Raw genomic sequence first — 224,802 nt, forward strand, 5'->3', positions numbered from 1 at the left:
GCACCTTCCAGGAGGTCAGCGGGCCGCTGTCCCGGCTGGCCGCCGACGCCATGACGCGCGAGGAGATGGTGAACGCCCTGCGCGTCCTGCGTACCCTGCACCACCGCGACCCGGCACCGCTTCCCACCGGCGGCACCGACGCCCGCGTTCATATCGGCGCCGACGCCCGTCCCGGAGCCCGCGTTCATGCCGACGCCCGTTCCAGGACTCGCATCCACGCTGTGGACCGTGTAGGTGGTGACGCGGACGGAACGGGCTCGGTCGGCGAGGCGGACGTGCGAGGCGACGCAGGTGCCGCTCCGGACGTCCTGACCGCGCTGCGCCGCCTCTCCTCCGACCGCGTCGAGCGCCTCTGCCGGGACGAGCTGCCGTCGGTGGGCCTGGCCGAGCTGTGGCGGGCCACCGGAGTGCGCCCCCTCGAACAGGCACTCACCGCACTCCCCCACCCCACCCCCGCCGGCACCGGCGGCCGCTCGCCCCTCACCCTGCTTCTGCTCGACGCCCCCTTACCCGGCTCGCTCAGGAAGCTCGCCCGCCACGAGGCCGTCGCGCCGGCCCGCTCGATGGAGCTGATCGCCCGCAGGATCCGCGCCGCCATCGGCCGCCTGGCGCGCGCCGCCGACCCCGTGCTCGCCCACCAGGTGGTCCGCCGCGCCGACACGGCGGTGCTGTGTGCGCTGGTGGTCGCGGTCACGTCCTGGACGCCGCATCCCGGCCTGCCGACCGTCGCCGTGTCCGAGCCGGGCGAGATGAGTGTCCCCGGCTTCCCCCGTACGGACCTGGAGGACCCGGCGGGGCCGTGGCAGCGCGCGCTGCCGGGGGCGGTGGAGCTGGGCGCGGACCTGGACGCGTTCTGGGCGCGCGTCGCCGCCGAGGGGCTGCGGGTGCCGGCGGCGTGGCTGGGGCACGGCGGCTGGAGCCCCCTGTGGCAGCGCGCCGCCCGCTGAGAGCTCCCTGCCCGGCGCCTTTACACTGTAGATCCGTATTTGCGCATCACCACGGCAGCCTCCTACGGGGTCTCACTCCTCCCCCGACGGGTGGGCGAGGATCAGGACGAGCGCGTCCAGCAGGCGCTGCCAGTCGCCTTCGCCGAGGTCGTCGCGGCGCAGCGAGGCCGCCACGGCCGCGAGTGCGCCCGCCAGCCTCGCGCGTACCGCCGCGTCGTCCTCACCCAGCACCTGCGCCAGCCGCCCCGCCGCGCGCCGGAAGCGGCGGCCGCGCGTGAACGCCACCAGCGACGCCGGCGGCGCGGGCGTGTCCGGCTCGGCGTCCGGGCCGGCCAGGGTGATCACGAGCCGGGTGCCGAGCGCTTCGGCGAGCCGGTCGAGGGCGGAGACGGTGGGGTTGCCCCGCCCGTTCTCGAGGTTGGCGACATACGGCACGGAGAGGGCGGCGTCGGCGGCCACCGAGGCCACGGTGCGGCCGAGCGCCGCGCGGCGGGCCCGCAGCCGCCGCCCCAGTTCCACAGCATCCACCCTTCTATCTTGACAGAATAATCTGCGGCCTGTTCTCTCTTGAGAGAATAATTCCTCTGCGAGAGGAGCGGCCGCGATGCCACCCGCTCACGCCCTGCGCATCCGCGACTTCCGGCAGCTCTGGGCGGCGGGGGCGGCCGGAGGGCTGGGCGCCGGCATGCTCGTCGTCGCCATCCCCGCCCACGTCTACGCCGTCACCGGCTCCGTCCTGGCCACCGGCGTCACGCTGGCCTTCGAGCACCTGCCGTCGCTGCTGCTCGGGCCCATCTCCGGCGTACTGGCCGACCGGTGGGACCGCCGCCGGCTGATGATCGCGACCAGCCTGGCGCACGCGGCGGCGATCTCCGTCGTCCTGCTCGCCAGGACGCCCGGGACGATCTGGCTCGTGTACGCGGCCGCCCTGGGGCAGGGGGCGACGTCGGTGTTCTTCCGTCCGGCCGTGCGGGCGCACCTCCCGGCCGTGGTCGGCACCGGCCCGGCCCTCACCAGCGCGAACACCGTCAACGCCGTCACCACGGGCGTCGTCGGGCTGGCGGGGCCGCCGCTGGGCGGGCTGCTGTTCGCGGTGTCCGGCGTGGGGGCGGCCGTCGCCGCGGCGGCAACGGCCGCCCTGCTCGCGGCCGCCGCGATCGCCCGCACCTCATCACGCCCCAGCCCGGCGGGCGCTTCCGGCGTGACCGGCTCCGTACCGGCGGAGGCTTCCGGCGCGCCCGACTCCGTGCCGTCGGGCGCTGTGGCCGGGTCCGTGGCTGACGCCGTACGGGAAGGACTGTCGGCGGTGCGGCGGGCGCCGGCGACGCGGGCGCTGCTGGCGTCCGACGGGATCTACCTGCTCGCCAACGCCGCCCTCACCGCCCTGCTCATCCCCTTCGGCGTGGCCACGCTCGGCGGGAGCGCCGAAGTGGGGTACCTGCTGTCGGCGCTGGGGCTCGGCTTCCTGCTGGGGGCACCGATCAGCCGCCGCCTGGTGGACCGCTGCGCGCCGAGACGGCTCATCGCGGCGGCGCAGGCGCTGGTCGGGGCCGCTTTCCTGGTGATGTTCAACAGCACCTCGCTGCCGGCCGCGCTGGCCGCCGCCGTGCTGCTCGGGCTGCCGGGGGTGACGGTGCTGGTCGCCGTGCAGACGTACGTGCAGCGGGCCACCCCAGGGCATCTCCTCGGCCGGGTCACCGCCGCGTTCCTCACCGTGGAGGCCGCCGTCACCATGACCGGCGCCTTCGCGGGGCCGGCGCTGAGCGAGCTGTCGGGGCTGCCGGTGGCGCTCAACGCGGCGTGCGCGGTGACGCTCCTGTCATCCCTGGTCACGCTGCTCCTGCTGCCACCGTCGCAGCGCCCGGTCAGGTGAGCGGATGCTCGAAGCCGCGCTCCGACATGCGCCTGGCCACGTCCATCAGATCGGCGCGGAACTCCTCGACGCGCTCGTCGGTGAAACGCACGGTCGGCCCGCTCAGCGTGAGCGCGGCGACCGTCGCCTTCGACCCGCCGGTGACCGGGACGGCGACCGCCGACAGCCCGGGCTCGCGCTCGCCGTGGCTGACCGCGTACCCGTCGCGCTCGGCCTGCGCGGCCCACTCCCGCAGCGTCGCCACGTGCGTCTCCCCGTACGGCGAGGAGCGCGCGACGCGTTCGAGCAGCCGCTCCGGCGCGTCCTTGAGCAGCACCTTGGAGGAGGCGCCCGCCCACAGCGGCAGCTCGTCGCCCACCCGCACCACGTGCCGCAGCGGCTGCGGGCTCTCCTGCTGGGCGATGCAGACGCGGTGCACGTCGCGCAGCACGTAGAGGTTGACGGTCTCGCGCTGCCGCGCCCCCAGCTCCCGCATGAGCTGGACGGTCTCCGGCGGCAGCTCCCAGGCGTTGCGGGCCAGGTGCGCCCACCGCCACAGGGCCGGGCCCGCCGCGTAACCCTTCGGCGTGGCCCACAGCAGCCCCATGTGCTCCAGCGTCTGCAACATCCGCAAGGCGGTGGTCTTGGCCAGCCCCGTCTCGTCCACCACCTCGCGGATCGTCAGCGTCCGCCGGTCTTCGGTGAGCAGCGACAGGATGTCGAACGCCCGCTGCACGCTGCGGACGCCACCTGCGTCTTCAGCCTGGTTCGAAGGCACGGGATCCTCACTCGTCGGTCGAATGGTTACCTGCCGCTCACCCTCTCATGTGCGGGGACCGGTCGAGCTCATGAAGATCCTCCTCGCGCTCGCCCTCGCGCTCGCCCTCACGCTCTCCCTCGCCGAGGAGCAGGATCTCCAGCAGCTCGTCCGGCGCGTCCCTGAGCACGTTGTGCCCGCTGTCGAGCGAGTGGACGCGCCAGGCGGGATCCCGGGACAGACGCTCGTGGACCTCGGTGAACGGGGTGCCGTCCCAGCCGGACAGGTACACGTAGTCCAGCGTCCGGACACTGCGCAGGCCGCCGCCGCCCAGCCGGAGCCGCTGCAGGAACGACGCCAGCGGGTGCGCAGTGGTACGCGGGTCGAGGCCCTGGGGCGGGGCCACGGAGAAGCCGTCCGCCGCCGCATTCCGGAGGAAGAGGTCGCGGAACGCGCCGGTGGTGAGGTCCCAGCAGGACTGGCCGTCCCCGGGCACGTAGGCGTCGCTGTAGACGAGGCGGCGCACGGAGCCGGGAGCGGCGCGGTCGGCGGCGCCGGTGATGACCATGCCGCCGTAGCTGTGCCCGACGAGCACGGCGTCCGTGATCCGCTCGGCCGCGAGCAGCGCGAGGACGTCCTCGATGTGCGTGTCGAGGTTCACGGAGGAGGAGGCCAGGTGGGCGCGCTCGCCGACGCCCGTGAGCGTGACGGCGTGCGCCCGGTGCCCGGCCGCGCGCAGCCTTTCGACCAGCGGGGAGTAGTACCAGCCGCCGTGCCAGCCGCCGGGGACGAGAACGAAATGCGCCATGTGAACCCTCTCCTGCCTGTTCGAGGGGGGTGACTCTCATAGAGTGCCCGGTCGGCACCCCGCGCCGGGTGCCGGCCCTCACCGACGCCCGGCACCCCGAACTCCGCGTGCTGCGCCGCCGCCCGGCCTTCTACGACCGGCCCGCCGGCTACTTCTACGCCGGCGCCCGCTCCCTGCGCGCCGCGGAGATGACCGACCGGTTCCTGCGCCGGACGCTCAGCCATCACCGCGGGGACCACGCGCGCCGACGTGCGGTGACTGCGCGAGGTCATCGCCGAGCCGGAGCGCGTGGCGTGACACAGACCGGCCCAGGAGCGTCTTGACGGGGCACGGCCCAGGGGCGCTTCAAACGTCCGGGACAGGGGCGCTGTAGCCGTCCGGGACAGGGGCGCCTTAGACGTCCGCGACAGGGTTGCGGGTTTGACAGCTCTCGCTCGCACCCCTGACAGCGCACCGTAACCGATGGCTACGTTGAGTAATCGCCACTTCCGGCAAAGCCAATAGGTGCAAACCCATGGTCCCCTCCACTCACAGAGAGGCGTCTTCATGCGTCGATCAGCCCGTATCGTCACCCTCACCCTCACCGGCATGTTCGCGCTCGCCGCGCTCGCCGGCCCCGCCGCCGCGAACGTCCCCGTCGGCGTCGACACCAGCGTCAACACGCTCAACGGCAACAACCTCCTCAACGCCAACAAGGTCCAGGCGTGCGGCATCAAGGCAGCCGGAATCGGGCTCGACGTGCCGATAGCCTCCTCGGAGTCGGCCGGCTGCGCCCAGCCCTGACCCGCCGCGCGCGGCCCCTCCTCACCGGGGCCGCCCGTTAGACCCCGCAGCGCGGCATCCGTCCCTGGGTGCGCCCGATGTCCCGCCCCAGGGACGCCGCGCTGCGGCCTGGCATGCCGACGCCCGGGGGCCTTGAGGAAGGGCGCGCTCCCTCAAGGCCCGGCTCGCTGGAACAGCCGACGTCAGGGGCGGTTTTCGTGGGGACGGCAGCGCGCATCCCGGCGGAGGGCCAACCTTGCACGAGCCTTGATCGCATGCCCTGGGACAGGCGTCAAACCAGCCACCGGAGGACTTCCGGCGACCTGCGCGTTCCCACTGAAACTTTCAGGCGCGTCCCGCGGGGTCGAGGAGGGCGCGGACCCGCCATGGGACGGGGCCGGCCGCGCGGCATCTTCACCGCCGGCCCCGCCTCGGCCGCCGGCTGCCCGGCGGCGGCGAGCCCGCCACCGCCGCGCCGTGTCCGGGAGGGCGCGCGTCGCCATCATGCGCATCCGACGGCGGTCGGGAGGGCGCGAAGCCCGCCATCTCACGCAGGCAGGCTCGCCACCACCGGCCGGATTTTTGTCGGTGCGGCTGCGTAGGGTTCCCGCATGGCCGAACTCATCGGACGCGAACGCCCCGCCGCCATCCTGCGCGGCGAGGTGGAGCGTGCGCTGGTCAGCCACGGGGCGCTGGTGCTCGTGACGGGCGAGGCGGGCATCGGCAAGAGCACGCTGGTGGCCGGGGCCGCGGAGGAGGCCGTACGCGGGGGCGCGCGGCTGCTCACCGGCGCCTGCTGGGAGGGCGAGGGCGCCCCGGGCCACTGGCCGTGGGTGCAGGTGCTCAGGCAGCTCGCCCCGGAGGTCGGCCTGGAGAGCCTGGCGGCCGGCAGAGAAGCGTTCCAGCTCTACGACGCGGTCACGGCACTGCTGGTCGAGGCCGCGCGGGAGCGTCCGGTCGTGGTGGTGCTCGAAGACCTGCACTGGGCCGACCCGGCGTCGCTGCGGCTGCTGGAGTTCGTGGTGCGGCATGCCTGGTTCGAGCGGCTGCTGGTGATCGGCACCTACCGTGACGCCGAGGTGGACGGGCCACTCAGCCTCCCGCTGGAGGCCAAGGCCGTCACCCTGACGCTGACCGGGCTCGACGTGGCGGGCGTGGGGCGGCTGGTGGCCTGTACGACGGGGGTCGTCCCCGAGCCGGAGCTGGTCGCCCAGATCCACCGGCGCACCGGCGGCAACCCGTTCTTCGTGGAGCAGACCGCACGCTTGTGGCAGGGCGGCAGCCCCCTCGCCACCATCCCACCCGGGGTGGGGGCGGCGATCCGGCGGCGACTGTCCCGCCTGGCGGGCGAAGTGCTGAAGGTGCTCCGGATGGCCGCGGTGCTGGGCCGCGAGTTCACCACGCACACCCTCACCACAGCCCTGACCTCAGCCAACGCCTCCCCCGCCTCGACCTCGAACAACGACTCCCCCACCACGACCAGCCCATCGGCCAACGCCCCCTCTGCCACCATCCCGACCTCGAACAACGACTCCGCTACCACGGCCGACCCCTCGACCTACGGCGGCTCTCCGCCCACGGCCGATCCCTCGACCTACGGCTCCCCGTCCACAACCCTGACCGGCCGCACCCCGACCTCGGGCAACGGCTCCCTCATCTCAACCGGGTCCTCGACCGCCGGCACCCTGACCAGGCCCTCGACCAACGGCATCCCGACCTCGGAAAACGGCTCCCCCACTACAGCCGGGCCCTCGGCTGGCGGCTCCCCGACCAGCCCCTCGACCGACGGCGCCCCTGCCGCGACCTCGACCCCGAACCACCACTCCGCCGCCACGACCGGGCGCTCTACCGGCGACTTCTCTGCCGCCACCTGGCCGTTCTTCAGCGCTCGACCGTCCTCCGGCACCTGGCCGTCTTCCGGTGGCGGTTACCTTCCCGAGGGCCGGCTACGCGCTCCTGCGATGACCCACGCCTCTCCCTCGCCTGTCCTCAAGGCGCTCGGCCAGGCGGTGGCGGCCAAACTCGTAGTCTCGCACGGCTCCGGACGCTACGCGTTCGTCCACGACCTGGTGCGCGAGACCCTCTACGCCGACCTCGATGACGCGAGCCGCGCCACCCTGCACGCAGCCGCGCTGGCGGCGCTGGACACGGCGCCGCCCGCCACCCGCGCCCACCACGCCTGCCTGGCCGCCGCGCCCGAAGCGGTCGACCTGCTCCTGGCGGCGGCTAGAGACGCCGAGGGCCGTATGGCGGACGAGGAGGCCGTGGGCCACTACCGCCGTGCCCTTGACCTCACACCCGCCTCCGAGCCGCGCCGGCGGGCCACGATCGGGTTCGACCTGAGCACGGCACAACACCGCGCCGGCGACACCGCCGCAGGAGCCCGCACCCTGGAATCGGCCCTGGCCCTCACCCGTCACCTCGACGCCCCCGACCTGCTGGCGATCGCCGCCCTGAAGGTGCACGACCTGTCCTTCGCCGGCGGGGGTCGCTGGACGGCCTTCGTCCACGACGCCCACCACAAACTGGTGAACGGCACCACCTCACCCGTGCCGTTCACAGGCTTGGACGTGAGCACGAACACCAGCCCGAACCCCAGAATGGACCCACGCACAGACACACGCACGGGCATCGCCCCGGACACGGTTGGGTGCGATGGCGCTGGCGGCCTGGACACGGTCGAGGGCGGCGGCAGCGGTGGCCTGGACCGCCGTCATGAGGCATGGGCCGGGACGAGGCGGATGGACGCCGAGGATCGGCTGCACGCGGCAGCGCGTGACTTGACGGAGGTCGCCGCCGACCTGGCCAGGCACGGCGAGGACAACGAGGCACTCGCCTACAGCCTGCTGTCGAGGCTGGGCGTCATCTGGGGCCCAGGCTCCACGGCCGAGCGGCTGGCGATCACCGAGGAGCTGTCAGCGGTGGCCGGCCGCGCAGGAGACGATCAGCTCGACCTGACCGCCCGTTCCTGGCGCGTCGGAGCCCTTCTCGAGCTGGGCAATCCACGCTGTCTGTCCGAACAACGCGCATTCACGGCTCGGGCCGAGGCGTCAGGGCTGAGGCTGTTCCAGCACGAGGCGGCCGTGCTCAGAGCGATGTTCGCCACGTTCACCGGCCGGTTCGACGAAGCGGCAACACACATCGACGCCGCCTACGAGCTGGGCGAGCAGCCGGGTATCGGCAGGCATGACCTCCGCTGGATGCAACGCTGGTCGGCCGCCCTGCTCAGGGGCCGTTTCGACGTGGCCGAGACCGTGCTCGCGGAAATGGAGCAGGCAGGCAGCCCGCACTTCCCGCTCTACCGGGCCGTCACGGCAACGCAACGGGGCGGGGACGGTGAGGTCGTCCTGCGGTACCTGGCGCAGATCATGGCGGGGGGCGAGCAGTACCTGCGCTGGATGGCGCCGCTGTGGCTAAGGTTCCAGGCGCAGGCGGCGGCCCGTTCGAGGGATCCGGTGCTGTGTGAGCGCGCCCGGGCGGCGATCGCCCCGTACGTCGGCCAGTGGGGCGTCACCGCGACCGTCGCCGTCGAGGGCCCGTATGCCCACTGGATGGCGGTGCTGGACGCGGCTCAGGAGCGCTGGGACGACGCCGTCGCCGGGTTCACCGCGGCCTATCGGGCGGCCGACGTCCTGGGCGCGCGGCCCTGGTCGGTGGAGTCGCGGGCCCGCCTGGCGGAGGTGCTGCAGGCGCGTGGTGACGACGCGTCGGCGCTGATCGAGCAGGTGGAGTGGGAGGCGGCGGAGCTCGGCATGCTGGTGAGCCTTCCGCGGCCCCGCGCCGGGTCCTTCCGCTTCGACGGTGCGGTGTGGGTTCTGACGTTCGCCGGCCGTACCGTGCACCTGCCCGACTCCAAGGGCCTGGCCGATCTGCGCGTCCTGCTCGCGCGGCCGGGACGCGACGTGCCGGCGGTCGAGCTGCTCGACCCGGCGGGCGGTGAGGTGGTGGTCGCGGCGCGCGGCCTGGGCGGCGACGACGTGCTCGACGAGGAGGCCAGGGTCCGCTACCGGCGGCGGCTGGAGCTGCTGGACGAGGAGATCGACCGGGCGGTGGAGCTGGGCGAGGAGCGCCGGGCGGCGGACCTCGACGCGGAGCGGCAGGCGCTCCTCGACGAGCTGCGCACCGCCACCGGCCTGGGCGGCCGTCCCCGCCGCCTGGGCGACGAGGCCGAACGGGCCCGCAAGGCGGTCACCAACCGGATCCGCAACACGCTCCGCCTGCTCGACCAGCGCCACCCGGAGCTGGCCGCCCACCTCCGCGCCTCGGTCTCGACCGGCTCTACCTGCAGCTACCACCCGGCGTCGGAGGTCCACTGGGCCACGTGACTGCGGCGGGGAGCAACGGCGCGATGGGCGCTCCATGCACCACGAGGCTTGGGCACGTGGGCGCTGGCTGGTGCGCATGTGGGCAGCCCGGGTGTGTGCGGGGTGAATGCCAGTGAGGCTGCGCAGGCGGGATCTCGGCGGACGCTGGCGGGGGTACGCGGGCGGGCTTGGCGGGCGCCGACGGGGTGCGCAACGATTCCGAGCACCAGGAGCGCCTGCGCACGTGGGGTGCAGTGCTGGTGCGCATAGGCGGCAGCCCGGGCGGGTGCAGGGTGAGATGCCGGTGAGGCTGCACAGGCGGGATCTCGGCGGACGCTGGCGGGGGCACGGGGGCGGGCTTGGCGGGCGCCGACGGGGTGCGCAACGATTCCGAGCACCAGGAGCGCCTGCGCACGTGGGGTGCAGTGCTGGTGCGCATAGGCGGCAGCCCGGGCGGGTGCAGGGTGAAGTGCCGGTGAGGCTGCGCGGGCCGGGCCTCGGGGGCGCCGGCCCGTGCGGGAGTGGTGTTAGCTCAGCTTGGTGAAGAAGGCGGTGATGTCCTCGGCGAAGAGGGCCGGTTGTTCGGTGGCGAAGAAGTGGCCGCCTCGGTCGTATTCGGACCAGTGCACGATGTTGTGGTCGCGTTCGGCCCAGGCGCGGATGGTGACGTCACATGCCTTGGACACGAGCACGCCCGTGGGGACGGTGCCCCGGGCTGCTGCGGCCCAGTCTTCCGCTTCGCCCCAGCCCGAGGGGTCGTCGGCCGCTTCACCTGCGGCACCCCAGTTCGCGGAGGTGTCCGTGCCTCCTGCGGCGGCGTTCCCATTCGAGGAGGCGTCCGGCGCTTGGTCGCCGGCGCTCCAGGCCGCCGAGGCGTTCATGTTCTCGTAGTAGAACTGGGCCGACGAGCCGGCCGTTCCCGTCAGCCAATAGATGGTCACGTTGGTGAGCATGAGGTCGCGGTCGAGGGAGTCCTCGGGGAGCCCGTCCACGGGCTCGGTGAGTTCCTTGAACTTCTCCATGATCCAGGCGAGCTGCCCCACCGGCGAGTCGTGCAGCCCGTACGAAACGGTCTGGGGTCGTTTGGACTGGGTCTGGAGGTAGCCGTCGTTCATGTTCTCCATGGCCGACCAGCGCCGTCGCTCCTCGTCCGTCAGCGCGTCCATCTCCCCCTCTTGGCCGATCGGGAAGGTGAGGGCGGCGTTGAGGTGGATGCCGGTGATGCGGTCGGGGGCGTGTTTGCCCATTTCGGGGGCGATGAAGGCGCCGGCGTCGCCGCCCTGGACGCCGTAGCGGGTGTAGCCGAGCCGGGTCATCAGCTCGGTGAAGGCGCGGGCGGTGCGGGCGGCGTCCCAGCCGGGGGCCGAGAGGGGGCCGAGAAGCCGAAGCCGGGCAGGGACGGGATGACGAGGTGGAAGTCGCGTGAGAGGGGTTCGATGACGTTCAGGAACTCCACGAACGTGCCCGGCCAGCCGTGCAGGAGCATGAGCGGCAGCGCGTCGGCGCGCCCGGAGCGGACGTGGACGAAGTGGATGAGCTGGCCGTCGATGGTGGTGGTGAAGTGGGGCAGCGCGTTGAGCCTGGCCTCGTGGGCGCGCCAGTCGTAGCCGGTGCGCCAGTATTCGGCGAGGTCCTTGAGGTAGCCGGCCGGGACGCCGCGTTCCCAGCCGGTGCCGGGGAGCTGGGGCTGCCAGCGGGTTCTGGCCAGGCGGTCGTGCAGGTCGTCGAGGTCCTGCTGCGGGATCTCGATGCGGAACGGGTGAATTGTCATGATATTTCCCTTCAGGGGTTGGCTAATTGCGGAAGGCGGCGGCGTGTTCGGCGGCCCACGCGGCGAAGGTGAGCCCGGGGCGTCCGGTGACCCGTTCCACGGTCGGCAGGACGACGGAGGCGGCCTGCGGCGGCTCGGCGCCGAGCCGCACCCCGAACTCGATGAGGTCGTCGTCCACCCCGGCCGCCCGCATGGAGGCGCGGTACTCCTCCTCGCTCAGCTCCTCGAACCGGAGCTCCCGCCCGATGGCCGCGCCGAGCAGCCGCACGCGCTGCTCGGGCGTCAGCGCCTCGGGCCCGGTCAGCAGGTACGTCTCGCCGGCGTGCCCGTCCTCGACCAGCGCCGCGACGGCCACGGCGGCGATGTCGGCCTCGTGCACGACGGCGCCGGGGTGGTTGCCGAAGACCCGCACCACGCCCTCCCGCCGGACGGACTCGGCCCAGTCGAAGGCGTTGGCCATGAACTCGACGCACCTGAGCTGCGTCCACCCCAGGTCACCGGCGCGCAGGGCCTCCTCGACCGAGGTCTCGTCCCAGCCGCTCAGCACGCTGACGCGCCGGACGCCCGCCTTGGCGGCCAGCTCGACCAGCTCCTGCCCGTTCTCCAGCGGCGCCTGATCGTCGCCCCGAACGTGATCAGGTGCAGCCCGGTCACGCCTTCCAGCGCGGGCGCCAGCGTGCCGGGCTCGGTCAGGTCGCCGCACGCCACCTCGACCCCGTCGGGGACCGCGGCCTTGGCGGGGTTCCTGGTCAGCGCCCGTACGGGCGTGCCCCGGGCGGCGAGCTGCGCCACGATGCGGCGGCCGACCGTCCCGGTGGCGCCGGTCACGAGAATCGTCATCGGTGTCCTCCCATCCGTTGGCTGTCGGACGGGAGGCGCTACACGGGAAATAGCACCCGCTAGACGGTGGAAACGCCGGGGAAACGACGCGGGCGGTTGCATCGTGCCCACTCTGCGAAGATCACGAGGAGATGAGGCACCATGACCGGACACGAGGGCCGGCCGTCCCGGCGTACCGCACTAGGCCTGCTCGGAGCCGCGCCCCTGACCGCGGGCGGCCTGCTCGGAGCCACGCCTCTGACCGCGGGCGGTCTGCTTGGGGCCGCACCCCTGACCGCGGGTGGACTGGCGGCGGCTTCCGGCATCACGAGCACCGCGAACGGCGGGATCCCGGCCGGGCTGCGGCCGGGCGGCGCCTTCGACCGCTACATCAGGGACCTGGCCGAGCGCGACCAGTTCTCGGGGACGGTGCTGCTGGCGCACCGGGGCCGGCACGTGCTGGCCCGCTCGTACGGCATGGCCGACAAGGAACGCCGCATCCCGAACGGGACGGACACCATCTACGCCCTCGCCTCGGCCTCGAAACCGTTCACCGGCCTGGCCGTGGTGCGGCTCGCCCAGCAGAGGAAGATCAGGTTTCATGACCCGGTCGGCGCGCACCTGGACGGCTTCCCGCCGGAGATCGCCGACCACGTCACCGTCCACCAGATGCTCACCCACACCTCGGGGATGACCGACCCCACGAACGACACGCCGGAGCCGCACGTCTTCACCAGCGTCGACGAGCGGAACCGGGACCTGGCCGCCCGTGCCAGGTCGCAGCGGCTGCGCTTCACCCCCGGCACCCGCAAGGAGTACTCCAGCATGGGCTACGAGGTGCTCGGGGAGCTGGTGGCCACGGTGTCGGGGCAGCCGTTCCACGAGTACGTCCGCGAGCACGTCTTCGAGCGGGCGGGCATGGCCGACTCCGCCTACTACACCAGGACGGAGTGGCTGGCGGACGAGCGCATCGCGCACCCGTACATGCTGCAGGAGGACGGCACGCGCGTGGACGGCGTGCGCCACCTGGACAAGGGCGGCGCCGGCGGGGTGCGGGGCAGCAACTCGGCACGCGCGTTCATCGGCTCCGGCGGCGGCAACGGCTTCAGCACGGCCCCCGACCTGGTGAGGTTCGCGCTCGCGTTGCAGCGCGACGAGCTGCTGAAGCGCGCCTACACCGACCTGTACGTGAGCCCGAAGGTGTCGGGCCCGCCCCTGCGGGAGGGACCGGAGGATCCGCGCCGCGGGGAGGCGTTCCACGCGTACGGGCCGACCGCGTCGATCTACAACGACCAGCGCTACATCTCGCACGGCGGCGGCATCGCGGGCGGCGCCACGAACTGGAGCATCTACCTCGACCTCGACTGGGTCGCGGTGATCCTGTGCAACTACGACCTGCAGATCGAGCCGATCATCGCGGCGGAGCGTACCCGGATCACCGCGTGAGCGGCTGCGCGCCGCCCGTCAGGTAGTGCTGCACCACGGGGCCGATGTCGCGGGCGAGCGTGTCGACATCGGCCTCCACCATGGGCGGCAGGCGCAGGACGTACCGGGTCAGAGCGACGCCGAGGAGCTGCGTGGAGACGAGCGCGGCGCGGTGCTCGGCGTCGGGCGCGCCGGTCAGCCGGGCCACGAGCGCGGCGATCTGCGTCGCGAACACCTCCCGCATCCGCTCCGCCGCCTGCGGGGTCGTGCTGGCCGAGCGCAGCAGCAGGATGAGCGCGTCGTCGGCCTGCTCGCCCTCCCAGCGGGACAGGAAGTGCCGCACGACCAGCTCGCCCATCCGCTCCCGCGGCGGCCGGGCGAGCTGGTCGAGGCGCAGGTCGACGTCCACGGCGGCGTTGAACAGCCCGGCCTTGCTGCCGTAGTAGCGCATGACCATGGACGGGTCGACGCCGACCAGGGAGGCGACCGCCCGGATCGTCATCGCCTCGTAGCCGCGCTCGACGAGGAGCTTCCTGGCCGCCGAGAGGATGGCGCTGCGGGTGGCTGCCGATCTCTCGGTGAAAGCCATGACAACGAGTGTAGGCCAACAGACGTGGGTTTCGGTCACGTCACCGCTGCTTGGCCGCCCACTCGGCGACGACCTGCGCGATGACCTGCGGGTGGTCCTCCGGCGTGTGATGGCCGGCGACCTCCTCGCGCTCCACGACCTCCAGGGAGGCGATGTTCGCGCGGCACCAGGCGATGGTCTCGCGCGTCCACATGGAGCCGGGGCCGGGACGGAAGTCGATCAGCAGCTTCGGCACCTCGGCGCTGGTGGCCAGCCACCGGTCGAACGCCTCGATCCGCTCCACGACGTCGGCCGGCTCGCCGTCGAGGGGCATCGAGCGGGCCCAGCGCAGCAGCGGCAGCCTGCTCTCCCTCGTCGGGTACGGCCGCAGGTACGCCTCCACGTCCTCCTCCGCCATGGGGGCGGCGAGGCTGCCGGGCAGGCCGCGCAGGAAGGCGTTCTCGTCGAGCATCATGGTCTCGCCGACGCCCTCCGTCTTGATCGCCCGGAACAGCGGCCGGCCGCCCTCGGGGAACTCCTCCCAGGTCATCGGCTTGACGATGGCCTCGGTGAAGGCGATCCCGCGCACCCGGTGCGGATGGCGGGCGGCCCAGTCGAAGGCGAGGGCGCCGCCCCAGTCGTGGCCGACGAGCAGCACGTCGTCCAGGTCGAGGGCGTCGAACCAGGCGTCCAGGTAGCGGGCGTGGTCGGCGAAGGTGTAGTCGAGGGCCGGTTTGCCCGACTCGCCCATGCCGATCAGGTCGGGCGCCAGGCGGCGGCCCTGGCCGACGGCGGGCATGACGTCGCGCCACAGGCGGGAGGAGGTCGGGTTGCCGTGCAGGAAGACGATCGGCGCGCCGGAGCCGACCTCGCGGTAGGACATCGTGGAGTCGAGCACGTTCTGGATGGGCATGGTTTTGGTCCTTTCAGAGGTTCAGGTGCAGGAAACGGTCCACCGCGATCTCGATCACGACCCGGCCGGCCGGGGCCGGCGGGGGTGACAGGTAGCGGCGGGTGTAGCGGCGGGCGGCCTCGGCGATCCTGGCCGGATCGGCGGACACCGTGGCCCGGCCCTCCAGGGTGATCCAGCGGAAACCGTGAACCTGGCAGAGTGCCGCCCGGCCTGGCTCGGGGGTGAGGTTTCCGGCCTTGCGGGAGGTGGCGACGGTGAGCACGCGGGCCAGGCCCGCCTCACGGTCCCAGGTGAAGCGGACGGCCACGACGTGCGGGGTTCCGTCGGGCCGCAGCGTGGTCAGGGTCGCCACGCTCGGCTCTTCCAGGAACGCCTCGGCCGCGCGGGGCAGGCGGTGGGCGGCGCGCGAGCCGGAGGCGCGGTTGCCGGCGGGACGGCCGCCTGCGATCGGGGCACCCGAGGGGCGGCCGCTGGAAGGGTGGCCGTCTGAAGGGTGGCCGTCTGAAGGGTGGCCGTCTGAAGGGTGGCCGGCCTGGGTGGCGGTCATCGGAAGGCCGCGATGTTGCGGGCGGCCCAGGAGGCGAAGGTGCGCGGGGCGCGGCCGAGCAGGCGCGCCACGTCCGGGCTGACCTGCCGCTCCTCCTCGGTGGGCGTGCCGAGGATGGTCAGCGTGCCCTCGACGGCCTGCTCGGGCATGAAGGTGAGCATCTGGGCGCGGGCCTCCTCGCGGCTCTGCTCGACGAAGCGCACCTCCGTACCGAGTGCCTCACCGATGGCGGCGGCGCGCTCACGCGGGCTGACGGGCTGGGGGCCGGTGAGCACGTACGTACGCCCGGCGTGCCCGTCCTCGCGCAGCACCACGGAGGCGACCTCGGCGATGTCGGCCGGGTCGATGACGGGCAGGGCGACGTCGGCGAACGGCGCCGCGGCCGTGCGGTGCGCGCGGATCGGCTCGGCCCAGGCCAGGGCGTTGGAGGCGAAGCCGCCGGGACGCAGGATCGTCCACTCCAGGCCCGACTCGCGCACGGCCTGCTCGAACGCGGCGGGATGCCCGTACAGGCCGGGCCTGGTGCCCGCGCCCTGCGAGGAGAGCAGGACGACGCGGCGGATCCCGCCGGCCCGCGCCGCCTCCAGGACGGCGTGCGGCTCGTGCCCGGCGACGAGCAGGAAGAGGGCGCCGGCCCCGTCGAAGGCGTCCTTCAGGCTCGCGGGATCGCCCAGGTCGCCGGCGCTGTGCCGGACACCCCCGGGGAGCGGCGCGGGCCGCCGGGAGATCGCGGTGACCTGCTCGCCCGCGGCGGCGAGCAGCCTGACCAGCTCGCCGCCGACGTTGCCGGTGGCGCCTGTGATCACGAACATGCCGTACTCCTCAAGAAAGTTAGTTAGTTGACTGACTCACTGCGAGACCATAGCGGGTCGGCGGAGGGCGTGTCTATAGTTAGTCAGGTGACTAACTCAACTCGGACGGGAAAGCGGGAGCGGCTGGCCGGGGCGGCCGTACGGGTGCTCCACGAGCAGGGCGTCGAGAAGACCACCCTCGCCGACATCGCACGCGCGGCCGACGTGCCGGTGGGCAACGTCTACTACTACTTCAAGACGAAGGACCAGCTCATCGAGGCGGCGATCGAGGAGCACGGCCACCACCTCGACCAGATGATCCAGGCCATGGAAGGGCTCGCCACCCCGCAGGAGCGGCTCAAGGCGCTCATCCAGGGGTGGATCGGGGAGAGCGACCTCACCGCCCGGTACGGCTGCCCCACCGGCACCCTCGCCGCCGAGCTCGACAAGCGCGACGACGGCCTCGACCGCGCCATCGCCGGCGTCATGGGGCGGCTGCTCGACTGGGTGCAGGGCCAGTTCGCCGCCATGGGGCGCCCGGACGCGCGGGAGCTGGCGGTCGCCCTGTTCGCCGCCTACCAGGGGGCCGCGCTGCTCACCAACACCTTCCGCGACCCCGGCCTCATGCGCACCGAAGGGCACCGGCTGGAGCGCTGGATCGACTCGCTCGCCTGATTCGCCGTCCCGCAACCGTGGCGTTCCCCGGATGACAACGCGATGAAGCAGGCCTGAAGCCCGGCCGCCGTAGTCTCGCGTCCGGGACGGGAACCGCCGCGCCCGGCCCATGCGCACCACCCGTTCCCGGCGGGGTCTCCCGGCAACGGGGGCCGGGAGACCCCATCGGCGCCCGCCGGTTCGAGGTCACACCGGTGAACACGGGTTCGGCAAGGGCGGGAAGACGCTGGCCGGGGCGCTGGCGAAGGCGGGCCGGCGGGTCGTCCTGATCGAGCAGTCCGACGAGATGTACGGCGGGACGTGCATCACCATCGCGTGCGTCCCGACCAAGGCGCTGGTCTACCAGGCGGAGCATCCCGACCGGCGGCTCGGCGAGGCGGCGTGGTTCGAGCAGGCGGCGGCGAAGAAGACGGCGCTGGCCGAGGCGATGCGGGCCAGGAACTTCGAGATGTTCGATTCGCCGGAGACCTCGACCGTGATCACCGGCCGGGCGCGTTTCGCCGGCCCGCACACGCTGCTGGTCACGGATGCTGGCGCTGACCGAGCGGCCGGATGAGCTGGTGGTGCTCGGTGGTGGTCATGTCGGCGTGGAGTTCGCCTCGATGCACGCCGCGTTCGGTGCGAAGGTGACGCTGATCCAGCGGGGCGAGCAGCTGCTGCCGGGCGAGGACCCCGACATCGCGGCGGAGGTGCGGGCGCTGCTGACGGATGCGGGTGTCCGGGTGGTCACCGGCGCGACCGTCGAGCGTGTCGAGGACGCCGGCGCGGGTGGGGCGGTCGTCACGTACCGTACCGGATCAGGCCATACCGCGATCACCTACGTCTCGCTCGACGACTACCGGATCGTGCTCGACCAGCTCACCGGCTCCGGCACCCGCTCCGTGAGCGATCGCCGGTACGTGCCGCACGTCGTCTTCACCACCCCGCCGCCGGCCCGCGTCGGCATGACGGAGGCGGAGGCGCGGGCCACCGGCCGACCGCTCAGGATCGCCGTGCGCAGGGTGGCGGAGATGGCGGCCGTGCCCCGGGCCAAAATCGTCGGCGACGGCTGAGCACCCCGTGACTCCGCGCCACCAGGGCCGCCCACCCCCGCCGGCCGCCGTCCCTGCCGGAGGGGCCGGGGGCCGTCACCAGTCGACCTCGTCGCAGCCGCGGTGGTCGGCGGGCTCCACCTGCAAGGTGGCGTGGGCCACGCCGTGGCGCCGGCGCAGCAGGTCGCGGGCCTGGTCGAGGACGGCGTGGTGGTCCTTCTGGTCGGCGGTGACCAGGTGGGCGGTGGCGACGTTCATGCCGGAGGTCAGGGTCCACAGGTGCAGGTCGTGCATGTCGCGTACGCCGTCGATGGCGGCCAGGTCGGCGGCGACGGCGGCGGCGTCGATGTCCTCGGGCACGTGCTGCCCGAGCACCGCGAACACCTGCCGGCCGAGCGAGATCGCCCGCACGGCGACGAACGCGCCGATGGCGACGGCGACGGCGGTGTCCCAGAACGCCTGGCCGGTGGCGGCGACGAGCCAGCCCGCCACGATGACGCCGACCGAGCCGGCGGTGTCGGCCACGACCTCCAGGTAGGCGCCCTTGACGTTCAGGCTCTCCCCCGCGCCGGAGCGCAGCATGAGCAGCGCGATCAGGTTGACCACCAGGCCGAGGGCGCCGACGATCAGCATCGGCCCGGTGGACACCTCGGCCGCCTCGCCGATGCGGCCGATCGCCTCGACCACGACGTACACGGCGACGCCGAGCATCAGCACGACGGCCAGCAGCGACGCGAACACCTCGGCCCGGTACGACCCGTAGCTGCGCCGGCCCGTGGTGTCGGGGCGGGTGGCGATCCGGGTCGCGACCAGTGCCGCGCCGAGCGTCACCACGTCGGCGGCCATGTGCCCGGCGTCCGACAGCAGCGCCAGCGAGCCCGACAGCAGGCCGAAGACCAGCTCCACCACGAAGAAGGCGCCGATCAGCGCGAAGGAGACCGCCAGCCGCCAGCGGTGCCGGCCGGCCGCGTGGCCGTGCCCGTGCCCGGCGCCCATCAGGCGTTCCCCTCACGTTCGGGGTGCAGCGCCTCGGTGTGCTCGGTGTGGGCGAGCGCGAGGTCGAGCAGCATCCGTACGTGCGGATCCTCGAGCCGGTAGTACGCCATGCGGCCGGAGCGGCGGGCGGCCACGATGCGGTGGGCGCGCAGCAGCCGCAACGCGTGCGAGACGGCCGACTCGCTCTGCCCGGTCACCGCCGCCAGGTCGCACACGCACAGCTCCCCGTCCAGCAGGGCCACCAGCAGCCGCAACCGGTTCGGGTCGGACAGCAGGCCGAAGACGTCGGCGGTGTCGGCCAGGTCGGAGGCGGGCGGCATCCGCTCGGACACGGCGGCGACCCGGTCGGCGTCGACCACCCGCACGGTGCAGCCGTCCATCACCAGCACCTTGTCATCTGAAGAGCTGTTCATATGAGCAAGATAGCGGAGCGGCCGATCGGCATGTCAAGCGTGATCCCGGCGGGTCGCGCGGTCCGCGTCGGGGAGCGCCGCTCCCGCTCAATGGTGATGCGCGGCTTCCACCGTGCCGCCGACCTGCCGGCGCACGCCCTCCAGCAGGGCCGGCGCGGCGACGACGACCCACCGGTCACCGACGAGGTAGCTGCCGCCGTACGCCTCGGCGTCGTCGAGCCAGGCGCGCTCGCCGGCGCCGGTGGCGAACGTCAGCAGGGTGTACTGACCGCGTGACGTCCGGCAGGCGGCCTCGCGCAGCTCCGCGGCGTCCACCTGCATCGCGGGGCGGGCACAGCCGGCGGCGGTGGCGAGCCGCTCCATCCCGGCCCGGATCGACGCCTGGCCGGCCGCGTGATGGTGCGCGGCCATGTCCGCCGGTGCGGGGGCGGCGGCACACGCCGCGAGCAGGGCCGCGCCGAGGACGGCGGCGCACGCGGGGCCGAGGGGCTTGACACACATCACGCTCTCCATCGGGCGACTGCGACCGAAGGTACACGCGGCTGCCCGCGGTGGTGGGCGAAGTACCCGAATCGGTCCGGCTGCCCGCGCCCGGCGGCCGACGGCGCGGCTCGGCAACCTTGAGCGATCCGCCGAGGCCATGCGGGCGGCGATGGGCGAGCGCGACCGGGCCCAGCCGTGATCGCCTGGCCGGTCGCCGGCGCCCGCTACCACGCGGTCGTGCTGGTGCGGTGCGGCGCTTCCGGTCGTACCGGATCACGCTCGTCCGACGGCCGGGCCAGGAGAACGAGGCTGGCGGCGGCGAGCAGGTGGACGGCCCCCGCCAGCCGCTGGTCCGTCAGCGGATCGGGCGCGCCGGGCGGGGCCACCACCAGGAACCAGTCCGGCGCGACCGGCGGCCCGAGCAGCAGGAAGGCGCTCACGGCGAGCTGCACCATGACGACCGACCCGAGCAGCACGGCGCGGCCCGTCCGGGAGAGGGGGCGGGGCAGCGGGTCCGCGCCCGCCAGCATCCAGGAGACCACCAGCCCGCCGGTGAGGAACAGCGTCGCGGTGAGCAGGTGCGGCACGTGTTGGAACAGGGCCCACGGCAGCCAGCCGGTGCGGTAGAGCAGCGGGAAAGCGATCATGTACGCGACCGGCAGCACGGCCAGGAGCGCCGGCCGCCGGATCGGGAGCCGCGCGCCGAGGGCGCCGTCCTGCCGGGTGGCGGCCCGCGCGGCGAGCGTGAGCGGCGCGCCGCGGCAGAGCAGCATGGGGGCGATGACGGCGAGCACGGTGAGCTGCAGGGCCTGCGTCGACAGCATCGCCCGCGCGTACGCCCCGACGCCGCCGAGCAGGACCACGCCGAGCAGCGCCAGGCCGGCGCACCACGCGAACGTGCGGGCGGGCGGCCACGCGCCGGCCCTGCGCACCCCGGCGAGGTAGCCGGCCAGCGCCAGGGCCAGCAGCAGGAGGATCATCGGGTCGGGGCGGGCCTCGGTGAGCAGCCCGGTGAGCCGGAACGGCGCCAGGTCGTACTCCAGCAGGCCGTCATGCCCGCCGCCCGGTGCGGGGGGCGGGGTGCGGGACAGGGCGACGGCCAGCGCCATCGCCGCGCCCATGACGATCAGCTCGCCCGCCGCCAGCCGGGTGAAGACGAGCCGCACGCTCCGGTCGGCCGCGCGGGCGACCGTACGGCGGCGGTGCGCCCGGCCGAACAGGGCGAGAACGCCGAGGGCGGCGGTCTTGGCGAGCAGGAGCCAGCCGTACTCGCTGCGCCACAGGTCGGACGGGGCGTTCAGCCGCACCCACGCGGCGGCCACCCCGGAGACGGCGACCCCCGCGAAGCAGCACAGGGCGAGCGTGCTGAACCTGGCCAGCACCACCGGCAGGGCGGCGGAGCGGCGGAAGTGCGCCAGCACCGCGCCCAGCCCGCCCACCCACAGCGACACGGTGACCAGGTGCGTCATCAGGGCGGACAACGCGATGTCGTGATCGGTGGCGGAGGCCGCGTGCCCGACGTACGTCACGGGCAGCGTCCCGAAGACGGCCAGCACGAGCGGGACGAGCTTCGGCAGCCGGGGCACCCGCGCCGCCACGGCGACCGCCACGACCACGGCCAGCACCAGCGGCAGCACCCGCGCCTGGAGGATCGACAGACCGGAGCCGAGCAGCGCGGGATCGGCGAGCAGGTCCGGCACCGGGACCGCGATCACGTCCGACACGGTGAACAGGTAGCTCGCCACGATGGTGACCGCCCAGCCGAGCGCCCACCGGCCGGCCGCGCGGGCACACGCGGCCCGCTCCGGCGAGCCGGGCGGCGCGAGGACGGCCGCGGCGAGCAGCGTCCCGACGGTGGCGACCGCGCACAGGTCGGAGCAGAAGCGGACGAGCGGCAGCCCCCACGCGGTGAGCGGTCCCGCGTCCGGCAGGCCGGCGATCCTCGGCTCCGCCCCGGCTGCCAGGGCCACCGTCAGCAGCACCAGCCCGGCAGCGATCAGCGCCGCACCCGCGTAGATCCGCCGGCCACGGCCGTCCCGGAGGGTGGGCCAGGTGATCCGGGGCGGCGCCGGTCCGGTGTCGTGCATCGGATGAGCCCTCCCGTCCCGCTCCACGCGTACCGGGAGATACGCGGCACGGTACGGACCCGTTCAGCCCCGGGCGAGGATCCGGCTCAGGGCCGTCCGGAACTCGGGTTCCGGCCGGTCCCCCGCGGCGGTGGAGCGCCAGGCGACGAACCCGTCCGGGCGGACCAGGGTCATGCCGGTGCTCGTGAGGCCGTAGCTGTCCAGGAACCGCTCCTCGGGGTCCTCCAGGCCGGCGCCGATGGTGTGGACGTCCAGCTCGACGCCCAGTGACGCCGCCGCCGTCCTGGCCGCCGCGGCCCATTCGCCGCCGTCCGGGGCGACCAGGGCGACGAACGCGCCCGTGAACAGGTCGAGCGTGGAGATCCGCGTCCCCTCCCGGTCCAGCCAGACGTGCGGCGCGCGCAGGCCGGGCCGCCCGCTGGGCTTGCGAGGGTCCTCGATCGGCTCGCTGGAGGTGTGCGGCTCCGTGTGGACGGCCGGGGAGTCGTACCGGTAGCCGAAGATCATGGCGAGGTCGTCGACCGCCGTGAGGTCGTCCGCGGTCCCCTCGTGGCGGGCCTGCAACAGCCGCATGGTCTGGCCCAGGGTGATCTCCGCGACCGGGCGGCGCTCCTGCTCGTACGTGTCCAGCAGCGCGGGCCCGGCCTGGCCCTTGAGGACGGCGGCGAGCTTCCAGGCCAGGTTGTGCGCGTCCGCGATGCCGGTGCTGGCGCCGTAGGACCCGGTCGGGGGGAAGACGTGGGCCGCGTCGCCGGCGAAGAACACCCGGCCGGCCCGGTAGCCGCGGGCCACGGCCGCGCCGAGCCTGACGTCCATCGGCTTCGGGCTCCAGCCGTCGGCGGGGGGCACCAGCGTGAGGTCGAGGTCGGGGATCCCGACGGCGCGCCGGACCAGGTCGGCGCAGTGCCGCTCGGTGAACTCCTCGATGCCGCGGCCCTGCTCCGGCTGGTAGGGCACGCCCAGCATCCACCGGCCCGGCCGCCTTAACGGCGCCAGGACCGTGCCGGCCACCGGCTGGTCGAAGTAGGCGAGCAGGAACTCGCGCCCGCGCAGCGCGTCGCCGAGGTCGGCGTCGAACAGGAAGTGGGCGGCGTGGCCGAGGACGCCGGGGCCGTCGGCGCCGATGCCGAGGCGGGTGCGCAGGTCGGCGCGGTTGCCGTCGGCGGCGATGACGTAGTCGGCGTGGATGCGGTATTCGGTGCCGTCGCGGACGTCGCGGACGACGGCCCGCACGCCGTCGCCGGTCGCGTCGAGGTCGGTCAGCTCGGTGCTGAACCGCACGTCGGCGCCGCTGCGCTCGGCGGCGGCGCGCACGACGAGCTCCAGCTCGTCCTGGTCCACCATGCCCCAGTCGGCCGGGCTGAGCGAGGCGGGCGGGCGCAGGTGGGCGATCGCGTCGATGCGGAAGCGCTCGGGGCCGGTCAGGGTGTCGGCGCCGATCATCTCGGGCTTGTCCGCCAGGAGCGAGGAGCGGGCGCGGATCTCCTCTTCCAGGCCGAGCGCCCGGTAGATCTCCATCGTGCGGGGGTTGAAGGCCCGTGCCTGCGGCATGATCGCCGTGGACGGGTGCCGCTCGACCAGGGTCGGGCGCAGGCCGAGGCGGGCGAGGAACAGCGCCGCGGACAGGCCGGTGATCCCTCCTCCCACGATGAGGACTGCGGTGGTGTGGTCGCGTGGTGACGTCATGGCCGTCGATCTCCTCTGGTCGTGTCCTGTGCCGGGCGTGCCGGCTTCCAGGAACACAATCAATCACATCGCCTACTGTGTCAAGTAGTCACTTGATTGAGGAGAGAGGCTACTTGAAATTGCCGAGTACGGCTATGATCGGGCTGTGTCGACGTCGAAACCGCGCCGCTCCCCCAAGCCGCAGGAGCGCCAGCGCGACCCGGAGCGCACCCGCAAGCTCATCCTCGACGCGGCGGAGGCCGAGTTCGCGGCCCACGGCTTCGCCGGCGCCCGCACCGGCGCGATCGCCGCCCAGGCCGGGGTCAACCAGCAGCTGATCTGGTACTACTTCGACGGCAAGGAGGGCCTGTACCGGGCCATCGCGGAGCGCTGGCAGGAGCGCGAGAACGACCTGGTCACCCAGGACCTGCCCATGACGGAGCAGATCCGCCGCTACGCGCTGGAGGCGCTGCACAACCCGAACGGCGTCCGCCTGCTCGCCTGGGGCGGACTGGAGTACGACGGGCCCGGCGACGACCTCGACCAGGAGCGCCGCTCGGATCGGCTGAGCGGGTTCGCCGAGCGGCTGCGCGCGCGGCAGGAAGCGGGCGACCTGCCCGCCGAGCTGGACCCGGCCTGCCTGACGGTCATGCTCATGGCCGCCGCGATGGCCACCGTCAGCCTGCCGCACGTCGTCGCGGGCGTCTGCGGCACCGACCCGCGCGACCCGGAGTTCGTGCGCCACTACGCCGACCAGGTCGCCCTCGTCGCGGGGCTCCTGGGCCTCGACTCTCCCTAGAGGCACGGGCGGCCGGGGTCGTGTCCCGGCCGCCCGGCGCCTCACCTCGGCCGTGCGGGCGTCCCGGGTCAGCCCGGGTTGCCGCCCCCGAAGGCGAGGTCGGCGTCGGTGAAGATCGGGTGCGGCGGGTTGACGTCCGCCTCACCGCCGCCAGCGTCGCAGCGCCGGTCGGGGTCGAACATGAGGTACGTCCCCGACGAGCAGGCCGTCGCCGGCTCGGCGTCCCCGCCGATCACGACGCTCCCGCTCAGGTTGGCCCCGCCCTGCGCCAGGGCGTTGTTCTTGACCACGGCGTTGCCGGTCACGGTGGCGCCGCTGTTGACCCACGCCAGGTCCTCGATGCGGGCGTTGCCGCCGACCGTGCTGTTGCCGTGGACGGCGGCGCGGGGGCCGGCGACCCTACACGCCATACCGGCTCCTCAGGTGGCGCCACCAGTCGCGGAACATCCACGCGTCGAACTCCGTGATCTGGGTCGCGCTGCCCGCCTTCATCAGGAAGCCGCCCACGCCGGTCGGCGTCCAGTCGTAGAAGTCGTCCAGACCGAACGAATGGCCCATCTCGTGCAGCAGGATGTGCACGTTGTCGGCGTTGAGGTTCGACATGAAGTACTCGCTGCCGATCCGCTGCCCCCAGTCGCCGCCGGCGCCGCCGCCGAACCCGCTGGTCAGCCAGAGCGACATGTCGTAGTGGTGCGACGCGCCGCCCGGGCAGTTCGGGTAGTTGCCGCTCTGGTTGAAGAAGCGGCCGCACGGCTCCGCGCACTGGGGCGCGTTCTCGCGGATGTCGTTGACGTAGACGTCCACGGAGTTGTCGCTCCACTGGAGCTGCGCGCGGTCGCGCACGGCCCAGCCGACGACCTTCACCGGCACGGTGCTGTACGGCCAGCCGTTGTGCCCCACCATGACGTCCATCCACTTCTTGAACTGGCGGGCGAGCTGGGCGTGGATCTGGTCGCGCTGGGCCGCGGTCACGGTCGCGCTGGAGTCCCAGCGGACGCAGTAGTTGATCGAGCCCCGGTTGGCCATGACCTGGTCCCAGCCGTAGTTGCGGAACCCGTACAGGTTGGGGTAGGTGCTCTCGACGTGCTGCCACACCTCGTTCAGCGGGGTGACGAGGTTGCCGGGCGGGTTCCAGCCGCCGGTCTGCGGGGCGCCCTCGCCGATGGCCTTGACCTCCAGCAGGCCCACCGAGCCCTGGCCGCTCTGCATCAGCACGCGCAGCCGGGTCGTGGAGACGGCGGCGAAGGTGACGGTGTTGTAGGTGTCGGTCGCGGTCGCGTACGTGCCGGGGATGTCGGCGTACGCGCTGCCGGTCCAGCGCTGCAGCTTCCACGAGGCCGGGACGCGCACGCCGCCGTTGTCGTCGAAGAAGTAGACCTGGGCCGAGGTGAGCGTCTGCGCCTGCGGCCAGGTCAGCAGCGCCCACTGCTCGCCGGTGTTGGGCCAGGTGCCCCAGCGGCGGTTGACGGTGTCGTTCGAGCTCGGCGGGTCGATGCCGTCGTTGATCGCCGCGACGCTCTCCCACGGCGAGGTATAGGACGCGGACGGGCTCGCCGAGGGGGCGAGGTTGACGGGGGCGGCCGACGCGGGCGCGGCGGGGATAAGGAACGTGCCCGCCGCCACGAGCCCGGCCAGGATCACGGACGTTAATCGTCTCACTGGAGCCTCCTTGTTAGCGTTAACACCTCTAGCGCGCCAAGTGCTATGTCACACACTTGTGGTGGGGAGAGTGTTGGGGCCGCCGCGCCCCCCGTCAAGACCCCGTCAGAAGATTTGTCAGCGACCTGTACGCCGCCGCGAACGGCCGCTGAAAGTTACACGCGGCCCGGGGCCGGCGGCGCTCGCGGAGGCGTCCGCTGGCGCCGCCGGCCCCGAGCCGCGGCGCCGCTAGCTCGTGACGGTGACGACCTGGAAGGTGGTGGCGGCCGGGGTGCCGTTGCACAGCACGGCCTGGCCGGTGGAGATCATCGTGGTCGAGCAGCCCTCGTTGTCGGTGACGGCCAGGATGGCGCGGAACGTCCCGGCGCGCGGGTAGCGGTGGGTGGTGCGGGCGCCGGTGGTGGTGAGGGTGGTGCCGTCGCCGAAGTCCCAGCGGTAGCGGGTGACGCGGCCGTCGGGGTCGGCCGAGGCGGACGCGTCGAAGACGACCGAGCGGCCGTCGCGGCGGGCGGTGAAGGCGGCGCGGGGGCCCTGGTCGGGCAGGACGGCGGCCGAGCCGTAGGCGGGCTCGCTGCCGCCGGTCGCGAAGGGCGAGCCGGGCAACGGCCGCATCGTCCCGGCGGGGCCGAGGCCGAACGCGCTGAGGCCGCCGTTCGGGCCCTCGGTGACGCCGGGCAGGTCGGTGGAGGCGTACAGGAAACGCCCGTCCGGCAGCGTGGTGATCCCGACCGGGCCGAACCCGGCCGGCAGCGGCGAGCCCTTCACCTGCGTGAGCGCCCCGTCGGCGCCGACGGAGAAGCCGGAGACGGCGCCGTCGCCGGGCGGGGTGCCGCCCGCTCCAGGGGCGGGGCTGGCGACGTAGACGAAACGCCCGTCGGGCGCGGAGACGATGCCTTCGGGGAAGGTCGGCACGTCGTACGGCGAGCGCGGCAGCGCGGCCGGCGTGCCGTCGGAGCCGATCGCGAAACCGTACACCTGGGAGGTGTCGCTGCAGGTCAGGTAGAGGCGGCGGCCGTCGGGGGTGATCGTCATGGCGCCGCAGAAGCGGCCGAGCCTGATCGGCTGCCTGACCTCGGTGAGGGTGCCGTCGGCCTTGATGGCGAAGGTGCTGAGCGCGCCGACGGAGTCGAGCCGGTCCGGGCCGGGGTCGCCGTGACCGACGTACAGGAAGCGGCCGTCCGGCGTCACGGCCAGCCCCCGAGGGTTGGCCACGCTCGTCGCCGTGGGCGAACTGGGCAGCGGGGTGAGCCGGCCGTCCGGAGCGATCGCGAAGCCGGTCACCGACTTGCTGAAGACGTGGGCGACGTACAGGAAGCGCCCGTCCGGCGTGACGACGATGCCCAAGGGGGTGTCGCCACCGGTCGTGACGGTGCCGTCGGCGCCGGGCAGCGGGGTCAGCAGGCCGCGCGGCCCGACCGTGTAGGCGGAGATCGTGCCGGGCCCGTCCTCGCCCGCGTTGGCCGCGTACGCCAGCCGGGCGTCCGGCGTGAACGCCATCTGCCGCACCCCCGGGCCCGCCGCCACCGGATCACCGGTCAGCACCGGCCGCCCGGTGGCCACGTCGACGACGAACCTGGAGATGCTGGTGGATTCGCTGTTGGTCACGTAGACGGCACGCTCCCCCGCGACCGCCGATCGCGCCGCGGCCCCGGCGGTCGCGGACGGGATCAGCGCCGCCGAGAGCAGCAGGACGGTGAGGGGGGACAGACGGGCGATACGCACAAGGTCCTCCGGAGAGACATCGTTGCCATGTCACCCGGAAGGGCGTGCCGCCGCGTTCCATCACGTTCCATCGGGTGCCGCGCGGCCCGCTCAGGACGTCCGGCCAGGTTGCGGCAGGCAGGGAGGCACCTGAAAGATCTAGTACCCTCACAAAACGGTGACGAAGGCACGTACGGGTCGGCAGGTAGGATCGCCGGCGCCACGCAGGCACGAGGTCGCCGTTCAGTCGGACGGGCAGGACGAGAAGGCGGGACATGAGTGACACATCGGTGAAGGGCTCGCGTTCCACCACCACCCCAGGGAACCGCTCCACCACCCCAGCGGAGGTCGGCGAGCAGGAGCTGCGGCAGCTCCTGGCCGGCCTGACGGCCGTCAGGGACGGCGACTTCCGCCATCGGCTGCCCCAGGACGCGGACGGGCTGCTCGGCGAGATCGCGTCGGTGTTCAACGGCATGGTGGACCAGCTCGCGCTGTTCACCTCCGAGGTGACGCGGGTGTCGCGCGAGGTGGGCACCGACGGGCGGCTGGGCGGCCAAGCGGACGTGCCGGGCGTGTCGGGGACGTGGAAGGACCTCACCGACTCGGTGAACGCCATGGCCGGCAACCTCACCGACCAGGTGCGCAGCATCGCGCAGGTCACCACGGCGGTCGCGCGCGGCGACCTGTCGCAGAAGATCACGGTGGACGCCCGGGGCGAGATCCTGGAGCTGAAGAACACCGTCAACACGATGGTCGACCAGCTCTCGTCGTTCGCCGACGAGGTGACCCGCGTGGCCCGCGAGGTCGGCACGGAGGGGCAGCTCGGCGGGCAGGCCAACGTGAAGGGCGTGGCCGGCACCTGGCGCGACCTGACCGACTCGGTGAACTTCATGGCGGGCAACCTGACCGACCAGGTCCGCAACATCTCCCAGGTCGCCACGGCGGTCGCGCGCGGCGACCTGTCGCAGAAGATCACGGTGTCGGCGCGGGGCGAGATCCTGGAGCTGAAGAACACCCTGAACACGATGGTGGACCAGCTCTCGTCGTTCGCCGACGAGGTGACCCGCGTGGCCCGCGAGGTGGGCACCGACGGGCGGCTGGGCGGCCAGGCGGACGTGAAGGGCGTCTCCGGCACGTGGAAGGCGCTGACGGAGTCGGTCAACGTCATGGCCGACAACCTGACGGCGCAGGTGCGCAGCATCGCCGAGGTCACCACGGCGGTCGCGCGCGGCGACCTGTCGCAGAAGATCCGGGTGGACGCCCGGGGCGAGATCCTGGAGCTCAAGGAGACCATCAACACGATGGTCGACCAGCTGTCCGCGTTCGCCGACGAGGTGACGAGGGTGGCCCGCGAGGTCGGCACCGAGGGCAACCTGGGCGGGCAGGCGACGGTCCGCGGCGTGTCGGGCACGTGGAAGGACCTGACCGACAACGTCAACGTGATGGCGTCCAACCTGACGAGCCAGGTGCGCAGCATCGCGCAGGTGGCCACGGCGGTGGCGCGCGGCGACCTGTCGCAGAAGATCACGGTCGAGGCCAAGGGCGAGGTCGCGGTCCTGGCGCAGACGATCAACACGATGGTCGACACGCTGAGCGCGTTCGCCGACGAGGTGACCAGGGTCGCTCGCGAGGTCGGCACCGAGGGCCAGCTCGGCGGCCAGGCCCGCGTCCCGAACGTGGCCGGCACCTGGAAGAACCTCACCGACAACGTCAACTCCATGGCCGACAACCTGACCAACCAGGTGCGCAGCATCGCCCAGGTCACCACGGCGGTGGCCAGGGGCGACCTGACCCGGAAGATCGACGTGGACGCCCGGGGCGAGATCCTGGAGCTGAAGACGACGATCAACACGATGGTGGACCAGCTTTCGGCGTTCGCCGCCGAGGTCACGCGCGTGGCCCGCGAGGTGGGCAGCGAGGGGCGGCTCGGCGGGCAGGCCGAGGTCGAGGGCGTGTCGGGCACGTGGAAGCGGCTGACGGAGAACGTCAACGAGCTGGCCGGCAATCTGACCCGGCAGGTCCGGGCCATCGCGGAGGTGACCAGCGCGGTCACCTCGGGCGACCTGACCAGGTCGATCACCGTGGACGCCGAGGGCGAGCTGGCCGACCTGAAGGACAACATCAACTCGATGGTCAAGTCGCTGCGCGAGACCACGACGGCCAACGAGCAGCAGGACTGGCTGAAGTCCAACCTGGCGCGGATGTCCAGCCTGATGCAGGGGCACCGCGACCTGGCGACGGTGGCGGAGCTGGTGATGAACGAGCTGGCGCCGCTGGTCTCGGCGCAGTACGGCGCGTTCTTCCTGGCCGAGGAGAGCGAGCTGAAGCTCATCAGCGCCTACGGCTACCCCGTGGAGACCGACCGTCCCGACCGGTTCCGCCTCGGGCAGGCGCTGGTCGGGCAGGCCGCGAGCACCCGCAGGACCATCGCCGTGGACGAGGTGCCCGCCGGGTACGTGAAGGTGTCCTCGGGTCTGGGCGAGAGCCTGCCGGCCTCGCTCATCGTGCTGCCGATCGTGGTCGAGGAGCAGGTGCTGGGCGTGATCGAGCTGGCCTCGGTGCAGCCGTTCACGCCGGTCCACCGGACGTTCCTCGACCAGCTCATGGAGACCGTCGGCGTCAACCTCAACACGATCGTCGCCAACGCGCGCACCGACGAGCTGCTGAAGGAGTCGCAGCGGCTGGCGGTCGAGCTGCAGGCCCGCTCGGAGGAGCTGCAGAACCAGCAGGAGGAGCTGCAGCGCTCGAACGCCGAGCTGGAGGAGAAGGCGACGCTGCTGGCCCGCCAGAACCAGGACATCGAGACCAAGAACCTGGAGATCGAGCAGGCCAGGCAGGAGCTGGAGGACCGCGCCCACCAGCTCTCGCTGGCCAGCAAGTACAAGAGCGAGTTCCTCGCGAACATGAGCCACGAGCTGCGCACGCCGCTCAACTCGCTGCTCATCCTGGCCCAGCTCCTGGCCCAGAACCACACGCGCAACCTCACCCCGAAGCAGGTGGAATACGCGGGGATCATCCACTCGGCCGGCTCGGACCTGCTGCAGCTCATCAACGACATCCTCGACCTGTCGAAGGTCGAGGCCGGCAAGATGGACATCAACCCCGAATGGGTGCAGGTCCGCCAGCTGCTCGACTACGTCGAAGCCACCTTCCGGCCGATGACCAGCCAGAAGAGCCTCGACTTCCGCGTCACGACCCTGCCCGGCGTCCCGTCCGAGCTGCTCACCGACGACTCGCGGCTGCGGCAGGTGCTGCGCAACCTGCTCTCGAACGCGGTCAAGTTCACCGAGACCGGCAGCGTGGAGCTGCGCATCGAGCCGGCCGCCCAGTCGGAGCTGCCTCCTTCGGTACGCCCCCACGGCGGCGCGCTCGCCCTGCGCGTGATCGACACCGGCATCGGCATCGCCGAGCAGCAGCTCGAAGTGATCTTCGGGGCGTTCCAGCAGGCGGACGGCACCACCAGCCGCAAGTACGGCGGCACCGGGCTCGGCCTGTCGATCAGCCGCGAGATCGCCTACCTGCTCGGCGGCGCCATCACGGCGCAGAGCACGCCGGGCGAGGGCAGCACGTTCACGCTCTACCTGCCGATCGCGCGCCCCGACTTCCAGGACCCGGCCGTCAAGGACACCGCGGCCGCGGCGGACGGGACGGCCGCCGGCCAGGGCGAGGCGAGGCCCGCGGAGCCGCGCTCCGCCGCGACGCCCGCCCCGCCGCAGCAGCGCCGCCTGCTGGTGATCGAGCAGCGCGCCCGCGGGCTGCTCTCGCTGGTCGCCGAGAGCGTGGTGCACGAGCTGCCGCGCACCCGCGTCGGCGAGATCGAGCTGGTCACCGCCGCCGGCGCGCAGGAGGCGGCGGCCACGCTGGCGGCCGAGCCCTGCCACTGCATCGTGCTGGACCTGGAGATGCCGCAGCAGGCGGCCTACCAGCTCCTGGAGGCGATGAACGGCGACCCGGCGCTGGCCGGGGTGCCCGTGCTGGCCTACAGCAACTGGCAGGCCGGCACGCAGCGGGAGGCGCACCTGGCCAACCAGCCGCTGGAGCTGCTGTCCAGCCTCGACGAGCTGCGCGAGCGCATCGCGCTGCACCTGTCGGCCGAGCAGGTCGGTGACGTGCTGCCGCTGATGCGCTCGGACGCGTCCGTGCCGGCGCCCGCCGAGAGCGAGGTGGACGGCGCGCTCAGCGGCCGCACGATCCTCGTCGTGGACGACGACACCCGCAACCTGTTCGCGCTGACCAGCATGCTGGAGGTGCACGGCATCCGGGTCCTGCATGCCGAGAACGGCAGGGAGAGCATCGACGCCCTCCTGGAGCACCCCGAGATCGACCTCGTGCTGATGGACGTCATGATGCCGGAGATGGACGGTTACGCCGCCACGTCCGCCATCCGGGCCATGCCGCAGTACGCCGCGCTGCCCATCATCGCCGTGACCGCCAAGGCGATGCCGGGCGATCAGGAGAAGAGCCTGGCCTCGGGGGCCAGCGACTACGTCACCAAGCCGGTGGACGCCGATCATCTGATCGAGCGCATCCGGCACTGGCTGGCGTCGTAGCCCGCGTTCCGGCCCCGTACCGTCACCAGGCCCCGTCACCCAAGCCTCGTCACCCAAGCCTCGTCACCAGGCAAGGAGAGCACGTGCACGACCTCCAGCACCCGCCCGCGCCGGACTCCGGCGCGGCCGGTCCCGCGGGGCTCCCGGACGCGGGCACGAACGTCGGCCGCCTGGCGGCCACCATCGAACGGCTGCGCGAGGCGGTGCGCGAGGCCCAGCACGCGGCCGAGGGCCGGGCGCTGATCGAGGTGGCCAAGGGCATCCTGATCGAACGGCTCGGCTGCGGCCTGACCGAGGCGGCGCGGCAGATCGCGACGCTGGCCGAGCAGGCGGGCGTCTCCCCCATCGAGATGTCGGCCGACATCATCAACCACGCCGCCAGGGACCGCATCAGCGAGACGGCCCGCGAGTTCCTGAACGCGGCCCGCTCCCGCGAGGCCGCCCCGACCGGCGGCGACTCCGGCGTGGCGGTGCGCATGCGCAGCGCCGAGAACGGCATGCTGCAGGCCGGCGACGCGCAGGCGGTCGCCGAGTCGCTGCTCCAGCACGCGCTGACCCCGCTCGGCGCCACCGCCGTCGCCGTCTGGGCGGCCGGCCACGACGCCTCGCTCGCGCTGGCCGGGTACGCCGGCTTCAACGAGGCCGAGGCCGCCCGCTGGCGTTACGTGCCGCCCGGCGTGGCCACCCCCGCCCGGCAGGCGCTCACCGAGCGCAAGGCGATCTGGCTGCGCGCGCTGTCGGACGTCGGCCTGCCCTCGATCGGCTGGCACGCCACCCCCGACGGGGGCCGCGCGTCGGTGCCCGCCGGCACCGGCGGCCGCGTGCTGGGCGTGCTGGAGATCAGCTGGCCGGAGCCGCTGGAGCCGCCGCCGCCCCAGATCGTCAAGCAGATCGAGGCGCTGGCCGAGCTGTGCGCGCACACGCTGGAGCGGCCCGCCGGCCCGCCCGCCGCGGCCCGCCGTCGGAGCTGACCGACCTGGCCGACGTGCTGCCGGACGCCGCGATGGTGCTGCAGCCCTGCCTGGACGCCGACGGCCGGCTCACCGACTTCCGGATCCGGCACACCAACCGGCGCTTCGCCGACCCGGCCGGGCGGCCGGCCGCGCTGGTGACCGGGGCGCTGCTGCTGGAGGCGTACCCGCTGGCCGCCCAGGACGACGGCCTGTTCTCGAAGATCGAGCGGGTGCACGCCACCGGCGAGCCGTTCCAGTCCGACCGGGTGACGCTGACCGCGCTGGTCGACCAGGTGCCGCTGGCCAGCGTCGCGCACGTGAGCATCACCCGCCACGGCGAGGACGTGCTGATGATCTGGCGGCTGCAGGACGAGGCCACCCGCCTGGCCAGCCTGCTCCAGCACGCCCAGCGCCTGGGCCGCATCGGCGGCTTCGAGGAGAACGCGCTCACCGGCGAGATCACCTGGAACAGCCAGCTCTACTCCCTGTACGGGATGAACCCGGGCGAGCCGCCCATCCCCCTGGAGCTGCTGACCGAGCACGCCCACCCCGACGACGCGGTGGCCATCGGGCGGTTCCTGCGCACGGTCCTGCACCACCGCCAGCCCGCCTCGACCGCGTTCCGGCTGCAGCGGCGCGACGGCATCGCCCGCCACATCAGGGTGGTGGCCGAGCCGGCGCTGAGCGACGACGGGCATCTGCTGGCCATCCGGGGCGCGTACCAGGACATCTCCTCCCAGCACTGGACGGAGATGGCGCTCGCGGCCACCCGCGACCAGCTCGCCCACACCGAGCAGCAGGCGGCCGAGCGCAACCGGCTCGCGCTGCAGCTCCAGCGGGCCATCATGCCGGCCAGCCAGCAGCCGGTGGAGGCGTTCGGCCTCGACGTCGCCGTGCGCTACCGGCCGGCGGAGAAGGAGCACCTGGTCGGCGGCGACTGGTACGACGCCGTCATCCTGCCGTCCAAGAAGATCCTGCTGGCGGTGGGCGACGTGGCCGGCCACGGCATCGAGGCGGCCACCGGCATGGTCGTGCTGCGCAACGCGCTGCGCGGCCTGGCCGCCACCGGCGCGGGCCCCGGCCAGCTCCTCGCCTGGCTCAACATGGTCGCCCACCACCTGACCGAGAACGTGACGGCCACGGCCATCTGCGGCCTGTACGACCCGGACACGCACGTGCTGAGCTGGGCCAGAGCCGGGCACCTGCCGCCCATCCTGATCAGGGACGGCCAGGCGGCCGAGCTGGACATGATCGGCGGCGTGCTGCTCGGCGCGCTGTCCGACATGACGTACGAGGAGAGCCAGGTCCAGCTCGCCTCCAACGACGTGCTGCTCATGTACACGGACGGCCTGATCGAGCGCCGCGACCTGCCCCTGCACCAGGCGCAGCAGCAGCTCCTGCGCACCGCCACGCACCCGAGCACGGGCCTCGGGCACCGGCTGGACCACCTGCTGACCCACAGCAGGTCGGACACCGACGACGACACCTGCCTCGTCGGCATCCAGCTCCACTGACCAGCCGGCTCCAGGTCACATGCCCCGGTGGCGCAGCAGCGTCGTGCCGAGGGCGACCTGGGCGGGCTCCAGCGCGGTCTTGCCGTCCTCGACGTCCCACAACGCGTTCTGCAGGATGCGGCCCAGCGTCCAGCCGGTCGCCCGCCGCCGGTCCAGGCCGAGCGCCTCGGTGAGGAGGTCGAAGCGGCGCAGCACCGCACGGGTCACGTCGCCGCTCCCCACCACCGCCTCCTCCCACCGGCTGTCCAGCGCCGGCCACAGGTCGAACCCGGGATCGCCGGCCAGCGGCTCGGGGTCGATGGCCAGCCACGGCTCCCGCGCACCGGCCAGGACGTTGCCGTCGTGCAGGTCCCAGTGCAGCAGGCGGTCGCCGGGCTCGCCGATCAGCTCGGCGACGGCGGACGCGCAGGTGCGGACCAGCTCCTGCTCGGCCGGGTCGCGCAGCGCCGGCACGGCGCGGGGAGCCTGCTCCAGCATGGCGGCGGCGACGTCGGCCAGCCGCCGCAGGCCGGGCGGGGCGGGCACCGCGACCAGGCGCGCCATCAGCTCGGCGAGGACCCGCATGGCGGTGTCGTCGTCGGCCACCGACGACAGCGGGCGGGCCGCGTCCAGGCGTTCGAGCAGCATGGTGCCGGTGCCGGGGTCGTGGTCGAGCAGGCGGACGATGCCGTCGCCGTTCCACGTCCGCAGGCCGAGCGCGGCGCCGGCGTTGTCCTCGCTGGCCTGCTGGAGCTTCAGCGCGGCGGGCGTGCCGTCGGCGCGGGTCACCGGCAGCACGAGCGAGGCCATGCCGTGCCGCGCGGGGCCGTCCGGCCGCAGGTCCCAGCGGTCCAGGAAGCCCGCGGCCAGCCCGGGCAGCTCGGCGAGCCAGGCCCGGGCGGACGCGCTGTTCGTGCCGTAGGAGGCGGCGAATGCGGCGATCGCGGCGTCCCAGGCGGCGACCGGGTTGTGGCTGAGCGGCAGGTGCTTCACGGTGACCCTCTTCTTGATCGCGAATAGGGACAGCGTACGTGCACCCTGCCGCGGGTCACCACGTCACGGGCTTGCTCGGGGTGTAGAGCCAGACGTTGAAGAAGTCGGTCAGGTCCTGGCCGGAGATCTTCTCGGCGAGCGTGATGAACTGGTCGGTGTCGGCCAGGCCGTAGCGGTGGTCGGCCGCCCACGTCCGCAGCAGCCGGAAGAACGGCTCGTCGCCGATCTTGACGCGCAGCGCCTGGAGCGTCATGCCGCCGCGGTTGTAGACGGCGGTGTCGAACATGGTGTCGCGCTGCGGGTCGGCCACCTTGATCGTCCAGAACGCGTCCGGCCTCGTGGCGTACTGCCGGTCGAACCACGCCTGGACGCTCTCGCCGCCGATGTGCTCGGTCCAGTAGCGCTGGGCGAAGGTGGCGAAGCCCTCGTTGAGCCAGATGTGCTGCCACGTCCGTACGGAGACGCTGTCGCCGAACCACTGGTGGGACAGCTCGTGCGCGACCGTCGTCTCGCTGCGGACGGCGGAGTACAGCGGCTTGGTCTGGTTCTCCAGCGAGAAGCCGACGACGGGGACGTTGTCCACGATCGCGCCCGTCTCCTCGAACGGGTAGCGCCCGAACAGCTCGCTCCAGTAGTCGGTGATCGCCGCGGTCTGCTGGAAGACGACCTCGGTGCCGGGCACGGTCGGGTCGGTGGCGACCCATTCGCGCAGACCGGCCGGCGTCTTACCGACCTGGACGTCGAACTTGCCGATCGTGGTCGTGACCAGGTACGACGCCATCGGCCGCAGCTCGTTCCACCAGAAGGTCGTCGTGTCGCCGCGGGTGACCTGCGCCGCCAGCACGCCGTTGGCCGCGGCGACGAGCCCCTTCGGCACCGTCACCACGATGGAGTAGGTCGCCTTGTCGCTCGGGTGGTCGTTGGAGGGGAACCAGGTGCTGGCCGCGTTCGGCTCGCAGGCGACGAGCACGCCGTCGTCGGTGGCGATCCACCCGTACGGCAGGCCGAACACGATCGGGCCGCCGAGCGGCTGCGGGATGCCGCCGTAGGTGACGCCGACGTCGAACAGGCTGTTCATGCGCAGGCCCGAGCGTGGCGTGACGACCAGTTCCTGGCCGTCGCGGGTGTACGCCGCCGGGCGGCCGTTGACGGTGACCGATCGCACGGTGAGCTGCTGGAAGTCCAGGTCGAAGCGGGACAGGTCCTGGGTGGCGCGGGCCAGCATGTGCACGGTTCCCTTGAGGACCTTGGTGGCGGGGTCGTAGGCGAGGTCGAGGGTGTAGTGCTGGGCGTCGTACCCGCCGTTGCCCTCCAGGGGGAAGTAGGGATCACCGACGCCCGGCGCGCCCGGCCGGAACCCGGGTGCGGTGGAGACGGAGGATGAGGCGGCGGACGAGGCGGCGGACGGGGCGGCCGCGAAGGTCGTGGCGGCGACCATGCCGAGGGCGGCGGTCCAGCGTGCGATCCGGGCAAGCATCATCGCGAGCCTCCGTGAGGGTGAGTCGATAGCCCGAGAGTGAAGGAAAAATCCGGACCTGTCCGGACCCAAAGTTCGCTCCTGGACCGCCGCCCGCCGGGCACGGCGGGCCGTCAGGCCGCGCCGGTTCCGGTGGCGAGCCGGCCGAGGATCACCTCGTCGGCGAAGGCGCCCAGCACCCAGGCCGAGGCACGCAGGGTGCCCTCGTGCACGAAGCCGTTCTTCAGCGCAATGCCCAGATGCGCGGCCCTGTTGTGCGGGTCGATGCCCCGCAGCAGCGCTTCACCGGCGATTTCGCTGTCGCAGAGCTCGGCTTGCAGAATGGGCACATCAGTTTCGTGCCGGGCCCGTAATCCGGCTTTTCCGCGTTTCAAAGGGGCAGCCCTTGGTGGTTGAGATACACCACGATGCGGTACGCGCCTTCGGCGTCCCGATGGAGCAGGTACGACGATGACAGGTGGACGGGCGGGCCTCCCGCCGTCCGCTCCGCCGTCCACGTGGTGCGGGCGAGCGTGTAGTGGTCGTCCAGGTCCTCGCAGGTCAGCGACTCGAGGACGGCGGGACGGAGGCCGGCCTCGGCGAACATGCCCGCCCTCTTGGGCAGGGCCGCGAGGAACGCGGAGCGGGGGACGGGCCTGGCTCCGGCGGCGTCGCCGGCCAGGAACGCCTCGGCGAAGCAGCCGGCCAGGGCATCGGTGTCCGGGCCGTCGCCGGCCTGGGTGAACGTGTCGAAGAATCGGCGCAGGCCGTCGGGGATGATTTCGGGCATGAATGAGCTCCTCCAGAGAGGGTGCATGAAAAAAGCGCTCCCTCGGTCGTACGAGGGAACGCCAATGTAAATGCACGGGAGAAGCTTTCACAAACCAGCATAGCGGGCCGAAATGAATTCCCGGCAATAAGTCAATAACGGCCTCGTATCGTTCACTGACGGAAAGGGGTCATGCGGTCGGTCAGGCGGGCCAGCAGGGGGACGCATTCCCGGAGCCGCCGCCGCTCCTCGGGGCTGAGCGTGTCGCGGATGGCGGCGTCGAGCCAGCCGGCGCGCTGCGCGCGCTCCCGCTGGAGGCGGGCGCGGCCGCGGTCGGTGATGTGCAGCAGGAGCTTGCGGCCGTCATGGGGGTGGGGCTCGGCCCGTACCAGGTCGTCGCCGAGGAGCTCCTTCACGGACTTGGCGGCGGCCTGGTGCGTCACGCCGCGCAGGTGGGCGAGCTCGGCCGTGGTGCGGGGGCCGCCGCGGTCGAGGTGACCGAGGATGGCGGCCTCCCCGGGCGGCATGGTGTCGGCGGCCCGCGCGGCGCGGACGAGTCGCCCGATCACCTGCCGCAGGTCTTCGGCCAGCGTGTCGTCGTCCATGGCCTCATCCTACTCCGACTATGTAACCGAGTTGTACAACTTGGTTGTATGGTTGCGTTCATGCATCTCACCAAGTTCGGCCACGCCTGCGTCCGCGTCGAGAAGGACGGCCGCCGCCTGGTCATCGACCCGGGCGGCCTGACCGAGCCGGGGGCGCTGGAGGGCGCCGAAGCGGTCCTGGTCACCCATGAGCACTTCGACCACTTCTCCGAGGAGGCCCTGCGCCGGGCCGCCGAGACCAACCCGGCGCTGAGGATCTGGACCAACACCTCCGTCGCCGGGCGGCTGGACGGCCTCGGCGCCCGCGTCACTCCCGTCGGCGAGGGCGAGGCCTTCACCGCGGCGGGCTTCGAGGTGCGGGTCCACGGCACCTGGCACGCCCTCATCCACCCCGACATCCCGCGCGTCGGCAACATCGGCTTCCTCCTCGACGGCGTCCTGTTCCACCCCGGAGACGCGCTCACCGTCCCGGACGCCACCGTCGACACGCTGCTGCTGCCCGTGCACGGCCCCTGGTCCACGACCGGGCAGCTCATCGACTACGTGCGCGCGGTGGCCCCGCGACGGGCCTACGCCGTTCACGACGGCGCACTCAACGAGACCGGCACCGCGATGGTCGGCGGCTTCCTGGCCCGTGGTGGCGCGCCTTACGAACGCCTGGACGCGGGCGCGTCCGTCGAGATCGGCTGACGCTCACGCCCCTGAGGGCACCAGCCGCTCCAGCGCGACGGACGGGTCGGCGAGCGCGGCGCGCTCCACCGGGGAGCCGGCCAGGACGAGGGCCTTGAGCTGGTCGCCCTGGTCCCAGATGTTGACGTTCATCGCCGCGATCACCCGGTCGTCCCGCAGCCAGAAGGCGAGGAACGCGCGCTCGCGCACGTCGCCGCGGACGACGACGTCGTGGGCGGTGCCGGGCGGGACGTGGCCGAGGTACTCCATGCCCAGGTCGTACTGGTCGGTGTAGAAGTAGGGCAGCTCCTCGTAGGCGGCCTCCTTGCCGAGCATGGCGCGGGCGGCCACGGCCGGCTGGTTGAGGGCGTTGGCCCAGTGCTCGACCCGGACGTGGCCGCCCAGGCGGGGGTGGTAGGCGTTGGCGACGTCGCCGGCGGCGAAGATGTCGGGATCGCTCGTCCGCAGGTCGGCGGTGGTCTTGACGCCGTTGTCGACCGTCAGCCCGGCGGCGGCGGCCAGGTCGGTGTCGGGGACGGCGCCGATGCCGGCCACGACGGCGTCCGCGTCGATGTGGCTGCCGTCGGCCAGCCGCACGCCCTCCTCGGTCACCTCGGCGAGGCGGGCGCCCAGCCGCAGGTCCACCCCGTGCTCGCGGTGCAGGCCGGCGAAGACGGCGCCGATCTCGGGGCCGAGGGCGCCGAGCAGCGGCTGCCGCTCCTGCTCGATCACGGTGACCGCGACGCCGGCCGCGCGGGCCGCGGCGGCGGTCTCCAGGCCGATCCAGCCGGCGCCGACGACGGCGATCCTGCGGGCGGTGGACAGCGTGGCGCGCAGCCGGTCGGAGTCGTCCACGGTACGCAGGTACAGCACGTGGCCGCGGTCGTGGCCGGGGACGGTCAGGCGGCGCGGGGTGGCGCCGGTGGCGAGCAGGAGCTTGTCGTAGCGCAGCCGTTCGCCGCCGGACAGCGTCACCTGGTGCGCGGCCGGGTCCACGGCGGTGACCGTGACGCCGGTGCGCACGTCCACGGCGTGCTCGCGGTACCAGCCCGCGTCGTGGACGAAGATCTTCTGCCGTTCGTCGCCGCCCTGGAGGTAGCCCTTCGACAGCGGCGGCCGCTCGTAGGGCAGGTGCGGCTCCCTGCCCACGAGGACGATCGTGCCGTCGAACCCCTCCTCGCGCAGGGCCTCGGCCGCCTTGGCCGCGGCCAGGCCGCCTCCCGCGATCACGAACGTGGTCGGTGCCGGCATCGTCGATCTCCTGTCTGCTCGTTCGTCCAGAACACAAGTGGCTAGGCGGGCACGCCGGACAGCGCGAAGAACTCCTGCCGGGAACGCGCGTCCTCGCGCAGCACCCCCTGCAAAGCCGAGGTCACCGTGCGGGAGCCGCGCACCCGCACGCCGCGCATCGACATGCACAGGTGCTCGGCCTCGATCACCACGCCGACACCCTTGGGCGCCAGGTGCTGCTGGAGCCAGTCGGCCACCTGCTTGGTCAGCCGCTCCTGCACCTGGAGGTCACGGGCGAACAGCTCGACGACCCGGGCGAGCTTCGACAGCCCCAGGATGCGGTCGCCGGGCAGGTAGCCCACGTGCGCCACGCCCTGGAAGGGCAGCAGGTGGTGCTCGCAGAGCGACTGCACCGGGATGTCGCGGGCCAGCACGAGCTCGTCGTACCCCTCCTCGTTGGGGAAGGTCGTCAGGTCGAACTCGCGCGGCGCCAGCAGCTCGGCGTAGGCGCGCGCGACCCGCTTCGGCGTGTCGGCCAGGTGCTCCGACTGCGCGTCGCGGCCGAGCGCGGCCAGCAGGTCGGCCACCGCGCGTTGCGCGGCCTCCAGGTCCACGCCGTCGCCGCCGCGGACCACGCGCAGGCGCCGCTGCTGGTGGTCGGCGGACGCGGCGGCCGTCTCACCGGCCGGCTCCGTCACGGTCTCGCTCATGCCGCCCGCCCGCGATCATCGGATGCGTCCCGCATCGTGCAACCCCTTCTTCTATTGACGAGTTTCGTTAACATTAGAAGGGGCACGGCAATTTCGTCAACAGGAATGGGTTTTAGAATGGGCGAGGTCAACGGTGCATGGCCGGCACGCATCTCCGCCATCGCGGCTCTGGACGAGCCGACCCGGCGCCGCCTGTACGAGTTCGTGGTGCACCAGCCGGCACCGGTGAGCCGCGACGAGGCCGCCGACGCCGTGCGCGCGCCCCGCAACACCGTCTCCTTCCACCTGGAGAAACTGGTGGCGGAGGGGCTGCTCGAAGCCGTCTACCAGCGCCGCACCGGCCGCTCCGGGCCCGGCGCCGGCCGCCCGGCCAAGCTCTACCGGCGCGCCCCCGGCCAGATCGCCGTCTCGCTGCCGGACCGGCGTTACGAGACCGCGGCCCGCCTGCTCGCCGATGCCCTCGTGGAAGCGCAGGCCACGGGCGAGCCGCCGCGCACCGTGCTCGACCGCCGCGCCCGCGAGCTGGGCCGCAACCTCGGCCGCGACGCTCTCGGCGCGGGCACCGGCATCGCGCAGGCCCTGGAGGCCCTGGGCTTCGAGCCCCGCGACTGCGGCGACACGATCGCCCTGGTCAACTGCCCCTTCCACACCCTCGCCCAGCAGCACACCGAGCTGGTCTGCGGCATGAACCTGTGCCTGCTCACCGGCCTGCTCGAAGGTCTCGCGGCGACGGACGTCACGGCCCGCCTGGAGCCGGCCCCGGAGCACTGCTGCGTCCGCCTCCACCCGGCCGGCCACGATTCCCACTGAGCCCTCGCTTACCCGCGACAAGAGACTACTTGCGTGTCTATTGTTATTGCGAGTTATATGCAAGTAGGAACTCTTGGAAGGTAGCCACCATGGCCGAGTACGTCCTGCCGGACATGCCCTACGACTACGCGGCGCTGGAGCCCGCGATCACCGGCGAGATCCTCGAGCTGCACCACGCCAAGCACCACGCCGCCTACGTCAAGGGCGCCAACGACACCCTGGAGCGGCTGGCCGAGGCGCGCGACAAGGGCGAGTTCGGCGGACTGGTCGGGCTGGAGAAGACGTTCGCGTTCAACCTGTCCGGGCACGTGCTGCACACGATCTTCTGGCAGAACCTGTCCCCCGACGGCGGCGACCGCCCCGACGGCGAGCTGGGCGAGGCGATCACCGAGCACTTCGGCTCGTTCGACGCGTTCAGGAAGCAGCTCACCACCGCCACGGCGACGGTGCAGGGCTCCGGCTGGGGCGTGCTCGCCTGGGAGCCGCTCGGCCGCCGCCTCGTCGTCGAGCAGGTCTACGACCACCACGGCAACGTCGGCATGAGCACCACCCCGCTGCTCGTCTTCGACGCCTGGGAGCACGCCTACTACCTGCAGTACCGCAACGTCCGCCCGGACTACGTGGAGAAACTGTGGGGCCTGATCAACTGGAATGACGTCATCGCCCGTTACGACGCCGCCCGCGGCGCCTGACGCACCCCCGGACCGGCGACGCCCGCCTGGCCGCAGCTTGGTCCGCGGGGCCAGGCGGGCGCCGTCCCTCATGCGGGACGCGTCTCAGGGGCGCAGGGTGGCGAACAGCCCTCGGGCGCGGGTGCCGTCCGGCGCGGTCCAGGAGCCGGCGACGTGCCCGATCGCCCCCGCCGGCACGGCGTCCTCAGCGGGACGCAGGACACGGTGCAGGCGGAGGGCCGGGCCGGACGGCGAGGCCAGCACGGTCCCCTCCTCGTCGTCGGTGGCGAGGTGACCCGTGAAGGCGAGCGGACCGCCGGCGCAGGAGCGGGTGACGTCCCGGTCAGGGGTGTCGCTGACGCTCTGGTCCTGCGCCTCGACGCGGCCCTCGATCAGCGCCAGCAGCTGCGCGACCAGCACCGGGTCGCGCATCCCGTCGTACGCCCAGCGCCGCCCCAGCACGCCGTGCTCCATGGTGCCGACCAGCGCGTGCTCGGCCCCGTCGAGCGGCGCGCCGCGGTAGGCGAGCGGCACCAGGTAGGAGCCCGGCCCGGCGGCGTCGGTGACCACCAGGAACTCGATCCCGACCGCCCCCTCCGGGTCGTCCAGCCGGAAGCCGCCGGCCTTGGCCAGCTCGGGCCGTGCGTCTGCGCCGCCGCGGTACCACGGGCGGGACGGCAGCCAGGAGGTCAGCAGCTCCAGCTTGGTCGGCTTGAGGACGGTGTGGTGAATGACGGCCATGGCAGATCATCACTTTCGGTCGAGCGTCATGATCCGCACATCCTCCCATCCGGCCCCCGGCCTGCCCCGGTCAGAGCTTGAGGTGGGCGAGGTCCACCGCGCCGGCCATGGCGCGGGCGCCGGCGTCGTTGAGGTGCATGCCGTCCCCCGAGTCGAAGCCGGGCCGGATGAAGTCGGGCTTCCCGGGGTCCGCGACGGCCTCGGCGACGTCGAAGACCGCGTCGAACGCGCCGCCCGTACGGATCCAGTCGTTGACCTCGCGGCGCGCCGCCAGCCCCTCCGGGGTGCTGATGCCCGGGTAGATCGCGCCGCCGAACGGCCCGATCGTGGCGGCCAGCACGGTCAGGCCCGCCGCCCGCACCCGTCCGGCCAGCTCCGTGAACCCGCCGATCAGGTCGCCGGCGGTCGCGGGCGGCAGGCCGGCCATGCCCGGCAGGCCGAGGTCGTTGATGCCGAGGTTCACCAGGACGTGCGTGGCGCCGGGCACCGTCAGGGCGTCGCGCTCCAGGCGGGCCAGGGCGTGCTCGCCGACCTCGTCCACCAGCAGCCGGTTGCCCGCGATGCCCTGGTTGACCACCCAGCCGCGCTCCAGGCGGGCGTTCAGCGCGTCCACCGAGCGCCGGTCGGCGCTCATCGTGGTGCCCACCCCCTCGAACCACGAGTCGCCGAACGCGACCGCGATCGCCGTGCCGCGGGGCGCGTGCACGTCCACGCCGGACACGTAGAAGCGGGCGGGCACCTGCTCGGCGCCGGGCAGGTCCGGGGCGCCCGCCTGGTCGCCGGGCACGACGTAGGCGACCTCCATCGGCTGGTGGGAGTAGGTGGCCGGCTCCGTCTCCCCCGGCAGGTACAGGCTGAGCATCAAGTGCGTGCCGGCCGCCACGGCCAGCTCGGCCGGGTCGGCGACGATCTCGCCGCCCGCCGGGATCGTCACCTCGGCCGCGCCGCCGAACCGCACCTCGCGCTCGGTCTCCGGGACGATCCCGCCGCCGGCCGCGCGCAGGGCCACGCGGGCGGCGCCGATCGTCAGCGGGGCGCGGCCGTAGCGGTTGGTGAGCCGGACGCGGACGCGCTCGCCGCCGCCGGCCATCAGGAGCGGCTGGCGTACCGTCTGGTCGCGGAAGCCGCGCGGCTCTGCCAGCTTGATCTCCTCGTACGGGCTGATCACGCCCGAGCGGAACCCCGCCACCCACGCGAGCCGGTCGTCACCACTGGACATCGTCATGAACGTGCTCCCCCAAAAGGTTCACGGACGGCCATGGGGGCCGCCCCCGACCAGCCTGGAGCAGGCGCCGCGCCGGAGCCAGGGTCCGCCCGTCCTACCCAAGCGAGCCCGTTATGTACGCTCGTACACATGACTTCTAACGTGGACGACCGCACGATGCGGGAGCGCATGCTCGCCGGCGACCTCTACCTGGCCGACGACCCGGAGCTGGCCGAGCGGCTGCTGCGGGCCGAGGAGCTGATGGAGGCGTACAACTCTTCGCCGGCCCGCGACCCGCGGGCCCGGCGGCGGCTGCTGGCCGAGCTGCTGGGGGCGGTCGGCGAGGGCACGGTGATCCGGCCGCCGCTGCGGGTCGACTACGGAAGCAACCTGCGCATCGGCGCCCGCTCGTTCGCCAACTACGGCCTCGTCGCCCTCGATGTCGCGCCGATCACCATCGGTGACGACGTGCAGATCGGGACGAACGTGCAGCTCATGACCCCGACGCACCCGATCGATCCGGAGCTGCGGCGCGCCAAGTGGGAGGCCGCGCGGCCGATCACCATCGGCGACAACGTGTGGCTGGGCAGCGGCGCGATCGTGCTGGCCGGGGTGACGATCGGCGACAACACGGTGGTCGGGGCGGGCGCGGTGGTCACCCGCGACCTGCCGCCGAACGTCGTCGCGGTCGGCAACCCCGCCCGCGTGATCCGGACGATCGAGCCGGGCGAGGCACCGGACGCGGCGGCGAGCACACCATGAGCGGCGCGCCGGACCTGGCGGTGAGCACGCCGTGAGCGGCCCCGCCGGACGCGACGGCGAGCGCTCCGTGAGCGGCCCCGCCGTGCGGAGGCGGGCGCGCCGGCACGACCCCGGCCGGCGGGACCGGCTGATCGACGCCGCGCTCGCGGTCATCGCCGAGCGCGGCGTCGCCGGCACGACGCACCGGGAGATCGCCCGCGCCGCGGACGTGCCGCTGGGCTCGATGACCTACCACTTCTCCTCGCTGGAGGAGGTGCTCGCCGAGGCGTTCACCCGGCACGCCGACGCGGTGGCGCGCGTGTTCGACGAGCGGCTGAGCGCCGCGCGCGACCGCGACGAGGCGGCCGAGGCCGTCGTCACGCTGGTGTCGGACAGCCTGCTCGGCTCGCCGGCCGACCTCGTGCTGTCCGTGGAGCTGTACGTGGCCGCGGCCCGCAACCCGGCCCTGCGGGCCGTCACCCAGGCGTGGATGGCCCGCAGCCGCCGGGCGCTGGAGCGCCACTTCGACCCGACCACCGCCAGGGAGCTCGACGCGCTCATCGAAGGGCTGGTGCTGCACAGCGCCCTGTCGACCGACCCGATGACGCCGGAGCAGATCCGCCACGCCGTCCTGCGGTACCTGCGCTGACGGGGCGTCAGGCGGTGGCCGCCCGCCATTCCGGGGCGAGCACGGACCAGACCTCCACGTCGTAGCGCTCGCCCCGGTGCAGGTAGCTCTGGCGCAGCACGCCGTCCCTGCTCATGCCGAGGCGCCGCGCGACCGCGATGCTGGCCTCGTTGGCGGCGGCGGCCAGCCATTCCACCCGGTGGATGCCGCGCTCCTCGACGGCCCAGTCGATGATGAGGCGGGCCGCCCTGGTGACGAGCCCCTTGCCGACGCCGGCCGGCTCCAGCCAGCAGCCGGCCTCGGCGGTGCCCATCCGGAGGTCCATCGTCCGGAACAGGACGCCGCCGACGAGGGTGCCGCCGGTCCAGATGCCGTAGATGCGGGCGGTGTCGGCGGCGGCCTTGTCCGCGTACGACTGCAGGAACGCCCGGCTGGACGCCTCGTCCACCACCGCGTCGGCCAGCGCGATGAAGCGCCCGATGAACTCGCGGCCCCGGTCCATGTGGGCCAGGAACTCCTGGGCGTGCCACGGCTCCAGCGGGCGCAGCACCGCGCCGTCGTCTCCCAGGGGGGTCGCGAACATCAAGCAGCTCCTTCCGGCTTCGGACCGACCAATATACGCACATCGGGCGGCGACCCCTTCCCGGTGAAACTTTCACGCACCCCCGCTCCGTGCTGCAAACGACTGCGTTTCTGCAATCGGTTGTTGCAGGAAAACGGAGACGACCAGGCAGGATCGGGCGAATGGTTTGCAGTTTTACCTCGTTGTATTGACGTTTCCTCCAGGTAACGTCACTGTGCTTGCAACCGGTTGGCACGACGGCCCACCCCTATGGAATGGATGAGAACGTGCGCAACAACCAGCTCTTAGCACGGCGGCTGGCGGTCGTGGCGACCGCCGGTCTGCTCGCCACCGGCGGCCTGATCGCCGCGTTCAACCTGCCCGCCTCGGCCGCCCCCTCCAGCGGCAGCTACACCTTGGTCAACGCCGGCAGCGGCCTGTGCGCCGCCGTTCCCGGGCAGAGCACCGCCGACGGCGTGCAGCTCGTGCAGAGCGCGTGCGCGGAAGGCCCTGGGCAGGTCTTCACGCTCACCGCCTCCGGCGGCACGTACCAGATCAAGGCCGAGCACAGCGGCAAGTGCGCGGGCGTCCGCGACGCCTCCACCAGTGCGGGCAAGGCCGTGGAGCAGCAGACCTGCACCGGAGCCGCCTCGCAGACCTGGCAGCTCGTCGCCTCCGGCGCCGGCTACCGGGTGGTCAACGCCAACGGCGGCAAGTGCCTCAACGTCAAGGACAGCTCGACGGCGGCCGGCGCCGTCCTGCAGCAGAACTCCTGCGACTCGGTGGCCACCAAGCAGTGGACGCTGCGGCCCGCCGGGAGCGGCCCGACGACCAGCCCCACCCCCACCGTGACCCCGACCGTGACCCCGCCGCCCACCGGCGACACCCTGTACGTGGCCCCGGGCGGCAAGGACGGCGCGACCGGCACGCAGGCCGACCCGACCACGCTGACCTCGGCCATCACCAGGATCGCCGCCGGCGGGACGATCTACCTGCGCGGCGGCACCTACAACTTCGCGCAGACGGTCACGATCGCGCCCGGCAACAACGGCACCGCGAGCGCCCGCAAGAAACTGTCGGCCTACCCCGGCGAGACCCCGGTGCTCAACTTCTCCGCGCAGAGCGAGGACCCGGCCAACCGGGGCTGGCCGTGAACGGCTCGTACTGGCACGTGTACGGCGTGGTCGTCGAGCGCGCCGGCGACAACGGCATCTTCGTCGGCGGCAGCAACAACATCCTGGAGCGCACCGTGACGCGCTACAACCGCGACACGGGCCTGCAGCTCTCACGGATCGCCTCCGACACGCCCAACAGCCAGTGGCCGGCCAACAACCTCATCCTCAGCGCGCTGTCGCACGACAACGCCGACTCCGACGGCGAGGACGCCGACGGCTTCGCCGCCAAGCTCACCGTCGGCTCCGGCAACGTCTTCCGCTACGCGGTGGCCCGCAACAACATCGACGACGGCTGGGACCTCTACACCAAGACCGACACCGGCCCGATCGGCCCGGTCACCATCGAGGACTCCCTGTCGTACAACAACGGCACGCTCAGCGACGGCAGCCAGGCCGGCAACGGCGACCGCAACGGCTTCAAGCTGGGCGGCGAGGACATCGGCGTCAACCACGTCATCCGCCGCAACATCGCCTACCACAACGGCAAGCACGGCTTCACCTACAACCGCAACCTGGGCACGATGGCGATCACGGACAACGTGAGCATCGACAACGCCGAGCGCAACTTCTCCTTCGACGGGGGCAGCTCGGTGTTCCGCGGCAACACCTCGTGCCGCAGCAGTAGCGGCACCAACGACAAGATCGTCGGTGACGCCGACGGCTCCAACCAGTTCTGGACCGGCACGAACGGCTCCCGCTGCGCGTCCTACGCGGGCACGCTGCGCTGGTCGTTCGCCTCGGACGGCCGGCTCGTCGTGACGTTCGGCTGACGTCCCTCCGGGGCGGGCTCGGAAACTCCGGGGCGGGCTCGGGCGCCCGCCCCGGAGCGCGGATAGGTCAGGCGAGAACGGGGAAGTTGGCGCGCAGGACGCCGTGCGAGTCGCGGGCCCGCTTGATGTCCCGCAGCCGCGCCAGGTCCCCCTCGGTGAAGGCCGCCGCCGCGCGGTCGCCCGGCCCCAGCATCGTGTACGGCTTGCGCCCGCTGACCAGCGCCCCCAGCTCACCGGCGAAGCGTTCCTGCCGGGCGCCCACGGCGGCCGACAGCTCCGGGTCGAGCGCGAGGCCGAGCAGGTAGAGCAGGTACGGCTCCGTGACGGGCCCGCTCGGCCCCGCGTCCGGGCGGGCGCCGGCGAGGGCGCCGCCCAGGTGCCTGACCTGCACGGCGAGCACCGGCTCCAGCGGCGTGTCCAGCAGCACCGTCGCCGCGGCGTCGTCGAGGCCGTTGAGCAGCTCGGCGCGGGAGCGGCTGAGCGCCGGGTCGGTGGGCTCGTCGGTGATGGCGCCCAGGTTCGCGACGGGCAGCGGGCCGCGCTTGTCGGCGAGCACGTCGTCGATCTTGTCCAGGCGGGCGAGCAGCGCGCGGCCCTCGCCCTCCTCGCCGAGGAAGGCGACGTCCACGGCCACCATGGGCGGGCCCTGCGGGAACTGGAAGCGGTTGAACCACACCGACAGCTCGTCGGGCGCCTCGGCGGTGATCTCGCGGAACGCCTCGAACACCTCGCGGGTGCGGTGGCCCGGCCACATCATCCGGCCTCCGTACAGGGCGGGCGCCGGGTGCAGGCCGAACTCGATCGCCGTCACCACGGCGAAGTCGCCGCCGCCGCCGCGCAGCGCCCAGAACAGGTCCGGGTCGGAGTCCGCGGTCACCGTGGCGGGCTCGCCGTCCGGGCGTACCACCTCGAACGCGCGCACGCTGTCGGACGCGAACCCGTACCGGCGGCCGAACCAGCTCAGGCCGCCACCGAGCGTGTAGCCGGTCACGCTCACGACGGGGCTGCTGCCGGCGAGGCCGGTCAGGCCGAGCGGGCCGGTCGCGGCCAGCACCTCGCCCCATTTGACGCCGGCGCCCACCCTGGCCACCCGCTCCTCCGGTCGCACGTCTACACCGCCGAGCCGGCCGGTGCGCAGCAGGATGACGCCGTCGGTGTCGCCCGAGGCGCCGTGGCCGCTGGGCTGCGCGGCCACGGTCAGGCCGGTCCTGGCCGCGTACCGGACCGTGTCCGCCACGCCGTCAACGTCGGCGGGCTCCACGACGGCGGCCACCGGCTGGCGCACCGACCGGTTCCACGGCTTCGCCGCCTCCTCGAAACCGTCGTCGCCCGGGAGCAGCACCCGGCCCCGTACCGCGGCGCGCAGATCCGTGTTCGTCATGTCTCTCCATCTCATCACTGGCCCCGGTCGGTCCCGGGGCACGGATATGACGGATCCCGCGCGGGAAGTGTGACGCGCCGCGCGCGAATACTCCTTTGCCGCCGTGACCTCCCGTACGGCATATTGCGCCGGATGGAACGCCAGCTGATCAGCCATCTCGCCCACGCCGACCACCCCATCGCCGCGCCCGTCAGCGAGGAGAGCCTGGAGCGATTGCTCGTGCGGGCGAAGCCACCCGCGCGGGCCCGCATCCTCGACCTGGGGTGCGGCTCGGCGGCGTGGCTGGTCAGGGCGCTGTCGCTGTACCCCGACGCGACGGCCGACGGGGTGGACATCTCCGACACCGGGTTCGCCGAGGCCGTCGAGGAGGCCGGGCGGCGCGGGGTGGCCGACCGGCTGCGGCTGCACCACGGCCCCGCCGCCGACTTCGCCGCCGACGAGCCGTACGACCTGGTGCTGTGCGTGGGCGCCACGCACGCCTTCGGCGGCTTCGCGCCGGCCCTGGACGCGGTGCGCGGCCACCTGCGGCCCGCCGGGCTCGCGCTGGTCGGCGAGGGCTTCTGGGAGCGGCCGCCCACGCCCGAGCTGCTCGCCCTGCTCGACGCCGAGCCCGGCGAGTACGCCGACCTGGCCGGGACGGCGGAGCGGGCGGAGGGCGCCGGGTACGCCACCGTTCACGCGCACACCAGCACGCTCGGCGAGTGGGACGAGTACGAGTGGTCGTGGACCGGCAGCCTCACCCGCTGGGCCCTCGACCATCCCGGCCCGGACGGCGAGGCGGCGCTGTCGGCCGCCCGCGAGCACCGTGACATGTGGCTGAAGGGGTATCGGGGCGTGCTCGGGTTCGTCACGCTCCTGCTGCGCCGGGCCTGACGGCCTCTCACTCGCGCAGGAACGTCGTGACCAGGTCGCGGTAGGTGTCCGGGCGGTCGTGGGCGAGGTCGTGGCCGGCGCCGTCGATCGCGTGGAAGACGGCGTTCGGGAGCACGTCGGCGTACTCGCGGGCCACCTCGGGGCGCAGGTAGTCGCACGTGCCGCGCAGCACCAGCACGGGCACCGTCACCTCGCGCAGCGCGGGGCGGGGGTCGGGGGCGCGGCGGGCGTCGTTCGCGCTCATCGCGTTGGCCCAGAAGCCCGCCCCCGCCGGGCGCTGCCGCAGCGGCCGTCCCGGGCATCCGGAGCTCAGGTCGAGGTCGCCGACGAGCGACTCGAACTCGCCGTCCATCGCCTCGTCGGGCAGCAGGGCGTGGGTGACGCGCGGGCCCGCGAGCTGGATGAGCAGGTGCGCGAGCAGCAGGCGCGGGTGCCGGTCGCGCACCGCCGTGTCCTGGTCGCGCAGCCCGCTGTCGGTGAGCTGCCGGTTGCCGGGGTAGGCGGGGGACCACATGGTGCCGGGCGAGGCGACGACCGCGCGGGCCACCCGGTCCGGGTGCGCGGCCAGGTACGCGGCGGTGAGCTGGGCGCCCCAGGAGACGCCGGCCAGCACGACGCGCTCGGCGCCGGTCGCGGCCCTGACGGCGTCGAGGTCGGCGACGTGGCGGGCGAGGGTGTAGCCGGTGACGTCGGGCAGGCGGCTGGAGCGGCCGGCGCCGACCTGGTGGTAGGCGTACACGTCGAAGCCTTCTGCGGCGAGGGCGGGCGCGAGCGGCGACGGCTCGGTGTCGGGTGCGCCGGGGCCGCCGTGCACGAGGATCACCGGCGTGTCCCTGCGCCGCTCGCCCTGCGCGGGGGTGCGCGTGTAGGCGATGCGCGAGCCGGTCGGCAGGTCCCAGTGACCGGTGCCGGGCCCGGCCGCCATCGGGGTGGACGGCGGGCCGCCGAACAGCAGGCCGCCGACGGGAATCGCGGCCACGGCCAGCTCGACGGCGGCGACCGCGACCGGCACCGCGCCCCGTAACAAGGGTGGGCGTGTCACGTGACGCATCGCCGACCGGCACATCCACCACGCGACCCCGCCCATCGCCGCCGCGCCCGCGGCCAGGGCGACGTACCGGTTGCCGGTGACGGCGGCGCCGGCCCACAGCGCGCCGAGCCCCGCCGCGAGCCCGGCCGGAAGTGACAGGACGATGAGCAGCCCGGCCGCCGCCTTCGCTCGCACGCCCGCACGCATCGCCGCTCCAAGGGTTGGCGTCTGTGATCCAGCGTAGGGCGCCGGTGATCGCGGTGCGCGGCGTCGCCGCGATCAGGGGGCGGACGGGGTGATGTTGAAGTTGTCGCGGAACACGTTCGCCGGGTCGTAGCGGCGCTTGAGCGCGCGCAGGCGGCTCAGCGTCGGCTCCGGGTACGCCTCCTCGACGCGCTCGGGCCGCTGGTCGGTCTCGAAGTTGATGTACTGGCCGGAGAAGTGGTGCAGCATGCCGTCCCACATCTCGTCGAGGGCCCGCCGGCCGGGGCCGAACGCCACGAGCGAGAAGTTCGCCGAGCGGCCCGCGTACGCGGTCGCGTCCGGGGGCACGTCGGAGGCGGCGCCGCCGGCGGCGCGGATCTGGAAGAAGTACGTGCGGCCGCTCGCCACGAGCCGCGCCGCCGCGGCGGCCAGCTCCGGCGTGAGGTGGTCGGCGAGGCCCGCCCTGGTCACGGGCTCGCCCTGGGCGTCGTGCGGGCCGTGCGGCACCTGCATGATCGCCTCGTACGGCAGCACCTGGATCGCGTGGTCCAGCAGCGGCGCCGTGGCGGCGATCGGCTGCAGCCGGTTGATGATCGTCTCGGCGTCGCCGGAGTGCACGACCGCCATGATCTGGGCGATGAGCGGCTGCCCCGGGCGGGCCTGGCCGATGATGAGCGAGCTCGTCAGGTCGCGTGGGGCCGCCTCCATGACGGCGCCCCACCGTTGCAGGAAGCCCGCCGTGTCGGTGGCGTCCAGCACGAACTGGCCGAACCCGACCTCGCCGCCCTCGTGCGCCTCGAACTCGAACGCGGTGACGATCCCGAAGTTCGCCCCCGCGCCGCGTACCGCCCAGAACAGCTCGGCGTTCTCCTCGTCGTCGGCGTGCACGAGGCCGCCGTCGGCCAGCACGATGTCCACGGCGCGCAGGCGGTCGATCGTCAGCCCGTACTCGCGGACGAACCAGCCGATGCCGCCCGCCGTGGCCAGGCCGCCGACGCCCACCCCGCCGTAGTCGCCGGAGGTGAGCGCCCAGCCGTGCGGGGCGAGCGCGGCGGCGACGTCGCCCCAGCGGGCGCCCGGGCCGACGCGGATCCGGCGGGTGGCCTTGTCGACCAGCTCGACGGAGTCGAGGCGGGACACGTCGATGACGATGCCGCCGTTGCTGGTCGAGCGGCCGCTGATGCCGTGCCCGCCGCTGCGGATCGACAGCTTGACCGGCTGCGTACGGGCGAAGCGCACGGCCTGGCCCACCTCCTCCGGCGTGCCCGGCCGCAGGACGAGACCGGGCGAACCGCCACGCAGGTACGTGGAGCGGACGCGGGCGTAGGCGGCGTCCCCCGGCTCGACGGCCGAGGCGGCGAGGGCTTCGGGGACGGCGTCGTAGTCGATGCCCTCGCGGCGGTGGCGGCGCACGAACACGCTGCGCGGCGTGCGGCCGGCCGGCTCTCCCCTGGCCGCGCGCAGGGCCGGGCTACCTCGGCGGCGAAGCGGCGCAGGCTCTCCTCGTCGTCGGTGGCGAGGAGCAGGGTGCTGAAGCCACCGGTCGTGACCAGGGGGACGAGCTGGTCGGAGGGGTCGGTGACGACGGTGAGGCGGCGCAGCTCGCGCGGGTCCCGTCCCTCCGCCCTGGCCGTCCCGTCGATCAGCGCGTTCGCCGCCTCGCCGGTGAGCGGGTCAGGGGTGGTGCGCAGCCAGCCGTCGGCCTTGGCGGCGGCCAGGCGCAGCGCGTCCTGGTCGTCGGCGGGAGCGGCGATCCAGAGCGGGATCTCGTGCGCCGGCGCGGGGCCGCGTTCGGCGCCCGTCACGCGATGGTGCCGGCCCTCGACGTGCAGGGGCGAGCGCACGTTCGCCGCCCAGATGCCGCGGATGACGTCGATGGCCTCGTCCAGCCCGCCGGACACGCCCAGGCCCAGCTCGACGCGCCCGCCCGAGAGCAGGTCGAGGCTGGCGGCGGCCCGCGCCAGCACCGCGGCGTTGCCCACCGGGCCCGCCGCTCCGGGAGCGCCCGCGAGCAGGCGGACGCGTTCGGTGCGGGCGGCGACCCAGCTCAGGAACGTCCACGGATCGACGCCCGCGGGCTCGTCCCGGACGGCGACCAGATCGTAGCCCAGCTCCTCAGCGAGCCGCGCCCGCTCCACCGCCGCGCCGGCACCGGGCGTGAGCAGCACGCCGAGCCGCAGCGGATGACCATGGTCCACCGCTCATCGCCCCGCTTCCACGGTGCCGCGCTCCTTGGCGACGAGCTCCCGCACCCGGGGCGCGACCTGCTCGCCGAACGTGCGGATGGTGCCGGCGTCGTCGGCCATGAGGACGTAGCCGGACATCCCGTACTCCAGCGTCAGCACCGCGAGCTGCTCGGCCCACTGCTCGGGCGGCCCCGACAGCAGCCGGTCGCTGGGCGCGGCGCCGAAGCGGCCGGTGATGTTGAGCAGGCGGCGGATCGCGGCGGGCGCGCGCCCGGCCTCCGCCGCGGCGGCGTCGATGGTCGCGTTGGCGTCGGCGAGCTGGTCGAGGCTCTGCAGGTACGGCAGGGACGGCAGCCAGCCGTCGGCCTTGGCGCCGGTGAGGCGGAGCATCTTCGGCTTGTACGCGCCCAGCCAGATCCCGATGTCGTGCGCCGGGGCGGGCCCGCGCTTGGCGCCGTCGACCTGGTAGTAGGTGCCGGCCACGCGGAGCCTGGCCCGGTTGCCCGCGTCCCAGACGCCGCGGATGACGTCGATGGCCTCGCTGAGGGCGTCCACGGCCTGGCCGGGGCTCAGGCGGCGGCCGCCCATGGCCTCGATGGCGTCCCAGAAGCCGCCCGCGCCGAGCCCGAGCTCGAACCGGCCGCCGCTGAGCAGGTCGAGGCTCGCCGCGGCCCTGGCAAGCACGGCCGGCGGGCGGAGCGGAAGGTTGATCACGTTGCCCGACAGGTGGATGCGCTCCGTGCGGGCGGCGACGTACGACAGCAGCGTCCAGGTGTCGAGGAACGCCGCCTGGTAGGGGTGGTCCTGGAAGGTGGCCAGGTCGAGCCCGGCGGCCTCCGACTCCTGTGCCAGCGCGACGACGTCCTGCGGCGAGGCGTTCGCCGGCGTGATGAAGGACCCGAACATCAGGTCGTGCCCGTAGTCAGGCATGGTGTGCTGTCCCTCCTCCGCCCGAGCCAGGCAGATGTGTTGTGGAGCAGACTATCTCCGCTCCAGACGAGTTGCACAACAGCACATTGCCTGCGGGCATTCCGGCGGGGTCAGCGCCCGTCCGCCAGCATCTCCTCGGCCACGTCACAGGGGTCGGTGACGGGATCGATGTCCTGCACCTCGCGGGCCACCCGGGCCAGCAGCCGCCGGAACGTCTCGCGCTCGTCCGCGCCGAGCGCCCCGAGCAGCCGGTCCTCGGCCTCCCGCACCCGCCGCTCCAGCTCCCGGAACGTGCGCTCCCCCTTGTCGGTCACCACGATCCGCCGCCGCCGGCGATCGGCCGGGTTGAGCCGGCGCTCCACCAGCCCGGCCTCCACCAGGTCGTCGAGGAGGTAGGTCAGCACGGTGCGGTCGATGCCCAGGTGCGCGGCCAGCGCGAGCTGCGTGGGATGCTCCCCGCCGACGACGGCGGCCAGCGTCTGGTACCCGCGCGGCCCGTGCGGCAGATCGCCGATCACGGCCACGACCGTGCTCTGGTAGGCCCGCAGCAGCACCCCGAGCGTCCAGCCCAGGTTGTCACCACCTGCCTGCTCGGTGCTCATGCGCGCATCCTATCCAGGGGCGTCATAACGGGGTGGAGCCGCCGACCCGGTCGAGGAAGGCGAGGCCGTCGAACGCCTCGGCGAGCACCGTCGGCGTGAAGGTGCGCCGGGCGGTCAGGCGCCGGGCGACGGCGCCGAAGGAGCGCAGCTCGCCGGGGGCGGCGAGCCAGGCGGACACCGGCTCGGGGCGGTCGCCGCCGCGCAGGTCCACCACGTGGTCGCCGGGATGGGCCGCGGACAGGCGGGCCTCCACGTTGCGGCCCGTGTCGGCCGGGGGGACGCGGAAGCGGACCGGGCCGCCGCGGACGAGCCGGCCGAACCGGCGCCGGTGGGCGCGGAACTCGCCGTGCCCGAACAGCAGGCCGAGCGCGTAGTACGCGGCGCCGAACGTGCGGGCCAGGTGCGTGCCCATCACGGGGGCGGCGCGGGCCCGTTTCGTGATGTGGGCGTTGTGCGCCCACACGGCGACCTTGGCGCCGGGGTCGGCCATGAGCAGGGCGACGTTCTCCGCCATGTAGCGGTCGCGGGCGACGCCGAGGGTGCGGGCCGGGTCGGCGTGGGCGTAGGGCCGGCTCGCCACGTCGGCGAACTGGCGCACGATGCGGGCGGGCTCGCGCGCCTCGGGCGGGCCGTGCTCGTTCACGTACTCCTCCAGGCGCCGCGCGTCCGCCTCGACCTGCCGGTCCAGTTGCCGCAGGAACCCCGAGGCGCCCAGGTCGCCGAGCGGGTCGAGCAGCGGGGCGGCGGCCTTGCCCAGGCAGGCGCGCAGCTCCGCCAGCGCCATCATGGGGTGTTGCGGGTCGATCCCGACGAAGCGGACGGGGCGGTCGGCGGTGCGGTTGTGCTCGCGCAGCCGCTGGAGCACCGTCAGCATCTCGGCGGTGTTCAGCGTCCAGAAGCCCAGCCCGGCCAGCGCCTCGCGGGGATCGCCTGGCCGCCGGCGGTGTAGGCGTCCACGGCCCGCGCGGCGGCGGCGCTCGCCTCGATGGCGAGCGTGGTGAAGCCCAGCTCCTTGATCAGGAATTCCGTCAGCCGCCACCTGAGCAGGAAGAACTCCGCGCTGCCGTGCGTGGCCTCGCCCAGCCCCACCAGCCGCACGCCCTGGAACACGGCCTTCAGCGGCCGGAGCCCGGCCGGGCCTGCGCCCGGGTCGAGACTCGCGAGCGGTACGGCCCGGGCCGCCAGCCACTCCGTCACGTCGTCCGGCACGGCTCCACACTACGGCGCGGGAGGCAGCCGCAGCGCGATCACCGCGATGTCGTCCAGGCCCGTGGTGGGCAGGCCGCTGAGCAGGTTGTCGCAGAAGGCGTCGATCGGCTCGGCCGCCAGCGTGCCCGCCAGCCGGCGCAGCCGCTCCAGCCCCCGGTCCAGATGCTCGCCCGCGCGCTCCACGAGACCGTCCGTGTACAGCAGGAACGTGCTGCCCGGCGGCAGCGGCCGGACCTCCGAGGCGCACATGCCCTCGTGCCGGAAGCCCAGCAGCGGGCTGGTCGCGCCGTCCAGGAAGGAGCTCTCCCCGTCGGCGCTGACCAGCAGGGGCGGCGGATGGCCGGCGACGGCGTAGTGGAGCTGGTGGCCACCGCCGTCGGCCTGCTCGACCCGGGCCAGCGCGCACGTGGCCGTCACCTCCTCCGCCAGTGACTCCATCGCCAGGTTCAGGCGGGTCAGGATCTCGCCGGGAGGCTCGCAGCGGTCCATCGCGAGGGCGCGCAGCATGTTGCGGAGCTGGCTCATGACGACGGCGGCGCCCAGGTCGTGGCCGGCCACGTCGCCGATGGCCACGACGGTCACCCCGTCGGGCAGCACGAACGAGTCGTACCAGTCGCCGCCCACCTCCGCCGCCGACGGGCTCGCCTGGTAGCGGGCCGTGATCTCCAGGCCGGGCAGGCGCGGCGGCTCGGCGAGCAGGCTGTGCTGCAGGGCCAGCGCGACCTGCTGGGCGCGCTGGAAGCGGATGGCGTTGCTCAGCGCGTCGTGCGCGTGGTCGAAGATCTCGCCCAGCACCTCGATGTCGTCCCAGCCGATCGGCGCCCGGTCGCCGCAGGTCACGGCGCTCACGACGGCGGGGACCGCGCCGTCCACGACGACGGGCAGCGTCAGCAGGCTGTTGGCCTCGTTCGCCTCCAGCCACGCCTGGAACTCGGCGGGCGCGAGATTGTCCGGCGGCGCGCCCTTCGGGAAGATCTTCAGCAGCGGGCGCCGCTGCCGCACCGCCCTGACCAGCGCGTTGTCGGCGGGCAGATGCTCCTCACTGTACGGCGGCAGCCGCCGCAGGCCGCTGCGGGCGGCGGTGGCCAGCCGCTCCACCACGAACGGCACCCCCGCCTGCCTGATGCTGGTCAGGTCGGTGATGAGGTGCACGCCGCAGCCGTCGGCCAGCTCCGGGACGATCACGTCGACGAGCGCGCCCAGCATCTCCGGCAGGCTCGTGAGGTCGGCCGTGGCCGCGTTCGCCCGGTCGAGGATCTGCTGGCGCCGCCGGTCGCGCCACTGCTGCTCGATGTCGGTGCAGGTGCCCACCCACTCGACGACCCGGCCGTTCTCCCTGATCGGCACGGCCTGCGCGCGGAAGTGCCGGTAGCAGCCGTCGGCGGTGCGCAGCCGGTAGACCTGCTCCCAGACGTCCGCGCCGCCGTGCACCGCCCGCCACCACGCCTCCATCGTCGGCGCGCGATCGTCGGGATGCAGCATCCGCTGCCAGCCCTGCCCGCGGAACTCCTCCCACGGCTGGCCCGTCACCCGCCGCCAGCTCGGGCTCGGCTCGATCACCTCGCCCTCCGGGCCGGCCACCCAGATGATCTCCGCGCTGACCCGCATCAGGCTCTCGTAGCGCCGCAGGATGCGGCTGCGCTCGTCGGCGATCGCGCGGAACTCGCGCGTGGCGTTGATCTGCTCGGTGACCTCCGTCGTCACCACCAGCACGCCGTGCTCGCCGGGCCCCAGCGAGACCCGCGACAGGCTGGAGGTGAAGAACCGCTCCTCGCCGTCCAGTTGCACCGGGTCCGCGTCGAGGACCACGGGCTCGCCCGTCGTGTACACCTGGTCGAACAGCTTTCCGTAACGTCTCTGGACGAATTCGGCAAACGCCTTCTCCAGCGGGAACCCCATCGGTATCTCGCCGAACTGTGCCCGATACATCGCGTTCGTGTAGAGCAGCCGGTGGTCGGAGCCGCTGGTGACGGCCACGCCCACCGGTGCGGGATCGAGCACCTCGAACGCCAGGCCGCAGCGCCCGCCGTTCCTGGCCCTGCCCATCTGTGACCTCCCCCCGATGGTCACACCTCTCGCCTGTGATACCCCCCAGCAGCCTGCGGGAACGCCATCGGGGCGGCGGATCAGAGGCAGGACAGCCGCACCGGGCCGGCCGCCATGGCCTGGTCGCCCGTGGCGTTGCCGCGACCCGTGTCGGTGATCTGCACGATCACCAGGCCGGTCGTGACCATGACAGGCGCCGGCGCCGGGACCCACTGGCCCTGCCGCACGCTCTGGTCGAGGGTGAACTCCCCCACCGTACGCGCCTCCTCGTCGAACCCGTCGCTCACCGTGTACCAGACGCGCTGCCCCGCCAGCTCCGACTTCGGGACGTAGACCGTCAACGTGCACTGGTGCGGGCCGCGCAGGCCCGTGGTGAAACGCCACTGGAAGGAGTTGCGCGGGTTCGCGGCCCCGCGCGGCTTCAGCTCCGAGAACAGGAAGCTGTCCCCGCACCCGGCTCCGGTCCAGCCGGACGCGGCCGCGTCCTTCCAGCCGTCGCGGCCCGGCATGCCGTCGATGCGCACGCTGCGCGTGGTGTCGCGCGGGCAGCCCGGCCCGGCCACCGCCGTGAACGACGGGCGGCTCTCCCGCGGCTGCGCCTTGCCGTCCTCCGTGGTCGAGATGGCGCGGAAGAGCAGGTCGTTCCGTAACGCGCCGGCCGTGGCCAGTCCCGCCACGCCGACCGCGACGAGGAGCGCCGACAGCTTGACGACGCCCCCGTCCAGTCGCATCCGCCGTGCCCGGCGCCCGGCCGGCGGGCGCCCGGTCGAGTCCCCGTCGTGCGGCTTGTTGTCCAGTTCCTCCCGCAGCGCGTTCCACGTCCTGGCCCACGCGTCCTGGTCGCCGCCGCACGCCCCCACGTACGCCTTCGTGACCGCCAGACTCGGCAGCCGGTCCCCCGACGCGGCCGCGGACAGTGCCGACGACGAGTAACCCGCCTTGCGCTCCATGGCCCGGTAGCTCGGATTGCCCGCCGCCATCCGCAGGTCGCGCAACCCCTGGGCGAACTCCTGGAGCGGGCCGGGCGGGACCGGGCGTTCCCGCCTGCCCCTGGTGGTGGTGTCCTGATGGATCATCGTGCCCCCTGACGAGATGAAGCTGTCGGCCCCTATTCGTGGGCGCGCACCCCACGGATCTCCCCCATCGGCACAATCCGGACGGCCTCGTACGCGACAGCGGGGCGGCCCCCCACGCTTCGGGGGCCACCCCGCACGACGAACCGGAACCTCCGGCTATCGCCGCCTGACCTTGCCGATCACATCCACGACCGGCTCGTTACAGGTGTTGACGTACCGGACGACCACCGTGTACTTGACGCCCCTCTTCAGGAAGTCCGTCGAGTACCTGACGCGGTCCTCCAGCACCGTGTTCTTCGCCACGCGCGGCTGCGGGCGCAGCACCTCGGCACCCTTGCGCGACACGAACACGTAGTTGACCGTGCTGAACCTCTTCAGCTTGTTCCCCGACGGCGCCAGGAACGAGTTCCGGCCGAGGACCAGCGTGCGGCCCAGGTTGTCGCCGCCGATGAAGTTCGTCGGCGCGAACCGGCCGTTGCGGACCGTCGTACCGAACAGGCGCACGTTCCCGGGCACCCGGCAGAACTGCCGCTGCAGCTCCGGACGGAAGTACCGCTCCGGCTCCCGGTACGACCCGAAACCGGCGCGCCTGCTGCCCGGCTGCCGCTTGATGATCCAGTCCACGATGCTGATGCCGGCCTCGCGCAGCACCTTCTCGACCGACTCCGGAACCCGCCGGCCCGCCGCCGTCGTGCTGGGCAGCTGCTGCGTCAGATCCACCTCACCCGACGAGACCGTACCGTCCTCGGCCGGGGCCGTCGCCCCAGGTTGCGTAGGGGTCGTGGTGTTGTTGTTCTTGTTGCGGTTGAGCAGCTTGTCCAGCGCCTCCCTGCTCAGCTGCTTGCCCAGGTCCTTGCCGAGATCCTTGAGGAAGTCGCCGAACCCGCCCGAGCCGGACCCGCCACTGCCCGTACCCGTACCCGGCTGAGGCTGTGTCAGCCCGAAGTCGAACGAACTGCCGCCGGACGAACCGCCGAACCCGAACGGATCGTCCGCCTGCGCCTGCGCCGGCCCCGCGGCGAGACCGCCACCGGCCAGCACACCGCCGACCGCCAGGCCGGCCACCGCAAGACGAAGCTTCGAAGGTGCTCTCACCTGTGTTTCCCCTTCCCATGGTGACGCGCTCGGCAGGCACCGGCCCCCTGTCTTCGATCCGGAGACCCTTGCCCGGGAACCGAAACGCGTCGGAATGTTTCCAGCGACTTCCTGAGTACGGGGCTGGGCGATGACCAGCCAGGTGAGGACGTTGTCCATCGCCCCGTGCCGATGTCCAGGGGACGGGCCCGCCGTCACCCCCGGTCGCGCCCCTGCCCTTTGTCCGGCGCTCCCGGCCTTCCTGGCCGTCCACACCTCGCCACCTTCCAAGCGCCCTATCGGCGGAGTGCGGCATGGGCGTCGCGCAAGGGCTGGCGCGTGCGAACCTGCAGCGGCGCAGCAACGCCCGCCGTCCGAGCACCGCGTCGGCGGGCTGCGGCGCGGTGGAGCCCGGCGCACCTAACGGCGCCCAGCCGGACAACGCGCGATCGGGCCAGGCGCCAACCCCCCAGCGCCGAAAACCGCCGCACACCATCCCGCCGACGCGCCGCCCCAAGACGACGGGCACGCACATGGCGTGGTGGCACCTCGCCCCCCGGCAACCCCCGCCCTCCGAGCACCGCGTCGGCGGGGTGCGGCGCGGTGGAGCCCGGCGCACCTAACGGCGCCCAGCCGGACAACGCGCGATCGGGCCAGGCGCCAACCGCCCAGCGCCGGAGACCGCCGCACACCGTCCCGCCGACGCGGCGCCCCAAGACGACGGGCGTGCACATGGTGGCGCGCGTGTGCCGGCGTCTCGCCTGTACGGCAGGGCCGCACGCAGGCGACACTTCGGTCGCGACGGCGACAAGCAAGCATGCGGTGTCTCGGGTGCAGCAGCGGCAAGGGCGCACCAGCATCTCGGGGCCAGCGGTGGCGGCAAGCGCACAGCCAGCGTCTCAGACGCGGAGGCGGCAAGCGCGCAGCCGACAGCCCTGGGCAGCACGGCAGCACACGCCTTCCGAGCGCCGCGTCGGCGGGGTGCGGCACGGCGGAGCCCGGCGCACACAACGGCGCCCAGCCGGACAACGCGCGACCGGGCCAGGCGCCGACCGCCCAGCGCCGGAGACCGCCGCACACCATCCCGCCGACGCGGCGCCCCACGACGACGGGCACGCACATGGCGTGTGGTGGCACACCTCTCCCCCGGCAACCCCCGCCCTCCGGGCGGCGCGTCGGTGGGGTGTGGCGCGGTGGAGTCCGGCACGCGCAACGGCGTCCAGCCGGATGACGCGCGACCGGGGTCAAGCGCCGACCGCCCAGCGCCGGATACCGTCGCGCATCGTCCCGCCGAGCGGATGGCGGCCTGGGTGGGCTGGCGGTGGGCGGAGGCGGGCATAAGGAAGGGTCGTGCTCGCCGGTCCCGAGAGGGACTGCGGGCACGACCCCATGGTGCTTTAGGGGTGCGGGGTCAGCACTTGTTGCGGAGCATTGCGGCGTCCTGGTCGAAGCGAGTCTTGTTGCCTGCCTGGCCGCGCTTGGCGGCGATGCGGCCGAAGGTTTCCAGGTGTTTGGCGGCCGGGCCGTAGTTGGCGCTGGTCAACGGCTGCTTCTTGGCCAGGGCCGCTTGGGTGCCCAGGTTGACCTCGTCGGCGATGTCGTTGATGTTGCCGGGGCGCATGAACGCCACGTCGATCAACGCCGCCTGCACCGAGCGGGGCAGTTTGTCGAAGCTTTCGATGCCGCGGCGGGTGACGAGGTCCTTGGCCTCCTCGTACGAGACCTCGAACAGCGCGTTGACCTGCTCTTCGGTCAGTTCGGTCACGCCGGCCTTGAGGTCGTCGAACGCCTTGCCGGACTTGATGTCGTCCTGCTCGGACGGCGGGGTGGTCTCGCTCAGGACGCGGTTGACGATGGTCCGGGCGTCGCCGCGGCTGAGGTTGAAGCCGATCCCGATGGTGATGATGTTGCGGTTCTTGCCCTTCTTGGTCTTCTCGCCGGCGTTGTACGCCTTCGTCCGCACGCCCTCACGCTTGATCAGCATCTGCTTGACGCTGCCCTTGTAGATCGTGGTGAACGGGCAGCGGGCCTGCTCCTCGGTGAGGTCGGTGGCGGACTGTTCCTCTCCGGCGGCCATCTCCCCATCGTCAGTGCTGTCTTCGGTGTCGGTCTTGTCCGTTATCTCGACGCCGTCGGCCTGCTCGGAGTCGGCGTCGGAGTCGGAGTCGGCGTCAGAGTCGGTCCCGGTCCCGGTCCCGGTCCCGGTCTCGGTCTCGGTCTCGGTCTCGGTCTCGGTCTCGGTCTCGGTGTCCGTGTTCGACTCCGCCTCCGCGTCCGCGTCGTCCGAAGCGGAGTCGTCCGTGGATGAGGTGTCGGACTCGGCATGGTCGTCGGGCTCGTCCGCGACGCTGATCTCCTCCGACTCCGACTCCGACTCCGTGTCCTCCTTCGAGGTGGTGGTCGTGAGGGAGTCGTCCTTCTTCGCCGCCTCCTTCACCATGGCCAGATCCGGGTCGTCGGTCTCGCGTTGTGCCGTCGCGACCCCTATGGTGAGCCCCGTTCCGCCGAGCGCCAGCACGCCGGCCAGGGCGGCGTACGTGATGCGTCGCCTTGAGCGAATATGCATTGAGTGCCTCCGTGAGGGACTTGGTCCGTCGGACCTTTCTCTGAAGGCCTTGGTAGGGCGCCGCACGTTGACCAGCCAGGGGGTTTTGTCCGAGATCGTCCAGTGGTCGCCCGCAGCGGGCCGCCGCCTGGCCGGAGGACGGCCATGGAGAGCGTCCAGGGCCGGGGCGACGTGGGCGGACATCGCCGTACAGGCTGGACGGCTCCCTCACGGCGGTCTTGGTTGCGCTTCGGTCAGGATCATCGGAGGCCGTCCTCGGCGGTGCCGCCGTCGCCTGCGCGTTGGTCGTGAGCTCCGTCCCCGCCGCCACGAGCACGGCTCAGCAGGACGTGGACCGCGAGGTCCTGCTCGCCGCCGCGTACCCGCCGGCCTGGGAACGATCGCGGCGGGCGGCGGGTCACAGCCGGATCAGGTCGGCGACCTCCTCGGGCAGGCCGGGTGACGTCATGACGTGGCCCATCCCGGGCACGACGTGCAGGGCCGCGCCCGGGATGGCGGCCGCCAGCGCCTCGCCGTGGGCGAGCGGGTAGAGCGGGTCGTGGTCGCCGTGCACGATCGAGGTCGGCGCGGTGATGGACGACAGCGGGGCGAGCAGGCCGGGCTCGTCCAGCCACACGGCCCGGTGGTGGTGGGCGGCGGCCGCCGGGTCGGCGGCGCGCGACAGTGCCAGCTCCAGCATCGCCCGCGCGGCCGGCTCGTCGAACGGCCGGACGGGCCCGTTGAAGACCCGGAACAGGGCCACGTCGGACTCCAGGCCCGGCGGCAACCCGGCGGCCAGGTGAGCGAGGTAGGCCGGGGTGGGCGGCGGCAGGTCGTCGGGGTCGGCCGGCTCCCCGGCCCGGGCGCGGGCCCACACCGGGCCCGGGTCGTGGCCCATCGGCGAGCTGGAGATCACGGTCAGGGAGCGGACCCGGTGGGGGGCGTGCACGGCCAGCCACTGCGCGAGGATGCCGCCGAGTGAGGTGCCGGCGACGTGCGCGGAGTCGAGGTCGTAGCCGTCGAGGACGGCCAGGCAGTCGCGGGCGAGGTCCCCGATCGTGTACGGGTGCGCGTCGAAGTCGACGGTGCTGGAGCGGCCGGTGTCCCGGTGGTCGAACCGGATCACCTGGACCCCGCGTTCGACCAGCCGGCCGACCAGCGCGTCAGGGCAGCTGACGCTCTGGGCGGCCGACCCCATGATCATCAGGACGGCGGGCCGCCCCGGATCCCCGATCCGCTCCGTCCAGATCCGCAGCGGCCCGGAGGGGACATATCGCTCGTGCACCATGGAGGCACGGTAGCGGCTGCCCGCCGCCGGGCGCCCGATATTTACCGGCGGGCCGGGCCGCCGCCCCCTTCAGAGCCGTCCCCTTCAGAGCCGTCCCCTTCAGAGCCGCCCCCTGCAGAGCCGTCCCCTTCAGAGCCGCCGTCCCGCCCGTAGCGGGTCAGGACGGCGGCGCCGGCCGGTTCGGCCGACAGGCACCGCAGGTACGCGGCCGGCCCGCCGTCGGGGAAGAGGCGGTCGCCGGTGCCGAGGACGGTGGGGAAGGTCAGCAGCCGGTACTCGTCGATCAGGTCCTCGGCCATCAGCGCGTGGACGACGCTGAGGCTGCCGGTGATGATCACATCCCGCCGCTCGCGCTTGACGGCGTCGATGAGGTCGTCCTCGATGACCTGCGAGCCGGCCCAGGCCGAGGTGTCGGTCAGCGTGCGGGAGGCGACCAGTTTCGGCACAGCGTTCATGCGGGCGGCGAACGGGTCGTCGCGGCCGGGCCAGATCCGCGAGAACAGCTCCCAGGTGCGGCGGCCCAGCAGCAGGACGCCGTCGTCGAGGACGCTGCCGAGCCGGAACTTGTCGCCGGCGACGGTCTGCGGCCCGTGCCGGAACGCCCAGCCGCCGGCCGGGGTGCCGGCGGAGCCGTCCGGGTCGGACACGATCCCGTCCAGGGTGATGAATGCGATGACGATGACGCTCACGGTGGAGGTTCCCTTCGGTCGATGCTCGCCGGTACGTACCGGCGGCATCGGCCGGACTCATCGCGGCAGGTCGGACGAATCGAAGAAAGCCTCGAACACGGCGGGATCGGCGAACACGACGTTGCGCGCGATCCGGTCGCCGGTGACGGTGAAGACCTGGAGCGTGTGCAGGCGGTGCCCGCCGCCGGGCTCGGGGGCGTACGCGGCCAGCGCGGGCTGGCCGTTGGCGGTCAGGCGGCTGAGGCGCCAGCCGCCGCCGCGCAGGTCGAACACGCGGCGCATGAAGAGGCCGTAGTCGCGGCTGCCCCGGTACCACAGCGGCACGGGCGGCATCTCCAGGACGGCGTCGTCGGTGAGGAGCCGGACGAGCGCGGGGACGTCGGCCCGTTCGAACGCCCGCATGTACCGCTCGATCACCTCGCGCACCTTGGGGTCGTCCGGCTCGCCGACCTCGGCGAGGCCGGTGCTCTCGCCGGCGTCCGCGAGGGCGGCGCGGGCGCGCTGCAGGGCGCTGTTGACGGCGGGGACCGTGGTGCCGAGCTGGCCGGCCACCTCGGCGGCGGTGAACTCGAGGACCTCGCGCAGCACGAGCACGGCCCGCTGCCGTGGGGGCAGCGTCTGCATGGCCGCCACCAGCGCGAGCCGCAGGCCGGCCCGCGCGTCCACGTCGAAGCGGGCGTCGGGGAACGGCTGCAGCCACGGGATGTCGAAGGCCGGCGTGAGCGGCGCCCCGGGGTCGTCGCCGGGCGCGCCGAGCCCGGACGGCAGCGGCCGGCGCGCGCGGCCCTCCAGCGCGGTCAGGCAGACGTTGGTCGCGATCCGGTACAGCCAGGTCCGCACGGACGCGCGGGCGGGGTCGTACCGCTCCCGCGCCTTCCACGCGCGCAGCACCGTCTCCTGCGCCAGGTCCTCGGCCTCGTGGAACGAGCCCACCATCCGGTAGCAGTACGCCACCAGCTCGCCCCGGAAGGGTTCGACGTCCGCGCCGGAAAGGGTCATCGCGGCGTCCTGGCGGCCGGGCTCGTGGGAGCAGCGCCGGTCGGCTCGGGCATGGTCGCCGCCTTTCCGCAGGGTGGTATCGGGCCTTTCCGGGACGATACCGGTCCTGGTCACGACGCCGGACGGGCGGCCACGGCGAAGCGGCATGCCATGCGAGCCCTGGCCGGCCAAGACCGGCTCAAGTATCTTTACGAACGGATCGACCGTGTCCTGCCAGACGGCTTCGAGGAGACCGTTCATGCGCGTGGTCATCGCCGGCGCCGGCATCGCCGGGTTGACCGCCGCCCTGAGCCTGCACGCCGCCGGCATCACCGACGTCACCGTCCACGAGGCGGTGGAGGAGCTGCACCCGCTGGGCGTCGGCATCAACATCCTCCCGCACGCCATCCGCGAGCTGATCGAGCTCGGCCTCGGCGACCGGCTGGCCCGGATCGGGGTGGCGACCGCGGACCTGACCTTCCTCACCGCGCGCGGGCAGCGCATCTGGTCCGAGCCGCGCGGGCTCGCGGCCGGCTACCGGTGGCCGCAGTACTCGATCCACCGGGGCCGGCTGCAGATGATGCTGCTGGAGGCCGTACGCGAGCGCCTCGGCCCCGGCGCGGTGGTGCTGGGCTCCCCCGTCACGAGCCTCGACCACGACGCGGACCTGCTGGTCGGCGCCGACGGCATCCGCTCCAGCGTCAGGCAGGCGCTGTTCCCGGACGAGGGCGAGCCGCTGCCGGGCGGTGACGTGCTGTGGCGCGGCACCACGTACGCGCGGCCGTTCATGACCGGCAGGTCCATGCTCATGGTCGGCGACAGCACCCAGAAGCTCGTCATCTACCCCATCGCGCCGCCCGGGGACGACGGCACCCAGCTGATCAACTGGGCCATCCAGCGCGCCGCGCACGTGGAAGGGGTGCCGCGGGGCGACTGGAACCGGCCCATCGGCGTGGAGCGGGTGCTGCCCCACGTGGAGGGCTGGCACTGCGACGAGCTGGACGTGCGGGCGCTCATCGCGGGCGCGCACCAGGTGTTCGAGTATCCGCTCGTCGATCGCGACCCGTTACCGTACTGGTCGACGGAGAGGGTGACGCTGATGGGCGACGCGGCGCACCCGATGTATCCGACCGGCTCGAACGGCGGCACCCAGGCGGTGATCGACGCGCGGGTGCTGGCGTACGCGCTGGGCACCGGCCAGGGCCTGAAGTTCTACGAGGAGCAGCGCCGGCCGGTGACGAGCACCATCGTGCTGGCCAACCGCGGCGACGGGCCCGAGGTCATCCTGAGGCTGGCGCACCAGCGCGCCCCCGATGGCTTCGCCGACATCGAGGACGTCCTGCCGCTGGCCGAGCGCGAGGAGATCGCGCTGCACTACAAGAAGCTGGCCGGCTTCGAGCCGGCGACGCTGAACGCCCGCCGCAGCTGGTCGGTCCCCGCCCGCGAGCATTGAGCCGGACACCGCCGAGGGACCCGCCCGCGAGCATTGAGCCGGACACCGGCCGAGGGACCCGCCCGCGAGTCTCAGGCGGCGGCTCCCGCCAGCGCCTCCATGTCCTGGTCGGTGAGGCGGAGGGCGGCGGCGTCCATGTTCTCCTCCAGGTGGGCGAGGGAGCCGGTGCCGGGCGTGGGCAGCAGGACGGGTGAGCGGTGCAGCAGCCAGGCGAGCGCGACCTGGTTCGGCGTCGCGCCGTGCCGGGCGGCCACCTCGGCGAGCGGGGAGCCCTCGGCGGCGGTGAGCTTGCCGTTGCCCAGCGGGAACCAGGGCAGGAAGGCCAGGCCGCGCGCCTCGCACAGCTCCAGCACCGGCTCGGAGTCCCGGTCGAGCAGGTTGTAGCGGTTCTGCACGGAGGCGATCTCGGTGATCGTCATGGCCTCGGCCAGCTCCTCCGGCGTGACGGTGTCGAGGCCGATGTGCCGGATCTTGCCCTCCGTACGCAGCTCGGCGAGGGTGCCGAGCTGGTCGGCGAGCGGCACCTCGGGGTCGATGCGGTGCAGCTGGTACAGGTCCACGGTCTCGACGCGCAGGCGGCGCAGGCTGGCCTCGCACCTGGCGCGCAGCGACGCGGGCCGCCCGTCGATGTGCCACACGTTGGGGCCGGTCCTGATCACGCCGCCCTTGGTGGCGAGCACGAGCCCGTCCCCGTACGGGTGCAGCGCCCGCGCGACCAGCTCCTCGGCGAGGTCGGGGCCGTAGTTGTCGGCCGTGTCGATGAGGGTGGCGCCGCGTTCCACGGCGCGGCGCAGCACGGCGACGGCGTCCTCGGGCGGCAGCCGCTCGCCCCAGTAGCCGAAGCCGGTGAGCTGGCCGGTGCCGTACCCGAGGCGGTTGACGGTGAGCCGGCCCGCGATGGCGAAGGTCGTCATGGACGACTCTTCTATCAGCGCCGCGGCCCGGCGGCTCGTGCGGGGCGGCCGTTCAGAGGGCCAGGCCGACGACGGCGCAGTTGATGAGCAGGGCCAGCGTGGACAGGGCGGTGCGGATGCGGTTCCAGGTGCCCCACCGCCGGCGCGGGTCCTGCTCGGCGAAGTCGTCGGGCAGGTTGTCCGGGTCGAGGTCCCGTACCCACCGGTTCACCGGCACGTTCTGGGTCAGCGAGATCGCGATCGTGCCCAGGCAGAGCGCGGCGGCCACCAGGTAGGACACGCGGGCGACGGGGCTCGCGGCGAGCAGGCCGAGCGCCAGGTCGCCCAGCGTGGTGATCAGCAGGCAGGCCGGCATGAACGGGTCGTAGCGGGTGGAGAAGAACGCGTGCGCGTGCACGTAGCGGTCAGGCGGCAGGCTGGCCAGCAGCGGCCAGCCGCCGAGCTGGGTGCCCAGCAGCACCCCCGCCGCCAGGCCGTTGGCCAGTAGGACGAGCGAGACGACGATCTCCAGCACGGGCTCCTCCAGTCAGCCGGCCGCCTGTGGGTTCCGCCTAGCCGCGCTTGGCGGCGGCTTCCACCTTTTCCTTGATCAACTGCATCTGGACGGGGGTGTTGCGGTTGAGGCGCTCCTGCATGGCCGCGTCGCTGACCGGCGCCTCCGCCTTCATCTCGAAGTCCTGCACCCAGCGCATGCGGACGCCGCCGTCCTCCTGCAGGTACTCCCAGTAGATCCACATGTACTTGAACGGCCCGGTCTCCACCCGCTGCGAGCGCACCGTCCTGGTGGCCTCGTCGGGGCGGCGCGCCGACACCCAGCTCCACACCTTGCCGTTCTCGTCGGGGTGCAGGGCGAGGCGGAAGAGGATCGTGCCGTCCCGATCCGAAATGATCTTGGCTTCGGAGTACTCGCTGAACAGCTCGGTCCAGGACTCGATGTCGTTCGTCATGTCCCACACGAGCTGCATCGGCGCGTTGATGACGATCTCGTTGTCGGTGTGCCCGGCCATGTCACGCCCCCGCCTTCGCCGTCAGCAGCGAGTTGATGTACGTGACCGCCCTGGCGGGCGTCGGCATGTCGAGCACGGCGTCGTCGCTGATCTGCACGCCGTAGCGGCGTTCCACCTGGCTGCACAGCTCCAGCAGGGCCAGCGAGTCGTAGCCGAGGTCGCCGAACCCCATGTGCTCGATGTCGCCGTCGAGGTCCGCCTGGTCGGTGTCCCCCATCTGGCGCAGGATCGCCCGCAGCTCGTTCAGGTCGAAGGCGCTCATATTCTCCGTATCTCCATTCATCCGCGCCGGAGTCCGGCGGCTGGGACCGTCCCAGGTTCGTCCATCCGTCTGAAAGCACTCTCGAGGCGCGCTCGACACTTCACGCGAGCACCACGGCCAGAGCGTTCGCCGTCACCCCGAGCAGGGCGAGGGTGGTGCGCAGCAGGTGCCAGCGCCGCCACAGCGGCCGGGGGTCGCGCCAGTCGGGCGGCACCTCGGCCGGGTCGAGGGACTTGACCACCCGGTTGATCGGGACGTTGCAGAAGTGCGAGACCACCGAGACGCCGAGCAGCAGCACGGCGGCCGTGGCGAAGAGCAGGGCGGTGGCGGCGCTGGTCAGCAGGGCGAGCACGATGTCGATGACCGTCGAGGTGAGCACGATGATCGGCATCGTGGGGTCCCACCGCCGGCCGACGAGCTGGTGGGTGTAGACGTAGCGGTCGGCCGGCATGGCGATCAGCGCGGGCAGCACGCTCAGCGCCACCGCGAACAGCACCCCGGCCACCACGCCGCTGCCCACCAGCGCCGCCACGGACAGCAGCTCCGTGACCATCACGGCCCGCCCGCCGGACCCGTCCCGGCGGCGTTACCCGTGCGCGGTTCGGCGACGACCGCCGCGTCGTCGTCGCCGCGCCCGGCCGCCAGCACGGCGGCGTACGCGTCGAGCGCGCGCAGCGTCACCGGCAGGTCGGCCCCGTGCGCCACCCCTTCCTGACTGGCCAGGGCGAGGTCCTTGTGCATGAGCGCGGCCCGGAAGGCGGCCGGCCGGTAGGTGCGCCCGCGCATGAACTGCGCGCGGAAGGACAGCACCGGCGAGCGCCACCCGCTGCCGTCGAAGACGCCCAGCAGCACCTCGCGGTCGATGCCCATGGCCTCGACGAACCGCACCGCCTCGGCCAGCCCGAGGATCTGCACGCCCAGCATCAGGTTGAACGCGAGCTTCAGCGCGCTGGCGTTCCCCGTCGGCCCGAGGTGGCGGACCTCCTGGCCGATGGCGTCGAGCACGTCGCGCACCTCCTCGACCGCCGCCTCCTCGCCGGCGGCGAAGACGCGCAGGGCACCGGTCGCGGCCATGGCCGGGTTGCCCAGCACGCACGCCTCCACGCGCCGCACCCCCGCCTCGGCCAGTCGCTTGGCGGCGTGCACGGCGAACGTCGGCGTGACGGTCGAGGTGTCGACGACGATCGTGCCCGGCCGCAGCCGCCCGTCGAGCTCGCCGAACAGCACCTGCTCCACGGCGGCCTCGTCGGCCAGGCTGAGCACCACCACCTCGGCGCCGGCCACCGCCTGCGCGGCCGAGTCGGCGACCGTGGCGCCGGCCTTGCCCACCGGCACGGCCTTCTCCGGCGTGCGGTTGTGCACGGTGACGGCGGCGCCGGCGTCGAGCAGGGCGCACGCCATCCCGGTGCCCATGCCGCCCAGCCCGAGCACGGCGATCGACTTCGGCTCCACGGTCACCTTCCCGCGGGGTGGGTCTGCACGGACAGCTGGGAGATGCAGCGCATGGTGGCGTCGCGGAAGTAGCGGCCGAACCCGGCCTCGTCGCTGGTGTCGCGCTGCTCCTGGAGGTAGGGGGCGAGCTGGTCCTCGATGAGGTGCACGCCGCGCTGCTTGGCCATGTGCCGGGCGATGGCGGCGAACTCGCCCTCGTAGTGGATGACGCGCACCATGATGTCGTCCTTGATGAAGACGGCCGTGCCGAGCAGCCGGCCGGCTGCCGCGCCGTCGTCGCCGGCGAAGTCGGGGGTGTCCACGCGCTGGAAGCCGGCGAAGATGTCGGCGATCTCGTCCTCGTGGCCGGGCTTGACCCGGTAGGTGATGGCCGCGTACGGCATGGCAGTCCTCCCTCTTGGCTACCCGAAGGCCACTTTGGCGATCAGGTCGAGCTGGTCGGCGTCAGGCGTGCAGGGGATCAGCATGAGCTCGTCGCATCCGGCGGCGGCGTAGCCGTCGATGGTCTCGCGCAGCCGGGTGTCGTCGGCGATCACGCTGTCGGCCAGGAAGCGGGCCTTCTGGCCGGTGTAGGCGTAGTAGTCGAGCAGGTAGCGGGCGCCGTCGCGCTTGCGCTCCGCGCCGGGGGCGACGTAGGCGAGGGCGCCCAGCCGGGGGGTGTCGGTGCGGCCGGCGTCCGTCCACGCCTGGCGCACGGACGCGGCCACGTCGGCGTACCGGTGCAGCGGGGTGCTGCCGGAGATCCAGCCGATGCCGTACGCGGCCGCTCTGGCCAGTGCGGCGTCGGAGTTGCCGCCGACCCACAGCGGGATGCCGCCGCGGGCGGGGCGGGGGCCGATGCCGGGGACGGCGCCCTCGCCGGCCCAGACGCGCCGCATCTCGCCGAGCAGCGCGTCGAGCCGCCGGCCGCGCCCGCGGTACGGCACGCCGGTGGCGGTGAAGTCGTCCTCGCGCCCGCCGGCGGCGACGCCCACGACGAGGCGCCCGCCGGACAGGCGGTCCACGCTGGCCAGCTGCTTGGCCAGCAGCGCGGCGCTGGGGTGGTAGCCGGCCAGCAGGATCGTGGGGGCCAGCGTGATGCGCTCGGTCACGGCGGCCGCCGCCGCGAGCGCCACCACGGTGTCGTAGCTGTCGTAGACCAGCCGGTCGAGCACGGCCAGCGTGCTGAAGCCGAGCCGGTCGGCCCGGCGGGCGAACTCGGCGAGCTCCCGCCCGTCCGCGCCGGGCACGGTGCTCGGCAGTCCGACTCCGATGTCCATAGGCTCAGATCCCGCCGTCGACGTTCAGCGTCACGCCGCTGATGTACTGGGAGGTGTCGCCGGCCAGGAACAGCACGGCGCCGGCCACGTCGTTGGGCCGGCAGAGCCGCCCGAGCGCGGTGATCGCGACGATGCGCTCGACCGCCTGCGGCGGCAGCCCCGCACCCGGCTCGGTCTCGGTGAGGCCGGGCGCGACGAGGTTGACCCTGATGCCGCGCGGCCCCAGCTCCTTGCACAGCCCCCGGGTGAACCCGACGAGCGCCGCCTTGGAGGCGGAGTAGTGCACGGCGTTGGGCCGCCCGCGCAGCGCCGCCGACGCGCCGATGTTGACGACCGAGGCGCCGTCGGCCAGGACGCCCAGCATCGCCTGCGTGACCAGGTAGGCGGAGGTCACGTTGTAGTCGAGCAGCCGCTGCCACTCCTCGCCCGAGATCGTGGCGAAAGGCGCGGAGCCGTCCACGCCGACGTTGTTGACCAGGACGTCGAGCCCGCCGAGCTCCTCCTCCACGGTGCCGGCCAGGCGGCGGTTGTCCGCGGAGTCGGTCACGTCGGCCCGCACCACCCGGTTGCGGTCGCCGAGCTCCTTCAGCTCCCTGGCCAGGCTGTCGGAGTCCTCGCCCTCCGTGTGATGACAGGCCAGGACGTGTGCGCCGGCCTGCGCGAAGGCGAGGACCGTGGCCCGGCCGATGCCTCTGGTCCCACCGGTCACCAGCACGCGCTTGCCGCGTAGCCCTTGATCCACCAGACCGTTCCTCTCCGTGCGACGTGCGGCTCTGCTGAGCCGGCCAGGGCCCATCGTGGGGGCGGCGGCTGGTCCGTCCCTCGAATCGCGGTCGAGAGCGCCGGCCGGCTCCGGCTGGCTCCAACCGGCTTCGAGCAGGTCTCCACCCCGCGATGGGAGCGTCGCCAGCGACCCGGCACCACCGTCGGCATCGCACGGGTGCGAGAAAGGAAGTCACGTATGACGGGCTTGGACGTCACCACCCCCGCCGGACTCATCCGGCTGTGCAACGCCTTCTGCGAGTCGAAGGCGCTGCTCACCGCGGTGGAACTCGACCTGTTCACCGAGCTGCACGACAACCCGGCCACCGAGGAGGAGATCCGGGTGCGGCTCGGGCTGCACGGCCGCGGGCTGCGCGATTTCCTGCTCCTGCTGACCGCGCTCGGCCTGCTGGAGCGGCAGGGCAAGCGTTACCGCAACGCCGCGGGCGCCGACCAGTACCTGGTGCGGGAGCAGCCGACCTACATCGGCGGATTCATGCGCAGGGCCAACGACAACCTCTATCCGGCCTACGGCAAGCTGTCGGAGGCGCTGCGCACCGGCCTGCCGCAGGCGCAGGGCGACTTCGACGACGTGCTGCGCGACCCGAAGATCCTCGGCCGCTTCATCCACATGATGGATGCGCTGACCCAGGTGCTGGGCCCGCAGCTCATCGAGGCGTACGACTTCTCCGCGCACGGGACGCTGCTCGACGTCGGCGGCTGCCGGGGCAACCTGGCCGGCCAGATCGTCAAGGCGCACCCGGACCTGACCGGCACGGTGTTCGACCTGCCGCAGATGGAGCCGTTCTTCGACGAGCACATGGCGAGCCTCGGCCTCACCTCGAAGATGACCTTCAACCCGGGCGACTTCTGGAACGACCCGCTGCCGCAGGCGGACGTCGTGGTCATGGGGCACGTGCTGCACGACTACGACTTCGACAAGCGCAGGTTCCTGGTGGAGAAGGCCGCCGCGGCGGTGCGCCCCGGCGGCGCGCTGCTCGTCTACGACCGGATGCTGGACGAGGGCCCGGCCCAGGTGGAGAACCTGGTGATCAGCCTGGACATGCTGCTGGTCAGCGAGGGCGGCTCGGAGTACCCGGTCGAGGAGCTGCGGCAGCACGCCGCGCTGGCCGGCTTCACCTCCCTGGAGGAGAAGCGGCTCGGGGACTTCGACACGCTACTGATCTGCCGCAGAGGCTGAGGGCTGCGGATGCCGGGGCACCGCGAACTGCGTGATGCAGCGCAGCTCGCTGGCGCGGAAGGTGCGCATGAACCCCTCGACCGTGCCCGTGTCGCGCGGGTTGTTCAGGTAGGGGGCGAGCTTGCGCTCCACCTCGGCCACGCCGGGCTGGGCGGCCATGAAGCGGATCACCGCGTCGAGGTCGCCCTCGTACTCGATGAAGCGCACGAGCGTGCTGTCGCGGATGAACACCGCCGTGGCCAGGATGCGGCCCGCCTGCTCGCCGTCGGCGCCGGGGACGACGTTCCCCGACGGCCGCCGGAAGTTGCTGAAGACCTGCGCGACCTCGTCCTCGCATCCGCCCTTGATGTCATAAGTGATCGCCGTGTACGGCATGGCAACTCCTCGTGATCGGCAACGTCGCCCCAGCATGCGCAGCGGGCCTCGAAGCGCCCTCGCGAACCACTCAGCGCGCGCCGTCCGGCGCCGACCCGCGGAGCGGACAGATCCGCTCCATGACGACTTGCTCCGCCCTTGAGCCGCCAGTGGGAGCTTGCCAGACACGGCAGGACCCCGGCCCAGCTCAGGGCGGCCGAAGCACACCTGTCCCTCAAGGAGGATTCGGGATGACCACGACCTCGACCGACCGTGTCCCGGACCAGGGTCCGCTCGACGACGGCGGTGTCCAGCAGGAGATGCTGCTGATGCTGGCCGGCAAGTGGGTGGCGGGCACGTTGAACGTGCTGGCCCGCGTCGGCGTCGCCGACCTGCTCGCCGACGGCCCGCGCAGCATCGACCAGCTGGCCGCGGCGACGAACACGCACGCGCCGACCCTGCACCGGTTCATGCGCGCCGCCGCGTCCGTCGGCGTCTTCGCCGAGCGCGAGGACAAGACGTTCGAGCTGACGCCGAAGGCGCAGTACCTGCGCAGCGACGTGCCCGGCTCGCTGCGTTACCTGGCCTACTTCTACGGTGAGACCACCGTGTGGAACTGCTGGGGCTACGCCATCGACACGCTGCGCACGGGCGAGCCGAACGGCAAGAAGCTGCGGGACGGCAAGAACTTCTTCGAGTACCTGGAGCAGGAGGCGCCGGAGTTCGCGGCGGCCTTCCACAAGGCGATGTCGGAGCTGAACGAGAGCCGCGCACCGAAGATCGCCGACTCCTTCGACTTCGGCCGGTTCGGCACGATCGCCGACATCGGCGGCGGGCAGGGCCGCTTCCTGTCGGCGATCCTGCGGCGCTACCCCGAATCGCGCGGCATCCTGTTCGACATCGAGACGGCCATCGCCTCGGCGCCGCCGGTCCTGGCCGCGCAGGGGGTGGCCGACCGGGTGCGGCTGGTCAGCGGCAGCTTCTTCGACGAGGTGCCGTCCGGCGCGAACGCGTACACGCTGAAGGCCGTCATGCACGACTGGGCGGACGCGGAGTGCCGCAAGGTGCTCGGCCGGATCAGGCAGGCGATCGGCGACGACGCCGACGCGCGCGTCCTGATCGTGGACGGGGTGGTGCCCGAGGGCAACGACCCGCACTACATCAAGCTGATGGACATCTCGATGGCGGTGACCAACGGCGGCCGCGAGCGGACCGTCGCCGACTGGACGAACCTCGTGCAGGAGGCCGGTTTCGAGGTCGTGGAGATCCACCCGACCCTGCCGCCGCACAGCATCGTCGAGGCCCGGCCGGTCTAGTGGGCCCGTCTAGCCAGAAGGCGAGGAAGATGAGCAGCGAACAGCCCATCCCGTACCCGTTCCCGCGCCCGTCGGCCCTCGACGTGCCGGCGGAGCTGCGGGACCTGCGCGAGCGCCCGGTGGTGCCCGTGGTGCTGCCGAGCGGCGACCGGGCGGTGCTGGTGACGCGGTACGAGGACGTGCGGTCCGTGCTGACGGACCCGCGCGTCAGCCGCAACCTGAACCGCCCGGACGCGGCCCGCATGACCTCCAACAACAAGATGTTCCAGGACGAGCGGATGGACCCGGACCCGCCGGAGCACACCCGGGTGCGCCGGCTGGTGATGAAGGCGTTCACGGCCACGATGGTCGAGAACCTGCGCCCCAAGGTGCAGGAGATCGTGGACGAGCTGGTGACGAAGATGGAGCACGGGCCGTGCCCGGCCGACATCTCGGAGTCGCTGGCGTTCCCGCTGTCCATCCGGGTCATCTGCGACCTGCTGGGCGTGCCGGCGGAGGACCAGGACCGCTTCCGCGGCTGGACGGACCGGTTCCTGTCGACCGGCAAGTACTCCGGGCCGGAGATCGGCGCGGCCATGAAGGAGATCGGCGCCTACATGGGCCGGCTCATCGAGACCCGGCGGGCCGATCCCCGTGACGACCTGATCAGCGCGCTGACGCAGGTCCACGAGGACGACGACACCCGGCTGAGCGAGTACGAGCTGCACTGGTGGTGCCGGCTGCTGCTGCTGGTCGGCTACGAGACGACGGCCAGCCAGATCGGTTACCTGGTGGCGAAGGTGCTGGCCCATCCGGACCAGCTCGCCAAGCTGCGGGCGGACCTGTCGCTGGTGCCGGCCGCCGTCGAGGAGGTGCTGCGCTGGAAGCTGCTCAACGGCTCGCTGTCGATGCTGCGTTACGTCACCGAGGACATCGAGGTCGGCGGGGTGACGGTGCCGAAGGGGACGAGCATCATCCCGGCGGTCGAGTCGGCGAACTGGGACGAGAGCGTGTTCTCCTGCCCGCACGAGTTCGACGTCGACCGGGCCTACAACTACCACCTGACATTCAGCGTGGGGCCGCACTTCTGCATCGGCGCCTCGCTGGCCCGCCTGGAGCTGCAGATCGTCCTGGACACCCTGCTGCGCAGGTTCCCGGACCTGCGGCTGGCCGTTCCCCCGGCCGAGCTGGGCCGCAGCGAGGGCACGCTGATCGGGGGGCTGCTCGAGATCCCGGTGGAGTGGTGAGCATGCGGGTGACGGTGGACCGCGACACCTGCTGCGGCAGCGGCCTGTGCGTGGCCGCGGTCCCGCAGGTGTTCGGGCACGACGACGAGACCGTCGTCGTGGTGAACGAGCCGCGGCCGCCGGCCGCCCTCGCGGACCTGGTCCGCGAGGCGGCCCGGCGCTGCCCGACGGGGACGATCCGGCTGCTCGACGACGAGTGAGCCACACGCACGAACGAAGAAGCTGCCGGCGGTGATCCGCCGGCAGCTTCTTTCGTCTGGTGGCCGCTCAGCCCTTCAGCAGGCGCGCCTCCACGTCGGGGTCCAGCGGGGCCAGCTCGTGGGCCGTGCGGTAGCCGCCCTGGGACGACTCCTCGGGCGTGTCCCCGCCCACCTCGCGCAGCCACTCCCAGGTGTCGGCCACGGTCTCCTTGACGGGCCGGCAGCGCAGCCCGGCGGCCACCGCCTTGGAAACGTCGGTGCGGTGCAGCAGCTCGTGCATCTCGCCCGGCGGCAGCCAGCCCGGCAGGCCGGTCCACGGCCGGATGCCCGCCGCGAGGATCTGCTCGGGGTCGATCCAGCGCAGCTCGGCGCCGGCGCCGGTGACCTCGGCGCAGGCGGTGAGGAAGTCCTCCATCGTGGCGTGCTCGGGCGGGCACACCAGGTTGTAGACGCCGTGCAGGCCGCGCCCGGCGGCGTCCAGGGTCCAGGTGGCCAGGTCGCGGACGTCGATGTACTGCAGGGACGCGGTGCGGGGCCCGGCGCGAGCTGGGGGCCGCCGCGGGCGGCGCGGCGCAGCCACCACGGCACCCGCCCGGAGTTCTCCCGGGGGCCGAAGATCAGCCCGGGGCGCAGGCGCAGGGACCGCTCGCCCATCGCCTGCTCCGCGGCCACCTCGCCGCCCGCTTTGGCCTCCCGGTAGGTGACCTCGCCGTCGTCCGGAGAGCCGGCCACCACGGGCCGCTCCTCGGTGAGCGGCGCGGGCACGGGGAAGTCGTAGATGCCGCGGCTGGAGACGTAGGTGTAGTGGCCGATGCGGCCGTCCAGCAGCCGCAGCGTGTCGCGCACGACCCGCGGCGGGCCGGACCACGTGTCCACCGCCAGGTCCCACTCGCCCTGCGCGAGGGCGGCCATGCCGTCGGTCTGTGTCCGGTCGCCGTGCAGCGCCCGGACGCCGGGCGGCGGCTCGTGCCGCCCCCGGTGGAACACCGTCACCTCCCATTCCCTGGCCAGCGCCGCCTCCGTCACGGCGCGGCCGACGAACTCGGTACCACCCAGCATCAAGATGCGCATCCGGTTCCTCATCATCTTCCGGCAATGGAATCGGTCCGCCCGGAGCCGCTGCTCACGCGCAGCGCCCCGGACGGGCAGAGCCGCTCCGCTCGGAGCGCCTTCTTCCGCGCGTCCCCGGAGGGGTCGGCGGTCAGCACGACGACCAGGCCGTTCTCGTCCTGGTCGAAGACGCCGGGCGCGGTCAGCGCGCACATGCCGGCGCCGATGCACACGTCCTGGTCTCCCTGGATCTCCATCGGTCCGCCTCCTCTCACCAGGTGACCGGCAGCGCGTCGATGCCCTGGATCGCGCCCGGCGGGCGGGGCGCCAGCTCCTCCGCGGGCACGGTCATGCGCAGCGTCGGGATGCGCTGCCACAGAGCCGTCAGCGCGATCTGCAGCTCCAGCCGGGCCAGGTTCTGGCCGAGGCACTGGTGGCGGCCGTAGCCGAAGGCGATGTGCCCGCCGGCGTCGCGGCCGGCGTCGAAGACGTCCGGGTTCTCGAAGACCTCGGCGTCCCGGTTGGCCAGCGAGGCGGGGACGAGGACGCCCTCCCCCGCCTTGATCACCACCCCGTCGATCTCGATGTCGGCGGTGGCGACCCGGATGTTGGCGCTGTCGGCGATCGACTGGTAGCGCAGCAGCTCCTCCACGGCGGGCACGATCGCCTCGGGGTCGGCCCGGATCGCGGCGAGCTGGTCCGGGTTCTCCATGAGCGTGACCGCGCCGAGGGAGATCATCGCCGCGGTGGTCTCGTGTCCCGCGATGAGCAGCGACATGGCCGCCAGCGCGAGGTCGTCGTCGGAGATCCGGCCGGTGCCGGCCAGTCGCCCGATGAGGCCGGCACCGTCCGGGGTCTTCTTGTACTCGGTCACCAGGTGCTCGAAGTAGGCGAGCAGCTCGGCGCCCGCCTGGCGGCCCTCCTCCGTGGAGAAGGTCCGCACGAGCCGCCTGATGGCGTCCTGGAAGAAGTCGCGGTCCTCCCAGGGGGCGCCGAGCAGGCGGCAGATCACCCGGAAGGGCACCGGCAGGGCGAAGTCCCGGTACAGGTCGGCGGGCGGGCCCTGCGCCAGCATGTCGTCAAGGGACTCGTGCACGATGCGCTCGATGTCGGCCCGCCGCTCGCGGACCTTCTTCAGCGTGAAGTCCGGCAGGAACATCCGCCGCTGGATGTCGTGCTCCGGCGGGTCCATGCCGATCAGCGCCTGGCGCTTGCGCTCGGTCAGCAGCTCGACCTGCACCGAGATGACGGGGAAGCCGGGGCGCCTGCGGTCGGACGAGAGTCTGGGGTCCTTCAGCAGCGTCCTGGCCTGGTCGTACCGGGTGACCAGCCACGCGAGCTGGCCGGCGTAGGTGGTCACCCGGCGCAGCGCCGGGCCCTGCCGCAGCTCCGCGTACGCCGGGGGTGGAAGGTGCGGGCAGACGCGGGCCTGCGGGAAGGCGGGCGGTGCTGTGGTCATCGCTTCTCCTGCTCGTGTCCTGAACAACCGGCCGGCGAGCGCATCAGTGTCCGCCGGCCACGTAGATCACTTGGCCGCTGACGTTCCCGTTGGCCTCCGAGCTCAGGAAGAGCACGGTGTTGGCGACGTCCGCGGGCGTCGACACCTTGCCGACGGGGCGGTCCTGGTTGAGCATGCGCTTGATCTGTACGTCGTCGAGCTCGGCGAACCTCGCCTGCTTGTCCTCGGGGAAGCGCCGCAGGAAGCCCCTGCTGACGGTGGCGCCGGGGGCGACCACGTTGACGAGGATGCCGTCGGGGGCCAGCTCGGTGGCGAGCGTGCGGCCGAGGCCGTGCAGCGCCATCTTGCTCGACACGAAGGCCTCGTCGCCGACGGCCCCGCGGGTGACGATGTTCGCCGAGATGAGGATGATGCGGCCCCAGCCCTGCCGGCGCATCGCGGGCAGGGCGGCCTGGACGGTGTGGAAGGAGCCCTCGACGTCGGCGCGCAGCAGCGGCGACCACTCCTCGGCCGGGATCTCCTCGAACGGCACGGGGGTGGTGCGGGTGCCGTCCTGCGCGGAGGCGCTGAGCACGAGGACGTCGAGCCGCCCCCACTCGGCCAGGACGCCTTCCACGGCCGAGCGGATGGCCGCCGGGTCGGCGAGGTCGTACTTGACGACCATGGCCTGCCCGCCGCGCTCGCCGATGACGCGCGCCAGCTCCTCGGCGCGTGCGGCGTTGTGCCGGAAGGTCACCGCGACGCGGGCGCCCTCGGCCGCGAACGCCTCGGCCATGGCGGCTCCGATGGAACCGCTGCCTCCCGTGACCAGTACGACCTTGCCGGCGAGTCCCAGTTCCATGCTGGCTCCCTTCGATGTCTAGCGTCGCGGTGCCGCGTCGACGTCGGCTCGAATCCGACTGAAGCGGGCCCTGAAGCGGGCCCTGACGCGGACACTGATTGCGGGCACGGCTTCAGTAGCGGGTCCCGGCGGTGGCGCTCTGGACCACCGCGACCTGGTTGCCCTGGGTGTCGAAGGCGGTGCCCGTGCCCGAGGCCGTCCAGGTGGTGGCCGAGGTGAACCGGCCGGACTGCTGCACGCGGACCTCTCCGGTGTAGGTTCCGTCGTCGTCGGCGTACATGAAATGGCGGAAGGTGAACTCGAAGCCCTGCGTGGTGGGGCGCCAGGAGCCGAGGCTCAGGTGGCCGGCGCCGGTGGTGGTGCCGAGGCAGATGCGGTCGGCGGTGAAGGCGAACAGGCCGTCCTCGCCGGGCCGGTTCGGGATGTCGAAGGTCACCTTGACGGCCCAGGTGCCGAGCAGCGGGCTGCCGAGCCGGTTCTCGGCCGTGTCACCGGTATCGGCGGTGGCGGCGGTGGCGCCGCCCAGCAGGCCGAGGCCGACCAAGGGGGCGAGGGTCCCGCCGCGGCTGAGCAGGCTGCGCCGGTTCAGTTCCGTTCTCATCCGGACTCCTTCCGAGCTCCAGGGGGCTCTCCTTTATCGGGCGTCCTGCTCGAGCGGCGGTCCAACCTGGGTCGTCCGCCGCTCGGCCGCTGCCTGCTCCGTCTTCGAGGCGCACCTGTGAGCCTGAACGAGCAGGCCCAGCTCCACCTCATAGAAGGGACAGCCCCGGCATGAAGCTCGGTGTCAACCTCTCCTACCTCGACGCGGAGGAGGTCGCGCGGGAGGCCGAACGGCTCGGTTACGACGTCGCGGTGGTCCCGGAGGGGTTCCGCGCGGACGGCGCGACCGTCCTCGGCGCCGTGGCCGCCGCGACCACGCGGATCGGCCTGGCCTCCGGCGTCTTCCAGATCCCCGGCCGCACGCCGGCCATGACCGCCCTGACCGCCTCGACGCTCGACACCCTGTCCGGCGGCCGGTTCCGGCTCGGGCTCGGGGTGTCGAACCCGGACATCTCCGAAGGCTGGCACGGCGTGCCGTTCCGCCGCCCGCTGGCCAGGACCAGGGAGTACGTGGACATCGTGCGCCGCACCCTGGCCCGCGAGGCGGTCACCCACGACGGCGCGCACTTCCGGCTGCCGCCCGAGGGCTGCGTGGCGGCGCCGTTGCGGCTCTACAGCGAGCCGGTGACCGAGCGGCTGCCGATCTACCTCGCCGCGGTCGCGCCCGGCGGCCTGGAGCTGGCCGGGGAGATCGCCGACGGCTGGCTGGGCGCGTTCTCCCCGCCGGACGAGCTGCCCAAGGTCACCGAGTCGCTGCGCGCGGGCCGGCTGCGCGCCGGGCTGCCGATGGCCGGGTTCGAGGTGCTGTGCGGGGTCCCGATGGCGCTGGGCACCGAGGTGGACGTGGCGGCCGTGCCGATCCGCGGGTACCTGTCGCACTTCCTCGGCATGGGCGGGCGCAGCCGCAACATCTACCTGTCGTTGTTCGAGCGGATGGGCTACGGCCGGGAGACCGGCATCGTGCACGAGCGGATGTCCTCGGGCGACCCGCACGGCGCGGCGGCGGCGGTGCCGGCCGGCCTGGTGGACCGCATCTCGCTGCTCGGCTCCGCCGACCGGATCGCGGCCAGGATGCGGGCGTACGCCGAGCACGGCCTGACGACGCTGGTGATCTCGCCGTTCGGCGCGACGACGGCCGAGCGGATCGAGATCGTGCGGCTCGCGGCTACGGCGCTCGGCCGCGCCGGCCTGGCGGCCTGATCGCCATGAGCGACAGCGGAACGGGCCGGCGGCGGGGCGGGCTCCGTGGGCTGCGCAGCCTGCGCGGCAACCCGTGGGCGGTCATGACGACCACCTGCCTCGGCTACTTCATCACGATCCTGAACTCCACGTCGGTCAGCATCGCCGTGCCCCAGATCCAGGCCGGGCTGGGCGCGAGCCTCAGCGAGGTGCTGTGGGTGGTCGGCGGCTACGTGCTGGCGCTGGCGGTGCTGACCGTCACCGCCGGCCGGCTGGGGGACGTGGCGGGGCCGCGCAACGTGTTCCTGGCCGGGATGGCGGTGTTCACCGTCGCCTCGGCGCTGTGCGGGTTCGCCCAGTCGCCGTGGCAGCTCATCGGCGCCCGGCTGCTCCAGGGCGTCGGCGCCGCGCTGATCATCCCGCAGACGCTGACGATGATGACGCTCGTCATCCCGCAGGAGCGGCGGGGGCGGGCCAGTGCGGTGTGGGGGGTGACCGCCGGGCTGGCCGGGGTGGCCGGCCCGACGCTCGGCGGCCTGCTGGTCTCGACGGCCGGATGGCGCTCGGTGTTCGCGGTGAACCTGCCGGTGGGTGTGCTGATCATCGTCCTCACCCTGCTGCTGGTGCCGCCCGCGCAGTCGCAGCGGGCGGCCCGGCGGCTGAACGCGGCGGGCGCGGCCCTGGCCGGCCTCGGGCTCGGCGGGATCACGTTCGGCCTGCTGGAGGGCAAGGAGTACGGGTGGGGCACGGTCGTGTCGTTCGTGACCGTGCCGATGATCATCGGGGCGGGGGTCGTGCTGCTGGGCGCGTTCGTGCTGCACCAGCACCGGGCGCGTGAGCCGCTGGTGCCGACGCGGCTGTTCGCCGACCGCACGTTCACGGTGATGACCGTCTCGATGGCCATCGTGTCGATGTGCGTGATCACGCTCTCGCTGGCCATGACGCTGTACCTGCAGTCGGTGCTGGGCATGTCGGCCGCGCACGCGGGGCTCACGCTGGCGCCGTGGGCGCTGGGCATGACGGTCGGGTTCCCGGTCACGGGCCGCATGGTCGACCGGTTCGGCGCGGAGCGGGTGCTGCTCGGCGGCATGATCGTGTACGCCACCGCCCTGGCCACCGTCGGGCTGCTGTGCCGGCCCGGCGTGAGCGGCGTCCTGCTCGTGGTGCCGCTCGCGGTGGCCGGGCTGTCGCAGTCGGCGGCCTTCGGCCCGATCACCGCGCTGGCGATGCGGGACGTCGGCCCCGACCTGGCGGGGGCGGCGTCCGGGGTGTTCAACACGATCCGCCAGACCGGCACGCTCATCGGGGTCTCCGTGCTGGGCACGGTGCTGCAGGCCCGGCTCGACGCCGCGACGGCGGCCGGGGCCGGGTTCGGGGCGACGTTCAGCGACGCGGTCCGGCTGACGCTGATCGGGTGCGCCGCGAGCGTGCTGCTCGCGGCGCTGGGCGGTTACCTCAACGGCCGCCGGGCGCGGGCGGTCAGCCCCGAACCCGTGCCACGGCCAGATGCAAGTCGGTCCCCGTCGGCGTGATGCCCTCGAAGTCCAGCCCGGCCCGCTCGAAGAGCGCCGCGTAGTCCTGCTCCGTGCGCTCCTTGCCGCCCATGACGAGCAGCATGTGCAGGTCCATGGACGGCACGAACTTGCTCTCCGGCGGATCCTGCAGCAGCGGGTCGGCGATGACGATCCGGGCCCCCGGCTTGGCCGAGGCGGCGACGTTGCGCAGGATCTGCTCGGAGTCGTCGTCCTCGTACATGTGCAGGGTCAACTTGAAGACGTACACGTCGGCGTCGAACGGCACCTCGCGGAAGTAGTCGCCGGTCACCAGGGCGCAGCGCTCGGACAGCGGGCCGGACAGCAGCTCGTCGTCGACCACGGCCAGGGTGGGCTCGATGTCGAACCAGACGCCCGACAGGTGCGGGTTGTGCTCCAGGATGGCCCGCAGCAGCGTGCCCTCGCCGCCGCCCATGTCGGCGACCGTGCGCGCGCCCTCCAGCGGCAGCGCCCGCACGAGCTGCGGGTTCATCTGGTCAGACCAGGACGTCATCCCGCGGAACATCCGTGCCTGCGCGTCGGGGTGGTCCTTGAGGTAGGTGAAGAAGTCGGTGCCGAAGACGTCGGGGAACAGGCACTTGCCGGCGCGGACGGCGTCGGCGAGCTTGCCCCACATCACCCAGCCCCAGTCGGCCGGGGTGAGCAGGGTGTGGATCAGGCCGCCCGGAGCGTCCCTGCGCATGCTCCGTGACATCTCCGTGTGCTGGTAGGCGTCCGGGGTGACCTGCTCGAAGATGCCGTACGCGGCGAGCGCGCGCAGCAGGCGGGCCAGGGCCTTCGGTTCCGCGTCGACCTTCGCGGCGATCTCGCGGACCGGGGTGGGCCCGTCGCCGACCGCGTCGGCCAGGCCCAGCTCCGCCGCCGCCCGCACGATCGCGGCGTCGTGCACCGAATTCGACAGGCGGCGAACCCTGGCCGCGGGAGAAGGTTCCGTTTTGCTGCTCATTTCCGCTTCCTCTCACCACGCGGTGGACGATGTGCCGCCTCATGCTGTGCTCGGCCGCTCGAACAGCGAGCGAGAGCAGGACGAGAGTCCAGCGCCGCTTGCGGGCGCCTTGAGCCGTGCCGCCCATCGTCGTCGGTGACGACATCCCGCCGTGCGTGACGGCATCTCGGAGAGCAGGAGATCATCGATGACGCTCAAGTTCCCGTTCGACTGGCCGCCCGGGGCCCAGCCGCCGGAGGAACTCGCCAAGCTCCGGGACGAGCCGGTGGTGCGGGCGGTCATGCCGAGCGGCGACCCGGTCTATCTGGTGACGCGCTACGCGGACGTCCGGGCGGTCCTGTCGGACCGGCGCGTGAGCCGCAACCGGGAGCGCCCCGGCGCGCCGCGCATGACCGCGGCGCCCAGGACCAAGATGTTCCAGAACCCGAAGATCGACCGGGACCCGCCCGAGCACACCCGCATGCGCCGGCTCATGACCAAGGCGTTCACCCCGTCGCGGATCGAGCGGCTGGGCCCGTACGTCGAGGAGGTGGTGGTGGAGCTGCTCGACCGCTGGCGCAGGCCGCCGGTGGACCTGGTCTCCGAGTTCGCCCTGCCGCTGACGCTGCGGGTCATCTGCCGCCTGCTCGGCGTGCCGGTGGCCGACCAGGAGCGCTTCCGCACCGGCCTGGGCGAGGCGTGGCAGTACATCGGCGAGCTGATCGAGGCCAAGCGGGCGAACCCGGGCGACGACCTGATCAGCGAGCTGATCGAGGTGCACGACGACCAGGACGGCCGGCTGAGCACGCACGAGCTGCACGTGTGGAGCACGGTGCTGCTGATGGCCGGGCACGAGACGACCGCCGCCCAGATCGGCAGCGGCGCGGTGCTCCTCATGCGGCATCCCGACCAGCTCGCCCTGCTGCGCGAGCGGCCGGAGCGGATCCCGGACGCGGTGGAGGAGCTGCTGCGCTTCCAGGTGGCCGGCCACTCGCTGTCGATGCTGCGCTACGTCACCGAGGACATCGACGTCGGCGGCGTCACCATCCCGGCCGGCTCCGGCGTGGTGCCGGTGCTGGAGTCGGCCAACTTCGACGAGTCGGTCTTCCCTGACCCGCTGCGCTTCGACGTCACCAGGGACGCCAGGGACCAGATCGCGTTCAGCGCCGGACCGCACTACTGCCTGGGCGCGGCGCTGGCCAGGCTCGAGCTGCGGATCGCGTTCGCCGCGCTGATCGGCCGCTTCCCCGGCCTGCGGCTCGCGGTCGACGTCGGCGAGCTCAGGCACCACGACAACCCGCTCGAACTCGGCTTCGTCGAGGTTCCCGTCACCTGGTGAGCACTGGAGGAATGATGCGAGACGGCTACTACCTTTCGAGCTACCTGACCATCCCGGGGCTGCACCGGCTGGCGATGGTGTCCTACCGGCACGACAACAACATCTCCCTGTGGCGCAAGGACGGATCGCAGGTCCAGCTCCTCGGGCACTGGGAGTTCGAGCGGATGACCGGCCTGAAGCACCACCGCACGCCGTTCCTGAGCATGGAGGACCTGCGTGACTTCGTGAACGGCCTGATCGGCGCCTTCGGCGTGTCGCTCGACGACATGACGGAGGTGTGGGGCACCCCCGGGCTGGCCACGACGAACGACTACCACTTCGTCGAGGAGTACCCCGAGCTGTCCTTCCACAGCATCGCGCACCTCTACAGCGCGATGCTGCTGGACAGCGAGATCTTCTTCGACGGCGACATTCTCGCGCTCGCCGTGGACGGCGGCCCCGACCGGCTGCTCGACCAGCAGTACAAGCGGTTCTGGTTCACCGGCGCGGTCAGCCGCCGCGGCGTCGTGGAGACCTTTCCCGTCGCCTCGCCCGGCCTGCTCTACAGCACCGCCAAGGACCGGTTCAAGATGCGCGAGGGCACGCTGATGGCGCTCGCGACGGCGACCACGGCCGCCGGGCGCTGCGACCGCCAGGCCATCCTCGACACGTACGACTTCACCGGCCTGGCCGCGCTGGAGGGCGCGCCGAAGGCGTTCGAGGAGATCGTGGCGCAGGTCAAGGAGAGCGCGGACGTCGATCCCGCGTTCACCGAGGAGGAGAGCTTCGTCAGCGCCGCCATGAAGGAGATCCAGGCGATCTCCGTGATGGCGATGGAGCGCAACATCGAGACCGCGCTGGAGCGCTTCGACCTCGACCCGGCGACCACGCACCTGGCGCTGGCCGGCGGCTACGCCCTGAACTGCCCCACCAACAGCCACCTGATGGCCAAGTACGGCTTCCGCGGCTTCCTCGCCCCGCCGTGCGTGGACGACGGCGGCCAGTCGGTCGGCATCGGCCTGGCCGCCTTCCACAAGAAGACCGGCGGCGAGCGGTTCACCTTCCGCTTCCCCGGCGCCTACCTCGGCCGCCAGGACGACGACCTCGACGGGGCGCTGGCCGAGTTCGGCGACTACGTGGCCGACGTCTCCGACCTGGACGAGGACCAGGCGGTGCGGGACATCCTGGCCGAGCCCATCGCCTGGTTCCACGGCCGTTCCGAGATCGGGCCGCGGGCGCTGGGCAACCGCAGCCTCATCGGCGACCCGACGTCACGGGCCGCCAAGGACGCGCTCAACCAGTTCAAGCTGCGCGAGTGGTGGCGGCCGGTCGCGCCCGTGGTGCTGGAGGAGCACCTGGACGACTGGTTCGAGGACAGCCGGCCGTCGCCGTACATGCTGGAGACCTTCACCATCCGCGAGGAGCGCCGCGACCAGATCCAGGCGGTCGCGCACCTCGACTACTCCGCGCGCGTGCAGTCGCTCAACGCCGGGCAGAACCCGGCGCTGCACCGGCTGCTGACCGCCTTCCACCGGCACACCGGCGTGCCGATGCTGTGCAACACCTCGCTGAACGACAAGGGCGAGCCGATCATCGACACCATCCGGGAGGCCATGAACTTCTGCCTGCGCAGGAGGATCAGCGTCGGCTACTTCAACGGGCGGCGGGTGGCCTTCCACAACTTCGACGCCTACCCCGCCCAGGGGCCCTACCCGCGCACGCGGGAGCTGTTCGTCGAGATCCCGGAAAGCCGGGCCAGGGCCGTGCACGCCGAGCTGAACCCGTACGGGCTGCCGGAGCTGTACCTGCACGTGCTGTTCCTGGACCTGGCGCTGAGCGGGAAGTTCGACCTGCGCACGGAGGAGGGGGCGGCGGAGGCGTACGAGGCGGTGGACAGCCGGCTGCGCGCCGACCCGTCGCTGCGGCAGGCCGCCGAGCGCAGCATGCGCCGGGCGGAGCACCGCTTCACCACGTTCGGGCCGGACGCGCTGCTCAACCTGGAACTGGGCGCGGTCCGCCAGATCACCGCCCCTGACAGGAATCAGTAACGGGCAGGAATCAGTGACGGGCAGGAATCAGTGACGGGCAGGAATCAGTGACGGGCCAGGGACGGTTGTAGCTCGGCCAGCGCGCCGGCCACCTCGGCCGGCGTCGCCTGGCCGCGCATCCCCTCCGCCAGCTCGCCGGCGGCGCGGCGCGGCTCGGGGTCGTCCAGCAGCCTGGACACCTCCTCCCGCACCGTCGCCGGCGCCAGGTCGGCCAGGCTGAGCACCGTCGCGGCCCGGTGGCCACGGCCCGCCCGGTGTGGCCGGCGTGGTCGGGCAGCTGCGGCACCAGCAGCATCGGCACCCCGGCCGCCAGCGCGGTGAGGATGCCGCCGGCGCCGCCGTGCCCGACGAAGGCGTCGCAGTCGCGCAGGACGTCCTTGATCGGGACGTCCACCACGACGCGCACGTCGTCCGGCAGGTCCTTGCGCGCGGCCAGCAGGTCCCGCTGGGCGGCCGAGACCGCCAGCACCACCTCCACGCCCGTGCCGGCCAGGGCGGCGGCGAGCCGGTCGGCGATGAAACGCTCCGGGTCCACCTTGGCGATGGTGTGCCCCCAGCTCACGCACACGCGCGGGCGCCGGCGCGGCTCGGGCGGCCGCCACGGCTGGTTCTCCGGCCCGTTGTAGGGCAGGTAACGCACCGGCAGCACCCGGTGCTCTCCAGGCAGCTGCATCGTCGCCGGCACCGGGTCCACGGTCACCGTCCCGTACGGGTCCACCGGCCCGGCGCCGAGCCGGTCGGCCAGCGGCGCCATCGCGTCCGGCAGCACGGCGCGGGCCCGCTGCAGCAGGTCGACGCCGTAGAGCTGGCGCACCGCCGGCACCCCCGTGACCGCGGCGGCGATCGGGCCGGCCAGCGTCACCTGGTCGTACACCACGAGGTCGGCCCGCCACTCCCCGATCAGCCGGACGAGGCCGGCGGCCATCGACTCGGCGTGCGCCATCAGCATCCGCAGCACCCGCGGCCCCTTCCCCTCCCGCCGGGGCGCGGGCCCGCCGGCGCCGGGCAGCGGCAGCAGGTACTCGTGGACCATCCCGGCCGTGTCGACGTCCGTGCCCACCACCGCCGCCGGCAGGTCGGCGCGCAGGACGTCGCGGGTCAGGCCGGGCTCGCTGGCGAAGATCACCTCGTGGCCGGCGGCCCGGCAGGCCCGTGCCAGCGGGACCAGCGCGTACAGATGCGAGGGCCAGGCCCAGGTCGTGAACACCACCCGCATGGGGCATCTCCTCCTCGGCAGTCAGCGGGGCGCCCGGGGCCGTCCGCCGCCGGCGCGCCCTCCTGCGCCGACCATGGCACCGCACCCTGGAGCCTCGCTGGAGCGCGGCACCGCCGAACGTCGAGCGGGCCCGGTCATCGTGGCGGGGTGAGCGAACCACGTACCGCCCTGATCACCGGGGCCAACCGAGGGCTGGGGCACGCGACCGCCGCCGAGCTGCACCGGCGGGGGCTGCGCGTCGTCGTGACCGCACGGGACGCCGGCGAGGCCGCCGAGGCGGCCGCGCGCATCGGCCCGGACGTGCTCTCCCATCCGCTCGACGTCACCGACGAGGCCGGCGTCGAGCGGGCGGCGAAGGAGCTCGGGCCTGTGGACGTGCTCGTCTGCAACGCGGGCGTGCTGCTCGACACGGGCGACGACCCGCTGTCGGTGCCGCTGGAGCGGGTGGCGCGGACGCTGGAGGTCAACCTGCTGGGCGGCTGGCGGGTGGCTCAGGCGTTCGTGCCGGGGATGGTGGCCAGGGGCTGGGGGCGGGTGGTCTTCGTCTCCAGCGGCACCGGGTCGTTCAGCGTGGGGCTGTGGACGGGGGCGCCGGCGTACTCGGTGTCCAAGACCGCCGTCAACGGGCTGACCACCATGCTCGCCACCTGCACCAAGGGCACGGGCGTGCTGGTCAACGCGGTCAACCCCGGGCAGACGAGGACCAGGATGGTGCCCACGGCCGAGCGCACGCCCGAGGAGGCGGCCACGGACATCGCGGACGCGGCCACCCTGCCCGACGACGGGCCGACGGGCGTGTTCCTGCGCGGCGACCGGCAGATGGGCTGGTGACCGCGCTGGAACCGGCTCCGGCGCTGGAGCTGACTTCGAGCACCCTTCCACTGCCCGCAACGACCATCGCAGCAGTTTTCCGATCACCTTCGCAGGAGGCCAGAACGTGCACCGGACACTGATCGTCGCCAAGCTGAGGAGCGCCGACAACACCGGGCCGATCGCCGACACGTTCGGCGAGTCCGACGCGACCGAGCTGCCCCACATGGTGGGTGTGAGCCGGCGGACCCTGTTCCACTTCCACGACCTGTACTTCCACCTCGTGGAGGCGGACCAGGACATCTCCCCCAACCTCTACAAGGCGCGCAGCCACCCGCTCTATGAGGACATCAACGCGCGGCTGGCCAAGCTGGTCGCGCCGTACGACCCGAACTGGAAGGAGCCGAAGGACGCGATGGCGACCCCGTTCTACGTGTGGACCTCGGAGGAGGGCAGGATCCAGTGACCGCAGCAGAGACGACCCCCGCCAAGACCGTGAAGCCCGCCGTGGTGAAGGCCGCGGAGGTGGCGCCGAACCGCCGCCGCGGCGGTGACATCCGGGTCACGCTCAGCCCGAAGACGACCGCGTGCACCTCCGGGTTCGGGGGCGTGCTGTACCTGGGGGCCGGCGAGCACGTCGCCGAGCACTACCACCCGTACTCGGAGGAGTTCCTGCACGTGATCGCCGGCGAGCTGGAGATGAAGCTGGACGGCGAGCCGGTCCGGATCGGGCCGGGCGACTCGCTGCTGGTGCCGATCAACGTGCGCCACCGCCTGGTGAACGTCGGGGACGTCGAGGCGCACGTGGTCTTCCACCTGTCACCGCTGGCTCCCCGCCCCGACCTCGGGCACGTGGACACCGAGGAGCTGCCGGCCCCGCACGAGCCCGGCCCGCAGGTCGGAGGGCCGCGTTGAGCAGACAGGCGGTGATCACCGGGATCGGCGTCGTCGCGCCCGGCGGCATCGGGCGCGAGGCGTTCTGGAGCCTGCTGACCGCCGGACGCACCGCCACCCGGCGGATCACGCTGTTCGACCCGAGCGCGTTCCGCTCGCAGATCGCGGCCGAGGTGGACTTCGACCCGAAGGCGGCGGGGCTGTCGGCGCAGCAGATCAGGCGCATGGACCGGGCGGCGCAGTTCGCCACGGTGTGCACCAGGGAGGCGGTCGCCGACAGCGGCCTCGACCTGTCGGGCATCGAGCCCGACCGGGTCGGCGTCTCGATCGGCAGCGCGGTGGGCTGCACGATGGGCCTGGAGGAGGAGTACACCGTCCTGGCCGACGAGGGCCGCCGCTGGCTGGTGGACCACACCTACGGGGTGCCGCACCTGTACGGCTACATGGTGCCCAGCACGCTGGCCGTCGAGGTGGCCTGGGAGGCGGGCGCGGAGGGCCCGTCGGCGCTGATCTCGACGGGCTGCACCTCGGGCCTGGACGCGGTCGGGCACGGCGCGGTGCTGATCGAGGAGGGCTCGGCCGACGTGGTGATCGCGGGCGCGACGGACGCGCCGCTGTCGCCCATCACGTCGGCGTGCTTCGACGCGATCCGGGCGACGTCGCCGAACAACGACGACCCGGAGCACGCCTCGCGGCCCTTCGACGCCAAGCGGGACGGGTTCGTGCTCGGCGAGGGCTCGGCCGTGATGGTGCTGGAGGAGGCCGAGGCGGCGCGGCGGCGGGGGCGCGGGTGTACGCCCGCGTCGCCGGCTTCGCCAGCCGCAGCAACGCCTTCCACATGACCGGTCTCAAGCCGGACGGGCGGGAGATGGCCGAGGCCATCCGGGTGGCGCTGGACCAGGCGAGGCTGGACCCGTCGGACATCGACTACATCAACGCCCACGGGTCGGGCACGCGGCAGAACGACCGGCACGAGACGGCGGCGTTCAAGCGCAGCCTGGGGCAGCGCGCCTACGAGATCCCGGCCAGCTCCATCAAGTCGATGGTGGGCCACTCGCTGGGCGCGATCGGCTCGCTGGAGGTGGCGGCGTGCGCGCTGGCGCTGGAAAGGCAGGTCGTGCCGCCGACGGCGAATCTGCACAATCGTGACCCTGAGTGCGATCTGGACTATGTTCCGCTCACGGCCAGGGAGCACGAGATGGACGCGGTGCTGAGCGTCGGCAGCGGTTTCGGCGGCTTTCAAAGCGCAATGGTGCTCGCTCGCCCCGCTTAGTGGCCCATTCCCTGAGTCGGCACTCAGGATTGGCCATTCCGCACTAATAAAGTTATCGCAGAATGTCAAGATCACCGAGGGGGAGATCCCTGAAACCAGGGTCTCCCCCTGACCCGTCTCAGGACCCCTTCCGGCGCCGGGATCTTCGTTTTCCCAGGCCAGTCGGGGCATTGATCAGTAAGGCTTACTTCCTGATGGAAGATTTGACCCTTAGTCAAGCCCCAGTCAATTAAGGGATTGATTCAGGGTTTTCCCCGAGGCGCATTACTCGGGGTGAGTCATACTGTTAGTCAAGCATCCGTCATAATCCGTGGGCTCAGTGATCTTCGAGTCATTTTCAAGATCCAACCACCCGCGTCTGCTAAGTTCATCTAGGAAAGAGATCGTCCAACGTGGCCGCAGGACGACGGGGGCAACTCTCGTCCTCGCGGGTTCCCACGTTCTCGGGCAGGCAGACGCGTGGCGTGCGTCATCAGTGACGCAGAGCCAATGGATGCAGGGGACGGTGCGTGTGGTGGAAATCAATCTGCTCGGTCCGATGGAAGTGCTCCGGCACGGCGTCGTACTGACGCCGTCGGCTCCCAAACTGCGCACCGTGCTCAGTTTGCTGGCCGTCCAGTCGAGCATTGTCGTCAGAACCGACAAAATCATCGAGGAGCTTTGGGAGGACAACCCCCCGGCGAGCGTCACCACCACTCTGCAGACCTACATCTACCAATTAAGGAAACTGCTGCGCCTGGGCACCCCGCCCCACATGGCGGGCGCCGGCGACACCCCCGCGGACGCCGCCCTGCGCACCTCTCCTTACGGGTACGCGCTCATCCTCGACTCCGACATGCTCGACACCATGCGGTTCGAGCGGCTGTCAGACCAGGGCAGGCGGGAGCTGGAGGCCGGCGACATGAACGCCGCCGCCGAGACCCTCTCCCACGCCCTGCGCCTGTGGCGGGGCCCGCGCTGGTCGACGTCGGCCACGGCCCCGTGCTGCGCGCCGAGGGCCTGCGGCTGGAGGAGATGTACAAGAACGCCCTCGAACGCCGCATCGAGGCGGACCTGCACCTGGGCCGACATCATGAGCTGCTCGGCGAGCTCACCCGTCTGGCCGCCGAGCAGCCCACTCACGAAGGGTTCCAGGCCAAGCTGATGCTGGCGCTGCACCGCGCCGGCCGCCGCTCGGAGGCGCTCAAGGTCTACCAGCGCACCCGCAGCGCCCTGGCCAGGGAGCTCGGTCTCGACCCGTCCAACGATCTGGAACAACTGCACCGCGCCGTGCTGGCCGCCGACGAGAGCCTCGCCCTGCCGCGCCAGCGCACCCCCGTGCGGATCAGCCGCACCCGCCCGCCGCGCCAGCTCCCCCCGGAGGGCACCGCGCTCGTGGGCCGGCAACCTCAGGTCGCCGCGCTGCTCTCGGCCCTGTCGGCGCGCCAGCACCACGCGCCGCCGGTCGTCGTCATCACCGGCCCGCCCGGGTCGGGCAAGTCCGCCCTGTGCAAGCAGGTCGGGCACCGCGCCAACGGCCCGTACACCGATGCCCAGCTCTACGCGCGCCTGGTGGACGCCCAGGGCCGCCCGGCCGACCCGCGCGACGTGCTCGCCGAGTTCCTGCGCGCCCTCGACGTTCCCGAGGACCGCATCCCGGCGACGCGCAGCGAGCGCTGCCGCCTCTTCCGCACCTGGACCGCCGACCGGCGGGTGCTGGTCACGCTCGACGACGTCGTGCGCACCGACCAGCTCCTGCCGCTGGTGCCGGCCAGCCCCGACTGCGCGGTCCTGGTCACCGCCCGCAGGCAGCTCTACGCACCCGAGATCACGGCCACCGTCGAGGTGGGCCCGCTGACCGCCGAAGAGGGGCTGCGGCTGCTCACCAACGTGCTGGGCAAGCACCGCATCTCCCAGGACGAGGCGGCCGCCCGCGAGCTGGTCCGCCTGTGCGACGGCCTGCCGGCCGCCCTCCAGGCGGCCGCGGCGCGGCTCCAGCTGCGGCCGCACTGGCCGATCAGCAAGCTGGTCAAGGGGCTGCGCGGGGAGACGGCGGGCCCCGGCAACGGCGGCAACCAGGACCTCGTGCTCTACTCCAGGGTGGAGCGCAGCTACCGGCTCACGTCGCCGGCCGTGCAGTCCGCCTTCCGCGTGCTCACCCGCTTCGAGGTCGACGCGTTCACCCCGCGACGGGCCGCGCGGCTGCTGCGCATCTCCGAGGTGCAGACCGAGGCGCTGCTCGACGAGCTCGTGGAGTTCCAGCTCATGACGGCCGAGCCGGGCGAAGGGGACGACCTGCTGCAGTACCGCTTCCTGCCCAGCGTGCGGGCGGCCGGGCGGCGGCTGCCCGCCGACGAGCCCGACGAGCTCCTCAGCCCGGTCTACCAGACCGTGCCCGCGACCGTACCGGCGACGTGCGCCGCGATCGGCGACGCGTGCGTGAGCGAGCTGGGCGCGCAGCCCGAGCGGGCGCCGGTCTCCTCCTGAAGGAAACAGTAAGAAGGGGTGCCGCCACCGGCGGCACCCCTTCACTGTGCCGTCACTTCGCCAGCAGGGACGTGGTGTGCGTGCCCTCGCGGAAGGCCGGCTCGGCCAGCACCGAGCGCAGCAGCTCCTTCGTCGTACGGATGCCGCGCCCGTCGATGCGGAACTCCGCCAGCGCCCGCTCCATCCTGGCGATGGCCTGCTCGCGGTCCGGCGCCCAGGCGATCACCTTGGCCAGCAGCGAGTCGTAGTCGGGCGGCACCCGGTAGCCCGCGTAGGCGTGGGTGTCCACGCGCAGGAACGGGCCGCCGGGCGGCACGAACTCGGTCAGCTCGCCCGCGCACGGCGCGAAGTCGCGCTGCGGGTCCTCGGCGTTGATCCGGCACTCCACGGCCACGCCGCGCGGCCGCACGTCCTCCTGGCGGAAGGACAGCGGCCGGCCCGCGGCGACGCACAGCTGCTCGCGCACGAGGTCGATCCCGGTCACGGCTTCCGTGACGGGGTGCTCCACCTGGATGCGCGAGTTCACCTCGATGAAGGCGAACTCCTCGCCGCTCACCAGGAACTCGAACGTGCCGGCGCCGGTGAAGCCGGCCGCCTTGGCGCCGGCGACCGCCGCCTCGGCGAGCCGGTCGGCCAGCCCCGGCGACACGCCGGGCGCGGGCGTCTCCTCGATCAGCTTCTGGTGGCGCCGCTGCACGGAGCAGTCCCGGTTGCCCAGGGCCACCACCGTGCCGTGCTCGTCGGCGAGCACCTGCACCTCGACGTGCTTGGCCCGCTCCATGAACCGCTCCAGGTACACCCGGCCGTCGCCGAACACCGCCCGCGCGGCGGCGCTGGTGGCGCGGAAGGTGGCCGCCAGGTCCTCCATGCGGCGCACCACCGACATGCCGCGCCCGCCGCCGCCCGCCGCCGCCTTGATGATCAGCGGGAAGCCGATCCGGTGCCCGGCGGCCAGCACGTCGGCGGCGTTGCCCACCGGCTCGGGCGTGCCCTCCAGCACCGGCAGGCCGGCGTCGGCCATGATGCTCCTGGCCAGCGCCTTGTCGCCGAGCCTGGCCATGACCTCCGGCCGGGCGCCGACGAAGACCAGGCCGTTGGCCGCGCAGATCTCCGCGAAGTCGGGGTCCTCCGACAGGAACCCGTACCCCGGGTGCACGGCCTGCGCCCGGTGCGCAGCGCCGCCTCGATGATCGCCGGCGGGTAGAGGTAGGAGCGCTTGGCCGGGCCGGGGCCGATGCGCGTCGCGACGTCCGCGGCGCGCACGGCGGCGGAGTCGCCGTCCACCGCGGAGTGGACGACGACGGTCCTGATGCCCATCTCCCGGCAGGTGCGCACGATCCGCAGCGCGATCTCGCCGCGGTTGGCGACCAGCACGGTGTCGAACGGCCGGTCCGGGTTGCCGCTCATGCGCCTGCGTCCGGCTCTGTGCCCGGCTCGATCACGATCAGCGGCTGGTCGTACTCGACGCCCTCCGCGTCGCCGACCAGGATCCGCGCCACCCGGCCGCCCACGTCGGCGAGCACCGGGTTCATCAGCTTCATCGCCTCGACGATGGCCACCTGCTGGTTCGCCTCGACGAGGTCGCCGACCTCCACGAACGGCTTCGCGCCCGGCTCCGGCTGCCGGTAGAAGGTGCCGACCAGCTCGGCGCGCACCACGTGGCCGGGCGGCTCCTCGTCGGGCTGCTCGGCGGGCGGCTCGGGAGCAGGCTCCCCCGCCACCACGGGCGACCACTCGACCTCGATGCTCGCGCCGCCCAGCCGCACGCACGCCCTACTCGGCGAGCGCGGCGAGGCGTGCACCGCCTCGGCCAGCCCCTGGCAGAGGATCGCCACCGCGTCCCGCACGCCCAGCTCGGCCAGCGCGCCGTCCCACGGGCCCGGCTGCGGCGCGCCGTCCCAGGCGGCCGGTCGCCGGGCGTCGTCCCGCGTGCCCGCTTGCCGGGCACCGTCCAACGTGGCGCCCGGCTGGCGGGCACCGTCCCACGCGCTCGGTTGCCGCGCGTCCGTCATACCGCCACCCTTTCCCTGTACGTGCCGAACCAGCGAAGCCGCCGCCGCCGGGCCTCCCGCAGCGCGGCACCGTCCTGCTCGCGCAGCTCCCGCAGCGCGCACACCACCGCGTCGCGCACCAGCTCGCTGGCCACCGCCGGGTCGCGGTGCGCGCCGCCCGCCGGCTCCGGCACGACGCCGTCCACGATGCCGTTCGACAGCAGCGTGCCGGCGTCGACGCCGAGCGCGGCGGCCGCGGCGGGCGCGGCCTCGCCGCTGCGCCACAGGATCGCCGCGCAGCCCTCGGGGCTGATCACGGAGAAGATCGCGTTCTCGCACAGCAGCAGCCGGTCGGCCACCGCCAGCGCCAGCGCGCCGCCGCTGCCGCCCTCACCCGTGATCACGCTGACCACGGGCACGTCGAGCGAGCCCATCACGCGCAGGCACTCGGCGATCGCGTGCGCCTGGCCGTGCCGCTCCGCCTCCAGCCCCGGGTGCGCGCCCGGCGTGTCGACGAGCGTGACCACCGGCACCCGCAGCTTCGCGGCCAGCCGCATGAGGCGGACCGCCTTGCGGTAACCGGCCGGCGACGGCATACCGAAGTCGCGGCGTACCAGCTCCTGGGTGGTGTGGCCCTTCTGGTGGCCGATGAGCATCACCGGCAGGCCCTCCAGCTCGGCCAGCCCGCCCACCACGGCGGGGCAGTCCGCGCCGGCGCGGTCGCCGCGCAGCTCGACGAACTCCGAGCCCCAGGCGGCGACGTGGTCGAGCGCGGTCGGCCGGCCCAGGTCGCGGGCGAGCCCCACCACCTGCTCCACCGGCCGCCGCGACAGCAGCTCCGGCTCGCGGATCACCGGGTCCGTCACCTCCGGGGCCCACTCCGGGTCCGGCGGCGAGCCCAGCGCCAGCAGCGACTCCAGCACCTGCGGCAGCTCGCCGCGCGGCACGACCCCGTCGAGCAGGCCGTGGTCGAGCAGGAACTCCGCGGTCTGGAAACCCTCCGGCAGCTTCTGCCGGATCGTCTGCTCGATCACCCGCGGCCCCGCGAACCCCATCCTGGCGGCGGGCTCGGCGAGGATCACGTCCGAGAGCGTCGAGAACGACGCGGCCACCCCGCCGTAGGTCGGGTCGGTCACCAGGGTGATCGTCAGCAGGCCCGCCTCGTCGAGGGCTGCCATCGCGTTGCTCGTCCTGGCCATCTGCAGCAGGGAGAAGGCGCCCTCCTGCATGCGGGCGCCGCCCGACGCGGTGACGACCACCAGCGGCAGCCGGTGCTTGAGCGCCTCCTCCGCCGCGGTCACGATCGCCTCGCCCTCGGCGGCGCCCATGCTGCCGCCGAGGTAGCGGAAGTCCATGACCGCCAGCACCACGCCGCGGCCGCGCACGGTGCCGCGCACCACCCGTACCGCGCAGTCCATCCCGGTGCGGGACCGCGCCGCGTCCAGCCGGTCGGTGTACGGGACGAGGTCCTCGAACGCGAGCGGGTCGTGCACCGACGGGCCCGGCTCGACCGGCGTGCCCGAGCCCGCGTCGAGCAGCCGCTCCAGCCGCTGCTCCGCGGTGAGCTGCCCGTGCTTGCCGCAGTCGGGGCACACCATCGACAGGCGGTCGAACCGCTTGCGGTAGACCAGCATCCCGCACCCCGAGCAGGACAGCCAGTCCGTCAGATCCATCGTCGTCTTCATGGTCCCCTTCGGAACGGATTTCACGGCCGATCTCCTGGCTAGTAGGACGCTGTTACCTGATAGACCGCGAACGGCCGGCTCATCCGGCTGTCGCGGAACGGGCGCAGCGGCGCCGTCTGCCACTTGTGCTCCGGCCCCTGCTCCCACTCCTGGAAGTCCGCCAGGCTGCGCCACATGCTCACCACCACGAAGTCCTCGCCGTCCATGACCGAGCGCAGCAGCTCGTTCGACAGCAGGCCGGGCACGCCGGCCAGCCGGTTGCTGGCCTCGTGGTAGGCCTTCTCGATGGCGGCGACGTCGGTGGCGGTGTGGTAGAGCAGCACCCGCACGCCGGCGTCGGTCATCGAGCCGCCTCCCACGCCTGGTGCGTGGCGGCCTCCCCCGGCGCGGCGCCGGCCCCGGGCAGGTGGGCGACGATGTGCATCGTGCTCATCGAGCCGCCGGAGCGGTAGGGGTGCAGCTTCTGGCGGTGCTCCAGGTGCCGCTCGCTGGTCTCGAACTCGCGGAAGCGCGGCTCGTCGACCCAGTCGCTCATGATGAAGTAGATGCCCTCTTCCTCGCCGTCGCGGGCGAGCCACTGGCCGAGGTTGGCCGGGTGCGTGGTGACCGAGTCACCCACCTCCAGCCACACGCGCTCGAACTCGCTCTCCATGCCCGGCTTGATCTGCAGACGCAACATCACGCGGAACACGCTCATGAGATCCCCCCGTCCACGGCCACGACGGAGCCGGTCACGTACCGCGACAGGTCGCTGCCCAGCCACAGCACGGCGCCCGCGACCTCGTCGGGGGTGCCGAGCCGGCCCAGGCACGTCTTGCCGGAGTAGCGCTCGACCATCTGCTCGCGCTGCTCCTGCGGCATCGCGTCGAACGCCTCGGTGTAGATCATGCCGAGGGCCAGCACGTTGAACCGGATGCCCTTCGGCCCGAACTCCCTGGCCAGCGTGCGGAACAGCCCGTGCAGCGCGGCCTTCGTGGCGGTGTAGTGGGCGCGCGTCGGGATGCCGACCTCGATCGACTTCGAGCTGATGCCGATGACCGAGGAGCCCTCCCCCAGCAGCGGCAGCGCGTACTGCGTCACCAGGTGCACGGCCGTCAGGTTGGTGTCGACGATGCGCTGCCACTCCGCCAGGTCCAGCTTGGCGTACGGGATGTGGCTGATCGCGGCGGCGTTGTTCACCACCAGGTCCAGCCGGCCGTCGAAGCGGTCGCGGCACTGCTCCAGCAGGCCGGCGATCTGCTGCGGGTCGGTGAGGTCGGCGCGCAGCACGGCGTGCCGGCCGCCGAGCTGCTTGAGCTCGTGCTCCAGCGAGACGACGTGCTCGCCCTCCTGCCGGTAGTTGGTGATCACGTCGACGCCCGCCTTCGCGAGCGCGAGGACGAGGCCGCGGCCCACGCCGCGGGTGCCGCCCGTGACGAGCGCCCGCCTGCCGCTCAAGCCGAGATCCATCGCGGTACTTCCTTCCTGGAGATGCACTGGTTGAGGGTCACTTCTTGAGGACGAGTGCGGCGTTGAACCCGCCGTACCCGCGGGCCAGGACCAGCACGGTCCGCAGCTCGCCGTCCCTGGGCTGGCCGAGGACCAGGTCGATGTCGCAGCCGGGGGCGAGCCTGGCCGGGCCCGCCGTGGCCGGGATGACGTCGTCACGCAGCGCCAGCAGCGCCGTCGCGACGTCGAGGGCGGCGCCGCCGCCGTACAGGCGCCCGGTCAGCGTCTTCGGCGCGGTGACCGGGACGCCGCGGGGGCCGAACACCTGCGTGATGGCGCGCGCCTCGGCCAGGTCGTCGCCGGGGTTGCCGGAGGCGTCCGCGAAGACGGCGTCCACCTCCGGCGGGCCGACCTCCGCGTCGGCCAGGGCGCGCTCGATCGTGCGGCGCAGCGCGGGCGGCCGGTCCGAGCCGGGCGCCGGGTCGAAGCCCGCCGCGTACCCGGCGACCCGGCCGTAGACGGTGGCGCCGCGCTCCCGGGCGCTGGCGGCGTCCTCCACGATCAGCATGGCGCCGCCCTCGCCCGGCACGTAGCCGGTGGCCGCCGCGTCGAACGGCAGGTACGCCCGCTCGGGGTCGTCCACGCCGGACAGCTTGCCGCTGGACAGCTGCGCGACCAGCCCGTACGGGCACAGCGAGGCGTCGGTGCCGCCGGTCACCACGACGCGGGAGCCGCGCCTGACCAGCCGTCGCGCCTGCCCGACCGCGTCGAGGCCGCCGGCCTGCTCGCAGCAGATGACCCCGCACGGGCCGCGCATGCCGTGCCGGATCGACACCTGGCCGGTCGTCGCCGCGTAGAACCAGGCGATCGACTGGTAGGCGCCCACCCACGACGGGCCGTTGAGGTAGAGCCGCTCCATCTCGTGCTGGCCGAACTCGGTGCCGCCCGAGGAGCTGGAGGTCACCACGGCCATCTCGTACTCGGGCAGCTCGGCGGGCACCACGCCGGCGTCCGCCAGCGCGGCCTCGGCCGCCGCCAGCCCCATGTGCGTCCAGTGGTCGGTCTCCCGGATCAGGCGGCTGGGCAGCTGCTCCCCCGCCACGAAACCGGGCACCTGCCCGGCCACCCGCACCGGGTAGCCGCTCGCGTCGAACCGGGTGATCGGGCCGATGCCCGACTTCCCGGCCAGCGTCGCCTCCCAGTGCGTCTCGGTCCCCATCCCGGTCGGCGCGACGACCCCGAGGCCCGTCACCACCGGCATGCCGGATCCGCTCATCGGCTGCCCTCCCTGACCGCCTGCGTGTCCACTTCGGCCTGTTCGGTACGGGGGCCGGCCGTCAGCCCGTTGACCAGGGCGCGGCGGCCGAGCGCGAACGCCAGCCCGCAGGCCGTCGCCACGCCGCCGAGCCCGAGGTAGTACAGAGGCTCGGGAACCACCTCGGCGAGCCGGACCACGCCGCTGCCCAGCCCGCCGCCGAGCCCGGCGAACAGCCACATCAAGCCGAGCGTGCGGCCCATGAAGCCCGGCGGCAGCACCTCGGCCGCGGCCGAGATGATCACCGCGGCGACGATGACCTCGCCGCACGCGTGGGTGAGGTAGACGATCACCAGCCACAGCGGCGACACCTTCTCGCCCGACGCGGCGAACACCGTGGTCAGCGACATGATCAGGAAGCCGCCGCCGACCAGGACGAGGCCGATCGCCAGCTTCACCGGGACGTGGTACCGCCCGGCCAGCGCCGGCAGCCCCACGGCGATCAGCGGCGCGAGCAGCAGGATGAACAGCGGCGTCGCGGCCTGCAGCCAGCTCGCCGGGATCTCCATGCCGAACACGTGCCGGTCCACGTGGTCCCTGGCGAACAGGTTCAGCAGCGACGCCGCGTGCGCGATGATCATCCAGAAGAGCGTGGAGCCCAGGAAGACGAACAGGAACGCGCGCAGCCTGCGCCGATGGTGGGCCTCCAGGCCCGGGTTGCGGTAGACCACGACGTAGCAGACGATCGGCACGATCACGCTGAACACGCCGACCAGCCCGATCGCCAGGCTCACGCTCAGCATCCCGGCCAGCCCCAGCCCCAGCACCACCGCGGCCAGCAGGCCGGCCGCCAGCCCCGTCCGCCGCACCGCCGACGTGCGCTCACCGGCCGTCAGCGGGCGCACCGGCCGCTGCCCCACGTCGCCGAACTGCGCGGCGCTCACCTTGATCTGCACCGCCGTCGTCAGCATGACCAGCGCGGCCACCCCGAACGCCAGGCTCCAGCTCACCCGCTCGCCCAGGTAGCCCACCAGCAGCGGGGCGGCCAGCGCGGAGACCTGGGTGGCGACGTACATGAGCGAGATGCCGGCCTCACGGCCCCGGCTGCCGCCGAACATCAGGTTGATCATGGCCTGGTGGTTCGGCTTGTACACCGCGCCACCGACCGCCACCAGCGGCAGCCCCACCGCCGCGCCCCAGCCGGCCGGCACCGCCAGGCACAGATACCCGGCCATGCCGGCCACGCAGCCGGCCAGCAGCGCCCGCCGGTTGCCGAGCACGCGGTCGCCGAGCCAGCCGCCCGCGATCGACAACATGAACATGAAACCGATCCAGGCGCCGAACAGCGTCGCGGCGTCGGTGACCGGCAGGCCGAGACCGCCGCGGGAGGCGGGGGCGGCGGCGTACAGCACGAGGATGGCCTGCAGGCCGTAGAACCCGAAACGCTCGAGCGCGTCGCTGGTGAACAAGGTCAGGTACCAGCGAGGCATCGCGCGCAGGGTGATGGCTCTGTCAGCGGTGCTCATCGCGCCCCGCCGTCCGGGGGTGCGCCGGCGAGCGCCGGTACTCTCACGTCGTTCATGCAGGCCCTTCTTTCGGCTCGACCAAGCAACACCTCTTGCGTACGGGACCCGACTCGAATCTGCCTTGCGTTGCGGGCAGCGAGCCGATCGACGGCCGGTGCGTAAGGGGGATACGGAAGGGCCGAAAGGCTGCTCGAACGAGCGCGGCCCTGGAGTATCGAGGGGTGCCGCACCACCCCTACTTGGACGTCACCCTGCGTCACCACCCGGGGTGGTGGCCCCGAAATGCCGGTCGCCCGGGGGAAGATCTTCGGTGTCGATATCGGCAACCTGCATGGCGCAGCCTGGAATCGAATGTCCGTGACGAGCAATCACCCGGAAGAATGGTCGGACGAGAAAAGGTTCATTCGCGTTCCAAAGCACGGTGAAAATGCGTCTACAACCAGCCGCCGCGCGCCCGATCGGGCAAGGATCGCGAAGTGAGGCCGAACCGCTGAGCGAGAACGTCTTCGACGATCACCTGGACGCTGCCCGATCGGGAGCACGACGACGGTAGCGGCCCGGAAGCGCGCCGTACGCGGCGCGGAAGACGCGGCTGAAGTGCGCCGCGTCGGAGAAGTCCCACCGGGCGGCGATGGCCCGCACCGGGTAGGGACGCAGACGAGGGCCGGCCAGGTCCAGACGGCATCGCTCCAGGCGCAGGTGCGGGATCCAGGCCGAGATCGTCATGTCGTGCCCGGCGAACAGCTCGTGCAGGTGGCTCACGGAGATCCGGTGTGCGGCGGCGATGCTGCGCGGGGACAGGCGCGGATCGCCGAGCCGTCTGTGGATGTGGTCCATGACGCGTGAACGGAGCAGGTGGCGCCGAGCTTCGGCCGTGCCGGCGAGGGGGATGCGGTTCTTCGCGATCGAATCACCTCGATCCGGCACATTTCCGGATCGTCCTGCCGAATCGGCCAGCACGCCCTCGTCGAGAGGTGCGGTCGTACCCGCCCCCCCGACTCCGTCGTCCAGAGATCGCCGACGTCGTGCCGGCCCCGCGAGCCCCGGTCACCCGCCGCGAGGCCGAAGGAGATCAGGACCGCCAAAACCGCGGACACGAGACGATGACGCATTGCTCCTCCAGAAGAATCGGACCTCATCCGAGAGTCACAAAAAAGGGGAAATGCGTCATTGACTGGCAGTTCGCGAAAAATCGTCAGACGACACGCGCACCAATTGTCTGCCCATCCGCGGAAACTTTACTCTCCGTATTCCGCGGCCCGCCGGGACCGGTGGAGGCAGACGGCGGCGGTAAGAGGCGGAAGGCTGTCAGGTGAGGACGACGCCTCCGGCGAGGCGGGCCACGAGAGCGGGCACATCCCCCCGCTCGACCTCCAGCTCCACGCCGCGCTCGACGCCCAGCTCCACCCCTCCCCCGGCGTCCGGCTCCACCCCTCGCTCGACGCCCAGCTCCGCCCCGCGCTCGGCGTCCGGCTTCATCCCGAGCGCGCGCAGGCGGGCGCGTGCCCGCTCCGGGTCGGGATGCCGCCCGGTCAGGGAGAGCAGCGGCACCTCGGGCAGGCCGCGCTCGGCGGGATGCACGGTGGCGCCCCAGTCGATGAGGAACGGCGTCAGCGGGTCGCGCCCCGGCATGGTCAGCCGCCACTCCAGCAGCTCACCGTCCACCGTCCGGCGCGACATCGGCCGCGGCTCCCCCAGGTCGAGGCCGTGCCGCCGCGCCTCGGCGAGGGTGCCGTCCAGGTCGGCGGGCCGCACGCACCAGTTGACCAGCCGCGGCCCGTCCAGCTCGTCGACCGAGAACCACCGCGGCCCATCCGGCTCCGGCTGCTCCGGATCCGGCCCGACGATCTCCAGATAGCGCCGGCCGCCGAGGCCGAGCAGGTAGTTACGGGTGCCGAGCCCCAGATGCCGGCCACCCTCGGCAGGCCGCACACCGAGCGCTCGCTCCAGCGCGGCGACGGTGTCGAGGAGGGCGGGCGTGGCGTACACGAGATGATCGAGCATGGCTCAAGACCCTAGTGAGATCGCGGCGGCCCGCTCGGGCCGCACCGGCGCGGCGGCGGTGCCGCCCGTCCCGGCGACGACCCGCCGGCCGTGGACGCCGGTGGCGCGGCTGACCGCCCGCGTCGGCCTGATCCGCTCCCTGCGCCTGGACTGACCGGCGCCCCTTCCCGGGTGAGAGGGCGGGCCCGGCGTGTTCATGCCGGATAGGCGTGCGTCTCGGTGGCCTTGACCGACGCCCAGATGTGCTGGCCGGCGGTCAGGTCGAGGTCGGCCAGGGCGGCCGGGGTGATGTCGGCGAAGACGGCGACGGGGCCGTCGAGGTGGACGCGGACGTTGTCGCCGTGCCGTTCGATGCCCTCGATGCGGGCCTGCCACAGGTTGCGGGGGCTGCCGTCGGGGCGGGTGCGGTAGAGGGCGACGGCGGCGGGCGGGAAGGCGACGAACGCGGGCCCCGTGAGGTGCTCGGAGGTGTGCAGCAGCAGCTCGCCGACCTTGACCCCGGCCCCGTCGGCCGTGCCGCGGTGGAGGTTGAGGCCGACGAGGCGGGCGACGTAGTCGGTGCGGGGGCGGCGGGCGACCTCGGCCGGCGGGCCCTGCTGGACGACGGCGCCGTGCTCGATGACCACCAGCCGGTCGGCCAGCACCATGGCGTCGAGCGGGTCGTGGGTGACCAGGACGGTGGCGCCGTCGAAGTCGGCGAGGTGGCGGCGGAGCTGGGAGCGGATTCGCAGCCGGGTGTGGGCGTCGAGGGCGGCCAGCGGCTCGTCCAGCAGCAGCAGCTCGGGCCGTACGGCGAGCGCGCGGGCGAGCGCGACCCGCTGCGCCTGCCCGCCGGACAGCTGCCGGGGCCTGGCGGCGGCGCGCTCGGCCAGGCCGACGCGGTCCAGCAGCTCGGCGGCGGTGCGGCGGGCCTCGGCCTTGGGGACGCCCTGGCAGCGCGGGCCGAAGGCGACGTTCTCCAGCACGGTCAGGTGCGGGAAGAGCAGGTAGTCCTGGAACACCATGCCGATGGGGCGGCTCTCGGCGGGCAGCGGGTGCAGCGGCCTGCCGCGCAGCGTGATGTGCCCTCCCGACAGGGGGGTGAGCCCGGCGAGGGCGCGCAGGGCGGTGGTCTTGCCCGCGCCGTTCGGGCCGAGCAGCGCCACCACCTCGCCCGCCCGTACGCCGAGGGTGAGGTCGAGGGTGAAGGCGGGCCTGGTGACCACCAGCCGCGCGTCCAGGCTCATGCCCTGATCCTCCTGGCGCGGCTCCTCCGCCGGACGGCGATCGCCATGACCCGGTCCCTCCGCCGGACGGCGATCGCCATCTCGCGGTCCCTCCGCCGGACGGCGGTCGTCATCACGCGGCTCCTCCGCCGGACGGCGGTCGTCATCGCGCGGTTCCTCCGGTGGAACGCCGGCCGTCATGGTGCGCTCACCCAGCGGTCGCGCAGGCTGGCCAGGATGACCACCGACACGGCCAGCAGCACCAGGCTGAGCACGATGGCCGCCTCCGGCTCGGTCTCCAGGGCCAGGTAGACGGCCAGCGGCATGGTCCGGGTGGTGCCGGGGAAGTTGCCCGCGAACGTGATCGTCGCCCCGAACTCGCCCAGCGCCCGCGCCCAGCACAGCACCGCCCGGCCACGACGCCGGGCATCACCATGGGCAGCGTCACTCGCCGGAACACCGTCCACCGCGAGGCCCCGAGGGTGGCGGCGGCCTCCTCGTAGCGCCGGTCGGCGCCGCGCAGCGCGCCTTCGACGCTGATGACGAGGAACGGCATCGCCACGAACGCCTCGGCGACGACGACTCCGGCCGTGGTGAACGGCAGCGTGATCCCGAACGCGCCCTCCAGCCACTGCCCGACGAGCCCCCGCCGTCCGAGCACGAGCAGCAGGGCGACGCCGCCGACCACGGGCGGCAGCACGAGCGGCACCGTGACCAGGGCCCGCACCAGCCGCCGCCCGGGGAACTCGGTGCGGGCCAGCAGCCAGGCCAGCGGCACGCCGAGCAGCAGGCAGACGGCGGTGGCGACGGTGGCGGTGATCAGTGACAGCCGCAGCGCCTCCAGGACGTGCGGCTCGGCGAGCCGCTGCGGCAGCGTGGACCATGGCGCGCGGACGAGCAGCCCCGCGAGCGGCAGCGTCAGGAACACCAGCCCCGCCAGCGCGGGCACGACCAGCATCCACGGCAGCCGCCCGCGACCGCGCGCCGCGCGCCCGGGCGCCCGGTGAGGCGGCGCGGGCGCTCGGTGAGGCGGCGCAGGGGCTCGGTGAGGCCGCGGCGCGGGGCTCGGCCGAGTCGAGGTGTTCTGGGGCGGGAGGGCTCATGCCGGTCAGGCCGCCTCGAAGCCGGCCTTGGTGAGGACGTCCTCGCCCTGCTGCGACAGCACCAGGTCCACGAACTGCCGGGCGAGGTCACCGGCCGGGGCCCTGGTCAAGGCGGCGATCGGGTAGTCGTTGATCGCCTGGTCGGCCTCGGGGAACGCGATCCCCCGCACCTTCCCGCCGGCGGCGATCACGTCGGTCCGGTAGACGAGCGCGACGTCCACCTCGCCGAGCTCGACCTTGGTCAGCGTGGCCTTGACGTCCTGCTCCAGGGTGACCGGGGTGACCTTCAGGCCGGCCGCGCCGAGCGCCTTGGCCGCCGCCGCCCCGCACGGCACCTGCTCGGCGCACAGCGCCACCTTCACCTTGGGGTCGGCGAGGTCCTTCAGCGCGTCCACCCTGGCCGGGTTGTCCTTGGGGACGGCGATCTGCAGCTTGTTGCGCACGAACGTGGCCGGGGCGGCGGCCAGCGACGCGTCCGTCACCGTCTTCATCGTGGCCGGGCTGGCCGCGGCGAACACGTCCGCCGGCGCCCCCTGGGTGATCTGCTGGGCCAGCGTGGCGCTGGAGCCGAAGTTGAACCTCACCGTCGTGCCCGGATGCGCAGCCTCGAAGACCTTGCCGAGCTCGGTGAACGTGCCGGTCAGCGAGGCCGCCGCGAACACCGTCACCTCCTTCGCCCCCGCACCGGAGGACGAGCCGGCCGCCGGCGGCGTGCCCGCCCCGCCGGACCCGCAGCCGGACAGGCCCGCCAGGGCGAGCGCGACGGGCAGGGCGATCGCCCATCGGGAAAGACGCCTGATCACCAAGGGGGCTCCTCACACCTGGCCGGCCACGCGCTCGTGTCCGGGGATCTCCACGACGACGTTGGTGGACTTGATCACGGCGACCGCCACGACCCCCGCCTCCAGGCCCAGCTCGTCGGCGGCCTGTCTGCTCATCAGCGACACCACTCGGAACGGCCCGGCGGCGATCTCCACCTGGGCCATCACGGCGTCGCGGAGCACCTCGGTGACGATGCCCCTGAAGCGGTTGCGCGCCGAGGACCGGCCGCCGTCGCCGCTCTCCCCGACCTGCGCGCGGGCGAAAGCGGCCAGGTCGGCGCCGCGGATGCGCCGGTGGCCGTGCTCGTCGCGCTCGGCACTCAGCCGGCCCGCGTCGACCCACCGGCGCACGGTGTCGGAGCTGACCCCGAGCAGCGCCGCGGCCTCACTGATGCGGAACGTCGTCACAAGCGTCCACTCTAACGCCCGCACCTGCCAGCCTGAAGCCCGGGAAGCCATCGCACCGGCGATACATCTACAGGAATGACCCTGGCATTCGCGAAGGAGCGTCATCCCGCCGGGTCGGCGCCCTGGCGGATGGCGGCGGCGTACCGCGCGGCGAGCCGGTCGCGCTCGGCGCGGCAGGCCGCGGCCCGCCAGGTGAGCCCGGCCGACTCCAGGTCGTCGATCTCGGCCTGCAACCGGAACAGGCGCTCGCGGCGGGTGGGCGCGGGTCGCCCGTCGGGCGTGTCCTCCGGGCGGTACGCGATGCTCACGACATCCTCCGGCCGTCCTTGACGCCCGTCGCCGCCCTGGGGCTGGGGCGGGAAGCGGTGCGTCTCCGCCGAGAACGGTAGATCGACGGCACCCGTCCGCGATTCGGGAGATCTCCCTAAATTGCCGCCTCGCCCCGCCCGTTCATCCGGTGGGCGAGCGCGGCCGCCTGGCCCCGGCTGGCGACGCCGAGTTTGGCCAGCACGGCGGAGATGTGGTGGTCGACGGTCTTGGCCGACAGGGACAGCCGGGCGGCGATCTCCGCGTTCGACAGGCCCTCCGCCAGCAGCGCGAGCACGTCGGCCTGGCGCGGCGTCAGCCCCGCCGCGTTCGCGGCCGTGGCCCGCCTCGGCCCGCGGGGGATCCGCGTGAATCCGCGCCTGCGCAGCTCGCCGCGCAACCACTGGGCGGCCCGCGCGGCGCCGAGCCCGTCAAGGGTGCGCAGCGCCTCGATAGGCGCGCCCTGCTCGCCCAGTGCCAGAGCCCAGAGGCGGGTGTAGCGGGCACCGCGCCGCTCCCACTCCGCCGCCGCCGCGGCCCACTCGCCGCCGATCATCATCCGGTACGGCGCCGCCGCGCACGAGGGCGCCCGCCGTTCACCGCCGGCCAGCCACCGCCGCAGCGCCAGCTCCCCCGCGTAGACGGGGTGCCGCACGGAGACGGCCAGACTGAGCCCGCGACCGGCCTCCTCACGGGCACCCTCCGCGTCGCCCGACCACAGCAGGTGCTCGCAGCGGGCGGCGGTCACCGGGCCCACCCGCTGCGGCTCGCCGGTGCGCTCGGCCTGCCCGGCCGCCTCCTCCAGCAGGGCCGCGGCCCCGGCGTCGCCACGGGCCGCCAGGATCCGTCCCCTGGCCAGCAGCGCGGGGAACCTGGCCACCCCGCCCTTCACCGCGAGGGCCAGCGACGCCTCGGCGTCGGCCAGCGCGCCGTCCCAGTCGCAGCCCTCCACCCGCACCACGGCCCGCACGCCGAGCAGGTACTGAACATAGCCGTCGAGGTTGCGGCCGGCGGTGTAGGCCAGGGCCTCTTCGAGCGCGCGGCCGCGACGCCGTACTCGGCGAGCTGGACCGGCCCCGTGGCCAGCACGACCAGCGCCCGGGCCGCGTGGTCGGCCAGCCCGGCCGCCTCGGCCCGCTCGTGCGCGGCGCGCAGGGCCGCCGGCGCCCCGCCTTCCCTCGGACGAGGCGGGCCGTGCTCACGTTGATCTCCGCGTGGACGGAGGCCGCGACGTCCCCGAGCCGGTCGGCGAGCTCCCTGGCCCGCTCGCCCCACGCCACGGCCTCGTCGAGGTGGTGCGCGGCCATGTGGAGCTGAGACTGGTTGCTGTAGGCCATGGCGAGCTGCGGGTCGCCGTCCTCCAGCACGGTGACCAGCCGCGCCGCCGCCTCCCACGCCTGCTCCCGGCGGCCCGCCCACCAGGCCAGGCGGGAGATCCAGCGCAGGTTCTCGCCGACCGGGCCCGCCCGCCCCTCCGCCTCCCGCAGCTCCAGCGCCGCCTGCCGGGCGCGCAGCGCCTCCTCGGCGAGCCCCGCCAGGTACGCCTGCTCCGCGTACGCCTCCAGCAGCTCCGCCCGCCGCTCGGCGGGCAGGCCGCCCGCGTGCTCCACCGCGGCCCGGTAGTGCGCCGCCGCCTCCCGGTGCGCCCCCTGCCTGGCCGCCCCGATGCCGGCCAGCTGCCCGTAACGCAGGACGGCGGCCTCGTCGCGGGCGTTCAGCGCGTGGTGCACCAGCCGGCCCGGATCGACCCCGGGCGTCCGCGCGAGAACGCCCAGCACCCGGCGGTGCGCGGCCGCCCGCCGGGCCGGCGACAGCGACTCCTCCACGGCGCTGCGCAACAGCTCGTGACGGAAGGCCACCCCGTCACCGGACGGCACCAGCACCCCCGCGTCGACGCACGTCTCGACCAGGTCCGCGGCTCCCGCCACGACGGCCGCGTCCGCCCTGGTCGGCAGCACGGACACCAGCCTGGCCAGCTCCCTGGCCGGCTCCGGCAGGGAGCACAGCCGGTCGAGGATGAGGTCCTGCACCGTGGCCGGCACCGCCGGGCCCTCGCTGGCGAGCAGCTCCGTCACCAGCAACGGGTTCCCGCCGGTCAGCCGGTGCACGGTCGCCGGGTCGCGGCCCGCCCGGCGTACCAGCTCCGTCACGCACCCGTACGAGAGCGGCCGCAGCCGCACGCGCCGGACGATCGCGCTCGGCAGGGCGGCCAGCGCCCCGCGGATCGGATGCTCCGCCCCCACCTCGTCATCCCGGTACGTCACCACCAGCAGCGCCGGCAGCCGGCCGATCCGCCGCCCCAGCCACACCAGCCAGTCGAGCGTGGCCTCGTCGGCCCAGTGCGCGTCCTCCACCACGACCACGGGCGGCACCCGGCGCGTGGGCGCGACGGACGCCGACCAGTTCGCCGCCCCGACCAGTTCACCACCGCCGAACCGCCGGCCGCCGCCCGCCCGCCAGCCGCCACCGACCCGCCGACCGCTTCCGGCCCGCTCATCGCCACCGACCCGCGGGTTGCGCCGGCCAGTTCCACCGGCGCGCCGGTGGCGCCGGACAGCTCCTCCAGAGAGGCCGCGAAGATCTCCTCCTGCGCCGCACCCGCCCCCAGCCGCTCCGCCAGGACACCGCCCGTCTGGCGGCCGATGTCGTGCAGCGGCCCCAGGGCGCGCGGGGTGACGAGCCGGTCGCAGCCGCCCCACAACACCCGCGCCCGCGCCCCGCACCGCCGCGCGAACTCGTTGACCAGCACCGACTTGCCGATGCCCGCCTCCCCGGCCACCACCGCCACCCGGCCGCCGCCGCGCGCGCACTCGCCGAGCAGGCCGTCGAGGAGTTCGAGCGTCGCGGAACGCTCCCACAGCTCCACGCCCCCGATCGTAGACCCGGCGGACCCGCGTTCCAGGGCTCTTCCCGGGAGGCCAGGCTTTGGTCAGGAGGCCGGGGTGACCAATCCCGCGTCGTAGGCGGCGATGACGAGATGAACCCGATCGCGGGCACCCAGCTTCGCCAGCAGGCTGGCGATGTGAGCCTTGGCGGTGCCGTGGCTGATGTGCAGGTGCGCCGCGATCTCCGCGTTCGACAGCCCCCGACCGGCCAGAGTCAGCACCTCTCGCTCACGCGCCGTGACACCGGCGAGCTCACGCGGACGCGGACGCGGCTCGGGCCGCCCCGCGAACTCCTCGATGAGCCGCCGCGTCACGCCGGGCGCGAGCAGGGCGTCCCCGGCGGCGACGACGTGAACGGCGGCCAGAATGTCCTCCAGCGCCATGTCCTTCACCAGGAAACCACTCGCCCCCGCCCGCAACGACGCGTAGACGTTGGCGTCTTCGTCGAACGTGGTCAGCATGATCACACGGGTGGCCGGGGACTCGGCGGTGACGGCCCGGGTGGCCTCGATGCCGTCCATGGCAGGCATCCGGATGTCCATCACCACGACGTCGGGCCTGAGCCGCCTCACGAGTTGCACGGCCTCGGCTCCCGTCCCCGCCTCCCCCGCCACCTCGATGCCGGGGTCGGTGTCGATCACCATGCGCAGACCGGCACGGATCAGAGGCTGATCGTCGGCCAGGACGACACGAACGGTCACCGTACCTCCACGCGGGTGGCCGCGAGGGGAAGAGTGACGGTGACCCGCCAGCCACCCTCGGGACGGGGACCCGCGGCGAGCCGGCCGTTCAGCAGAGCAACCCGCTCCCGCATACCGACGAGCCCGTAACCACCGGACGGGGCGGGGGCCGTCGGGGCGCGACCGTCGTCGGTGATGTCGATACGAAGCTCGCCGGGCGCATGGTCGAGGACGATCGAGCAGTGGCCGGCGGCGGCGTGCCGTACGACGTTCGTCAGCGACTCCTGGACGACGCGGAAGGCGCACCGATCGACGGCGGGGGGCAGGACCTGCGGATGCCCCTTGCGGTGCACCTCCACGTGGACGCCCGCGGCCGTGACCGTCGCCGCGAGCCGATCGAGATCCGCCAACCCCGCCTCCACACCACCGGCTCCTGTGCCCGTGACGGCGGGGTCGCGGAGTGGGCCGAGGAGGTGGCGCAGGCCCTGGAGGGTCTGTCTTCCCGTCGACTCGATCGCGCTCAGTGCGGCTCGCGCCTGGTCCGGGCGGCTGTCGATCACCCGGGCGCCCGCTCCCGCCTGGATGGCGATGACGCCGATGCTGTGCGCGACCGTGTCGTGCACCTCCCGGGCGATGCGCAGCCGTTCGGCGGTGAGCGCCTGGTGCTCGGCGTGCGCGCGCAGAGCCGCGCCGTACTCGCGTCGCTGCCGCAGCACCGTGCCCGCCGTCCAGGCGACCGCGACACCCGCCGCCAGCAGCGCCGACAGCGCGAGGAACCCAGGCGCGAGCACGCGCAGCCCCTCGGCCAGCAGGGACGCGTGCCAGGCCGCTTGCTGGGCGACCAGCGTGGCGGTCGCGGCGAGCAGGCCGGTGCGGTGGGGGCGGGTGGCCGTGACGAAGCAGAGCAGCAGGTCGGACGCGGGCAGCAGCGGCCAGGCCCGTTCGGCGGGCTGCCCGAGCACCACCGCCGCCAACGTCTCGGCCAGCAGCACCGCCAGCACCGCGCCCGGCCGCCGCCTGGCCCACACCAGGGGGAGCGCCATGGCGGCGGCGAAGGCCAGGTGCGGCAGGCCCACCGGGAGCAGGCTCTCCTGCTCGGCCAGGGTGACGGCGTACAGGAGCGGCACGCACGCGATGACGGCCGCCCAGGTGAGCGCCGCCCGCGCGGCCGCCGGCAGGCGCAGGGTCAGGGGTGGTCCGGGCCGTTCGTCACGCACCCCGCCGATCGTAGTCATCCCCCTGCTCACAGGCATCGGCCCACGGGCCTAGGCCCCCAGGCCACCCCGCCCGTACGGAAACGGGCCCGTGGCCCGATGTCTCGGGGGCTCGTGCGCGCCACCGTTGGTCGGGTGATCGAAGTGAACGGATTGACCAAGCGATACGGCGAGGTGACGGCGGTGAACGGGCTGACGTTCACGGTGCGGCCCGGTCTGGTCACCGGGTTCCTCGGGCCGAACGGTGCGGGTAAGAGCACCACCCTGCGCATGATCCTCGGGCTGAACCGTCCCACCAGCGGCAGCGCCACCATCGGCGGCCGGCCGTTCGTGCGGCACCGGGCGGGGCTGCGGCATGCGGGCGCGCTGCTGGACGCCGGTGACGTGCACGGGGGGCGCAGTGCGGCGGCGCACCTGTGGGCGCTGGCGCGCGGCAACGGTCTCCCGCGCCGGCGGGTGGGTGAGGTGTTGCGGGAGGTCGGGCTGGAGGGGGTGGCGCGGCGCCGGGTGGGCGGGTTCTCGCTCGGGATGCGGCAGCGGCTCGGCATCGCCGCGGCGCTGCTGGGTGATCCGCCGGTGCTGCTGTTCGACGAACCGGTCAACGGGCTGGACCCCGAGGGGGTGCGCTGGGTGCGCGGGCTGTTCCGGCGGCTGGCGGCGGAGGGGCGGACGGTGCTGGTCTCCAGCCACCTGATGAGCGAGATGGAGCACACCGCCGACCGGCTCGTGGTCATCGGGCGCGGGGAGCTGATCGCCGATGAGAGTGTGGCCGAGTTCGCCGCGCGTGGCACCGGTGCGTCGGTCATCGTGCGCACTCCCGACCCCGCCGAGCTCGCCGCCGTCCTCGTCGAGGCGGGCGCCCACGTGCGGCATGACCGCGCCGGTGCCGGTGCCGGTGTCCTGACCGTCACCGGGCTGAGCGCCGACCGCGTCGGCGAGCTGGCGTTCGAGCGGCGGATCCCGCTGTACGAGCTCGCGCCGCGTGCCGCCTCGCTGGAGCAGGCGTTCATGGAGCTGACCGCCGCCCACGCCGACCACCGCACCGGTGCGCTCAAGGCCGGCGGACAGGCGGGATGGCGCGACGACGGCTCGTCGGCCGCCTCGCGGAGCGGGGCCCGGAAGGAGGGCGTGTGATGGCGGGGGGCGGGCGTTTCGGTGACCTGCTCGCCGCCGAGTGGATCAAGCTCTGGTCGCTGCGCTCCACCCGCTGGCTGTTCGGGCTGGGGATGCCGGCCGTCGTCGCCTTCGCCGCCCAGAGCAGTCTGGACGCCTATCGCGCCTGGCCGGGGTTCACGGCGATGGAGAAGGCCAGGTTCACCTCGCTGGCGGAGGCGTTCAGCGGGCTCACCGCCACCATGGTCATGATCGGTGCGGGCACCGTGGGTGCGCTGGCGATCGTCGGCGAGTATGCCACCGGGCTCATCCGCACCACCCTGGTCGCCGTTCCCGCTCGTCATCGCGTCGTGGCCGCCAAGCTGGCCGTCGTGGGCGTCGTCACGCTGGTGGCCGGCGGGCTGGTGTCGGCGGCCACGTTCGGGGTGAGCCAGGCGATCCTGTCCGGGCGCGGCTTGACCGTCTCGGTCGGGGATCCGGACGTGGTGCGGGTGCTGGCCGCCAACGCGCTGCTCGCGCCGGTGTCGGCGCTGGCCGGGATGGGGATCGGGGCGCTGGTGCGGCACACCGCCGGGGCCGTGGTGACCGTGTGCGGGGTGCTGGTGGTCGTGCCGATGTTCCTGCAGCCGACCGTCCACCAGTGGCTGAACGACCTGTACGCGCTGGTCCCCTTCTACGTCTGGCGCACCTGCCTGGGCCTGCCGCAGGTGCGTGACGACCCGGCGTTGCCCACGGTGGCCGGCTCGTGGGCCGTTCTCGCCGCGTGGCCGCCGGCCGCCGCCGTCCTGGCCTTGCTCGTCGTACGGCACCGCGATGTCTGATCTCCGAAGGAGCCCCATGATGCCGATCCGGCACCTGCTCGCCGTCTGTCTCGCGTTCGCCCCGGCGGCCTGCGCCGCGACGGGCACCGCCGCCATCACGGCCACAGCCACGGCCACAGCCACAGCCACAGCCACGGCCCCGGCCGCGCTCCGGCTGGAGCTGCCCCGGCCCACCGGTCCCCACCCGGTCGGGCGCGACGTCCTGTACCTGGTCGACAAGAGCCGGAAGGATCCGTGGGTCCCGGCCTCGGGCCCGCGCCGGCTCATGGTCTCGATGTACTACCCGGCCCGCTCCGCCACCGGCGCCGCCGTCCCGTACCTGGATCAGGAGGAGGCCGCGTCCCTCATCCGGCGGAAGGCGCCCGGCAGCGGCCTGCCGGCGCAGGTGATCAGCGGCATCCGCACCCACGCCCGCGCCGGGGCGCCCCCGGAGGGCGGCCGGCACCCGCTGGTCGTGCTCTCCCCCGGCCTGGGCCTGCCGCGCGCGAGTCTCACCTCCCTGAGCGAGGATCTGGCCAGCCGCGGTTACGTCGTCGCGGCGGTGGATCACGCCTACGAGTCCTCCGGCACGACGTTCCCGGGAGTCGGCCTGCTCACCTGCGCGCCCCTGTGCGACCAGCCGAAACCTCCCGAGGGCGGCAAGGCGGCCATCACGAGGAGCCGGGCGGCGGACCTCGCGTTCGTCCTCGACCGGCTCACCGGACGTCATCCCGCCTGGGGCCGGGCCGCCCTGATCGACCGCAGGCGCATCGGCGTGGCGGGCCACTCGCTCGGCGGTGACGCCGCCTCGGCGACCATGCTGGCCGACCGGCGGATCAAGGCGGGCGTCAACCTCGACGGCACCGTCAACGTCGCCCTCCCCGCGACCGGCCTCGGCGACCGCGCGTTCCTGCTGATGGGCAGCCAGAGCGAGCACAGCCCCGGCCGGGACCGCACCTGGGACGACACCTGGCGGGCCCTGCGCGGCTGGAAGCGCTGGCTGACCGTGGCGGGCGCCGAGCACGACAGCTTCACCGACCTGGCCGTCCCGAAGAGCGCGGCCGGCCTGTCGTCACCCGGCACGATCGCCGCGGGCCGCGCGGTGGAGCTCACCCGCACGTACGTGGCGGCCTTCTACGACCGGCACCTCAGGAACGGCAGGCAGCCGCTGCCCGCCGATCCCGAGGTCACGTTCCACGGTGGTAGGTGAAGGCGAACAGTCCCGCGTCGCCGGCCGCGTACAGGGCCGAGCCGTCGGGGTGCCACACGCAGCCGTGCAGCTCGCCGTCCACGACGATCCCGCACTCCGTCGCGTACGCGGCGACGTCCCAGACGCGCAGGCAGCCGGGGCGGGCGGCGGTGGCCAGGCGGGTGCCGTCCGGGGAGAAGGCGAGGCCGGACACCCAGTCGTCCGGCCCGAGCCGGGCCGTGCGCGCCCCCGCCAGGTCGAACAGCTCGACCGGGCCGCCGATGGTGCCCACCGCCACGAGGCCGCCGCCGGGGGCGACGGCCAGCGCCTCGACCAGGCTGCCGGTCTCCGCGAGCCGGCCCAGCGGGCGGCCGTCCCTGGTCCAGCGCCGGATCTCGTACCCCGAGGCGACCGCGAGCCAGGACGAGTCGGGCGCGACGGCCAGCGCGGTCACGTCCTCCTCGTGGGGCTGCAGGGTCGCGTGGAGCTCGCCGTCGCGGGTCAGGATGCGGACGGTACGGTCGGCGGCGACGGCCATCCACGTGCCGTCCGGGGAGATCGCCGACGTCGGCTCCATCATGCCCTCGGCGCCCGGCTCCGGGGCCCTGAGCAGGGCGCCGTCCGGGTCGTGCAGCCGGATGCCGCCCTCCGGGTCCACGCCCAGCACGTACGCGCCGTCGGGGGCGACGGCCACGCTGCGCAGCCATTCCCTGGGGCCGCGGGCGCGGACGGTCCCGTCCGGGTTCCACAGGGTCAGGCCGGACAGGCCGACGGTGGCCACGTAGGAGCCGTCGCCGGCGATCGCGACGCCGCGCAGGTCGTGGTGGGCGGGCGGCTCGGTGGGGCCGGTCCGCACGGCCGCGTCCACGTCCCAGACGCGGACCGTGCGGTCGCCGCTCGCCGAGACCAGGAGGCCGCCGTCCGGGGTGAACGCCAGGCCGGTGATCGTGTCGGTGTGGCCGTTCAGGCGGGCCAGGACGGTTCCGTCCACGTCCAGGACGGCGATGTCGTCGTCGTAGGTGGAGACGGCCAGGCGGCGCCCGCCGGGGGCGATGGCCAGGCCGGTGCCGTGGGTGAAGACGGTGTGCGACTCGGCGCGCCGGGTGCCGTCGGCGTTCAGCAGGCGGACGGTGCCGTGCCGGCTGAGCAGCGCCAGCCACTCCCCGGAGGGGGCGACGGCCACCGCATCGGCGCCGTTGTCCCCACTCACCTGCCCGCCCTCGCCACCAAGATCCCCCTCATCGCCACCGAGACCTGCCTCCTCCTCGGGCCAGATCGCCTCGACGGTCAGGCGGCGGGTCCCGTCCGCGTTCCACAGCTCGGTGGTCTCCGGCCCGGTCGCGGCCAGCCACGTCCCGTCCGGTGCGATCGCCACCGCTTCGTACGCCTCCCAGGCGTCCTCAGGCGTGCCGCGGGGCGTGCCGTCGGCGGAGAAGAAGTGCAGGAAGCCGTCCCCGCCGGCGACCCCCCACGTCCCGTCCGGCGCGATGGCGACCGTCTCGGGCGGCCCCGGCAGGTCGTCGAGGACGGCGCGCTGCCGCCCGTCCGGCTCCCACAGCCGGACGGTGCGGTCCCAGCTCGCGGTGGCCAGCCACGTGCCGTCGGGCGCGACGGCCACGGATGTGACCGCGCTCTCGTGCCCGACCAGCCCACGGAGAGGGGTGTCGTCCAGGTGCCGGCGCGCCACCTGCCCGTGGTCCCCGGCGGCGGCCACCCAGGCGCCGTCCGGTGACATGGCCAGGCCGGTCATCCGGGCGGAGCCGGTGCGGTGCGTACGAAGGAGCGCCTGGTGCGGCAGGTCCGGCGGCGTCCCGCGATGCTCCAGCCACGGCGACCCCCGTTCGATGAGCCACCGCCGCAGGTCCGCGCCCAGGCCGGGTGCCGCGTGGAGGCGGGCGGCGAGCGTGGGCAGCACGCCGACGCCCAGCTCGCGCGCGCTCTCCAGCAGGTGCGACGAGCCCGCCAGGACACGCGCGACAGAGGCGGCGGCGCCGCCGGCCCGGTCCAGGTCCTCCAGGGCGGCCTCGACGCCGGAGTGGTGGATGCGGGAGGCCAGCCAGGTCACGTCGCGGACCAGCTCCCGCACCGCGTCCTCGTCGCCCGCCTCCGCGTGCAGCCGGACGGCGTTGCGCAGCATCCACTCCCCCGTGCCGGGCAGGTCGGCCCAGCCTTCGGGGTGTCGCCGGGGTCGGCCTCGGTCAGGGCGCGGCGGGCCCGCTGGAGGCCGTCCGCGCCGAGGAGTTCCCGCACCCGCTCGGCGACCGCGTCCGCCAGCCCGAGCACGGGCTGGTCGGTGCGCCGCCGTACCAGGCTCAGCCCTTCCAGCCGGGCGATGAGCGCGCCGATCTGCCCGCCCGTCACGCCTCCGCCGGAGCTCCACAGAAGCGCGGCCACCCCGATGGGGATGCCCTCGTCGTGGTCGAACAGGCCGAGCTGGAGGAACCGCGTGGCGGCGGCCGGGTCCACGGTGCGCAGCCAGCCGAGCGCGTGGTCCACGAGCGCGCCGATCAGGCGGGCCCTGGAGGCGGGGACGGCCAGGTCCACGGGCCCGGGCAGCCCGGCGGCCAGGCGGGCGGCGGCCTCGGTGGCCGGCTCGCCGGTGACGACCTGGCTGACGATGAGCCCGTGCGCCATGGTGAGGGCGAGCGGCCATCCGCCGGTCAGCTCCGCCAGCCGGGCGGCCGTGCCGGCGTCCAGGGCGGGCAGGTCGCGGCGCAGCAACGCCAGGCTCTCGTCAGGCGGCATCGGCCCGACCCGCACGGTGGCCGCGAACGGCAGCTCCTCCCCGGCGGCCCGCGCCGTGACCAGCCACGTGCACCCCGGCACCGCGAACGCCAGCGGCACCACCTGCCCCGCGTGCCGCAGCCCGTCCACGACCATCAGCCGCGGCCCCGGCCGGAAAATCTGCTCGCGCAGCAGCTCGCCGACGGCCTCGTCGTCGTTGGCGGCGCCGACGAGGTCGCTCAGCTCCAGGTGCGAGTACAGCTCGACGTCCTCCCCATGCAGCCGGTCGAGGACCTCGGTGAACTCGGCGGCGCGGTCCTCGACGTGCGTGCCGCCGGCGTTCAGCCAGCCGACGCCCCCGGGGAAGCGCTCGTCCACCTCGGGACGGCGCAGCGCCGCCGCCACGACGGCGGTCACCCCCAGCCCCTCGACGCCGTCCACCGAGGGCACCACGACGATCAGCCCGCTCTCCTGCCTGGTCAGCGCGGACACGACGCGGTCCACGTCGTCCTGCCGCCCGATCCATCCGTCGATGCCCGCGATCGCCCCGGCCTGCCCCATGTACGTGTCCCTCTCCCGCACCGTCCTGGTTGATCAACGAAGGGACGGGGTGCCAAAGTTCGCGGCAGGGCGGACGCTTCGCAAAACCCTGAAGCGTGCCGGGCCGCCCGCCGGCCGCGGCTAGCCTGGCCTGCCATGACGTACGGCCCTCAGCAACCCGCCTACAACGCCCCCTATCCGCCGCAGCAGCAGCCGTTCACCCCGCCTCCCGTCGTGCTCGACGTCGGGGCGGACGCCAAGGCCAGGGCGCTGATCGGCGGCTCGGTGTCGGGCGTGATCGGGCTGATCGCGATCTTCTCCGCGCTGACCGGGCAGACCACGGGCGGCGCCGGCGCGGGGGTCGCCGTCGGGGTGATCGGGCTGGTGTTCCTGGTCATCGGCCTGCTGCCGCTCATCGCGTGGAAGAAGGTCGGCCGCCCGCGCCGGCTCGTCTTCGACGGCTTCGGCGTGCGCTGGGACGACCCGCAGGGCAGGCCGTGGGCGGTGGCGTGGGCGGAGCTGTCGGGGGTGGGCATCTCCCGTACGGTGCAGCGCCGTGTCAAGCTCGCCGACCACCTCGTGCGCAGGACGATGGTCAGGCTCGACCTGTTCCCCGCCGACCCGGGGTTCCGGGGGCGGCACCCGGACATGGAGCACCTGTGGGAGTTCCACACGGTCAGGAACGGTTACCGGCTGCCGCTCGGCTCCAACCCGAAGTACATCCCGGTCATCGAGCGGGCCATGCGGCAGTACCGGCCTGGGGCGTACCTGGGCATCAAGGACGAAGGCTTCATGGTCGGCCTGGTCTGAAACCCGGCCTGGTCTGAAGCCCCGGCGTGGTCCGAAACCCGGCGTGGTCACTTCTCTCCGGGCGTGACCAGGCCCGTCTCGTAGGCGACGACGACCGCCTGGGCGCGGTCGCGCAGGGCGAGCTTGGTGAAGATGCGGGCCACGTGCGTCTTCACGGTCGCCTCGCTGAGCGTCAGCGCGTACGCCAGCTCCGCGTTCGACAGGCCCTTGCCCATGAGGGTCAGCACCTCCAGCTCGCGCGGCGTCAGCGTCGCCAGGTCCGTGTGCGCGCGGGAGGACGGCGGCCCGGGCACGCGGTCGGCGGCGGCGAACCGCTCGACCAGGCGCCGGGTGATCGAGGGGGCCAGGAGCGCGTCGCCGGTGCCGACCAGGCGGACCGCGGCGGCCAGGTGCTCGGGGGTGACGTCCTTGAGCAGGAAGCCGCTGGCGCCGAGTGCCAGGGCGGCGTAGACGTACCGGTCGAGGTCGAACGTGGTCAGCATGATCACCCGGCAGTGCGCGTCATGGACGAGCAGGCGGCGGGTCGCCTCCAGGCCGTCCGTGCGGGGCATGCGGATGTCCATCAGCACCACGTCGGGGGCGAGCCTGAGCGCCTCGGCCACCGCCTGCTCGCCGTCGGCGGCCTCGCCGGCCACGTCGATCCCGCGCGCGGTCAGTATGAGCCGGAAACCCACGCGGACCAGCTCCTGGTCGTCGGCGATCAGCACGCGGGGCGGTGTGCGCTCCGCACCGGCCGGGTTCACGGGCGCTCCAGGGGGATCCTGGCGCGTACCCGGTAGCCGCCGCCGAGCCGGCGCCGCGCGTCGAGGTCGCCGCCGTACACCGCGACCCGCTCGCGCAGCCCCAGCAGCCCGCGCCCGGCCCCGCCGGCCGGCCGCTCGCCGTCCGGCGGCCGGCGGGCGGTGCCGGTGAGCACGCTGGGCCCGCTGTTGAGCACCTCCACGCGCAGGTACTGGTCGGTGTAGCGGACACTCACCTCGGCCTTCGCCCCGTCGCCGTGCTTGAGCGCGTTCGTCAGCGCCTCCTGGACGATCCGGTACGCGGTCACGTCGATCCCGGCGGGCACCGGCCGCGGCTCGCCGGAGACCCGCACCTCCACGGGCAGCCCGGCGAACGCGATCCGGTCGGCGAGCGCGCCGAGCTGCCCCAGCCCGGGCTGCGGCGCCAGCTCGGCGCCGTCGTCCCGGTCGTCGCCGTCGGGCGCGGGCGCGAGCAGCCCCAGCAGGTGGCGCAGCTCGGTCATGGCGTCGCGGCCGGCCGCCTCGACGGCCCGCAGCGCGGTCTCGGCCGTGCCCGGCATCGTGGGCAGCACCTCCCTGGCGGCCCCGGCCTGCACCACCATGAGGCTGACGTTGTGGCTGACGATGTCGTGCAGCTCCGCGGCGATGCGGGCGCGCTCGGCGTCCACGGCGGCGCGCGCGGCCCGCTCGCGCTCGCGTTCCAGCAGCCGTCCCTGCTCGGCCAGCGCGGCCCGGTAGCGCCGCCGCGTGCGTACGAGAGCGACCGCCAGCAGCACCACCAGGCCGCAAGCGAGCGCCAGCGCGGCGATCGGCCATTCCCACATCCGATCATCTTCGCGCGGCGCGCCGCGATCGGCATCCTCCTGCGGCCCTACATCCACGGGATGACGGCCGCCCCGGTTACATCCCCGGCGGGATGCGCCCCCGTCGCCGCGCGATCTAGCTTCGAGCCATGAACACTCAACGGCACGTCGTGCGGCTCGGCGACGTCCACAAGGAGTACGGCGCGACCAGGGCGCTGGACGGCGTCTCGCTGGACGTCCGCGCGGGCGACGCCGTCGCCGTGATGGGGCCGTCGGGCTGCGGCAAGTCCACGCTGCTCAACATGATCGCCGGCCTCGACCGTCCGACGCGGGGCACGGTCGAGGTGGCCGGCCAGGACCTCGGGGCGATGAACGAGACGGAGCTGGCGTTGTTCCGCCGCCGCCACATCGGCATGATCTTCCAGTTCTTCAACCTCATCGAGGACCTGCCGGCCCTGGACAACGCGGCGCTGGCCGCCCAGCTCACCGGCACGCCGGCGCGGCAGGCGCGGGACCGGGCGGCGGAGCTGTTCGAGGAGCTGGGCATCGCCGGGCGCAAGGACGCCTACCCGGCGGTGCTGAGCGGCGGCGAGCGGCAGCGGGTCGCCGTGGCCAGGGCCCTGATGAACCGTCCCGCGCTGCTGCTGGCCGACGAGCCGACGGGGGCGCTCGACAGCCGTTCCGGCGAGCAGGTGATGGACCTGCTGATCGACCTCAACCAGATCGGGCAGACGCTGCTGATCGTCACGCACGATCCCGGCCTGGCCGCCCGGTGCGCCAGCCGCACGGTCGAGCTGGGCGACGGGCGCGTGGTGGCGGAGCACGGCCTGTCCGAGCACGGCCTGTCCGAGCACGGCCTGCCTGAACACAGCCCGGAGCGGGCGTCGTGAGGCCGGGTGCGGGAGCCGTGTGGCGGGCCTCGCGGGCGGCGGTGCGGCGGCGCGGGGTGCAGACGTTCGTGCTCGGGGTCGTCGTGTTCTGCTCGACGGTGGCGATCGTGGTGGCGCTGGGCCTGCTGGAGAGCGTGTCGGCGCCGTTCGAGCGGGCCTTCGAGGGGCAGCGGGGCGCGCACGTCGTGGCCTCGTACGACCCGCTCAAGGCACCACCGGCGGCGCTCGCGGCGAGCAACGAGGGGGTCGAGGCGGCGGCGGGGCCGTTCGCGCAGGCCACCGTCACGATCCCCGAGACGTTCGAGCACCTGCCGCCGGGCCCGCTCACCGTCGTCGGCCGCCCCTCGCCCGCGGGCCCGGTGGACCGGCTGGACCTCTGGGCGGGCCGCTGGGCCGCCGCCCCGGGTGAGATCGTGCTGGACCGGCCCCCGAACGCGTTCTTCTCCTACCTCCTCGGGGTGCGGTTCACGGTGCGGGAGGGGCAGGCGTTCACGGTGGTCGGCCTGGCCTCCAGCGTGAGCAGGAGCTCCGAGGCGTGGGTGACGCCGGGTCAGGCCGCCACGCTGCGCCCGTCCGCGACGCAGATGCTCTACCGGCTGGCCGCCGCCGCGACCGACGCCGAGGTGCGCGCGGGCGCGGCCGCGATCGCGGCGGGCCTGCCGGGCGGGGCGCTGCTGGGCTTCCAGTCGTATCTCACGGTCAAGCGCGACGCGGGCCGCGAGGTCGCGGCCTTCCTGCCGTTCCTGACCGCGTTCGGGGTGCTCGGCCTGGTGGTGGCGGTCCTCATCGTGGTGAACGTGGTGAGCGGCGCGGTCGTGGCGGGGTTCCGGCACATCGGGCTGCTCAAGGCCCTGGGGTTCACCCCGGGCCAGGTGGTCGCCGTCTACCTGACGATGGTCCTGGTCCCGGCGGTCGCCGGGGCCGCGCTCGGCACCGCGGCGGGGGCCGCCGCCGCCCGGCCGTTGCTGAACGGCGTGGGACAGGGCCTGTTCACCGTCGTGGTGAGCCCCTGGGTGTACGCGGCGACGCTCGCCGGCATGCCGGCCGTGGCCGTGCTCGCGGCGCTGGTGCCCGCGCTGCGCGCGCACCGGGTGAGCGCCGCCCGGGCGATCAGCGCGGGCGCGCCTCCCGGGCGGGGGCGGGGGCTGCGGGTGCAGCGGCTGCTCGCGGGGCGCCGCTGCCGCGCCCGGTCAGTCTCGGGCTGGGCCTGCCGTTCGGGCGGCCCGGCCGCGCCGCGCTCACGCTGGCGGCGGTGGTGCTCGGCGCGGCCACGGTGACGCTGGCGGCGGGCCTGTCCATGACGATGACCGCGTACGGCGCGGCCGCCCAGCGCGTCGGGTACGTGCACACGGTGGTCCACGCCGGCCAGGCCCGCAACCACCAGACGCCGCCCCGGCACGGCGACGCGGAGATCGAGGCGCTGCTGCGCGGCCTGCCCGGAACCGTGCACGTGACCGCCGACGCGTGGGTCAACCTGCACCTGGCGGGCCATCCGCAGCCGATCCAGGGCAGGTTCCTGCGGGGCGACTCGGGCACGCTGGGCGAGACGGTCGTCGAGGGCCGCTGGCTGCGCGGGCCGGGAGAGGTCGTGGCGCCGTCGGCGTTCCTGGCCAAGCGCGGCCTGGAGGTCGGCGACCGGCTCACGCTGTCCATGGGCCGCGGCCGGGCGGAGGCGACGGTCGTCGGCGCCACCATGGACGGCGCCGCCGACCTCGTCCAGGCCGACTGGAGCACGCTGACGGCGCTCGTGCCCGGGCAGCGGGCCACCCAGTACGAGGTCCGCCTCGCCCCCGGCACCGACGTCGCCGCCTACCACGCCGCCGTCCGGGCGGCCGACCCGGGCCTGTACCCGGCCGCCAAGTCGGCGACGGACCGCACGACGGTGGCCGTCATCGGCTTCGCGTCCCTGCTCACCCTGCTGCTGGGCACGGTGTCGGCGCTGGGCGTGTTCAACACGGTCGTGCTCGACGCCAGGGAGCGGCGGCGCGACATCGGCGTGCTGAAGTCCATCGGGATGACGCCGCGCCAGGTCACGGCCATGATGGTGACGTCGATGGCGGCGCTCGGCGCGGCCGGCGGGCTGCTCGGCATCCCCGTCGGCGTGGCCGCGCACCGGCTCGTCGTCCCGGCCATGGCCGACGCCGCCGGTCTGGCGCTGCCGGCGTTCATGGTGGACGTGTGGCGGGGGCCGCTGCTCGCGCTGCTCACGCTGGCAGGGGTGGTGATCGCGGTGCTGGGCGCGTTCGTCCCGGCCCGGTCGGCGGCGCGGGTCACGATCGCGGCCGTGCTGCACCATGAGTGATCCGGGGGTGGACGGCCGCCCCCGGCCGGTGGACGCTGATCGTACGGCCGGCGCGACACCGCGCCCCCGATCGCACATCCGAGGAGGAAGCATGCCCGCGACACCCCATGCCGAGCACGTTGGCAGCCTCCTGCGCCCGCCCGAGCTGCTGGAGGCCCGGCAGGCGCGCGAGCGCGGCGAGATCGGCGCCGACAAGCTGGCCGAGCTGGAGGACGCCGCCGCGCTCGCCGCGATCGAGCTGCAGCGCCAGGCCGGGATGGAGGTGTTCACCGACGGGGAGATGCGGCGCAAGACGTGGCTCGCGGGGCTGCTGGAGTCGCTGGACGGCGTGACGCCCGTCCCGCTGCCGTCCACCGAGTGGTGGCGCGGCGACGGCGAGCCCGTGCCGCCGGAGGAGACGAGCTGGGACATGGTCGTCGCCACCGGCAAGCTCACCCAGAAGGCGAACCTGACCTCCGTAGAGGCCGGCTTCCTGGCCCGCCACGCCCCCGGCCCGTACAAGATCACCATGGTCAGCTCGTCCATGGGACACCTGCTCTGGCACCCCGACCTCAGCGCCGACGCCTACCCGACCCCCGCCGACCTGCTGCGCGACCTCGTCGCGCTGCGTGTCGAGGAGATCAGGCGCCTGCTGGCGCAGGGCGTGCGGTGGATCCAGCTCGACTCCCTGGCCTACGACTTCGTGATCGACCCCGGCTTCCGCGCCCGCGTCCTGGGGCCCGCGGCGCCGGACGCCGAGACCCTGCTCGACGCGGCCGTCGCCGTCGACGCCCAGCAGGTGCGCGCGGCCAAGGAGCTCGACCCGGACGTCACCGTCGCCCTGCACCTGTGCCGCGGCAACAACCGCAGCGCGTGGGCCGCCAAGGGCGCTTACGACCCGGTGGCGGAGCGGCTGTTCGGCGAGGTGCCGGTCGACCGGTTCCTGCTGGAGTACGACACGGAGCGGGCCGGCGGGTTCGAGCCGCTGCGGTTCGTCCCCCAGGGCACGGTCGTCGTGCTCGGGCTCGTCTCCTCCAAGGTGCCGGCCCTGGAGTCGCAGGACGAGCTGCGCCGCCGCATCGACGAGGCCGCCAAGTACGTCCCCATGGAGAACCTCGCCATCAGCCCGCAGTGCGGCTTCGCCTCCACCTCCCGAGGCAACCTGCTCACCGTGGACGAGGAGCGGCGCAAGCTGGAGCTGGTGGTCGAGACGGCCCGCCTCGTCTGGGGGTGAGGAGCCCTCTCACCATCGGCGTCTCCGGTTCCGCTCTTGTCGGGCGGGAGCGATACATTCGGCGTCCATGATGGAAACAGACGTCATCGGCCAGGCCCTGGTGCGCGCGTTCGCGCAGCGGGGGCTCGAGGCGACCCTGCCCGATCCCTCGACGATCAGCATCAGGCTGGCCGGCGGCGCCAGCGCGAACGCCGACATCGGCTCCTGGCGCGAGCATGCCCTCAGCTACGGCCCCGCCGGGCTGGAGGAGGCCGCGGCCGCCTACGCCGAGCAGGCGGCCAAGGCGTTCGAGCGGGCGAGCGCCGACGTGCCGGAGGCCGACCTGCGGGTGCGGCTGTATCCGGAGGAGGCGCTCGGCGGCATGCTCGACGCGCTGGTGGCCAGGCGGCTGGCACCCGGGCTGGTGGAGGCCGTGGTCATCGACTACCCCGACTCGATCGCGCCGCTCGACCGCTCCCGCCTCGGCGACCTGCCGGAGGAGTCCGTCTTCGGCGGGGCGCTGGCGCGCTCGATCGACGACGAGCCGCACTACCGGGAGTCCGCGACCGTCCACGGCGTGCCCGTGACGCACGTCGGCGGCGCCCACCGCTACGTCGGCGCGCACGTCCACGTGCTGCGCCGGCACACCGGGCAGGCGCCGCGCGGGGCGCTGGTGTCGTTCCCGCTGCCCGAGTACATGCTGGTGCACGAGATCGGCGACGTGCACCTGTTCGCCGCGATGGAGGCGCTGCAGGAGCTGTCGCAGCGGCTCTTCGAGTCCGGCGACAAGCCGATCAGCCCGCGGCTCTACTGGTGGCGGCCGGGCGCTTACGAGGAGCAGCCCCACCCGCAGGCCCTGCACGGCCCGCTCCTGCCGGACCTGCGGCCGGTCGGCATCCGGATCGACCACCGGGAGAAGAGCGTCTCCTTCCTGACCGAAGACACCAATGAGCTGGTGGAGCTGTGGATGCGCGACCACGAGTGACGCGCCGTTCATGGTCGAGACCCGCGGGCTGAGCGGGGGCGGCTACGACGGCACGTCGGCGGTGCCGAACCGGGCCAGAACCTTCCTCCCGTCCGTCACCACGATCGTGGTGTCGTCGTCGCCCTGGACGAAGGCGAGCTCGTCGTCCCCGTCACCGTCGTAGTCCCCGGCCGCCAGCGGCGTGGCCGCCCCCAGGCCGCCGACCTCCGTACCGGCCTGAAGACCGTCGGGGCCGCCCCGGAAGACCTTGGGGGCGGTCGCCTGCCGCGACGACACCCGGCCGCCATCGCGGCCAGAGGCGCGACCGCCGCCATCGCCGCCGGGGACGGGGTCGGCGCGGCCGAAGGCGAGGTCGTCGTGGCCGTCGCCGTCGAAGTCGCCGGCGACCGCCGCGCCCGAGGAGCCCTTGAAGGCCGCCTGCCGGCCGTTGCCGTAGTAGACGGTCAGCGTGCGATCGACCGACGGCGGTTCGGTCTCGTAGCCGGGCTCGTCGTTGCGGCTGCCGTCGTCGCCGACCGCGACGTCCCTGGCGCCGTCGCCGTCGAAGTCGCCGAACGCGACCGCCATGCCCGGGTTGAGCTTCCGCCCCGTCCGCGCCAGGCCGTCCGGGCCGGCGGTGAGCAGCACGCCGCTGGTCTGCTCGCCGTCGTCGCCCTGGTGGACGATCAGCGCGGTGGGGCGGCGGCCGTCGATGTCGTCGGCGGTCATCCTCCAGAAGTCCGCGCCGGTCGGCGACGGGCGGGCCTCGCTCCTGGCGGCGGCGCCCTGCCGGGTGAACGGCCCGTACAGGAGGGTCAGGTCGGAGGCGAGCCCGCCCTGCTTCGGCGGGGTGGCCACCGCGAGATCGGCGGCGCCGTCACCGTCGAAGTCGCCCGCGACGGCCCGGTAGCTCGCCGGCCCGCTCGCCACGGGCAAACGTACCGGGGTGGGGCGCGTCCTGGCCGCGACCCCGCCGGGGCCGCCCCACAGGAGGTACGGGCCCTGCACCTGCTCCGGGCCCTGCGGCGCCCCATAGCCGAGGACGTCGCCGTAACCGTCGCCGTCGAAGTCGGCCCTGGTGCCGCCGCCGAGCGACCACGAGGTGAACGTCTCGGGCGGCACGACCACGCCCTTCGCCGGGACGAGCCCCCGTGACGAGCCTGGGACGATCGCGAGACGCCGGGCATCCGCGGGGCCGAACTCAGCCACCAGGTCCGCGTAACCGTCGCCGTTGACGTCGTCGGCCAGCCCGGCCCGGGTCGTCCCGGAGCCGGCGGTGGGCGACGCGGCCGGGCTCCGGGTGCGCGGCGACGTACCAGAACCAGTGCCGGTGCCGGTGCCGGTGCTTGTGCTTGTGCTGGGCGAGGCGGCAGGGCCCGCCGGGCGTGGCTGACCGCCACAGGCCGCGAGCGTCACGACCGCCACCGCCAGGATCATCGCCTTCCGGCCCACAACCAGCAAGCCTAAGGCAGCACCGACCACGCACCCTCCCACCCACGCCCGCGCCCCCTCGCGTCCCCGCACACTCGCTGTCACTTCCCGCACACTCGCCCCCATGTCCCCGCACACGCGCCATCCAGTCCCCCACGAGCGCCCTCGGTCCCCGTCCGCGCTCCTCAAGTCCACCCGGCCACATTCCTCATGTTCACGCAGGTGTGATCCTCATGTGTCGTTAAGAAAGCCCGCTTAACGTCTGCCTCTGTGCTGGTGCGAGAGGTCGTGGAGACGGAGCGGCGGGCGCGGCCCCGCTGGGTGTGGCGGGGGCGGCTGGCCGTCGCGGTGGCGGTGCTGTTCGCGGCGGGGACGGTGGTGCGGCTCGGCGGGCTGGAGGCGGGCGTGTTCCTGATCCCGCTGGTCTCCTTCACTCCGTACTTCGCCCTCGCCGCGCTGCTGATGCTCGGGATCGCGGCCCTGGCACGGAGCCGGGCGGCGGTCGCGATCATGCTGGCGGTGTGCGCCTGCCTGGCGTGGTGCGTGCTGCCGCGGGCGCTCGGGAGCGGCGACGCCTCGGCGGGCGGGCGGCCGCTGCGGGTGCTGACGGCCAACCTCAACGGCGGGCGCGGCGACGCGTCGGTGATCGTCGGCCTGGCCAGGCGGCTGAACGTGGACGTGCTGAGCATCCAGGAGCTGACGTACTCGGCCGAGGACCGGCTGGCCGCCACCGGGTTGGCGACGCTGCTGCCGTACCACGTCGGGAAGGCCGACTTCCGCGGCCCGGAGGGCAGCGGCGTGTACTCCCGCTACCCGATGACCGAGCGGACCGGCCTGTTCCAGCCGGTCGGGCACCACATGCCGGTGGTGGAGGTGGCGCTGCCCGGCGGCTCCGCCGTGGAGGCGGTGGTGGTGCACCCGGTCGCGCCCGTGCCTTCGACGGTGCCGGAGTGGGAGGCGGGGGTGGCGTCTCTGCCGCCCGCGCCTACCTCTGGCGCGCCCCGGATCCTGGCGGGCGACTTCAACGCCACGCTCGACCACGCGGTGTTCCGCCGGCTGCTGGACACCGGCTACACGGACGCGGCGGCGTCCACCGGGCAGGGCTCACCCCCACGTGGCCGCACGGGCGCTCGCTGCCGCCGTTGGTGGCCATCGACCACGTGCTGACGGACGGGCGGGGCTCGGCGGTGGGCGTGCAGGTGCTCGACGTGCCGGGCTCCGATCACCGCGCGCTCTTCGCGGACCTGCGGGTGAAGGGCTGAGCCGGGGCCTTTCCCTTCCAGGACGACGGGCCCGCGGATCCGCCCGTTACCGGATGAGCCGTACCAGAAAAATCGAATCCCGCGATGTCCCGTTTGATCCGGGCATGACGCGAATATAAGACTCCTGCATAAAGTTGTTTAAGCAGGACCGGGAATTTATCGTCTACGTGCCGGCCGGCACTTTCACACCGAGGCCGGGGGTGGGCGGGAATTGTCGGTTTTGTTTCGTAAGGGGTTTGCGCGAAAAATCGCGGCAGCCGTGGTCGTCGCCTGGATGGCCATCGCCGTCGTGGCCGTGCTCGCGAGCGGCCCGCTCGACGACGTCCGCATCACCAGCGGCAGCTCCATGCTGGCGAGGGGGGTCGAGTCGGCCCGCGTCCTCGACCTGATCGCCAAGCAGTCCGGCCGCGTGGTCCCCGCCCTGGTGATCTACGAACGCGACGGCCCGCTCCAGCGCGCCGACATCAAGGCGGCCCGGCAGGACCTGCGGCAGTTCAAGGCCCTGCCCAACGTGATCGGCATGGCCTCGGCGCCCGTGCCCAGCGCCGACGGGCACGCGCTCCAGGCCACGGTGCTGCTGTCCGGCAAGCCGGGCGTGCTCATCAGCCCGCTGGTCGAGCGGCTGCGGCAGATCACCGTCGAAGGCAGCCCGCCCGGCCTGATCAGCCATGTGAGCGGCCCCGGCGGGGCCGCGGCCGACTACGTCGACTCCTTCCGCCAGGTCGACGGCACGCTGCTGGCGCTGAGCCTGGCCGTGGTGCTCCTGGTGCTGCTCGCCGTCTACCGCAGCCCCGTCCTGTGGGTGATCCCCATGCTGGCCGTGGTGGTGGCCTACCTGTGCTCCGCCGCGGCGCTCTACGCGCTGGCCCGTTCGGGGCTGATGACGCTGCGGGCCGCCACGCCCGAGGTGTTCACGGTGCTGGTGTTCGGCGTCGCCACCGACTACGCGCTGCTGCTCGTCGCCCGCTACCGCGAACGGCTGCGCACCACCGCCGACCAGACCGCGGCGCTCAAGGACGCGCTGTCGGGCGGCATCCGCACGGTCGTCGCCTCGGCGCTCACCGTGGCCGGCGGCGTCGGCTGCCTCATCGTGGCCGACACCCACGCGCTGCGCTCCATCGGCGCGGCCGCCGCCATCGGCATCCTCATCACGACGGCCGTGATGGTGACGCTGCTGCCCGCGCTCATGCTCCTCGGCGGGCGGCGCGCGTTCTGGCCGAGCACGCCGCGCCCCGGCGAGAGCACCCGCGACGGGCTGTGGCAGGGCGTCGCGGGCTTCGTCGGCCAGCGCCCCCGCCTGGCCTGGACGGGCTCCGCCCTGCTGCTGACCATGCTGTGCATGGGGCTGACCACGCTCGACGCCTCGGGTATCCCGCCGTCGTCGCTGTTCACCATGCGCACCGACTCCGTCGACGGCTACGACGCGCTGCGGCGCCACTACCCCGCCAGCGCCCCCGTCGTCGTCCTGGCCAGGCAAGACCGGAGCGACGCCGTCGAGCGGGCCGTGCACGAGGCCGAGGGCGTGGTGGCGATGCAGGCCGGGCCGCCCGCCCCGTGGCGCACGTTCGACGTCGTGCTCGCCGCCGAGCCCAACACCCCCGACGCCCAGCGCCTCGTCGAGGCCCTGCGCACCAGCGTGCGCGGCGCGGCGGGCGGCGCGGCCCTGGTCGGCGGCTTCACCACCGAGCTGCTCGACGTCAAGAACGCCGTCCTCGACGACGCCGTCCTCATCGTGCCGCTGATCCTGCTGGTCGTGGGGCTGATCCTGGTCGTCCTGCTGCGCTCGCTGGTGGCGCCGCTGCTGCTGATGGGCACGGTGGTGCTGTCGTTCGCGGCCACGCTCGGGCTGTGCTCGGCGCTGTTCACGCAGCTCCTCGGCTATCCCGTCGTCGACGCGTCGTTCGCCCTGTACGCGTTCGTCTTCCTCATGGCGTTCGGCATCGACTACAACATCTTCCTCATGGCCCGCGTCCGCGAGGAGGCCGCCCGCCTCGACACCCGCGAGGCCACCCTGCACGCCCTGCGCGCCACCGGCGGGGTGATCACGGCGGCCGGGGTGGTGCTGGCGGCGGCGTTCTTCGTCCTGACCGTGCTGCCACTGGTGCCGGTGGTGCAGCTCGGGCTGCTGGTGGCGATCGGGGTCGTCATCGACACGGTGGTCGTACGGTCGTTCCTCGTCCCGGCGCTCGCCCATCACATGGGACGCCGAATCTGGTGGCCGGCCCGTGCGACCTCCTGACCCTTCGCCCGCGCACCTCCCGCACGTCCCCGGGGCGGGAATCGCGCTCGCCCAGGTGACCGCGGCGGCGACGAATGTCCGGCCCGTCCTTTCCTCGCGGCATCTGAAACCCGGCCGCGGATTTCCTTTTCGCCCGGTTGAATGGCTTTTGTTGGGCTATTTCGCCCTCATGGCGCTCGTGGTGACCAGTTTCCGGAATCGCCTGGAGGACTGGCCTGAACTACTCGCCGGATACGCGCTCGCGGCCCTGCTCATACTCGCGCTGGCGTCGGCCGAGCAGCGCCTTCCCACCGGTGTCCGGGCGGTGCGGTTCGTCCGGACGTGCGCGCCGATGCTCATGCTCCCCCTCGTGTACGGCGCCGCCGCCCGCACCGCCCGCGTCCTGCACGGACGTTACCTCGACGCCGACCTGTACGCCTGGGAGAAGGATCTGCTCGGGTTCGCCCCCAACACCGCCCTCACGTCCGCGCTCGGCTCCCCGCTGATGACCGAGGTGCTGACCTTCTGCTACTTCTCCTTCTACGGCTGCTTCCTCATTCCGGCCATCCTGTACGCCCAGGGTCGCGCACCGCTGGTGGAGCGTTACGTGCTCGCCATGGTGGCCGCGTTCCTGCCCTGCTACCTCGGGTTCATCGCGCTCCCGCTGATCGGCCCGGCGGCGGGGCTCCCCGAGTTGCACGCCGCGCACGGCCCGTCCGGATACGTGATCACCGCCGTGCAGAGCGAGATCATGGCCGCTCTCGACCCGCCCGGCGCGTGCTTCCCCTCCACGCACGTGGCAGGCGCCTGGGTCACCGTGCTCGTCCTCCGCCGGCACGTCCCCAGGATGGTCCGCCTGGTGCTGTGGACGCTGACGGCGGGGCTGACGGTCGCCGTCGTGTACGACTGGTACCACTACCTCACCGACGTCGTCGCCGGGCTGGCGGTGGCGCTGATCGTGCCCGCCGTCCTCGAACGGGCCGTCAGCGGGCGGGACGCAGTGCGGCCAGCGCGGCCTCGAAGCCCCGGATGAGCGGGGTGGCGGGCGCGAAGCCCAGCTCGCGTACGGCGTCGTCCGGCGTGCACGTCCAGTCGGGGCGGCGCATCTCGCGCACCTTGTCCCGGTTCAGCGCCGGCATGGCGCCGCGCGCGGCCAGCTCGGCCAGCACGGCCACCGCACGCACGGCGGGCATCGGCACCGGCACCACGAGCGGCTCCCGGCAACCTGCCGCCCGGGCCAGGGCACGGCAGATGTCGGCCCAGTCGTAGGCGTTGCCGTCACTGATCGGGTACAGGCCAGGGCCGCCTCCGACAGGGGTGTCCGCGGCGGGCAGGACGGGGCCGTGGTCGGTGGCGGACAGGAGGGCGGTGCACAGGTCGTCCACGTAGATCATGCCGTAGCGGCGAGGGCCGTAGCCGGCCTTGAGGACCACGCCGAGCCTGATCATGGGCAGGAGCGCGGGCAGCAGCGCCTCCTCGCCGGGCCCGTACACGATGCCGGGCCGCAGGATGACCGTGGGCACCTGGGCCGCGTGTTCCCGGGCGACCTGCTCGCCGGCCCGCTTGCTGGCCCCGTACAGGGAGATGGCGGGGCCGGCGGCGAGGGAGGAGCAGAGCACGAGGCGCGCCGGGCGGCGCTGGGTGGCCATCGCGCGCACCAGCCGGGCGACGCCGTCGCGGTTGACCGACCAGTACGCGGCGGGGGTGCGGGCGCGCAGCGTGGCCGCCAGGTGGATCACCCGGTCCGCGCCCTGCAGCGCCTCCGCGATGCCCCTGCCGGTGGTCAGGTCGCCGGACACCACGCGCACGCCCAGCTCGCGCAGCAGCCTGGCACGGGGTGAGGGGCGGGCCAGCGCCGTGACGGTGCCGCCCCGCTCCAGGATCATGCGGGTCAGCCGCCCCCCGACGAACCCGGTGGCCCCGGTGACCAGGTAGTGCGGGGTCGTCACCGCTCCACCACCCGGCCACGGGCCACAGCCTGTGCCCGGTGTCCGCGCGCACGGAAAGAAGCCACGGCCCGTGCCGGGGATCCGCCCGCGCAGGAACGAGCCACGACCGGTGCCGGGCATCCGCCCGTACAGAAACGAGCCACGACCGGTGCCGGGCATCCGCCCGTACAGAAACGAGCCACGGCCCGTGCCGGGCGTCCGCCCGTACAGGAACGACGCACGGCCGGTGCCGGGCATCCGCCCGTACAGGAACGACGCACCACCGGCGGCGAGCATGCGCGCGTGCGGGAGCTCGTCACAGCTCCCGCCCGTAGATCCGGTAGGCCTTGGCGCGGGTGCAGCCGAGCACGGTCAGGTAGCGGTTGATGGCCTGGTTGTCCTCCAGGGTCCAGCCGAGCTCCATCCCCCCGCGGTACCCACCGGAGACGATGGCCTCGTGGGCGCGGGCGAGCAGCGCGGCCTCGACGCCGTGCCGGCGCAGGTCGGGGACGACTCCGAACAGCACGCCCCGGACGCGGTCGATGCGGCGGGCCGCCATGGACAGCCGGACCTGCCCGATCGGCAGGCCGAAGCGGGTGAGGCGGCCCCGGGCGGCGGCGACGGCCTGGTTGAAGTCGGGCAGCACGAGGGCCACCGCGACCGGCTCGCCGTCGACCTCGGCGAGCTGGACGAGCCCGGGGTCCATGACCTTGCGCAGCCGGTGCTTGGCGGCGGCGAACTCGGCGTCGGTCATGGGGGTGAAGCCCCAGTTGCCGTGCCAGGCGCGGTCGAAGACGAGCTTGACGCGGTCGAGGTCGGCGTCGAAGCGCGCCGGGTCGAGGGGCCGCACGGTGAGGCGGTGCCGGTGCTCGGCCCGCCGGGCGATGCGCAGCAGCCGCTCGGGCGGGACCTTTCCCTCGGTGTCCCACGCCCACAGGTCCTTCGCCTTGGTCATGCCGCAGGACTCCAGCAGCGCCGGATAGTAGGCGGGGTTGTACGGCATCATCACGCTGGGCGGCGCGTCGAACCCGTCGACGAGCACCCCGCACTCGTCGTTGGTGGTGAAGTTGACCGGCCCGAGCATGGTGGTCAGCCCGCGCCCGCGCAGCCATCGGGCGGCGGCGTCGAGCAGCTCGCGCGCCACGGCGGGGTCGTCGGCGCAGGCGAACTGGCCGAAGAACCCGTCGCGGGCGGCGTGGGTCGCGTTGTGGCGGGGGTTGTGCACGGCGGCGATCCGCCCGGCGACGCGCTTGCCGCGCCGTACGGTGAACAGCGCGGCCTCGCCGTAGCGGAAGAACGGGTTGTGCCGCCGGTCGAGCAGGCGCCGGCTGTCGTCGCGCAGCGGCGGCACGAAGTGCGGGTCGCCGCCGTGCAGCCGGTAGGGCAGCTCGATGAACTCGGTGAGCCCGCGCCGCCCTCGGACGGGCTCGGCGGGACCCGGCGGCGGGGGCGGGACCGGCATGTGGGCGGCCCTCCTCAGCCGGCCCGGACCCCGGCGCGGACCAGGGTGGTGACGTCGGCGAGGGTGCGCACGTGGGTGGCGAGGTCGAAGTCGACGCGCAGGTCGAAGCGGTCGCCGCTGGCGACGGCCAGCTCGACCATGTCGAGGCTGTCGGCCTCCAGCTCGTCGCGCAGGTCGGTGTCGGGGGTGATGGCCGACGGATCCACGGCGAGGATCTCGGCGCACAGGGCGCGGAGCTGGTGGAAGATCTCGTCCTCTGTCATGGGTGCGTCCTTGGGTGGGCTGTCGTGGTCGGGCCGGTGGCGGGCCGGCGTGCTTCACGCCAGCGATGATTACTCTAGTATCACGATCAACCACTGTAAGCTACCATCGCCTGATGCGGCCCGGCATCCCGCCTCGCGCCGGCCTCGGTGCGCACTGCTGTGCGCACTGCTCCACCGATCGTGACCGACGGAACCTGGAGACCCCTGATGATCCACCCTTCGTCGCCGCCCCTCCGCCCCCGATGCCCCGGACGGACTCGGAAAGCGAGCCCCGCGTCGTGACGGACCCTTTCGGCAAGTGCCGGCTCCCCGAGGCCAAGGCCCTGGCCGCGACCGGCCTCTATCCCTACTACCTGCCGGTGGAGGAGCGCCCCGGCGGCGGCGAGGTGGTGGTGGGCGGCCGCCGGGTGCTGATGGCCGGCTCCAACGACTACCTGGCGCTGTCGGACGATCCCCGGCTGAAGGAGGCGGGCGCGGGGGCGTTGCGGCGGCTGGGCTCGGGCAACTCTGGGTCGCGGGTGCTCAACGGCACGCTGGCCCTGCACGAGACCCTGGAGGGAGAGCTGGCCGGGTTCCTCGGGCACGAGGCGGCGATGGTGGTCTCCACCGGCTACCAGGCCAATCTCGCGTTGAGCGCGTTGTTCGGGCCGCGTGACGTGTTGTTCGCCGACCGGCGCATCCACGCCTCGCTCATCGACGCGGCCCGTCTCGGCCAGGCCAGGCTGCGGCGTTACCGGCACAACGACATGACGCAGCTCGCCGCGATGCTGGAGGCGGCGGGCCCCGAGGTGGGCGCGATCGTGCTGACGGAGGGCATGTTCTCGGTGGGCGGCGACCTGTGCGACCTGCCCGGCATCGCCAAGCTGGCGGCGCGGCACGGGGCGCGGCTGGTGCTCGACAGCGCGCACGACGCGGGGCTGCTGGGCGCCGGCGGGCGCGGGGCGGCCGAGCACCACGGGCTGCAGTCGGCCGTCGACGTGCAGACGATCACGTTCTCCAAGTGCTTCGGTACGCTCGGCGGCGCGGTCGCCGGGCCCGAGCACGTCGTCCACTACCTGCGGCACAGCGCGCGGTCGGCGTTGTTCTCGGCCTCGCTGCCGCCGGCGTGCACGGCCGCGGCGCTGGCCGCCCTCGACATCATCCGCACGGAGCCGGAGCGCCGCCGCGCGGTCATGGCGGCGGCGGAGCGGCTGCGGTCGGGGCTGGTGGCGCTCGGGTTCGCGATCACTCCGGGCGGCACGCCCACGGTGTCGCTGCGGGTGGGCGATCGCCTGATGTGCTGCCGGTTCTGGACGGGGCTGCTGGAGGAGGGCGTTCTGTCGAACGTCATGCTGCCGCCGGCCGTTCCCGAGGGTGAGGCGTTGATCCGGCTGAGCGTCACGGCGGCGCACACGGGCGGGCAGGTGGACCGGATCCTGAGCGCGGTGGCCACGGTCGCCGGGGATCTCGGGCTGCTGCCGCGTCCCTGAGCTCCAGCTCCCCTTGACGGGAGCTTCCCGCCCTAATTATTTTCTACCCGTTAGTTATTAAGGAGGCGGGCATGCCGACACCGGTGCAGGACGTCCGCAGGCTGCACAGACGCCTCGTGCTGCGCGCCTTGCGCGACCACGGGCCGCAGCCGCGTGCCGACCTGGCCAGGCGGCTGGGCCTGTCCCCGACCACCATGACGAAGGTGGTGGGCCAGCTCCTCGGCGAAGGGCTGGTCGCCGAGGGGGCCACGGACGGCGCCGGCACCCGGGTCGGGCGGCCCTCGACGGAGGTGCGGCTGCGCACCGACGCCCGCCACGTCATCGGGGTGCAGGTCGGGGCGGGCACGGTGCGGCTCGGGCGGTGCGATCTCAAGGCCCGCCCCCTGGAGGTGCGCTCGTTCGCGTTCGACCTGGCGGGCGAGCCGCCCGAGCGGGTGGTGCGGCGGATCGCCGAGGCCGCCGCCGCGCTGGCCGGCGACCGGCTGCTGGGCATCGGCGTCGCCGCGCCCGGCCCGGTGGACCCGGGCAGCGCCGCAACGTGCTGTCGGTCAACCTCGGCTGGCGGGACGTCGCGTTCGCCGACCCGCTGGAGCGGGCGCTCGGGGTGCCGGCGGTGGTCGATCACAACGTACGGGCGATGGCGCTGGCCGAGGCCCGCTACGGCGACACGGGCGGGGCCGACCCCCTCCTGTACGTCTACGTCCGCACCGGGGTCGGGGCCGGGCTGGTGATCGGCGGGCAGCCGTTCCGGTCCGGTGCCCACGGGGTCACGGAGCTGGGGCACCTGAGGGTGGTCGAGCGGGGGCGGCCGTGCGCGTGCGGCGCGAGCGGCTGCCTGGAGACCGTGGCGGCCGAGCCGTACCTGGCGGAGCGGGCCCGCGCCCTGCTCGGCCGCGACAGCCAGGACCCGCTCGCCGACCTGGCCGAGGCCGCCCACGGCGGTGACGGGCGGGCCGCCGCCGTGCTGGAGGAGCTGGTGGACCGTCTCACCACCGGCCTGGCCAGCGCGGTCAACCTGCTCAACCCCGCGCTGATCCTGCTCGGCGGCGCCTTCCGCACCGCTCCCGAGCCGGTGTTCGACCTGGTCAGGGACGCGTTGCGGGCCAGAGCCTTCCCCGTGCTGCGCGACGCGGTGCAGGTGCGGCGGGCCACGCTCGGCCCCGACGCCGGCGTCGTGGGCAGCGCCGCCGTCGCCCTCGACCGGCTCTTCTACGACGCTTGAAAGGCAAGGACACGATGATCGAACACGCCCCGCTTCCCGCGTTCGACCCGCTGGCGGGCACGGTGGTGCGCGCGCCGGAGAAGGACGAGGCGGGCTACTGGGCGGGCTGCCCCGGCGTGCTGCACGATGGCGAGCGGTTCTGGCTGACCTACCGGCGGCGCCGCCCCCGTGGCGCCGCGGCCGAGCGCGGCTGGCACTGCGCGGTCGCGGTCAGCGACGACGGCGTGAGCTTCACCGACGTGTGGTCGGTGCACAAGGACGAGCTGCGCACGCCGTCCATGGAGCGGTTCTGCCTGACGCGCGCCGACGGGGGCGGGTTCGTGCTCTACCTGTCGTACGTGGACCCGGCCGACAACCGCTGGCGGATCGACGCGCTGCGCCCGGCGGCCCACCCGTCGGAGTTCGACGTGGCCACGGCGCGGCCGGTGCTGACGGCGGCCTCGACCGGCACGGAGGGGGTCAAGGATCCGTACGTGCTGCGGGCCGGGCCGGTGACGTACCTGTTCGCCAGCTACGCGGAGGCGCGGCCGGGCCTCGGCGGCGAGGCGCACGCCAGCGCCGACATCTACAACGTCGGCGCCACCACGCACCCCACCGGCCTGGCCACCAGCCTCGACGGCGGGACGGAGTTCGCCTGGCACGGCCAGGCCCTCGGCGTCGGCCAGGGCTGGGACCGCTACCAGGCGCGGCTCAACAGCGTGGTGCCGGTGCCCGGCGGGTACGTGGGCTTCTACGACGGCTCGGCCTCCCACGAGGAGAACTACGAGGAGCGTTGCGGCGTCGCGGTCTCCGGCGACCTGTTCGGGTGGCGGCGGCTGTCGGCCGAGCGGCCCTGGGTCACCTCTCCCCAGGGCGGCGGCTCGGTGCGGTATCTGGACGCGCTGCTGCTGGAGGGCGGTGGTGGCTGTACTACGAGCTGACCCGCGCCGACGGCGCGCACGAGCTACGGGTGCTCCGCGTCCCCGCCGGGTGAGGCGGGTCGTGCGGGGCCCGCAGCGATGCGGAGCCGGGCGGTGCGGGGCGCGCACAGCGGTGGGGCGCGCACAGCGGTGCGGAGGCGGCTAGCGGCGGCCGTACTTCTTGTGCACGGCCTGCTTGCTCACGCCGATGGCGTCGGCGATCTGCGCCCAGGCCAGCCCGCCACCCGGGCCCGCCGCACCTGGACCGCCTCCAGGCGCTCGATCTCACGGCGCAGCGCGGTGGTGGCGTGCAGTGCCAGCAGCGGATCGTCGTCCTGCGCCTGCCTCATGAGGGTCGCCAGGTCGTTCGTCATGACTTAAAGGTAATCCAGCAGCAAGGTGCTGATCTCCTCAGGACGTTCGAGCGCCGGCAGGTGCCCGGCCCAGGGCAGCTCCAGCAGCCGCCCCTGCGGCAGCGCGGCAGCCACGTGGCGGGCGCTCTCCTGGAAGAACGGCAGGTCATGGCCGCCTGCCACGACCAGCGCCGGCACGTCGACGCCGGGCAGCGACACCTCGCGCTCGGTCTGCTCGGGCTCTGGATCGGCGGCGAGCTGCACCTCGAACGCGTGCCGCTGCATCGCCTCCATCCGCCGCCGGTTCTCCTGTGACACCTCCGGCCCGAGCAGCAGGCGCGCGTTCAGCTCGGTGGCCCCTTGCACGTCGCCCGCCTCCAGCAGGCGGTTCTCCTCTTTCCAGTAGTCCCGCAGATCCGGGGTCGGCTCCAGGTCGGCAGGGGAGTTGAGCAGCACCAGCCGCTCGGCCAGCCCGGCGGTGGCCAGTTGCAGCGCCACCCAGGCCCCGGCCGACGCCCCGACGAGGCGCGCACGGCGTATGTCCAGGGCGGTCAGCACCTCGATCACGTCGTCGGCGTCGCTGTACGGCCCGTCCGCCTTGTACGGCGTGTGCCCGTACCCCCGGAAATCCACCTTGATCACCCGGAACCGCGCCGCCAGCGCCTCCTCCTGGGCGTCCCACATGCCGGAGTCGGCCGCCGTCGAGTGCAGCAGCACCACCGGCTCCCCGGTGCCCCGCTCGCTGTGCCAGATCGTCATCGCGACTCCACCACCATCCGCACGCCGAGCCCGACCAGCACGACGCCGGAGATCTGCTCCAGCCGCCGCTTGACCGCCGGCCTGCCCAGCCACGCCTTGGCCCGGTCCACTGCCCAGATGAGCAGCCCGTACCAGAGCAGGTCGACCAGCACCCACACGACGGCCAGCGTGACGAGCGTCAGCGGCACGTTCTGCCCGGCCGGCACGAACTGCGGCAGGAACGACATCGCGAACACCGCCGCCTTCGGGTTGGCCAGGCACGTGCCCACGCCCGCCAGGTACGGCGCCCGCCAGCCCGGCACGACCTGCCCTTCGGGCGCGGGCGGGGCGCCCTTGCGGGCCTGCCACAGTGCTTGCGCGCCCATCACGACGAGCAGCACCGCGCCCGTCACGCGCATGATGTCGTAGGCCACCTGCGAGGCGACCAGCAGGGCCGACAGGCCGAACGCGGCGGCCAGCCCCCACAGCAGGATGCCGGTCTCGTTGCCGAGCGTGGCGGCCAGGCCGGAGCCCCGGCCGGCGCGCAGGGTCTGGCGCATGATGATCGCGGTGCTGACCCCGGGCACCATCGCGACCAGGGCACATGCCCCGATGAAAGCGAGAAGATACATGCGGGGATGGTGTCAGATCGGCGGCGGGATCTCGCCTGGTTTTCCCCGGGGCCCGCGCGGGCGCTCAGCTGCAGAGCCCGGCCGGCTCAGCCGTAGAGTTTGGCCAGCTCGGCGACCGCTTCGGCCATCATCGCGCGGAGCTCCGGCGGCTCCAGCACCTCCACGTCGGCGCCCATGCGCAGCAGCAGCCAGCGCGCGTGCTGGATCGACTCGACGGGCACGGTCAGCGTGACCCAGCCCTCGGGGTCGGGCTCGGCGGCGGCCAGCGCGGCGGCGACGATGTCGGTGCCCATGGTGTAGGCCAGCAGGTCGCCCCGCCCGGGTGCGAGCCTGATCACGGCCTCGGCGGTGTACATGCGCTCGCGGAACTCCTTGGCGTACTGGTGCCAGAACCCGCCCAGGTCGAACCCCTCCGGCCGGGCGAACCGTCCGGGCAGCGTCTCCAATGTCAGGATCCGCCCCACCCGGTACGTGCGCGGCGACCCGTCCGGCGGCGCCGCGACCAGGTACCAGGAGCCGCCCTTGAGCACCAGCCCGAGAGGGTGGATGACGCGATCCACCTCCTCCTGGCCCCAGCGCCGGTAGGTCATGTGCAGGGGCCGCTGGTCCCACACCGCCTCGGCCACCTCGCTCAGGTACGGGGCGTCGTCGCCCGAGCGGTACCAGCTCGGCACGTCCAGCAGGAACCGCTCGCGCATGCGCGAGGCGTGCGAGCGCGGCTCGGGCGGCAGCGCGGCCAGCAGCTTCAGCTCCGCGTTGGCCGCCACCTCGCCCAGCCCCAGCTCGGCGGCCGGCCCCGGCAGCCCGGCCAGGAACAGCGAGGACGCCTCCTCCGCCGTGAGCCCGTTGAGCCGGGTGCGGTAGCCGTCGAGGAGCCGGTAGCCGCCGGCGGGGCCGCGATCGGCGTAGACGGGGACGCCGGCCGCCGACAGCGCCTCCACGTCGCGGTACACCGTGCGTACCGACACCTCCAGCTCGGCCGCCAGCTCGGGCGCCGTCATGCGGCCGCGGGTCTGGAGGAGCAGGAGCAGGGAGAGCAGGCGGCTAGCGCGCATCTCCCCATTGTATTGCGCACATGAGCCGTGTTTGTATGAACACATGGAACGTGTGCGAGCCATCATGAACACCTTGCGTACCCACGACAGCGTCTCCGTGACCGAGCTGGCCGCCGAGCACGGCGTGTCCGAGATGACGATCCGGCGAGACCTCGACGAGCTGGCCCAGCAGGGCGTGGTGCGGCGCGTCAGGGGCGGCGCGCTGTCGCTGCTGCTGCGCGGCGAGGAGCCGCCGTTCGGGGTGCGCGAGCGGGAGGCGGTGGAGGCCAAGCGGCGCATCGGCGAGGAGGCCGCCGCGTTGATCGCCGACGGCGAGGCGGTCGTGCTGGACGGCGGCACCACCGCGCTGGAGGTGGCCCGCGCGCTGGCCGACCGGCGGGTCACCGTGCTGCCGCTGGCGCTGCAACCGGTGATGCTGCTGGCCGCCGCGCCGCGCGTGCGCCTGGTGCTGCCCGGCGGCGAGGTACGCAAGGGCGAGCTGAACGTCATGGGCCCGCTCACCGAGAGCTCCATCAAGGCCCTGCGCTTCGACACGGCCGTCATCGGCTGCTGCGGCCTGTCCGCCGAGCACGGCCTGACCGCGCACGACCTGCCCGAGGTCGCGGTCAAGCAGGCGGCCATCGCCGCGGCGCGGCGGGTGATCGTGGTGTGCGACTCGGGCAAGTTCGCACGGACGGCGTTCGGCGCGGTGTGCCCGATCGGGCGGCTGGACGTCGTGGTGACCGACCCCGGCATCCCGCCAGAGGAACGCGACGCGCTGGCGGCGGCCGGGGTGACGGTCAAGGAGGCCGCGTGAGACGCGAGCGTCCAGGTCCGCGCGAGGGTTTTCCAGCCCGGCCGGGAGGCGAGCGTCCAGGTCCGCACGAAGGTTCTGGCTCCCGGCTGGGACGCGAGCGGATGGCCGTCTACCTGCTGTTCTTCCTCTCAGGCACGGCCATCGGCACGTGGACGGCGCGCATCCCCGCCATCAAGGAGCGGCTGGCCCTGAGCGACGGCCGGCTCAGCATCGCGCTGCTCGCCGTGGCGGCCGGGGCGGTCATCGGCATGACGGTCGTCGGCCGCCTCGTCGACCGGTACGGCAGCAGCCGGGCCGTCGTGCCCGCCGCCCTGGCGCAGGGCGTGGTGCTGGTGCCGCCCGCGTACGCACCCGACCTGGTCACGCTGTCGGGGACACTACTGGTGTTCGGCATCGTGCACGGGATACTCGACGTGTCCATGAACGCCAACGCCGTCGAGGTGGAACGCGGCCACGGACGGCCGATCATGTCGTCGTTCCACGCCGTCTACAGCGTGGGCGGGTTCGCGGGCGCCACGGCGGGCGGGCTGTTCGCGCACCGGGAGCTGTCGGCGGCGGTCACGTTCTGGACGGTCGGCGCGATGATCGCGGTGCTGGCCGCGTGGGCGGCGCGCTGGGCGCTCCGCTCCGCACCCGCCGCCCAGCCCGCCACGCGGGAACGGGCCGACCGGCCCCGGGGGATCGTCTTCCTGGGGGTGCTGGCGTTCTGCTGCCTGGTGGGCGAGGGGGCGGCGGCCGACTGGAGCTCGGTCTACCTCCGCGAGGACCTGCTGGCCACGCCCGGCATCGCCGCCGCCGGCTACGCCGCCTTCTCGATCATGATGACGGCCGGACGCATGGCCGGCGACCGCCTCGCCGCCCGCTTCGGCCCCGTCACCCTGGTACGGTGCTGCGGCCTGCTCGCCGCGACCGGCCTCGGCCTGGCCCTGCTGGGCGGGCACCAGGTGGCCGGGGTGATCGGGTTCGGCTGCTTCGGGGCGGGGCTGTCGTGCATCGTGCCGCAGGTGTTCTCCGCCGCCGGCCACCGCGACCCGGCCTTCGCCGGCCGGGCACTGGCCCGGGTCGCCTCGATCGGCTACCTGGGGATGCTGTCGGGGCCGGTGTTCATCGGGGCGCTGGCCGAGCTGACGGGCCTGCCCCGCGCACTGGCCATCCCGGCCCTGCTGGCCGCCTTCGTCGCCCTGACCGCCACGGCGCTGCGCGTACGAACGAAGGAACCGGCGAGCCAGGCACCGGCGGGGCAGGCGCCGCGTACGGATGATGTCAGCCGATGAAGTGCTGCCAGCCGAGCCTGATCACCATCGCCACCACCACGCACAGCAGCACGACGCGGACGAACGCGGCGCCCCGCCGCAGCGCCATGCGCGCGCCGAGCTGGGCGCCGGCCACGTTGCACACCGCCATGCCGAGCCCGAGCGCCCAGTTCACGTGCCCCTGCACGCCGAACACGAGCAGCGCGCCCACGTTCGTCCCGATGTTGATGATCTTCGCGGACGCGGAGGCGGAGACGAAGTCGAGCCCGAGGATGGTGGTGAAGGCGATGATGAGGAACGTCCCGGTGCCCGGCCCCATGATGCCGTCGTAGAAGGCGATCACCACGCCCGCCGCCAGCACCGCCGCGAGCACGCGGGGCCTGGTCCGCAGGTGCGGCACGGGCACCGCGCCCATCGACGGCCGCAGCGTCACGAACGCGGCCACCGCCAGCAGCACCACCATGACGGCGGGCCGCAGCACCTCGGCCGAGATCGACGCCGCCGCCCACGCGCCCAGCCCGGCGCTGAGCACGGCCAGCGCCGCCCCCGGGACCGCCACCTGCCGGTCCACCTTGGTGGAGCGGGCGTACGCGACGGCGGCGGACGTCGTGCCGAACACCGACGAGAACTTGTTCGTGGCCATCGCCTCGACCGTCGGCATGCCGGTGATGAGAAGGGCAGGCAGTTGCAGCAGCCCGCCGCCGCCCACGACGGCGTCCACCCAGCCCGCTCCGGCCGCCGCGACCAGCAACACCAGGATCTGATCCAGCGGCACGCGCCACTCCCCCGACTTCCCCCGATAAAAACCGTCATGAGTGTATAAGTCGGGCCTCAGTCACCCCGCCCCCACCCACCCCGCTGGGGGCCCCACCCCACCACGCCCGCCCTCACCCCAGCCTCGCCGGTCGCAGGCCCCGCACCACCGCCCGCACGTCGGCCGCACCCCGCCCGCACCCAGCCGCACACCGGCCACATCCCGGTCACAGGCCCCTACACTCCCGCCCGCACGTCGGCCGCACCCCGGCCGCAGCCAGCCGCACCCGCCGCACGCCGGCCACATCCCGGCCGCAGGCCCCCACACCCCCGCCCGCACGTCGGCCGCACCCCGGCCGCAGTCAGCCACACCCGCCGCACGCCGGCCACATCCCGGCCGGAGCCAGCCACACCCGCCGCACGCCGGCCACACCCCAGCCGCAAGCCTTCTCCTGGGGCGGGATATTCGTTTCAGCAGGGCCTGGACGCTTCGGTAGGGTCGGGGGATGTCGATCTTCGGTCCGGTTGTCGATGTCCGTCCGCTGTTCCCGAGGGAGCGGGAGGCTCTGCTCGGGCTGCTGCGCGCCCTGTCCCCCGCCGACTGGGGCAGGGCCACGGTCTGCCCCGGGTGGGACGTGCACGACGTCGTGTCGCACGTGCTCAACGACTACCTGCGGCGCCTCTCAGGAGCGCGTGACGGGCACCGGGGCGCGATCTTCGCCGACGACGAGACGTTGCCCACCTACCTTGCCCGCACCAACGACGAGTTCGTCAGGGCGGGTCGCCAGCTCAGCTCGCGGGTGCTGATCGAGCTGCTGGAGCACCTGGGGCCGCAGCTCGACGGGGTCTGGGCGGCGTACGACATCGAGGGCCCCGCAGGGCTGAACGTGTCGTGGGCGGCCACCGACCTCGACAGCCCCGGCTGGCTCGATGTCGGCCGCGAGTACACCGAGTTCTGGGTCCACCAGCAGCAGGTGCGCGACGCGGTCTCCCTGCCGGGGGCGATGGAGCCGGAGCTGATGGCGCCGGTCCTGGACGTGTTCGCGCGCGCCCTGCCCTTCACCCTGCGGGCACACGACCGGCCCGAAGGCACGGCCGCCGAGCTGGAGGTGCGTGGGCCGGCCGGTGGGCGGTGGTGCGCCGTGTGGCAGGCGGGCCGGTGGCGGATGGCCGCGCCCGGCGTCGACGGTGAGCCGGCCGCGCGCGTGTCCATGGACCAGGACACGTTCTGGCGGCTCGCCACCAGGGGCATCGACGTCGAGCAGGCCCGTACGCGGGCCGAGGCGAGCGGCGACCCCGAGCTCACCGCCGCCATGACGACCTTGCTGGCCGTCGTCGCCTGACATCTTCATGATTCACTTCCAGGCCACCCGCACGCCATCGCGGGTGGGTGAGAATCCGAATCGCGACAGTGACAGCGGATCGGATCATCGGGAGGCGGGCGTCCTGTGTCGACCGATCAGCAGCACGGGGCGGCCCTCGGCGGTGGCCCGTTCCTGCGGGAGTTCCTGCGATCGCCCCTGCGGACGGCCGCGGTGCGGCCGAGCTCGGCGCGGCTGGCGGCGCGGATGGTGGCCGGCGTCCCCGAGCGCGGCCAGCCGGTGGTGGTCGAGCTGGGTGCCGGGACGGGCGCTTTCACCTCCGCCATCCAGCGGCGGCTGGGCGGCCGGGGCAGGCACGTCGTGGTCGAGCTCAACGACCGGTTCGCCGCCGGGATCGCGCGGGCGTACCCGTCCGTGGAGGTGGTCCGCGACGACGCCGTACGGCTGCCGCACCTGCTCGCCGGCCTCGGCATCGGCCCTGGGACGGTGGACGTGGTGGTCAGCGGGCTGCCGTGGATCGCGTACGCGGGGCAGCCGCCGCTGGTCGAGTCCGTGGCCCGCGTCCTGTCGCCCGCCGGGGTCTATACGCAGTTCGCCTACACCTGGACGCGGTGGGCCCCGCCTGCCCGGCGGCTGGTCGAGGGGTTGCGCGGAGCGTTCGAGGAGGTCGTCACGAGCACGACGGTCTGGCGCAACCTCCCGCCTGCGGTGGTCCACCTGGCCCGCCGCCCACGCCCCCAGCCGCCCGCGTGATCCCCCCGGCCATCGCCGGAGTGCCCGTCACCGGCCGAGTGGCTGGGCGGACGGGCTGTCCGGGCGGTCGGTGAAGCGCTGCTGGCCCAGCACCGCGAGCAGCCGCAGCTTCTCGTAGCCCTCCGTGCGGGGTGGGGCGGTGAGCACCAGCAGGGCCTGTGACTGGTCCTCGGTGAAGAGCACCTGGCAGTCCAGCTCGATCTCGCCCAGCTCGGGATGGATGAGGATCTTGTGGTCCTCGAAGCGTTTGGCCACCTCGTGCCGGTCCCACAGCTCGGCGAACTCGTCGCTCACCTTGCGCAGCGCCCGGACGAGCTCGCCCGCCCGCGACTGCGGCCCTCTCGACCCGTAGGCGGCGCGCAGGTTCGCGACGAGGGCGCGGCTCTGGCGGTCGCGGTCGTTCTCCGGGTAGCGCAGCCGCTCGGACGGGTCGGTGAACCAGCGGTAGATCTCGGAGCGGGCGTGGCCGGTGCAGCCGGACTTATCGCCGAACAGGGCTTCGGCCATCCGGTTCTGGACGAGCGTCTCGCCCAGCTCCGACAGGATGAGCGCCGGGGTGTCGTCGAGGCGGTCCAGTACGCGCAGCAACGCGGGGGCGACGTGCGTGGCGTCCTTCGTCACGGCGGGGGCGTTGTGGCCGGCGACCTGGAACAGGTAGTCGCGTTCGTCGCTCGTCAGCCGCAGCGCCCGGGCGAGCGAGGCCAGCATCTGCACGCTCGGCTGCGGGCCGCGCTGCTGCTCCAGCCGGGTGTAGTAGTCGGCCGACATCACCGCGAGCGACGCCACCTCCTCGCGCCGCAGGCCGGTGGCGCGGCGGCGCGCGCCCGCCGGCAGGCCGACGTCCTCGGGCCGTAGCGCCTCGCGGCGGCGGCGCAGGAAGTCCGCCAGTGCTGCACGATCCATACGCCCATTATGTTCGCCGCCGGCCGGTGCTCCGGGGGCTCAGACAGGGCTTGCCGATCCCCCCATACCGGTCAGGTGATCAGCGTCCACTCGCAGATGTCCAGTAAGCACACCAGCGCCCACAACAGGAGCGCGACGATCCTCTGCTGCTCCCCGACCCGCATGCCCGCCCCCTCTTGGTGTTGGCGCCATGATACTTGCCGCCTTGCGCAACTATGGAACTGGAGGGCTTACAGGGTGAGTGGAGCCGCAGGGACGTGGTCAGCTTCGTTCGGCGATCCAGCCGGTCCTGCGGTTGATCGCCAGCAGCCCGCCGCCGTACAGGACGACCACCAGCAGCAGCCACGCGTAGCTCGCGGCAGGCAGCGCGACCAGCCCGAACACGCCCGCCAACGGCGAGAGCGGCAGCAGCAGGCCCACCACCGCGAGCGCGCCCGCCGCCAGCCCGAGCGGGCGTGACACCTGGATCGTGGGGCGGAGCAGCAGCATGACGACCGCCTGGGTGAGCAGGTTCTCGATGAACCAGCCGGTGTGGAAGGCCGGCTGGCCCGCTGCCCGCACCCCCCACGTCAGGACGGCGAACGTGGCCAGGTCCACGAGCGCGTTCAGCACGCCGAACCCGACGATGAACCGCACGATGCCGTTCGGCCGCAACCGCAGAGGGCGGCGCAGGGTGGCCGGTGCGGCCCGGTCGAAGGCGAAGGAGAGCTGGGCGGCGTCGAAGCAGACGTTCTGCAGCAGCACCTGGATCGGCAGCATCGGCAGGAACGGGAACGCCAGCCCGGCGGCCAGCATCGCGATCACGTTGCCGACGTTCGACGACAGGGCGATGCGCAGGTAGGTGATGATGTTGCCGGTGCTGCGGCGGCCGGCCAGCACCGCCTGGTCGACCGCCGTGAGATCCTTGGCGGCGAGCACGATGTCGGCGGCCTCCCGGGTGACGTCCACGGCCGAGCGCGGGCAGATGCCGACGTCGGCGACGCGCATCGCGGGCCGGTCGTTGCTGCCGTCACCGAGAAACCCCACCGTGTGCCCCGCCTCGCGCAACGCCGTGACCACCCGGGCCTTGTCCTCCGGGGTGCAGCGGGCGATCACCGTGGCCCGTTCCAGCGCCTGCGGCGTGAGGCTTGCCGCGTCGGCCACCGCCTCCACCTTGAGGCCCAGGTCGCGGCAGACGCGGGCGGCGGTCGCCGGATGGTCGCCGGTCAGCACCTTCACGGTGATCTCCCGCCCGGCCAGCACCGCCAGCGCGCCGGCCGCCTCGGGGGACAACGCGTCCACCAGGGTGACGAACCCGACGAGACGCAACCCGCGTTCCTCATCCGGGAGGTGGTCGCGGATGCCCTCCCCCGCACGCCCGGCGCGGCCCTCAAGCATGCGCTCGGCCGCGCCCGACAGCGCATGCCCGGCGCGGCCCTCAAGCGGGTGCTCGGCCGTCCTCGAAACCGCGTGCTCGGCCATGCGCTCGGCGGTGCGCTCAGTGGTGCTTTCGGCAGTGGCGACCGCGAGCACCCGCGCCCCCGCTCCGGCCAGGGCCCGTGCGACCTCGGCGGCGCGGCCTCGCTCCGCCGCGCTCATCGCGCACCGGTCCAGGACGGCTTCCACCGCGCCCTTGACCACCACGACGTACGCCGCAGCGTCGTCCGTACGGACCAGGGCGCACGACAACTTCCGGGTGGGGTCGAACGGGGTGGCCCGCAGGCCTTCGACATCGCCCGGGTCGGGGGCGGCGTCGAGGATCGCCTCGTCCAGCGGGTCGGGGGTGGGCGGGTCGGTCAGGTGCAGCGTCCAGAAGCTGTTGACGGCGGCCCAGCGCAGCGCGGCCGGATCGGCTCTGCCGTCGGGGCCGACGGAGCCGCTGAGCACGGGACGGTCTTGCGTGAGCGTGCCGGTCTTGTCCACGCACAACACGTCGATGGCGCCCACGTCGTGCAGTGCCGGCAGCCGCTTGACGATCACGCCGTCGCGTGCCAGCAGCGCCGCTCCCCTGGCCAGCGCGGTGGTCACGACGACCGGCAGCATCTCGGGGGTCAGCCCGACGGCCACCGCCACCGCGAACGGCAGCGCCTCCAGCCCCTTGCCGTGCAGCAACGCGTTGGCGACCAGCGCGACCGGCGGGATGACGAGCATCACCCGGACGAGGATCCAGGAGATGCCGTTCACCGAGCGGTCGAACGCCGACGGCTTGCGAGCCGGCGCCTGCTGCGCCCCCGCGTACAGGGTGGCGGCGCCGGTCGCCGTCACCACGGCCGTCGCGGTGCCCGAGGCCACGCTGCTGCCCTGCCACAGCAGGTGGTCCGTGCCTTCCGGCAGGTCGTGCGCCTGCTTCGGGACGGGCTCCGACTCGCCGGTCAGCGCCGCCTGGTGCACGGTCAGGCCGCTGGCTCGCAGCAGCCGCACGTCGGCGGGCACCACGTCACCGGGGCCGAGCTTGATGACGTCGCCGGGGACGAGCTCGTCCACCGGGATCTCCCGCTCCCTCGGCGCCGCCTCCTCATGCGGGCGCCGCCGGACCGTGACCGTGCTGGCCACCAGCTCCCGCAGCGCCGCCGTCGAGCGGTCGGCCCGGTGCTCGCCGTTGGAACGCAGCAGGCAGCTCGCCGCGACCAGCAGCACGATCACGCCCGCCGTACCCCACGAGGCGATCAGAGCGGAGACCACGCCGAGCGCGAGCAGCACCATCGTGAACGGGTCGCGCAGGCTGCGGGCCAGCCGCCGGGGCCAGGACACCGGGCGGTGCGCGGGGACGACGTTCTCGCCGTGCGCGAGCAGGCGGCGCTCGGCCTGCGCCTCCGTCAGGCCGCGCGGCCCGCTCTCCAGCAGCCGCAACGCCCCGAACCGGGTGTCACCCCCCTCAGGCGCCCAGGCCACGCCGATGTTCCGGGGGCAGACCATGCTGGTGTTCGGCGGGCACGCCGGTCGGGCGTTCAGCAGGCAGGTCACGCCGGTGCCCGGCGGGCAGGCCAGGCCGGTGTTCGGCAGGCAGGCCGGTCCGTTCGGACAGCCGGCCGATCAGGACGTGCACGGTCGCCACGATGTCCTCGTCGTCGATGAGGTAGACCACCCTGCGGCCCTCGCGCCTCGACCGGACGAGGCCGGCGAGCTTGAGTTTGGCCAGGTGCTGGCTGACCGCCGGCAAGGCGCCGCCCACGCGCTCCGCCAGCCCGGTCACGTCACACTCGCCCTGCGCCAGCGCCCACACGATGTGCAGCCGCGGCGGCGAGGACAGCAGGGCGAACACGGCAGCGGCCTCGGCCAGCACCTCAGCCGACGGATCAACGAACTCAGCAGTCGCCACCATCACCCTTCCCTCACGGCAGACACCAAGTCTAGGCGGGCCCGGCCGAACCTCCGGGCTCCCGCCGGATGCTCGCCCGCAGCCTGGCCGCCTGCTCCTCCAACTGCCGTGCCTGCTCCTCAAGCGACAGCGCGGGCGTGGGGGCGGGAGTGGGGGGTTGTGTGGGAACGGGCGGGTCGTCGTCGTGCAGTTTGGACGTCTCCGCCTTGAAGATCCGCAGGGAACGGCCGACGGCGCGAGCGGTGTCAGGCAACTTCTTCGCGCCGAACAGCATGGCGAAGACCATGGCGATGATGAGGATCTCACCCCATCCGAGGTTCTGCATGACAGCTCCTTCCGGCAGACGTCGGTTGTTGTCACCAGGGTGCCGACACTTGCATGAATGCGCAACTCTCGAACTATGAGATCTACGCTGACACTCGTAAGGACGCTCCGGGCGGTCATACCGGCGGCCGCCTTCCGGATGGCCGGTGCCATCGCCCTTGCCAGCCCGTTCCCGATCGGCAGGCGCGGGTGAAGGTCACCCTCGGCAGCGGGACCGGCGGCCGGTCCTTCTCCCGCGCCGTCAGAGGGGCCGCCTTCATCGCAGCGTGGCCGGCCGACACCATCAGCGGGTTACGGGGATCCACCTTGCCCAGCATCCGGTAGACCGCTCCTACGAGGGCCGCCGTGCCCGCGATGGCCGTCAGGGCGATCAGCGCCCCCTGGCTGTACGCCTCGCCGGGGTCGCCACGGGCGGAAGGGGTGCCGGTCTTCGTCTCGATGACGGCCCGTTCCTCGTCGTCGCCGGGCTTCAGGGTGATGTCGTCGTCTTCGTCGCCACTCGGCGTCTCCTCGCGGGTGCCGTCAGCAGGCGGGGGATCTTCTTCCGAGGGTTGCCGTTCCGGGCGTTCACCTCGCGGTGAGCTGCCGCTCGCGTCTTCCGGCACCTCGGGCCGCCCGCCACCGTCTTGAGGGGGTGTTTCCTGGACGTCGGCACTGTCGCCCGGGCCTTCGTCACGACCGGGGCTTCCGGTGCTCGAAGGCTGGTCAGCGACGCCCGCATCACCGTCGCTCTCGCCACCGCCGACACCACCGCCGACACCACCGCCGACACCCCCGCCGTGCTCGCCCGCGTCGTGCCCGTCACCGTCGCCACCCCTACCTCCGGCGCCACCCCCGTCACCGTCGCCGCCCTTACCGCCGGCACCATCCCCGCTACCGTCGCTCCCCTTGCCGTCCCCGCCCTTGTCCCCGCCGCTCCCGCCGTCGTTACCCTCGCCGCCCTTCCGCTCGCCGTCGTCGCCGCTCTTACCATCGCCACTTTTGCCGCCGTGGCTCCCGCCGGGGCCGTCATCGCCTTTGTCGCCATCTCCGCCGTCGTCGTCGTCATCGTCGTCGTCGGCCCATGCGACGCTCCCCATGCCCGGCACAGCGAAGGGGGATGACGTCTGCCAGGCGGCGGGCATCGGCCCGGTGGCACACAGCAGCGCGGTCACGACAGCGAACAGCCACCACCGCAGTCCTCGCTTCAATGCATGCCCCTTACCGCTCGGCTGTGTGTCCCACCTTGCCGAGCGGTGGTTGGACCAGCGTGAGCCCAAGATGAGGACGTTCTCATCTGGCAAGACGACACCCCCGCGCCGTCCGGCCGCCCGCCCTCCCGGCGGTCCCCGGGTGGGGGCCGCCGGGAGGGAGGCTCCTTGAGGGTCAAGGTCGCAGGATCGAGGTGGTCTCGCAGCCGATGAACGTATCCGCCGGCGAGGTATCGGTGGAAAGCATGAGGTCGGACGTGCAGTGGTCGGTGCCGGCGCCGCCGTCCAGGGTGCCGCCGCCCCTGGCGGTGAGCTGGTCGTTGCCGCCCAGGCCCTGGACCTGGTCGGTGCCGCCGTTGCCGTCGAGGACGTTCGCGCCCGCGTTGCCGATGAGCACGTCGTTGTGCTGGTTGCCCCTCAGGTTCTCGACGTCGGCGGCGATGGTGTCCCTGGCTCCGGCGGGGCCGTCGTCGGCGCTGCCGTCGTCGCCGGTCGCGCCGTCGAGGTCGGCGTGGACGCCGAGCTGGCTCGTGGTCCCGACGTAGACGGCGGTGTCGGAGCCGGCGCCGCCCTGCATGACGTCGGCGCCGGTCTCGCCGGTCAGCTCGTCGTCGCCGGAGCCGCCGGTGAGGCGGTCGTCGCCCTGTCCGCCGATCAGGCGGGAGCCGAAGGCGGTGGTGTTCGTGATCGCGTCGTTCCCGTCCAGCCCCCGGATCCTGATGGACGGGCTCGGCCCGATCGGGCAGCGGGCCTCGTGCGCGTTCACCACGACGCAGTCGCCCGTGCCGGAGGAGATGGTGCCGGTGGGGTCGGTCAGCACGAAGGAGCCGTTGCTCACGCTGAGCGTGATCTGGTCGTTCGCGCCCACGGTCGCGTCGTACCTGACGCCTCCGAAGCCGCGCACCACGCCGGGCTGGCAGTCTCCGTAGCAGGGGGAGGCGGTGGCTGGCTGGGTGAGCATGACGGCCGGCAGGAGGGCCAGCGCCGCCGTACCTCCGAGCATCTTCAACGCACCGCGTGGAACGCGGGGCGGTCGCATTCGCCTGGACATGGGCCGGTCCTCTCGTCGGTGGGGTGGGGGCGGCAGTGCTCCCACTCCTGGAGGCGTGCCATGAGGTTCCAGGACGTGCCGCCGGCGGGACATGACCGGCCGGTCAGGCAGGTGCGGGGCGGCCCGAGGTGCGTGACCCGTCAGCGAGGGCCGGTGGTGAGGGCCGCCTGGACGTCGCGGAGCGTGCCGCGCAGGGCCGTGATGCTCTCCTGGCAGCGCCGCCGGCTCTCGCGCATGCTGATCGTCGCTCCCCGTGCCGCGCCGAGCCGCTCGACGAGGGCCTGCTGCTGGTCGGCCGCCTGCTTGCGCAGGGCCTGGGACCAGGCGATGACCGGCGGGGTGGCCGCGATCGATGCCGAGGGACGGGATGGTACGACCCGCGGCGCCGAAACCCGCGAGCCGGGGTGCTGACCGGGGTCCTGGCCGAGGCGCGGGGCGGGGTGGCGGCCCAAGGGCTGGGCAGGGTGCCGGCCCAAGGGCTGGGCAGGGTGCTGGCTGAGGGGCTGGGCGGGGTGCAGTGCGCGTACCCGGGGCAGGTGCCGGGGCCGCGCCGCCAAAGCGGCCGAGGCGGCGGACGGGCGGCCGTCGGTGTCCGTGGCGGACAGGGCCGCGGCCACGCTCGGGTACACCGCGATGGCGGGCCCGCCGCCGCCCTCGGCCCGGAGCTCGATCAGCCGGCGCAGCGGCGGCCGGGCGTCGGCGATCACCAGGCGGCCGCCCTTGACCCGCAACCTCTGGTGCGTGAGGGAGAGCTGGTCGAACCCGACCAGGTCGCAGAACTCCAGGTCCCCCGCCGCCACCACCACGTGCGTGACCGGGGAGCGCGGGATCGACTCCAGGGCGTCGGCCAGCACGAACCGGTTGGACCGGTCGAGCTCGCCCGCCATGAACAGCAGCAGGGTGACGTCACCCAGGGGGACGAGGCGCAGCGAGAGGGGCATCACCCGGAATCCCTTCCCTCCGTGGCCGGGCACATGCCAGGGACCGCCGGGATATGATCCATTGGCCGTCATGACGTGGGGCTGAGGCGCAGGCGAGCGGGAATGTCCCTGATGACGAGGAAGCGGAGGACATGAACCGGGCACCAGGCATGGTGGACGTGGCGCGCGAAGCCGGCGTGTCGCACGTCACCGTGTCCCGCGTCCTCAACAACCATCCTTCCGTGCGCCCGGAGACCCGCGCGCGCGTCGAGGCCGCCATCGAGAAGCTCGGCTACCGCCGCAACAGCGTCGCCCGCGCGCTCAAGAGCCGCCGCTCCTCCACGATCGGCCTGGTGCTCGCCGGCACCGAGCTGTACGAGCTGTCCCGCATCCTGCACGGCGTGGAGAGCGCCGCGCAGCGCGCCGGCTACTGGGTGAACCTGGCGAGCTGGCAGGGCGGCACCACCCTCGACCTGACGGAGACCCTGCAGCGGCTCACCGACCAGGCGGTGGAGGCCATCGCCGTCATCGCCGACCGCCCCATGGTCGTCGACGCGCTGACCGGCGTCGTCACCGGCGTGCCGATGACCGTGATCATGTCGGGCAACGTGCCCAACCCCGACCTCGGCTTCGTCGAGCTGGACCAGGAGCTCGGCGCGCGACTGGCCGTCCGGCACCTGGTGGAGCTGGGGCATCGGCACATCGTGCACCTGACCGGCTCCCTGCGCACGTTCGACGCGCGCGCCCGGGTCGAGGGCTGGCGGGCCGGGCTGGCGGAGACGCCCGAGGCGCGCGGCGAGCTGCTGGAGGGCGACTTCACCGGCAACAGCGGCTACCGGCTGGCCCACTACCTGACCACGCGCGAGGGGCACGACCGGCCGACCGCGATCTTCGCGGGCAACGACCAGATGGCCATGGGCGTGCTGGCGGCCTTCGCCGAGCTGGGGGTGAAGGTGCCGCAGGACGTGTCGCTGGTCGGGTTCGACGACATCGCGGGTGCGGCGTACCTGGTGCCCGCGCTCACGACCGTGCGGCAGGACTTCGTCGCACTGGGCGAACGATCCATCGAGCAGCTGCTGCGGATGATGCGCGGGGAGCCGGCCACGTCCGAGCGGATCCCGACCGAGCTGATCGTCCGCCGCAGCACCGCCCCGCCCCGCTCACTCCCCTAGCCCCGGTTCGTAGTCGAACCGGCGGACGGTGGCTCGTGCCGTGCTCGGGCGGCCGTTGGCGGTGGCGTAGAGGCCGAGGTGGACGCCGACGAAGCCGCCCGCGCGTTCGGTGCTGAAGAAGGAGCGTTCGACGGTGCCCACCTCGGTCCAGTCGGCGGTGCCGGCGGGGCGGGCGCGGAAGAGGTAGCGGGATTCGTCCGACTCGACGGACAGGTGTGTCTTGCCGGGCGGGAGGGGCGTGGTGGCCAGGCGGGTGGTCGTGCCTACCTCCCGGATCGTCAGTGCCACCTGCGGGTGCCCCTCCTCGTCCACCGTGAGGGCGAGGGTGGCGTGGTGGGCCTGATTCTGGAAGACGGCCAGGCCGGCCTCCTCGGCGGGGTGCGCCGCCGGGAAGGTGAGGCTGGTCGTGGCGTGGCAGCGGACGTGTTGCTGGCGCCGGGCGATGAAGGCGGGCACCCCAGTGGTGGTGAGCGGCTCCGGTGCCGCGTCGATCTCCAGGCCGCGGCCGTCGGCGGCGGGCCTGATGAGGTGGGTGACGGGGCCGCGCAGGCTGCTCCATTCCAGGCCGGGGACGGCCCCGTCGAAGTTCGTACGGCCCCTTGCTGCCTCCTCCACGAAAGGGGCGGCGAGCCGGGGGAGGCGTTCGGTGAGCCGCACGCCGCCGGTCTCCGGGGCGAAGACGGGACCGTGCTCGGTCCAGGTGACGGGCACCAGGAAGACCTCGCGGCCCAGCGTGTGCGTGCCGTCGATGGGGCGGACCGCGAGGGTGACGGCCCACGTCTCGCCGTCGGGGGTGTCCACCAGGTCGGCGTGGCCGACGTTGTGGACGGGCTCGGCGGGGCCGCGGTGCCGGTGGGTCAGCAGCGGGCTGCGCGGGTCGGTGACGTACGGGCCGGTGACCGTGGCGGCGCGGGCGGCGGTGACGCTGTGGTTGCGTTCGGTGCCGCCCTCGGCGGCGAGCAGGTGGTAGACGCCGTCGCGTTTGTACAGGCGGGGCGCCTCCACCCAGGCCCCGCGCACGGCTCCGTGCCAGAGCACGTGGGTGGGGCCGACGAGCTTGAGCCGCTCCAGGTCGAGCTCGCGCATCCACAGCTCGCCGGGCCCCCTGCCGCCGGGGGCGGCGTCGCGGCAGGCGGTGAACCAGCAGCGGCCGTCGTCGTCGAAGAACAGCGACGGGTCGATGCCTTCGGCCTCCAGCGGCACGGGGTCCGACCAGGGGCCGGCGGGGTCGGTGGCGGTGACGACGAAGGTGATGCTGCCCTGCCGGTTCACCGCGACGGTGGAGACGACGTAGAACGTCCCGTCGTGGTGGCGGATGGTGGGGGCCCACACGCCGTCGGAGACGTCCAGGCCCTGGAGCGGGAGCTGGCCGGGCCGGTTCAGCACGTGCGTGAGCCGGCGCCATCGCACCAGGTCACGGCTGTGGAACAGGGGCAGGCCGGGGTAGTACGCGAACGACGAGGTGACCAGGTAGAAGTCGGCGCCGACCCGGCAGATCGACGGGTCCGGGTGGCAGCCGGGCAGGACGGGGTTGCGGAACGTTCGCACGGGGGTGGGCTCCGGGTGGCGTGACAAGGCGGAAAAGGAGGCGAGAGGAGTCGTGTTACGAGAAGGGGCTTGACAGCATGACAACGTTAACATCAGGTTAGAACCTCACGCACGACCCCGGCATCCCGCCGCGGAACGCACCACCTCGCCAGGAGCCCGCCATGACCCCACCGACCCTCCCCCAGCCTCTCCGCAGGGCCGGCCGCCGCCGCACGCTGCTCGGCGCCGCCCTGGCGGTCGCCCTGACGGCGTCGCTGGCCGCCTGCTCGTCCGACGGCAGCCCCGCCCCCTCCTCGGGGACGGCGAGCGCCGCCGGGCCGGTCACGCTGGAGTTCTGGACCTGGAGCCTCAAGGGCAGCGACCCGGCGGCCAAGGCGATCGTGGACAAGTACCACCAGCTCAACCCGAACGTGACGGTGAAGCTGTCGGAGGTGGGCGGCACCACGGAGACCGCCTCGAAGCTGCTGGCCGCCGACCAGGCCGGTGACACGCCCGACGTGGTGCAGATCGAGTACCGCGGCCTGCCCGCCCTGGTGGTGGCCGGCGCGGCCAAGGACATCACCGCCGACGTGGCCGGCGTCAAGGCGAACGTCGATGCGAACATCTGGGCGCAGACCACGTTCAACAACCAGGTGTACGGGGTGCCGCAGGACATCGGCCCGATGGTGCTCACCTACCGCAAGGACCTGTTCGACAAGTTCGGCGTGCAGGTCCCCACGACGTGGGAGGAGTACGCGAAGGCCGCCGAGCAGATCCACAAGAAGGACCCCGACGCGTACATCGCCAGCTTCGCCGCCAACCAGCTCGAGTTCTTCGCCGCGCACGCCGCGCAGGCCGGGGCGCAGTGGTGGAGCACCGACGGCAGCGCCTGGAAGGTCGGGATCGGCAGCGAGGCGTCGCTGAAGACCGCCGACTTCTGGCAGGACCTCGTGCAGCGCGACCTGGTCAAGGTCGAGCCGCTGCTCACGCCGGAGTGGAACGCGCAGGTCAACAACGGCAAGATCCTGAGCTGGGCGGCCGCGGCCTGGGCGCCGAGCGTGATCTACTCGGTGGCGCCGGACACCGCCGGCAAGTGGGAGTCCGCGCCGCTGCCGCAGTGGACGAAGGGGCAGGCCGCCGTGCCGTTCCTGGGCGGGTCGACGTACCTGGTGCCGGCCAAGTCGAAGCACGCCAAGGAGGCGGCGGCCTTCGCCGCCTGGCTGGGCGCCTCCGACGAGGGCTCCAAGCTGCTGCTCGGCCTCGACCTGTTCCCCGGCGCGAACGCCGGCCGCCAGGCCACGCTGACGCACGAGCCGCCGAAGCTGATGCCGCAGCAGAAGGACTTCTACCAGGTCACCGACCAGGTGATCAAGAACACCACGATCCCGGTGACTTGGGGGCCGAACGTGAACGTCGCCCAGACCGCCTTCGGCGACGCGCTGAACAAGGCCGCGCTCGACAAGAGCTCCTTCCGCGCGGTGTACCAGGCCACGCAGCAGGCGGTCGTCGCCGACCTGCAGAAGTCCGGCTACACCGTCACACAGTAGCCAGTCCGGCTACACCGTCACCCAGTAGCCGCGTTCGGCTCGAACCCACCCTCTGGACGTCTCATGCCCGCCACCTCCGCAGGCCGGCGCACCCGCTTGCGTGCGGCCTCCACCCCATGGCTGTTCGCCTCGCCGGCCATCGTGCTGTTCACCCTCTTCCTGGTCATCCCGATCGGTTATGCGATCTACCTGAGCTTCCGCGGCTTCCGCGTCGAGGGCGGCGGCGCGTTCGGGCGGCGCGTGCAGGCCTTCGTCGGGCTGGACAACTACACCACCGCGCTGAGCGACCCCGAGTACGTCGCGGGGCTCGGCCGGGTGCTGCTGTACGGCCTGATCTCCATCCCGACCGTGCTGGGCCTGGCGTTGCTGTTCGCGTTGCTGCTCGACACCCCGCGGGTGCGGGCGCGCGGCTTCGCCAGGACGGCGATCTTCCTGCCGTACGCGGTGCCCGGCGTGATCGCCAGCCTCCTGTGGGGCTTCCTCTACCTGCCCAGCACGAGCCCGATCACGTACCTGGCCCGGCAGCTCGGCGCCGGCCCGCTGGACTTCTTCGGCTTCCCCGCCCTGTACTTCTCGCTGGCCAACATCGCGCTGTGGTCGGGCGTCGGCTTCAACATGATCATCATCTTCACGTCGTTGCGGGCCATCCCCACCTCCGTGTACGAGGCGGCCCGCATCGACGGGGCGAGCGAGCTGCAGATCGCCTGGCGCATCAAGATCCCGCTGGTGGCGCCCGCGCTGGTGCTCACCGGGTTGTTCTCGGTGATCGGCACCCTGCAGCTCTACAGCGAGCCGGCCACGCTGCGGCCGATGACGACCACGATCAGCTCGTCGTGGGTGCCGCTGATGAAGATCTACCAGGAGGCGTTCTCGAACGACAACCTCGGCGGGGCCGCGGCCGCCTCCGTGGTGCTGGCGCTGGGCATCCTCGTCCTGTCGCTGCTCCTGCTGCGCTTCTTCCAGCGCCGGACCTTCGGAGACAACGCATGACCGTCGTTACCACCACCGGCACCACCGGCGACCGCCAGTTCCGCCGCCGCCGTCCCCGGGCCCGCCGCCGGCCGCGGCTGCCGTTCACGGTGCTGCTGCTCGGCGCCCTGTACTGCCTGACCCCCGTGGCGTGGGTGGTCATCGCGGCGTCGAAGACGCCGCGCGAGCTGTTCACCACGTTCTCCTTCGCGCCCGGCAGCGGCCTGTTCGACAACCTGGCGAACCTGAGCGCGTACGGCGGCGGCCAGTTCTGGCGGTGGGGGCTCAACTCGCTCCTGTACGCCGGCCTCGGCGCGATCCTGTCCACCCTCGTCTCCGCCATGGCCGGGTACGCCCTGGCCAAGTTCCGCTTCCGCGGGCGCGAGGTGCTGTTCTCGGTGATCCTGGCCGGGGTGCTGGTGCCCGGCATCGTGCTGGCCGTGCCGCAGTACCTGCTGCTGGCGAGCGTCGGCCTGGCCGGGACGCACTGGTCGGTGCTGCTGCCGGTGATCATCAACCCGTTCGGCATCTTCCTGTGCCGGGTCTTCGCCAACGCCGCCATCCCGGAGAGCACGCTGGAGGCGGCCCGCCTGGACGGGGCGGGCGAGCTGCGCATCTTCGGCACGATCGTGCTGCCGATGATGGCGCAGGGCCTGGTGACGGTGTTCCTGCTGCAGTTCGTGGGCATCTGGAACAACTTCCTGCTGCCCTTCATCATGCTCTCCGACCAGGACAAGTATCCGATCACGCTGGGCCTGTACACGTTCCTGGGCAAGGGCGCGGGCGACAGCGACCTGTACCCGCTGGTCATCATGGGCTCGGCGGTGTCCGTCATCCCGCTGATCGCCCTCGTCCTGGTGCTGCAGCGGTTCTGGCGCGCCGACCTGCTGGCCGGCGGACTGAAGGGATGACCGGCCGATGAAGTTCACCGACGGCCTCTGGCAGCTGCGCCCCGGCGTCACCGCGCTGTACGCGGCCGAGGCGTACGACGTCCAGGCCGGGCCGGACACGATCACCGTCACCGCGCCCACCGCCGTCATCCGGCGCCGGGGCGACACGCTCAACCGCCCGGTGCTCTCGCTGCGCCTGTCCTCCCCGCTGGAGAACGTGGTCCGCGTCCGCGTGGAGCACCACGCGGGCGGCGGGCGCGGCTTCGACCTCGTGGGCGCCGAGGACGGCCAGGGCATCGTCAAAACGGATGAAACGGGCGGTGCCACGCTCACCAGCGGCGCGCTCAGCGCGACCATCGCGCCGGGCGCCCCCTGGAACCTGTCCTTCCACGCGGACGGCCGCCCGCTCACGTCGAGCGGCCACAAGTCCATCGGCTACTTCCGGCTGGCCGCCGGCGCGCAGACCGACCCCGGCCCCGTCGGCAACCCCGGACGGGGCCGTCCGCCCACCTCGCGCAGCAGCTCTCCCTCGGCGTGGGCGAGGTCGTCTACGGGCTCGGGGAGCGGTTCGGCCCGCTGGTCAAGAACGGCCAGACGGTCGAGATCTGGAACGCCGACGGCGGCACCTCCTCGGAGCAGGCGTACAAGAACGTGCCGTTCTACCTCACCAACCGGGGTTACGGCGTCTTCGTCGACCATCCGGGGCACGTCTCGTACGAGGTGGGGTCGGAGGCGGTGCAGCGGGTGCAGTTCTCCGTGACGGGCGAGAGCCTGGAGTACCTCGTCATCTACGGGCCGTCCCCCAAGCAGATCCTGGAACGTTACACCGCGCTCACCGGCCGGCCCGCCCGCCTGCCCGCCTGGTCGTACGGGCTGTGGCTGTCGACGTCGTTCACCACGGACTACGACGAGCGGACGGTGACCTCGTTCATCGACGGGATGGCCGAGCGCGACCTGCCGCTGTCGGTCTTCCACTTCGACTGCTTCTGGATGCGCGAGTTCCACTGGTGCGACTTCCAGTGGGACCCGCGCGTCTTCCCCGACCCGGAGGGCATGCTGGCCCGGCTGCACGACAAGGGGCTGCGGGTCTGCGTGTGGATCAACCCGTACATCGCGCAGCGCTCGCCGCTGTTCGACGAGGCCGCCGAGCGGGGGTTCCTGCTGAGGCGGCCGGACGGGTCGGTGTGGCAGTGGGACCTGTGGCAGGCCGGCATGGGGCTGGTGGACTTCACCCATCCCGGCGCGGTCGAGTGGTTCCAGTCGAAGCTGCGGGTGCTGCTCGACCAGGGGGTGGACACGTTCAAGACGGACTTCGGCGAGCGGATCCCGCTCGACGTGGTCTACGCCGACGGCTCCGCGCCCGAGCGCATGCACAACCTCTACACGCAGCTCTACAACCAGGCCGTGTTCGAGGTGCTGGAGGAGCGGCGCGGACGGGGCGAGGCGGTGCTGTTCGCGCGGTCGGCGACGGCGGGCGGGCAGCGCATGCCGGTGCACTGGGGCGGCGACACCGGATCGACGTACGAGTCGATGGCGGAGACGCTGCGCGGCGGCCTGTCGCTGGCGTTCTCCGGGTTCTCGTTCTGGAGCCACGACATCGGCGGCTTCGAGGGCACGCCGGACCCGGGCGTCTTCAAGCGCTGGGTGGCGTTCGGGCTGATGTCGTCGCACTCGCGGCTGCACGGCTCGTCGTCGTACCGGGTGCCGTGGGCGTTCGACGAGGAGGCCGTCGAGGTGACCCGGCTGTTCACGAAGCTGAAGCTGCGCCTGATGCCGTACCTGTACCAGGCGGGCATCGAGGCGCACGAGACGGGGACGCCGGTGCTGCGGCCGATGGCGATGGAGTTCCCCGGCGACCGGAACGCCGCCCATCTCGACACGCAGTACCTGCTCGGCCCCGATCTGCTCGTCGCGCCGGTCTTCACCCCCGACGGGACGGTGGAGCTCTACCTGCCGGCCGGCACGTGGACGAACTACCTGACGGGCGAGCGGGTCGAGGGCGGGCGGTGGCGTACCGAGCGGCACGGGTTCACCTCGATGCCGATCTACGTGCGCGAGGGCGCCGTCCTGCCCGTGGGCGGCAGGGACGACCGGCCGGACTACGACTATCTGGACGGCCTGACGCTGCTGGTCTATCCGGGTCCTGACGGCGAGACGACCGTGACCGTCACCGATCCCGCCACGGGCGTGCCCGCGCGGTTCACGGTGACGCGCTCGGGTGGCGAGGTGTCGGTGTCGTCGTCGGTGGTTTCCGGCTGGACGTACGAGTCTGCCTGAGTGAGGCTTTATCCCGATATGATCGCGTCCATCACCTATAGGCGCCGATATCCCCCTTGACGCGACCTCTTGACGCGACCCCTTCACGCGAATCCCGGAGATCTTGCTGCATGGACCTCGCCACGCGCCGGCGCCGGCAGGCGCTGTTCCTGTTCTTCCTCCTCCCCGGGATCGCGATGTCGTCGTGGGTGACCCGCACCCCCGACCTCCGTGACGGCCTGGAGGCGTCCACCGCGCAGATGGGGCTGATCCTGTTCGGCCTGTCGCTCGGCTCCATGATCGGGGTGCTGTGCTCCGGGCGCCTCGTCTCCCGCTTCGGGACCAGGCCCGTCATGGGCGTCGGGACCGCGCTGATCGTCGCCGGCCTGGGCGTCATCAGCGCCGGCAGCCTCCTGGCGTCGGCGCCGCTGGTCATGGCGGGCCTGTTCGCGTTCGGCCTGGGCATGGGCGGCGGCGAGGTGGCGATCAACGTCGACGCCACCGACGTCGAACGCCTCACTGGCAAGACGACCATGCCCATCCTGCACGGCTGCTTCAGCCTGGGCACCGTGGCCGGCTCCTGCGCCGGCATCGCGGCCACCGCCGCCCGCCTGCCGGTGCACTGGCACCTGGCCGCCGTCACCCTGATCGCGGCCGCCATGCTCCTGTACGCCATCCGCGCCATCCCGGCGGGCACCGGCCTCGGCACGCCCGGCGAGACCCGGTCCGGCTCCGCGCGGCCGAAGGTGTGGAAGGACACCCGGCTCGTCCTCATCGGCGCCGTCGTCCTGGCGATGGCGCTGGCCGAAGGCGCCGCCAACGACTGGCTGCCGCTGCTCATGGTGGACGGGCACGGCCTCGACGCCACCGCCGGCTCCCTCGTCTACACCGGCTTCGCCGCCGCCATGACCATCGGCCGGTTCGGCGGCGCCTACTTCCTCGACCGCTTCGGCCGCACCGCCGTCGTCCGCGCCAGCGCCGTCTCCGGCGCGATCGGGCTGCTCCTCGTCATCTTCTCGGACAACGCCGTGCTGGCCGGGGCCGCCGTGCTCTTCTGGGGGCTCGGCGCGGCGCTGGGCTTCCCCGTCGCGCTGTCGGCGGCCGGCGAGACCGGCCCGGACGAGACCGCCCGCGTCAGCCTCGTCGCCACCATCGCCTACCTCGCCTTCCTCGTCGGGCCGCCCGGGCTCGGCTTCCTCGGCGACCACTGGGGGCTGCGCACCGCCATGCTGGTGGTGCTCGCCTTCGTCGTCTCCGCCGTCTTCCTCGCGCCGGCCGTCGACACCCGCGGCCGGCTCGCCGCCCAACACTCCCCCTCGCGCCCGACCTGACCCCGCCGGGCGCTTTCCCTCCCGCACGACCTGACCCCCTTGTGTGAGGTCCACCGGTTGGCCCCACAATGATCCATGGCCGACTTCACGCCGCTGCTGCCCGGTGACCCAGAGGAGTTGGGCGGCCTGGAACTGCTCGGCAGGCTCGGTGAGGGCGGGCAGGGCGTCGTCTACCTCGCCCGCACCCCCATGGACGTGCGCGTGGCCGTCAAATGGCTGCGCCCGTCGGGCGACGACGGCTTCGAGCGCTTCCTGCGGGAGGCCGAGGTCGCCCAGCGGGTGGCGCCGTTCTGCACCGCGGCCGTGCTGAGCACCGGGGTCGAGCAGGGGCGGCCGTACATCGTCAGCGAGTACGTCGAGGGCCGCTCCCTGGAGCGCGTCGTCCGGCAGGACGGGCCGCTCGCCGGCGGGGACCTGGAGCGGCTGGCCGTCGGCACCGCCACCGCGCTCGCCGCCGTCCACCAGGCCGGCGTCGTGCACCGCGACTTCAAGCCCGGCAACGTCATCATCGGCGCCACCGGGCCGCGCGTCATCGACTTCGGCATCGCCCGCGAGCTCGACCCGGCCACCCTGACCAGCAGCACGCAGATCGGGACGCCCGCGTACATGGCTCCCGAGCAGGTCATGGGGCGGGGCGTCGGGCCCGCGGCGGACGTGTTCGCCTGGGCCGGCACGATGGTGTTCGCCTCCTGCGGGCGGGCGCCGTTCGGCCTCGACGGGGCGCACGCCGTGCTGAGCCGGGTGCTGAACGCGCGGCCCGACCTGGGCGCGCTCGACGGGCAGCTCGGCGAGCTGGTGCTGCGGTGCCTGGCCAAGGACCCGGCGAGCCGGCCGTCTGCCATGGACGTGATCGCCTGCCTGCTGCGCAACCCGGCACCCGGCGCCGACCCGCTCGCCGAAGGCGCCCGCCAGGCCGCCCGCCCCGCCTTCCGCGACGCCACCCAGGACAGCACCCAGGACGCCCCGGGGCACGGCGCCCGCATCGGCTCTCGAAGCGGCCTGCAGAGCGGCTTCCAGAGCAGCCTTCCGAGCGGCTTTCCGAGCGGCCTTCAGAGCGGTTTCAAGGACGACGCACGTGGCGGCGCTCGGGGGGCGTCGCGGGGCGGTCGCTCCAGGTCGCCGCGCGTGGCGGTCCTCGTCGCCGCCGCGGCCCTGGTCACCACGGTCGTCCTGGTGACGGGGCTGGCCGTGCCCGGCTGGCTGCGGCAGCCGGGCGCCGCGCCGGCCACGCCGTCGCGTGCGGCGGCCCCGCCCACGCCCTCGGCGCTGGCCTTGCCCGGCGGCGCGATCACCCTGTACGAACGGCCGTCCGACCCGATCACGCTCACCGCGTACGAGGTGTACGACAAGAAGCTCGACGAGGACGCGGACTACGCCAGGAGCTCGCTGCGCGGCACGTTCGACAAGTATCCGGACAACGTGGATTCGCTGGTCTCCCCCGACGGCCACCTCCTGGCGGGCCGGCCGGAGGACTACACCTCCGACGGCTACGACTCGATCCTCATCACCGACCGGCGCGACGGCTCCAGCTTCCGCGTCAAGACCGTGCGCAAGCCGCTGGACACGAGCCTGCGCGCCTGGTCGAAGGACGGCACCCGGATCCTGCTCAACCTCGACAGGAAGAGCGAGGACAAGCGGGGCGAGACGGTGTGGACCACGCTCGGCTTCGCCATCGTGGACGTGCCCCAGGCGCGGGTGCGGGTGGTGCGGGTGGCCGACGAGAGCGTCCGCGACGGCAACTTCGGCTGGGACGGCGACGAGCGCGGCGTGGTCGCCGTGCACCGCGACGACGAGGGGCTGCGCTTCTTCGACGCCTCCGGCAAGCACACGCGGGACCTGCCGGGGGTGGGCCGGCCGGCGTCCGGCACGGTGGACCTGTTCTCGCCCTCGGGCCGGACGTTCGTGACGAACTGCCCGGCCAGTGACGGCGGCGGCGAGCACTGCCTCTGGGACGCGGCCACCGGCCAGCAGGTCCACAGGTTCACCTCCGACTGCGACAAGGTGCTCGGCTGGTACGACGAGTCGCATCTGTACTGCTGGGAGAACGACAACGGCACCGACTCCGAGGTGCGCGTCGTGGCGTTCGACGGCAAGCTCACGCACACGCTGCTGCGGGCGGCGGACGAGCTGGAGGTCTCCCCCTACTTCACGGTCGATCCGACGACTTCCTGACCCGGCAATTGCCGGGTCGGGAATGGCGGCATCGGGCGGGCACGATGCGGAATTCACCGTTTCCCGTTCATCACTTCCATGAATAGTCGGTCGCGTGTTTTCCTGCTGTGGGGAAAGTTTGTCAGCACAGAAACGGGGAGAATCGTGCGCAAACTGTTAATGATCATGGCTGTGGCCGTGCTCGCGATGACGGGCCTGTCCGGGCCGGCCACCGCCACGACCGCGACCGCCGCCGCGTGGGAGTGCCCGGGAGGGTACGTCTGCTTCTACGGCAGCCAGAACGGGGTCGACAAGATCTGCCAGACCGCCGTCAGCGGGGCTTTCACCTGCAACGGCGTGCGATCCCTGTTCAACAACGGCTTCGCGGCGCCGGGCCTCGACCACGTCGACCTCTACGGCCCCTCCGGCTATTACTTCGGCTGCTTCCACTACGGGTGGGCCGAGGGCCGCTACAACGTGGCGACGGGCCTGTCCATCAACATCGCCCGCGTCCAATGGCGTGGTGAATGCCCCGCCGCCGCCACCGAAGCCGACTCGAGGCTGACCCAGGTCTCCTGATTGTGCGGCTTTTTGGGCCCCGCCCGGCAGTGCCGGGCAGGGCCCGTCGCCGGATCCGTTAATTGTCGAAGGCGCCCGAAATGGCGGTGCGCCGATTTTATGCTGTCCGGGAAACATGACGCGCCCGGAAAAGGGCGCGACGGCGGCCGGGCGGCCGTGGCAGCATGGCGCGGATGGCGATCAACGCGGGATACGAGCCGAGCGACGCGGCGCTGTCCGCGATCGCCCGGCGGCACGGCGTCGCTGCCGGCCGGGTGCGGCCGTTGCCGCCGGGGGTGGCCAACCACGTGTTCCTGCTCGGCGACGATCTGGTGCTGCGCGTCCCCCGGGCCGCCGAGTTCCTGCCCGACCTGGTCAAGGAGGCCGCGGTCATCCCGGTGGCGCTGCGTGCCGGCGTGCGCACGCCCGAGGTGGTCGCGTTCGACGACTCCTGCTCCGAGGTGGACGTCCCTTATATGGTGCTCACCCGGGCGCCCGGAGCGGATCTCGCCCGGCTCGGCCTTTCCGAGGGCGACGCCGCCGGGCTCTGCCGGGAGGTGGGCCGCGAGCTGGGCAAGCTTCACGGGTCGGCCTCGGTGCCCGCCGGCGTTCCCACGGAGGACGACACGGGAGATCCGTGGGAGCTCACGGGCCGGCTGCTCGCGGAGGGGTGGATCGACGCCGGGACGGCCCGCCGGCTCACCGGCTGGTTCGACCGGCTGTCACCGCACCTGCCGGCGAGCCCGTCCCCGGTGCTGGTGCACGGCGACGTCGCCCCGCAGAACCTGCTCGTCTCCCCCGGCACGACGCGGCTGAGCGGGATCGTCGACTGGGGTGACGCCGCCCGCTCCGACCCCGCCGTCGACTTCGCGAAGATGCCGCTGACCTGCGTGCCCGCCCTGCTCGACGGCTACCGGCAGGAGGCCCACGCGCCCGCGCCCGCGTGGGAGGCGCGGGTGTTGTGGCTGCATCTCACCTGGGCGCTGGGCCGGCTCGCGGCTCCGCAGCCGCGGCCCGGCGAGCGCCACTGGACCGCCCCGCCGGCCAGCCGCATCCTGGGCCTGCTGCACTTCTTCGCCGCGGCCCCGCCCGCCCCTTGGGCGGACCTGACCTGACCGGCGAGCAGGGCGTTTGTCAGCGGGTCGTGCGGGAGGGGACGAACGGGGCCCGGCGGGAGAGCTCGACGGCGGCGAAGCCGTCGCGGAGCATCCGCGTCTCGTACTCCCGCTTGGCCTCCGCCAGGGAGGAGCGCCCGGCCAGCAGCCGCGCCAGCAGCGCCGCGTGCTGGAGCGCCACGTTGGCGCCGTCGCCGCGGCCCGGCGACATGGTGTGGATCGCGTCGCCGAGCAGGGTCACCGCCGGCTCGTCCCAGGGCTTGACGGGGCGGGCCGAGGTGATCGGGACGCCGAACGTGCCGGGCACGTCGGCGGCGGCGACGATCTCGCCGGGCGCCGGATGCCAGCTCTCCACCGTGCGGGCGGCCAGCCGGTGCAGCTCCTCCGGCGCGGACGGGCGTTCACCGCCGGCGGGGGTGGCGACCATCCAGGAGAAGTAGCCCGGAAGGTCGGTCAGCCGGGCGCGGGGCGCCAGGCGCGCGGCCGCCCGTGACGGGGGCTCGGCGGTGCGGCAGGTGGCCACGGAGAAGGCGGTGCCGTCCGGCGCGATGACCCGGTTGAAGCTGTCGACCAGCTCCGGCGGGACGCGGTCCAGCAGCGCGGCGGTGATCGGGGTGCGGCCCCACACGGCCCAGTCGAGCTCGTCGACCACGGCGTCCGGGACGAGCTGCCGCCGCACCGCCGAACGGGTGCCGTCGGCGCCGACGAGCAGGTCGCCCACGGCGTGCGAGCCGTCGGCGAACACGGCCCGGACGCGGCCGTCGGGCAGCGGCTCGTAGTGGTCGAGCGCCGAGCCGAACCGGACGACGTCCTCCAGGCCGGTCAGCAGGATCTCCCTGAGGGTCAGCCGGTTCACCCCGAACGGGGCGTCCTCGCCGTCCGGCGCGGGTGGGATGGGCCGCTGGAACTTCGGGCGGAGCCGCTCGTCCGTGAAGATCATGTGGGTGGCCGTGCGGATGGCGGCGGCCCGGCACAGCCGGTGGAGGTCGGCGGGCAGGCACTCGCGCAGGGCCCGGGCTCCGGTCTCCTTGATGCCCAGCCGGTAACCCTGCCCCCGGATCTCGGGGGACTCGTCGCGTTCGTGGACGTGGACGCTCAGGCCCGAGGCACGCAGTGCCTGGGCGAGGCAGAGGCCGGCGATCCCACCGCCGGCGACGATGACGTGGAGCGGTGACCGCTCGGTGTGTAAGGAATTCATCGCCGTCAGGGTAACCTGACGATCTCGAGGGCGTCAAGGTAACCTGACGGCCGGGAAGCCGCTCCGGCTCGGCTAACCTGGCGATCGTGAGCGCCGACGCCGACCGTGGCAACGAACTGTGGACGAGGTGGAGCACGTTCCTGGAGCGGATCCGGCTCCAGCACGCGCTGGCGGACGCGCGCTCGGCCGGCCGCCAGGAGGAGGCGGCCCGCCTGGAGGGCAGGCTCGCGGAGCTGCCCGAGATCACGCCGCTGGAGGCGCTCCAGGCCAACGCCGACCTCATGGGCATGCTCACCGCCCAGCGGTGGATCGCCATGCGCATCGCCCAGGCGGAAGGGGCCAGCCTGGAGCAGATCGGGCGGCAGCTCGGCATCTCCAAGCAGTCGGCGTGGGAGTTCATGAAGCGCCGCATCGACGCGCACGAGAACGGCTGAGCCCGCCCCCACGGCCTGGGACGCGGCGGCGAATGCGGGCGCAGGCCCGCCGGTAACGCGGAGAATCGCCGTCTTTCTGCTGCTCGTGTATCGTCGTGAACCATGTTCCGCCCCCTGCAGGCCGGCGAGCCGACCCGGCTGGGTGACTATCGCATCGTCGGCGGCCTGGGCGAGGGCGGGCAGGGCGTGGTCTACCTGGCCGAGCACCCGTCCGGCGAGCGGGTGGCGATCAAGATGCTGCACGCCAGGCTGGCGGTGCGCAGCGAGGCCCGCGAGCGGTTCCTGCGCGAGGTCGACGCGGCCATGCGGGTGGCGGCGTTCTGCACGGCACGCGTCCTGGACGTCGCGGTCGACGGCGACCGGCCCTACATCGTCTCGGAGTTCATCGACGGCCCCTCGCTGGAGGACTCCGTCCGCGAGCACGGCCCCAGGTCAGGAGGCGCGCTCGACCGCATCGCGGTCAGCACCGCCACGGCGCTGGCGGCCATCCACCGGGCCGGCGTCGTGCACCGCGACTTCAAGCCGTCGAACGTGCTGCTCGGCTCCGACGGCCCCCGCGTGATCGACTTCGGCATCGCGCGCGCCGTCGACATGACCGTCACGGGCGGCGGCTCGGTGGGCACCCCCGCGTACATGGCTCCCGAGGTGATCCACGGCGAGCCGGCGCAGCCCGCGTCCGACGTGTTCAGCTGGGCGGTGACGGTCGGCTTCGCCGCCACCGGCCGCCCGTCGTTCGGCCAGGACACGATGCCCGCGGTGATGTATCGCATCCTGAACGCCGAGCCCGACCTGTACGGCGTGCCCGAGCCGCTGCGCGCCCTGCTCACCCGGTGCCTGGCCAAGGCGCCGCAGGAGCGGCCCACGGCGGCCGAGGTCCTGCACTTCCTCCTCGGCCACGACCGCGGCGAGCCCGCCGCCGGCGGCGGCTCCGGCTCCGGCACGCACCCGGCCGCGGCGCCGCCCACCGCCGCCATGCCCGGCTGGACCCCCTCCCCCGGCATGACGCCGCCCGGATCTCCGCTCGGCACGCCGCCCGGGTCACCGCTCGGGTCTCCGCCCGGGTCACCGCTCGGGTCTCCGCTCGGGTCTCCGTCCGGTACGCCGCCGCCCGCCGGGGCGCCTTCGTTCGGAACACCGTCCCCGGACGCATCACCCTACGGCGGCTCGCCGGACGTCCTCACCACGGGCTCCGGCCGCAAGCGGTCCAGGCTCGTGGTCGTCGGCGCGGCCGCGTCCGTGGCGGTGCTCGTGAGCGTGATCGTGGTGGCCCTGCGGGGCGGCACGAGCCGGCCGCCCTCGTCCTCCACGCCCCCGGCCGCGACGGCGACGGCCACGACAGCGGTGACGACGGACACGCCGCCGCCCGCCGCGGCCCGCCCGTACGGCACGAAGCTGGCCAAGATCTCGCTCGGCGGCGAGGTCAACAGCATCGCGATCAGCAAGTACGGCGACGACCGCGTCGTGGTGGCCGGCGGCACCAAGGGCGTGGCCAGGGTGTGGAAGCTCGGCGCCCGCCCCACCGAGGTCACGGAGCTGGCCGAGCTGGAGAACATCGGCGGCGAGCAGACGGGCGCCGCCGTCGACGTCGGCGAGGTGGACGGGCAGGCGGCCACGTTCAGGCGGCTGCAGAACGGCGGGGTCGTCGTGTCGGCGGCCCAGGGCAACGCGCCGCTCGGCCCCACCTACAAGGGCCACCGCGACATGGTCTACACGATCGCCACCGCCCACGTGTCGGGCAAGACCCTCATGGTCAGCGGCGACCAGGCCGGCGGCGTGCACGTCTGGGACCCGAAGACGGGCAAGGACACCGGGCGCCAGCCCAAGACGACCGGCGGCGACCCGATCTTCGGCGTCGCCACCGGGACGATGGACGGGCATCCGTTCGCGGTGACCGCGTCGGCCGACGACACCGCCCGCGTGTGGAACCTGGAGACCGGCGCCCTGGGCGCCACCTTCCGCGGGCACACCGCCGACGTGTTCGCCGTGGCGACCACCGACATGGACGGCAAGCCGGTCGGCATCACCGGCGGCGCCGACCAGCAGGTCCGGGTGTGGGATCTGGGCAGCGGGCAGGAGGTGGAGTCGTTCTCCGGCCACAACGCCGAGGTCGCCGCCCTGGCGGTGGGCCGGGTGAAGGGCCGCGCGGTCGTCGCCTCGGGCGGGTTCGACGGCACCGTCCGCGTCTGGGACCTGCGTGACGGCAAGCAGGTCGGCGACCCGCTGAAGGTCCCGGCCGGGCGCGTCTACTCGGTGGCGATCGCCGAGGACCGCGGGGAGACCTGGCTGGCCGCGGGCGACGTCAAGGGCAACGTCACCGTGTGGAGCCTCGGGCCGGCCTCTCCCTGAAACGCCGGCGCCTCGGCGGGGGATGACCGGTTCCGGCCAAGTGCCCGCACTTCACCCGGGCCGGTGGTTGACGTACGTTCGCGACCACCGGATCTCACCGAGGAGGGACATGCTCCCGCGCTCGATCAGGCGCGCCGCGACGGCCGCCGCCTTATCCCTGACCCTCGCCGTTCCCCTCTCCGCCCCTCTGCCCGCCTCCGCCGCCACGGGCGGCGTGCCCGGCGCGCCCGGGATCGGGGACGTGTACTTCCCCGACTACGGGAACGGCGGCTACGACGTCAAGCACTACAGCCTGAAGCTGGACTACCAGCCGGGCACCGACCGGCTGGAGGGCCGGGCGGCGCTGCTGGCCACCGCCACGCAGACGCTGTCGCGCTTCAACCTCGACTTCCTGCTGGACGTGCGGGAGGTCAAGGTCAACGGCCGGGCGGCCGCCTTCGCCAGGACGGGCGCGCACGAGCTGGAGATCACCCCGGCGCGGGACCTGCCCAGGTTCCTGCCGTTCGTCGTCGAGGTGGCCTACGCGGGCGTCCCCAGCTCGGTCGAGGTGCCCGGCATCGTCCGGCCGTGGATCAAGCGGGCCGACGGCGCGCTCGCGCTGGGCGAGCCGGAGGTCGCCTGGTGGTGGTACCCGAGCAACGACCATCCGGCGGACAAGGCCACCTTCGACGTGACGGTCACCGTGCCGGAGGGCAAGCAGGTGATCAGCAACGGCGTGCTCGCCTCCCGGCGCACCGCGCGCGGCACGACGACCTTCCGTTACGTGATGGACAAGCCGATGGCCACGTACCTGGCCATGCTCTACATCGGTGACATCGAGGTGCACCGGACCCGCTCGTCCACGGGCCTGCCGGTGACGACCGCGTACGACGTGACGCTCGGCCCGCGCATGGAGTTCGCGAAGGCCAGCGTCGAGCGCACGCCGGAGGTGATCGCGTGGGAGTCGAGCGTGTTCGGCCGCTACCCGTTCTCCTCGATGGGCGGCTCGGTCGTCAACGAGAACGTGGGCTTCGCGCTGGAGACCCAGTCGCACCCCGTCTACGACTCGGTCTTCTTCGAGACGGGCCCGGACATCAGCGTGGTGGTGCACGAGAACGCCCACCAGTGGTTCGGTGACAGCGTCGCGCTGAAGCAGTGGCGCGACATCTGGCTGAACGAGGGTTTCGCCACCTACGCCGAGTGGCTGTGGTCGGAGAAGGAGGGCACGGGCACCGCGGCCGAGCTGGCCAACGCGCTCTACGACGAGATCCCGGCCGATCACCCCCGGTTCTGGGTGCGGGTTCCGGGCGATCCGAGCCCGGAATTCCTCTTCTACGCCTCGGTCTACTGGCGGGGCGGCATGACGTTGCAGGCGCTCCGCGAGGAGGTCGGCGACCAGGACTTCTTCGCCATTCTCCGGGCCTGGGCCCGGATCAAGCAGCACGGCAACGGGAGCACCGCCGAGTTCGTCTCGCTGTCGGAGAAGATCTCCGGCAAGCAGCTGGACGCGCTCTTCCAGACCTGGCTCTACACGCCGGGCAAGCCGGCCAGCCCGCCGGGTGCGGTGCCTTCCACCGCCGCCAGGAAGGGGCTCCCGGCCTCCTACGAGAGCCACAAGAGGTTCCACGAGCTGCTGCACGGCCCCGCCTGAGCAGTTCGCCGTGCGCGCGGCGACCCGGCCGCGCGCACGACCCCCGCCTCCCCGGGGCCGCTGATACGATTCAGCGCGATGGCGGGCGAGACGGAGGAGGCCCGGGTGGCCAGAGCGCGGCGCGTCACGTCCGTCGATGTGGCCCGCGAGGCCGGGGTCTCGCAGACCACGGTCAGCTACGTGCTCAACAACGTGCCGCACCAGAAGATCTCCGAGGAGACCCGGCGGCGCATCCACGCCGCCGTCGAGAAGCTCGGCTACACCCCCTCGGCCGCGGCCCGCACCCTGCGGCTCGGCCGGAGCGACATCGTGCTGCTGCTCGTCGCGAGCATGCCGCTGGGCCCCACGGCCGTCGAGCTGATCGAGCACCTCACCACCGGCCTCGAACGCCACGGCCTGAGCGTGATCACGCGCATCGAGAGCGGGCGCGGCGCCGGCTCGCTGTGGAAGGACCTCGCGCCGGCCGCCGTGGTCTCCTTCGCCCCCGTCGCCAGGGAGCAGCGGGCGGACCTGCGGGCCGCCGGCACGTACGTGGTCGACGTCTGGGGTGACAGCGACGGCGAGCCGGACGTCCTGACGCGCGGGCAGCTCCGCATCGGCCTGATGCAGGCCGCCCACCTGGCCGCCAAAGGGCACACCCGCATCGGCTACGCCACCCCCGCCGACCCGCGCCTGCGCGCCTTCTCCGAGCCGCGCCTGGAGGGCGTGCGGCAGGGCTGCGCCGAGCACGGCCTGGCCCCTCCTGACGTGCGGGAGGTCGCGCTGGACGTCGGGGCGGCGACCGCGGCGGCGCGGGCGTGGCAGGCGGCGGGCGTCACCGCCGTGTGCGCGTTCAACGACGAGGTCGCCATCGCGCTGCTGGCCGGCCTGCGCGCCACCGGCCGGCCGGCGCCCGCCGGGCTGGCCGTCATCGGCGTGGACGACATCCCCATGGCGCGCTTCGCCGAGCCGCCGCTCACCACGATCGACCAGCACATGGAGACCGTCGCCGCCGAGCTGGCCGACGCGGTGCTGAGCGGCCTGGAGAAGCCGGGCACCCGCGGCCGCCCGCCCTCGGAGACCGCGACCCTGGTGATCCGCGGCTCGACCTGATCCTCAGGAGCCGCACCGGCGCGTCATCGACGGGGCTCATGAAGGACGTGCCCGCAACCCGGCGAGCGCCAGGCCGAAGACCCGCTCGCGCTGGGCGTCGTCGGTGTACTCGATGGCGCTGATGCCGGAGAACATCCGCAGCAGGTCGTCGATCGCCGGCTCGGGAGCCGCGGCGCCCGCGCGCTGCGCCCGCTCCAGCAGCGGTCCTCCGGCGTCGCGCATCGCCTTGCGGCAGGCCTGGAAGGTGTCGGTGGAGCGGTTGAGCGCGTCGGCGAAGGCCAGTTTGGTCCTGATGTAGTCGACGAAGTGGCGCAGCCAGGCGGCGAGCGCCTCCCACGGGCCGAGGTCGTCCCGCCCGGCGAGGTCCGTCGCGGCCCGGCACAACTGCTCGACCTCCTCGCGGTGCACCTCCTCGACCAGGTCCTCGCGGGTGGGGAAGTTGCGGTAGAGGGTGGCGATGCTCACCCCGGCCCGCCGGGCGACCTCCTCCAGCGACGCCTGCGCCCCCTTGTCGGCGAACGCCTCGCGGGCCGCCGCGAGCAGGGCGTCGAAGTTGCGGGCGGCATCGGCACGCCTGGGACGCCGCGACGCCGGCCGCGGGGCGCAGGCCGCCGCCGCCCTCGCCGCCGCCGGCCTCACGGTGCGGCCCGTGCGGATCGACGTCACCGACGACGCGTCCGTCAGCCAGGCGGCCGAGCTGATCGAGCGCGAGTACGGCCGGCTCGACGTCCTGGTCAACAACGCCGGCATGCTGCGGCGCAAGACCGCCGCCGAGGTGTCGGCCGGGGACCTACTCCCGGAGTTCGAGACGAACGTGTTCGGCATGGTGCGGGTCGTCCACGCGATGCTGCCGCTGCTGCGCCGGTCCCCGGCGGCGCGCGTCGTCAACGTCTCCAGCGACTCGGCCGTGTTCGCCAAGGCCACCGAGCAGGGCTCGATGTTCGCCCGCTCCCACGAGTCGTTCGCCTACTCGGCGACGAAGGCGGCGGTGAACATGCTGACCGTCAAGTACGCCAACGCCTTCGCCGACGATCCCGGCACGGCCCACATCAAGATCAACGCCGTCACGCCGGGCTACGTCGCGACCGACCTCAACGGCTTCAAGGGCGAGCGCACCCCGGACGAGGGCGCCCGCGCGGTCGTCCACTGGGCCACGGTCGGCGACGACGGCGCGTCGGGCGGCTTCTTTGACGACCGCGGCCGCATGCCCTGGTGAGCCCGCCCGAAAGCCCGTGACCCGCGCGGCGCGGAAGCGTAGGATCGCGTCGCGAAGCGATGCGGATTCCCCCCGGCGTCTCCTTGAGGAGGGCCCATGCACTCTTCCTACGGAGATCACGAGTACCGCCCGCCGCCCCCGGTCCCCGCGACGCCGACGTCAGGGGTCGCCGTCGCCAGCCTCATCTTCGGCATCATCGGGTTCGTGGGGAGCTGGTGCCTGTTCGGCATCCCGTCCCTCGTGGCCGTCGTGCTGGGGCACGTCGCGGCGAGGCAGACCAAGCGCGGCATGAAGGGCGGGCACGGCATGGCGGTGGCCGGGCTCGTCCTCGGCTATCTCGTGATCGTTCCCGCCCTCGTCGTCTCCGGCTTCCTGCTCGCCAACCCCTCGATGGTCGCCGAGTGGATCAACCAGACGCTCTCCGGCGTGCGGTTCTGACGACGTTCACGTGCGCGCGTCCTCGGCGAGCGCGGGCACGAGGGAGGCCAGGAAGTCCCTGATCGCGCGCTCCATCCGCACCGAGTCGCGGTCGAACAGCCACTGGGCCTGCACGCCGTTGATGAGCGCGATCGTCATCGTGGCCAGCGTCTCGGGGTCGCTGGACGAGCGCAGCTCCCCGCGCTCGGCCAGGGCCTGGAACGCCATGGCGTAGAAGCGGCGCAGCATCCGGTAGCGCTCGGTGTAGTAGGCGTGCGCCGGGTGGTGCGGCGAGGTGGCCTCCCCCGAGACGACGCAGTGCAGCTCCATGAGGCCGGGCTGCAGCTCGTTGTCGAGGATGATGGCGAGCATGCCGCGCAGGCTCTCGACCGGGTTGGCGCTCGCGTCGAGGGCGTGCGCCGACTCCAGGTAGGCGGTGCCGCGCTCGTCGCGCAGCGCCAGCACGGCGGCCAGCAGCTCCTCCTTGCTGGAGAAGTGGTGCAGCAGGCCCGTGTAGCTGATGCCGGCGCGCCTGGCGATGTCCTTCATGGTCGCGCCGTAGAAGCCGGTCTGGCCGAAGGCGTCCACGCAGGCCTCGACGACCTTGCGGCGGATCGCCGCCGTCTTGGCGTACGGCCCGCGGGCGGCGCTCTGCGTCACGTTCTCCTCCGGCGGCAGCTCAAATTCGTACCTCTATTCGGTTTTTATGGTAGCGCGCCGAGATCATCCAGGAGGGCCCACCCCAAAACAGTATCGCAATACGAGTTTCGGTGTTACTGTGTGCCGACCCGGCACCAGCGAGCAAGGAACGAACGATGACCCGACCCGGATTCCTTTGGGGAGCAGCGACCGCGCCACACCAGGTGGAGGGGAACAACGTCAACAGCGACTGGTGGCTGCTCGAACAGCGGATGCCGGGCATGGAGCGCAGCGGCGACGCGTGCGACAGCTACCACCGCTACGCCGAGGACATGCGCCTGCTGGCCGAGGCCGGGCTCAACACCTACCGCTTCGGGATCGAATGGGCACGCGTCGAGCCGGCCCCCGGCCGGTTCTCCCGCGCCGAGCTGGCCCACTACCGCAGGATGATCGACACCGCCCTCGGCCTGGGGCTCACCCCCGTCATCACGCTGCACCACTTCACCAACCCGCGCTGGTTCGCCGAGGACCAGGGCTGGATGGGCGAGCGGGCGATCGAGCGGTTCCGCGCGTACGTCCAGGAGGTGACCCGCATCCTGGACGGCGTCGAGTGGGTCTGCACGATCAACGAGCCCAACATGCTCGCCCTGATGGTCACGATGAGCAGGGCCGCGCAGTCCGGCGACGCCAGGTCGTGGATGAGCCCCACCGTGGAGGGCGCCGCCCGGCCCGTCCTGCCGGACCCCGACCCGAAGGTCGGGCACCGCCTGGCCGAGGCGCACGACGCCGCCCGCGAGGTGCTGCGCGAGCACACCGGCGCCGCCGTCGGCTGGACCGTGGCCTGCCAGGCGCTCACCGCGACGCCCGGCAACGAGGAGCGGCTGCGCGAGCTGCGCCACGTCCGCGAGGACCTGTACCTGGAGGCCGCCCGCGGCGACGACTTCATCGGCGTGCAGTCCTACTCCAGCCAGGCCGTGGACGAGCACGGCATCGTCCCCCACGCCCAGGGCCCCGACACCACGATGACCGGCAACGCCTACCGGCCCGACGCCATCGGCATCGCCGTCCGCCACGCCTGGGAGGCCACCGGCCACACGCCGATCCTCATCACCGAGAACGGCATCGCCACCCCCGACGACACCCGCCGCATCGCCTACACCAGCGAGGCGCTGCGGCACCTGTTCGCCTGCATGGACGAGGGCATCGACGTGCGCGGCTACATCCACTGGACCGCGATCGACAACTTCGAGTGGGGCCACTGGGGGCCCACGTTCGGGCTCATGGCCGTGGATCGCGAGACGTTCGAGCGCACCCCGAAGCCGAGCCTGGCCTGGCTGGGCGAGGTCGCCCGCCGCGGTGGCCCCGCCTGACGACCGCCACCTCGTCACAGCAGTCCTGGCCCTGGCTTCTCTCGGAAGGCGTGCTCATGGCCACTCCCCCCACTGCCGACCCCTCCTCCGGCACCCGCACCTCCGGCGACCTGCCGAGGGCGAGCGCCGGCTACATCTTCTGGATGATGGCCGCCAACTTCGGCATCTCCATGGCGTTCGTCGTGCCGCTGTCGTTCTCGCTCGCGGTGCGGATCGACGAGCTCGCGCCCGGTCGCGAGGAGGTGCTGGGGTACGTCACCGGCACCGCCCAGACGATCTACCTCGTGCTCAGCCCGCTGCTCGGCGTGTGGAGCGACCGCACCCGCAGCCGTCTCGGCCGCCGCCGCCCGTTCATGCTCGCCGGCCTGGCCCTGGGCCTGACGGCGCTGGCCTGCATCGCGGTCGCGCCGAACGTCCTGCTGGTGGGGGCCTGCTGGATCGTCGCGCTGCTGGGCTGGGCGACCGCCGCGCAGGCCATCCTGAACGTGCAGGCCGACCGCATCCCCGAGGAGCAACGCGGCAGGATCGGCGGGTTCACCGGGCTGACCGGGCAGATCGCGCCCATCGTCGGCGTCGGGATCACCACCGCCGTGACCGGCAGCACGTTCCTCGTCTTCGTCCTGCCCGGCCTCGTCGGCGCGGCGCTGCTCGCGGTGTTCCTCGTCGTGGGCGGGGAGGACGACACGCGCGGCGCCGTGCACTCCGCTCCCGTGTCGGTGCGTACGCTGGCCTCCAGCTACGTGTTCAATCCCCGCAAACATCCGGACTTCGGGTGGAACTGGCTGGGCCGCCTGCTGTTCTTCCTCGGGCTGTACTTCAACACCACGTTCACCACGTTCTTCTACGCCCAGCGCCTCGACCTGCCGGTACGCGAGGTCGCCGGCACGGTGGCCGTCATCGGCGTGGTCGGCGTCGTCGCGGCGGCCGTCGGCGCGGTCGGCGGCGGCCTGCTGTCGGACAAGCTGCGCAGGCGCCGGCTGTTCGCCCTCGTCGGGGCGCTGTTCTTCGTCGCGGGCGGCATCGTCGAAGCCTTCGCCGGCTCCTTCCTCGTCCTGCTCGCCGGCTCCGTGCTGATGCAGCTCGCGATCGCGTTCTTCAGCGCGGTGGACCAGGCGATCGTGCTGGCCGTGCTGCCGAGCCGGGAGGAGGCCGGGCGTTACATGGCGGTGGTGGCGTTCGCGCACAAGCTGCCGAGCGCGGTCGCGCCGCTGATCGCGCCGTTCGTCATCGGCGTCGGGGCGAGCGCCGGTTCCGGTGAGAAGAACTACACGCTGCTGTACCTCATGGGGGCCGCGCTGGCGCTGGCCGGCGGGCTGCTGGTGTTCACCCGGGTGAAGGGGGTGCGCTGAGCGTGGGCGCGGCACCGTACGACCTGCGCGTCGCCACCGGCGGCGACCGGTTCCCCGTCTCCGAGGAGCGGCCCGCGCTGTCCTGGAAGCTCCCAGCGGCGTGGGACCGGCAGGACGGCTACGACCTGCAACTCCGGGTGGACGACTCGGAGCACGCGGTGGCGGACGTCGGCTCCGCCCGCCACCTGTTCGTCGGCTGGCCGCTGCCGCCGCTGCGCAGCCGCCAGTCCGTACGGTGGCGGGTCCGCACCCGGCGCGGCGAGGAGCGCTCGCCCTGGTCGGCATGGCATGCCTTCGAGTCGGGCCTGCTGAATGACGACTGGTCGGCACGCTGGATCTCCCCGCGCGAAGACGCCGTCCGGCAGGAGGGCGGCCGGCCCGCGTACGTGCTCACCGGCAGCGTGCACCTGCGGGAGGGCATCGCCCACGCCCGCCTGTACGCCACCGCGCTCGGCCTCTACGAGGCGTTCGTGAACGGCACCCGCGCCGGCACCGCCGAGCTGGCCCCGGGCTCCACCTCCTACGGCGACACGCTGCACGCCCAGGCCGCCGACGTCACCGGCCTGCTCAGGAGCGGCGCCAACGACCTGGAGATCGTGCTGTCGGACGGCTGGTACCGGGGCAGCAACGGCACCTGGCGCAAGCGCGACTGCTGGGGCACGACCACCGCGGCCCGGCTCCAGCTCCACGTCCGCTACGCCGACGGCACCGAGACGGTCACGGGCACTGACGGGAGCTGGACGTCGCGGCGCGCCGCCATCGTCCGGGCCGACCTGATGAACGGCCAGACGACCGACTTCACCGCCCCGCCGGGCCCGCGCACCCCGTGCTGGTGGACGCGGTGACCGCCCCGCCGATCTCCTGGTCCCCGCCCCGCCGGTCCGCCGGGTCGAGCGGCGCGCCCCGCTCTCGGTGACCCGGCTCGACGGCGGCGCGTGCGTCGTGGACTTCGGCCAGAACGCCTCCGGCTGGATCACGCTCACCGACCTGGGCCCGTCCGGCACCCGCACGGTGATCGACCACGGCGAGCACCTGGACCCCGCCGGCGACCTCACCACGAGCCACCTGGACAGCCGGCGGCCGGGCGAGGCGCCGATCCCGTTCGTGCAGCGCGACGAGGTCGTCTCGTCGGGGCGGCCGGGCGAGGTGTTCGAGCCGCGCCACACCGTGCACGGCTTCCGCTACGCGCGCCTGTCCCGGCACGTGGACCCGGCGAGCGTCACCATGCGGGTCGTGCACACGGACCTGCGCCCGACCGCCACCTTCGCCTGCAGCCACGACGACCTCAACCGGCTGCACGAGGCGGCCCGCTGGAGCTTCCGCGGCAACGCCGTGGACCTCCCGACCGACTGCCCCACCCGCGAACGCCTCGGCTGGACGGGCGACTACCAGATCTTCGCCCCGACCGCCGCCCGCCTGTTCGACGTGGACGGCTTCAGCCGCAAGTGGCTGCGCTCGGTCCGCGACGACCAGCTCGCCGACGGCCGCGTGGTCAACTCCTCCCCCGACCCCAACCGGCTCAAGACGCACGACGACCCGATGGCGGAGGCGATCACCGGCTCGGCCGGGTGGGGCGACGCCGTCGTCCTGGTGCCGTGGGTGCTGTACGAGACGTACGGCGACACCCTGGTCCTGGCCGAGAACTGGCCCGCGATGCGCCGCTGGGTCGAGTGGGCGCTCGCGACCGCCCGCGACACCCGGCACTCCTCCCGTACCGGGAAGCTCCCGCACGAGCGGTACCTGTGGGACGGCTCCTTCCACTGGGGCGAGTGGCTGGAGCCGAAGCGGCGCGCGCCCGACGGCACGCTCGTGGACCCCGTGATGAGCGACCCCATCGCCTGGTACACGGCCGACAAGGGCGAGGTCGGCACCGCCTACCTCTACCGCTCCACCCGCACGATCGCCGCCGTCGCCGGCGTGCTCGGCCACGCCGAGGACGCGGCCCGCTACCGCGAGACGGCCAGGAGGGTGCGTGACGCGTGGCGGACGGAGTTCCTGGACGCCGGCGGCCGCACCGGCGCCGGCACGCAGGCGAGCTACGTGCGCGCCCTGGCCTTCGGCCTCGTCCCGCCGGAGCTGCGCGAGAAGGCGGCCCGCCACCTCGTCGACCTGATCGGCGCGGCCGGCGGCCACCTCGGCACCGGCTTCCTGTCCACGGCCGACCTGCTGCCCGTCCTCGCCGACACCGGCCACGCCGACGTCGCCTACGCGGTGCTGCTCCGGCGGACCTCCCCGTCGTGGCTGGGCATGCTGGACCGGGGCGCGACGACGATCTGGGAGGACTGGGACGGCGTCGCCGACGACGGCACCGCCACCGCTTCGCTCAACCACTACAGCAAGGGCGCGGTCGTCCGCTTCCTGCACACCCACACGCTCGGCCTGCGGCAGGCGCCCGGCTCGGTCGCCTGGGAGTCGTTCGTCGTCGCGCCGGTGCCCGACGCGGCGGTCACCTGGGCCGAGGGGACGTTCGACGGCCCGCAGGGGCGGATCGCCGTCGCCTGGCGGGTGGCGGACGGCCGGCTGACCATCGCGGCCGACGTGCCCGGCGGCTCGCGCGCGGACATCCGCTTCCCGGACGGCACCACGTTCAGCGCCGGCCCCGGGCACTTCTCCCGGAGCCGGCCCCTGTAGAGGACTACGGCCTGCGGCCCGCGAGCCCGGTCCAGCGGGCCCGCAGGGCGTGGGCCGCGGCCTTGGGCCTGCGGTCGCGGGTGAACACGCCCTTCCTGTTGCCGTCCACGCGGTGGATGCCGTCGGAGGTCTGGAAGTCGGCGAAGTTCCACACGTGCTCGCCGACGAACGCCTCGATCCGGTCGAACACGCGATGGTTCATCGCCAGGTACGCCTGCTGGTACTCCTCCGTCCACGGCGTGTCCCACACCGAGTGCAGGCCGGGCATGGTGTCGGCGCCGTACTCCGTCATCATGATCGGTTTGCCGAACCTCTCCGCCCACCCGCGCAGGTCGCGCTCCAGGTACGTCTCGGCGGTGGCCAGGTCGCCGGTGGCGATGTACCAGCCGTAGTAGCGGTTGAGGCACAGGACGTCGAACAGGTCGGCGATGCGGTCGTTGTCGTGGGTGGCGAAGATGACGGCGGCGTAGCAGACGGGCCGGGTGGGGTCGAGCTTGCGGGTCAGCTCCACCAGCGGCTCGAAGTACTCGCGGGCGCCGTCCTCGGCCGAGGACGGCTCGTTGGCGACGCACCACATGACGACGCTGGGATGGTTCTTGTCGCGGGCGATCAGCTCCCTGATCGCCTGGGCGTGTGCCTCGCGGGTCTCGTCGCCGAACGTCTCCGGGGAGAACGTCGGCCGGGGCGGCACGCCGGTGAGCCCGCCCTGCACCGCCAGGTTCAGCCCGACGGCGGCGGTCTCGTCGATGACGACGATGCCGTGCCGGTCGGCGAACTCCATCACCTCCTCCGCGTACGGGTAGTGCGAGGTGCGGAAGGAGTTCGCGCCGATCCAGTCCATGAGCTGGAAGTCGTGCACGAGGTAGGCGTCGTCGTGGCCCTTGCCGCGCACGGGCGTGTCCTCGTGCTTGCCGAAGCCGGTGAAGTAGAACGGCTCGCCGTTGATGAGGAAGCTCGTGCCCCGGACCTCGACGGTGCGCACGCCGAACGGCTCGGTGTAGACGTCGCTCACCCGGTCGCCGTCGAGCACCTCCACGACCAGGCCGTAGAGGTAGGCCGCGCCGGGCCGCCACAGCGTCACGTCGGGGATGCGCAGCACGCCGTTCGCGCCCTCGCCGGTGGCGACCTCGGCGCCGTCCGCGTCCACGACCCGGACCCGCACACCGGCCGGGCCGCTGGTCCTGACGGAGTAACCGACCGTCCCGGTGTCCCCCTCGACGCCCGGCACGATCGTGACGTCCTCGACGTGCAGGTGGGGGACGCTGTAGAGCCACACGGAGCGGGCCAGGCCGGCGTAGTTGGAGAAGTCGTGCAGGTACGTCTGCCGCCGCCGCCCGTCGGCGGTGACGGTGATCGTGCCGGGCGGGATGGTGCGGCCGGTCAGCTCATTGCCGACGCCGATGGTGAGCCGGAACTCGTGGCCCGCCGTCACGTGCTCGGTGACGTCGGCCTCGAACGGCGTGTAGCCGCCCGCGTGCTCGGCCACCAGCACGTCGTCCACGTACACCCGGCCTTCGTGCGTGGCGGCGTCCACCCGCACCCGCACCCGCTCCCCCGCCCAGCCGCGCGGCACCCGCACGCTGCGCTGGTACCACACCCAGCCGACGTGGTCGCGGATCTCCCGGTCGGTGAACAGGTCGTTGTAGCTGGCCGGCACGGCGGCCTCGAGCGGCGTGTCGAGCCTCCCGCCCCAGGGCCGCTCGCCGGCGGCGGCATCGATGGCGAACCGCCACAGACCGTCCAGGTTGACCAGCTCGCGGGTGGGGGTGGCACGTGGCCTCAGCATGGCAAAGCCTCCTCAGCGGCGTCTATGACGCCTCACCCTAGCATCGAAACTCGAATCGCAATACGAGTTTCAGGGCCGCACCCGCTCACCGGCCCGGACGAAGCGGGCGTGCGCGGCGAGGGGGTCGGGGAGCCGGTCGAGGGCGGCGAGCCAGCTCGCCCCTGCGGCGCCGTCCCGGGCGGTGAGCAGTTCGTGGCCGTCCAGCAGGGCGGTGACCGCCGCGCGTACGGGGCCGTCGGCGGTCAGGACGCCGCCCGCCAGCACGATCGGCCCTTCCCGGTGCACCCGGTTCGCCGTGGCGGCCAGGCGGCGGGCCGCTTCGGTGACGACGCCGGCGGCGCGGGGTCGCCGGCCGCGGCGGCCTCGGTCACGAGGGGTGCGGCGGCGGCCACCACTGTCGGCTCGGCCTGGGCGAGGCGGACGACGCGGTCGGCCCGCCGGCGCGGTGCCCCCGTCACGGCGAAGTGCGCGCTGACCAGCTCGACCAGCGGCCCGCTCGTCAGCCCGCGATCGAGGGCGCGGACGGCCTCGCGGATCCCGGCGCGGCCGATCCAGAAGCCGCCGCCCTCGTCGCCGAGCAGCCAGCCGAGCCCGTCGGCCACGTCCGTGACGGCGTGGCGGGCGAAGCGGGCGGCCGCCGCGCCGGTGCCGGCGAGCAGCACCGTGCCGGACGGGGCGGGGGTGCCGGCCGCGTAGGCGACGTCCACGTCCCCGACCAGCCGGGGCGGCGCGGTGAGGCCGCACGCGGCCCACACCTGGCGCAGCGTCCCGGCGAAGTGCTCGTCCGCGCCCGCCACGCCCGCGACCGAGCCGGCCACCAGCGACGGGTCCAGGCCGTCGAGCGCGTCCCGCAGGGCCCGCTCGATCGCCGTCCCGGCCGCCGCGGCGCCTCGGGCGGCGGGGTTGCCGGGGCCGGCGACGCCGTAGCCGAGGCGGGTGCCGTCCGCCGCGTGCACGGCGGCCCTGGTGGTGGTGCCGCCGGCGTCGACGCCGGCGAAGAGCGTCATCGCAGCAGCCGCGCCGCGCCGGGCGCGAGGGTGAAGGCCGGGCCGCAGGGCTCGTACGTGCCGGTCGCCGGGTCGAAGGCGGCGGTGACGCCGCCGAGCCGCACCTCGGCCGGGGCGTCGAAGCGGGCGTTGCAGACCAGCCGCAGGCCCTCGGCGTAGTGGCCGATCAGCAGGTCGCCGGTGTGCTCGGCGGCCGTCCAGCCGGTCAGGTGCGGCGCCACCGGGCGCAGCCAGCAGGTGTTGAGGTCGCGGACGGCGGCGTAGCGGGCGGTCGGCTCGCCGTCGGGGCCGATGAGGGCGGGCCGGAAGCCCTCGCCGCGGGCCGGGTCGGGCGTCCAGTAGGTGAAGTACTGGATGCCGGTGTAGCCGTAGGCGAGGGCGGTGTTGACCTGCCAGGCCAGCTCGGCGGCGGTGGGCTCGCGGTGGCCGTCGTAGGCCAGCGTCTGCACGTACATCCAGGCCGGCAGGCCGGCGCGGCGGGCGTGCTCGCGCACGGTCGCGAGGTCGTCGAGGTAGCCGTCGTCGAAGCCGCCGGTCAGGAACGGGTAGCGGTCGAAGGAGAGCACGTCGGGGCGGACGAGCGCGGCGAACTCCCCACGTAGGCGTCGTAGGGGCCGGTGGCGTGGCTGGGCAGGAGGTTGGCGTAGGCGAAGGCGCCGGCCGCGCGCACGGCGGCGACCCCGGCCGCCACGCGGGGGAACTGCGCGGCGTGCGGCTCGTCCATGACGCCGATGCCGCGGAAGGAGCGGAACGGCCGGTAGTCGTCCACGACCTGCCGGATCAGCGGGCCGGGGTCGACGTCGAGGTCGCGCATGAGCACGTCCACGCGCGGGTCCGAGGCGACCAGCACGCCGAGGCCGGCCTCGTCGGCGCAGGCCAGCGCGTGCCGCAGGATGATCCGGTCGTTCAGGTAGTTGCCGGTGATGACCAGGTCGATGCCGGCGTCGGCGAGCTGGCGGTAGCGGGCCGGCGTCGTCTCGTGCGGGGGCGGCGGCCAGAAGGCGGCGATCGTCAGGCTCACAGGGCGCCGATCCTGATCCGGCCGGCGTAGCGGGCCACGAGGGCGTCGTTGTGCGCGTCGGCGCCGGGGATGTTGGCCGACAGGTAGACGGGCGGGACCGTTCCGTCGGCCAGGAGCAGGCCGATCGCCTCGGCGACCATGAACTGCACGATCAGCGCGGAGGTGATGGAGGAGATGCCGCAGATCGGGCCGTGCTCGGTCGGCAGGACGGCGTCGCCGTACGGGGCGAGGTTGTCGAGGACGATGTCGGCCAGCTCGAACAGCCGCTGCCCGGACGGGTGGCGCGAGGTGATGGCCCGGCTGTGTTCGAGCGAGGTGATGGCGATGAGCGGCAGGCCGCGTTCCTTGACGAGCCGGGCCATCTCGACGGTGGAGCCGTTGCCGCCGGAGTTGGAGGCGACGACGAAGGCGTCGTGGTCCTGGATCGTGTGCAGGGCCAGCACCTGGTGCGCGGTGGCGGGGTCGCGCTCGGCCAGCGGGTCGAACGCGCCGGGGTCGGCGGAGCCGAGCACCACCGGGTCGCGCAGGGCGAGCCGGTTGGTGGGGATGAGGCCGCCGGCCCGGCCGGCCACCTCCAGGGCGACGGCCTCGGAATGCCCCGTCCCGTAGGCGTGCAGCACGCCGCCCGCCCGCACGGTCGCGGCGATCAGCGCTCCGGCCTGCCGGATGGCGGGCAGCTGGCCCGTCGTCAGCCGGTCCAGGCGGGCGCGCGCCTCGTCGGCGAAGGACATCACAAGATCCATGTAGGGGTTCCTCAACGGTTCATGCCGGCGGTCAGCCCGGCGACGATGTGGCGGGTGGCCAGGACGAAGAGCACGACCAGGGGGATCGTCGTCATCACCAGGCCGGCGAAGAGCGTCCCCCAGTCGTTCTGGAACTGGCCGAAGAAGTGGGTGAGGCCGACCGGCAGGGTCAGCTTGCTCTCGTCCCGCATGAGGATCAGCGGGTAGAAGAAGTCATTCCAGATCGGCACGAACTGGAAGACGACCACGGTGGCGAGCGCGGGCCGGACCAGCGGCAGCATCACGTGCCAGAACGTCGCCAGCGGCCCGGCCCCGTCCAGGGCGGCGGCCTCGTCCAGCTCGTGCGGGAGCTGGCGGAAGAAGGCGGTCAGCACGAAGACGTTGAACGGGACCGACCCGGCCGCGTAGACCAGGACGAGCCCGGCCGGCGAGTCCACCAGCCCCATGCTCTGCAGCAGGTAGAACAGCGGCAGCACGCCCAGGTGGGCGGGCAGCGTCATGCCGGAGACGAAGTAGGCGGCGAACAGGCCGCGCCCGCGGAAGGCCGCGCGCCCGAGCGGGTAGGCGGCCAGCAGCGAGACGGCCGCGCCGAGCAGCACCGAGCAGACGACCACGACGGCCGAGTTCACCACGTACGTGGAGAAGGACGCCTGCGTCCACGCCTTGGCGTAGTTGCCGAGCCCGGTCGGCCAGCCGAGCGGCCGGTCGAAGATCTCGCTGGTGGGCCGCAGCGAGCTGAGCACCATGACGAGCAGCGGCGCCATGGAGAAGGCGGCGTACCCCCACAGCAGCACCTTGATCGGCAGCGCTCTCACGCCCGCCTCCTCAGGACCCGCTCCAGCAGCAGCGTCGAGCCGAAGATGAAGGTGAACATGAACACCGCCAGGGCCGAGGAGGTGCCGATGGCGTTGACGTCGCCGGAGGCGAAGGCCGTGCGGTAGAACAGCAGGCCGAGCACGTCGGTCGCGCCGGCCGGGGCGCCGTTGGAGCCGCCGAGCGCGTACACCAGGGCGAAGGTGCCCATGCTGCCGATGAAGCTGAGGATCGTCACGGTGGCCATGGCGGGCTTGAGCAGCGGCAGCGTGATGCGCAGGAACACCTGCCAGGAGCTCGCGCCGTCGGTGCGGGCGGCCTCGGCGTACTCCGGCGGGATGCCGCCGAGCGCGGCGCTGAACAGCAGCATCGGGAAGCCGACCCACTGCCAGGTGGTGATCAGGATGACGGTCGGCAGCGCGGTGTCCGGGTCGCCCAGCCACGGCATCGCGAGGCCGAGCGGCTCCAGCAGCGCGTTGACCGGGCCGAAGGCGGGGCTGAGCAGCAGCGTCCACAGGTAGCCGATGACCAGGGGGTTGACCAGGTACGGCAGGGCGAACATGGTCTGCAGCGCCCGCTTGCCGCGCCGCACCCGGGACAGCGCGACCGCGAAGGCCAGGCCGAGCGTGTTCTGCACGAGCATGGTGCCGACGAACAGCAGCGCGTTGTGCCCCAGCGCCGGCAGGAGCTGGTCGAGGAAGGGGCCCGCCAGCAGGCCGGCGTAGTTGTCCCAGCCGGCGAAGCCGGCGCGCAGCGTGCCCTTCCAGGAGAAGAAGCTGTAGCTCAGGCCGGTGAACAGCGGGTAGATGACGAAGGCCGAGTAGAGGAGGAAGGCGGGGATCAGGAACAGGTACGACGATCCCCGCCTCGCGCCTAGAGCCATGTGGACACGCTCTTGTCGAGCTGTTCGGCCGCCTGCTTCGCGGTGACGCGGCCCAGCAGCATCTCCTGCAGCGCCTTGGCGAACACGGTGGCCGAGGTGGGGTTGCCGTAGGCGAACTCGTTCATGAAGTAGGTGGCGCCGTGCTGGTCGAAGGTGGTGGCCACCTCGCCGAGCAGCGGGTCCTTGGGGGTGACGCCGGGCACGGCGGAGAAGGTGCGCAGGGTGTCGGTGTAGAGGCGGCCGTAGTCCTTGGAGGCGAGCCAGGCGGCGAACTTCAGCGCCTCGGCCTGGTGCCGGGTCTTGATGTTGACGCCGTACGAGCCGTCGGTGAAGCCGGGCATGAGGCCGGGGCCGTCCGGGGCGGGCGGGGTGAAGACGCCCAGCTCGACGCCCGGGGCGTTCTCGGTGAAGAAGTTCAGCTCCCACAGGCCGCCGGGGAACATGGCGGCCTTGCCGGCGGAGAACAGCATCTGGGCGTCGGTGTAGGACACGCCGGCGGCGTTGTCGGGGAAGTACGGCTTGAGCTGGTTGAGCTGGTCGATGCCCTCGACGAAGCGCGGGTCGGTGAACGTCTTCCGCTTGGCCTTGACGTCGGCGAGGAACGCGTCGCCGCCCCAGTGGGCGGTGCCGAAGATGCTCGCCACGATGGGCAGCATCCAGTCGTCCTTGCCGCCGAAGGCGAACGGGATGACGCCCTTGGCCTTGAGCTTGCCGGCGGCGGCGATCATCTCGTCGTAGGTCTTCGGCGGGGTGACTCCGTGCTCGGCGAAGATCTTCTTGTTGTAGATCACCTGGAGGGTCTGCACCGCGAACGGCACGCCGTAGGTCTTGCCGTCCTTGTCGCCCTTGGCGGCGCGCAGCACGTTCTCGTCGAAGTCGGCCAGGCCGGGCACGGTCTTGGTGTCGAGCGGGAGCAGGCGGCCGGCCTCGACGAGGGGCTGGAGCTGGGGGCCGGCCCGCAGCCAGGCCAGGTCGGGGCCGCTGTCGCCGGCCAGGCCGGTGGACAGGATCGTGTCGTACTCGGTGGAGGTGGTGAAGGAGCGGGCGTCGACGTCGATGCCGGGGTTGAGCTTCTCGTACTCGGCGAACATCTTGTCGAAGTTCTCCTCCGGGCCCCAGCCCCACACCGAGAGGGTGACCTTGCCCTCGTCGGCACTGGTGGTGGTCGAAGGGGCACAGGCGGTGACCGCCATCGCCAGGGCGAGGGCGGCGGCTGCGAGGCGCATGAAGGCTCCTAGCGGGGGGAAAGGCGGTGCTGGGCGACCGCGCCGGTGGCCGCGGTCAGCAACTGGTCGCTGGTCTCGTGGGTGCGCTGGACGACGCCGATGTAGAGGCAGTCGAGGACGAGCATCTGGGTGTGGCGGGCGGCCACGCCGCCGGCGCGGAAGGGGGTGTCCTGGGCGGCGGTGGTCAGGACGATGTCGGCGGTCTCGGCCAGCGGGCTGCGGGGGAAGTTGGTGATCGCGATCGTGGTGGCGCCGCGCTCCTTGGCGATGGTCAGCGGCTCGACGACCTCGGCCGTGGTGCCCGAGTGGGAGATGCCCACGGCCACGTCGCGCTCGTCGCGGGCGTTGGCGCTGCAGATCGCGTTGTGCACGTCGGACCACAGCGCGCACGGCCGGCCGATGGCGTGCAGCCGCAGGTGCAGGTCCATGGCCACGCCGGCGCTGCCGGCCACCGCGAAGAAGTCGATGAAGCGGGCGCCGACCAGGTGGGTGACGGCCCGGTCGACCGCTTCGAGGTCGAGCTGGGCGGCCGTCTCCTCCATCGCGCGCATGTCGCTGGCCAGCAGGCTGCGCAGGACGAGGCTGCTGGGGTCGTCGGGCGAGAAGGCGATCAGGCCCTGCTCGCGGGGGGCCGCGTCGTTGCGGCCGAGCTCGGCGGCCAGGGCCAGGCGCAGCTCGGGGTAGCCGCTCAGGCCGAGCTCGCGGCAGAAGCGGGTGATGGTGGTGAGCGAGGTGCCGCACCGCTCGGCCAGCTCGCCGATGGTCGAGGCGGCCACGGCGGCGGGCTCGGCGAGGATCGCCTCGGCGATGCGCCGGTGGGTCGCGGTGAGCGTGGGCACATGTCACCTTCGACGCCATGCGCAACTTCCTCATCGCGCTCGTGCTCGGCGGCACCAGCCTGCTGCCCGCGCGTGCCGAGACGGTGGACATCCAGTTACTCGCCTTCAACGACTTCCACTCCGCCTTCCCCAGCAGCTTCGCCACCACGGAGTCCGGGCCCGTCCCCGCGGGCGGCGCGGAGTACCTGGCCGCCCACCTCGACCGGCTCCAGCGCGACAACCCCCGGGGCACGCTGCGGCTGTCGGCCGGCGACAACATCTCCTCGACCACCATGAACATGACGGCCCTGCACGACGAGCCGGCCATCGAGGCGCTCAACCTCATGCGGCTGGACGCCTCCGTCGCCGGCAACCACGAGTTCGACGAGGGCCTGGCCGAGTTCCGCCGCATGGAGAACGGAAGCTGCCACCCCATCGACGGCTGCGCCGTCCCCGGCTTCAAGGGCGCCGACTTCCCCTACCTGGGCGCCAACCTCGTCGACACCACCACCGGCAAGCCCGCGCTGACCCCCTACGTCGTCAAGGAGGTCAAGGGCGTCAAGGTCGGCATCATCGGCGTCGACTACAAGAACGCGCTCAAGGAGGCGCCCGGCCCCACCGCCCCGCTGGAGGGCCGCGACGAGGCCGAGGCCGTCAACACCTACACGGCCGAGCTCAAGGCCAAGGGCGTGCGGACCATCGTGGTCCTCATCCATCAGGGCGGCGGCCAGACCGGCGGCGGCCTGCCGAACCAGTGCAACAACCTGGCCGGGCCGATCAAGGACATCGTGCAGAGGTTCGACCCCGAGGTGGACGCCGTCATCTCCGGGCACACGCACAACCCGTACAACTGCGTGATCAACGGGATCCCCGTCACCCAGACCTCCGCCCACACGCGCGAGCTGACCAAGGTCGTGCTCACCGTCGACCGGGCCACCGGCAACCCGACGGCCGCCAAGGCCGAGAACGTCACCGTCACCCACGACATCAGGCCGGACGCCCGGATCGCCGCCCTGCGCCGCACCTACGACCAGCAGGGGCAGAAGCTGCTGGACCGGCCGGTGGGCCTGCTCGCCCGTGACCTGACCGCCACCCGCAACGCCGCCGGCGAGTCCACGATCGGCCACGCCCTGGCCGACGCCCGGCTCTTCGCGACGGCCGCCCCGGAGAACGGCGGCGCCCGGATCGCGATCCAGCCGCCCTACGGCGGCGGCATCGGCGGCGACCTGATCGTCAACCCGACCGGCAACGAGATGTCGAACCTCGTCACGCACGGCAAGGCCCTGCGCGTGCAGCCGTTCAGTAACATGCTCGTCACCATGACGCTCACCGGCGCCCAGGTGGAGCGGCTGCTGGAGCAGCAGTGGTGCGGCCAGAGCACCGCCCGCGTGCTCGGCGTCTCGCAGGGGCTGACCTACACCTACGACAACGCCAGGCCCGCGTGCGACAAGATCGACCCGGCCACGATCAAGCTCGACGGCGCCGTGATCGACCCGGCCGCCTCCTACCGCGTGACCGCCAACTCCTTCATCGCGACCGGCGGCGACAGCTTCTCGGTGCTCACCGAGGGGACCGAGCGGGTGGAGAAGGTGCGCGACATCGAGGCGTTCGAGTCCTACATCCGCGCCAAGAGCCCGCTCCAGGCTCCGGCGCTGGGGCGCGTCACCCGCGTGAACTGACCACCCGGGACGGGCTCCGGCGCGGAGCCCGTCCCCGAAGGCGTCAGCCCTTCTCCGCGCCCTGGTTCGGGTCGCGGATGAAGTGCCGCTGGAACACGACGAAGATCACCGCGACGGGGACGGTGGCCAGCAGGGCGGCGGCGAGCTTGAGCGGGAACTGGGTGCCGCCGCCGAGCGAGCCGCTGACCAGGTCGGCCAGGCCGCGCGGCAGGGTGAACAGCGCCGGGTCCTGCACGGCGACCAGGGTGTGCGGGAACTCGTTCCACGAGCCCTGGAACGACAGGATCGTCAGCGTGATCAGCGCCGGGCGCGACATGGGCAGCACCACGGACCAGAAGACCCGGAACGGGCCGGCGCCGTCGATGCGGGCCGCCTCCTCGACGCTGCCCGGGATCGACTCGAAGAACTGCTTCATGATGAACACGCCGGTGGCGTCCGCGACGAGCGGGAGGATCAGCGCGAGGTAGGAGTCGTACATGCCGAGCTGGTTCAGGACCAGGAACTTCGGGATGAAGAGCACGACCCCCGGCACCGCCATCACCGCGATCACCGCCGCGAACAGCCCGGAACGGCCGCGGAAGCGCAGCCGGGCCAGCGCGTACCCGGCCATCGAGTCGAGCAGCACCCGCCCCAGCGTGACCACCACCGTCACCAGCAGCGAGTTCGCCAGCCAGACCGGCATGTCCGTGCCCAGGAACACCCGCTCGAACGCCGACAACGTGGCCGGGTGCGGAATGGGGGACAGCGGGTTGGCGGCGGCGTCGGGGTCGGTCTTGAAGGAGTTGGCGACCTGGATGACGAACGGATAGACGAAGACGACCGAGAAGACGGCCAGAAGGATGCCTCTCATGGCCTTCATGCCTTGCGCTCCCTCATGACCCACCGCTGCACCAGCGTCAGCACCACGATGATCAGGAAGAGCACGAACGAGATCGCCGTGCCCGCGCCGTAGTCGAAGTCGCGGAAGGCCGTCCGGTACGACAGGAACGCCGGCGTCAGCGTCGTCTTGGCCGGATCGCCCTGGCTCATCACGTAGATCTGGTCGAAGACCTGCCACGTGCCGATCAGCCCGAGCGTCAGCACCAGGAACATGGTCGGCTTGAGCATCGGCAGCGTCACCCGGCGGAAGCGCTGCCACCGGGTCGCGCCGTCGAGCATGGCCGCCTCGTCCAGCGCCTTCGGGATGTTCTGCAGCGCCGCGAGGAACATCAGCATGAACGTCCCCGACGTCGTCCACACGACGAGCACGATGATCGCGCACATCGCCACGCTCGGCCCCGCCAGCCAGTCCCACCAGGTCAGGCCGAGCAGGCCGTGCTCGGTCAGCGCCGCGGGCGGCTCCCCGATCAGGAGCTGGATCACCCCGCGCGGGTCGGAGAACCACTGCGGCCCCCGCACCCCGGCCAGGGCCAGGAGCTGGTTGACCGCCCCCGAGTTGCTGAAGATGAACAGGAACACCACGCTGATCGCCACGGAGCTGGTCACCGAGGGGAAGTAGAACGCGGTGCGGAAGAACGCCCGGCGCCGGTTCACCACGAGGGCGAGGAACAGCGCGAGCGCCGTCTGCAGCGGCACCACCGCGGCGACGTAGTAGACGTTGTTGCGGAGGCTCGTCATGAAGTTCTCGCGGGCCAGGCCGTCCTCGGTGAACAGCCGGGCGTAGTTGTCCCCGCCCACGAACGGCACGCCGGCGCGGAACGGGCTGCCCTGCCCGTTCCAGCCCGTCAGGCTGACCCACAGCGCCATGAGGATGGGCAGCAGCAGGAACAGCCCGAGGATCGCCACGACCGGCGCCACGAACAGCCAGCCCGCGAGGTTCTCCCTGGTACGACTGCGCATGACGTCAGCCGCGCACGCTCTCGGTGTTCTTCTGCAGCCGGGCCAGGAGCTGCTTGGGGTCGCTGGTCGCCAGCTTCTGCAGCCCCGAATCGAAGTCGGACAGGACGCTGTCCATCTTGGGGGCGTTGACCGGGCCCTGCGCGTAGTCGGCGCCGGCCACGAAGGCCGCGTCGCCCGGGAACTCCTTCAGGTAGGCGTCCTTGGCCGACTGGCGCGAGGGCATCACACCGAAGGCCCGCGCGAACGCGAGCTGCTGATCGGCCTTGGTCATCGCCTCGACGAAGCTGATCGCCGCGTCCTTGTGCCGCGACTTGGCGGAGATCCCCCAGCAGTTGCTGAACGACAGCGTGCCCTTGCCCTTGGGGCCCGCGGGCAGCTCGTGCACCGAGAAGCGCACGTCAGGGTAGTCGGCCTGCATCGCGCCCCGGATCCAGTTGCCCTCGATGGTCATCGCGGCCTTGCCCTTGCCGAACGCCTCGCCGCCCCAGTCGGCGTCGAGCGCCCTGGCGTACTGGGCCTGCTTGGCGGTGAGCAGGCCCTTGACGTACTCCAGCGCGGCGAGGTTCTGCGGGCTGTCGCCGGTGGCCTGCTTGCCGTCGGGACTGGTGATCCAGCCGCCGGCCTGCACCATGAAGACGCCGACCCGGTCGCGGGTGTCGCCGAACACCAGCGGCGTCACGCCCTTGATCTTCTTCGTGACGGCGGTCAGCTCGTCCCAGGTCGTGGGGATGTCGTCGTCGGTGAGGCCGTTCTTCTTCCACAGCTCGTCGTTGACGACCAGGGCGAGCGTGGAGAAGTCCTTGGGCGCGCAGTAGAAGCGGCCGTCGTAGGTGAACGTCTCACGCAGCTTCGGGTAGAAGTCCTGGCTGGCGGAGATCCGGTCGGCGTACGGCTCCAGGGCGCCGACGCTGGCGTAGTCGGCGAAGCGGGAGGCGTCGACGTAGAACACGTCCGGCGGGTTGCTGCCCGCCAGAGCCTGCCCGAGCTGCTGGTGGATGTCCTGGGCCGGGGTGACGGTGGCGGTGTTGCCGCTGGCCTTCGCCCACGCCTGCGCCGCCTGCTTGACGGCGTTCGTCTCGGCGTCGCCCGAGGAGGCCATGAGGATCTGGAGGGCGGCCGGGCCGGCGCTCTGCTGCGGCGCCGGCTGCCGGTCGTCGAACCCGCTGCCGCAGGCCGTGAGAGACAGCAGCACGGCCATCGCCGCCGGGATCGTGAGGCTCTTCATGAGCGAGGCTCCTTTCGGATGACCAGGGAGGGGGTGAGCAGCACGTGCGTCGCGGCGGGCCGGTCGGACAGCCGGCTGGTCAGCAGCTCCACGCAGCGTGCCGCCGCCTCGGTGAGCGGCTGGCTGACACTGGTGAGCCCGACGGCCGCGGCCACGGGCGTGTCGTCGAACCCGACGACGTCGGGGACGACCTGCAAGGCGCCGAGCGCCACCGAGTCGCTGACGCAGACCAGGGCCGTCGCGCCGCGCTCCACCAGCTCGCGCGCGGCCGCCTGCCCCTGGGCCGACGACCCGTCGGTCTCCAGGACGAGGCCGGCGTCGAGCCGTGCGCGGCCAGCGTCCGCTCCCAGCCGGCCCTGCGGTCGTCGCCGACGCCGGAGCCGGGCTCCCAGCCGATGAAGCCGATGCGGCGGTGGCCCGCGTCGAGCAGGTGGCGGGTGGCCGTCTCGGTGCCGGAGGCGCCGTCCACGTCCACCCAGGGATGCACGCCCTCCGGCGCCCCCCACGGCCGGCCGAAGCTGACGAACGGCAGGCCGCGCCCGGCCAGCCAGGCGGCCCGCGGGTCGCCGTGATGGGTGCTGGTCAGCACGAACCCGTCGGGCTCGAACTCGCCCAGGAGCTGGTCGATCGTGTCGATCTCGGCCCGGTCGTCGGCCGCGGTGTAGAGCAGCACGCGGTAGCCGGACCGCGCGGCCGACTCGGTGAGGCCGTGCAGGAAGCGGTCGAAGACGTTCATGCCGTCCTGCGTGGTCTCGATCCGCACGGCCAGCAGCCGCGAGCGGCCGGTGCGCATCTGCCGGGCGGCGGCGCTGACCCGGTAGCCGAGGGCCTCGACGGCGTCCAGGACGCGCTGCCGGGTCTCCTCCTTGACCACCTCGGGGGAGTTCAGCACGTTCGACACCGTCTGTCGGGACACGTTGGCGTAGCGAGCCACGTCGGCGATCGTCACCTTTGACGCCATATGTGTCCTTTCTGGGGGTTTGATCGATCCAAAAGGCGTGTGCCAAGATTAGATCGTTCAAATCAACGGACTGTCAAGGGGCCCTCACCGTGCACGACCACCCTCTGCAACCGCTGCTGCACGACCTCGTCTCCACCGTCCGGGCCCCGACGACCGCGCTCAGCGGCACCGACGGCCAGATCAGGCCCGCCGGGGTGCAGGGGCTCTTCCACGCCGACGCGCGGGTGCTCTCCCAGGCCGGGCTGCTCGTCGACGGCCGCGAGCCGGAGCCCGTCGCGCACGCCGTCCCCTTCCCCGGCCTCTCCCGCTTCGTCTCCCTGGCCCGCTGGCTCGGCGACCCCACCGCCGACCCGACGGTACGCATCGACCGCGTCCGCCGCGTCACGCCCGGCGCGATGGACGAGGAGATCACCGTCACCTCCACCGCGGCCGACCCCGTGACCTGCACGGTCACGCTCACACTCGCGTGCGACCTGGCCCCCGTCGAGGTGGTCAAGTCCGGCAGAACCGCCGACCCCCTCCCGGCCTCGGTCACGGACGGCACGCTGACCTGGCACTCCGGCCGAACCCGCGTCACCGCCCACTTGGGGGCGGAGAACGGCGGAGAGGGCGCCGGCGCGCCGGGCGCTACGGCGAGCATGAGCACCGGAGTCGCCGCGGTCGCAGGCGCAGACGCGGGTGCGGGTGCGGGTGCGCGTGCGGGGCAGACACGGGCGCGAGCCCGAGCACAGGCGCTGACGCGAGCGCGGGGGCAGGCGCAGACGCGAGCGCGGACTCCGATGCGGGTGCGGGCGCTGGCGCGGATCCGGGCGCTGGCGCTGGCGCGGATCCGGGCGCTGGCGCGGATGCGGATGCGGGTGCGGACGCTGGCGCTGGCGCGGATGCGGGCGCGAGCGCGGGTGCAGGTGCGAGCGCGAGGGCAGACACGGGCGCGAGCCCGAGCGCAGGCGCGGGCGCGAGCCCGAGCGCAGTCGCGGGCGCGAGCGCAGGCGCAGACGCGAGCGCAGACACCGGCGAGAGCGCGGGCGCGGACATGGGCGTCGTTGCGGGCGAGGGTGGGGCTGTGCTCCGGTGGCGGGTGGCGGTCGCGCCCGGGCGGGCCGTGACGCTGCGGTGGGGGGTGCGGGTCGAGGATCCGGAGGCCGTCGTGGCGGCACCGGCCGGCGGGCCGGAGTGGAGCCGGCCGCGGGTCGAGGCCGACGACGCCCGCCTGGTACGCCTGGCCCGCCAGTCACTCGACGACCTGGAGTCGCTGCGGCTCACCGAGGCCGGGGCGCCGGGCGACACGTTCCTCGGCGCGGGCGTCCCCTGGTTCCTGACGTTGTTCGGCCGCGACAGCATCTGGGCCGCCCGCATGCTGCTCCCGCTGGGCACCGGCCTGGCCGCGGGCACCCTGCGCGTGCTGGCCCGCCGCCAGGGCGTCAAGGTGGACGCGACCTCGGGCGAGGCCCCCGGCAAGATCATGCACGAGCTGCGCCGCCACGACTACGACCTCGAGACCAGCGGCCTGCAGCTGCCCGCCGCGTACTACGGCACCATCGACGCCACCCCGCTGTGGATCTGCCTGCTGCACGACGCCTGGCGCTGGGGCCTGCCGGACGCCGAGGTGGCCGCGCTGCTGCCCGCCCTGGAGGCGGCGCTCGGCTGGCTCGGCTCCGACGGCGACGCCGACGGTGACGGGTTCCTGGAGTACATCGACACCAGCGGGCGCGGCCTGGCCAACCAGGGCTGGAAGGACTCGGGCGACGCGGTCCGCTTCCGCGACGGCTCGCGGGCCGAGCCGCCGATCGCCCTGGCCGAGGTGCAAGGGTACGCGTACGAGGCGGCCGTGGCGGGCGCGGCGCTGCTGGAGGCGTTCGGCCGGCCGGGCGCCGACCGGTGGCGCGACTACGCGGGCACGCTGGCCGAGCGGTTCCGGGAGCGGTTCTGGGTGGCGGGCGGCTACCCGGCCCTGGCCCTCGACCGGGACAAACGCCCGGTGGACGCGCTGACCAGCAACATCGGCCACCTGCTCGGCACCGGCCTGCTCACCGCCGAGGAGGAGGTGCGGATCGCGCGGACGCTCGCGGATCCGGCCATGTCCGGCGGTTTCGGCCTGCGGACGATGTCGGCCGCCGACGCCGGTTTCAGCCCGCTCTCCTACCACTGCGGCTCCGTCTGGACGCACGACACCGCGATCGTGATCTCCGGGCTGGCCCGCTCGGGGCACGGCGGCGTGGCCGCGGACCTGGCCACCGACCTCACGCGGGGGCTCCTGGCGGCGGCCGAGGCGTTCGGATACCGGCTGCCGGAGCTGCACGCGGGCGACGACCGCACGCTGATGGGACGTCCGGTGCCGTACCCGGCGGCCTGCCGGCCGCAGGCGTGGTCGGCGGCTGCGGCTGTCGCGATCCTGCACGCCGCCACGGGCCTGTACCCGGACGTGCCGTCGGGCCGCACGATCCTGCGCCCGCTGCCCGGCGCCCCGCTGGGCGCGCTGTCGGTACGCGGGCTGCGCGTGGCCGGCTCCCCGGTGGACGTGACGATCGACCGCTCCGGCACGGCCCAGGTCACGGGCCTGCCGGCGGGCATGGAGCCACGCCCCGCCGAGTGACCCGGCACGTCCCCGACGCCCAGCGCCGCGGGAGGACAGCGCGCACGCGGCAGCCACGGCGCGGTATGGAGCGCGGCTGCCGCGCTGCGGTATGGGCGCACGCGGCAGCCGCCCTGTGGTTCGGGGTGCATGCACCTGCTGAAGGTGCGCATGCACCCGGCGACACGGTGCGGGACGGGGTGAGCGCGTGCGCCCGGCGACCGCGTGGCGGGACCGGAACGGGCGCATGCACCCGGCGACACGGCGCGGGACGGGGTGAGCGCGTGCGCCCGACGACCGCATGGCGGGACGGAACGGGCGCGTGCGCCCAGCGGCACGGCGCGGCATCGCACGGCCGCGTGCGCCCGGCGGCACGGCGCGGGATGGAACGGCCGCGTGGGGCCAGCGGCCACAAGTCGGCACAGTGGCGCATGCGCCCGACGCACAAAACGGCGCGGCGCATGCGCCCGGCGCTACAAGACGGCGTCGCGGCGCATGCGACTGGCGTCACAAGACCGCGCCGTGGCCCGTGCCACCACGCGGGACGCCCGCATGGCGCGGCGGGCGGCGGTCGGGGAGGGGGCCGCCGCCCGGCGGGGGATCACTCGGAGGAGAAGGCGGCGTCGAAGGAGGCGGCCGGTGGGGTGATGGCGTTGAGGGAGCGGATGTAGGCGAGCGATTCCGGCGCGCCGTGCAGCCGGTCCATGCCCGCGTCCTCCCACTCGATGGAGATCGGCCCGTCGTACCCGATGTGGTTGAGCGCGCGGAAGCACGTCTCCCAGGGCACGTCGCCGCGCCCGGTGGAGACGAAGTCCCAGCCGCGGCGGGGGTCGGCCCAGGGGAGGTGGGAGGCGAGCCGGCCGCGCCGCCCGTCGCGGCCGGCGACGCGGGCGTCCTTGCAGTCGACGTGGTAGATGCGGTCGGCGAAGTCGAGGATGAAGCCGGCCGGGTCGAGGTCCTGCCACACCATGTGGGAGGGGTCCCAGTTGAGGCCGAAGGCCGGCCGGTGGCCGATGGCCTCCAGGGTGCGCACGGTGGTGTGGTAGTCGTAGGCGATCTCGCTGGGGTGCACCTCGTGGGCGAAGCGCACGCCGACCTCGTCGAAGACGTCGAGGATGGGGTTCCAGCGGTCGGCGAAGTCGGCGTACCCGGCCTCGATCATCGACGGCGGGACGGGCGGGAACATGGCGAGGGTGTGCCAGATGGAGGAGCCGGTGAAGCCGACGACGGTGGTGACGCCGAGTGCGGCGGCGGCCCGGGCGGTGTTCTTGATCTCTTCGGCGGCGCGCCGCCGCACGCCTTCGGGCTCGCCGTCGCCCCAGATGCGGGCGGGCAGGATGCCTTTGTGCCGCTCGTCGATGGGGTGGTCGCAGACGGCCTGGCCGACGAGGTGGTTGGAGATGGTCCACACGCCGAGGTTGTACTTGGCCAGGGTCTCTTTCTTGCGTTCGATGTAGGAGTCGTCCGCGAGGGCCTTGTCGACCTCGAAGTGGTCGCCCCAGCAGGCGATCTCCAGGCCGTCGTAGCCCCATTCTGAGGCCAGCCGGCAGACCTCCTCGAACGGCAGGTCCGCCCATTGTCCGGTGAACAGGGTGATGGGTCTGGTCATGAAGTCCTCCATGGTGATCAGGGAACGGCCCCGCCCGCCTGACGGCGCCGGTTGGCACCGCCGCGGCGGCACCGAGTTCGGCGTCAACGGTGCCGGTGCGGCTCCGGTGGCCGGTCAGGCAGGCGGGACGTTCTGGGGTGGCACGAGGCTGGGGACCGTGATGCTGGTGGGGTCGGACAGCGCCCGTTCGACGACGACTCCGGCGGCTCCGCGTGCGGCGGCGCCGAAGCCGAGGTCGGAGGCGGCGAAGTGGCAGCGTTCGATGGCGCCGTTCATGCCCGCGCGGGCCAGTTCCTCGTGTGCGGCGGGGATGAGCCGGTCGGCGAGCCTGGCGAAGTAGCCGCCCAGCACGATCACCCGCGGGTTGAAGATGTTGACGAGCATGGCGGCGCCGAGGCCGAGCCACCGGCCGACTTCGGCGACGGCGGCGTCCACGCGGGGGTCGCCTTCGGCGCGCCGCTGCTCGATCTCGGCCAGCCGCTCCTCCGGGTCGCGGACGAGGCCGGTGCCGTAGGCGTGCTCGGGCGTGGCCATGCGGACGAGGGCGGCCAGCCCGACCTTGGTCTCCCAGCAGCCGGCCCGGCCGCAGCGGCACGGCTCGCCGTCGGGCTCGATCATGACGTGGCCGACCTCGCCGGCGAAGCCGTCGGCGCCGCTGAGCAGCCGGCCGCCGGCGATGACGCCGCCGCCGACGCCGACCTCGCCGGTGAGGTAGACGAGGTCGTCGGTGCCGGCGGCGACGCCGGTGGTGTATTCGGCCAGGGCGGCGAGGTTGGCGTCGTTGGCGACCGCGATGGGGATGCCCGCGGCGCGGCCGGCGCGTGACAGCCGCTCGGCCACCGGCACGCCGCGCCAGCCCAGGTTGGGGGCGACGACGACGGTGCCGGTGGTGGTGTCGATGAGGCCGGGCACGGCGACGGTGATGCCGGCCGGTCTGACGCCGAGCCGGTCGAGGTCGGCGACGGTGCGCTCGACCATGCGGGCCAGCTCGTCGAGGGAGCGTTCGGGGCCGGAGCCCATGGCGTCGAAGCCGATGCGCCGGTCGATGAGCACGCGGCCGGCGAGGTCGGTGGCGATGGCGGCGATGTAGTCGACGTTGACCTCGACGCCCAGGGCGCCGACGCGGGAGCCGTCGAGGCCGAGCGCGACGCCGGGGCGGCCGACGGAGCCGGCGTGCTGCGGCCCCATCTCCTTGACCAGGCCGCGGGCCTGCAGCTCGCTGACGAGGCTGGTGACGGTGGCCTTGTTCAGCCCGGTGGCGCCGGCGACCGCCGAGCGGGAGCACGGGCCGTGCGTGCTGACGTGGCGCAGCACGAGGGCGAGGTTGGAGCGGCGCACGGTGGCCTGGTCGGCGGGCAGCCGCGCGGGCCGGCCGCGACTCGCCGAGCCGGCCGCGTGGCCTCCGGCCGGGTGGTGGTCCACGCTCCTCCTCGATTAGTCGGGGTGGCTAGCCGAATTAAAAGGGGCCGTCCCGATGCACACAAGAGTGAAATCGGTTACAGATTATGTAACGTTCCAGTAACGAGCTTCGCAACGGCCCCTGAAGTGCACGGAAATCAGTGTTGCCAACTCGTTACGAAGGCGTGGGGTGTACGGCGTGATCTCCCCGTGTTACAACTCCGATTAATTGATCTCAGAGATAAACAAAGGGCAGGTGGCGCGCATGACGTACAAGCCGCCCCGCACCCGCCCGCCGGGTGGCGCCCCTCCCGCGGGCGCCGCCGCGCTGCGCCGGGCGAACCTCTCGCTGGTGCTGCGCGAGCTGCGCGAGCACGCCTCCCTGTCCCGCGCCCACATCGCCGAGGCGACCGGGCTGCACCGGGCCACCGTCTCCAACCTCATGGCCGAGCTCCTGGAGCGGCGGCTGGTGCGGGAGGTCGGCGTCGAGCACGTGGGCGCGATCGGGCGTCCCAGGCGGGCGGTGGCCCTGCACGGGGCGCACGTCGGCGCCCTGGGCATGGAGATCAACGTCGACTACATCGCGGTCCACGGCACCGACCTCAGCGGCCGGGCCCTGGTCGAGCGGCGGGTCGCCTACGACGCCATGGGCAGCGGCCCCGACCGGGCCGTGCGCCGGCTCGGGCTCGTGGCCAAGGAGGCCGTGGAGGCGATGCGGCGGGCCGGGGCGGCTCCCGCCGGCGTCGCGGTCGCCGTACCGGGGCTGGTGGACGTGGCGCGCGGCGTCGTGACCCTCGCCCCGAACCTCTACTGGCACGACGTGCCCCTGGCCGACCAGCTCGCCGGCATGCTGGGCACGCCGGCCGTGCCCGTGCGGGTGGAGAACGACGCGAACCTGGCCGCCCTGGCCGAGTACACCTCGGGCGTCGCCGCCGGCACGCCCTACCTGGTCTACCTCACCGGCGAGGTCGGCGTCGGCGGCGGCATCATCCTGGGCGGCGAGCTGCTGCGCGGAGCCGACGGGTTCTCCGGCGAGGTCGGCCATCTGCAGGTGGACCCGAACGGCGCCCGCTGCGGCTGCGGCCGCGTCGGCTGCTGGGAGACCAAGGTCGGCCTGGCCGCGCTGGTCGGGGCGGCCATGCCCGAGCAGGCGTACGGGCTGCCCGGCCGGCCCGTGCCCGACCCGGGCGAGCGGGTGGCCGACATCGCCAGGGGCCTGGCCGCCGGCGACCGGCGGATGACGATGGCGGTGGCGCAGGTCGGCGAATGGCTCGGGCTCGGCGGCTCGATCCTGGCCAACCTGTTCAACCCCCGGGTGATCGTCATCGGCGGCTACTTCGCCTCGCTGGCCGAGTGGCTGCTCCCCCACGCCCAGGACCAGCTCCAACGGCTCATGGTGGCCGCTCCCGCCGCCCAGTGCCGGTTCGTCGCCTCCACGCTCGGCTTCGGCGCCGCCTCCCGGGGCGCCGCGAGCATGGTGGTCAGCCACCTCATCGACGACCCTACGACGCTCATGGACGCACTCCCCCGGCCGGCACCCCGCTGACGGCCCCCGCAGACCTGGAGACGGCACCCTCCAGCAACCGCACCATCCGCTCCTCACCACCCTGTCACCATCCCGTCACCATCCCGTGGCAACAGCGCGGCGGCGCGCGCCTTTGCCTGACGTCCCCCCGGTCAGGAAGGGTTCCTCATGTCACCACGTCAGCGCACGTGGGCCAGGCTCCTCGGCTCGGCCCCACGAGCCGGCGGACGGCGTCCGAGACGCCGCACCGCCGCGACGGCCGTCTTATCGATGGCCGCGGCCCTCATCGTCCCCTTCGTCACGCTCTCCCCGGCCCCCGCGGGCGCCGAGGCCGCCACCACCACGGCGGCGGAGCCCGCCTTCAAGGTCCTGGTCTTCTCGAAGACGACCGGCTTCCGTCACGACTCGATCCCCGAGGGCATCGCGGCCGTGCAGAAGCTCGGCCAGGACAACAACTTCACGGTCGACACGACCGAGGACAGCGCGCTGTTCACCGACCAGAACCTCGCGCAGTACCAGGCCGTGATCTTCATGTCCACGACCGGCGACCCGCTCAGCACGCAGGAGCAGAAGGACGCCTTCCAGCGCTACATCCAGAAGGGCGGCGGGTTCGTCGGCGTGCACGCCGCCGCCGACAGCGGCTACAACTGGCCCTGGTACGGCAAGCTCGTCGGCGCCTACTTCAAGCAGCACCCGGCGATCCAGCAGGCCACGGTCAAGGTCGAGGACCCGGCGCACCCGTCCACCAAGGACCTGCCGACGACCTGGACCCGTACCGACGAGTGGTACGACTACCAGGCGAACCCACGCGCGACCGTCCACGTGCTGACGTCGATGGACGAGAAGTCCTACACCGGCGCCACGATGGGCGCCGACCACCCGATCACGTGGTGCCAGGACTTCGACGGCGGCCGCTCCTGGTACACGGGCCTCGGCCACCTCAAGGAGAACTACAGCGAGCCGAACTTCCTGAAGCTGCTGCTCGGCGGCATCCAGACGGCCGCCGGCGCGGTCAAGGCCGACTGCTCGGCCTCGCAGAGCTCCAGCTTCGAGAAGGTCACGCTCGACGACAACACCTCGAACCCGATGATGGTGGACGTCGCCAAGGACGGCCGGGTCTTCTACATCGACCGGCTCGGCGAGGTCCGGATCATCAAGCCGGCCGGCGGCACGGTGACGGCGGCGAAGCTGAACGTCTTCACCGCCAACGAGAGCGGCCTGCTCGGGCTGGCGCTCGACCCGGCCTTCGACACCAACCACTGGCTGTACCTCTACTACTCCCCCGCAGGCACGAACGTGGACCGGCTGAGCCGCTTCACCGTCACCGGTGACACGGTGGACCTGACGACGGAGAAGAAGATCCTCGACGTGCCGGTGCAGCGGGCCGAGTGCTGCCACCACGGCGGCGGCATGGTGATCGACCCGAAGACGGGCAACCTGTGGCTGGCCACGGGCGACAACACCAACCCGTTCGCCTCCGACGGCTACACGCCGATCGACGAGCAGCAGGGCCGCTCCAGCTGGGACGCCCAGCGCAGCGCGGGCAACACCAACAGCCTCAGCGGCAAGCTGCTGCGCATCCACCCGGAGGCCGACGGCAGCTACACCGTGCCGGACGGCAACCTGTTCCCGCCGGGCACGGCGAAGACCAAGCCGGAGATCTACGGCATGGGCCTGCGCAACCCGTTCCGCATGGGTCTCGACCCGAAGACCGGCCACATCATGCTCGGCGAGTACGGCCCCGACGCCGGCACGGCCAGCGCCACCCGGGGCCCGCAGAACACGGTGGAGTGGAACCTCATCTCGAAGCCGGGCAACTACGGCTGGCCGTACTGCGTCGGCAACAACACCCCGTACGTGGACTACAACTTCGCCACCAAGCAGTCGGGCTCGCCGTTCAACTGCGCGGCGCCCGTCAACGACTCGCCGAACAACGACGGGCTGACCACGCTGCCGCCGGTGATCCCGGCGACCGTCTGGTACCACTACGCGGCCGACCCGCAGAACTTCCCCGAGATGAGCGGCGGTGCGCCGATGGGCGGCCCGGTCTACCGCGCCGACCCGAACCTGCAGTCGGACGTGAAGTGGCCGGCGTACTGGGACGGCAAGGCGATCTTCGGCGAGTGGAACAACGACAAGGTGTGGTCGTTCCAGCTCGACGAGACCGGCACCAAGCTCGTCGAGATGAACCCGATCCTCGGCTCGCTGACGTTCAAGAAGCCGATGGACATGAAGTTCGGCCCCGACGGCGCGCTGTACATGATCGAGTGGGGCTCCGGCTTCGGCGGCGACAACGCCGACTCGGGCATCTACCGCATCGAGTACACCAAGGGCACCCGCCCGCCGATCGCCCGCGCCGCGGCGGACAAGACGGACGGGCCGCTGCCGCTGGCCGTGACGTTCTCCAGCGAGGGCAGCCGGGACCCGGACGGCAAGCCGCTCACCTACGCCTGGGACCTCGACGGCGACGGTGACACCGACTCCACCGACCCGAACCCCTCCTACACCTACACGGAGGGCGGCGACTACAACGCGGTCCTGACCGTCAAGACCCCCGACGGCAAGACCGCCACGGCCGGCGTCGAGATCAGCGCGGGCAACACCCGCCCCACCGTCTCGGTGAACCTCCCGCCGAACGGCGCCTTCTTCGAGTTCGGCGACCAGGTGAAGTTCAAGGTCACCGTCACCGACCCCGAGGACGAGACGATCGACTGCGACAAGGTCACGATCCAGGCGATCCTCGGCCACGACAGCCACGGCCACCCGCTCGACCAGCACAAGGGCTGTGAAGGCGTGCTGCAGACCCAGCAGGCCGGCCACGGCGAGTACGACAACCTGTTCTACGCCATCGAGGCCAGCTACACCGACGGCGGCGCCAACGGGGCCAAGCCGCTGACCGGGCGGGGCCAGGTCCTCCTGGAGCCCAAGCGCAAGCAGGCCGAGCACTTCTCGCGGACCGGCCGGGTGGCCGACGGCAAGGGCACCGACACCGCGGGCGTCCAGGCGGAGACCACGAGCGACCCGCAGGGCGGCAACCAGCACATCGCGTTCGTCCAGGACGGCGACTGGTGGTCGTTCGACCCGGCGAACCTGACGAACGTCACCGCGATCCGGTTCCGGGCCTCCTCGGGCGGCGCCGGCGGCACCGTGCAGGTCCGGGCGGGCAACCCGGAGACCGGTACGCTGATCGGCTCGGTCGAGGTGCCGCCCACCGGCGGCTGGCAGACGTTCACCGACGTCACGCTCGACCTGAGCAGCCCGCCCACGGACAGCGGCCCGCTGTACTTCGTCGTGCGCAAGCCGGCGAGCGCGGCCGACAACGCCTACCTGGCCAACTTCAACTGGGTCGACTTCGTCGGCAAGGGCGCCACGGACAACGAGCATCCGGCCGTGACCGCGACGGCGACCCCGGCGACGGGCGTCGCCCCGCTGAAGGTGAACCTGAAGGCGACGGCCACGGACCCGGAGGGCGACCCGATCACGTACAAGTGGAACCTCGGCGTGGCGGGCGCGCCGGAGCCCACGACCGCCGAGACGAGCCACACCTACGACGCGCCCGGCACCTACACCGCCGTCGTGACCGCGACCGACGACAAGGGCGCGTCGGCCACCGCGCAGGTCACGATCAAGGTGGACGCGCCGGCCACGGTGTGCTTCACCGGCCGCTCCGACGACTTCCTGGGCAGCCAGCTCGACCGGAACCGCTGGTCGGTCGTCCGGGAGAACCAGGACCTCAAGGTCGCGAACGGCAAGCTGGTCATCCCGACCTCGACGACCGACATCTACAGCACGGGCGGCAACACGCCGAACATCGTGCTGCAGCCGGCGCCGTCGGGCGCGTGGACGGCCACCGCCAAGCTCACCCTGGACGCGCGGGACGCCTACCAGCAGGCGGGCCTGATCATCTACGGTGACGACGACAACTACGCCAAGATGGTGCTCCAGGCGCGGTCGACGTCGGGCTCCGACCACGCCAGCCGCATCTTCCAGTTCATCCGCGAGGAGAACGCCGCCCCGAACGAGGTGTCGCAGAGCAACACGGCCAACCTCGGCGACTCCTACCCCGACACGGTGTACGTGCGGTTCGTCAGCGACGGGACGAACATCACCGCCCACTACTCCGCGGACGGCAGCACGTTCACCGCGATGCCGCAGACCAAGCCGCTCGCCGGGATCACCAACCCGAAGATCGGCCTGCTCTCCCTGGCCGGGGCCGGCCATCCGGTCGTGGACGCCGCCTTCGACTGGTTCCACATCACTCCGGACGACACCGCGACCGCGCCCGACCCGGACGACGAGTTCGACGGCACCGCCCTCGACACCTGCCGCTGGAGCGCGATCGTGCGCCCCGACGCCACCGCGGCCCGCGTCAAGGACGGCAAGCTGGAGCTCGACACCACCACCGGCGACATCTACGGGACCACCAACAGCGGCCCGAAGAACTTCGTCCTGCAGCCCGCGCCGAACGGCGACTGGACGCTGGAGACGAAGGTGGACGCCTCGGCGCTGAACGAGCAGTACCAGCAGGGCGGCCTGATGGTGTACGCCGGCGACGACGACTACGTCAAGCTCGACTTCCTGACCACCAACGCCGCGGGGTCGGCGGTGGCGCGGGCCATCGAGCTGCGCAGCGAGGTCGGCGGCACCGTGCAGAGCCCGCAGCCGCAGGCGAACAACCTCAGCGGCGGCGTGTGGTGGCTGCGGCTGAAGAAGGCCGGCGCCACCTTCACCGGCTCCTACTCCGCCGACGGCCAGACGTGGACGGAGCTGTCCGCGCCGGTCGAGAACAGCGCCGTGGCCAGTGGCGCCAAGGCCGGCGTCTACACCATCGGCACCAACCAGTCGGCGTCGAAGACGGTCACGTTCGACCACTTCCACCTGACCGCGCCGGCCTCGCAGGTCAAGCTGGCGGTCTCCGCCTCCTCCCGCTGCGTCGGCACCTCGGCGTACGTCGCGGTCACGGCCGTCAACAACGCCGGGGTACCGGTGACGGTGACGCTGACCACGCCGTACGGGTCGAAGACTGTGACCGGCGTGGCACCGGGCAAGCAGGCGTACCAGTCCTTCAACAGCAGGGCCGGGCAGATCGACGCGGGCGCGGTGACCGTGAAGGGCACCGCGACGATCGGCGGCGAGCAGGTCACCACGTCCTACGACGCCGCCTACCCCGCGCTCGGCTGCGGCTGACGCGCCCGGCCTCCCTCTGACTGGAGCGATCACATGAGATTACACAGGACAACCCGGACATTCGCCGCGGCGGTGCTCGGTGTCGCGCTGACCGGCCTCGGCATCGGCGTGGCCGGCCCCGCCTCGGCGGACGACGACCCCGACAACGGCATCGACGTGTCGGTCACCATCGAGCCCGCCACCACTCCCGGCCAGGTCTCCATGACCGTGGCCGACAACGGCGGCGTCTCCCTGCAGGAGGACGGCTCCAACGCCACCGCCCGCCAGTTCGTCGGCACCCTGCCGACGGTCACCGTCACCGACACCCGCCGCCCCGAGGAGATCCCCGCCGGGGACTTCTGGGCGGTCGTCGGGCAGGCCGCCGAGTTCACCGCGACGGGCGGCTCCGCGCCGCCCATCGGCCCGCAGTACCTGGGGTGGCGGCCACGGCTGCTGAGCGACACCTCCACCGGGGCGGTCTCGGCCGGCGAGCCCGTCTCCAGCGTCATCTCCGACGGCACCGGCGCCCCCGCCGTCGGCCTCCAGGGCCAGGAGCTGCTGGTCTCGACGGCGAACTCCGCCGACGAGATCGGCACCTGGCAGGTCAACGCCGACCTCGCCCTGCGCACCCCCGTGGACGTCGCGGCCGGCGAGTACCACTCGACCGTGACGCTCTCGCTGTTCAACCAGTCCTGAACCGTCATCATCCGCCGCGGGCGCCCGGGCACCGTCCCGGGCGCCCCCCGATGAGGCTGGAGACATCTCCGTTGACGAAAAGCCGTGCACTGGGCGCCCTCGCCGCCCTGCTCGTGACCCTGCCGGTCAGTCTGCCGGTCAGTCTGCTGGTCAGCCTCGCCGGCCCGGCCGCCGCCGACACCACCTGGTCGGTCGTGCCGGCCAACGCGGGCGGCCCCGACGGCCGGAGCGTCATCGACCTCGAACTCGCCGGCGGGCAGCAGGTGACCGAGCACGTCGCGGTCACCAACCGCTCCACCCGGCCGGTGGACTTCGCGATCGACGCCAACGACGGCTACCTGACCGTCAAGGGCTACTTCGACATGCGGCCCTCGGACGCCGTCCCGGCCGACGGCGGCGCGTGGCTGGAGGTCCCCGAGCGGGTGACGGTCGCCGCCGGCGCCACGTCCGTGGTGCCGGTCAAGGTGACGATCCCGCAGAACGCCACCCCGGGCGACCACCCGGCGGGCGTGACCGCGTCCCTGGAGACGATCTCCGGTCAGGTACGCGTCCAGAACCGGGTGGGCGTCCGCCTGAACATCCGCGTCACCGGCGACTACGTGGCCAAGGTCGCGGTGAGCGACGTGCGGGCCGAGTACGTCCAGTCGTGGAACCCCTTCGCCTCGGGCTCCGTCGAGGTCACCTACACCGTGGCCAACGCCGGCAACGTCCGGCTCGTCACCGACAACCGGGTGCTGACCGCCACGCTCGCCGGCCAGAGCGACTGGAGCGACCCGTCCGCCGCCAGGGCCAGGGAGCTCATGCCGGGCGGCAGCCGCACGTTCACCGCCCGCGTCACCGGCGCCTGGCCGCTCGGGCCCATCGGCACCACGGTCACGGCCATCCCCTCGCCCGCCGGCGGGCCGCTCCCGGGCGTCGCCGCCGAGCAGGTGGCGGTGCAGGCCACCGTCTGGGCCCTGCCGTGGCCGCAGCTCGCCCTCCTCGTCCTGCTCGCCCTCGCCTACCCCGCCGTACGGCTGATCGCCGCCTGGCGCCGCAAGCGGATCCAGAAGCTCATCAGGCTGCACAGCCGGGAGACGCCCCAGGAGGCGTGAGCACCATCGACCCACAAGGAGCCATCACCGTGAACAAGGCACCGGCCTACCTCCTCACCCTCCTGCTCGCCGGGCTCGCGCTGGTGCTCGGCGCGCCGGCCGCCGCCGCGCACGGCGGGCCGATCGAGCTGGAGGTGACCGGGGACGGGGCCGACAACGTCAACGTGCTGGTGACGTACAAGAAGGACGGCCATCCCGTCACCGAGATCGTCGAGGCGACCCTGAAGGCGACCTCGTCCGACGGCCGTTCCTTCGGCCCCGTGCCGCTCAGGTCGGCGCCCGAGGGGCAGAACCTGTACCACGCGGCCGAGCCGCTGCCGAGCGGCGAGTGGCGGGTCACCGTGGTCGCGACCGAGCCGTCCAAGGCGAAGGCGACGGTGAAGGTGAAGGCGGGCGCGATCACCGCCGCGCCGGCCGCGTCCGCCCCGGCCGCCGCGGCCCCCGCGACCCCCGCCCCGAGCCAGGCGGCCACCCCACCCCAGGCGACTCCGGCCCAGGCGGCTCCGGCCCAGGCCGCTCCGGTGGCCGCGGTGGAGGACCGGGGCACGACGGGGACCCCCGTCAAGGTCGGCGTCATCGTCCTCGTGGCGCTCGCCGCCGTCGGGGCCTGGATCGGCTTCGCCCGCCGCCACCGCGCGCCCGTCCGGTGAGCGCCCCGCCGACCCCTTCCCGGCCCCGATGGTGTCCATCCCTAGGGAGAGCCACCATGGGAGAGAAGGAGCCGGCATGCGAGGGATCCCACCGTCCGACGAGACAGGCGCCGACCAGACAGGCGCCGCCGGGCGGCTGCTGACGGCCGCGCGCGGCGGCGACGGCGACGCGTTCCGCGCCCTGGTCGAGCCGTACCGGCGCGAGCTGCACGTGCACTGCTACCGCCTGCTCGGCTCCGTCCAGGACGCCGAGGACCTGGTGCAGGAGACGTTGCTGGCGGCGTGGCGCGGGATCGGCGGCTACGAGGAGCGGGCGTCGCTGCGGACGTGGCTCTACCGGATCGCGACCAACCGCTGCCTGAACGCGCTGCGGGCCGGCGCCCGCCGCCCGGCCGCGCACGCCATGGCGCGGGTCCCGCCCTCCGAGCACGCCGGGGCATCGGTCCCGGCCTCCGAGCCCGTTCCGACGCCGATGCCGGCCGCCCGGCCGGCACGCCAGGGCGAGGAGGCGAGCTGGCTGGAGCCGTACCCGGACGTGCTGCTCGACGAGCTGCCCGACCGGCTGCCGGGCCCCGAGGCCCGCTACGAGACCAGCGAGTCGGTGTCGCTGGCGTTCCTGGCGGCCCTGCAACGGCTGCCCGCGCGGCAGCGGGCCGTGCTGGTGCTGCGGGACGTGCTGGGATACCGGGCCGCCGAGGTGGCGGACCTGCTCGGCACGACCACGAACGCGGTGACCATGGCGCTGAAACGGGCGCGGGCGACGCTGTCGCGCGAGCTGCCCGGCCCCGGCCGGGAGAGCGCCCCGCTGCCGGGCTCGCCACGGGAGCGCCGCCTCGTGGCCGGCTTCACCCGGGCGTTCGAGGCGGGGGACGTGGACGCGATCGTGGCGCTGCTGACTCAGGACGCGTCGCTGACCATGCCGCCGCTGCCGCTGGCGTTCCGGGGCCCGGACGAGATCCGGACCTTCCTCGCCACCGCCGCGCTGGCCGGCGGCCGCCGGTACGCGTTGATCCCGACGCGGGCGAACGGCCAGCCGGCCTTCGGCTGCTACCTGCGTGACCCGCGCACGCCCATCCTGCACGCGCAGGGCGTGCTCGTGCTGACGCTGGCGGGCGAGCGCGTGTGCGCGCTGACCCGCTTCCACGACAACTCGCTGCTGACCGCGTTCGGCCTGCCACGCTCCCTGCGCGCCTGACCAGCCCGTCATCTCGCCCTTTCCCGGCACGTGAGTCCGCCGTGCCGGCGTTTCGACCTGCGTGAAAGGATCCCCATGACCACCACCCCGACCAGGGGCGGGACCACCCTCGCCCTGGCCACGCTCTTCCTCGGCACGTTCGTCCTGGGCAGCGCCGAGCTGCTCGTGGTCGGCCTGCTCAACCTCATCGCCGCCGACCTGCGCGTGAGCGTCCAGGCGGCGGGCGCGCTGGTGACCGCCTACGCCCTCGGCGTGGCCGTCGGCGGCCCGCTGCTGACCGCCCTGACGATCAGGCTGAACAAGCGGACCGTCCTGACCGGGGCGCTCGCCCTGTGCGTGGCGGGCAACCTGGTGCCGGTGCTGACCGCCGACCACGGCCTGTTCGTCGTGGCGCGCGCCCTGACCGGCGCGCTCGGCGGCCTGTTCGTCGCCGTCGCCTTCGTGGTGGGCATGTCGGTCGTGCCGCCGGAGCGCATGGGGCGGGCGATCTCGGCGGTGTTCGGCGGGTTCGCGGTGTCGGGCGCGCTGGGCGTGCCCCTCGGCACGCTGCTCGGCCAGGTGATGGGCTGGCGGGGCGCGTTCCTCGCCGTCGTGGCGCTGGCCGTGCTGGCCCTGGTGGCGGCGCCGGTGCTGCTGCCGTCGGTGCCCGGCTCCTCCGGTGGCGCGGGCGACCAGGCCAGGCACGCCTTCGCACCCAGGGTGCTGGCGATGCTCGTCCTGCAGTTCCTGGTCTTCGCCTCGCTGTACGCGGCGCTGACGTACATCGTGCCCTTCCTGGAGCGGGTCACCGGCGTCTCGGGCGCGCTGGTCAGCGTGTTCCTCCTGGCCTACGGCGCCGCGTCGGCGGCGGGCTCGTTCGCCGGCGGCCGGTTCGCCGACCGGGACGCCGCCCGCACCCTCACGGTCGCGACCGTCATGACGGCGCTCTGCCTGGGGGCGCTGTACCTCGCCGGCGCGGTCGCGTTCCTGGTGGTGCTGGTGCTGCCGGCCTGGGGTCTGTTCGCGATGGGCATGGTGCCGTCGCTGCAGTACCGCGTGGTGCGGCTGGCCGGCCCCGGGGGCGCGCTGGCCTCGTCGCTGCCGGCCTCGGCGGCCAACCTGGGCATCGCCGCCGGCTCGGCCGCCGGCGGCGCGGCGATCGGCGGCTTCACCGCCTCGGCGCCGGTGATCGCGGGTCTGGTCATCGCCGTGCTCTCCGTCCCGGTCGCCTGGGGGACGGGCTTCCTCAAGCCGCCGGCCCCGGAGCGGCAGCCCGCCTCCGAGGCCGCGTGACGGGGCCGCCTCGGCCTAATCCGGTTGCGGCCGAGCCGGCGCACCTGGTGAGGTACCGGATGAAAGGTGCCGCCGGCAGGCACAACGGCGAGAACCAGAAAGACGACGTGCACCTCACCCGACCACCGGCCCCCTGGCGCAGACTCGCGGTGCTCGCCGCCCTGATGCTGGCCGCGCTCACCTTCAACACCGCGGAGAACCTGCCGGTCGGCCTCCTCGACCTCATCGCGGAAGACCTCCAGGTCTCGCTGTCGGCGGTTGGTCTCCTGGTGACCGGCTACGGCGTGACGGTGGCCGTCACGTCCGTGCCGGTCGCCCACCTGATGCGCGCGGTGCCCCGGCGCCACGTGCTCACGGCGCTGCTGGGGGCGCTCGTGGTGTCCAGTCTCGTGGCGGCGCTGGCCCCCTCGTACGCGGTGCTCCTGGGGGCGCGGCTGCTGACGGCGCTCGCGCAGGCGCTGTTCTGGGCCGTGATGGGGCCGGTCGCGGTGGGCCTGTTCGCGCCCGGGGTGCGGGGGCGGGTGGTCGGGCGCTGTCCGTGGCCGGCTCGCTGGCCCTGGTGCTCGGCGTTCCGGCCGGGACGTGGCTGGGCCAGCGGACGAACTGGCAGGTGCCCGTCGCCGCGCTCGCCGCTCTGGGGCTGGTCTGCCTGGTGACAATCGCCGTCCTGCTGCCGACCTCGCGCCCGGAGGAGGAGCCCGCGGCGTACGGGAGCGATCCCGACGTGCGGCGGTTCCGCACGGTGCTGGCGGCCGGGACACTGTCGGCCACGGGGGCGTTCACCGGGTACACCTACGTCGTGGCGTTCCTGGGCGAGGTGAGCGGGTTCTCCCCCGGCTCCGTCAGCGTCCTGTTCGTGGTGTTCGGGGTGGCGTGCCTGGCCGGGGTGAGCGTGACGGGGGCCTTCCTCGACCGGTTCCCGCAGGGCGCGCTGGTGGCGGCCGTGGCCACGCAGGCGGCCGGCCTGCTCGGCCTGTACGCCCTGGGCGCGCACCAGGGGGCGGCGGTGGTGTTCCTGGTGCTGACGGGCGGCGCGCTCGGGCCGGTGTTCATGACCACCCAGAACGCGATGCTGTCCTGCGCGCCGGGCCGCACCGACCTCGCGCTCGCCGCCAACTCCGGCGCCTACAACGTCGGCATCGCGGCGGGCGCGGCGCTCGGCGGGCTGATCCTGCCGCTCGCCGGCGTGCGCGGCACGTTCCTCGCGGGCGGGCTGCTGACCGTCGCCTCCTGCGCGGTGCTGCTCCTCACGGCCTCCCGCGACAGGGTGCGGCGCTGAAAGTTTCCTCGCGTCTCCCCCTCTCCACCAGGGGCGTTGCCGGCGGCGGTCGCCGCGTGCCCGCCCTCGGGCGCCGGATGGCGTACCTTACTCCCGCTCATGAACATCCGCGTCCGTCGCAGAGGGAGTCGTCGTGCGTACATGGTGGGCCCGCGCCGTTGTGTCCGTCCTGATGGTGCCGCTGGCCGCCGCACCGGCCGCGGCCTCCGCCCGGACGGACCCGCGTACCTGCGCGAAGGCGGCCCTGCTGTTCTGCGAGGACTTCCAGGCCCTGCCCACCGGCGGCGCGAGCAGCCTGCGCTGGGGCATCGACACCAAGCACGGCACGCTCACCGTCGAGCGCGGCGCGCGCGGGCAGAAGGTGCTGCGCGTGCACACCGAGGGCAACGGCCGCGCGTTCCTGAAGGTGGACGACTTCGCCGCGCCCGGCAACAGCTTCTACGGCCGGGTACGGCTGCGCGTCTCCGCGTTCCCGACGGCGCCGGACTGGGCGCACTACACGCTGGTCGAGGCGACCGGCGACGGGCCCGAGGTCGTCCGCCCGCTCGGCGGCCAGTACGCCCCGCCGCCCAACGGCGGTGCCGCGTACTGGGGTGTCGGCGCCGACGGCGGCCCCACCGGCGACTGGACGAACTGGCGCACCACCGCGCCCTCCGTCGCCGGGAAGTGGACGTGCGTGGAGTGGCACATGGACGCCGCCGACAACCGGATCTCGCTGTGGTTCGACGGGGTGGCCAAGCCGGAGCTCACCGTGTCCACGCGGGAGCACGGCGGCAACCCGGTGGACTTCGTCTTCCCCCGCTTCGACACGGTCAAGCTGGGCTGGCAGCTCTACCAGGCGAACCCGGCGCCAGCCAGCTTCGACGTGTGGATGGACGACATCGCGCTGAGCGGCAGGCGGGTGGGCTGCTGACCGCGCGCTTCCGGCTGCGGGCTTCCGGCTTCCGGCTTCCGGCTTCCGGCTTCCGGCTTCGGGGTTGTGACGAGGCCGCGCGCGGGTCACGTGCGCGGCCTCGCTTGCGGCGGCGTCAGGAGACGGTCAGGTAGAACGCGGTCTCCGCGGCCCACCGGGAGCCGGCCTGGCTGTAGACGGCGATCGTCCGCTCGGCCACGCTGCGGGGCAGGTCACGGCGGACGCACGCGCGGGCGCCGCGTTCCACCGACAGCGAGCGCGGGTGGTCGTGCCGGCCGATGGGCGTGACGTGGATGGCCACCTCGCCGTCCAGGTCGACGACCTGGTTGAGGAGCACGCAGTAGACGCCACGGGACGGGTGCCAGACGTCGTCCACGTGCTTGCTCTCGGCCACCGAGCCGTCCGCCTCGATCGTGGCGGAGGCCTGGGCGAACGGGGTCTCCGCGGCGGCGGCCCCGGTGTGAGGAGGGCGGCGGCGGCCATGGCGGCGGCGGTGAGCGTCCCGGTGGCGGATCGCCTGATGGTGTTCATGTCGGTCGTTTGTCCTTTCGGCCGGGTCAGGAGACCAGGAGGTCGAAGCCGCTGTCGGCCAGGCGCCCGGTATGCGTGCTGTAGACGTTGACGGTGATGGTGTTCTCCAGCCGGCAGGTGGCCGACGGGTGGCGGTAGGCGATGTGCGGCAGGCGCAGCGCGTGGCGCGGCGTGAGCTGGATGAGCGAGTCGCGCGCGTCGATGTAGTGGCTGAGCTGGACGCAGTACCGGCCGGTGCCCGCGCGCCAGGCCTTGATGACGTTCTTGCCCTCGTTGAGCGAGCCGTCGGCGTCGATGATCGCGGCGGCGCGCGCGTACGGGGCCTTGAAGTCCGCGTGCGCGGCCGGTCCGGCGATGACGGCCAGGCCGGTGGCGGCGAGCGCGAGGCAGCCGGAAAGAGCACGACTGAGCATGAGGAATCCCCCTTTGTTGCGGCTGATAGGAGCCACAACGAAAGGTAAGTTCGCGGGGGCCGCCGCGACGCTCGCCACCCCGTGCCGGCCGATCAAGGTTTCTTGCCCGGCCGCACGTGAACTTCTGGCCCCTTCGACGCGTCCTGCCCGCCCCGCCCGCCGGGAGGTGGCCGTGCCGCGAGAGCGCGGCGGCTGACTCGTCCTTTACCGGTGCCGCGCGCCGTTACACGCGGAAGCGGCCCCGTACGTGCGGGGCCGCTCCCTCTGATCTGTCGTGTCTCAGGCGTGGGCGGATCGGTGGCCGCGCATCTGGGGCACGGCGACCCACAGCCCGGCCGCGACGGCCAGGACGCCGGCGATCCACGCCGTCCACGCGGCGCCCATCTGGTCCTGGAACCCGAAGACCCACGGGGCGACGATGAGCAGGACGCCCAGCACCACGTGCGTCCACTCGCTCATCAGCGCGCCGGGCACACCCAGCGACCACAGGGCGCCGACGGCCAGCAGGGCGCCCAGGATCACGAGCGACCAGGTGCCGCCCGCGGTGTCGGGGGTGAACCAGAGCGGGGTCAGCGCCGTCACCACGCCCACGACGAACGCCAGCCAGTCCTGCCAGCGGACCCACTTCCTGTCCATGAGACCACCTCCTCGGCCGGTCGCCTGCCTCATCCTTTCGTGCCTGCGGCGACGGCCCAGCCGGTTGACTTCCGAGCACTCACCGATGAGGAGTGCCACCTTCTATGTAACGACTTGACCCGGCGTTCCGCAACTTGTGCCGACCCCTTCCCCGAACAGGACCGATGCCGGGAACTTACAACTGAAGTTTGATGTTTACTGCAAATGGGAAGGAAAGTAGACGGAGATCGAGGAAGGAGCACTGTCATGGTTCTGGCCGGCCCGCTCACCGGCGGGCAGCCCGCGACCAGCGTGGGCTCTTACACCACCCATGAGCAGGCACAACACGCCGTGAGCTTCCTGGCCGACAACGACTTTCCGATCGACCGGGTCAGCATCGTCGGCTCGGACCTGCGGCTCGTCGAGACCGTCCTGGGCCGCCTCACGCCGGCGCGCTCCGCCCTGGGCGGGGCGGGCACCGGCGCCTGGATCGGCCTGCTGGCCGGTCTCATCAGCGGCATGGCCGGCGCCGGAGCGGCCTCGCTCCTGGCCATCGGGATGATCGGGGCGCTGTTCGGGGCCGCGTTCGGCGCCGTGTTCGGCCTGGCGGCGCACGCCTCCACACGCAAGCTCAAGGGGCTCGTCTCGCACAGCAACGTCGTCGCCCAGCGGTACGAGGTGCTGGTCCCGCACGACCTGGCGGAGGAGGCCCGCAACCTGCTGATCAAGCACGAGTGGCGCACGAGCTGAGACATCTGCCCGCCAACCTCTCAACGTTGAGCTATTTGACAACAGACTATCCGACCGCCTTATGCTCGGCTACGTCAATATCTCAACGTTGAAAGGTTGGCCTCCTGATGCGCCGCCACCTCGCCGCCGCACTGCTCGCTCTCGGGCTGATCGCCTCGACGGGCGCGCCCGCGCAGGCGTCGGAGTTCCCCAGCACGATCCGCCTTCCCGACGGGTTCCAACCCGAGGGCGTCCTGACCGGCCCCGGCCCGTTCGCCTATGTCGGCTCCATGGCCGACGGCTCGATCTACCGGGTCGACCTGCGCACCGGCCGCGGCGCCACCTTCAGCAAGGGGCCCGGCACCCAGGCGCTCGGCCTGCACGCCGACGGGCACGGCCACCTGTTCGTGGCCGGCGGCACCGGCGGCGACCTGCGCATCCTCGACGCCCGCAGCGGCCGGCCGCTCGCCACCCACCGGCTGACGACCGGGGCCGCCTTCGTCAACGACATCACCTTCGCCCAGGGCGCCGCGTGGATCACCGACTCCACCAACCCCGTCCTCTACAAGCTGCCGCTGCGCGGCGACCGGCTGCCCGGCCCGCCGGTCCGGATCCCCCTCACCGGCGACATGACGTACGGCTCCGGCTTCAACGCCAACGGCATCACCCCCACCCCCGACGGCCGGGCCCTGCTCGTCGTGCAGTCCAACACCGGCGACCTGTTCCGCGTCGAGCCGTCCGGCGCCACCCGCCGGGTGGACCTGCACGGCGAGACCCTGGCGGAGGGCGACGGCCTGCTGCTGCACGGCCGGACCCTCTACGCCGTACAGAACCGGTGGAACGCCGTGGCCGTCCTCCAGCTCAACGATGACGGCACCGAGGCGCGCGTGGTCCGCCGGTTGCGCAGCGAGCGGTTCGACTGCCCGGCGACGGTGGCGGCGTTCGGGTCGCGGCTGTACCTGCCGAACGCCCGCTTCGACACGACGCCGACGCCGCGGACGCCGTACACGCTGGTCGCGATCCCCCGCCAGTAGCTCTCCGCGCGGCCCTGGAGCACGACCGCCCACCGCGCCCGCGTTCCTGGGAGATCGTCAGGGCCAGGCTCGGAGCTCGTCGCCGTCCGGGTCCTCCAGCAGCTCCCACGTGCCGCCGATGCGCATGGTGGCGCGGCGGGCGGTGTCGTAGCGGTCCCAGCCGGGGTCGCCGGTCGTGGCAAAGGCCACCCAGGCCGCGTGCGTCCGGGCGGCCAGGTCCGGCGGCGGCGCGTCCGGGCCGAGCAGGGCCTGGGGGCCGTGCAGCGCGGGCAGGCCGGTGACGTCGAAGACGAACGGCAGCTCCACGGCGTGGGCCGCGCCCAGCTCCCCGCCGAGCGCCTTCGAGCGCCACGCGAACGAGTAACGGTAGGTGGCGGCGGCGCTGCCGGCGTGCGCGTCGGCGAGGCGGCGGCTGCCCACGCCGAACAGGGCGTCGCCCATGATGGCCGCGCGCAGCTCCCCGTGCGACGCGTGCGGCCTGGCCTTGCGGTAGGCCGCGACGAGGTGGGCGGGCCGCGGGTGCGAGCGGGCCGCGGCGGCCTCCACGTCCGCCGCCGTCGAGGTGGACAGGCTCCCGAACGGCGCCAGGTACAGGTTGCCCTCCTCCGTGTTCGTGCCCACCAGCAGCTCCACGTCCGCGCCCCGTCCAGCGGCCACGGCCGCGGCCGGCTGCCGGTCGAGCACGACGCTGAACGGGCTCAGCCCGATGAGCGGGTCCCGATGGGTCTCGGTGCTCAGGTCGAGGCCCGACAACTCGGGCATGACCTCGACGAGCCGCCGGTCGGGAACGGCGGCGAAGGCGCCGGCGTGCGGCTCGACCCCGAGCGCGCGGGCCGCCGCGCGGGTCACCCGGGCGGCCTGCTCCGGGGTGAACGCCCCCAGGCCGCTGCCGCTCTGCACGATCGCCCGCCGGAACAGCCCCTCGGACTCGGGGGTGGCCAGCACGGCGCCCACGATCGTGGCGCCCGCGGACTGGCCGGACAAGGTGACCCGGTCCGGGTCGCCGCCGAACGCGGCGATGTTCTCGCGCACCCAGCGCAGGGCGGCGATCACGTCCAGCAGGCCCCGGTTGGCGGGCGCGCCGGGCAGGTCGAGGAAGCCCGCGATGCCCAGCCGGTAGTTGAGCGTCACGAGGACGACGCCGTCGCGGGCGAAGGCGGCGCCGTCAAGGACGCCGGCCCGGGCGGAGCCCGCCACGAACCCGCCGCCGTGCACGAACACCATCACGGGCAGGCGCTCCCCCGCCGCTTCCGGCGTCCACACGTTGACGGTCAGGAAGTCGTCGCCGGGCACCCAGCCCGGCCCGAAGTACGGGGTCATGTCCACGCTGCCGAGCCGGCGTTCGGCCTGCGGCGCGGTTGGCCCCGGCGCGGTGGCGTCCCGCACGCCGTCCCAGGGGGCGTGCGGCCTCGGGGCGGCGAACCGGGCGGCGCCGGTCGGCGCGGCGGCGTACGGGATGTTCATGAACGCGATGGTGCCGTCGCGCCGCAGCCCGCGCACGAGCCCCTGGGCGGTGCGGACGGTGTCGTGGCGGCTCATCGGGCGTCCTCCGCGAGGTCGGCGAACGGGGCCCAGTCCTTGACGGCGAACCCGTTCCCCTCGCGGACCACCTCGGCGGCCCCGTGCCCGCCCAGGTGCGCGGGGAACACCAGCGCGCGATGGTCGGCGGCCCAGCCGAGGATCCGGCGGCGGGTGGCGCGCGCCCCGGCCGGGTCCTCGCAGAAGCAGCTGTTCGCGTCCGGCTCCACGATCTGCACCGGGTTGTGCAGCAGGTCGCCGACGAACACCGCGCGGTCCGTACCCGAGGCGAGGGTCAGCACCGAGGACCCCGGCGTGTGCCCCGGCGCGAGGTCCAGGCGCAGGTTGGCGTCGATCGTGTACGAGCCCTCCCACAACGTCGTCAGCCCCGCCTCGTGGACGGGGGCCACGCTGTCCTCGAACACGTTCTGGTTGCCCCGCCCGAGTACCGACCGGTGCTCGTTCGCCGGGTTCCAGAAGTCGAAGTCGGCCCTGGCGATGAGGTACGTGGCCTTCGGGAAGGTCGGCACCCAGGAGCGGCCGTCCAGGAACGTGTTCCAGCCGACGTGGTCCACGTGGAGGTGCGTGTTCACCACGACGTCCACGTCCTCGGGGCGCACGCCGGCGGCGGCCAGGTTGTCCAGGAAGTCGGTGTCGAGCCGGCTCCAGACGGGGGCGTAGGGACGCTCCTTGTGGTTGCCGACGCCGGTGTCGACGAGGATGATCCGTCCCTCGCTGCGCAGCAGCCAGGTCTGGATCGCGGAGTTCACGATCCGCGTGCCCGGGTCCACGAAGTGCGGCTCCAGCCAGGAGGAGTGCTCCTCCCAGGTGCGTGGCGAGCTCTCCGGGAAGAACGTCTCCGGCGTCATGTGGACCGGGCCGTAGTATTCACGAACCCTCGTGACCGTCACGTCACCGAGAGTGATTTCGTTGGCAGGCAAGGGGCCATCCTTGAACTTGACGATGCGTGATGGATGCGGGCGGATCCGCCGCCGTCCATCGTGCGCCGCTCCCATGGGGCGGCGGTATGCGTCAGTTGACTGCAATCGGGCTTGCTACCGTGACAGACGGGTGTGCGGACCTGCGGTCATGCCGCAGGGTCCGTGGTCGGTGCGACTCCTGGAGGTCCTGTGGGCGAGCGGGCCCTGCCCGTCGGACGGGACGTGATCGTCGGGCGGGACTCCGAGCTCGATCGGCTCGCCGCGCTGGTTGCGGGCGCGGCCGGCGAAGGCGGGCGGGTCCTGCTCCTGTCCGGAGCCGCCGGGATGGGCAAGAGCACCCTCCTGGAGTACGCCGCCCGCCGCGCCGGGGAAGCGGGCCGCCGGGTGCTGCGGGCGAGCGGCCGCGAGTCGGAGAGAGACCTGGCCTTCGCGGCCCTGCACCAGCTCCTCCGCCCGGTACTGGACGAGACGCCCCACCTGCCCGACCGTCAGCGCCGGGCCCTGCTCGGCGCCTTCGGCTTCGTGTCCGACGCCCCCGATCCCCTGCTGACGGGGGTCGCCGTCCTGACCCTGCTGTCCCAGGTCGCCGAACGGGCGCCGCTCGTGATCGTGCTCGACGACGCCCAGTGGATCGACCCCGCCTCCGCCGACGTCCTCGCCTTCGCCGCCCGCCGCCTCGCCGACGACCCCATCACCCTGCTCGCCGCCCTCCGCGACCTCACCCCCGGCCCCGGTGGTTCCCCGCCGCTCACGCCGGCCCCCGCCGATGCCTCCGGACACCCGGCACGCACACCGGGCCCACTCGACATGGCTGGATTCCCCACGCTCACGCTCGGCCCTCTCGACGCCGCCGCGTCCCGGCGGCTGCTCGACCTGCGCGCGCCCGGCCTGACGGGCAGGATCAGGGAACGCGTCCTCGACCAGGCCGCGGGCAACCCCCTGGCCCTGCTCGAACTGGCCGCGCACGCCCCGCTCGCCCCCGACGGCCACGGCCCGCTACCGGTCGGCGAGCGGCTGGCGGCCATCTACGCCGCCCGGCTGGCGGAGCTGCCCGAAGCCGCCCGGCAGGCCCTGGTGCTCCTGGCCGCCGCCGACGCGGAGGATCCCCCGGACGCCGTCCTGGCGCTGCTGCCCGACGCCGACGACAAGATCTGGCTCGCCGTCGAAGAGTCGGGGCTGGTCCACCGGGCAGGCCGGCACCTACGCTTCCGCCACCCCCTGGTCCGCTCCGCGATCTACCACGCCACCCCGTTCGACACCCGCCTGGAGGCCCACCGCACGCTGGCCGGCGCCCTGCGCGACGAGCCGGACCGCCGCGCCTGGCATCTCGCCGCCACCGCCCTCCACCCCGACGCGGAGGTGTCGGCCGCCCTGGAGCGAACGGCGGCCAGGGCTCGCCGGCGGGGCGGCTATGCGGCGGCGGCCAAGGCGCTGGCCCGCGCGGCGGAGCTGCGTCCCGACCGTGACGAAAGCGCCCGGCTGCTGACCGACGCGGCCGGCTCGGCCGTCCTCACCGGAGACCTGCCCTGGGTGGAGGAGCTGGCCGGTCAGGCCCGCACCCGTACCGACGACCCCGCCCTGCTCGCCACCGCCGCGCTGCACGTCGGGCGGCTGTCCGCACTGACCAGGCGGCACGCCGCCACCTTCGACGAGCTGGCCGGCATCGCCGGCGACCTCGCGCGCACCCACCCGCACATCGCCCTCGACGCGCTCGCCGCCGCCGCGGTGCTGCGCTTCTACTCGGGCGAGGAGTCCCAGCGCCAGGAGATCGACCGCCTCCTGCCCCGCCTCCCCGCCACGCCGCTCCGGGAGTGGGCCCGCATCGTGTCGGACCCGTTCGGCACCGGCCGCGCGGCAGCACCCCGGCTACCCGCCCTGATCGCCGCAGCCGGGCGCCGCCGTGGAGCGGGCGACCATGGAGAAGCCCCGGGCGCCGACGATCGCGCAGTGACCGGGGACAGCCGTGGGACGGACAATGGCGCAGGAGCAGGCAACCGCGCCGATACCGGAGGTGGTCCCGAACGGCTGACCGCGCTGGCCGTGGCCGCCTGGGTGCTCGACGAGACGCCGCTCGCGGTCCGGACGTTC

212 protein-coding genes and 7 pseudogenes (2 of these 219 running past the window's edge) are annotated in these 224,802 nt (G+C 73.2%); 92 read left to right on the top strand and 127 right to left on the bottom strand.

Going from position 1 to position 224,802, the window contains the following annotated elements; translation table 11 throughout:
* Positions 1-947 carry the 3' end of a hypothetical protein gene (locus tag KIS93_RS11440; RefSeq protein ID WP_155127855.1) on the top strand. Its footprint begins 2,083 nt before the window's first position, so only the last 947 of its 3,030 coding nucleotides appear in the window; its start codon lies off the left edge, out of view; the stop codon is at positions 945-947.
* Positions 948-1,019: 72 nt separating this feature from the next.
* On the opposite strand, the gene KIS93_RS11445 is transcribed toward KIS93_RS11440, so the two are convergent.
* The gene (locus tag KIS93_RS11445; protein ID WP_186404106.1) at positions 1,020-1,475 is read right to left on the bottom strand and encodes a helix-turn-helix domain-containing protein; all 456 of its coding nucleotides are present in this window, start codon (positions 1,473-1,475) and stop codon (positions 1,020-1,022) included.
* 76 nt (positions 1,476-1,551) lie between these two features.
* Between KIS93_RS11445 and KIS93_RS11450 the strand changes: the two genes are divergently transcribed.
* Complete coding sequence (locus tag KIS93_RS11450; RefSeq protein WP_080040033.1) at positions 1,552-2,820, top strand: MFS transporter; 1,269 nt, start codon at positions 1,552-1,554, stop codon at positions 2,818-2,820.
* Here the strand turns inward: KIS93_RS11450 and KIS93_RS11455 are convergent.
* Together KIS93_RS11455 and KIS93_RS11460 are read right to left on the bottom strand one after the other, a co-directional pair.
* Positions 2,813-3,577 (bottom strand): IclR family transcriptional regulator, encoded by a 765-nt coding sequence (locus KIS93_RS11455; RefSeq protein ID WP_080040034.1) that lies wholly within the window; start codon positions 3,575-3,577, stop codon positions 2,813-2,815. The two genes, KIS93_RS11450 and KIS93_RS11455, sit on opposite strands and share 8 nt — an antisense overlap.
* Positions 3,578-3,614: 37 nt before the next feature.
* Positions 3,615-4,364: an alpha/beta fold hydrolase gene (locus tag KIS93_RS11460; RefSeq protein WP_080040035.1), complete on the bottom strand. Its 750-nt coding sequence runs from the start codon at positions 4,362-4,364 to the stop codon at positions 3,615-3,617.
* Positions 4,365-4,393: 29 nt separating this feature from the next.
* Here KIS93_RS11460 and KIS93_RS11465 point away from each other — a divergent pair, with 29 nt between their 5' ends.
* The 3 genes from KIS93_RS11465 to KIS93_RS65000 all read left to right on the top strand — a co-directional run bounded on the left by KIS93_RS11465 (position 4,394) and on the right by KIS93_RS65000 (position 9,451).
* A complete protein-coding gene (locus KIS93_RS11465) occupies positions 4,394-4,687 on the top strand; it encodes a hypothetical protein (protein ID WP_155127858.1) in 294 nt (97 codons plus the stop codon).
* A 223-nt stretch (positions 4,688-4,910) separates the two neighbouring features.
* Positions 4,911-5,147: a hypothetical protein gene (locus KIS93_RS11470; RefSeq protein ID WP_155127861.1), complete on the top strand. Its 237-nt coding sequence runs from the start codon at positions 4,911-4,913 to the stop codon at positions 5,145-5,147.
* A 590-nt stretch (positions 5,148-5,737) separates the two neighbouring features.
* A complete protein-coding gene (locus tag KIS93_RS65000) occupies positions 5,738-9,451 on the top strand; it encodes an AAA family ATPase (RefSeq protein WP_080040037.1) in 3,714 nt (1,237 codons plus the stop codon).
* Positions 9,452-9,957: 506 nt separating this feature from the next.
* Here KIS93_RS65000 and KIS93_RS68305 read toward each other — a convergent pair.
* Genes KIS93_RS68305 through KIS93_RS68320 form a run of 4 tightly spaced genes read right to left on the bottom strand, consistent with a single transcriptional unit; the run spans position 9,958 to position 12,041 of the window.
* On the bottom strand, positions 9,958-10,746 hold the full coding sequence (locus KIS93_RS68305; RefSeq protein WP_335673884.1) for an alpha/beta fold hydrolase: 789 nt from the start codon (positions 10,744-10,746) through the stop codon (positions 9,958-9,960).
* Positions 10,746-11,201 carry an epoxide hydrolase N-terminal domain-containing protein gene (locus KIS93_RS68310; protein ID WP_335673885.1) on the bottom strand — a complete coding sequence of 152 codons (456 nt, stop codon included), beginning with the start codon at positions 11,199-11,201 and terminating at the stop codon, positions 10,746-10,748. The genes KIS93_RS68305 and KIS93_RS68310 overlap by 1 nt, the downstream gene beginning before the upstream one ends.
* A gap of 22 nt (positions 11,202-11,223) precedes the next feature.
* Positions 11,224-11,748 carry a Rossmann-fold NAD(P)-binding domain-containing protein gene (locus tag KIS93_RS68315; protein WP_186404107.1) on the bottom strand — a complete coding sequence of 175 codons (525 nt, stop codon included), beginning with the start codon at positions 11,746-11,748 and terminating at the stop codon, positions 11,224-11,226.
* Positions 11,742-12,041: an SDR family oxidoreductase gene (locus tag KIS93_RS68320; protein ID WP_186404108.1), complete on the bottom strand. Its 300-nt coding sequence runs from the start codon at positions 12,039-12,041 to the stop codon at positions 11,742-11,744. Before KIS93_RS68320 ends, KIS93_RS68315 begins: the two co-directional genes overlap by 7 nt.
* Before the next feature lie 141 nt (positions 12,042-12,182).
* On the opposite strand from KIS93_RS68320, the gene KIS93_RS11495 reads away from it, so the two are divergent.
* Positions 12,183-13,466, top strand: coding sequence for a serine hydrolase domain-containing protein (locus KIS93_RS11495; RefSeq protein WP_080040040.1), 1,284 nt, complete (start codon positions 12,183-12,185; stop codon positions 13,464-13,466).
* Here the strand turns inward: KIS93_RS11495 and KIS93_RS11500 are convergent.
* From KIS93_RS11500 to KIS93_RS11515, 4 genes are read right to left on the bottom strand one after another with little or no spacing between them, the layout of a single operon-like run.
* Entirely contained in the window at positions 13,456-14,034 is a 579-nt protein-coding gene (locus KIS93_RS11500; RefSeq protein ID WP_080040041.1) for a TetR/AcrR family transcriptional regulator, read from the bottom strand. The two genes, KIS93_RS11495 and KIS93_RS11500, sit on opposite strands and share 11 nt — an antisense overlap.
* A 40-nt stretch (positions 14,035-14,074) precedes the next feature.
* Positions 14,075-14,926: a haloalkane dehalogenase gene (locus tag KIS93_RS11505; protein ID WP_080040042.1), complete on the bottom strand. Its 852-nt coding sequence runs from the start codon at positions 14,924-14,926 to the stop codon at positions 14,075-14,077.
* Positions 14,927-14,939: 13 nt separating this feature from the next.
* The gene (locus KIS93_RS11510; RefSeq protein WP_080040043.1) at positions 14,940-15,473 is read right to left on the bottom strand and encodes a pyridoxamine 5'-phosphate oxidase family protein; all 534 of its coding nucleotides are present in this window, start codon (positions 15,471-15,473) and stop codon (positions 14,940-14,942) included.
* Entirely contained in the window at positions 15,470-16,285 is an 816-nt protein-coding gene (locus KIS93_RS11515) for an NAD(P)H-binding protein (protein ID WP_080040044.1), read from the bottom strand. The genes KIS93_RS11510 and KIS93_RS11515 overlap by 4 nt, the downstream gene beginning before the upstream one ends.
* An 87-nt stretch (positions 16,286-16,372) precedes the next feature.
* Here KIS93_RS11515 and KIS93_RS11520 point away from each other — a divergent pair, with 87 nt between their 5' ends.
* The 3 genes from KIS93_RS11520 to KIS93_RS11530 all read left to right on the top strand — a co-directional run bounded on the left by KIS93_RS11520 (position 16,373) and on the right by KIS93_RS11530 (position 17,991).
* The gene (locus KIS93_RS11520) at positions 16,373-16,939 is read left to right on the top strand and encodes a TetR/AcrR family transcriptional regulator (RefSeq protein ID WP_230466292.1); all 567 of its coding nucleotides are present in this window, start codon (positions 16,373-16,375) and stop codon (positions 16,937-16,939) included.
* A 109-nt stretch (positions 16,940-17,048) separates the two neighbouring features.
* Complete coding sequence (locus tag KIS93_RS11525; protein WP_155127864.1) at positions 17,049-17,495, top strand: hypothetical protein; 447 nt, start codon at positions 17,049-17,051, stop codon at positions 17,493-17,495.
* Positions 17,467-17,991: an NAD-binding protein gene (locus KIS93_RS11530; protein WP_080040047.1), complete on the top strand. Its 525-nt coding sequence runs from the start codon at positions 17,467-17,469 to the stop codon at positions 17,989-17,991. Before KIS93_RS11525 ends, KIS93_RS11530 begins: the two co-directional genes overlap by 29 nt.
* A gap of 75 nt (positions 17,992-18,066) precedes the next feature.
* On the opposite strand, the gene KIS93_RS11535 is transcribed toward KIS93_RS11530, so the two are convergent.
* From KIS93_RS11535 to KIS93_RS11555, 5 genes are all read right to left on the bottom strand, one after another.
* Complete coding sequence (locus KIS93_RS11535; RefSeq protein WP_080040048.1) at positions 18,067-18,966, bottom strand: cation diffusion facilitator family transporter; 900 nt, start codon at positions 18,964-18,966, stop codon at positions 18,067-18,069.
* Positions 18,966-19,379: an ArsR/SmtB family transcription factor gene (locus KIS93_RS11540; RefSeq protein WP_080040049.1), complete on the bottom strand. Its 414-nt coding sequence runs from the start codon at positions 19,377-19,379 to the stop codon at positions 18,966-18,968. The genes KIS93_RS11535 and KIS93_RS11540 overlap by 1 nt, the downstream gene beginning before the upstream one ends.
* Before the next feature lie 87 nt (positions 19,380-19,466).
* Positions 19,467-19,880, bottom strand: a complete 414-nt coding sequence (locus KIS93_RS11545) for a hypothetical protein (RefSeq protein WP_080040050.1) — start codon at positions 19,878-19,880, stop codon at positions 19,467-19,469.
* Positions 19,881-20,086: 206 nt separating this feature from the next.
* Complete coding sequence (locus KIS93_RS11550; RefSeq protein ID WP_080040051.1) at positions 20,087-21,949, bottom strand: bifunctional copper resistance protein CopD/cytochrome c oxidase assembly protein; 1,863 nt, start codon at positions 21,947-21,949, stop codon at positions 20,087-20,089.
* Positions 21,950-22,012: 63 nt separating this feature from the next.
* Positions 22,013-23,635, bottom strand: a complete 1,623-nt coding sequence (locus KIS93_RS11555; RefSeq protein ID WP_080040052.1) for an FAD-dependent oxidoreductase — start codon at positions 23,633-23,635, stop codon at positions 22,013-22,015.
* A gap of 145 nt (positions 23,636-23,780) precedes the next feature.
* On the opposite strand from KIS93_RS11555, the gene KIS93_RS11560 reads away from it, so the two are divergent.
* Positions 23,781-24,413 carry a TetR/AcrR family transcriptional regulator gene (locus tag KIS93_RS11560; RefSeq protein ID WP_080040053.1) on the top strand — a complete coding sequence of 211 codons (633 nt, stop codon included), beginning with the start codon at positions 23,781-23,783 and terminating at the stop codon, positions 24,411-24,413.
* A 68-nt stretch (positions 24,414-24,481) separates the two neighbouring features.
* Here KIS93_RS11560 and KIS93_RS11565 read toward each other — a convergent pair whose 3' ends face one another.
* The 3 genes from KIS93_RS11565 to KIS93_RS11580 all read right to left on the bottom strand — a co-directional run bounded on the left by KIS93_RS11565 (position 24,482) and on the right by KIS93_RS11580 (position 27,794).
* Complete coding sequence (locus tag KIS93_RS11565) at positions 24,482-24,823, bottom strand: hypothetical protein (protein WP_186404109.1); 342 nt, start codon at positions 24,821-24,823, stop codon at positions 24,482-24,484.
* A complete protein-coding gene (locus tag KIS93_RS63295) occupies positions 24,813-26,072 on the bottom strand; it encodes a hypothetical protein (RefSeq protein WP_222107406.1) in 1,260 nt (419 codons plus the stop codon). Before KIS93_RS63295 ends, KIS93_RS11565 begins: the two co-directional genes overlap by 11 nt.
* Before the next feature lie 228 nt (positions 26,073-26,300).
* Positions 26,301-27,794 carry a beta-propeller fold lactonase family protein gene (locus KIS93_RS11580; RefSeq protein ID WP_080040054.1) on the bottom strand — a complete coding sequence of 498 codons (1,494 nt, stop codon included), beginning with the start codon at positions 27,792-27,794 and terminating at the stop codon, positions 26,301-26,303.
* A 254-nt stretch (positions 27,795-28,048) separates the two neighbouring features.
* On the opposite strand from KIS93_RS11580, the gene KIS93_RS11585 reads away from it, so the two are divergent.
* From KIS93_RS11585 to KIS93_RS11590, 3 genes are all read left to right on the top strand, one after another.
* On the top strand, positions 28,049-32,323 hold the full coding sequence (locus KIS93_RS11585) for a HAMP domain-containing protein (RefSeq protein ID WP_080040055.1): 4,275 nt from the start codon (positions 28,049-28,051) through the stop codon (positions 32,321-32,323).
* An 83-nt stretch (positions 32,324-32,406) separates the two neighbouring features.
* Positions 32,407-33,294, top strand: a complete 888-nt coding sequence (locus KIS93_RS65010; protein WP_246005253.1) for an ANTAR domain-containing protein — start codon at positions 32,407-32,409, stop codon at positions 33,292-33,294.
* Positions 33,234-34,790 (top strand): PP2C family protein-serine/threonine phosphatase, encoded by a 1,557-nt coding sequence (locus KIS93_RS11590; RefSeq protein ID WP_246005254.1) that lies wholly within the window; start codon positions 33,234-33,236, stop codon positions 34,788-34,790. Before KIS93_RS65010 ends, KIS93_RS11590 begins: the two co-directional genes overlap by 61 nt.
* Positions 34,791-34,805: 15 nt before the next feature.
* Here KIS93_RS11590 and KIS93_RS11595 read toward each other — a convergent pair whose 3' ends face one another.
* From KIS93_RS11595 to KIS93_RS11615, 5 genes are all read right to left on the bottom strand, one after another.
* Complete coding sequence (locus KIS93_RS11595; RefSeq protein WP_155129750.1) at positions 34,806-35,711, bottom strand: aminoglycoside phosphotransferase family protein; 906 nt, start codon at positions 35,709-35,711, stop codon at positions 34,806-34,808.
* A gap of 106 nt (positions 35,712-35,817) precedes the next feature.
* On the bottom strand, positions 35,818-37,242 hold the full coding sequence (locus KIS93_RS11600) for a M1 family metallopeptidase (RefSeq protein ID WP_080040058.1): 1,425 nt from the start codon (positions 37,240-37,242) through the stop codon (positions 35,818-35,820).
* 110 nt (positions 37,243-37,352) lie between these two features.
* A complete protein-coding gene (locus KIS93_RS11605; RefSeq protein WP_230466294.1) occupies positions 37,353-37,568 on the bottom strand; it encodes a GNAT family N-acetyltransferase in 216 nt (71 codons plus the stop codon).
* A gap of 41 nt (positions 37,569-37,609) precedes the next feature.
* On the bottom strand, positions 37,610-38,008 hold the full coding sequence (locus KIS93_RS11610; RefSeq protein ID WP_080040060.1) for a hypothetical protein: 399 nt from the start codon (positions 38,006-38,008) through the stop codon (positions 37,610-37,612).
* 152 nt (positions 38,009-38,160) lie between these two features.
* The gene (locus KIS93_RS11615; RefSeq protein ID WP_080040061.1) at positions 38,161-38,592 is read right to left on the bottom strand and encodes a MarR family winged helix-turn-helix transcriptional regulator; all 432 of its coding nucleotides are present in this window, start codon (positions 38,590-38,592) and stop codon (positions 38,161-38,163) included.
* Between the two features lie 60 nt (positions 38,593-38,652).
* Here KIS93_RS11615 and KIS93_RS11620 point away from each other — a divergent pair, with 60 nt between their 5' ends.
* A complete protein-coding gene (locus KIS93_RS11620; protein WP_080040062.1) occupies positions 38,653-39,282 on the top strand; it encodes an MBL fold metallo-hydrolase in 630 nt (209 codons plus the stop codon).
* A gap of 3 nt (positions 39,283-39,285) precedes the next feature.
* Here the strand turns inward: KIS93_RS11620 and KIS93_RS11625 are convergent, their stop codons facing one another.
* Positions 39,286-40,512: an NAD(P)/FAD-dependent oxidoreductase gene (locus tag KIS93_RS11625; RefSeq protein WP_080040063.1), complete on the bottom strand. Its 1,227-nt coding sequence runs from the start codon at positions 40,510-40,512 to the stop codon at positions 39,286-39,288.
* A 41-nt stretch (positions 40,513-40,553) separates the two neighbouring features.
* Positions 40,554-41,201: a GTP cyclohydrolase I FolE gene (gene folE, locus KIS93_RS11630; RefSeq protein ID WP_080040064.1), complete on the bottom strand. Its 648-nt coding sequence runs from the start codon at positions 41,199-41,201 to the stop codon at positions 40,554-40,556.
* 117 nt (positions 41,202-41,318) lie between these two features.
* On the opposite strand from folE, the gene KIS93_RS11635 reads away from it, so the two are divergent.
* Positions 41,319-42,011, top strand: a complete 693-nt coding sequence (locus tag KIS93_RS11635; protein WP_080040065.1) for a helix-turn-helix transcriptional regulator — start codon at positions 41,319-41,321, stop codon at positions 42,009-42,011.
* An 89-nt stretch (positions 42,012-42,100) separates the two neighbouring features.
* Entirely contained in the window at positions 42,101-42,703 is a 603-nt protein-coding gene (locus tag KIS93_RS11640) for a superoxide dismutase (protein WP_080040066.1), read from the top strand.
* An 84-nt stretch (positions 42,704-42,787) separates the two neighbouring features.
* Here KIS93_RS11640 and KIS93_RS11645 read toward each other — a convergent pair whose 3' ends face one another.
* Together KIS93_RS11645 and KIS93_RS11650 are read right to left on the bottom strand one after the other, a co-directional pair.
* Positions 42,788-43,423: a maltokinase N-terminal cap-like domain-containing protein gene (locus KIS93_RS11645; RefSeq protein WP_080040067.1), complete on the bottom strand. Its 636-nt coding sequence runs from the start codon at positions 43,421-43,423 to the stop codon at positions 42,788-42,790.
* Between the two features lie 70 nt (positions 43,424-43,493).
* On the bottom strand, positions 43,494-44,648 hold the full coding sequence (locus tag KIS93_RS11650) for a GDSL-type esterase/lipase family protein (RefSeq protein ID WP_080040068.1): 1,155 nt from the start codon (positions 44,646-44,648) through the stop codon (positions 43,494-43,496).
* A gap of 129 nt (positions 44,649-44,777) precedes the next feature.
* On the opposite strand from KIS93_RS11650, the gene KIS93_RS11655 reads away from it, so the two are divergent.
* Positions 44,778-45,389: a sugar O-acetyltransferase gene (locus KIS93_RS11655; RefSeq protein WP_080040069.1), complete on the top strand. Its 612-nt coding sequence runs from the start codon at positions 44,778-44,780 to the stop codon at positions 45,387-45,389.
* Between the two features lie 31 nt (positions 45,390-45,420).
* Complete coding sequence (locus KIS93_RS11660) at positions 45,421-46,017, top strand: TetR/AcrR family transcriptional regulator (protein ID WP_222107407.1); 597 nt, start codon at positions 45,421-45,423, stop codon at positions 46,015-46,017.
* A 7-nt stretch (positions 46,018-46,024) separates the two neighbouring features.
* Here the strand turns inward: KIS93_RS11660 and KIS93_RS11665 are convergent, their stop codons facing one another.
* Positions 46,025-46,579 carry a GNAT family N-acetyltransferase gene (locus KIS93_RS11665; RefSeq protein WP_080040070.1) on the bottom strand — a complete coding sequence of 185 codons (555 nt, stop codon included), beginning with the start codon at positions 46,577-46,579 and terminating at the stop codon, positions 46,025-46,027.
* 254 nt (positions 46,580-46,833) lie between these two features.
* Between KIS93_RS11665 and KIS93_RS69515 the strand changes: the two genes are divergently transcribed.
* A complete protein-coding gene (locus KIS93_RS69515) occupies positions 46,834-47,712 on the top strand; it encodes an RICIN domain-containing protein (RefSeq protein ID WP_478212896.1) in 879 nt (292 codons plus the stop codon).
* Positions 47,709-48,503 (top strand): hypothetical protein, encoded by a 795-nt coding sequence (locus KIS93_RS69520; RefSeq protein ID WP_478212897.1) that lies wholly within the window; start codon positions 47,709-47,711, stop codon positions 48,501-48,503. The genes KIS93_RS69515 and KIS93_RS69520 overlap by 4 nt, the downstream gene beginning before the upstream one ends.
* A 67-nt stretch (positions 48,504-48,570) precedes the next feature.
* Here the strand turns inward: KIS93_RS69520 and KIS93_RS11675 are convergent, their stop codons facing one another.
* Positions 48,571-49,884, bottom strand: coding sequence for an FAD-binding oxidoreductase (locus tag KIS93_RS11675; protein ID WP_080040072.1), 1,314 nt, complete (start codon positions 49,882-49,884; stop codon positions 48,571-48,573).
* Between the two features lie 132 nt (positions 49,885-50,016).
* Between KIS93_RS11675 and KIS93_RS11680 the strand changes: the two genes are divergently transcribed.
* A complete protein-coding gene (locus KIS93_RS11680) occupies positions 50,017-50,757 on the top strand; it encodes an SAM-dependent methyltransferase (RefSeq protein ID WP_080040073.1) in 741 nt (246 codons plus the stop codon).
* A 7-nt stretch (positions 50,758-50,764) separates the two neighbouring features.
* Here KIS93_RS11680 and KIS93_RS11685 read toward each other — a convergent pair whose 3' ends face one another.
* The 10 genes and pseudogenes from KIS93_RS11685 to KIS93_RS11720 form a co-directional block, all read right to left on the bottom strand.
* Positions 50,765-51,994 carry an alpha/beta fold hydrolase gene (locus KIS93_RS11685; RefSeq protein WP_080040074.1) on the bottom strand — a complete coding sequence of 410 codons (1,230 nt, stop codon included), beginning with the start codon at positions 51,992-51,994 and terminating at the stop codon, positions 50,765-50,767.
* Positions 51,995-52,066: 72 nt separating this feature from the next.
* Positions 52,067-53,410 carry an FAD-binding oxidoreductase gene (locus KIS93_RS65015; protein ID WP_246005255.1) on the bottom strand — a complete coding sequence of 448 codons (1,344 nt, stop codon included), beginning with the start codon at positions 53,408-53,410 and terminating at the stop codon, positions 52,067-52,069.
* 233 nt (positions 53,411-53,643) lie between these two features.
* Positions 53,644-54,189: pseudogene (locus KIS93_RS65020) on the bottom strand (LLM class flavin-dependent oxidoreductase); the annotation flags it as partial.
* Positions 54,190-54,216: 27 nt separating this feature from the next.
* Positions 54,217-55,107 (bottom strand): annotated as a pseudogene (locus tag KIS93_RS11695) (LLM class flavin-dependent oxidoreductase); the annotation flags it as partial.
* A gap of 110 nt (positions 55,108-55,217) precedes the next feature.
* Positions 55,218-55,709, bottom strand: coding sequence for a MarR family winged helix-turn-helix transcriptional regulator (locus tag KIS93_RS11700; RefSeq protein ID WP_080040077.1), 492 nt, complete (start codon positions 55,707-55,709; stop codon positions 55,218-55,220).
* A 22-nt stretch (positions 55,710-55,731) separates the two neighbouring features.
* On the bottom strand, positions 55,732-56,622 hold the full coding sequence (locus KIS93_RS11705; RefSeq protein WP_246005269.1) for an erythromycin esterase family protein: 891 nt from the start codon (positions 56,620-56,622) through the stop codon (positions 55,732-55,734).
* The gene (locus KIS93_RS65025; protein ID WP_246005256.1) at positions 56,595-56,918 is read right to left on the bottom strand and encodes a hypothetical protein; all 324 of its coding nucleotides are present in this window, start codon (positions 56,916-56,918) and stop codon (positions 56,595-56,597) included. The genes KIS93_RS11705 and KIS93_RS65025 overlap by 28 nt, the downstream gene beginning before the upstream one ends.
* Positions 56,919-56,927: 9 nt before the next feature.
* The gene (locus KIS93_RS11710; RefSeq protein ID WP_080040079.1) at positions 56,928-58,964 is read right to left on the bottom strand and encodes a SpoIIE family protein phosphatase; all 2,037 of its coding nucleotides are present in this window, start codon (positions 58,962-58,964) and stop codon (positions 56,928-56,930) included.
* A gap of 80 nt (positions 58,965-59,044) precedes the next feature.
* Positions 59,045-60,040 carry a hypothetical protein gene (locus KIS93_RS11715; protein WP_080040080.1) on the bottom strand — a complete coding sequence of 332 codons (996 nt, stop codon included), beginning with the start codon at positions 60,038-60,040 and terminating at the stop codon, positions 59,045-59,047.
* A 156-nt stretch (positions 60,041-60,196) separates the two neighbouring features.
* The gene (locus tag KIS93_RS11720) at positions 60,197-61,135 is read right to left on the bottom strand and encodes a hypothetical protein (protein ID WP_155127867.1); all 939 of its coding nucleotides are present in this window, start codon (positions 61,133-61,135) and stop codon (positions 60,197-60,199) included.
* Between the two features lie 293 nt (positions 61,136-61,428).
* Between KIS93_RS11720 and KIS93_RS11725 the strand changes: the two genes are divergently transcribed.
* The gene (locus tag KIS93_RS11725) at positions 61,429-61,737 is read left to right on the top strand and encodes a hypothetical protein (protein WP_186404111.1); all 309 of its coding nucleotides are present in this window, start codon (positions 61,429-61,431) and stop codon (positions 61,735-61,737) included.
* A 788-nt stretch (positions 61,738-62,525) separates the two neighbouring features.
* Here KIS93_RS11725 and KIS93_RS11730 read toward each other — a convergent pair.
* The 4 genes from KIS93_RS11730 to KIS93_RS11745 form a co-directional block, all read right to left on the bottom strand.
* Entirely contained in the window at positions 62,526-63,680 is a 1,155-nt protein-coding gene (locus KIS93_RS11730) for a lysozyme family protein (protein ID WP_080040083.1), read from the bottom strand.
* 397 nt (positions 63,681-64,077) lie between these two features.
* Positions 64,078-64,947 carry an alpha/beta fold hydrolase gene (locus tag KIS93_RS11735; RefSeq protein ID WP_080040084.1) on the bottom strand — a complete coding sequence of 290 codons (870 nt, stop codon included), beginning with the start codon at positions 64,945-64,947 and terminating at the stop codon, positions 64,078-64,080.
* Between the two features lie 41 nt (positions 64,948-64,988).
* A complete protein-coding gene (locus KIS93_RS11740) occupies positions 64,989-65,636 on the bottom strand; it encodes a dihydrofolate reductase family protein (RefSeq protein ID WP_080040085.1) in 648 nt (215 codons plus the stop codon).
* 57 nt (positions 65,637-65,693) lie between these two features.
* Positions 65,694-66,707 carry an RNA polymerase subunit sigma-70 gene (locus tag KIS93_RS11745; protein ID WP_418115089.1) on the bottom strand — a complete coding sequence of 338 codons (1,014 nt, stop codon included), beginning with the start codon at positions 66,705-66,707 and terminating at the stop codon, positions 65,694-65,696.
* A gap of 166 nt (positions 66,708-66,873) precedes the next feature.
* On the opposite strand from KIS93_RS11745, the gene KIS93_RS11750 reads away from it, so the two are divergent.
* Positions 66,874-68,067: a flavin-dependent oxidoreductase gene (locus KIS93_RS11750; RefSeq protein WP_080040086.1), complete on the top strand. Its 1,194-nt coding sequence runs from the start codon at positions 66,874-66,876 to the stop codon at positions 68,065-68,067.
* A 71-nt stretch (positions 68,068-68,138) separates the two neighbouring features.
* On the opposite strand, the gene KIS93_RS11755 is transcribed toward KIS93_RS11750, so the two are convergent.
* The 9 genes from KIS93_RS11755 to KIS93_RS11795 all read right to left on the bottom strand — a co-directional run bounded on the left by KIS93_RS11755 (position 68,139) and on the right by KIS93_RS11795 (position 73,703).
* Positions 68,139-68,981 carry an aldo/keto reductase gene (locus KIS93_RS11755; protein WP_080040087.1) on the bottom strand — a complete coding sequence of 281 codons (843 nt, stop codon included), beginning with the start codon at positions 68,979-68,981 and terminating at the stop codon, positions 68,139-68,141.
* Positions 68,982-69,033: 52 nt separating this feature from the next.
* Positions 69,034-69,495 carry an anthrone oxygenase family protein gene (locus tag KIS93_RS11760; RefSeq protein WP_080040088.1) on the bottom strand — a complete coding sequence of 154 codons (462 nt, stop codon included), beginning with the start codon at positions 69,493-69,495 and terminating at the stop codon, positions 69,034-69,036.
* A gap of 37 nt (positions 69,496-69,532) precedes the next feature.
* A complete protein-coding gene (locus KIS93_RS11765; protein ID WP_080040089.1) occupies positions 69,533-69,988 on the bottom strand; it encodes an SRPBCC family protein in 456 nt (151 codons plus the stop codon).
* 1 nt (position 69,989) lies between these two features.
* Complete coding sequence (locus KIS93_RS11770; protein WP_080040090.1) at positions 69,990-70,250, bottom strand: acyl carrier protein; 261 nt, start codon at positions 70,248-70,250, stop codon at positions 69,990-69,992.
* A 100-nt stretch (positions 70,251-70,350) separates the two neighbouring features.
* Complete coding sequence (locus KIS93_RS11775; RefSeq protein ID WP_080040091.1) at positions 70,351-70,803, bottom strand: anthrone oxygenase family protein; 453 nt, start codon at positions 70,801-70,803, stop codon at positions 70,351-70,353.
* On the bottom strand, positions 70,803-71,702 hold the full coding sequence (locus KIS93_RS11780; RefSeq protein ID WP_155129756.1) for an NAD(P)-dependent oxidoreductase: 900 nt from the start codon (positions 71,700-71,702) through the stop codon (positions 70,803-70,805). Before KIS93_RS11780 ends, KIS93_RS11775 begins: the two co-directional genes overlap by 1 nt.
* Positions 71,703-71,704: 2 nt before the next feature.
* Positions 71,705-72,085: a SchA/CurD-like domain-containing protein gene (locus KIS93_RS11785; protein WP_080040092.1), complete on the bottom strand. Its 381-nt coding sequence runs from the start codon at positions 72,083-72,085 to the stop codon at positions 71,705-71,707.
* A gap of 18 nt (positions 72,086-72,103) precedes the next feature.
* Positions 72,104-72,961 carry an LLM class flavin-dependent oxidoreductase gene (locus tag KIS93_RS11790; protein WP_080040093.1) on the bottom strand — a complete coding sequence of 286 codons (858 nt, stop codon included), beginning with the start codon at positions 72,959-72,961 and terminating at the stop codon, positions 72,104-72,106.
* Positions 72,962-72,965: 4 nt separating this feature from the next.
* The gene (locus KIS93_RS11795) at positions 72,966-73,703 is read right to left on the bottom strand and encodes an SDR family NAD(P)-dependent oxidoreductase (RefSeq protein ID WP_155127870.1); all 738 of its coding nucleotides are present in this window, start codon (positions 73,701-73,703) and stop codon (positions 72,966-72,968) included.
* Positions 73,704-73,922: 219 nt separating this feature from the next.
* Between KIS93_RS11795 and KIS93_RS11800 the strand changes: the two genes are divergently transcribed.
* Positions 73,923-74,924, top strand: a complete 1,002-nt coding sequence (locus KIS93_RS11800; RefSeq protein WP_080040095.1) for a methyltransferase — start codon at positions 73,923-73,925, stop codon at positions 74,922-74,924.
* Here KIS93_RS11800 and KIS93_RS11805 read toward each other — a convergent pair.
* The gene (locus tag KIS93_RS11805) at positions 74,901-75,299 is read right to left on the bottom strand and encodes a SchA/CurD-like domain-containing protein (RefSeq protein WP_080040096.1); all 399 of its coding nucleotides are present in this window, start codon (positions 75,297-75,299) and stop codon (positions 74,901-74,903) included. The genes KIS93_RS11800 and KIS93_RS11805 overlap by 24 nt on opposite strands.
* Before the next feature lie 230 nt (positions 75,300-75,529).
* On the opposite strand from KIS93_RS11805, the gene KIS93_RS11810 reads away from it, so the two are divergent.
* The 3 genes from KIS93_RS11810 to KIS93_RS11820 are packed head-to-tail and all read left to right on the top strand — an operon-like array spanning position 75,530 to position 78,020.
* Complete coding sequence (locus tag KIS93_RS11810; protein ID WP_186404112.1) at positions 75,530-76,594, top strand: methyltransferase; 1,065 nt, start codon at positions 75,530-75,532, stop codon at positions 76,592-76,594.
* Between the two features lie 29 nt (positions 76,595-76,623).
* A complete protein-coding gene (locus KIS93_RS11815) occupies positions 76,624-77,820 on the top strand; it encodes a cytochrome P450 (RefSeq protein WP_080040098.1) in 1,197 nt (398 codons plus the stop codon).
* A 2-nt stretch (positions 77,821-77,822) separates the two neighbouring features.
* Entirely contained in the window at positions 77,823-78,020 is a 198-nt protein-coding gene (locus tag KIS93_RS11820) for a ferredoxin (RefSeq protein ID WP_080040099.1), read from the top strand.
* A 67-nt stretch (positions 78,021-78,087) separates the two neighbouring features.
* Here the strand turns inward: KIS93_RS11820 and KIS93_RS68325 are convergent, their stop codons facing one another.
* From KIS93_RS68325 to KIS93_RS11845, 5 genes are all read right to left on the bottom strand, one after another.
* The gene (locus tag KIS93_RS68325) at positions 78,088-78,600 is read right to left on the bottom strand and encodes a Rossmann-fold NAD(P)-binding domain-containing protein (protein WP_335673886.1); all 513 of its coding nucleotides are present in this window, start codon (positions 78,598-78,600) and stop codon (positions 78,088-78,090) included.
* Positions 78,601-79,102: 502 nt separating this feature from the next.
* Positions 79,103-79,327: a ferredoxin gene (locus KIS93_RS11830; RefSeq protein WP_080040101.1), complete on the bottom strand. Its 225-nt coding sequence runs from the start codon at positions 79,325-79,327 to the stop codon at positions 79,103-79,105.
* A 14-nt stretch (positions 79,328-79,341) separates the two neighbouring features.
* Positions 79,342-80,529 (bottom strand): cytochrome P450, encoded by a 1,188-nt coding sequence (locus tag KIS93_RS11835; RefSeq protein WP_080040102.1) that lies wholly within the window; start codon positions 80,527-80,529, stop codon positions 79,342-79,344.
* Positions 80,530-80,572: 43 nt separating this feature from the next.
* A complete protein-coding gene (locus KIS93_RS11840) occupies positions 80,573-81,370 on the bottom strand; it encodes an SDR family NAD(P)-dependent oxidoreductase (protein ID WP_080040103.1) in 798 nt (265 codons plus the stop codon).
* Between the two features lie 112 nt (positions 81,371-81,482).
* The gene (locus tag KIS93_RS11845; protein ID WP_080040104.1) at positions 81,483-81,971 is read right to left on the bottom strand and encodes a hypothetical protein; all 489 of its coding nucleotides are present in this window, start codon (positions 81,969-81,971) and stop codon (positions 81,483-81,485) included.
* 170 nt (positions 81,972-82,141) lie between these two features.
* Between KIS93_RS11845 and KIS93_RS11850 the strand changes: the two genes are divergently transcribed.
* Positions 82,142-83,170, top strand: coding sequence for an LLM class flavin-dependent oxidoreductase (locus KIS93_RS11850; protein WP_080040105.1), 1,029 nt, complete (start codon positions 82,142-82,144; stop codon positions 83,168-83,170).
* 5 nt (positions 83,171-83,175) lie between these two features.
* The gene (locus tag KIS93_RS11855) at positions 83,176-84,681 is read left to right on the top strand and encodes a DHA2 family efflux MFS transporter permease subunit (RefSeq protein ID WP_080040106.1); all 1,506 of its coding nucleotides are present in this window, start codon (positions 83,176-83,178) and stop codon (positions 84,679-84,681) included.
* Here the strand turns inward: KIS93_RS11855 and KIS93_RS11860 are convergent.
* Positions 84,629-85,648 carry a methyltransferase gene (locus KIS93_RS11860; RefSeq protein ID WP_080040107.1) on the bottom strand — a complete coding sequence of 340 codons (1,020 nt, stop codon included), beginning with the start codon at positions 85,646-85,648 and terminating at the stop codon, positions 84,629-84,631. The two genes, KIS93_RS11855 and KIS93_RS11860, sit on opposite strands and share 53 nt — an antisense overlap.
* Before the next feature lie 187 nt (positions 85,649-85,835).
* Between KIS93_RS11860 and KIS93_RS11865 the strand changes: the two genes are divergently transcribed.
* Together KIS93_RS11865 and KIS93_RS11870 are read left to right on the top strand one after the other, a co-directional pair.
* The gene (locus KIS93_RS11865; RefSeq protein ID WP_080040108.1) at positions 85,836-86,966 is read left to right on the top strand and encodes a cytochrome P450; all 1,131 of its coding nucleotides are present in this window, start codon (positions 85,836-85,838) and stop codon (positions 86,964-86,966) included.
* Positions 86,963-88,993 carry a carbamoyltransferase C-terminal domain-containing protein gene (locus KIS93_RS11870; RefSeq protein ID WP_155127873.1) on the top strand — a complete coding sequence of 677 codons (2,031 nt, stop codon included), beginning with the start codon at positions 86,963-86,965 and terminating at the stop codon, positions 88,991-88,993. The genes KIS93_RS11865 and KIS93_RS11870 overlap by 4 nt, the downstream gene beginning before the upstream one ends.
* Positions 88,994-89,003: 10 nt before the next feature.
* Here the strand turns inward: KIS93_RS11870 and KIS93_RS11875 are convergent, their stop codons facing one another.
* Positions 89,004-90,209 carry a nucleotide disphospho-sugar-binding domain-containing protein gene (locus KIS93_RS11875; RefSeq protein WP_222107408.1) on the bottom strand — a complete coding sequence of 402 codons (1,206 nt, stop codon included), beginning with the start codon at positions 90,207-90,209 and terminating at the stop codon, positions 89,004-89,006.
* A gap of 147 nt (positions 90,210-90,356) precedes the next feature.
* Between KIS93_RS11875 and KIS93_RS11880 the strand changes: the two genes are divergently transcribed.
* From KIS93_RS11880 to KIS93_RS65030, 5 genes and pseudogenes are all read left to right on the top strand, one after another.
* Positions 90,357-91,040 carry an SDR family NAD(P)-dependent oxidoreductase gene (locus KIS93_RS11880; protein ID WP_222107409.1) on the top strand — a complete coding sequence of 228 codons (684 nt, stop codon included), beginning with the start codon at positions 90,357-90,359 and terminating at the stop codon, positions 91,038-91,040.
* A 106-nt stretch (positions 91,041-91,146) separates the two neighbouring features.
* Positions 91,147-91,485 carry a TcmI family type II polyketide cyclase gene (locus tag KIS93_RS11885; RefSeq protein WP_080040112.1) on the top strand — a complete coding sequence of 113 codons (339 nt, stop codon included), beginning with the start codon at positions 91,147-91,149 and terminating at the stop codon, positions 91,483-91,485.
* A complete protein-coding gene (locus KIS93_RS11890; RefSeq protein WP_080040113.1) occupies positions 91,482-91,934 on the top strand; it encodes a cupin domain-containing protein in 453 nt (150 codons plus the stop codon). Before KIS93_RS11885 ends, KIS93_RS11890 begins: the two co-directional genes overlap by 4 nt.
* Positions 91,931-93,186: pseudogene (locus KIS93_RS11895) on the top strand (beta-ketoacyl-[acyl-carrier-protein] synthase family protein). The gene KIS93_RS11890 and the pseudogene KIS93_RS11895 overlap by 4 nt, the downstream one beginning before the upstream one ends.
* A gap of 489 nt (positions 93,187-93,675) precedes the next feature.
* Positions 93,676-95,652, top strand: coding sequence for a BTAD domain-containing putative transcriptional regulator (locus KIS93_RS65030; RefSeq protein ID WP_246005257.1), 1,977 nt, complete (start codon positions 93,676-93,678; stop codon positions 95,650-95,652).
* A 52-nt stretch (positions 95,653-95,704) separates the two neighbouring features.
* On the opposite strand, the gene KIS93_RS11905 is transcribed toward KIS93_RS65030, so the two are convergent.
* The 11 genes and pseudogenes from KIS93_RS11905 to KIS93_RS11950 form a co-directional block, all read right to left on the bottom strand.
* Positions 95,705-96,712 (bottom strand): ATP-binding protein, encoded by a 1,008-nt coding sequence (locus KIS93_RS11905; protein ID WP_420895862.1) that lies wholly within the window; start codon positions 96,710-96,712, stop codon positions 95,705-95,707.
* Positions 96,713-96,769: 57 nt separating this feature from the next.
* Positions 96,770-97,059: pseudogene (locus KIS93_RS65035) on the bottom strand (biotin carboxylase N-terminal domain-containing protein); the annotation flags it as partial.
* Positions 97,056-97,664 (bottom strand): acetyl-CoA carboxylase biotin carboxyl carrier protein, encoded by a 609-nt coding sequence (locus KIS93_RS11910; protein ID WP_080040117.1) that lies wholly within the window; start codon positions 97,662-97,664, stop codon positions 97,056-97,058. The pseudogene KIS93_RS65035 and the gene KIS93_RS11910, both read right to left, overlap by 4 nt.
* A complete protein-coding gene (accA, locus tag KIS93_RS11915) occupies positions 97,661-99,352 on the bottom strand; it encodes an acetyl-CoA carboxylase carboxyltransferase subunit alpha/beta (protein WP_246005259.1) in 1,692 nt (563 codons plus the stop codon). Before accA ends, KIS93_RS11910 begins: the two co-directional genes overlap by 4 nt.
* Before the next feature lie 14 nt (positions 99,353-99,366).
* The gene (locus tag KIS93_RS11920; RefSeq protein WP_080040118.1) at positions 99,367-99,672 is read right to left on the bottom strand and encodes an antibiotic biosynthesis monooxygenase family protein; all 306 of its coding nucleotides are present in this window, start codon (positions 99,670-99,672) and stop codon (positions 99,367-99,369) included.
* Positions 99,669-100,025, bottom strand: a complete 357-nt coding sequence (locus tag KIS93_RS11925) for an antibiotic biosynthesis monooxygenase family protein (protein WP_080040119.1) — start codon at positions 100,023-100,025, stop codon at positions 99,669-99,671. Before KIS93_RS11925 ends, KIS93_RS11920 begins: the two co-directional genes overlap by 4 nt.
* Positions 100,022-100,777: an SDR family NAD(P)-dependent oxidoreductase gene (locus KIS93_RS11930; RefSeq protein WP_080040120.1), complete on the bottom strand. Its 756-nt coding sequence runs from the start codon at positions 100,775-100,777 to the stop codon at positions 100,022-100,024. Before KIS93_RS11930 ends, KIS93_RS11925 begins: the two co-directional genes overlap by 4 nt.
* A gap of 37 nt (positions 100,778-100,814) precedes the next feature.
* Positions 100,815-102,032, bottom strand: a complete 1,218-nt coding sequence (locus KIS93_RS11935) for a ketosynthase chain-length factor (RefSeq protein ID WP_080040121.1) — start codon at positions 102,030-102,032, stop codon at positions 100,815-100,817.
* A complete protein-coding gene (locus KIS93_RS11940; protein ID WP_230466299.1) occupies positions 102,029-103,501 on the bottom strand; it encodes a peptide MFS transporter in 1,473 nt (490 codons plus the stop codon). Before KIS93_RS11940 ends, KIS93_RS11935 begins: the two co-directional genes overlap by 4 nt.
* Positions 103,502-104,050: 549 nt before the next feature.
* Positions 104,051-104,374, bottom strand: coding sequence for a helix-turn-helix domain-containing protein (locus KIS93_RS11945; RefSeq protein WP_155127876.1), 324 nt, complete (start codon positions 104,372-104,374; stop codon positions 104,051-104,053).
* Positions 104,375-104,845: 471 nt separating this feature from the next.
* Positions 104,846-105,541: a VOC family protein gene (locus KIS93_RS11950; RefSeq protein WP_080040124.1), complete on the bottom strand. Its 696-nt coding sequence runs from the start codon at positions 105,539-105,541 to the stop codon at positions 104,846-104,848.
* Between KIS93_RS11950 and KIS93_RS11955 the strand changes: the two genes are divergently transcribed.
* Positions 105,540-105,695 (top strand): hypothetical protein, encoded by a 156-nt coding sequence (locus tag KIS93_RS11955; RefSeq protein WP_155127879.1) that lies wholly within the window; start codon positions 105,540-105,542, stop codon positions 105,693-105,695. The two genes, KIS93_RS11950 and KIS93_RS11955, sit on opposite strands and share 2 nt — an antisense overlap.
* A 40-nt stretch (positions 105,696-105,735) precedes the next feature.
* Here KIS93_RS11955 and KIS93_RS11960 read toward each other — a convergent pair whose 3' ends face one another.
* From KIS93_RS11960 to KIS93_RS12005, 10 genes and pseudogenes are all read right to left on the bottom strand, one after another.
* The gene (locus tag KIS93_RS11960; protein ID WP_080040125.1) at positions 105,736-106,767 is read right to left on the bottom strand and encodes an ABC transporter ATP-binding protein; all 1,032 of its coding nucleotides are present in this window, start codon (positions 106,765-106,767) and stop codon (positions 105,736-105,738) included.
* 176 nt (positions 106,768-106,943) lie between these two features.
* Positions 106,944-107,704 (bottom strand): annotated as a pseudogene (locus KIS93_RS11965) (ABC transporter permease).
* Positions 107,705-107,854: 150 nt separating this feature from the next.
* Complete coding sequence (modA, locus tag KIS93_RS11970; RefSeq protein ID WP_222107411.1) at positions 107,855-108,652, bottom strand: molybdate ABC transporter substrate-binding protein; 798 nt, start codon at positions 108,650-108,652, stop codon at positions 107,855-107,857.
* A gap of 12 nt (positions 108,653-108,664) precedes the next feature.
* Complete coding sequence (locus tag KIS93_RS11975; RefSeq protein WP_080040128.1) at positions 108,665-109,078, bottom strand: TOBE domain-containing protein; 414 nt, start codon at positions 109,076-109,078, stop codon at positions 108,665-108,667.
* 101 nt (positions 109,079-109,179) lie between these two features.
* Positions 109,180-109,386, bottom strand: coding sequence for a hypothetical protein (locus tag KIS93_RS11980; protein WP_080040129.1), 207 nt, complete (start codon positions 109,384-109,386; stop codon positions 109,180-109,182).
* 116 nt (positions 109,387-109,502) lie between these two features.
* Positions 109,503-110,132 (bottom strand): helix-turn-helix transcriptional regulator, encoded by a 630-nt coding sequence (locus tag KIS93_RS11985; protein WP_186404113.1) that lies wholly within the window; start codon positions 110,130-110,132, stop codon positions 109,503-109,505.
* On the bottom strand, positions 110,074-111,747 hold the full coding sequence (locus KIS93_RS11990; protein WP_186404114.1) for an ATP-binding protein: 1,674 nt from the start codon (positions 111,745-111,747) through the stop codon (positions 110,074-110,076). The genes KIS93_RS11985 and KIS93_RS11990 overlap by 59 nt, the downstream gene beginning before the upstream one ends.
* The gene (locus tag KIS93_RS11995) at positions 111,645-112,250 is read right to left on the bottom strand and encodes an AAA family ATPase (protein ID WP_186404115.1); all 606 of its coding nucleotides are present in this window, start codon (positions 112,248-112,250) and stop codon (positions 111,645-111,647) included. The genes KIS93_RS11990 and KIS93_RS11995 overlap by 103 nt, the downstream gene beginning before the upstream one ends.
* Before the next feature lie 63 nt (positions 112,251-112,313).
* Positions 112,314-112,970 carry a response regulator gene (locus KIS93_RS12000; RefSeq protein WP_080040132.1) on the bottom strand — a complete coding sequence of 219 codons (657 nt, stop codon included), beginning with the start codon at positions 112,968-112,970 and terminating at the stop codon, positions 112,314-112,316.
* A complete protein-coding gene (locus tag KIS93_RS12005) occupies positions 112,967-114,166 on the bottom strand; it encodes a sensor histidine kinase (RefSeq protein ID WP_222107412.1) in 1,200 nt (399 codons plus the stop codon). Before KIS93_RS12005 ends, KIS93_RS12000 begins: the two co-directional genes overlap by 4 nt.
* A 132-nt stretch (positions 114,167-114,298) precedes the next feature.
* On the opposite strand from KIS93_RS12005, the gene KIS93_RS12010 reads away from it, so the two are divergent.
* From KIS93_RS12010 to KIS93_RS12020, 3 genes are read left to right on the top strand one after another with little or no spacing between them, the layout of a single operon-like run.
* Positions 114,299-115,297: an ABC transporter ATP-binding protein gene (locus KIS93_RS12010; protein WP_186404116.1), complete on the top strand. Its 999-nt coding sequence runs from the start codon at positions 114,299-114,301 to the stop codon at positions 115,295-115,297.
* Positions 115,297-116,097, top strand: coding sequence for an ABC transporter permease subunit (locus KIS93_RS12015; protein WP_080040135.1), 801 nt, complete (start codon positions 115,297-115,299; stop codon positions 116,095-116,097). Before KIS93_RS12010 ends, KIS93_RS12015 begins: the two co-directional genes overlap by 1 nt.
* A 16-nt stretch (positions 116,098-116,113) precedes the next feature.
* Entirely contained in the window at positions 116,114-117,286 is a 1,173-nt protein-coding gene (locus KIS93_RS12020) for an alpha/beta hydrolase family protein (protein WP_155127882.1), read from the top strand.
* Here the strand turns inward: KIS93_RS12020 and KIS93_RS12025 are convergent.
* Entirely contained in the window at positions 117,264-119,402 is a 2,139-nt protein-coding gene (locus KIS93_RS12025) for a WD40 repeat domain-containing protein (protein ID WP_186404117.1), read from the bottom strand. The two genes, KIS93_RS12020 and KIS93_RS12025, sit on opposite strands and share 23 nt — an antisense overlap.
* A complete protein-coding gene (locus KIS93_RS12030) occupies positions 119,327-120,571 on the bottom strand; it encodes a hypothetical protein (protein ID WP_186404118.1) in 1,245 nt (414 codons plus the stop codon). The genes KIS93_RS12025 and KIS93_RS12030 overlap by 76 nt, the downstream gene beginning before the upstream one ends.
* Before the next feature lie 114 nt (positions 120,572-120,685).
* On the opposite strand from KIS93_RS12030, the gene KIS93_RS12035 reads away from it, so the two are divergent.
* Positions 120,686-121,339 (top strand): hypothetical protein, encoded by a 654-nt coding sequence (locus tag KIS93_RS12035; RefSeq protein ID WP_222107413.1) that lies wholly within the window; start codon positions 120,686-120,688, stop codon positions 121,337-121,339.
* A 47-nt stretch (positions 121,340-121,386) separates the two neighbouring features.
* Here the strand turns inward: KIS93_RS12035 and KIS93_RS12040 are convergent, their stop codons facing one another.
* Together KIS93_RS12040 and KIS93_RS12045 are read right to left on the bottom strand one after the other, a co-directional pair.
* The gene (locus tag KIS93_RS12040; protein WP_080040138.1) at positions 121,387-122,082 is read right to left on the bottom strand and encodes a response regulator; all 696 of its coding nucleotides are present in this window, start codon (positions 122,080-122,082) and stop codon (positions 121,387-121,389) included.
* Positions 122,079-122,903: a sensor histidine kinase gene (locus KIS93_RS12045; protein ID WP_080040139.1), complete on the bottom strand. Its 825-nt coding sequence runs from the start codon at positions 122,901-122,903 to the stop codon at positions 122,079-122,081. The genes KIS93_RS12040 and KIS93_RS12045 overlap by 4 nt, the downstream gene beginning before the upstream one ends.
* A gap of 128 nt (positions 122,904-123,031) precedes the next feature.
* Between KIS93_RS12045 and KIS93_RS12050 the strand changes: the two genes are divergently transcribed.
* From KIS93_RS12050 to KIS93_RS12065, 5 genes are all read left to right on the top strand, one after another.
* Positions 123,032-123,772 carry an ABC transporter ATP-binding protein gene (locus tag KIS93_RS12050; RefSeq protein ID WP_080040140.1) on the top strand — a complete coding sequence of 247 codons (741 nt, stop codon included), beginning with the start codon at positions 123,032-123,034 and terminating at the stop codon, positions 123,770-123,772.
* Positions 123,769-125,049 (top strand): FtsX-like permease family protein, encoded by a 1,281-nt coding sequence (locus KIS93_RS63300; RefSeq protein WP_222107414.1) that lies wholly within the window; start codon positions 123,769-123,771, stop codon positions 125,047-125,049. Before KIS93_RS12050 ends, KIS93_RS63300 begins: the two co-directional genes overlap by 4 nt.
* Complete coding sequence (locus KIS93_RS63305) at positions 125,025-126,074, top strand: ABC transporter permease (RefSeq protein ID WP_222107415.1); 1,050 nt, start codon at positions 125,025-125,027, stop codon at positions 126,072-126,074. The genes KIS93_RS63300 and KIS93_RS63305 overlap by 25 nt, the downstream gene beginning before the upstream one ends.
* Before the next feature lie 91 nt (positions 126,075-126,165).
* A complete protein-coding gene (locus KIS93_RS12060) occupies positions 126,166-127,287 on the top strand; it encodes a cobalamin-independent methionine synthase II family protein (RefSeq protein ID WP_186404119.1) in 1,122 nt (373 codons plus the stop codon).
* Positions 127,288-127,354: 67 nt separating this feature from the next.
* Positions 127,355-128,251 carry a hypothetical protein gene (locus KIS93_RS12065; protein ID WP_080040142.1) on the top strand — a complete coding sequence of 299 codons (897 nt, stop codon included), beginning with the start codon at positions 127,355-127,357 and terminating at the stop codon, positions 128,249-128,251.
* 42 nt (positions 128,252-128,293) lie between these two features.
* On the opposite strand, the gene KIS93_RS12070 is transcribed toward KIS93_RS12065, so the two are convergent.
* Positions 128,294-129,682 (bottom strand): FG-GAP repeat domain-containing protein, encoded by a 1,389-nt coding sequence (locus KIS93_RS12070; protein ID WP_080040143.1) that lies wholly within the window; start codon positions 129,680-129,682, stop codon positions 128,294-128,296.
* Positions 129,683-129,931: 249 nt separating this feature from the next.
* Here KIS93_RS12070 and KIS93_RS12075 point away from each other — a divergent pair, with 249 nt between their 5' ends.
* From KIS93_RS12075 to KIS93_RS12085, 3 genes are all read left to right on the top strand, one after another.
* Positions 129,932-130,828 carry an endonuclease/exonuclease/phosphatase family protein gene (locus KIS93_RS12075; RefSeq protein ID WP_186404120.1) on the top strand — a complete coding sequence of 299 codons (897 nt, stop codon included), beginning with the start codon at positions 129,932-129,934 and terminating at the stop codon, positions 130,826-130,828.
* 354 nt (positions 130,829-131,182) lie between these two features.
* Entirely contained in the window at positions 131,183-133,162 is a 1,980-nt protein-coding gene (locus KIS93_RS12080; RefSeq protein ID WP_080040145.1) for an MMPL family transporter, read from the top strand.
* A gap of 181 nt (positions 133,163-133,343) precedes the next feature.
* Positions 133,344-134,174 carry a phosphatase PAP2 family protein gene (locus KIS93_RS12085; RefSeq protein WP_186404121.1) on the top strand — a complete coding sequence of 277 codons (831 nt, stop codon included), beginning with the start codon at positions 133,344-133,346 and terminating at the stop codon, positions 134,172-134,174.
* On the opposite strand, the gene KIS93_RS12090 is transcribed toward KIS93_RS12085, so the two are convergent.
* From KIS93_RS12090 to KIS93_RS12100, 3 genes are all read right to left on the bottom strand, one after another.
* Complete coding sequence (locus KIS93_RS12090) at positions 134,125-135,090, bottom strand: NAD-dependent epimerase/dehydratase family protein (protein WP_222107416.1); 966 nt, start codon at positions 135,088-135,090, stop codon at positions 134,125-134,127. The two genes, KIS93_RS12085 and KIS93_RS12090, sit on opposite strands and share 50 nt — an antisense overlap.
* 295 nt (positions 135,091-135,385) lie before the next feature.
* Positions 135,386-136,531, bottom strand: coding sequence for a hypothetical protein (locus KIS93_RS12095; protein ID WP_222107417.1), 1,146 nt, complete (start codon positions 136,529-136,531; stop codon positions 135,386-135,388).
* A gap of 14 nt (positions 136,532-136,545) precedes the next feature.
* Positions 136,546-136,794: an acyl carrier protein gene (locus tag KIS93_RS12100; RefSeq protein ID WP_080040147.1), complete on the bottom strand. Its 249-nt coding sequence runs from the start codon at positions 136,792-136,794 to the stop codon at positions 136,546-136,548.
* Between the two features lie 278 nt (positions 136,795-137,072).
* Between KIS93_RS12100 and KIS93_RS12105 the strand changes: the two genes are divergently transcribed.
* The 4 genes and pseudogenes from KIS93_RS12105 (at position 137,073) to KIS93_RS12115 (ending at position 140,405) form a co-directional block, all read left to right on the top strand.
* Positions 137,073-138,263, top strand: a complete 1,191-nt coding sequence (locus KIS93_RS12105) for an aminotransferase class I/II-fold pyridoxal phosphate-dependent enzyme (RefSeq protein ID WP_186404122.1) — start codon at positions 137,073-137,075, stop codon at positions 138,261-138,263.
* Between the two features lie 71 nt (positions 138,264-138,334).
* Positions 138,335-138,505 (top strand): annotated as a pseudogene (locus KIS93_RS65040) (MarR family transcriptional regulator); the annotation flags it as partial.
* Positions 138,506-138,801: 296 nt separating this feature from the next.
* Complete coding sequence (locus KIS93_RS63310; RefSeq protein WP_222107418.1) at positions 138,802-139,485, top strand: ROK family protein; 684 nt, start codon at positions 138,802-138,804, stop codon at positions 139,483-139,485.
* A gap of 14 nt (positions 139,486-139,499) precedes the next feature.
* Positions 139,500-140,405, top strand: a complete 906-nt coding sequence (locus tag KIS93_RS12115; RefSeq protein WP_222107419.1) for a hypothetical protein — start codon at positions 139,500-139,502, stop codon at positions 140,403-140,405.
* Between the two features lie 179 nt (positions 140,406-140,584).
* Here KIS93_RS12115 and KIS93_RS12120 read toward each other — a convergent pair whose 3' ends face one another.
* The 4 genes from KIS93_RS12120 to KIS93_RS12135 all read right to left on the bottom strand — a co-directional run bounded on the left by KIS93_RS12120 (position 140,585) and on the right by KIS93_RS12135 (position 143,162).
* Positions 140,585-140,758, bottom strand: a complete 174-nt coding sequence (locus KIS93_RS12120; protein WP_420895860.1) for a hypothetical protein — start codon at positions 140,756-140,758, stop codon at positions 140,585-140,587.
* 3 nt (positions 140,759-140,761) lie between these two features.
* Positions 140,762-141,496, bottom strand: a complete 735-nt coding sequence (locus tag KIS93_RS12125; RefSeq protein ID WP_080040152.1) for an alpha/beta fold hydrolase — start codon at positions 141,494-141,496, stop codon at positions 140,762-140,764.
* Positions 141,493-142,107: a LysE family translocator gene (locus KIS93_RS12130; RefSeq protein WP_080040153.1), complete on the bottom strand. Its 615-nt coding sequence runs from the start codon at positions 142,105-142,107 to the stop codon at positions 141,493-141,495. The genes KIS93_RS12125 and KIS93_RS12130 overlap by 4 nt, the downstream gene beginning before the upstream one ends.
* Before the next feature lie 86 nt (positions 142,108-142,193).
* The gene (locus tag KIS93_RS12135) at positions 142,194-143,162 is read right to left on the bottom strand and encodes a helix-turn-helix transcriptional regulator (RefSeq protein ID WP_080040154.1); all 969 of its coding nucleotides are present in this window, start codon (positions 143,160-143,162) and stop codon (positions 142,194-142,196) included.
* Between the two features lie 43 nt (positions 143,163-143,205).
* On the opposite strand from KIS93_RS12135, the gene KIS93_RS12140 reads away from it, so the two are divergent.
* Together KIS93_RS12140 and KIS93_RS12145 are read left to right on the top strand one after the other, a co-directional pair.
* Positions 143,206-143,958 (top strand): DeoR/GlpR family DNA-binding transcription regulator, encoded by a 753-nt coding sequence (locus KIS93_RS12140; RefSeq protein ID WP_230466301.1) that lies wholly within the window; start codon positions 143,206-143,208, stop codon positions 143,956-143,958.
* A gap of 101 nt (positions 143,959-144,059) precedes the next feature.
* The gene (locus KIS93_RS12145) at positions 144,060-145,232 is read left to right on the top strand and encodes an MFS transporter (protein ID WP_080040155.1); all 1,173 of its coding nucleotides are present in this window, start codon (positions 144,060-144,062) and stop codon (positions 145,230-145,232) included.
* Here the strand turns inward: KIS93_RS12145 and KIS93_RS12150 are convergent.
* The gene (locus KIS93_RS12150) at positions 145,222-145,986 is read right to left on the bottom strand and encodes a TSUP family transporter (protein ID WP_418115038.1); all 765 of its coding nucleotides are present in this window, start codon (positions 145,984-145,986) and stop codon (positions 145,222-145,224) included. The genes KIS93_RS12145 and KIS93_RS12150 overlap by 11 nt on opposite strands.
* 484 nt (positions 145,987-146,470) lie before the next feature.
* Here KIS93_RS12150 and KIS93_RS12155 point away from each other — a divergent pair, with 484 nt between their 5' ends.
* Entirely contained in the window at positions 146,471-147,307 is an 837-nt protein-coding gene (locus KIS93_RS12155) for a maleylpyruvate isomerase family mycothiol-dependent enzyme (RefSeq protein WP_080040156.1), read from the top strand.
* A gap of 105 nt (positions 147,308-147,412) precedes the next feature.
* Positions 147,413-148,039 (top strand): class I SAM-dependent methyltransferase, encoded by a 627-nt coding sequence (locus KIS93_RS12160; protein WP_230466302.1) that lies wholly within the window; start codon positions 147,413-147,415, stop codon positions 148,037-148,039.
* A gap of 27 nt (positions 148,040-148,066) precedes the next feature.
* Here the strand turns inward: KIS93_RS12160 and KIS93_RS12165 are convergent, their stop codons facing one another.
* The 7 genes from KIS93_RS12165 to KIS93_RS12195 all read right to left on the bottom strand — a co-directional run bounded on the left by KIS93_RS12165 (position 148,067) and on the right by KIS93_RS12195 (position 155,746).
* Positions 148,067-148,942: a helix-turn-helix transcriptional regulator gene (locus KIS93_RS12165; RefSeq protein WP_080040157.1), complete on the bottom strand. Its 876-nt coding sequence runs from the start codon at positions 148,940-148,942 to the stop codon at positions 148,067-148,069.
* Between the two features lie 261 nt (positions 148,943-149,203).
* Entirely contained in the window at positions 149,204-151,813 is a 2,610-nt protein-coding gene (locus KIS93_RS12170) for an HAD-IC family P-type ATPase (RefSeq protein WP_222107420.1), read from the bottom strand.
* Positions 151,797-152,243 carry an ArsR/SmtB family transcription factor gene (locus KIS93_RS12175; protein ID WP_080040159.1) on the bottom strand — a complete coding sequence of 149 codons (447 nt, stop codon included), beginning with the start codon at positions 152,241-152,243 and terminating at the stop codon, positions 151,797-151,799. Before KIS93_RS12175 ends, KIS93_RS12170 begins: the two co-directional genes overlap by 17 nt.
* Positions 152,244-152,271: 28 nt before the next feature.
* Complete coding sequence (locus KIS93_RS12180; RefSeq protein WP_080040160.1) at positions 152,272-152,565, bottom strand: twin-arginine translocase TatA/TatE family subunit; 294 nt, start codon at positions 152,563-152,565, stop codon at positions 152,272-152,274.
* A gap of 115 nt (positions 152,566-152,680) precedes the next feature.
* Positions 152,681-153,718, bottom strand: coding sequence for an ICP22 family protein (locus KIS93_RS12185; RefSeq protein ID WP_155127888.1), 1,038 nt, complete (start codon positions 153,716-153,718; stop codon positions 152,681-152,683).
* A 211-nt stretch (positions 153,719-153,929) separates the two neighbouring features.
* The gene (locus KIS93_RS12190; RefSeq protein ID WP_080040163.1) at positions 153,930-154,757 is read right to left on the bottom strand and encodes a calcium-binding protein; all 828 of its coding nucleotides are present in this window, start codon (positions 154,755-154,757) and stop codon (positions 153,930-153,932) included.
* Positions 154,758-154,945: 188 nt separating this feature from the next.
* Positions 154,946-155,746: an STAS domain-containing protein gene (locus tag KIS93_RS12195; protein ID WP_186404123.1), complete on the bottom strand. Its 801-nt coding sequence runs from the start codon at positions 155,744-155,746 to the stop codon at positions 154,946-154,948.
* A 131-nt stretch (positions 155,747-155,877) separates the two neighbouring features.
* Here KIS93_RS12195 and KIS93_RS12200 point away from each other — a divergent pair, with 131 nt between their 5' ends.
* Positions 155,878-156,897 carry a LacI family DNA-binding transcriptional regulator gene (locus tag KIS93_RS12200; RefSeq protein WP_080040165.1) on the top strand — a complete coding sequence of 340 codons (1,020 nt, stop codon included), beginning with the start codon at positions 155,878-155,880 and terminating at the stop codon, positions 156,895-156,897.
* Here KIS93_RS12200 and KIS93_RS12205 read toward each other — a convergent pair.
* On the bottom strand, positions 156,886-158,445 hold the full coding sequence (locus tag KIS93_RS12205) for a glycoside hydrolase family 43 protein (protein WP_080040166.1): 1,560 nt from the start codon (positions 158,443-158,445) through the stop codon (positions 156,886-156,888). The genes KIS93_RS12200 and KIS93_RS12205 overlap by 12 nt on opposite strands.
* A 161-nt stretch (positions 158,446-158,606) precedes the next feature.
* Here KIS93_RS12205 and KIS93_RS12210 point away from each other — a divergent pair, with 161 nt between their 5' ends.
* The 8 genes from KIS93_RS12210 to KIS93_RS12245 all read left to right on the top strand — a co-directional run bounded on the left by KIS93_RS12210 (position 158,607) and on the right by KIS93_RS12245 (position 169,241).
* Positions 158,607-159,971 carry an ABC transporter substrate-binding protein gene (locus KIS93_RS12210; RefSeq protein ID WP_080040167.1) on the top strand — a complete coding sequence of 455 codons (1,365 nt, stop codon included), beginning with the start codon at positions 158,607-158,609 and terminating at the stop codon, positions 159,969-159,971.
* A 63-nt stretch (positions 159,972-160,034) separates the two neighbouring features.
* Positions 160,035-160,961, top strand: a complete 927-nt coding sequence (locus KIS93_RS12215; RefSeq protein WP_080040168.1) for a carbohydrate ABC transporter permease — start codon at positions 160,035-160,037, stop codon at positions 160,959-160,961.
* Positions 160,958-161,851 carry a carbohydrate ABC transporter permease gene (locus tag KIS93_RS12220; RefSeq protein WP_080040169.1) on the top strand — a complete coding sequence of 298 codons (894 nt, stop codon included), beginning with the start codon at positions 160,958-160,960 and terminating at the stop codon, positions 161,849-161,851. Before KIS93_RS12215 ends, KIS93_RS12220 begins: the two co-directional genes overlap by 4 nt.
* A gap of 513 nt (positions 161,852-162,364) precedes the next feature.
* Positions 162,365-164,107: an alpha-xylosidase gene (yicI, locus tag KIS93_RS12225; RefSeq protein WP_246005260.1), complete on the top strand. Its 1,743-nt coding sequence runs from the start codon at positions 162,365-162,367 to the stop codon at positions 164,105-164,107.
* Between the two features lie 110 nt (positions 164,108-164,217).
* Positions 164,218-165,417: an MFS transporter gene (locus KIS93_RS12230; protein WP_080040171.1), complete on the top strand. Its 1,200-nt coding sequence runs from the start codon at positions 164,218-164,220 to the stop codon at positions 165,415-165,417.
* A 75-nt stretch (positions 165,418-165,492) separates the two neighbouring features.
* On the top strand, positions 165,493-167,589 hold the full coding sequence (locus KIS93_RS12235; RefSeq protein ID WP_080040172.1) for a serine/threonine-protein kinase: 2,097 nt from the start codon (positions 165,493-165,495) through the stop codon (positions 167,587-167,589).
* Positions 167,590-167,733: 144 nt separating this feature from the next.
* Positions 167,734-168,147 carry a peptidase inhibitor family I36 protein gene (locus KIS93_RS12240; RefSeq protein ID WP_186404124.1) on the top strand — a complete coding sequence of 138 codons (414 nt, stop codon included), beginning with the start codon at positions 167,734-167,736 and terminating at the stop codon, positions 168,145-168,147.
* A gap of 173 nt (positions 168,148-168,320) precedes the next feature.
* Positions 168,321-169,241, top strand: a complete 921-nt coding sequence (locus tag KIS93_RS12245; RefSeq protein WP_186404125.1) for a phosphotransferase family protein — start codon at positions 168,321-168,323, stop codon at positions 169,239-169,241.
* Between the two features lie 19 nt (positions 169,242-169,260).
* On the opposite strand, the gene KIS93_RS12250 is transcribed toward KIS93_RS12245, so the two are convergent.
* The gene (locus tag KIS93_RS12250; RefSeq protein WP_080040175.1) at positions 169,261-170,439 is read right to left on the bottom strand and encodes an FAD-dependent oxidoreductase; all 1,179 of its coding nucleotides are present in this window, start codon (positions 170,437-170,439) and stop codon (positions 169,261-169,263) included.
* An 86-nt stretch (positions 170,440-170,525) separates the two neighbouring features.
* Between KIS93_RS12250 and KIS93_RS12255 the strand changes: the two genes are divergently transcribed.
* The 4 genes from KIS93_RS12255 (at position 170,526) to KIS93_RS12270 (ending at position 175,941) form a co-directional block, all read left to right on the top strand.
* Positions 170,526-170,873, top strand: a complete 348-nt coding sequence (locus KIS93_RS12255; protein WP_080040176.1) for a hypothetical protein — start codon at positions 170,526-170,528, stop codon at positions 170,871-170,873.
* Positions 170,874-170,975: 102 nt separating this feature from the next.
* Positions 170,976-173,219 (top strand): WD40 repeat domain-containing serine/threonine protein kinase, encoded by a 2,244-nt coding sequence (locus KIS93_RS12260; RefSeq protein ID WP_080040177.1) that lies wholly within the window; start codon positions 170,976-170,978, stop codon positions 173,217-173,219.
* Between the two features lie 109 nt (positions 173,220-173,328).
* On the top strand, positions 173,329-174,849 hold the full coding sequence (locus KIS93_RS12265; RefSeq protein WP_222107421.1) for a M1 family metallopeptidase: 1,521 nt from the start codon (positions 173,329-173,331) through the stop codon (positions 174,847-174,849).
* Between the two features lie 78 nt (positions 174,850-174,927).
* A complete protein-coding gene (locus tag KIS93_RS12270; protein WP_080040178.1) occupies positions 174,928-175,941 on the top strand; it encodes a LacI family DNA-binding transcriptional regulator in 1,014 nt (337 codons plus the stop codon).
* Positions 175,942-175,977: 36 nt separating this feature from the next.
* Here the strand turns inward: KIS93_RS12270 and KIS93_RS12275 are convergent, their stop codons facing one another.
* Positions 175,978-176,607 (bottom strand): TetR/AcrR family transcriptional regulator, encoded by a 630-nt coding sequence (locus tag KIS93_RS12275; protein ID WP_230466303.1) that lies wholly within the window; start codon positions 176,605-176,607, stop codon positions 175,978-175,980.
* On the opposite strand from KIS93_RS12275, the gene KIS93_RS12280 reads away from it, so the two are divergent.
* Together KIS93_RS12280 and KIS93_RS12285 are read left to right on the top strand one after the other, a co-directional pair.
* Complete coding sequence (locus KIS93_RS12280) at positions 176,495-177,157, top strand: SDR family NAD(P)-dependent oxidoreductase (RefSeq protein WP_222107422.1); 663 nt, start codon at positions 176,495-176,497, stop codon at positions 177,155-177,157. The two genes, KIS93_RS12275 and KIS93_RS12280, sit on opposite strands and share 113 nt — an antisense overlap.
* Before the next feature lie 96 nt (positions 177,158-177,253).
* Positions 177,254-177,595 carry a DUF4190 domain-containing protein gene (locus KIS93_RS12285; RefSeq protein WP_080040180.1) on the top strand — a complete coding sequence of 114 codons (342 nt, stop codon included), beginning with the start codon at positions 177,254-177,256 and terminating at the stop codon, positions 177,593-177,595.
* 6 nt (positions 177,596-177,601) lie between these two features.
* Here KIS93_RS12285 and KIS93_RS12290 read toward each other — a convergent pair whose 3' ends face one another.
* A complete protein-coding gene (locus KIS93_RS12290) occupies positions 177,602-178,234 on the bottom strand; it encodes a TetR/AcrR family transcriptional regulator (RefSeq protein ID WP_080040181.1) in 633 nt (210 codons plus the stop codon).
* A gap of 155 nt (positions 178,235-178,389) precedes the next feature.
* On the opposite strand from KIS93_RS12290, the gene KIS93_RS12295 reads away from it, so the two are divergent.
* The 4 genes from KIS93_RS12295 (at position 178,390) to KIS93_RS12305 (ending at position 183,563) form a co-directional block, all read left to right on the top strand.
* Positions 178,390-179,583 carry a family 1 glycosylhydrolase gene (locus KIS93_RS12295; RefSeq protein WP_080040182.1) on the top strand — a complete coding sequence of 398 codons (1,194 nt, stop codon included), beginning with the start codon at positions 178,390-178,392 and terminating at the stop codon, positions 179,581-179,583.
* A gap of 56 nt (positions 179,584-179,639) precedes the next feature.
* Positions 179,640-180,932, top strand: a complete 1,293-nt coding sequence (locus KIS93_RS12300) for an MFS transporter (RefSeq protein ID WP_080040183.1) — start codon at positions 179,640-179,642, stop codon at positions 180,930-180,932.
* Between the two features lie 2 nt (positions 180,933-180,934).
* Positions 180,935-181,777: an alpha-L-rhamnosidase N-terminal domain-containing protein gene (locus KIS93_RS63315; protein WP_222107423.1), complete on the top strand. Its 843-nt coding sequence runs from the start codon at positions 180,935-180,937 to the stop codon at positions 181,775-181,777.
* A 67-nt stretch (positions 181,778-181,844) separates the two neighbouring features.
* On the top strand, positions 181,845-183,563 hold the full coding sequence (locus tag KIS93_RS12305; protein ID WP_222107424.1) for a family 78 glycoside hydrolase catalytic domain: 1,719 nt from the start codon (positions 181,845-181,847) through the stop codon (positions 183,561-183,563).
* Between the two features lie 4 nt (positions 183,564-183,567).
* Here the strand turns inward: KIS93_RS12305 and uidA are convergent, their stop codons facing one another.
* The 10 genes from uidA to KIS93_RS12350 form a co-directional block, all read right to left on the bottom strand.
* Positions 183,568-185,349 carry a beta-glucuronidase gene (uidA, locus tag KIS93_RS12310; protein WP_080040185.1) on the bottom strand — a complete coding sequence of 594 codons (1,782 nt, stop codon included), beginning with the start codon at positions 185,347-185,349 and terminating at the stop codon, positions 183,568-183,570.
* Positions 185,350-185,418: 69 nt separating this feature from the next.
* The gene (locus tag KIS93_RS63320) at positions 185,419-185,613 is read right to left on the bottom strand and encodes a hypothetical protein (RefSeq protein ID WP_222107425.1); all 195 of its coding nucleotides are present in this window, start codon (positions 185,611-185,613) and stop codon (positions 185,419-185,421) included.
* On the bottom strand, positions 185,592-186,356 hold the full coding sequence (locus tag KIS93_RS12315) for a BadF/BadG/BcrA/BcrD ATPase family protein (RefSeq protein WP_222107426.1): 765 nt from the start codon (positions 186,354-186,356) through the stop codon (positions 185,592-185,594). Before KIS93_RS12315 ends, KIS93_RS63320 begins: the two co-directional genes overlap by 22 nt.
* Positions 186,353-186,922, bottom strand: coding sequence for a hypothetical protein (locus tag KIS93_RS12320; RefSeq protein WP_186404127.1), 570 nt, complete (start codon positions 186,920-186,922; stop codon positions 186,353-186,355). The genes KIS93_RS12315 and KIS93_RS12320 overlap by 4 nt, the downstream gene beginning before the upstream one ends.
* Positions 186,892-187,377, bottom strand: a complete 486-nt coding sequence (locus KIS93_RS12325) for a hypothetical protein (RefSeq protein ID WP_186404128.1) — start codon at positions 187,375-187,377, stop codon at positions 186,892-186,894. The genes KIS93_RS12320 and KIS93_RS12325 overlap by 31 nt, the downstream gene beginning before the upstream one ends.
* Complete coding sequence (locus tag KIS93_RS12330) at positions 187,374-188,120, bottom strand: sugar isomerase domain-containing protein (RefSeq protein ID WP_080040188.1); 747 nt, start codon at positions 188,118-188,120, stop codon at positions 187,374-187,376. The genes KIS93_RS12325 and KIS93_RS12330 overlap by 4 nt, the downstream gene beginning before the upstream one ends.
* 11 nt (positions 188,121-188,131) lie before the next feature.
* Entirely contained in the window at positions 188,132-188,935 is an 804-nt protein-coding gene (locus KIS93_RS12335) for a carbohydrate ABC transporter permease (RefSeq protein WP_222107427.1), read from the bottom strand.
* Positions 188,932-189,816: a carbohydrate ABC transporter permease gene (locus tag KIS93_RS12340; protein WP_080040189.1), complete on the bottom strand. Its 885-nt coding sequence runs from the start codon at positions 189,814-189,816 to the stop codon at positions 188,932-188,934. The genes KIS93_RS12335 and KIS93_RS12340 overlap by 4 nt, the downstream gene beginning before the upstream one ends.
* Positions 189,807-191,042 carry an ABC transporter substrate-binding protein gene (locus KIS93_RS12345; RefSeq protein WP_080040190.1) on the bottom strand — a complete coding sequence of 412 codons (1,236 nt, stop codon included), beginning with the start codon at positions 191,040-191,042 and terminating at the stop codon, positions 189,807-189,809. Before KIS93_RS12345 ends, KIS93_RS12340 begins: the two co-directional genes overlap by 10 nt.
* Positions 191,043-191,050: 8 nt before the next feature.
* Entirely contained in the window at positions 191,051-191,881 is an 831-nt protein-coding gene (locus KIS93_RS12350; protein ID WP_080040191.1) for a MurR/RpiR family transcriptional regulator, read from the bottom strand.
* 17 nt (positions 191,882-191,898) lie between these two features.
* Here KIS93_RS12350 and KIS93_RS12355 point away from each other — a divergent pair, with 17 nt between their 5' ends.
* A complete protein-coding gene (locus KIS93_RS12355) occupies positions 191,899-193,539 on the top strand; it encodes a bifunctional metallophosphatase/5'-nucleotidase (RefSeq protein WP_080040192.1) in 1,641 nt (546 codons plus the stop codon).
* 43 nt (positions 193,540-193,582) lie between these two features.
* On the opposite strand, the gene KIS93_RS12360 is transcribed toward KIS93_RS12355, so the two are convergent.
* The 4 genes and pseudogenes from KIS93_RS12360 to KIS93_RS12375 all read right to left on the bottom strand — a co-directional run bounded on the left by KIS93_RS12360 (position 193,583) and on the right by KIS93_RS12375 (position 197,564).
* Complete coding sequence (locus KIS93_RS12360; protein WP_080040193.1) at positions 193,583-194,398, bottom strand: carbohydrate ABC transporter permease; 816 nt, start codon at positions 194,396-194,398, stop codon at positions 193,583-193,585.
* Positions 194,395-195,378, bottom strand: coding sequence for a carbohydrate ABC transporter permease (locus KIS93_RS12365; protein ID WP_080040194.1), 984 nt, complete (start codon positions 195,376-195,378; stop codon positions 194,395-194,397). Before KIS93_RS12365 ends, KIS93_RS12360 begins: the two co-directional genes overlap by 4 nt.
* 4 nt (positions 195,379-195,382) lie before the next feature.
* Positions 195,383-196,603, bottom strand: a complete 1,221-nt coding sequence (locus tag KIS93_RS12370; RefSeq protein ID WP_080040195.1) for a sugar ABC transporter substrate-binding protein — start codon at positions 196,601-196,603, stop codon at positions 195,383-195,385.
* Positions 196,600-197,564: pseudogene (locus tag KIS93_RS12375) on the bottom strand (LacI family DNA-binding transcriptional regulator). Before KIS93_RS12375 ends, KIS93_RS12370 begins: the two are co-directional and overlap by 4 nt.
* Positions 197,565-197,653: 89 nt before the next feature.
* Here KIS93_RS12375 and KIS93_RS65045 point away from each other — a divergent pair.
* Positions 197,654-198,670 carry a glycogen debranching N-terminal domain-containing protein gene (locus KIS93_RS65045; protein ID WP_246005261.1) on the top strand — a complete coding sequence of 339 codons (1,017 nt, stop codon included), beginning with the start codon at positions 197,654-197,656 and terminating at the stop codon, positions 198,668-198,670.
* Positions 198,628-200,157: an amylo-alpha-1,6-glucosidase gene (locus KIS93_RS12385; protein ID WP_222107429.1), complete on the top strand. Its 1,530-nt coding sequence runs from the start codon at positions 198,628-198,630 to the stop codon at positions 200,155-200,157. The genes KIS93_RS65045 and KIS93_RS12385 overlap by 43 nt, the downstream gene beginning before the upstream one ends.
* A gap of 580 nt (positions 200,158-200,737) precedes the next feature.
* Here KIS93_RS12385 and KIS93_RS12390 read toward each other — a convergent pair.
* Both KIS93_RS12390 and KIS93_RS12395 read right to left on the bottom strand, forming a co-directional pair.
* Complete coding sequence (locus KIS93_RS12390) at positions 200,738-201,745, bottom strand: sugar phosphate isomerase/epimerase family protein (RefSeq protein ID WP_080046906.1); 1,008 nt, start codon at positions 201,743-201,745, stop codon at positions 200,738-200,740.
* A 114-nt stretch (positions 201,746-201,859) separates the two neighbouring features.
* Positions 201,860-203,167, bottom strand: a complete 1,308-nt coding sequence (locus KIS93_RS12395) for an ROK family transcriptional regulator (RefSeq protein ID WP_230466305.1) — start codon at positions 203,165-203,167, stop codon at positions 201,860-201,862.
* Positions 203,168-203,408: 241 nt separating this feature from the next.
* Between KIS93_RS12395 and KIS93_RS12400 the strand changes: the two genes are divergently transcribed.
* The 10 genes from KIS93_RS12400 (at position 203,409) to KIS93_RS12440 (ending at position 216,933) form a co-directional block, all read left to right on the top strand.
* The gene (locus KIS93_RS12400) at positions 203,409-204,689 is read left to right on the top strand and encodes an ROK family transcriptional regulator (RefSeq protein ID WP_080040197.1); all 1,281 of its coding nucleotides are present in this window, start codon (positions 203,409-203,411) and stop codon (positions 204,687-204,689) included.
* Between the two features lie 249 nt (positions 204,690-204,938).
* Positions 204,939-209,855: a ThuA domain-containing protein gene (locus KIS93_RS12405; protein ID WP_080040198.1), complete on the top strand. Its 4,917-nt coding sequence runs from the start codon at positions 204,939-204,941 to the stop codon at positions 209,853-209,855.
* 33 nt (positions 209,856-209,888) lie between these two features.
* Positions 209,889-210,530 carry a hypothetical protein gene (locus KIS93_RS12410; RefSeq protein ID WP_080040199.1) on the top strand — a complete coding sequence of 214 codons (642 nt, stop codon included), beginning with the start codon at positions 209,889-209,891 and terminating at the stop codon, positions 210,528-210,530.
* 71 nt (positions 210,531-210,601) lie between these two features.
* On the top strand, positions 210,602-211,624 hold the full coding sequence (locus KIS93_RS12415) for a COG1470 family protein (RefSeq protein WP_080040200.1): 1,023 nt from the start codon (positions 210,602-210,604) through the stop codon (positions 211,622-211,624).
* Positions 211,625-211,653: 29 nt separating this feature from the next.
* A complete protein-coding gene (locus tag KIS93_RS12420) occupies positions 211,654-212,274 on the top strand; it encodes a hypothetical protein (RefSeq protein WP_155127907.1) in 621 nt (206 codons plus the stop codon).
* Between the two features lie 76 nt (positions 212,275-212,350).
* Entirely contained in the window at positions 212,351-213,469 is a 1,119-nt protein-coding gene (locus tag KIS93_RS12425; RefSeq protein WP_080040202.1) for a sigma-70 family RNA polymerase sigma factor, read from the top strand.
* 75 nt (positions 213,470-213,544) lie between these two features.
* Positions 213,545-214,741: an MFS transporter gene (locus tag KIS93_RS12430; RefSeq protein WP_080040203.1), complete on the top strand. Its 1,197-nt coding sequence runs from the start codon at positions 213,545-213,547 to the stop codon at positions 214,739-214,741.
* A 59-nt stretch (positions 214,742-214,800) separates the two neighbouring features.
* Positions 214,801-215,397: an MFS transporter gene (locus tag KIS93_RS63325; protein ID WP_222107430.1), complete on the top strand. Its 597-nt coding sequence runs from the start codon at positions 214,801-214,803 to the stop codon at positions 215,395-215,397.
* Positions 215,280-216,020, top strand: a complete 741-nt coding sequence (locus tag KIS93_RS12435; RefSeq protein WP_222107431.1) for an MFS transporter — start codon at positions 215,280-215,282, stop codon at positions 216,018-216,020. The genes KIS93_RS63325 and KIS93_RS12435 overlap by 118 nt, the downstream gene beginning before the upstream one ends.
* Before the next feature lie 133 nt (positions 216,021-216,153).
* Positions 216,154-216,933 carry a hypothetical protein gene (locus tag KIS93_RS12440; RefSeq protein WP_080040204.1) on the top strand — a complete coding sequence of 260 codons (780 nt, stop codon included), beginning with the start codon at positions 216,154-216,156 and terminating at the stop codon, positions 216,931-216,933.
* A gap of 115 nt (positions 216,934-217,048) precedes the next feature.
* Here KIS93_RS12440 and KIS93_RS12445 read toward each other — a convergent pair whose 3' ends face one another.
* The 3 genes from KIS93_RS12445 to KIS93_RS12455 form a co-directional block, all read right to left on the bottom strand.
* Complete coding sequence (locus tag KIS93_RS12445; RefSeq protein WP_080040205.1) at positions 217,049-217,327, bottom strand: hypothetical protein; 279 nt, start codon at positions 217,325-217,327, stop codon at positions 217,049-217,051.
* Positions 217,328-217,490: 163 nt separating this feature from the next.
* Positions 217,491-217,877, bottom strand: coding sequence for a hypothetical protein (locus KIS93_RS12450; RefSeq protein WP_080040207.1), 387 nt, complete (start codon positions 217,875-217,877; stop codon positions 217,491-217,493).
* Positions 217,878-218,156: 279 nt separating this feature from the next.
* Positions 218,157-218,513: an SPW repeat protein gene (locus tag KIS93_RS12455; RefSeq protein WP_080040208.1), complete on the bottom strand. Its 357-nt coding sequence runs from the start codon at positions 218,511-218,513 to the stop codon at positions 218,157-218,159.
* 246 nt (positions 218,514-218,759) lie between these two features.
* On the opposite strand from KIS93_RS12455, the gene KIS93_RS12460 reads away from it, so the two are divergent.
* Together KIS93_RS12460 and KIS93_RS12465 are read left to right on the top strand one after the other, a co-directional pair.
* Complete coding sequence (locus KIS93_RS12460; RefSeq protein ID WP_080040209.1) at positions 218,760-219,242, top strand: YflT domain-containing protein; 483 nt, start codon at positions 218,760-218,762, stop codon at positions 219,240-219,242.
* 107 nt (positions 219,243-219,349) lie between these two features.
* Positions 219,350-220,255: an NHL repeat-containing protein gene (locus KIS93_RS12465; protein WP_080040210.1), complete on the top strand. Its 906-nt coding sequence runs from the start codon at positions 219,350-219,352 to the stop codon at positions 220,253-220,255.
* Positions 220,256-220,312: 57 nt separating this feature from the next.
* On the opposite strand, the gene KIS93_RS12470 is transcribed toward KIS93_RS12465, so the two are convergent.
* Positions 220,313-221,794, bottom strand: a complete 1,482-nt coding sequence (locus KIS93_RS12470; protein WP_080040211.1) for a carboxylesterase/lipase family protein — start codon at positions 221,792-221,794, stop codon at positions 220,313-220,315.
* Positions 221,791-222,699, bottom strand: coding sequence for an MBL fold metallo-hydrolase (locus tag KIS93_RS12475; protein ID WP_230466517.1), 909 nt, complete (start codon positions 222,697-222,699; stop codon positions 221,791-221,793). Before KIS93_RS12475 ends, KIS93_RS12470 begins: the two co-directional genes overlap by 4 nt.
* A 204-nt stretch (positions 222,700-222,903) precedes the next feature.
* On the opposite strand from KIS93_RS12475, the gene KIS93_RS12480 reads away from it, so the two are divergent.
* On the top strand, positions 222,904-224,802 hold the 5' portion of the coding sequence (locus KIS93_RS12480; RefSeq protein WP_230466307.1) for a helix-turn-helix transcriptional regulator. The gene runs 1,035 nt beyond the window's last position; the window shows 1,899 of its 2,934 coding nt (coding positions 1-1,899); its start codon is at positions 222,904-222,906; the stop codon falls past the right edge of the window.

The sequence above is a fragment of the [Actinomadura] parvosata subsp. kistnae genome (assembly GCF_900323885.1).
Lineage (GTDB): Bacteria > Actinomycetota > Actinomycetes > Streptosporangiales > Streptosporangiaceae > Nonomuraea > Nonomuraea composti.

What these genes read in the sequence shown, in the direction of transcription:
- KIS93_RS11450 (WP_080040033.1), top strand. Translation starts at nt 1,552, where the DNA reads ATGCCACCCGCTCACGCCCTGCGCATCCGCGACTTCCGGCAGCTCTGG.
- KIS93_RS11460 (WP_080040035.1), bottom strand. Translation starts at nt 4,364, where the DNA reads ATGGCGCATTTCGTTCTCGTCCCCGGCGGCTGGCACGGCGGCTGGTAC.
- KIS93_RS11470 (WP_155127861.1), top strand. Translation starts at nt 4,911, where the DNA reads ATGCGTCGATCAGCCCGTATCGTCACCCTCACCCTCACCGGCATGTTC.
- KIS93_RS65000 (WP_080040037.1), top strand. Translation starts at nt 5,738, where the DNA reads ATGGCCGAACTCATCGGACGCGAACGCCCCGCCGCCATCCTGCGCGGC.
- KIS93_RS68305 (WP_335673884.1), bottom strand. Translation starts at nt 10,746, where the DNA reads ATGACCCGGCTCGGCTACACCCGCTACGGCGTCCAGGGCGGCGACGCC.
- KIS93_RS68310 (WP_335673885.1), bottom strand. Translation starts at nt 11,201, where the DNA reads ATGACAATTCACCCGTTCCGCATCGAGATCCCGCAGCAGGACCTCGAC.
- KIS93_RS68320 (WP_186404108.1), bottom strand. Translation starts at nt 12,041, where the DNA reads ATGACGATTCTCGTGACCGGCGCCACCGGGACGGTCGGCCGCCGCATC.
- KIS93_RS11495 (WP_080040040.1), top strand. Translation starts at nt 12,183, where the DNA reads ATGACCGGACACGAGGGCCGGCCGTCCCGGCGTACCGCACTAGGCCTG.
- KIS93_RS11500 (WP_080040041.1), bottom strand. Translation starts at nt 14,034, where the DNA reads ATGGCTTTCACCGAGAGATCGGCAGCCACCCGCAGCGCCATCCTCTCG.
- KIS93_RS11505 (WP_080040042.1), bottom strand. Translation starts at nt 14,926, where the DNA reads ATGCCCATCCAGAACGTGCTCGACTCCACGATGTCCTACCGCGAGGTC.
- KIS93_RS11510 (WP_080040043.1), bottom strand. Translation starts at nt 15,473, where the DNA reads ATGACCGCCACCCAGGCCGGCCACCCTTCAGACGGCCACCCTTCAGAC.
- KIS93_RS11515 (WP_080040044.1), bottom strand. Translation starts at nt 16,285, where the DNA reads ATGTTCGTGATCACAGGCGCCACCGGCAACGTCGGCGGCGAGCTGGTC.
- KIS93_RS11525 (WP_155127864.1), top strand. Translation starts at nt 17,049, where the DNA reads ATGCGCACCACCCGTTCCCGGCGGGGTCTCCCGGCAACGGGGGCCGGG.
- KIS93_RS11530 (WP_080040047.1), top strand. Translation starts at nt 17,467, where the DNA reads ATGCTGGCGCTGACCGAGCGGCCGGATGAGCTGGTGGTGCTCGGTGGT.
- KIS93_RS11535 (WP_080040048.1), bottom strand. Translation starts at nt 18,966, where the DNA reads ATGGGCGCCGGGCACGGGCACGGCCACGCGGCCGGCCGGCACCGCTGG.
- KIS93_RS11540 (WP_080040049.1), bottom strand. Translation starts at nt 19,379, where the DNA reads ATGAACAGCTCTTCAGATGACAAGGTGCTGGTGATGGACGGCTGCACC.
- KIS93_RS11545 (WP_080040050.1), bottom strand. Translation starts at nt 19,880, where the DNA reads ATGTGTGTCAAGCCCCTCGGCCCCGCGTGCGCCGCCGTCCTCGGCGCG.
- KIS93_RS11550 (WP_080040051.1), bottom strand. Translation starts at nt 21,949, where the DNA reads ATGCACGACACCGGACCGGCGCCGCCCCGGATCACCTGGCCCACCCTC.
- KIS93_RS11555 (WP_080040052.1), bottom strand. Translation starts at nt 23,635, where the DNA reads ATGACGTCACCACGCGACCACACCACCGCAGTCCTCATCGTGGGAGGA.
- KIS93_RS11565 (WP_186404109.1), bottom strand. Translation starts at nt 24,823, where the DNA reads ATGGCGTGTAGGGTCGCCGGCCCCCGCGCCGCCGTCCACGGCAACAGC.
- KIS93_RS11585 (WP_080040055.1), top strand. Translation starts at nt 28,049, where the DNA reads ATGAGTGACACATCGGTGAAGGGCTCGCGTTCCACCACCACCCCAGGG.
- KIS93_RS11600 (WP_080040058.1), bottom strand. Translation starts at nt 37,242, where the DNA reads ATGATGCTTGCCCGGATCGCACGCTGGACCGCCGCCCTCGGCATGGTC.
- KIS93_RS11610 (WP_080040060.1), bottom strand. Translation starts at nt 38,008, where the DNA reads ATGCCCGAAATCATCCCCGACGGCCTGCGCCGATTCTTCGACACGTTC.
- KIS93_RS11615 (WP_080040061.1), bottom strand. Translation starts at nt 38,592, where the DNA reads ATGGACGACGACACGCTGGCCGAAGACCTGCGGCAGGTGATCGGGCGA.
- KIS93_RS11620 (WP_080040062.1), top strand. Translation starts at nt 38,653, where the DNA reads ATGCATCTCACCAAGTTCGGCCACGCCTGCGTCCGCGTCGAGAAGGAC.
- KIS93_RS11625 (WP_080040063.1), bottom strand. Translation starts at nt 40,512, where the DNA reads ATGCCGGCACCGACCACGTTCGTGATCGCGGGAGGCGGCCTGGCCGCG.
- folE (WP_080040064.1), bottom strand. Translation starts at nt 41,201, where the DNA reads ATGAGCGAGACCGTGACGGAGCCGGCCGGTGAGACGGCCGCCGCGTCC.
- KIS93_RS11635 (WP_080040065.1), top strand. Translation starts at nt 41,319, where the DNA reads ATGGGCGAGGTCAACGGTGCATGGCCGGCACGCATCTCCGCCATCGCG.
- KIS93_RS11640 (WP_080040066.1), top strand. Translation starts at nt 42,101, where the DNA reads ATGGCCGAGTACGTCCTGCCGGACATGCCCTACGACTACGCGGCGCTG.
- KIS93_RS11645 (WP_080040067.1), bottom strand. Translation starts at nt 43,423, where the DNA reads ATGGCCGTCATTCACCACACCGTCCTCAAGCCGACCAAGCTGGAGCTG.
- KIS93_RS11650 (WP_080040068.1), bottom strand. Translation starts at nt 44,648, where the DNA reads ATGACGATGTCCAGTGGTGACGACCGGCTCGCGTGGGTGGCGGGGTTC.
- KIS93_RS11655 (WP_080040069.1), top strand. Translation starts at nt 44,778, where the DNA reads ATGACTTCTAACGTGGACGACCGCACGATGCGGGAGCGCATGCTCGCC.
- KIS93_RS11665 (WP_080040070.1), bottom strand. Translation starts at nt 46,579, where the DNA reads ATGTTCGCGACCCCCCTGGGAGACGACGGCGCGGTGCTGCGCCCGCTG.
- KIS93_RS69515 (WP_478212896.1), top strand. Translation starts at nt 46,834, where the DNA reads ATGGATGAGAACGTGCGCAACAACCAGCTCTTAGCACGGCGGCTGGCG.
- KIS93_RS11675 (WP_080040072.1), bottom strand. Translation starts at nt 49,884, where the DNA reads ATGACGAACACGGATCTGCGCGCCGCGGTACGGGGCCGGGTGCTGCTC.
- KIS93_RS11680 (WP_080040073.1), top strand. Translation starts at nt 50,017, where the DNA reads ATGGAACGCCAGCTGATCAGCCATCTCGCCCACGCCGACCACCCCATC.
- KIS93_RS11685 (WP_080040074.1), bottom strand. Translation starts at nt 51,994, where the DNA reads ATGCGTGCGGGCGTGCGAGCGAAGGCGGCGGCCGGGCTGCTCATCGTC.
- KIS93_RS11700 (WP_080040077.1), bottom strand. Translation starts at nt 55,709, where the DNA reads ATGAGCACCGAGCAGGCAGGTGGTGACAACCTGGGCTGGACGCTCGGG.
- KIS93_RS11710 (WP_080040079.1), bottom strand. Translation starts at nt 58,964, where the DNA reads ATGGGCAGGGCCAGGAACGGCGGGCGCTGCGGCCTGGCGTTCGAGGTG.
- KIS93_RS11715 (WP_080040080.1), bottom strand. Translation starts at nt 60,040, where the DNA reads ATGATCCATCAGGACACCACCACCAGGGGCAGGCGGGAACGCCCGGTC.
- KIS93_RS11725 (WP_186404111.1), top strand. Translation starts at nt 61,429, where the DNA reads ATGGGCGTCGCGCAAGGGCTGGCGCGTGCGAACCTGCAGCGGCGCAGC.
- KIS93_RS11730 (WP_080040083.1), bottom strand. Translation starts at nt 63,680, where the DNA reads ATGCATATTCGCTCAAGGCGACGCATCACGTACGCCGCCCTGGCCGGC.
- KIS93_RS11735 (WP_080040084.1), bottom strand. Translation starts at nt 64,947, where the DNA reads ATGGTGCACGAGCGATATGTCCCCTCCGGGCCGCTGCGGATCTGGACG.
- KIS93_RS11750 (WP_080040086.1), top strand. Translation starts at nt 66,874, where the DNA reads ATGCGCGTGGTCATCGCCGGCGCCGGCATCGCCGGGTTGACCGCCGCC.
- KIS93_RS11755 (WP_080040087.1), bottom strand. Translation starts at nt 68,981, where the DNA reads ATGACGACCTTCGCCATCGCGGGCCGGCTCACCGTCAACCGCCTCGGG.
- KIS93_RS11765 (WP_080040089.1), bottom strand. Translation starts at nt 69,988, where the DNA reads ATGGCCGGGCACACCGACAACGAGATCGTCATCAACGCGCCGATGCAG.
- KIS93_RS11770 (WP_080040090.1), bottom strand. Translation starts at nt 70,250, where the DNA reads ATGAGCGCCTTCGACCTGAACGAGCTGCGGGCGATCCTGCGCCAGATG.
- KIS93_RS11775 (WP_080040091.1), bottom strand. Translation starts at nt 70,803, where the DNA reads ATGGTCACGGAGCTGCTGTCCGTGGCGGCGCTGGTGGGCAGCGGCGTG.
- KIS93_RS11785 (WP_080040092.1), bottom strand. Translation starts at nt 72,085, where the DNA reads ATGCCGTACGCGGCCATCACCTACCGGGTCAAGCCCGGCCACGAGGAC.
- KIS93_RS11790 (WP_080040093.1), bottom strand. Translation starts at nt 72,961, where the DNA reads ATGGACATCGGAGTCGGACTGCCGAGCACCGTGCCCGGCGCGGACGGG.
- KIS93_RS11800 (WP_080040095.1), top strand. Translation starts at nt 73,923, where the DNA reads ATGACGGGCTTGGACGTCACCACCCCCGCCGGACTCATCCGGCTGTGC.
- KIS93_RS11805 (WP_080040096.1), bottom strand. Translation starts at nt 75,299, where the DNA reads ATGCCGTACACGGCGATCACTTATGACATCAAGGGCGGATGCGAGGAC.
- KIS93_RS11810 (WP_186404112.1), top strand. Translation starts at nt 75,530, where the DNA reads ATGACCACGACCTCGACCGACCGTGTCCCGGACCAGGGTCCGCTCGAC.
- KIS93_RS11815 (WP_080040098.1), top strand. Translation starts at nt 76,624, where the DNA reads ATGAGCAGCGAACAGCCCATCCCGTACCCGTTCCCGCGCCCGTCGGCC.
- KIS93_RS11820 (WP_080040099.1), top strand. Translation starts at nt 77,823, where the DNA reads ATGCGGGTGACGGTGGACCGCGACACCTGCTGCGGCAGCGGCCTGTGC.
- KIS93_RS11830 (WP_080040101.1), bottom strand. Translation starts at nt 79,327, where the DNA reads ATGGAGATCCAGGGAGACCAGGACGTGTGCATCGGCGCCGGCATGTGC.
- KIS93_RS11835 (WP_080040102.1), bottom strand. Translation starts at nt 80,529, where the DNA reads ATGACCACAGCACCGCCCGCCTTCCCGCAGGCCCGCGTCTGCCCGCAC.
- KIS93_RS11840 (WP_080040103.1), bottom strand. Translation starts at nt 81,370, where the DNA reads ATGGAACTGGGACTCGCCGGCAAGGTCGTACTGGTCACGGGAGGCAGC.
- KIS93_RS11845 (WP_080040104.1), bottom strand. Translation starts at nt 81,971, where the DNA reads ATGAGAACGGAACTGAACCGGCGCAGCCTGCTCAGCCGCGGCGGGACC.
- KIS93_RS11850 (WP_080040105.1), top strand. Translation starts at nt 82,142, where the DNA reads ATGAAGCTCGGTGTCAACCTCTCCTACCTCGACGCGGAGGAGGTCGCG.
- KIS93_RS11855 (WP_080040106.1), top strand. Translation starts at nt 83,176, where the DNA reads ATGAGCGACAGCGGAACGGGCCGGCGGCGGGGCGGGCTCCGTGGGCTG.
- KIS93_RS11860 (WP_080040107.1), bottom strand. Translation starts at nt 85,648, where the DNA reads ATGAGCAGCAAAACGGAACCTTCTCCCGCGGCCAGGGTTCGCCGCCTG.
- KIS93_RS11865 (WP_080040108.1), top strand. Translation starts at nt 85,836, where the DNA reads ATGACGCTCAAGTTCCCGTTCGACTGGCCGCCCGGGGCCCAGCCGCCG.
- KIS93_RS11875 (WP_222107408.1), bottom strand. Translation starts at nt 90,209, where the DNA reads ATGCGGGTGGTGTTCACGACCTGGGCCTGGCCCTCGCATCTGTACGCG.
- KIS93_RS65030 (WP_246005257.1), top strand. Translation starts at nt 93,676, where the DNA reads ATGGATGCAGGGGACGGTGCGTGTGGTGGAAATCAATCTGCTCGGTCC.
- KIS93_RS11905 (WP_420895862.1), bottom strand. Translation starts at nt 96,712, where the DNA reads ATGGCCAGGCTCGGCGACAAGGCGCTGGCCAGGAGCATCATGGCCGAC.
- KIS93_RS11910 (WP_080040117.1), bottom strand. Translation starts at nt 97,664, where the DNA reads ATGACGGACGCGCGGCAACCGAGCGCGTGGGACGGTGCCCGCCAGCCG.
- KIS93_RS11920 (WP_080040118.1), bottom strand. Translation starts at nt 99,672, where the DNA reads ATGACCGACGCCGGCGTGCGGGTGCTGCTCTACCACACCGCCACCGAC.
- KIS93_RS11925 (WP_080040119.1), bottom strand. Translation starts at nt 100,025, where the DNA reads ATGAGCGTGTTCCGCGTGATGTTGCGTCTGCAGATCAAGCCGGGCATG.
- KIS93_RS11930 (WP_080040120.1), bottom strand. Translation starts at nt 100,777, where the DNA reads ATGGATCTCGGCTTGAGCGGCAGGCGGGCGCTCGTCACGGGCGGCACC.
- KIS93_RS11935 (WP_080040121.1), bottom strand. Translation starts at nt 102,032, where the DNA reads ATGAGCGGATCCGGCATGCCGGTGGTGACGGGCCTCGGGGTCGTCGCG.
- KIS93_RS11940 (WP_230466299.1), bottom strand. Translation starts at nt 103,501, where the DNA reads ATGCCTCGCTGGTACCTGACCTTGTTCACCAGCGACGCGCTCGAGCGT.
- KIS93_RS11945 (WP_155127876.1), bottom strand. Translation starts at nt 104,374, where the DNA reads ATGGACCACATCCACAGACGGCTCGGCGATCCGCGCCTGTCCCCGCGC.
- KIS93_RS11955 (WP_155127879.1), top strand. Translation starts at nt 105,540, where the DNA reads ATGGCTCAAGACCCTAGTGAGATCGCGGCGGCCCGCTCGGGCCGCACC.
- KIS93_RS11950 (WP_080040124.1), bottom strand. Translation starts at nt 105,541, where the DNA reads ATGCTCGATCATCTCGTGTACGCCACGCCCGCCCTCCTCGACACCGTC.
- KIS93_RS11960 (WP_080040125.1), bottom strand. Translation starts at nt 106,767, where the DNA reads ATGAGCCTGGACGCGCGGCTGGTGGTCACCAGGCCCGCCTTCACCCTC.
- KIS93_RS12015 (WP_080040135.1), top strand. Translation starts at nt 115,297, where the DNA reads ATGGCGGGGGGCGGGCGTTTCGGTGACCTGCTCGCCGCCGAGTGGATC.
- KIS93_RS12020 (WP_155127882.1), top strand. Translation starts at nt 116,114, where the DNA reads ATGATGCCGATCCGGCACCTGCTCGCCGTCTGTCTCGCGTTCGCCCCG.
- KIS93_RS12025 (WP_186404117.1), bottom strand. Translation starts at nt 119,402, where the DNA reads ATGCTGCGCAACGCCGTCCGGCTGCACGCGGAGGCGGGCGACGAGGAC.
- KIS93_RS12035 (WP_222107413.1), top strand. Translation starts at nt 120,686, where the DNA reads ATGACGTACGGCCCTCAGCAACCCGCCTACAACGCCCCCTATCCGCCG.
- KIS93_RS12045 (WP_080040139.1), bottom strand. Translation starts at nt 122,903, where the DNA reads ATGTGGGAATGGCCGATCGCCGCGCTGGCGCTCGCTTGCGGCCTGGTG.
- KIS93_RS12050 (WP_080040140.1), top strand. Translation starts at nt 123,032, where the DNA reads ATGAACACTCAACGGCACGTCGTGCGGCTCGGCGACGTCCACAAGGAG.
- KIS93_RS12060 (WP_186404119.1), top strand. Translation starts at nt 126,166, where the DNA reads ATGCCCGCGACACCCCATGCCGAGCACGTTGGCAGCCTCCTGCGCCCG.
- KIS93_RS12065 (WP_080040142.1), top strand. Translation starts at nt 127,355, where the DNA reads ATGATGGAAACAGACGTCATCGGCCAGGCCCTGGTGCGCGCGTTCGCG.
- KIS93_RS12095 (WP_222107417.1), bottom strand. Translation starts at nt 136,531, where the DNA reads ATGCCGGTCCCGCCCCCGCCGCCGGGTCCCGCCGAGCCCGTCCGAGGG.
- KIS93_RS12100 (WP_080040147.1), bottom strand. Translation starts at nt 136,794, where the DNA reads ATGACAGAGGACGAGATCTTCCACCAGCTCCGCGCCCTGTGCGCCGAG.
- KIS93_RS12115 (WP_222107419.1), top strand. Translation starts at nt 139,500, where the DNA reads ATGATCGAACACGCCCCGCTTCCCGCGTTCGACCCGCTGGCGGGCACG.
- KIS93_RS12120 (WP_420895860.1), bottom strand. Translation starts at nt 140,758, where the DNA reads ATGACGAACGACCTGGCGACCCTCATGAGGCAGGCGCAGGACGACGAT.
- KIS93_RS12125 (WP_080040152.1), bottom strand. Translation starts at nt 141,496, where the DNA reads ATGACGATCTGGCACAGCGAGCGGGGCACCGGGGAGCCGGTGGTGCTG.
- KIS93_RS12130 (WP_080040153.1), bottom strand. Translation starts at nt 142,107, where the DNA reads ATGTATCTTCTCGCTTTCATCGGGGCATGTGCCCTGGTCGCGATGGTG.
- KIS93_RS12135 (WP_080040154.1), bottom strand. Translation starts at nt 143,162, where the DNA reads ATGCGCGCTAGCCGCCTGCTCTCCCTGCTCCTGCTCCTCCAGACCCGC.
- KIS93_RS12140 (WP_230466301.1), top strand. Translation starts at nt 143,206, where the DNA reads ATGGAACGTGTGCGAGCCATCATGAACACCTTGCGTACCCACGACAGC.
- KIS93_RS12145 (WP_080040155.1), top strand. Translation starts at nt 144,060, where the DNA reads ATGGCCGTCTACCTGCTGTTCTTCCTCTCAGGCACGGCCATCGGCACG.
- KIS93_RS12155 (WP_080040156.1), top strand. Translation starts at nt 146,471, where the DNA reads ATGTCGATCTTCGGTCCGGTTGTCGATGTCCGTCCGCTGTTCCCGAGG.
- KIS93_RS12165 (WP_080040157.1), bottom strand. Translation starts at nt 148,942, where the DNA reads ATGGATCGTGCAGCACTGGCGGACTTCCTGCGCCGCCGCCGCGAGGCG.
- KIS93_RS12175 (WP_080040159.1), bottom strand. Translation starts at nt 152,243, where the DNA reads ATGGTGGCGACTGCTGAGTTCGTTGATCCGTCGGCTGAGGTGCTGGCC.
- KIS93_RS12180 (WP_080040160.1), bottom strand. Translation starts at nt 152,565, where the DNA reads ATGCAGAACCTCGGATGGGGTGAGATCCTCATCATCGCCATGGTCTTC.
- KIS93_RS12190 (WP_080040163.1), bottom strand. Translation starts at nt 154,757, where the DNA reads ATGCTCGGAGGTACGGCGGCGCTGGCCCTCCTGCCGGCCGTCATGCTC.
- KIS93_RS12195 (WP_186404123.1), bottom strand. Translation starts at nt 155,746, where the DNA reads ATGCCCCTCTCGCTGCGCCTCGTCCCCCTGGGTGACGTCACCCTGCTG.
- KIS93_RS12200 (WP_080040165.1), top strand. Translation starts at nt 155,878, where the DNA reads ATGAACCGGGCACCAGGCATGGTGGACGTGGCGCGCGAAGCCGGCGTG.
- KIS93_RS12210 (WP_080040167.1), top strand. Translation starts at nt 158,607, where the DNA reads ATGACCCCACCGACCCTCCCCCAGCCTCTCCGCAGGGCCGGCCGCCGC.
- KIS93_RS12215 (WP_080040168.1), top strand. Translation starts at nt 160,035, where the DNA reads ATGCCCGCCACCTCCGCAGGCCGGCGCACCCGCTTGCGTGCGGCCTCC.
- KIS93_RS12220 (WP_080040169.1), top strand. Translation starts at nt 160,958, where the DNA reads ATGACCGTCGTTACCACCACCGGCACCACCGGCGACCGCCAGTTCCGC.
- KIS93_RS12230 (WP_080040171.1), top strand. Translation starts at nt 164,218, where the DNA reads ATGGACCTCGCCACGCGCCGGCGCCGGCAGGCGCTGTTCCTGTTCTTC.
- KIS93_RS12235 (WP_080040172.1), top strand. Translation starts at nt 165,493, where the DNA reads ATGGCCGACTTCACGCCGCTGCTGCCCGGTGACCCAGAGGAGTTGGGC.
- KIS93_RS12245 (WP_186404125.1), top strand. Translation starts at nt 168,321, where the DNA reads ATGGCGATCAACGCGGGATACGAGCCGAGCGACGCGGCGCTGTCCGCG.
- KIS93_RS12250 (WP_080040175.1), bottom strand. Translation starts at nt 170,439, where the DNA reads ATGAATTCCTTACACACCGAGCGGTCACCGCTCCACGTCATCGTCGCC.
- KIS93_RS12260 (WP_080040177.1), top strand. Translation starts at nt 170,976, where the DNA reads ATGTTCCGCCCCCTGCAGGCCGGCGAGCCGACCCGGCTGGGTGACTAT.
- KIS93_RS12265 (WP_222107421.1), top strand. Translation starts at nt 173,329, where the DNA reads ATGCTCCCGCGCTCGATCAGGCGCGCCGCGACGGCCGCCGCCTTATCC.
- KIS93_RS12270 (WP_080040178.1), top strand. Translation starts at nt 174,928, where the DNA reads ATGGCGGGCGAGACGGAGGAGGCCCGGGTGGCCAGAGCGCGGCGCGTC.
- KIS93_RS12285 (WP_080040180.1), top strand. Translation starts at nt 177,254, where the DNA reads ATGCACTCTTCCTACGGAGATCACGAGTACCGCCCGCCGCCCCCGGTC.
- KIS93_RS12295 (WP_080040182.1), top strand. Translation starts at nt 178,390, where the DNA reads ATGACCCGACCCGGATTCCTTTGGGGAGCAGCGACCGCGCCACACCAG.
- KIS93_RS12300 (WP_080040183.1), top strand. Translation starts at nt 179,640, where the DNA reads ATGGCCACTCCCCCCACTGCCGACCCCTCCTCCGGCACCCGCACCTCC.
- uidA (WP_080040185.1), bottom strand. Translation starts at nt 185,349, where the DNA reads ATGCTGAGGCCACGTGCCACCCCCACCCGCGAGCTGGTCAACCTGGAC.
- KIS93_RS12315 (WP_222107426.1), bottom strand. Translation starts at nt 186,356, where the DNA reads ATGACGCTCTTCGCCGGCGTCGACGCCGGCGGCACCACCACCAGGGCC.
- KIS93_RS12330 (WP_080040188.1), bottom strand. Translation starts at nt 188,120, where the DNA reads ATGGATCTTGTGATGTCCTTCGCCGACGAGGCGCGCGCCCGCCTGGAC.
- KIS93_RS12340 (WP_080040189.1), bottom strand. Translation starts at nt 189,816, where the DNA reads ATGGCTCTAGGCGCGAGGCGGGGATCGTCGTACCTGTTCCTGATCCCC.
- KIS93_RS12345 (WP_080040190.1), bottom strand. Translation starts at nt 191,042, where the DNA reads ATGCGCCTCGCAGCCGCCGCCCTCGCCCTGGCGATGGCGGTCACCGCC.
- KIS93_RS12355 (WP_080040192.1), top strand. Translation starts at nt 191,899, where the DNA reads ATGCGCAACTTCCTCATCGCGCTCGTGCTCGGCGGCACCAGCCTGCTG.
- KIS93_RS12360 (WP_080040193.1), bottom strand. Translation starts at nt 194,398, where the DNA reads ATGAAGGCCATGAGAGGCATCCTTCTGGCCGTCTTCTCGGTCGTCTTC.
- KIS93_RS12365 (WP_080040194.1), bottom strand. Translation starts at nt 195,378, where the DNA reads ATGCGCAGTCGTACCAGGGAGAACCTCGCGGGCTGGCTGTTCGTGGCG.
- KIS93_RS12370 (WP_080040195.1), bottom strand. Translation starts at nt 196,603, where the DNA reads ATGAAGAGCCTCACGATCCCGGCGGCGATGGCCGTGCTGCTGTCTCTC.
- KIS93_RS12390 (WP_080046906.1), bottom strand. Translation starts at nt 201,745, where the DNA reads ATGACCAGACCCATCACCCTGTTCACCGGACAATGGGCGGACCTGCCG.
- KIS93_RS12400 (WP_080040197.1), top strand. Translation starts at nt 203,409, where the DNA reads ATGACGTACAAGCCGCCCCGCACCCGCCCGCCGGGTGGCGCCCCTCCC.
- KIS93_RS12405 (WP_080040198.1), top strand. Translation starts at nt 204,939, where the DNA reads ATGGCCGCGGCCCTCATCGTCCCCTTCGTCACGCTCTCCCCGGCCCCC.
- KIS93_RS12410 (WP_080040199.1), top strand. Translation starts at nt 209,889, where the DNA reads ATGAGATTACACAGGACAACCCGGACATTCGCCGCGGCGGTGCTCGGT.
- KIS93_RS12425 (WP_080040202.1), top strand. Translation starts at nt 212,351, where the DNA reads ATGCGAGGGATCCCACCGTCCGACGAGACAGGCGCCGACCAGACAGGC.
- KIS93_RS12430 (WP_080040203.1), top strand. Translation starts at nt 213,545, where the DNA reads ATGACCACCACCCCGACCAGGGGCGGGACCACCCTCGCCCTGGCCACG.
- KIS93_RS63325 (WP_222107430.1), top strand. Translation starts at nt 214,801, where the DNA reads ATGAAAGGTGCCGCCGGCAGGCACAACGGCGAGAACCAGAAAGACGAC.
- KIS93_RS12450 (WP_080040207.1), bottom strand. Translation starts at nt 217,877, where the DNA reads ATGCTCAGTCGTGCTCTTTCCGGCTGCCTCGCGCTCGCCGCCACCGGC.
- KIS93_RS12455 (WP_080040208.1), bottom strand. Translation starts at nt 218,513, where the DNA reads ATGGACAGGAAGTGGGTCCGCTGGCAGGACTGGCTGGCGTTCGTCGTG.
- KIS93_RS12460 (WP_080040209.1), top strand. Translation starts at nt 218,760, where the DNA reads ATGGTTCTGGCCGGCCCGCTCACCGGCGGGCAGCCCGCGACCAGCGTG.
- KIS93_RS12465 (WP_080040210.1), top strand. Translation starts at nt 219,350, where the DNA reads ATGCGCCGCCACCTCGCCGCCGCACTGCTCGCTCTCGGGCTGATCGCC.
- KIS93_RS12470 (WP_080040211.1), bottom strand. Translation starts at nt 221,794, where the DNA reads ATGAGCCGCCACGACACCGTCCGCACCGCCCAGGGGCTCGTGCGCGGG.